General features: G+C 56.9%; 203 protein-coding genes, 1 tRNA gene and 4 pseudogenes (2 of these 208 only partly in view). 103 read left to right on the top strand and 105 right to left on the bottom strand.

Features of this window, described 5'->3' with window-relative positions; all coding sequences use genetic code 11:
* The 3 genes in view from ACODTO_RS01285 to ACODTO_RS01275 are tightly spaced (at most 55 nt apart) and all read left to right on the top strand, a layout consistent with a single transcriptional unit that may run on beyond the window.
* Nucleotides 1-684: the 3' portion of an amino acid deaminase/aldolase gene (locus tag ACODTO_RS01285; protein WP_258632610.1), read on the top strand. It extends 537 nt beyond the left edge of the window; 684 of the gene's 1,221 nt are visible here — the last part of the coding sequence; the start codon falls outside the window, past its left edge; the stop codon is at nucleotides 682-684.
* A 55-nt stretch (nucleotides 685-739) separates the two neighbouring features.
* A complete protein-coding gene (locus ACODTO_RS01280; RefSeq protein WP_258632609.1) occupies nucleotides 740-2,176 on the top strand; it encodes a coniferyl aldehyde dehydrogenase in 1,437 nt (478 codons plus the stop codon).
* A 21-nt stretch (nucleotides 2,177-2,197) separates the two neighbouring features.
* Nucleotides 2,198-3,211, top strand: coding sequence for an AraC family transcriptional regulator (locus ACODTO_RS01275; RefSeq protein WP_258632607.1), 1,014 nt, complete (start codon nucleotides 2,198-2,200; stop codon nucleotides 3,209-3,211).
* Nucleotides 3,212-3,218: 7 nt separating this feature from the next.
* Here ACODTO_RS01275 and ACODTO_RS01270 read toward each other — a convergent pair whose 3' ends face one another.
* Both ACODTO_RS01270 and ACODTO_RS01265 read right to left on the bottom strand, forming a co-directional pair.
* Nucleotides 3,219-4,754: an aldehyde dehydrogenase family protein gene (locus ACODTO_RS01270; protein ID WP_258632605.1), complete on the bottom strand. Its 1,536-nt coding sequence runs from the start codon at nucleotides 4,752-4,754 to the stop codon at nucleotides 3,219-3,221.
* 184 nt (nucleotides 4,755-4,938) lie between these two features.
* Nucleotides 4,939-5,913, bottom strand: a complete 975-nt coding sequence (locus ACODTO_RS01265; protein WP_258632603.1) for a helix-turn-helix domain-containing protein — start codon at nucleotides 5,911-5,913, stop codon at nucleotides 4,939-4,941.
* 243 nt (nucleotides 5,914-6,156) lie between these two features.
* Between ACODTO_RS01265 and ACODTO_RS01260 the strand changes: the two genes are divergently transcribed.
* The 4 genes from ACODTO_RS01260 (at nucleotide 6,157) to ACODTO_RS01245 (ending at nucleotide 10,113) form a co-directional block, all read left to right on the top strand.
* Nucleotides 6,157-6,690, top strand: coding sequence for a 2,4'-dihydroxyacetophenone dioxygenase family protein (locus ACODTO_RS01260; protein ID WP_078732548.1), 534 nt, complete (start codon nucleotides 6,157-6,159; stop codon nucleotides 6,688-6,690).
* A gap of 24 nt (nucleotides 6,691-6,714) precedes the next feature.
* A complete protein-coding gene (locus ACODTO_RS01255) occupies nucleotides 6,715-7,965 on the top strand; it encodes an MFS transporter (RefSeq protein WP_258632600.1) in 1,251 nt (416 codons plus the stop codon).
* A 93-nt stretch (nucleotides 7,966-8,058) separates the two neighbouring features.
* Nucleotides 8,059-9,327, top strand: a complete 1,269-nt coding sequence (locus tag ACODTO_RS01250) for a carbohydrate porin (protein WP_258632598.1) — start codon at nucleotides 8,059-8,061, stop codon at nucleotides 9,325-9,327.
* Between the two features lie 54 nt (nucleotides 9,328-9,381).
* A complete protein-coding gene (locus ACODTO_RS01245; protein ID WP_258632596.1) occupies nucleotides 9,382-10,113 on the top strand; it encodes an SDR family NAD(P)-dependent oxidoreductase in 732 nt (243 codons plus the stop codon).
* Between the two features lie 62 nt (nucleotides 10,114-10,175).
* Here the strand turns inward: ACODTO_RS01245 and ACODTO_RS01240 are convergent, their stop codons facing one another.
* Entirely contained in the window at nucleotides 10,176-11,021 is an 846-nt protein-coding gene (locus tag ACODTO_RS01240; RefSeq protein WP_258633572.1) for a fumarylacetoacetate hydrolase family protein, read from the bottom strand.
* 168 nt (nucleotides 11,022-11,189) lie between these two features.
* Here ACODTO_RS01240 and ACODTO_RS01235 point away from each other — a divergent pair, with 168 nt between their 5' ends.
* The 3 genes from ACODTO_RS01235 to ACODTO_RS01225 all read left to right on the top strand — a co-directional run bounded on the left by ACODTO_RS01235 (nucleotide 11,190) and on the right by ACODTO_RS01225 (nucleotide 13,390).
* Nucleotides 11,190-11,879, top strand: a complete 690-nt coding sequence (locus ACODTO_RS01235; RefSeq protein WP_258632594.1) for a GntR family transcriptional regulator — start codon at nucleotides 11,190-11,192, stop codon at nucleotides 11,877-11,879.
* A 132-nt stretch (nucleotides 11,880-12,011) separates the two neighbouring features.
* Complete coding sequence (locus tag ACODTO_RS01230; RefSeq protein WP_258632593.1) at nucleotides 12,012-12,560, top strand: YbhB/YbcL family Raf kinase inhibitor-like protein; 549 nt, start codon at nucleotides 12,012-12,014, stop codon at nucleotides 12,558-12,560.
* Complete coding sequence (locus tag ACODTO_RS01225; protein WP_258632591.1) at nucleotides 12,560-13,390, top strand: helix-turn-helix transcriptional regulator; 831 nt, start codon at nucleotides 12,560-12,562, stop codon at nucleotides 13,388-13,390. Before ACODTO_RS01230 ends, ACODTO_RS01225 begins: the two co-directional genes overlap by 1 nt.
* Nucleotides 13,391-13,468: 78 nt before the next feature.
* On the opposite strand, the gene ACODTO_RS01220 is transcribed toward ACODTO_RS01225, so the two are convergent.
* A complete protein-coding gene (locus tag ACODTO_RS01220; RefSeq protein ID WP_258632590.1) occupies nucleotides 13,469-14,176 on the bottom strand; it encodes a TetR/AcrR family transcriptional regulator in 708 nt (235 codons plus the stop codon).
* Here ACODTO_RS01220 and ACODTO_RS01215 point away from each other — a divergent pair.
* The 3 genes from ACODTO_RS01215 (at nucleotide 14,168) to ACODTO_RS01205 (ending at nucleotide 16,839) form a co-directional block, all read left to right on the top strand.
* Nucleotides 14,168-15,079 (top strand): alpha/beta hydrolase, encoded by a 912-nt coding sequence (locus tag ACODTO_RS01215; RefSeq protein WP_258632588.1) that lies wholly within the window; start codon nucleotides 14,168-14,170, stop codon nucleotides 15,077-15,079. The two genes, ACODTO_RS01220 and ACODTO_RS01215, sit on opposite strands and share 9 nt — an antisense overlap.
* Nucleotides 15,080-15,168: 89 nt before the next feature.
* Nucleotides 15,169-15,942 carry an SDR family oxidoreductase gene (locus tag ACODTO_RS01210; protein WP_258632586.1) on the top strand — a complete coding sequence of 258 codons (774 nt, stop codon included), beginning with the start codon at nucleotides 15,169-15,171 and terminating at the stop codon, nucleotides 15,940-15,942.
* 192 nt (nucleotides 15,943-16,134) lie between these two features.
* Nucleotides 16,135-16,839: an OmpW/AlkL family protein gene (locus ACODTO_RS01205; RefSeq protein ID WP_258632584.1), complete on the top strand. Its 705-nt coding sequence runs from the start codon at nucleotides 16,135-16,137 to the stop codon at nucleotides 16,837-16,839.
* 249 nt (nucleotides 16,840-17,088) lie between these two features.
* On the opposite strand, the pseudogene ACODTO_RS01200 reads toward ACODTO_RS01205, so the two are convergent.
* The 5 genes and pseudogenes from ACODTO_RS01200 to ACODTO_RS01180 form a co-directional block, all read right to left on the bottom strand.
* Nucleotides 17,089-18,718 (bottom strand): annotated as a pseudogene (locus ACODTO_RS01200) (ABC transporter substrate-binding protein).
* A 244-nt stretch (nucleotides 18,719-18,962) separates the two neighbouring features.
* Nucleotides 18,963-19,049, bottom strand: a pseudogene (locus ACODTO_RS01195) (haloacid dehalogenase type II); the annotation flags it as partial.
* 282 nt (nucleotides 19,050-19,331) lie between these two features.
* On the bottom strand, nucleotides 19,332-20,609 hold the full coding sequence (locus ACODTO_RS01190; RefSeq protein WP_258632582.1) for an NAD(P)/FAD-dependent oxidoreductase: 1,278 nt from the start codon (nucleotides 20,607-20,609) through the stop codon (nucleotides 19,332-19,334).
* Nucleotides 20,610-20,644: 35 nt separating this feature from the next.
* Entirely contained in the window at nucleotides 20,645-21,565 is a 921-nt protein-coding gene (locus ACODTO_RS01185; RefSeq protein ID WP_258632580.1) for a GNAT family N-acetyltransferase, read from the bottom strand.
* A 47-nt stretch (nucleotides 21,566-21,612) separates the two neighbouring features.
* Nucleotides 21,613-22,937, bottom strand: a pseudogene (locus ACODTO_RS01180) (NAD(P)/FAD-dependent oxidoreductase).
* A 108-nt stretch (nucleotides 22,938-23,045) separates the two neighbouring features.
* Between ACODTO_RS01180 and ACODTO_RS01175 the strand changes: the two are divergent.
* Nucleotides 23,046-23,957 carry a LysR family transcriptional regulator gene (locus ACODTO_RS01175; RefSeq protein ID WP_258632578.1) on the top strand — a complete coding sequence of 304 codons (912 nt, stop codon included), beginning with the start codon at nucleotides 23,046-23,048 and terminating at the stop codon, nucleotides 23,955-23,957.
* An 84-nt stretch (nucleotides 23,958-24,041) separates the two neighbouring features.
* Here the strand turns inward: ACODTO_RS01175 and ACODTO_RS01170 are convergent, their stop codons facing one another.
* The 25 genes from ACODTO_RS01170 to bcsE all read right to left on the bottom strand — a co-directional run bounded on the left by ACODTO_RS01170 (nucleotide 24,042) and on the right by bcsE (nucleotide 61,104).
* A complete protein-coding gene (locus tag ACODTO_RS01170) occupies nucleotides 24,042-25,676 on the bottom strand; it encodes a methyl-accepting chemotaxis protein (RefSeq protein WP_258632576.1) in 1,635 nt (544 codons plus the stop codon).
* A 390-nt stretch (nucleotides 25,677-26,066) separates the two neighbouring features.
* Nucleotides 26,067-27,344, bottom strand: coding sequence for a sensor domain-containing diguanylate cyclase (locus tag ACODTO_RS01165; protein WP_258632575.1), 1,278 nt, complete (start codon nucleotides 27,342-27,344; stop codon nucleotides 26,067-26,069).
* Nucleotides 27,345-27,348: 4 nt separating this feature from the next.
* Nucleotides 27,349-27,882 carry a YfiR family protein gene (locus ACODTO_RS01160; protein ID WP_258647805.1) on the bottom strand — a complete coding sequence of 178 codons (534 nt, stop codon included), beginning with the start codon at nucleotides 27,880-27,882 and terminating at the stop codon, nucleotides 27,349-27,351.
* Nucleotides 27,879-29,807, bottom strand: a complete 1,929-nt coding sequence (locus tag ACODTO_RS01155; protein WP_258632573.1) for a TonB-dependent receptor plug domain-containing protein — start codon at nucleotides 29,805-29,807, stop codon at nucleotides 27,879-27,881. Before ACODTO_RS01155 ends, ACODTO_RS01160 begins: the two co-directional genes overlap by 4 nt.
* A 288-nt stretch (nucleotides 29,808-30,095) precedes the next feature.
* A complete protein-coding gene (locus ACODTO_RS01150) occupies nucleotides 30,096-31,727 on the bottom strand; it encodes a methyl-accepting chemotaxis protein (RefSeq protein ID WP_258633569.1) in 1,632 nt (543 codons plus the stop codon).
* A 32-nt stretch (nucleotides 31,728-31,759) separates the two neighbouring features.
* A complete protein-coding gene (locus tag ACODTO_RS01145; RefSeq protein ID WP_258647806.1) occupies nucleotides 31,760-34,333 on the bottom strand; it encodes a sensor domain-containing protein in 2,574 nt (857 codons plus the stop codon).
* A 164-nt stretch (nucleotides 34,334-34,497) separates the two neighbouring features.
* Nucleotides 34,498-34,665, bottom strand: a complete 168-nt coding sequence (locus ACODTO_RS01140) for a hypothetical protein (RefSeq protein ID WP_258632569.1) — start codon at nucleotides 34,663-34,665, stop codon at nucleotides 34,498-34,500.
* Complete coding sequence (locus ACODTO_RS01135) at nucleotides 34,662-35,561, bottom strand: chemotaxis protein CheW (RefSeq protein WP_258632568.1); 900 nt, start codon at nucleotides 35,559-35,561, stop codon at nucleotides 34,662-34,664. The genes ACODTO_RS01140 and ACODTO_RS01135 overlap by 4 nt, the downstream gene beginning before the upstream one ends.
* A gap of 4 nt (nucleotides 35,562-35,565) precedes the next feature.
* Complete coding sequence (locus ACODTO_RS01130) at nucleotides 35,566-36,798, bottom strand: STAS domain-containing protein (protein WP_258632566.1); 1,233 nt, start codon at nucleotides 36,796-36,798, stop codon at nucleotides 35,566-35,568.
* A 624-nt stretch (nucleotides 36,799-37,422) separates the two neighbouring features.
* Complete coding sequence (locus tag ACODTO_RS01125) at nucleotides 37,423-38,052, bottom strand: response regulator transcription factor (protein ID WP_258632565.1); 630 nt, start codon at nucleotides 38,050-38,052, stop codon at nucleotides 37,423-37,425.
* Nucleotides 38,049-42,290 (bottom strand): PAS domain S-box protein, encoded by a 4,242-nt coding sequence (locus ACODTO_RS01120; protein WP_258632564.1) that lies wholly within the window; start codon nucleotides 42,288-42,290, stop codon nucleotides 38,049-38,051. Before ACODTO_RS01120 ends, ACODTO_RS01125 begins: the two co-directional genes overlap by 4 nt.
* Nucleotides 42,291-42,626: 336 nt before the next feature.
* Complete coding sequence (gene pqqA / locus ACODTO_RS01115; RefSeq protein ID WP_124086857.1) at nucleotides 42,627-42,698, bottom strand: pyrroloquinoline quinone precursor peptide PqqA; 72 nt, start codon at nucleotides 42,696-42,698, stop codon at nucleotides 42,627-42,629.
* Nucleotides 42,699-42,818: 120 nt separating this feature from the next.
* Nucleotides 42,819-43,709, bottom strand: a complete 891-nt coding sequence (locus ACODTO_RS01110) for a transporter (RefSeq protein ID WP_258632562.1) — start codon at nucleotides 43,707-43,709, stop codon at nucleotides 42,819-42,821.
* 89 nt (nucleotides 43,710-43,798) lie between these two features.
* Nucleotides 43,799-45,916: a PQQ-dependent dehydrogenase, methanol/ethanol family gene (locus tag ACODTO_RS01105; RefSeq protein ID WP_258632561.1), complete on the bottom strand. Its 2,118-nt coding sequence runs from the start codon at nucleotides 45,914-45,916 to the stop codon at nucleotides 43,799-43,801.
* Nucleotides 45,917-46,113: 197 nt separating this feature from the next.
* Entirely contained in the window at nucleotides 46,114-47,076 is a 963-nt protein-coding gene (gene feaR / locus ACODTO_RS01100) for a transcriptional regulator FeaR (RefSeq protein WP_258632560.1), read from the bottom strand.
* 42 nt (nucleotides 47,077-47,118) lie between these two features.
* Nucleotides 47,119-47,538, bottom strand: coding sequence for a hypothetical protein (locus ACODTO_RS01095; protein ID WP_258632558.1), 420 nt, complete (start codon nucleotides 47,536-47,538; stop codon nucleotides 47,119-47,121).
* 48 nt (nucleotides 47,539-47,586) lie between these two features.
* Nucleotides 47,587-50,814, bottom strand: a complete 3,228-nt coding sequence (locus ACODTO_RS01090; protein WP_489105836.1) for a cellulose synthase subunit BcsC-related outer membrane protein — start codon at nucleotides 50,812-50,814, stop codon at nucleotides 47,587-47,589.
* A complete protein-coding gene (gene bcsZ, locus ACODTO_RS01085) occupies nucleotides 50,802-51,917 on the bottom strand; it encodes a cellulose synthase complex periplasmic endoglucanase BcsZ (protein ID WP_258632556.1) in 1,116 nt (371 codons plus the stop codon). The genes ACODTO_RS01090 and bcsZ overlap by 13 nt, the downstream gene beginning before the upstream one ends.
* Nucleotides 51,917-54,187: a cellulose biosynthesis cyclic di-GMP-binding regulatory protein BcsB gene (bcsB, locus tag ACODTO_RS01080; protein WP_258632554.1), complete on the bottom strand. Its 2,271-nt coding sequence runs from the start codon at nucleotides 54,185-54,187 to the stop codon at nucleotides 51,917-51,919. Before bcsB ends, bcsZ begins: the two co-directional genes overlap by 1 nt.
* On the bottom strand, nucleotides 54,184-56,775 hold the full coding sequence (gene bcsA / locus ACODTO_RS01075; RefSeq protein WP_258632552.1) for a UDP-forming cellulose synthase catalytic subunit: 2,592 nt from the start codon (nucleotides 56,773-56,775) through the stop codon (nucleotides 54,184-54,186). Before bcsA ends, bcsB begins: the two co-directional genes overlap by 4 nt.
* The gene (gene bcsQ, locus ACODTO_RS01070) at nucleotides 56,772-57,494 is read right to left on the bottom strand and encodes a cellulose biosynthesis protein BcsQ (RefSeq protein ID WP_258632550.1); all 723 of its coding nucleotides are present in this window, start codon (nucleotides 57,492-57,494) and stop codon (nucleotides 56,772-56,774) included. Before bcsQ ends, bcsA begins: the two co-directional genes overlap by 4 nt.
* Nucleotides 57,491-57,703: a cellulose biosynthesis protein BcsR gene (bcsR, locus tag ACODTO_RS01065; RefSeq protein ID WP_258632548.1), complete on the bottom strand. Its 213-nt coding sequence runs from the start codon at nucleotides 57,701-57,703 to the stop codon at nucleotides 57,491-57,493. The genes bcsQ and bcsR overlap by 4 nt, the downstream gene beginning before the upstream one ends.
* A gap of 8 nt (nucleotides 57,704-57,711) precedes the next feature.
* Nucleotides 57,712-59,331, bottom strand: a complete 1,620-nt coding sequence (bcsG, locus tag ACODTO_RS01060) for a cellulose biosynthesis protein BcsG (RefSeq protein ID WP_258632547.1) — start codon at nucleotides 59,329-59,331, stop codon at nucleotides 57,712-57,714.
* Nucleotides 59,324-59,518 carry a cellulose biosynthesis protein BcsF gene (gene bcsF, locus ACODTO_RS01055; RefSeq protein WP_367575687.1) on the bottom strand — a complete coding sequence of 65 codons (195 nt, stop codon included), beginning with the start codon at nucleotides 59,516-59,518 and terminating at the stop codon, nucleotides 59,324-59,326. The genes bcsG and bcsF overlap by 8 nt, the downstream gene beginning before the upstream one ends.
* Entirely contained in the window at nucleotides 59,515-61,104 is a 1,590-nt protein-coding gene (gene bcsE / locus ACODTO_RS01050; protein ID WP_258632545.1) for a cellulose biosynthesis protein BcsE, read from the bottom strand. Before bcsE ends, bcsF begins: the two co-directional genes overlap by 4 nt.
* 442 nt (nucleotides 61,105-61,546) lie before the next feature.
* Here bcsE and ACODTO_RS01045 point away from each other — a divergent pair, with 442 nt between their 5' ends.
* From ACODTO_RS01045 to ACODTO_RS01020, 6 genes are all read left to right on the top strand, one after another.
* A complete protein-coding gene (locus tag ACODTO_RS01045; protein WP_258632544.1) occupies nucleotides 61,547-61,993 on the top strand; it encodes a RidA family protein in 447 nt (148 codons plus the stop codon).
* A gap of 22 nt (nucleotides 61,994-62,015) precedes the next feature.
* A complete protein-coding gene (gorA, locus tag ACODTO_RS01040; protein WP_489105835.1) occupies nucleotides 62,016-63,371 on the top strand; it encodes a glutathione-disulfide reductase in 1,356 nt (451 codons plus the stop codon).
* A gap of 482 nt (nucleotides 63,372-63,853) precedes the next feature.
* On the top strand, nucleotides 63,854-65,287 hold the full coding sequence (locus tag ACODTO_RS01035; RefSeq protein WP_258632541.1) for an NAD-dependent succinate-semialdehyde dehydrogenase: 1,434 nt from the start codon (nucleotides 63,854-63,856) through the stop codon (nucleotides 65,285-65,287).
* An 81-nt stretch (nucleotides 65,288-65,368) separates the two neighbouring features.
* Entirely contained in the window at nucleotides 65,369-65,866 is a 498-nt protein-coding gene (locus ACODTO_RS01030) for a CMD domain-containing protein (protein WP_258632540.1), read from the top strand.
* The gene (locus ACODTO_RS01025) at nucleotides 65,863-66,438 is read left to right on the top strand and encodes a peroxidase-related enzyme (protein ID WP_258632538.1); all 576 of its coding nucleotides are present in this window, start codon (nucleotides 65,863-65,865) and stop codon (nucleotides 66,436-66,438) included. The genes ACODTO_RS01030 and ACODTO_RS01025 overlap by 4 nt, the downstream gene beginning before the upstream one ends.
* 307 nt (nucleotides 66,439-66,745) lie before the next feature.
* Nucleotides 66,746-67,861 (top strand): AraC family transcriptional regulator, encoded by a 1,116-nt coding sequence (locus ACODTO_RS01020; protein WP_258632536.1) that lies wholly within the window; start codon nucleotides 66,746-66,748, stop codon nucleotides 67,859-67,861.
* Here the strand turns inward: ACODTO_RS01020 and ACODTO_RS01015 are convergent.
* Nucleotides 67,858-69,456 (bottom strand): phytoene desaturase family protein, encoded by a 1,599-nt coding sequence (locus tag ACODTO_RS01015; protein WP_258632534.1) that lies wholly within the window; start codon nucleotides 69,454-69,456, stop codon nucleotides 67,858-67,860. The genes ACODTO_RS01020 and ACODTO_RS01015 overlap by 4 nt on opposite strands.
* A gap of 291 nt (nucleotides 69,457-69,747) precedes the next feature.
* Between ACODTO_RS01015 and ACODTO_RS01010 the strand changes: the two genes are divergently transcribed.
* Nucleotides 69,748-70,623, top strand: coding sequence for a TauD/TfdA dioxygenase family protein (locus ACODTO_RS01010; RefSeq protein ID WP_258632532.1), 876 nt, complete (start codon nucleotides 69,748-69,750; stop codon nucleotides 70,621-70,623).
* Nucleotides 70,624-70,648: 25 nt separating this feature from the next.
* A complete protein-coding gene (locus tag ACODTO_RS01005; RefSeq protein ID WP_258632530.1) occupies nucleotides 70,649-70,963 on the top strand; it encodes an EthD family reductase in 315 nt (104 codons plus the stop codon).
* Between the two features lie 123 nt (nucleotides 70,964-71,086).
* On the opposite strand, the gene ACODTO_RS01000 is transcribed toward ACODTO_RS01005, so the two are convergent.
* From ACODTO_RS01000 to ACODTO_RS00965, 8 genes are all read right to left on the bottom strand, one after another.
* Nucleotides 71,087-72,208, bottom strand: coding sequence for a PLP-dependent cysteine synthase family protein (locus ACODTO_RS01000; protein WP_258632528.1), 1,122 nt, complete (start codon nucleotides 72,206-72,208; stop codon nucleotides 71,087-71,089).
* Nucleotides 72,209-72,240: 32 nt separating this feature from the next.
* Nucleotides 72,241-72,618: a Rid family detoxifying hydrolase gene (locus ACODTO_RS00995; RefSeq protein ID WP_258632526.1), complete on the bottom strand. Its 378-nt coding sequence runs from the start codon at nucleotides 72,616-72,618 to the stop codon at nucleotides 72,241-72,243.
* A gap of 105 nt (nucleotides 72,619-72,723) precedes the next feature.
* Complete coding sequence (locus ACODTO_RS00990) at nucleotides 72,724-74,226, bottom strand: FAD-dependent oxidoreductase (protein ID WP_258632524.1); 1,503 nt, start codon at nucleotides 74,224-74,226, stop codon at nucleotides 72,724-72,726.
* Nucleotides 74,227-74,503: 277 nt separating this feature from the next.
* Nucleotides 74,504-75,814, bottom strand: coding sequence for an NAD(P)/FAD-dependent oxidoreductase (locus ACODTO_RS00985; RefSeq protein WP_258632522.1), 1,311 nt, complete (start codon nucleotides 75,812-75,814; stop codon nucleotides 74,504-74,506).
* Nucleotides 75,815-75,885: 71 nt separating this feature from the next.
* Nucleotides 75,886-76,551 (bottom strand): amino acid ABC transporter permease, encoded by a 666-nt coding sequence (locus ACODTO_RS00980; RefSeq protein WP_258632520.1) that lies wholly within the window; start codon nucleotides 76,549-76,551, stop codon nucleotides 75,886-75,888.
* 10 nt (nucleotides 76,552-76,561) lie between these two features.
* A complete protein-coding gene (locus ACODTO_RS00975) occupies nucleotides 76,562-77,230 on the bottom strand; it encodes an amino acid ABC transporter permease (RefSeq protein WP_258632518.1) in 669 nt (222 codons plus the stop codon).
* On the bottom strand, nucleotides 77,214-78,017 hold the full coding sequence (locus tag ACODTO_RS00970) for an amino acid ABC transporter ATP-binding protein (protein ID WP_309475697.1): 804 nt from the start codon (nucleotides 78,015-78,017) through the stop codon (nucleotides 77,214-77,216). Before ACODTO_RS00970 ends, ACODTO_RS00975 begins: the two co-directional genes overlap by 17 nt.
* Nucleotides 78,018-78,065: 48 nt before the next feature.
* Nucleotides 78,066-78,887, bottom strand: coding sequence for a substrate-binding periplasmic protein (locus ACODTO_RS00965; RefSeq protein WP_258632516.1), 822 nt, complete (start codon nucleotides 78,885-78,887; stop codon nucleotides 78,066-78,068).
* Nucleotides 78,888-79,162: 275 nt separating this feature from the next.
* Here ACODTO_RS00965 and ACODTO_RS00960 point away from each other — a divergent pair, with 275 nt between their 5' ends.
* The gene (locus ACODTO_RS00960) at nucleotides 79,163-79,666 is read left to right on the top strand and encodes an Lrp/AsnC family transcriptional regulator (RefSeq protein WP_008015727.1); all 504 of its coding nucleotides are present in this window, start codon (nucleotides 79,163-79,165) and stop codon (nucleotides 79,664-79,666) included.
* A 45-nt stretch (nucleotides 79,667-79,711) separates the two neighbouring features.
* Here the strand turns inward: ACODTO_RS00960 and ACODTO_RS00955 are convergent, their stop codons facing one another.
* Nucleotides 79,712-80,323, bottom strand: coding sequence for an acyl carrier protein phosphodiesterase (locus ACODTO_RS00955; RefSeq protein ID WP_258632514.1), 612 nt, complete (start codon nucleotides 80,321-80,323; stop codon nucleotides 79,712-79,714).
* 310 nt (nucleotides 80,324-80,633) lie between these two features.
* On the opposite strand from ACODTO_RS00955, the gene ACODTO_RS00950 reads away from it, so the two are divergent.
* The 5 genes from ACODTO_RS00950 (at nucleotide 80,634) to kefC (ending at nucleotide 85,063) form a co-directional block, all read left to right on the top strand.
* Nucleotides 80,634-80,966 carry a carboxymuconolactone decarboxylase family protein gene (locus tag ACODTO_RS00950; protein WP_258632512.1) on the top strand — a complete coding sequence of 111 codons (333 nt, stop codon included), beginning with the start codon at nucleotides 80,634-80,636 and terminating at the stop codon, nucleotides 80,964-80,966.
* Between the two features lie 44 nt (nucleotides 80,967-81,010).
* Nucleotides 81,011-82,135 carry an alkene reductase gene (locus tag ACODTO_RS00945; RefSeq protein ID WP_258632510.1) on the top strand — a complete coding sequence of 375 codons (1,125 nt, stop codon included), beginning with the start codon at nucleotides 81,011-81,013 and terminating at the stop codon, nucleotides 82,133-82,135.
* A 170-nt stretch (nucleotides 82,136-82,305) separates the two neighbouring features.
* Nucleotides 82,306-82,524, top strand: a complete 219-nt coding sequence (locus ACODTO_RS00940) for a tautomerase family protein (RefSeq protein WP_258632508.1) — start codon at nucleotides 82,306-82,308, stop codon at nucleotides 82,522-82,524.
* Between the two features lie 189 nt (nucleotides 82,525-82,713).
* On the top strand, nucleotides 82,714-83,235 hold the full coding sequence (gene kefF / locus ACODTO_RS00935) for a glutathione-regulated potassium-efflux system oxidoreductase KefF (RefSeq protein WP_258632506.1): 522 nt from the start codon (nucleotides 82,714-82,716) through the stop codon (nucleotides 83,233-83,235).
* Between the two features lies 1 nt (nucleotide 83,236).
* Nucleotides 83,237-85,063 carry a glutathione-regulated potassium-efflux system protein KefC gene (gene kefC, locus ACODTO_RS00930; protein ID WP_258632505.1) on the top strand — a complete coding sequence of 609 codons (1,827 nt, stop codon included), beginning with the start codon at nucleotides 83,237-83,239 and terminating at the stop codon, nucleotides 85,061-85,063.
* 37 nt (nucleotides 85,064-85,100) lie between these two features.
* Here the strand turns inward: kefC and ACODTO_RS00925 are convergent, their stop codons facing one another.
* From ACODTO_RS00925 to ACODTO_RS00905, 5 genes are all read right to left on the bottom strand, one after another.
* Nucleotides 85,101-85,430, bottom strand: coding sequence for a thioredoxin family protein (locus ACODTO_RS00925; RefSeq protein ID WP_258632503.1), 330 nt, complete (start codon nucleotides 85,428-85,430; stop codon nucleotides 85,101-85,103).
* 71 nt (nucleotides 85,431-85,501) lie between these two features.
* Entirely contained in the window at nucleotides 85,502-86,197 is a 696-nt protein-coding gene (locus ACODTO_RS00920) for a DsbA family oxidoreductase (protein WP_258632501.1), read from the bottom strand.
* Between the two features lie 65 nt (nucleotides 86,198-86,262).
* A complete protein-coding gene (locus ACODTO_RS00915) occupies nucleotides 86,263-86,886 on the bottom strand; it encodes a TetR/AcrR family transcriptional regulator (RefSeq protein ID WP_258632499.1) in 624 nt (207 codons plus the stop codon).
* A gap of 180 nt (nucleotides 86,887-87,066) precedes the next feature.
* Complete coding sequence (locus tag ACODTO_RS00910) at nucleotides 87,067-87,840, bottom strand: SDR family NAD(P)-dependent oxidoreductase (RefSeq protein ID WP_258632497.1); 774 nt, start codon at nucleotides 87,838-87,840, stop codon at nucleotides 87,067-87,069.
* 97 nt (nucleotides 87,841-87,937) lie between these two features.
* Entirely contained in the window at nucleotides 87,938-88,492 is a 555-nt protein-coding gene (locus ACODTO_RS00905; RefSeq protein WP_258632495.1) for an OsmC family protein, read from the bottom strand.
* Between the two features lie 427 nt (nucleotides 88,493-88,919).
* On the opposite strand from ACODTO_RS00905, the pseudogene ACODTO_RS00900 reads away from it, so the two are divergent.
* A pseudogene (locus ACODTO_RS00900) lies at nucleotides 88,920-89,252 on the top strand (hypothetical protein); the annotation flags it as partial.
* A 577-nt stretch (nucleotides 89,253-89,829) separates the two neighbouring features.
* On the opposite strand, the gene ACODTO_RS00895 reads toward ACODTO_RS00900, so the two are convergent.
* A complete protein-coding gene (locus ACODTO_RS00895; RefSeq protein WP_258632491.1) occupies nucleotides 89,830-90,393 on the bottom strand; it encodes a TetR/AcrR family transcriptional regulator in 564 nt (187 codons plus the stop codon).
* Between the two features lie 106 nt (nucleotides 90,394-90,499).
* Nucleotides 90,500-91,984 carry an amino acid permease gene (locus ACODTO_RS00890; RefSeq protein ID WP_258632489.1) on the bottom strand — a complete coding sequence of 495 codons (1,485 nt, stop codon included), beginning with the start codon at nucleotides 91,982-91,984 and terminating at the stop codon, nucleotides 90,500-90,502.
* 391 nt (nucleotides 91,985-92,375) lie between these two features.
* On the opposite strand from ACODTO_RS00890, the gene metC reads away from it, so the two are divergent.
* Nucleotides 92,376-93,545 (top strand): cystathionine beta-lyase, encoded by a 1,170-nt coding sequence (gene metC, locus ACODTO_RS00885; protein WP_258632487.1) that lies wholly within the window; start codon nucleotides 92,376-92,378, stop codon nucleotides 93,543-93,545.
* A gap of 104 nt (nucleotides 93,546-93,649) precedes the next feature.
* Here the strand turns inward: metC and ACODTO_RS00880 are convergent, their stop codons facing one another.
* On the bottom strand, nucleotides 93,650-94,966 hold the full coding sequence (locus tag ACODTO_RS00880) for a sigma-54 interaction domain-containing protein (protein ID WP_258632485.1): 1,317 nt from the start codon (nucleotides 94,964-94,966) through the stop codon (nucleotides 93,650-93,652).
* Nucleotides 94,967-95,160: 194 nt separating this feature from the next.
* Between ACODTO_RS00880 and ACODTO_RS00875 the strand changes: the two genes are divergently transcribed.
* From ACODTO_RS00875 to ACODTO_RS00865, 3 genes are read left to right on the top strand one after another with little or no spacing between them, the layout of a single operon-like run.
* Nucleotides 95,161-96,045: an MBL fold metallo-hydrolase gene (locus ACODTO_RS00875; protein ID WP_258632483.1), complete on the top strand. Its 885-nt coding sequence runs from the start codon at nucleotides 95,161-95,163 to the stop codon at nucleotides 96,043-96,045.
* A gap of 44 nt (nucleotides 96,046-96,089) precedes the next feature.
* On the top strand, nucleotides 96,090-97,766 hold the full coding sequence (locus ACODTO_RS00870) for a bifunctional protein tyrosine phosphatase family protein/NAD(P)/FAD-dependent oxidoreductase (protein ID WP_258632481.1): 1,677 nt from the start codon (nucleotides 96,090-96,092) through the stop codon (nucleotides 97,764-97,766).
* 3 nt (nucleotides 97,767-97,769) lie between these two features.
* Nucleotides 97,770-98,600 carry a sulfite exporter TauE/SafE family protein gene (locus ACODTO_RS00865; protein WP_258632480.1) on the top strand — a complete coding sequence of 277 codons (831 nt, stop codon included), beginning with the start codon at nucleotides 97,770-97,772 and terminating at the stop codon, nucleotides 98,598-98,600.
* A gap of 39 nt (nucleotides 98,601-98,639) precedes the next feature.
* Here the strand turns inward: ACODTO_RS00865 and ACODTO_RS00860 are convergent, their stop codons facing one another.
* Nucleotides 98,640-98,861: a fumarylacetoacetate hydrolase family protein gene (locus tag ACODTO_RS00860; RefSeq protein WP_258633562.1), complete on the bottom strand. Its 222-nt coding sequence runs from the start codon at nucleotides 98,859-98,861 to the stop codon at nucleotides 98,640-98,642.
* A 341-nt stretch (nucleotides 98,862-99,202) separates the two neighbouring features.
* Between ACODTO_RS00860 and ACODTO_RS00855 the strand changes: the two genes are divergently transcribed.
* The 5 genes from ACODTO_RS00855 (at nucleotide 99,203) to ACODTO_RS00835 (ending at nucleotide 104,200) form a co-directional block, all read left to right on the top strand.
* The gene (locus ACODTO_RS00855; protein WP_258632478.1) at nucleotides 99,203-100,342 is read left to right on the top strand and encodes a M14 family metallopeptidase; all 1,140 of its coding nucleotides are present in this window, start codon (nucleotides 99,203-99,205) and stop codon (nucleotides 100,340-100,342) included.
* Nucleotides 100,343-100,459: 117 nt separating this feature from the next.
* Nucleotides 100,460-101,236, top strand: coding sequence for an ABC transporter substrate-binding protein (locus ACODTO_RS00850; protein ID WP_258632476.1), 777 nt, complete (start codon nucleotides 100,460-100,462; stop codon nucleotides 101,234-101,236).
* An 83-nt stretch (nucleotides 101,237-101,319) separates the two neighbouring features.
* A complete protein-coding gene (locus ACODTO_RS00845) occupies nucleotides 101,320-102,282 on the top strand; it encodes an ornithine cyclodeaminase family protein (RefSeq protein WP_258632474.1) in 963 nt (320 codons plus the stop codon).
* Between the two features lie 42 nt (nucleotides 102,283-102,324).
* Complete coding sequence (locus ACODTO_RS00840) at nucleotides 102,325-103,443, top strand: aminotransferase (protein ID WP_258632472.1); 1,119 nt, start codon at nucleotides 102,325-102,327, stop codon at nucleotides 103,441-103,443.
* Between the two features lie 142 nt (nucleotides 103,444-103,585).
* Nucleotides 103,586-104,200, top strand: coding sequence for a helix-turn-helix transcriptional regulator (locus ACODTO_RS00835; RefSeq protein ID WP_258632470.1), 615 nt, complete (start codon nucleotides 103,586-103,588; stop codon nucleotides 104,198-104,200).
* A 74-nt stretch (nucleotides 104,201-104,274) separates the two neighbouring features.
* Here ACODTO_RS00835 and ACODTO_RS00830 read toward each other — a convergent pair whose 3' ends face one another.
* Nucleotides 104,275-105,906: a GMC family oxidoreductase gene (locus ACODTO_RS00830; RefSeq protein WP_258632468.1), complete on the bottom strand. Its 1,632-nt coding sequence runs from the start codon at nucleotides 105,904-105,906 to the stop codon at nucleotides 104,275-104,277.
* Nucleotides 105,907-106,235: 329 nt separating this feature from the next.
* Between ACODTO_RS00830 and ACODTO_RS00825 the strand changes: the two genes are divergently transcribed.
* From ACODTO_RS00825 to ACODTO_RS00805, 5 genes are all read left to right on the top strand, one after another.
* Complete coding sequence (locus tag ACODTO_RS00825; protein WP_258632466.1) at nucleotides 106,236-106,751, top strand: VOC family protein; 516 nt, start codon at nucleotides 106,236-106,238, stop codon at nucleotides 106,749-106,751.
* Between the two features lie 73 nt (nucleotides 106,752-106,824).
* Nucleotides 106,825-107,604 carry a class II aldolase/adducin family protein gene (locus ACODTO_RS00820; protein WP_258632465.1) on the top strand — a complete coding sequence of 260 codons (780 nt, stop codon included), beginning with the start codon at nucleotides 106,825-106,827 and terminating at the stop codon, nucleotides 107,602-107,604.
* A 201-nt stretch (nucleotides 107,605-107,805) separates the two neighbouring features.
* Nucleotides 107,806-108,561, top strand: coding sequence for a class II aldolase/adducin family protein (locus ACODTO_RS00815; RefSeq protein WP_258632463.1), 756 nt, complete (start codon nucleotides 107,806-107,808; stop codon nucleotides 108,559-108,561).
* Nucleotides 108,562-108,650: 89 nt separating this feature from the next.
* Nucleotides 108,651-109,988 carry a D-serine ammonia-lyase gene (gene dsdA, locus ACODTO_RS00810; protein WP_258632461.1) on the top strand — a complete coding sequence of 446 codons (1,338 nt, stop codon included), beginning with the start codon at nucleotides 108,651-108,653 and terminating at the stop codon, nucleotides 109,986-109,988.
* 34 nt (nucleotides 109,989-110,022) lie between these two features.
* Entirely contained in the window at nucleotides 110,023-111,399 is a 1,377-nt protein-coding gene (locus tag ACODTO_RS00805) for an NAD(P)/FAD-dependent oxidoreductase (RefSeq protein ID WP_258632459.1), read from the top strand.
* 33 nt (nucleotides 111,400-111,432) lie between these two features.
* Here the strand turns inward: ACODTO_RS00805 and ACODTO_RS00800 are convergent, their stop codons facing one another.
* The 19 genes from ACODTO_RS00800 to hutU form a co-directional block, all read right to left on the bottom strand.
* Nucleotides 111,433-112,842, bottom strand: a complete 1,410-nt coding sequence (locus tag ACODTO_RS00800) for an MFS transporter (RefSeq protein WP_258632457.1) — start codon at nucleotides 112,840-112,842, stop codon at nucleotides 111,433-111,435.
* A 200-nt stretch (nucleotides 112,843-113,042) separates the two neighbouring features.
* Nucleotides 113,043-113,909 carry an alpha/beta fold hydrolase gene (locus ACODTO_RS00795; RefSeq protein WP_258632456.1) on the bottom strand — a complete coding sequence of 289 codons (867 nt, stop codon included), beginning with the start codon at nucleotides 113,907-113,909 and terminating at the stop codon, nucleotides 113,043-113,045.
* A gap of 99 nt (nucleotides 113,910-114,008) precedes the next feature.
* Nucleotides 114,009-114,989, bottom strand: a complete 981-nt coding sequence (locus tag ACODTO_RS00790) for a WD40/YVTN/BNR-like repeat-containing protein (RefSeq protein WP_258632454.1) — start codon at nucleotides 114,987-114,989, stop codon at nucleotides 114,009-114,011.
* Between the two features lie 16 nt (nucleotides 114,990-115,005).
* The gene (locus ACODTO_RS00785) at nucleotides 115,006-117,405 is read right to left on the bottom strand and encodes an efflux RND transporter permease subunit (RefSeq protein WP_489105834.1); all 2,400 of its coding nucleotides are present in this window, start codon (nucleotides 117,403-117,405) and stop codon (nucleotides 115,006-115,008) included.
* Nucleotides 117,406-117,413: 8 nt separating this feature from the next.
* Nucleotides 117,414-119,024 (bottom strand): DUF1302 domain-containing protein, encoded by a 1,611-nt coding sequence (locus tag ACODTO_RS00780; protein ID WP_258633560.1) that lies wholly within the window; start codon nucleotides 119,022-119,024, stop codon nucleotides 117,414-117,416.
* Between the two features lie 130 nt (nucleotides 119,025-119,154).
* Complete coding sequence (locus tag ACODTO_RS00775) at nucleotides 119,155-120,555, bottom strand: DUF1329 domain-containing protein (protein WP_258632450.1); 1,401 nt, start codon at nucleotides 120,553-120,555, stop codon at nucleotides 119,155-119,157.
* Between the two features lie 449 nt (nucleotides 120,556-121,004).
* A complete protein-coding gene (locus tag ACODTO_RS00770) occupies nucleotides 121,005-121,730 on the bottom strand; it encodes a hypothetical protein (protein WP_258632449.1) in 726 nt (241 codons plus the stop codon).
* A gap of 46 nt (nucleotides 121,731-121,776) precedes the next feature.
* Nucleotides 121,777-123,078, bottom strand: a complete 1,302-nt coding sequence (locus ACODTO_RS00765; RefSeq protein WP_258632448.1) for a flavin monoamine oxidase family protein — start codon at nucleotides 123,076-123,078, stop codon at nucleotides 121,777-121,779.
* A gap of 106 nt (nucleotides 123,079-123,184) precedes the next feature.
* Nucleotides 123,185-124,729 (bottom strand): acetolactate synthase large subunit, encoded by a 1,545-nt coding sequence (locus ACODTO_RS00760; protein WP_258632446.1) that lies wholly within the window; start codon nucleotides 124,727-124,729, stop codon nucleotides 123,185-123,187.
* Between the two features lie 574 nt (nucleotides 124,730-125,303).
* Nucleotides 125,304-126,134, bottom strand: coding sequence for an NAD(+) diphosphatase (gene nudC, locus ACODTO_RS00755; protein WP_258632444.1), 831 nt, complete (start codon nucleotides 126,132-126,134; stop codon nucleotides 125,304-125,306).
* Nucleotides 126,135-126,245: 111 nt separating this feature from the next.
* The gene (locus tag ACODTO_RS00750; RefSeq protein ID WP_258632443.1) at nucleotides 126,246-126,638 is read right to left on the bottom strand and encodes an ACT domain-containing protein; all 393 of its coding nucleotides are present in this window, start codon (nucleotides 126,636-126,638) and stop codon (nucleotides 126,246-126,248) included.
* Between the two features lie 58 nt (nucleotides 126,639-126,696).
* The gene (locus ACODTO_RS00745) at nucleotides 126,697-127,908 is read right to left on the bottom strand and encodes a M20 aminoacylase family protein (protein ID WP_258632441.1); all 1,212 of its coding nucleotides are present in this window, start codon (nucleotides 127,906-127,908) and stop codon (nucleotides 126,697-126,699) included.
* A gap of 29 nt (nucleotides 127,909-127,937) precedes the next feature.
* Complete coding sequence (locus ACODTO_RS00740) at nucleotides 127,938-128,696, bottom strand: ATP-binding cassette domain-containing protein (RefSeq protein WP_258632439.1); 759 nt, start codon at nucleotides 128,694-128,696, stop codon at nucleotides 127,938-127,940.
* A complete protein-coding gene (hisM, locus tag ACODTO_RS00735) occupies nucleotides 128,693-129,457 on the bottom strand; it encodes a histidine ABC transporter permease HisM (RefSeq protein WP_258632437.1) in 765 nt (254 codons plus the stop codon). Before hisM ends, ACODTO_RS00740 begins: the two co-directional genes overlap by 4 nt.
* Nucleotides 129,454-130,143: an ABC transporter permease gene (locus ACODTO_RS00730; protein WP_258632435.1), complete on the bottom strand. Its 690-nt coding sequence runs from the start codon at nucleotides 130,141-130,143 to the stop codon at nucleotides 129,454-129,456. Before ACODTO_RS00730 ends, hisM begins: the two co-directional genes overlap by 4 nt.
* Before the next feature lie 89 nt (nucleotides 130,144-130,232).
* Nucleotides 130,233-131,006, bottom strand: coding sequence for an ABC transporter substrate-binding protein (locus ACODTO_RS00725; protein WP_258632433.1), 774 nt, complete (start codon nucleotides 131,004-131,006; stop codon nucleotides 130,233-130,235).
* Between the two features lie 97 nt (nucleotides 131,007-131,103).
* Complete coding sequence (gene hutH, locus ACODTO_RS00720; RefSeq protein ID WP_258632431.1) at nucleotides 131,104-132,630, bottom strand: histidine ammonia-lyase; 1,527 nt, start codon at nucleotides 132,628-132,630, stop codon at nucleotides 131,104-131,106.
* A 37-nt stretch (nucleotides 132,631-132,667) separates the two neighbouring features.
* The gene (locus ACODTO_RS00715) at nucleotides 132,668-134,176 is read right to left on the bottom strand and encodes an amidohydrolase family protein (protein ID WP_258632428.1); all 1,509 of its coding nucleotides are present in this window, start codon (nucleotides 134,174-134,176) and stop codon (nucleotides 132,668-132,670) included.
* Nucleotides 134,177-134,203: 27 nt separating this feature from the next.
* Entirely contained in the window at nucleotides 134,204-135,895 is a 1,692-nt protein-coding gene (gene hutU / locus ACODTO_RS00710; RefSeq protein WP_258632426.1) for a urocanate hydratase, read from the bottom strand.
* A 196-nt stretch (nucleotides 135,896-136,091) separates the two neighbouring features.
* Between hutU and ertD the strand changes: the two genes are divergently transcribed.
* From ertD to ACODTO_RS00695, 3 genes are all read left to right on the top strand, one after another.
* Entirely contained in the window at nucleotides 136,092-137,462 is a 1,371-nt protein-coding gene (gene ertD / locus ACODTO_RS00705) for a hydantoin-5-propionate amidohydrolase (protein ID WP_258632425.1), read from the top strand.
* A 1-nt stretch (nucleotide 137,463) separates the two neighbouring features.
* A complete protein-coding gene (gene ertE / locus ACODTO_RS00700; RefSeq protein ID WP_258632423.1) occupies nucleotides 137,464-138,723 on the top strand; it encodes an N-carbamyl-l-glutamate amidohydrolase ErtE in 1,260 nt (419 codons plus the stop codon).
* A 91-nt stretch (nucleotides 138,724-138,814) separates the two neighbouring features.
* Complete coding sequence (locus tag ACODTO_RS00695) at nucleotides 138,815-139,747, top strand: LysR family transcriptional regulator (protein ID WP_258632422.1); 933 nt, start codon at nucleotides 138,815-138,817, stop codon at nucleotides 139,745-139,747.
* A gap of 1,107 nt (nucleotides 139,748-140,854) precedes the next feature.
* Here the strand turns inward: ACODTO_RS00695 and ACODTO_RS00690 are convergent.
* Nucleotides 140,855-141,478: an alpha/beta fold hydrolase gene (locus ACODTO_RS00690; protein ID WP_258633558.1), complete on the bottom strand. Its 624-nt coding sequence runs from the start codon at nucleotides 141,476-141,478 to the stop codon at nucleotides 140,855-140,857.
* Nucleotides 141,479-142,230: 752 nt separating this feature from the next.
* Here ACODTO_RS00690 and ACODTO_RS00685 point away from each other — a divergent pair.
* From ACODTO_RS00685 to ACODTO_RS00640, 10 genes are all read left to right on the top strand, one after another.
* Entirely contained in the window at nucleotides 142,231-142,983 is a 753-nt protein-coding gene (locus ACODTO_RS00685) for a hypothetical protein (protein ID WP_258632420.1), read from the top strand.
* 417 nt (nucleotides 142,984-143,400) lie between these two features.
* On the top strand, nucleotides 143,401-143,631 hold the full coding sequence (locus ACODTO_RS00680) for an AlpA family transcriptional regulator (RefSeq protein ID WP_258632419.1): 231 nt from the start codon (nucleotides 143,401-143,403) through the stop codon (nucleotides 143,629-143,631).
* Between the two features lie 4 nt (nucleotides 143,632-143,635).
* Complete coding sequence (locus ACODTO_RS00675) at nucleotides 143,636-144,478, top strand: ParA family protein (RefSeq protein WP_258632418.1); 843 nt, start codon at nucleotides 143,636-143,638, stop codon at nucleotides 144,476-144,478.
* Between the two features lie 306 nt (nucleotides 144,479-144,784).
* A complete protein-coding gene (locus tag ACODTO_RS00670) occupies nucleotides 144,785-146,368 on the top strand; it encodes a ParB family protein (RefSeq protein WP_489105833.1) in 1,584 nt (527 codons plus the stop codon).
* Nucleotides 146,365-146,913: a DUF2857 domain-containing protein gene (locus ACODTO_RS00665; protein ID WP_258632417.1), complete on the top strand. Its 549-nt coding sequence runs from the start codon at nucleotides 146,365-146,367 to the stop codon at nucleotides 146,911-146,913. The genes ACODTO_RS00670 and ACODTO_RS00665 overlap by 4 nt, the downstream gene beginning before the upstream one ends.
* Nucleotides 146,910-148,097: an STY4528 family pathogenicity island replication protein gene (locus tag ACODTO_RS00660; RefSeq protein ID WP_258632415.1), complete on the top strand. Its 1,188-nt coding sequence runs from the start codon at nucleotides 146,910-146,912 to the stop codon at nucleotides 148,095-148,097. Before ACODTO_RS00665 ends, ACODTO_RS00660 begins: the two co-directional genes overlap by 4 nt.
* A 142-nt stretch (nucleotides 148,098-148,239) precedes the next feature.
* Nucleotides 148,240-148,995 carry a PFL_4669 family integrating conjugative element protein gene (locus ACODTO_RS00655; protein WP_258633557.1) on the top strand — a complete coding sequence of 252 codons (756 nt, stop codon included), beginning with the start codon at nucleotides 148,240-148,242 and terminating at the stop codon, nucleotides 148,993-148,995.
* Complete coding sequence (locus tag ACODTO_RS00650) at nucleotides 148,992-149,507, top strand: DUF3158 family protein (RefSeq protein ID WP_258632413.1); 516 nt, start codon at nucleotides 148,992-148,994, stop codon at nucleotides 149,505-149,507. Before ACODTO_RS00655 ends, ACODTO_RS00650 begins: the two co-directional genes overlap by 4 nt.
* The gene (locus tag ACODTO_RS00645; RefSeq protein WP_258632412.1) at nucleotides 149,507-149,977 is read left to right on the top strand and encodes a single-stranded DNA-binding protein; all 471 of its coding nucleotides are present in this window, start codon (nucleotides 149,507-149,509) and stop codon (nucleotides 149,975-149,977) included. The genes ACODTO_RS00650 and ACODTO_RS00645 overlap by 1 nt, the downstream gene beginning before the upstream one ends.
* 219 nt (nucleotides 149,978-150,196) lie before the next feature.
* Nucleotides 150,197-152,164: a DNA topoisomerase III gene (locus ACODTO_RS00640; RefSeq protein ID WP_258632410.1), complete on the top strand. Its 1,968-nt coding sequence runs from the start codon at nucleotides 150,197-150,199 to the stop codon at nucleotides 152,162-152,164.
* A 44-nt stretch (nucleotides 152,165-152,208) separates the two neighbouring features.
* On the opposite strand, the gene ACODTO_RS00635 is transcribed toward ACODTO_RS00640, so the two are convergent.
* Nucleotides 152,209-152,466, bottom strand: a complete 258-nt coding sequence (locus ACODTO_RS00635; RefSeq protein WP_258632408.1) for a FecR/PupR family sigma factor regulator — start codon at nucleotides 152,464-152,466, stop codon at nucleotides 152,209-152,211.
* Between the two features lie 208 nt (nucleotides 152,467-152,674).
* On the opposite strand from ACODTO_RS00635, the gene ACODTO_RS00630 reads away from it, so the two are divergent.
* The 12 genes from ACODTO_RS00630 (at nucleotide 152,675) to ACODTO_RS00575 (ending at nucleotide 162,215) form a co-directional block, all read left to right on the top strand.
* Nucleotides 152,675-153,016, top strand: a complete 342-nt coding sequence (locus ACODTO_RS00630; RefSeq protein ID WP_027912505.1) for a helix-turn-helix domain-containing protein — start codon at nucleotides 152,675-152,677, stop codon at nucleotides 153,014-153,016.
* An 869-nt stretch (nucleotides 153,017-153,885) separates the two neighbouring features.
* Entirely contained in the window at nucleotides 153,886-154,467 is a 582-nt protein-coding gene (locus ACODTO_RS00625; RefSeq protein WP_258632407.1) for an STY4534 family ICE replication protein, read from the top strand.
* 72 nt (nucleotides 154,468-154,539) lie between these two features.
* On the top strand, nucleotides 154,540-154,797 hold the full coding sequence (locus ACODTO_RS00620; protein WP_258632406.1) for a hypothetical protein: 258 nt from the start codon (nucleotides 154,540-154,542) through the stop codon (nucleotides 154,795-154,797).
* A 99-nt stretch (nucleotides 154,798-154,896) separates the two neighbouring features.
* Nucleotides 154,897-155,391, top strand: a complete 495-nt coding sequence (gene radC / locus ACODTO_RS00615) for a RadC family protein (protein ID WP_161904295.1) — start codon at nucleotides 154,897-154,899, stop codon at nucleotides 155,389-155,391.
* Nucleotides 155,392-155,446: 55 nt separating this feature from the next.
* The gene (locus ACODTO_RS00610) at nucleotides 155,447-156,211 is read left to right on the top strand and encodes a DUF5983 family protein (protein ID WP_258632403.1); all 765 of its coding nucleotides are present in this window, start codon (nucleotides 155,447-155,449) and stop codon (nucleotides 156,209-156,211) included.
* Nucleotides 156,212-156,300: 89 nt separating this feature from the next.
* A complete protein-coding gene (gene pilL2 / locus ACODTO_RS00605; RefSeq protein ID WP_258632402.1) occupies nucleotides 156,301-156,843 on the top strand; it encodes a PFGI-1 class ICE element type IV pilus protein PilL2 in 543 nt (180 codons plus the stop codon).
* Nucleotides 156,840-157,511 carry a chemotaxis protein gene (locus ACODTO_RS00600; RefSeq protein WP_258632400.1) on the top strand — a complete coding sequence of 224 codons (672 nt, stop codon included), beginning with the start codon at nucleotides 156,840-156,842 and terminating at the stop codon, nucleotides 157,509-157,511. The genes pilL2 and ACODTO_RS00600 overlap by 4 nt, the downstream gene beginning before the upstream one ends.
* Nucleotides 157,512-157,520: 9 nt before the next feature.
* Entirely contained in the window at nucleotides 157,521-158,240 is a 720-nt protein-coding gene (locus ACODTO_RS00595) for a TIGR03759 family integrating conjugative element protein (protein ID WP_258632399.1), read from the top strand.
* Nucleotides 158,222-158,770 carry a lysozyme family protein gene (locus ACODTO_RS00590; protein WP_231808343.1) on the top strand — a complete coding sequence of 183 codons (549 nt, stop codon included), beginning with the start codon at nucleotides 158,222-158,224 and terminating at the stop codon, nucleotides 158,768-158,770. Before ACODTO_RS00595 ends, ACODTO_RS00590 begins: the two co-directional genes overlap by 19 nt.
* Entirely contained in the window at nucleotides 158,767-159,282 is a 516-nt protein-coding gene (locus ACODTO_RS00585) for an integrating conjugative element protein (RefSeq protein ID WP_258632397.1), read from the top strand. Before ACODTO_RS00590 ends, ACODTO_RS00585 begins: the two co-directional genes overlap by 4 nt.
* Nucleotides 159,283-159,291: 9 nt before the next feature.
* Entirely contained in the window at nucleotides 159,292-161,394 is a 2,103-nt protein-coding gene (traD, locus tag ACODTO_RS00580) for a type IV conjugative transfer system coupling protein TraD (protein WP_258632395.1), read from the top strand.
* A gap of 89 nt (nucleotides 161,395-161,483) precedes the next feature.
* Nucleotides 161,484-162,215 (top strand): TIGR03747 family integrating conjugative element membrane protein, encoded by a 732-nt coding sequence (locus tag ACODTO_RS00575; protein ID WP_258632394.1) that lies wholly within the window; start codon nucleotides 161,484-161,486, stop codon nucleotides 162,213-162,215.
* 94 nt (nucleotides 162,216-162,309) lie between these two features.
* On the opposite strand, the gene ACODTO_RS00570 is transcribed toward ACODTO_RS00575, so the two are convergent.
* Entirely contained in the window at nucleotides 162,310-162,681 is a 372-nt protein-coding gene (locus ACODTO_RS00570) for a histone-like nucleoid-structuring protein, MvaT/MvaU family (RefSeq protein ID WP_258632393.1), read from the bottom strand.
* 304 nt (nucleotides 162,682-162,985) lie between these two features.
* Here ACODTO_RS00570 and ACODTO_RS00565 point away from each other — a divergent pair, with 304 nt between their 5' ends.
* The 10 genes from ACODTO_RS00565 to ACODTO_RS00520 all read left to right on the top strand — a co-directional run bounded on the left by ACODTO_RS00565 (nucleotide 162,986) and on the right by ACODTO_RS00520 (nucleotide 170,845).
* Nucleotides 162,986-163,318 carry an integrative conjugative element protein, RAQPRD family gene (locus ACODTO_RS00565; RefSeq protein ID WP_258632392.1) on the top strand — a complete coding sequence of 111 codons (333 nt, stop codon included), beginning with the start codon at nucleotides 162,986-162,988 and terminating at the stop codon, nucleotides 163,316-163,318.
* Nucleotides 163,315-163,554, top strand: coding sequence for a TIGR03758 family integrating conjugative element protein (locus ACODTO_RS00560; RefSeq protein WP_258632391.1), 240 nt, complete (start codon nucleotides 163,315-163,317; stop codon nucleotides 163,552-163,554). The genes ACODTO_RS00565 and ACODTO_RS00560 overlap by 4 nt, the downstream gene beginning before the upstream one ends.
* Nucleotides 163,555-163,571: 17 nt before the next feature.
* Nucleotides 163,572-163,943, top strand: a complete 372-nt coding sequence (locus ACODTO_RS00555; RefSeq protein WP_060738069.1) for a TIGR03745 family integrating conjugative element membrane protein — start codon at nucleotides 163,572-163,574, stop codon at nucleotides 163,941-163,943.
* A gap of 7 nt (nucleotides 163,944-163,950) precedes the next feature.
* The gene (locus tag ACODTO_RS00550) at nucleotides 163,951-164,364 is read left to right on the top strand and encodes a TIGR03750 family conjugal transfer protein (RefSeq protein ID WP_258632390.1); all 414 of its coding nucleotides are present in this window, start codon (nucleotides 163,951-163,953) and stop codon (nucleotides 164,362-164,364) included.
* Nucleotides 164,361-165,002 (top strand): PFL_4703 family integrating conjugative element protein, encoded by a 642-nt coding sequence (locus tag ACODTO_RS00545; protein ID WP_258632388.1) that lies wholly within the window; start codon nucleotides 164,361-164,363, stop codon nucleotides 165,000-165,002. Before ACODTO_RS00550 ends, ACODTO_RS00545 begins: the two co-directional genes overlap by 4 nt.
* Complete coding sequence (locus ACODTO_RS00540; protein ID WP_258632386.1) at nucleotides 164,999-165,811, top strand: TIGR03749 family integrating conjugative element protein; 813 nt, start codon at nucleotides 164,999-165,001, stop codon at nucleotides 165,809-165,811. Before ACODTO_RS00545 ends, ACODTO_RS00540 begins: the two co-directional genes overlap by 4 nt.
* Nucleotides 165,801-167,318 (top strand): TIGR03752 family integrating conjugative element protein, encoded by a 1,518-nt coding sequence (locus ACODTO_RS00535; RefSeq protein ID WP_258632385.1) that lies wholly within the window; start codon nucleotides 165,801-165,803, stop codon nucleotides 167,316-167,318. Before ACODTO_RS00540 ends, ACODTO_RS00535 begins: the two co-directional genes overlap by 11 nt.
* Nucleotides 167,281-167,697: a TIGR03751 family conjugal transfer lipoprotein gene (locus ACODTO_RS00530; RefSeq protein WP_258632383.1), complete on the top strand. Its 417-nt coding sequence runs from the start codon at nucleotides 167,281-167,283 to the stop codon at nucleotides 167,695-167,697. The genes ACODTO_RS00535 and ACODTO_RS00530 overlap by 38 nt, the downstream gene beginning before the upstream one ends.
* On the top strand, nucleotides 167,697-170,453 hold the full coding sequence (locus tag ACODTO_RS00525) for a conjugative transfer ATPase (protein ID WP_258632381.1): 2,757 nt from the start codon (nucleotides 167,697-167,699) through the stop codon (nucleotides 170,451-170,453). Before ACODTO_RS00530 ends, ACODTO_RS00525 begins: the two co-directional genes overlap by 1 nt.
* 119 nt (nucleotides 170,454-170,572) lie before the next feature.
* Entirely contained in the window at nucleotides 170,573-170,845 is a 273-nt protein-coding gene (locus ACODTO_RS00520) for an HU family DNA-binding protein (RefSeq protein WP_258632379.1), read from the top strand.
* 131 nt (nucleotides 170,846-170,976) lie between these two features.
* Here ACODTO_RS00520 and ACODTO_RS00515 read toward each other — a convergent pair whose 3' ends face one another.
* Complete coding sequence (locus tag ACODTO_RS00515) at nucleotides 170,977-171,249, bottom strand: LasR-specific antiactivator QslA (RefSeq protein WP_258632377.1); 273 nt, start codon at nucleotides 171,247-171,249, stop codon at nucleotides 170,977-170,979.
* A 168-nt stretch (nucleotides 171,250-171,417) separates the two neighbouring features.
* Here ACODTO_RS00515 and ACODTO_RS00510 point away from each other — a divergent pair, with 168 nt between their 5' ends.
* From ACODTO_RS00510 to ACODTO_RS00490, 5 genes are all read left to right on the top strand, one after another.
* The gene (locus ACODTO_RS00510) at nucleotides 171,418-171,672 is read left to right on the top strand and encodes a helix-turn-helix domain-containing protein (RefSeq protein ID WP_258632375.1); all 255 of its coding nucleotides are present in this window, start codon (nucleotides 171,418-171,420) and stop codon (nucleotides 171,670-171,672) included.
* A gap of 105 nt (nucleotides 171,673-171,777) precedes the next feature.
* Nucleotides 171,778-172,734, top strand: a complete 957-nt coding sequence (locus ACODTO_RS00505; protein ID WP_258632374.1) for a TIGR03756 family integrating conjugative element protein — start codon at nucleotides 171,778-171,780, stop codon at nucleotides 172,732-172,734.
* Complete coding sequence (locus ACODTO_RS00500) at nucleotides 172,731-174,113, top strand: integrating conjugative element protein (RefSeq protein WP_258632373.1); 1,383 nt, start codon at nucleotides 172,731-172,733, stop codon at nucleotides 174,111-174,113. The genes ACODTO_RS00505 and ACODTO_RS00500 overlap by 4 nt, the downstream gene beginning before the upstream one ends.
* A gap of 3 nt (nucleotides 174,114-174,116) precedes the next feature.
* Nucleotides 174,117-174,425 carry a hypothetical protein gene (locus ACODTO_RS00495; RefSeq protein WP_258632371.1) on the top strand — a complete coding sequence of 103 codons (309 nt, stop codon included), beginning with the start codon at nucleotides 174,117-174,119 and terminating at the stop codon, nucleotides 174,423-174,425.
* A 10-nt stretch (nucleotides 174,426-174,435) separates the two neighbouring features.
* A complete protein-coding gene (locus ACODTO_RS00490; protein WP_258632369.1) occupies nucleotides 174,436-175,977 on the top strand; it encodes a conjugal transfer protein TraG N-terminal domain-containing protein in 1,542 nt (513 codons plus the stop codon).
* Here the strand turns inward: ACODTO_RS00490 and ACODTO_RS00485 are convergent.
* Nucleotides 175,966-176,364, bottom strand: coding sequence for a DUF3742 family protein (locus ACODTO_RS00485; RefSeq protein WP_258632367.1), 399 nt, complete (start codon nucleotides 176,362-176,364; stop codon nucleotides 175,966-175,968). The genes ACODTO_RS00490 and ACODTO_RS00485 overlap by 12 nt on opposite strands.
* Nucleotides 176,365-176,813: 449 nt before the next feature.
* On the opposite strand from ACODTO_RS00485, the gene ACODTO_RS00480 reads away from it, so the two are divergent.
* Nucleotides 176,814-177,143, top strand: coding sequence for a hypothetical protein (locus tag ACODTO_RS00480; RefSeq protein WP_258632365.1), 330 nt, complete (start codon nucleotides 176,814-176,816; stop codon nucleotides 177,141-177,143).
* 130 nt (nucleotides 177,144-177,273) lie between these two features.
* Nucleotides 177,274-178,236 (top strand): ArdC family protein, encoded by a 963-nt coding sequence (locus ACODTO_RS00475; protein ID WP_258632364.1) that lies wholly within the window; start codon nucleotides 177,274-177,276, stop codon nucleotides 178,234-178,236.
* A 134-nt stretch (nucleotides 178,237-178,370) separates the two neighbouring features.
* Here ACODTO_RS00475 and ACODTO_RS00470 read toward each other — a convergent pair whose 3' ends face one another.
* The gene (locus ACODTO_RS00470) at nucleotides 178,371-178,565 is read right to left on the bottom strand and encodes a DUF7740 domain-containing protein (protein ID WP_025214500.1); all 195 of its coding nucleotides are present in this window, start codon (nucleotides 178,563-178,565) and stop codon (nucleotides 178,371-178,373) included.
* A gap of 231 nt (nucleotides 178,566-178,796) precedes the next feature.
* Between ACODTO_RS00470 and mobH the strand changes: the two genes are divergently transcribed.
* Nucleotides 178,797-180,521, top strand: coding sequence for a MobH family relaxase (gene mobH / locus ACODTO_RS00465; RefSeq protein ID WP_258633556.1), 1,725 nt, complete (start codon nucleotides 178,797-178,799; stop codon nucleotides 180,519-180,521).
* A gap of 331 nt (nucleotides 180,522-180,852) precedes the next feature.
* Here the strand turns inward: mobH and ACODTO_RS00460 are convergent, their stop codons facing one another.
* On the bottom strand, nucleotides 180,853-182,163 hold the full coding sequence (locus ACODTO_RS00460; protein ID WP_258632362.1) for an FRG domain-containing protein: 1,311 nt from the start codon (nucleotides 182,161-182,163) through the stop codon (nucleotides 180,853-180,855).
* Between the two features lie 828 nt (nucleotides 182,164-182,991).
* Between ACODTO_RS00460 and ACODTO_RS00455 the strand changes: the two genes are divergently transcribed.
* The 4 genes from ACODTO_RS00455 to ACODTO_RS00440 all read left to right on the top strand — a co-directional run bounded on the left by ACODTO_RS00455 (nucleotide 182,992) and on the right by ACODTO_RS00440 (nucleotide 187,392).
* The gene (locus ACODTO_RS00455; RefSeq protein ID WP_214509120.1) at nucleotides 182,992-184,152 is read left to right on the top strand and encodes a dsDNA nuclease domain-containing protein; all 1,161 of its coding nucleotides are present in this window, start codon (nucleotides 182,992-182,994) and stop codon (nucleotides 184,150-184,152) included.
* Nucleotides 184,149-184,634 carry a hypothetical protein gene (locus tag ACODTO_RS00450; RefSeq protein WP_214509119.1) on the top strand — a complete coding sequence of 162 codons (486 nt, stop codon included), beginning with the start codon at nucleotides 184,149-184,151 and terminating at the stop codon, nucleotides 184,632-184,634. The genes ACODTO_RS00455 and ACODTO_RS00450 overlap by 4 nt, the downstream gene beginning before the upstream one ends.
* Nucleotides 184,624-186,414, top strand: coding sequence for a coiled-coil domain-containing protein (locus ACODTO_RS00445; RefSeq protein ID WP_214509118.1), 1,791 nt, complete (start codon nucleotides 184,624-184,626; stop codon nucleotides 186,412-186,414). Before ACODTO_RS00450 ends, ACODTO_RS00445 begins: the two co-directional genes overlap by 11 nt.
* A gap of 90 nt (nucleotides 186,415-186,504) precedes the next feature.
* The gene (locus tag ACODTO_RS00440; RefSeq protein ID WP_258632359.1) at nucleotides 186,505-187,392 is read left to right on the top strand and encodes an abortive infection family protein; all 888 of its coding nucleotides are present in this window, start codon (nucleotides 186,505-186,507) and stop codon (nucleotides 187,390-187,392) included.
* Between the two features lie 231 nt (nucleotides 187,393-187,623).
* Here ACODTO_RS00440 and ACODTO_RS00435 read toward each other — a convergent pair whose 3' ends face one another.
* The 6 genes from ACODTO_RS00435 to ACODTO_RS00410 form a co-directional block, all read right to left on the bottom strand.
* On the bottom strand, nucleotides 187,624-189,462 hold the full coding sequence (locus ACODTO_RS00435) for a tyrosine-type recombinase/integrase (RefSeq protein ID WP_258632357.1): 1,839 nt from the start codon (nucleotides 189,460-189,462) through the stop codon (nucleotides 187,624-187,626).
* A 222-nt stretch (nucleotides 189,463-189,684) separates the two neighbouring features.
* Nucleotides 189,685-189,760: transfer RNA gene (locus ACODTO_RS00430), tRNA-Gly, on the bottom strand.
* Between the two features lie 63 nt (nucleotides 189,761-189,823).
* The gene (gene pgsA, locus ACODTO_RS00425; RefSeq protein ID WP_041022591.1) at nucleotides 189,824-190,384 is read right to left on the bottom strand and encodes a CDP-diacylglycerol--glycerol-3-phosphate 3-phosphatidyltransferase; all 561 of its coding nucleotides are present in this window, start codon (nucleotides 190,382-190,384) and stop codon (nucleotides 189,824-189,826) included.
* A gap of 32 nt (nucleotides 190,385-190,416) precedes the next feature.
* Nucleotides 190,417-192,240, bottom strand: a complete 1,824-nt coding sequence (gene uvrC / locus ACODTO_RS00420) for an excinuclease ABC subunit UvrC (RefSeq protein WP_489105832.1) — start codon at nucleotides 192,238-192,240, stop codon at nucleotides 190,417-190,419.
* 2 nt (nucleotides 192,241-192,242) lie between these two features.
* Nucleotides 192,243-192,884, bottom strand: a complete 642-nt coding sequence (gene gacA, locus ACODTO_RS00415) for a response regulator transcription factor GacA (protein WP_024781217.1) — start codon at nucleotides 192,882-192,884, stop codon at nucleotides 192,243-192,245.
* A 126-nt stretch (nucleotides 192,885-193,010) separates the two neighbouring features.
* Nucleotides 193,011-193,445: a GNAT family N-acetyltransferase gene (locus ACODTO_RS00410; protein WP_489105831.1), complete on the bottom strand. Its 435-nt coding sequence runs from the start codon at nucleotides 193,443-193,445 to the stop codon at nucleotides 193,011-193,013.
* A 645-nt stretch (nucleotides 193,446-194,090) separates the two neighbouring features.
* Between ACODTO_RS00410 and ACODTO_RS00405 the strand changes: the two genes are divergently transcribed.
* Nucleotides 194,091-195,161, top strand: coding sequence for a 3-deoxy-7-phosphoheptulonate synthase (locus ACODTO_RS00405; RefSeq protein ID WP_489105830.1), 1,071 nt, complete (start codon nucleotides 194,091-194,093; stop codon nucleotides 195,159-195,161).
* On the opposite strand, the gene ACODTO_RS00400 is transcribed toward ACODTO_RS00405, so the two are convergent.
* Nucleotides 195,140-196,243 (bottom strand): hypothetical protein, encoded by a 1,104-nt coding sequence (locus tag ACODTO_RS00400; protein ID WP_489105829.1) that lies wholly within the window; start codon nucleotides 196,241-196,243, stop codon nucleotides 195,140-195,142. The two genes, ACODTO_RS00405 and ACODTO_RS00400, sit on opposite strands and share 22 nt — an antisense overlap.
* A gap of 327 nt (nucleotides 196,244-196,570) precedes the next feature.
* Between ACODTO_RS00400 and ACODTO_RS00395 the strand changes: the two genes are divergently transcribed.
* Complete coding sequence (locus tag ACODTO_RS00395; RefSeq protein ID WP_489105828.1) at nucleotides 196,571-197,449, top strand: esterase/lipase family protein; 879 nt, start codon at nucleotides 196,571-196,573, stop codon at nucleotides 197,447-197,449.
* 18 nt (nucleotides 197,450-197,467) lie between these two features.
* Here ACODTO_RS00395 and ACODTO_RS00390 read toward each other — a convergent pair whose 3' ends face one another.
* Both ACODTO_RS00390 and ACODTO_RS00385 read right to left on the bottom strand, forming a co-directional pair.
* Nucleotides 197,468-198,136: a GNAT family N-acetyltransferase gene (locus ACODTO_RS00390; RefSeq protein ID WP_489105827.1), complete on the bottom strand. Its 669-nt coding sequence runs from the start codon at nucleotides 198,134-198,136 to the stop codon at nucleotides 197,468-197,470.
* Complete coding sequence (locus ACODTO_RS00385) at nucleotides 198,133-200,691, bottom strand: pyridoxal-phosphate dependent enzyme (RefSeq protein WP_489105826.1); 2,559 nt, start codon at nucleotides 200,689-200,691, stop codon at nucleotides 198,133-198,135. The genes ACODTO_RS00390 and ACODTO_RS00385 overlap by 4 nt, the downstream gene beginning before the upstream one ends.
* A gap of 549 nt (nucleotides 200,692-201,240) precedes the next feature.
* On the opposite strand from ACODTO_RS00385, the gene ACODTO_RS00380 reads away from it, so the two are divergent.
* From ACODTO_RS00380 to ACODTO_RS00360, 5 genes are all read left to right on the top strand, one after another.
* Nucleotides 201,241-201,522, top strand: a complete 282-nt coding sequence (locus ACODTO_RS00380) for a peptidylprolyl isomerase (protein WP_016774509.1) — start codon at nucleotides 201,241-201,243, stop codon at nucleotides 201,520-201,522.
* A gap of 135 nt (nucleotides 201,523-201,657) precedes the next feature.
* On the top strand, nucleotides 201,658-203,526 hold the full coding sequence (locus ACODTO_RS00375) for an extracellular solute-binding protein (RefSeq protein ID WP_175361338.1): 1,869 nt from the start codon (nucleotides 201,658-201,660) through the stop codon (nucleotides 203,524-203,526).
* Nucleotides 203,526-204,584 (top strand): microcin C ABC transporter permease YejB, encoded by a 1,059-nt coding sequence (locus ACODTO_RS00370; RefSeq protein WP_489105825.1) that lies wholly within the window; start codon nucleotides 203,526-203,528, stop codon nucleotides 204,582-204,584. The genes ACODTO_RS00375 and ACODTO_RS00370 overlap by 1 nt, the downstream gene beginning before the upstream one ends.
* Complete coding sequence (locus ACODTO_RS00365) at nucleotides 204,584-205,606, top strand: ABC transporter permease (protein ID WP_464711189.1); 1,023 nt, start codon at nucleotides 204,584-204,586, stop codon at nucleotides 205,604-205,606. Before ACODTO_RS00370 ends, ACODTO_RS00365 begins: the two co-directional genes overlap by 1 nt.
* A 7-nt stretch (nucleotides 205,607-205,613) precedes the next feature.
* The gene (locus ACODTO_RS00360) at nucleotides 205,614-207,188 is read left to right on the top strand and encodes an ABC transporter ATP-binding protein (RefSeq protein ID WP_175361558.1); all 1,575 of its coding nucleotides are present in this window, start codon (nucleotides 205,614-205,616) and stop codon (nucleotides 207,186-207,188) included.
* A gap of 26 nt (nucleotides 207,189-207,214) precedes the next feature.
* Here ACODTO_RS00360 and ACODTO_RS00355 read toward each other — a convergent pair whose 3' ends face one another.
* Entirely contained in the window at nucleotides 207,215-208,549 is a 1,335-nt protein-coding gene (locus ACODTO_RS00355; protein WP_489105824.1) for a methyl-accepting chemotaxis protein, read from the bottom strand.
* 168 nt (nucleotides 208,550-208,717) lie between these two features.
* Nucleotides 208,718-208,933: a TIGR02450 family Trp-rich protein gene (locus ACODTO_RS00350; protein WP_139641990.1), complete on the bottom strand. Its 216-nt coding sequence runs from the start codon at nucleotides 208,931-208,933 to the stop codon at nucleotides 208,718-208,720.
* A gap of 191 nt (nucleotides 208,934-209,124) precedes the next feature.
* Here ACODTO_RS00350 and ACODTO_RS00345 point away from each other — a divergent pair, with 191 nt between their 5' ends.
* The 4 genes from ACODTO_RS00345 (at nucleotide 209,125) to ACODTO_RS00330 (ending at nucleotide 215,124) form a co-directional block, all read left to right on the top strand.
* Nucleotides 209,125-210,540, top strand: coding sequence for a sigma-54 interaction domain-containing protein (locus tag ACODTO_RS00345; protein ID WP_489105823.1), 1,416 nt, complete (start codon nucleotides 209,125-209,127; stop codon nucleotides 210,538-210,540).
* Between the two features lie 283 nt (nucleotides 210,541-210,823).
* A complete protein-coding gene (locus ACODTO_RS00340; RefSeq protein ID WP_139641985.1) occupies nucleotides 210,824-212,215 on the top strand; it encodes a GntP family permease in 1,392 nt (463 codons plus the stop codon).
* 7 nt (nucleotides 212,216-212,222) lie between these two features.
* The gene (locus ACODTO_RS00335; RefSeq protein WP_139641984.1) at nucleotides 212,223-212,999 is read left to right on the top strand and encodes a 3-hydroxybutyrate dehydrogenase; all 777 of its coding nucleotides are present in this window, start codon (nucleotides 212,223-212,225) and stop codon (nucleotides 212,997-212,999) included.
* 169 nt (nucleotides 213,000-213,168) lie between these two features.
* Entirely contained in the window at nucleotides 213,169-215,124 is a 1,956-nt protein-coding gene (locus tag ACODTO_RS00330; RefSeq protein ID WP_489105822.1) for an acetoacetate--CoA ligase, read from the top strand.
* Between the two features lie 71 nt (nucleotides 215,125-215,195).
* Here ACODTO_RS00330 and ACODTO_RS00325 read toward each other — a convergent pair whose 3' ends face one another.
* Nucleotides 215,196-216,311 carry a PilT/PilU family type 4a pilus ATPase gene (locus ACODTO_RS00325; protein ID WP_489105821.1) on the bottom strand — a complete coding sequence of 372 codons (1,116 nt, stop codon included), beginning with the start codon at nucleotides 216,309-216,311 and terminating at the stop codon, nucleotides 215,196-215,198.
* 123 nt (nucleotides 216,312-216,434) lie between these two features.
* On the opposite strand from ACODTO_RS00325, the gene ACODTO_RS00320 reads away from it, so the two are divergent.
* Together ACODTO_RS00320 and ACODTO_RS00315 are read left to right on the top strand one after the other, a co-directional pair.
* Nucleotides 216,435-218,972: a PAS domain-containing protein gene (locus tag ACODTO_RS00320; protein ID WP_489105820.1), complete on the top strand. Its 2,538-nt coding sequence runs from the start codon at nucleotides 216,435-216,437 to the stop codon at nucleotides 218,970-218,972.
* A gap of 42 nt (nucleotides 218,973-219,014) precedes the next feature.
* Complete coding sequence (locus ACODTO_RS00315; protein WP_003182808.1) at nucleotides 219,015-219,290, top strand: peptidylprolyl isomerase; 276 nt, start codon at nucleotides 219,015-219,017, stop codon at nucleotides 219,288-219,290.
* A gap of 130 nt (nucleotides 219,291-219,420) precedes the next feature.
* On the opposite strand, the gene ACODTO_RS00310 is transcribed toward ACODTO_RS00315, so the two are convergent.
* From ACODTO_RS00310 to cobN, 13 genes are all read right to left on the bottom strand, one after another.
* On the bottom strand, nucleotides 219,421-220,338 hold the full coding sequence (locus tag ACODTO_RS00310) for a sugar kinase (RefSeq protein ID WP_489105819.1): 918 nt from the start codon (nucleotides 220,336-220,338) through the stop codon (nucleotides 219,421-219,423).
* Nucleotides 220,339-220,464: 126 nt separating this feature from the next.
* Nucleotides 220,465-221,682: an amino acid deaminase gene (locus ACODTO_RS00305; RefSeq protein WP_489105818.1), complete on the bottom strand. Its 1,218-nt coding sequence runs from the start codon at nucleotides 221,680-221,682 to the stop codon at nucleotides 220,465-220,467.
* Between the two features lie 39 nt (nucleotides 221,683-221,721).
* A complete protein-coding gene (locus ACODTO_RS00300; protein ID WP_139641972.1) occupies nucleotides 221,722-222,486 on the bottom strand; it encodes an IclR family transcriptional regulator in 765 nt (254 codons plus the stop codon).
* Nucleotides 222,487-222,619: 133 nt separating this feature from the next.
* Nucleotides 222,620-223,006 carry a RidA family protein gene (locus ACODTO_RS00295; protein WP_024781238.1) on the bottom strand — a complete coding sequence of 129 codons (387 nt, stop codon included), beginning with the start codon at nucleotides 223,004-223,006 and terminating at the stop codon, nucleotides 222,620-222,622.
* Nucleotides 223,007-223,030: 24 nt separating this feature from the next.
* Nucleotides 223,031-223,822, bottom strand: coding sequence for an amino acid ABC transporter ATP-binding protein (locus ACODTO_RS00290; protein ID WP_489105817.1), 792 nt, complete (start codon nucleotides 223,820-223,822; stop codon nucleotides 223,031-223,033).
* The gene (locus ACODTO_RS00285; protein ID WP_144925750.1) at nucleotides 223,819-224,481 is read right to left on the bottom strand and encodes an amino acid ABC transporter permease; all 663 of its coding nucleotides are present in this window, start codon (nucleotides 224,479-224,481) and stop codon (nucleotides 223,819-223,821) included. The genes ACODTO_RS00290 and ACODTO_RS00285 overlap by 4 nt, the downstream gene beginning before the upstream one ends.
* A gap of 9 nt (nucleotides 224,482-224,490) precedes the next feature.
* Nucleotides 224,491-225,153: an amino acid ABC transporter permease gene (locus ACODTO_RS00280; RefSeq protein ID WP_053191591.1), complete on the bottom strand. Its 663-nt coding sequence runs from the start codon at nucleotides 225,151-225,153 to the stop codon at nucleotides 224,491-224,493.
* A gap of 54 nt (nucleotides 225,154-225,207) precedes the next feature.
* The gene (locus ACODTO_RS00275; RefSeq protein WP_024781241.1) at nucleotides 225,208-226,056 is read right to left on the bottom strand and encodes a transporter substrate-binding protein; all 849 of its coding nucleotides are present in this window, start codon (nucleotides 226,054-226,056) and stop codon (nucleotides 225,208-225,210) included.
* Between the two features lie 335 nt (nucleotides 226,057-226,391).
* Nucleotides 226,392-226,733, bottom strand: coding sequence for a YdcA family protein (locus ACODTO_RS00270; RefSeq protein ID WP_489105816.1), 342 nt, complete (start codon nucleotides 226,731-226,733; stop codon nucleotides 226,392-226,394).
* A gap of 54 nt (nucleotides 226,734-226,787) precedes the next feature.
* Nucleotides 226,788-228,434: a phospholipase D-like domain-containing protein gene (locus ACODTO_RS00265; protein WP_489105815.1), complete on the bottom strand. Its 1,647-nt coding sequence runs from the start codon at nucleotides 228,432-228,434 to the stop codon at nucleotides 226,788-226,790.
* Nucleotides 228,435-228,622: 188 nt separating this feature from the next.
* Nucleotides 228,623-229,234 carry a vWA domain-containing protein gene (locus tag ACODTO_RS00260; protein WP_489105814.1) on the bottom strand — a complete coding sequence of 204 codons (612 nt, stop codon included), beginning with the start codon at nucleotides 229,232-229,234 and terminating at the stop codon, nucleotides 228,623-228,625.
* 53 nt (nucleotides 229,235-229,287) lie between these two features.
* Nucleotides 229,288-230,292 carry a magnesium chelatase ATPase subunit I gene (locus ACODTO_RS00255; RefSeq protein ID WP_489105813.1) on the bottom strand — a complete coding sequence of 335 codons (1,005 nt, stop codon included), beginning with the start codon at nucleotides 230,290-230,292 and terminating at the stop codon, nucleotides 229,288-229,290.
* Nucleotides 230,293-230,496: 204 nt separating this feature from the next.
* Nucleotides 230,497-230,686, bottom strand: partial view of a cobaltochelatase subunit CobN gene (cobN, locus tag ACODTO_RS00250; RefSeq protein WP_489105812.1) — the 3' end only. The gene runs 3,572 nt beyond the window's last position; 190 of the gene's 3,762 nt are visible here — the last part of the coding sequence; its start codon lies beyond the right edge, outside the window; its stop codon occupies nucleotides 230,497-230,499.

The following is a 230,686-nucleotide window of genomic DNA, read 5'->3' as shown; positions in this document are numbered from 1 at the left end:
CTGGCTGCCGCTATCGCGGCTCAGCAGGGCGTCGTGTTACACGGCCTGATGGGTTATGAAGGGCAAATTGCCGGGTTGATGGATTCTGTTCCGGGCCAAGCCGTCAAGAATGGGATCATCCGTTTTCTCAAACGCCGCTCCATTGCCGAAGTCAATGCGCGCCGTGAGCAGGTCGTCCAGGCATTGCGCCAAGCCGGTCACACCCTGCGTTTCGTGAACGGCGGCGGTACGGGCAGTTTTGAAAGCACGCGCCTCGATCCTTCGGTCACCGAGCTGGCGGCTGGCTCCGGCCTGTATGCACCGACCTTGTTCGACCACTACCGGACCTTCGAGCTGGAGCCCGCCGCCGGATTTGCCTTGCCCGTGACGCGCACCCAGGCGCCGAGCGTGATGGTGTGTTCAGGCGGTGGCTACATCGCCTCCGGACCTGCTGGCAAGGATCGACTGCCCCGCCCCTGGCTGCCCGCCGGCTGCCGTTTGATCGACAACGAAGCCGCCGGCGAAGTACAGACTCCACTGCGACATACTCTGGACCGGGCGTTGAGCATCGGTGACCCGGTACTGTTTCGTCACGCCAAGGCCGGTGAATTGTGTGAGCGTTTCGATGAACTGTTGGTGATCAGCAATGGGCGCGTGGTGGACCGCGTGCCGACCTATCGCGGCGAGGGCAAAAACTTCTTTTGACGGCCCGCGCCTTCTCACAGCTCCTCTTCCGGCATCTTGCCCAAGGATTATCGTCATGAATCAGCCCATCAGCTCCGTGCCCTCTTCACTTGAGCCCGTGCCGTTACTCAATGAACTGTTCACCGCCCAAAAAGACGCCATGTATGCCCAGGGCGCCCCGACCTACGAACAGCGCATCGCTGCCCTGGACGCCGTGCTACGCCTGGTCAGAGATCACCATGACCAACTGCTGGATGCCGTATGTGCGGACTTCGGCAACCGCTCGTTTGCTGAAACCCAACTCAGCGAACTGATGCCCATCGTCAATGGCATCAAGCATATCCGCTCGCACCTCAAGGCCTGGATGCGCCCCAGCAAACGTAAAGTGGGCATTGCCTTCAAGCCCGCCTCTGCCAAGGTAATCTATCAACCGCTGGGCGTGGTGGGCATTCTGGCGCCCTGGAACTACCCGTTGACGCTGACCCTAGCACCGTTGGTGGAAGCGCTGGCGGCGGGCAATCGAGTGATGATCAAGCCGTCGGAGCTAACCCCGCGTACGGCGGCGCTGCTGCAACACTTACTGGCCCAGACCTTCCCCGCCGACCAGGTCACCGTGGTCATTGGCGACGCGCAATTGGCCAGTCGCTTCAGCGAACTGCCGTTTGATCACCTGCTATTTACCGGCTCTACTCAGGTCGGGCGTCTGGTGATGGCGGCCGCAGCGCGCAACCTGACGCCGGTCACCCTGGAATTGGGAGGCAAGTCGCCGGTCGTGCTGACTGCGGATTTTCCGCTGAAGAAAGCGGCGCGGATGATCGCCATCGGCAAGCTGTTCAACGCTGGCCAAACCTGTGTTGCTCCCGATTACGTATTGGTGCCGCGCCAACTGGTCGACAGTTTTGCCACCGAATGGCTGGCGGCGGCCAGGCAGCTGTACCCGACCATCGATGGCAACAAAGACTACACCTCGATTATTTCGCGACGTCATTATGAGCGCTTGTTGAACCTGGTGGATCAGGCGATCGTGGCCGGGGCCAAGGTCTGGCAGGACAAAAATTTCGACCAGACCAACGAACGCAAAGTCCCACCGACCCTGCTGACTAACGTGCCATTGAACACCGATATCATGCGCGAGGAAATTTTTGGCCCGCTGTTGCCGGTGGTCGCCTATGACACACTCAACGAGGCGCTCGCATTCATCAATGCTCGGCCTAAACCCTTGGCGCTGTATTGCTTCTCCAATGATCGAACCTGCATTGAACAAGTGGTGCAGCAAACCCGTTCTGGCGGTGTGACCATCAATGGCACCATGTTGCATGCCACTCAAGACGATTTGCCCTTCGGCGGGGTCGGTGAGAGCGGTACAGGGGCCTACCATGGATACGAAGGGTTTGTACGCCTGTCCCACGCCAGGGGCGTATTTAAATTGAGCCGTTTGAATATGTCGGACAAAGTCGCAGCGCCTTATGGACGGCTAACACGCCTGGTAACTCGCCTGATGCTGGGCAAATAACCGCTTCACAAGGAGCCCGCCATGCCCGCGGCCACACGGCACACCGCCGATTTACCGATCAACCTGCTGCGCAGTCTGGCGGACCTGATCGTGCAGTTGGGCATGGACCCGAGCAGGTTGTGTCTAGGGTTGGGCTTCAACCTGGCGGACCTGGCCAACCCGCAAAGCCGGGTATCGATTCGTCAGGCGTGCCTGATGATCAAGCGTGCCCTGGAAATGACCAAAGGCCGCGACAGAGGGCTTGGCCTGGACATGAGCGCGACGGAGTCGATTACCTCGATGGGCTTGGTAGGTTACGCCATGTTGACCAGCGCTACACTCGGCAGCGCCATTGCATTGGGCATCGACATGCAAAAGCAAACCGGCGCGCTGCTAAGCTTCGAGAACCTTGAATCGCCGAAGCACATCACACTTCAGGTCACCTGCCCGTTTCATGAGCCCGATCTCCTGGTCTTTTTAGTGGAGGAAGCCTTCGGCGTTTTTTTGAATGTCGCGCGTACCCTCGCAGGCCCGACGTTCAGCCCCTCATCGATCGAGCTGAGTTACCCTCGGCCCGCCTATGCCGACCACTATGAACACTTGTTCAGATGCCCGGTGCATTTTGGTCGCAAGGACAATCTGTTTGTCTGCGCCAACCATTGGGCCAACACCCCCATCGCCACCCACGACGCATTGAGTAATCGACAGGTCGTGGAGTTGCTGAAAATGAGCGCCAATCAGAGTGGCGAAATTGAGTTCGTCGAGTCCGTGGAGCGCATCCTGCGTCGCGATCTGCGCGTACCGCTCAGTTTGTCAGCGGTTGCGTCGCAGTTATGCATGAGCGAGCGGACTTTGCGCCGCCGCCTGGCGCAGAATCAGACGTCCTATCAAGTCATTCTGGATGACCTGCGCAAGCAGCGTGCCCTGTCGCTGCTGGGCAACGTAAGCCTGACGCTGGATGAGGTCGCTGGCGAGGTAGGCTTCAGCGACGCCCAGAATTTTCGTAAAGCGTTCAAGCGCTGGACGGGGCATGGGCCGCGACAAACACACGCTTGACCCACCGTCACTTACGCGGCTTTTGACTGAAGGCTTCAAGCCTGAGGCCATGCCAGGCGATCGCCAGCAGCCGAAAACGACGTGGCGCATAAAGCGCCTGGATGAAACGCTCGAACAGCTTGAATTTGCGCGGCGTGTAGGGATACCAATTGGCTTCGATCCTGCTCCCGGCCTTGTCGATCAGCACCGCTTTGCTGCGGGTAAAACCCAGCAAACCTTCCGGGCCTCGCAGCTTGCCGAAGCCGCTCTTCTTGGCACCGCCGAATGGCAAGCCGGGGTTGCCTTCGCTCATATTGACGTTGTTGATCGAAACGCCACCCACCTCAAGCGCCCCGGCAACCCTCAGCGCGCGTTCGGCGTCGGCTGTGAACACGCTGGCACACAACCCGTATTGGGTGTCGTTGGCCAACTCAATAGCGTGTGCTTCGGTGCTGAAGGCCATGACCGGCAACACCGGCCCAAAGGTTTCTTCGCTCCACACCCGCATATCCGGCGTGACCCGATCCAGAATGATCGGCTGCACGGTCAGGGCGTTTGCATCGGGCACGGTACCGAATCGCAGGCGTGCACCTCGCTCCAGGGCATCCTGCACATGCTCGATGACCTTGTCGCGTTGAAATCCGACGGTCATCCGCCCGACATCGGCATCGCCGCTATCGCCAGAACGCACAACCAACTTTTCCGCTCCTTTGACCAGAGCATCGACGAAACGCTCATAGCCGCTTTGCTCCACCAGCAACCGTTCCACACCGCTGCACGACTGGCCGGCGTTGGTAAAGCCACCCCACAACGCACCGGCCACAGAACGTGCCATGGGCGCATCGGTAAATACAATCATCGGGTCTTTGCCCCCCAGCTCCAGCTCAACGGGGATTAATGCCTGACTGGCCTGAGCCATGATCTTGCTGCCTGTGGGGCCGCTGCCGGTAAAGAAAATCTTGGCCGGCTGCTGCTCGATCAATGCCGAGCCCATGCTGCCGGTGCCATACACCACCTGTACCAGGGCCTGGAGTACAGGGGAACACGCCAGGACCTGTTCGACCATTCCCTTGCAAGCCGCGTGTTCGGAAGGCTTATAGACCACCGCATTCCCCGTCACGATCGCTGCCGCAATGCCGGTAATTGCGTTATGGAACGGGTAATTCCACGGGCAGATGATCAAGACCACGCCCAGGGGTTCATGCAGTATCAACGACTGCTTGCCCAGCAACGTAATCGGCGTTTTGACCTGTTCAGGCCTCAGCAGCCGCTCGGCATTTTTCTCCAGCCAGTTGAGCCAATCGAGAGTACCGAGGATCTCCGCAATCAATGCATCCGTTCGACATTTGCCAACCTCCTGCATGACGCGCGTGATGATCGTTGAGCGATTGGCCAGGATTGTTTGCTTGAGCTTGGACAGCTCGGCCAGGCGCGCTTGGGTCGACAGCTGTGAATGGACGCCAAATGCCAGGCGGGCTTTCGCGAATGCGATCCGGGAAACCTCAGCCTCAAACGGCGGCGCGTTATCGTGCGTGTGGGATTTGACCTCATTGGTGGTGTTCATTCAACGCTCCTCGGGGTCATCGGCCAGTCTCTAAAGTAACTGGTCGCGGGTCCCTGAGGCAGGGTCGAGACGGACGAAAACCAGTCAAAAACGGCTACCTGCCAGCCCCTGCCGCGTCTTTTAAAGACTGGGTAACGGGCTCGTTGCACGGAAAGGTGAATAAACAAAGGCTGTCCATCGAGGACTACGCACCACCTGCCGTTGCACGTACCTCGCTGGGAGTGCGCCCATAGTGCGCTTTGAAGGCTCTGGCGAAATGCGCCTGGCTGCTGAACCCTTGCTGGTAGGCAATTTCGGCAATATCCAAGCCTCTGCTCTCCTCCCTGCTCAGCACTTGGAACGCGCGCTGCAAACGCTTTTCCAGAATGAAACGATGGGGCTGGGTATCTTCCAGCGCAAAAAGTCTCGCCAGGTGTCGCGTAGAAATACCGGTTTGTGCCGCTACCCGCTCACAACTCAATGTAGGGTCGGCTAATTGCTCAAGGATGCACTGCTTGGCGGCCAATAAGTAAGAAGCATTGAGCGCATTGATACGACGATTGCCCACCTGGCCGGCAATGATGTTGCCCAGCAGCTCAAGAGCATCGTCTTGATAGCTGTCTGCCCCCTGGCTGAGTGGCTGCTCGAAAAAACTGCCGGTGCGCTCACTCAGTGTGCGCAAGAGTAAACGCTGAGTGCCGGTATGTGCGCTGATCTTCAATGCACCATCAAAGTGGCGCAAACAGTGGGACGCAAAAACGTCCTGGGGTATATCGAAGATGAATTTATGCATCGAGCTGGAGAAACCAAACAGGTAGGGCTTGTCGGTGCGGTACACCATCAGCTCACCAGGTTCCAGCAAATGACAGGTGCCGTTTTGAAAGAAAAACGATTCACTGCCTAAGACCAGTGACACGAATATCGACTCTTTTGGCACCGTGCGAATCATTGAGCCGTCCCGCTCAATGACATGCTGGTTGCCGACAATATGGGCGACTCGCAGTCGTTCCAGACTCAGATTGTCCTCCCGTGCATTGAAGCCGGTTTCGCTGAAGGAGGAGCACTTCAACCCCACCAGTGTCGACGCGTTGTATTGCTCCCAGAATGCCACGCGCTGATCGACGGGAAGATCGTCGGTACTGGCGCGCCGGGTGTCGAGCAATGAGGGGGATCGGGTCATTTTATTATTCTCGTTTTATTGACTGCGCAGCCGCCGGAGCAAGGCGAAAACATGGGGCGTGCAGAGCTTCATTAACAGCTACCCCAAGCGCGCTGTCAATCAATGGCTGGAGCAAAGGTACGGCGACCGTAAATGTAAAAGATATCTGTCCGATGCGGACAACAATGACGTCTGTTTCGATCAAACCGCCTCGCCTTTCCCGCCTTAGAGTGGCCTCCGTATTCCAACAATCAGAGGCCCAACATGCCCGAATTAGCCAGCAACGAATTTTGGAAAGACCTGCAGCCCATCGCGAACTGCTTCAAGCCCGACGCCAAGCCTGAGGTTTACCTGCCCAACGCCGCCAGTGATGATTTGCGGCTCTACGTTCCCTTCACCGAGACCGTTTCTTCACGCCCGTTGTGGATCTCTCCCAGCGAAAACCGTTGGTGCGACATTTTGATGTCCAGCCGTGCCGGCCTGGTCAACCGTCATTACCACCCGCACGAAGTGTTCGCTTATACGCTCTCGGGCAAGTGGGGATACCTGGAACACGAGTGGACCGCCACCGCTGGCGACTTCGTCTATGAGACGCCCGGTGAAGGCCACACCTTGGTGGCCTACGAACATGAAGAACCGATGCGCGTTTTCTTCATCGTCAAGGGGCCGCTGATCTGGCTCGACGATCAAGGCGAGTCCACCGGCTATTTCGACGTGCATTCCTACATTGCCCTGTGCCGTGAACATTACGAAAAGGTCGGTCTGGGCGCTGACGCTGTGGATCGCCTGTTCCGTTAAACCCCGCGCTACGGAGAAACCACCATGGCTCACAACAATAATAAAGCCAGTTATGAAAATACCCTGCTCTGCGTGTTGTTCCTGACGTTTGGTTTTGTGTTTTTCGACCGTCTGGCGCTGTCCTTCCTGTTTCCGTTCATGGCTGATGAGCTCCAACTGAGCAATAGCCATCTCGGCATGTTGTCTTCGGTGCTGGCATTGGCCTGGGCGATTTCCGGCACGCTGGTGGGTGCCTGGTCAGACCGTCGGGGCGTACGCAAGCCGCTCTTGATTGTGGCGGTCATCCTGTTTTCCCTGTGCTCAGCGCTCTCGGGGCTGGTTTCAGGTTTCCTCAGTCTGTTGCTGTTTCGCGGCATCATGGGGTTGGCCGAGGGGCCCATCCTGCCGTTGTCCCAATCGATGATGGTCGAAGCGTCATCGCCGCATCGGCGCGGCCTGAACATGGGCTTGCTGCAAGGATCGGCGGCAGGCCTGCTGGGTGCGGTGATTGGCCCTCCGGTCCTGATCGCTTTGGCCGAGGCCTATGGTTGGCGGCATGCCTTCATCGTGTCGCTGCTGCCTGGCCTGTTGATCGCCTGGCTCATCTGGCGTTACGTGCGCCAGGATGAGCCACGCCCAGCTCCAGTGAGTAACGCCCAACCCACCGGGCATCGTCTGGCGTTGCTTAAAAGCCGCAACATCGTGCTGTGCACGTTGATCAGTTGCGTGTTTTTAACCTGGTTCGTCATCCTGATCTCTTTCACTCCGACGTTCCTTGTCAGTGTCCGCGGCTACAGCGCGCCGAGCATGGGCACGATCATGAGCTGCCTGGGTGCCGCCTGGGTCATCTGGGGATTTGTTGTACCCAGCATTTCCGACCGAATCGGCCGACGCCCGACCCTGGTGCTGTTTTCGCTGATCGCCGCGTGTTGTCCGATAGCGCTCCTGTACGCCCCTTCCCCTATGGTGCTCGGCGTTCTGATGGTGCTCACCTTCACCGGGCTTGGCTGCTTCACACTCTTCATGTCGACCATTCCGGCCGAAACAGTCCCGCGTGAAGTGATGGCTACGGCACTGGGCATGATCATGGGCGTTGGAGAGCTGGTGGGAGGCTTCGTGGCGCCGACCGTCGCCGGATTCGCCGCAGATCAGTTCGGACTGTCGATTGTGATGTGGATTTCCTGCGGCGGCGCCTTGCTGGCGGGGGGACTGTCGCTGCTGCTCAAGGAAACGGCGCCCGCCGTACTCGAGCGCCGATCACGCGTGCGCTCAGTGGCCCAGGGACATTCGCTGTAAACACTCAATGACGGAAGTCGCGGTGATCCAAGCTCACTGACACCGCTCGCTCCGTCTGCTCATCACAACAACAATAAAAATGAGTTCCTGACCATGAACCCGATCATTCGTTTGTCCGCGTTTTTGCTCTTGGCGTTTGCGTATCCCCACGTTTGGGCACAGGACCGTGAAGGTCCGTTGGCTGATCTGGGCGAGCATTTGGCCGGCTACGGCATCCAGCCCCATGTGCAGTTCACCAGTCTGGCAATGAAAAACCTCGACACTGGACCTCGCCCCTACAGCTTTGGTAACAGCGGTGATCTTTACATCGGTGCGGACATCAATCTGGCCACACTCGGTGGTCTCGAGGGTGCAGCCGTGCACTTCGAACAAACCGTATTCATCCTCGACAAAGGCACTGGCGTACCTACGTCGGGTAACTGGCAAGGCGCCGCCGGCAGTTATTTTGCCGGCGCTCCCCTGCACAATGACATCGCCAGCAACCAGTTGAGTGTCTTGACGTTCGAGCAGAAAGCATTCGACGACCAACTCGATATGCACATCGGACGTACGAACGGCCGGCGGTACTTCTACGTCTATAACTGCGAAACGACCGTCACCTGTAACGATCCGATCCTGGACGCATCCAGCGGTATGTTGCCGCCGCCCTTCGGCGCGTGGGGCGGGTACCTGAAATATCAAGTGAACCCTCGCCTCTATGTGCATGCGGGTGCGTTCGAGTCCAACCCGGTGGATTACCTGAAAGAGCGCAAGGGCCTGGACTTCAGCACCGATGACGCGAGCGGCACAAGTTTCTTGCTGGGAATTGGCAGCAAACCCGGCGACGACACCACCCAATACGAACTCAATGCCTATTTCAACTCGTCCAAGCAGGTCGATCCGTTGACCGGCGCCAGCGACCACGGCACCGCCGGTGGCTTCTTCAAGTTTCGCCAGACGTTGTGGCGCGGTGGGCAACAAGGCTTGCAAGCCTTCGGTTCACTGTCAGCGGCTGCCGATGAAAAACAACCCTTCAGCCATTTCGCCGAAGCAGGCCTGACCTACCTGGCGCCTTTTGATCGAGCCCAGGACAAGCTCAACTTCAAAACCAGCTACCTGCAGGTCAATTCTCACCAGTTGCAGTTCCAACAACGCCTGCGCATTGCCGCCGGTGGCGATCCCGAACTGGGCGAGCGCAATGTCTATGCCCTGGAAGCCAACGGCCATTTTGCCTTGACCCGCCATTTGGCTATCGAACCCAGCATCCAGTACGTGATCAACCCGGACAACTACTACAACCCGGGCGCGACGCAATTGAGCAACAACGGTTTTGTGGTTGGCCTGCAAGTGATGCTGGATATCGGCTCGGTACTGGGCCTGTGAGCGCATCACATAACCGTACGGCGAAGCTGTGTTACTGACCTTAAGAGGCAAATGATGACTATGTTTACCAGCAATCTGTTTGAAGGCAAGGTCGCGCTCGTCAGCGGCGGGACCTCGGGGATCGGCCAGGCAACCGCCGAATATTTAGCGCGGCACGGCGCCAGAGTCATAGCGATTGGCCTGGGCGCCGACGCTACCGTCGTCGCCGATGGGGTTCAGCTTGATCTACGAGAAGTTAACGTCACCGACGACGAGGCGCTCAAAAGCGTAATCCAAAGCCTCGACCGCCTCGACATTCTGGTACCTGCCGCTGGCGGCACGCTAGGGGAAAAAGAGATGGAATGGGAGGCCTTCAACCAGGTGTTGTCGGTTCAACTCAACGCCGTCTACCGGCTCATCAACCTGGCGTATCCGCTACTGGCGAAGCAAGGCGGATCGATCATCAACATCGCGTCGATGTTCTCCTACTTCGGCGGCGGCAAACTCGTGGCCTATTCGGCGGCGAAGGGGGCAATCGTGCAGATTACCAAATCCCTCGCCGAGGCCTACGCCCCCGATAACATTCGTGTCAATGCCGTGGCGCCGGGATGGATCACCACCCCGCTGCTGGCGAAAATCGACGATCAACCGAGGATAGACCGCCTGCTGTCTCGCACGCCCATGAAACGTTTTGGCAGTGCTGAAGAAGTCGCCAAGGTGATAGCCTTCCTGGCTTCAGATGGTGCTTCATTCGTGAACGGCGTGGTGCTGCCGGTTGATGGTGGTTATCTCACCACTGCCATCTGAACCCAACCGGCAGCAATCTGTTAAAAGCGCTTCTTTCGAGGCGCCTCTATACCCGAGACAGATTAAAAAGCCGGAATGATTTTCTGCCGCTGCTCGCCCAAACCCTCAATCCACAAGTGGATCTCATCGCCAGGACGAAGCCATTGCGGTTGTGGTTTCATTCCCATTCCCACCCCCGGCGGCGTGCCGGTGCAAATCACATCACCGGGTTGCAATGTCATGTACCGGCTGCAATACGCGACGACTTGAGCGACAGAAAAAATCATCGTTCTCGAATGGCCGGTCTGACGTCGCTCGCCGTTGACATCAAGCCACATATTCAGGTTTTGCGGATCCGGGATCTCATCACGGGTCACCAGCCAAGGCCCGATCGGACCGAACGTGTCGCAGCCCTTGCCTTTATCCCATTGAGAACTTTGCATCTGGAAAGCCCGCTCGGATACATCGTTCACCACGCAGTAGCCGGCAACGTAGCTTAGGGCGTCGGCCTCGGACACGTATCTGGCTTCACTGCCTATCACCACGCCCAACTCAAGCTCCCAATCCAACCGAGTGGAGCCAAGAGGCTGGAGAATTTCGTCATCAGGTCCGTTCAGACAACTGATTGCTTTTTGAAAGATGATGGGTTCCACAGGAATCGCCATACCGGACTCTTCGGCGTGATCGCGATAATTGAGCCCGATGGCAATGAATTTACGCACATGGGCGACGGGAACACCATAGCGAACGCCCTCCTCGACCAGCGGCAACCGCGCGATATCCAGCGTCGATAATTGTGCAAGCACCGAAGGCGCCAGAACGTCAGCATCAATGTCGGTCACATGCCCGGAGAGATCGCGAATTCGCCCCTCAGCATCTATCACTCCTGGACGCTCGCTACCTCGCGGACCAAAACGGCACAGCTTCATATTTGCCTCCACTGTTTTTAGAATAAAGGTAAACCTGCGAAATCGCGGGCTATATTCTTGAGCCGTTGCAAGGCCGTTCGGCCAGACCCGCTTGAGTAAATTCATCTTATGACATAAAATATATTTTTTGCAACAAACAATATTTTACTTGGAAGCAGGCCCCACAACATGCTTGAACGTCCCGCTCAAAGCCTTACCCAGGCCACCTATGAGCGTCTGCGCAGAGATGTCTTATCCTGCGCTTTACGCCCTGGAAACAGAGTCAACGTCAAAGAGCTGGCCGAGCGCTATGAAGCAAGCGCCGGAGCGGTGAGAGAGGCGCTCTCTCGTCTGGTTGCCGAGGACCTGATCATTGCCGAACCTCAGAAAGGCTTTCGCATTTCTGCCGTCTCACTGGCAAATCTGAATGACCTCACACTGGCCCGAATGGAAATTGAAGCAAGTTGCCTTCGTCATTCTTTGGAAAACGGCAATCTTGCATGGGAGGCCAGATTGGTTTCGGCTCATCACTGTCTTTCTAGAACCTCGGGACCACAGGCCGATGATCTCTATAAAGCCGATGACTGGGCTGCCGCGCATACCACATTTCATGAGGCGCTGGTCAGCGCCTGCCCTAACACCTGGCTGTTGCGAATACGCTCGATGTTGTTCGAACAGACGGCCCGCTATCGCGCAATGTCAATCGTCTTGAGCGCCAGGGATAGGGATATCGACGCTGAACACCAGGCATTGTTCGATGCAGCCTTGGCCAGGGATGCGACTAAAGCGAGTGAGCTATTGAAAGATCATATCCAGACCACGTCCGCTATGCTGATCGAGGGACTTCAAGCCGCCCAGGAACTGACAGATCAAGCATGATGCGCACCGCCGCCATCCGACATCGTGCAATCCACTCATATTGATTGGATTGCAATGAAAGTCGATCGATAGCAAACGGTCTTATTGCCGGCGGCACTCCAGAATAGCTCCTCCAAACCAAGAGGAGTCGGTATGAAAAAATCATTGATGGCCACAGGCATGCTTGCGCTTTCGTTACTAGCCGCTGGCGCACAAGCCCAAGAGTTCAAGGTGCAGAGCAGTAGTGTCCTGGACGGGCATCTGCAACAGAACCAATTCGCCAATGTATTCGGTTGCAGCGGCAAGAATCTCTCTCCGCAAGTATCCTGGAGCGGTGCGCCGCAGGGGACCAAAAGTTTTGTGGTAACTATGTACGATCCCGATGCGCCTACGGGCTCTGGCTGGTGGCACTGGGTGCTGGCTAACGTGCCCGGAACGGTCAATGAACTGAAGGAAGGCGCTGACAGTGCAGGTGGTAAACTGCCCGCCGGTACGCTTCAAGTTCGGGGCGACACTGGTATGCCCGGCTATCTCGGTGCTTGCCCGCCTGAAGGGCAGACGCATAACTACGTGATCACCGTATACGCCATGAAAGCCGAGAAATTGGAGTTGCCGGCAACGGTCACACCGGCAATGCTTGGCTTCATGGTACCGAGTGGCTCGCTTGCCAAAGCCACGCTCATGGTGAAAGGCGGCCGCTGATGTCAGTAACGAACGCTTATGACGCTCTGCGCATTACCAATCGACCTGGGGTCGGTACGGCAGGCATCGTTCTTCAGCAAGGAAACCTGGAGTTCAAGCGTTTGTATATTGAAAACCCCGTCTTGATCTACGTTGAGCGGGGTTCGAAAACAGTACGGTGGCCGGGTGGCGAGTACTTGATTCGTCCAGGTGAAGCGGTAGCGGTAGCCGGGGGGCAATCCCTCGATATCACCAACCGGCTGGCGCCAGACGGAAGCTACCGAGCCCACTGGCTGGTTTGGGACGAAACGTTGATTGAGTCGACCGCCGAATCCAATGCGCATTTGGCGGTCATTCAATATGCTCACCCCATTACCCGGGACACGGCGAGTTTCGCGGCATCACTCCAGCGTGCTATCGAGGCTGTGGAAGACAATACTGTGCCAACCCTGATCGCTCGGCATCGCTTGCAAGAGCTGCTGGTGTGGATTGGCGTTAACGGCGGACGGCTTGAGCAATCGCGCACGCCGACAATGGCGGTTAAAGTCCGGCGGCTCATCGCAAGCGATCTGGCCAATGACTGGAGCGCCCACGCTGTCGCGTCCGCATTTGCAATCAGCGAGGCTACCCTACGCCGCAGGCTGGCAGAGGAAAGCACCACGTTTAGCGCACTATTGATCGATGCTCGTATGACATTAGCACTGCAACTGCTGCAATCGTCACCTCAGACGGTCATGCAAATAGCACTTTGCGTCGGCTATCAAACGCCCTCGCAGTTCGCGGTGCGCTTTCGTCACAGGTTTGGCTTCCCCCCCACTGCGGTCCGGGGCCACCGACGTGGCGCGCTTTGAGGATTCACAGGGACTTCTAACAAGTGACCACCGCAAATCCCCGCGCAGAAACACTCACTCGAGACATCGTCAGCGTCCTTAAGAAGTGAGGCCTTTCAACACGATCCTCATCCATTGCTCCAGTAAACGCTGCATCATTTCTGGGCCTGGCGGAGCTGAGTCCGCTCGCCAAATTAAGCTGAGGACGCCATTGGCTGCCGCCCACATCGAGGTAGTGGCGAGAGATGGGTCTATGCTCGGATCAATCGATCCGTCACAAATACCATCGGCAATGACGGCTTCCATTTTGCTGTTTTGGTGCCTTACCAACTCGCTTACACGCGCCAGCGCTTGCGGTTCATTGGGAGGATCGGCAAGTAGCCGGAACTCATTGGGGCGCTCAAAAGCGAATTGAAAGTAACCCTCAGCAGCCTTCTGAAGTCGCTCTAAAGGCGTCCCGGCAGCCGCATAAGCAGCATCCATGTAGACCTTGTTTTCCTCGAAGGCTCTTTCAGCCACCGCCATAAGCAATGCGGATCTTCCACCCACTCGGTTGTAGATGGTCTGCACGGCAACGTCTGCTCGTTCAGCAACGGCGTCAAGTGTCAAAGCTGCTCCTCCACCCTCCAGAATCAGGGCTTCGGCATGTTCGATAATGGCCAGCCGAGTGGCTTCGGCCTTTCGTTGGGTGCGTGTGGAAAAGCTGTTTTTTGTCATGGGGCGAGTATACATGAAGGAAATTATTGTAATACATTCCAATTTTGGAATAGCATCAAAAAAAATAAAAAGGTCTCCGCCATGATCCAACGCCTAGATGTCTCGTTTCCGTCCAGTGGCGCAAGCTGCGCCGCTTGGCTGTATTTGCCTGAAGAGCCCTCCCCGCATCCCGTGATCGTGATGGCTCACGGTCTTGGTGGCGTCCGGGAAATGCGTCTGGATGCGTTTGCCGAACGATTTTGCGAGGCCGGATATGCCTGCCTGATATTCGACTACCGATACTTCGGGGCGAGCGAAGGTGAGCCTCGACAGCTCCTGGACATAGCGAGCCAACAGCAGGACTGGCTGTCAGCCGTTTCTTATGCTCGGGCCCGGCACGAGCTGGATCCGGAAAAGGTAATATTGTGGGGATCCTCTTTCAGCGGAGGGCATGTGATTCATACCGCCGTCGCCGACGGAAAAATCGCGGCGGTCATTGCCCAATGTCCTTTCACTGACGGCCTGGCCTCTGTCTTCAAAGTCAATCCGCTGACCTTGCTTAAATTGACCCTGCTAGGCGTGGCGGACGTGGTCTGCTCAATGTTTGGTTCTGCGCCGATACAGGTCAAAATTGCCGGTTCAAAAGGCTCCGCAGCACTGATGACTTCCGCGGACGCCGAATCCGGGTACCTCGGCCTGGTGCCAGCCAATTTCCCTTTCAACAATCACGTCGCAGCTCGTTTTGCTTTGAATATCGCGTTTTATCGGCCGGGAAAGAAAACAACAAAGCTGTCATGTCCGATTTTATTCTGCATCTGCGAGGCAGATACCGTTGCCCCTGCTGGCCCGACATTGCACTACGCCAGACAAGCGACGGACGCGCAGATTCATATTTGCCAAGAAGGTCACTTCGATATTTATACCGGGGAAGCCTTTGAGCGAGTTATCGAGAAGGAGATTGCATTTCTTAGACGCAGGGTACCAGGCGACGCAATATGCTCTAACAGTGTATAGAGCCCCCTGCAAGAAACAAATACCTACTACTAGCCGCCAAAATCAATCTGATCACTGGCGTTTACGCAACGCCACCTGAAGGTATAGTCATGAACAACAAACCCACTGTCTTCATCACGGGCGCAGCCAACGGTATCGGCGCACAAACTGCATTGATGTTTTCCAAGCAGGGGTATCGCGTTGCCGCCACCGACGCAAACGAACAAGACCTGGAAAAATTAAAAAAAACGTTAGGCAGCGAGCATTTTTACCGTCAACTTGACGTTACCAGGCCGGATGACTTCGAGTTAATTCTGAAAGAGTTTGCCGCCGAAAACCGCGGCGTCATTGACATACTTATTAATAATGCAGGCATTGCTTTCATAGATAACTTTGAGAACATTTCACTTGATAAACATCTCACCTTAACCGACGTCAACGTCAAAGGGGTACTCATCGGCGCCTTCCATGCGCTTCAATATTTAGCGAAAAGCTCACAACCCACGATGATCAGCCTATGTTCTCTTAGTTCAGAATATGGAGTGCCCAGTGAGGTCTCGTATTCGGCCAGCAAGTTTTGGGTGAAGGGTTTTACTGAAGCGATGAACATCGAATGGGATCGCCACGGGATTTACGTGTGCGATGTAATGCCCAATTTTGTTGCAACACCCATGATGCGAGACTTAGACGGAAAAATTGTAAAGTCCATTGGGATCAGACTTAACGCAAATGATGTAAGCGCCACCATCTGGAAAGCCGTACAGAACCGCAAACGTATTCACTGGGAGGTCGATACTTGGCGCCCTCGGCTACTTCGCGCACTGAACAAACTGCTGCCCAAAACTCTTCGCAGATCTGCGATGAAGCACCTAAGCGGCTACTGACCACCCTCAGACACTTTCCGCCCAAATCATGATGACGCGGCGAACCGCTGCACCTTGAAACAACCGACGATATCGACTTGCAGATCGCGTTCGTCGAACCCTCGTTCCTGACCTCTGCTGTTAAATGCTTTTGACCATTCCAGAAATATAAACTCAATAAAAGGCTGACCTCGCTCAGCCTGGGAGATAACGATGACCGGTATAAATAAAAATAACATTACCGCGGCCTTGCTCTTTTTTGTGCTTTCCTGCTCGAAAGCCCATGCAGAAATCAACGAACCAATGAATACAGTAAAGCTAGGGATCGCTGACATCCACTTTCATACCCGCACAAGTGATTTAGAAGGACCACCCGGCACGACGCCACCAGGAATTACAGCGAGCATCAACAACACTCAAACCCTGGCATTAGTATACGAACGCCAACTATCCGGACCGTGGTCTATTGTCTTGCAAGGGGGCGTACCTCCAACCTTGAAAGTTGATGCGACTGGAACGGCAAAGGCACTGGGTAGAATTGCTACCGCTAAAGCTTGGTTTCCAGCTGTGATTTTGAAATACAGTTTTCAAGAGGTATATGGATTTCGTCCTTACCTAGGAGCCGGCGTAAACTATACCTTCTTTACCGATAAACACATGACCGATGCCTACACAAACGGCTTCGGCGGCACATCCAGCTCAGTCAAGCTCAGTAATAGCTGGGGTGGCGTGATGAAATTGGGCGCGGAGTATGCGCTCGATGACAACTGGGCAATTGATGTCGGCTATTCTCACTACTGGATAAAAACGAAAGCCACCATCGCTACTGAAACACCGGGCATTGGTCGAATTGAAAGAACTATTCAAGCCGAGAGTAATCCTGATGCATTTGGTTTGCTGATCGGATACAAGTTTTAGCCCTCCTAAAATCAGAAATATATTCCACAAAAGCGCTTCTCGCCCCTCCCTGTCCAGTACAGATCTATCGGTGTTTGCGCCGATTGATCTGTACTGGGTAAAGCCACCAGCGGTGCATCAACGACCGTATCGTCTCTGCACAGTCCGCGATGCAGCCTGTTGGAACAGGGACAAGATTCTGGCACGCAGCCAAGCCATCACCCGCTGCCAACCTTTCGCTTCATGCAACGCTCTCGGTGACGCCCTCAATCAGGCGTCCAGCCAGACTTGCTCGGCGAACATAAAGCCCATGAAACCGCCCAGCGGATTGCTGCCGTAGCCTTTGACGCGCTGATCGATGCCATCGATATTGCTGATGAACACCGGAATGCCAATTCCGCAGTGGCCATGCACCAGTGTCTGCATACATTTTGCCGCGTTTTGCGTCGTCGGTTTCACCGCGGGAAAGCAGCAGTAATTGGTCAAATTGCTCATTCTTCCAGGCGGATTCGTTCCAGGGCGCGCTCGACTGGAAGAACTGCGAAAACATTACGTCGGCACTCGGCCGTGGGTTGATGTTGCCGAAACTCAGCGGGTGTTTCATCCAATGATTGGACCAATAACCATCACTCGGTAGGCGATTGACGTCGAACTTGAGCCCGATCTGTTTCGCCGATTGCTGCAGGAGCACCGCCATGTCCACCGATCCGGTGGCGGCCGGTGATGCAATTAGCGGCATGGTGATGCTCTCCATGCCAGCTTTTTTTAACAAGAACTTGGCTTTGTCCGGATCGTAGGCTGTCTGTGGCAAGTCAACATTGTAGTAGCGCGCACCCGGAGAAATCGGGTGATCGTTACCGACCACGGCAAACCCTCGGAACACCGCGGACTTGATCTGCTCACGATCAAGCAGGTATTTCATTGCCAGGGTAAATTCCCCGCTTTTACCCGGCATTTGATCCTGGCGAATGATCAGGTCGGTGTAGTTGCCCGACGGCGCCGCGACCACCTGATGTTTACTGCTGGCCTTGATACGTACCGTTGAGCGCGGATTGACTTCGTTGGTGATCTGCACATCGCCCGACAGCAACGCGTTGATCCTAGAGGGTTCGTCGGCAATTCCGATGAATTCAATTTCATCCAGGTACGGCAAACCCGGCTTCCAGTAGTTAGTGTTGCGCACAGCAATGGAGCGCACACCTGGCTTGAACTCCCTGACCTTGAACGGCCCAGTACCGATTCCCTGGTTAAAGTCGGTAGTGCCTTCGGGAACGATCAGGAAGTGCGATACAGCAAGAATCGACGGCAACTCGGCATTGGGGCCGCTGAGGCGGATCTGTACTTCGGTGGGGCCCGTCGCCTTGACCTCGGTGAACTGCTCTGCCAGCGGCAGGACCTTGGAGCCGGTGACGGGGTCCTTGTGGCGCAATAGCGAAAACACCACGTCGGCGGCGGTAAGAGGCTTGCCGTTGTGAAACGTCACCTCTTTGCGCAAGGTGATCACCCAGAGCGTGGCATCGGTCGTATCGAAACGCTCGGCCAGCTCCAGTTGCGGCACCATATGGCTGTCAAAACGGGTCAGGCCGTTATAAAACATGAACTGCCGCGTATAGTCGGTAGACCCGGATCCCTTGGCAGGGTCCAGGGTATCGGCGGTGGAACTGTTCATGCCGGCGACGCGGATTCGCCCGCCCGGCTTGCCTTTTGCGGGGGCAGCACCTTCATCAGCGAGGAGCTTGCCGGCAGCGCCGAATAGACTGCCGGTCCCTGCGGCGGCGATACCGGCGACCCCCAGCATCTGCAAGGCGCTACGACGGGAAATACCACGATTGAGGCTTTCGAAGACGCGTAGGCTTTCTTGGCCGCTGATCAGTGAGGAGTCAACCTTGATGTCAGTCATGTCAGGTGTACCTGTCGAATGGAGAAGTATGAAGTGCTCCGGTTAACCGGAACGTCTTGCAAAACGCGAACGACGGTGAAGCCAACATCAAAGCAAACAGCGTAGCGCCGACAATGGGCGCCTATGGACCGCCCCGGTCTAACCTCTCACGACCGTCTACAATCAGAGGCCAACCAGCTCTGCCAACCCACCGATGTCACGGATCTTCCGGGAGTTGTAACAGGCATTGCCCGGCTGCTCGTGACAGCTCACGCGTCAGGGTGCCCATGTGGAAGTTGGTCAACGTGCAGTAGCAGTCGAACGTAATGTATTTGGGTCGAAGAAAGCTCATTGAGTGCCGTCCCGTATCACGGTTAAGGGCATGATGTATCGAACAGATACAGCTTTCCGAGCACGAGTGCACTGCTGTACCAAAAATTATTACAGCACCACTACACCATCCAAAGCTGGTTAAATTAGCGCCCCGCGCGGCACAATCTACCGTCGTCAAGTCCACTCTCAGCAGAGTTTGCGGAGCGCACCGCGCTCGGGTACGCCCTCTTTTCGATGCGCTTTTTCTGAGTGTTTTTATCGCAGCAACGGCGTTGCCTATTGCCCGTGTCGGCGCACCCGCTTAACGCACCAGGTCCTGGAATCGGTAATAAGCGCCCACCAACGGAAGAAACCACGGCGTTCCAAAATGCCCCGGGATGGCAGGCCAAGTGAAATCTCGCCAAGGGTTGAGGTCTGCACGACCATCGAGTACCTCGGCCATGATTGCGCCCATATAAGTCGCCATATGCGTTCCGTGGCCGCTGTAACCCATCGAGTAGAACAGCCCGTTGTGCTCACCGGCATGGGGCAGGCGATTACGGGTCATATCGACCATGCCACCCCAGCAATAATCGATGCGCGTACCGCTCAGTTGCGGGAAGACCTCGATCAGCGATTTCTGCAGGATGACGCCACTCTTCATGTCCGATGTGGGGTTGGAGGCCGCGAAGCGCGCACGCCCGCCGAACAGTAAACGGTTGTCCGGCGTGACTCGAAAGTAGTTGACGAAGTTTTTCGTATCGGTAGTCATGCGTCGACGCGGGACCAGGCGATCAAGCATCTCGACTGACAATGGCTCTGTGACGATGATAAAGGCGCCCACCGGCACGATGCGTCGGCGGAACCATGCCAACGGCCCCACTGCGGATGTGCCGGTGGCCAACAGCACCTGGCGGGCACGCACTTCGCCACGGGGTGTCTTGACCTGGTGCACCGTGCCTGTCTGGCGCGAGAGGCCTAGGACGGGGGCGTTTTCATAGATGCGTACGCCATGCCGGACCGCAGCCTCTGCCAAGCCTTGGCCATAACGGCCGACATGCATCCCGGCACTTTTGCTGAAGACCAGGCCGCCGAAATATCGGTCTGAACCGATCTCGCTGCTCAACTGCTCACGAGTCAGCATGTGGGTGTCAGGATCACATTCCTTCGCCATGAGTGCCTGTGATCGGGCCAGTTTGTCGTAGTGTTCAGGCTTGGCCGCGAGCTTGAGTTTGCCGACACGCTTGAAATCACACTCGATGCCCTCCTCCGCGATCAGCGACTCCACTTTGCTGACGCCTGCGTCGAACGCGTGATAAAGCATGTTGGCCCGTTCCCGACCGATAGCAGTCGACAAAGCATAATAGTCTTGGGCAAAACCGTTGTTGCACATCCCGCCGTTGCGACCGGAGGCTGCATTAGCGACAAGACCGGCCTCGAATACGGCAACGCTCGCGCCCTTTTTAGCCAAGGCTATTGCCGCAGACAAACCGGTAAAGCCGGCACCGACCACCGCCACATCAACCTCGCCACGCGGCGCTTCACGTTCGCCAGATGCAAACTTGGGGGCGGTATCAAGCCAATAAGGCTTCATCTTCATAAAGGATATCCATCATCTCAGGGTGAGTGGCTGCATCAACCGATCGACTGGTTTGAAAGGGCAAATAGACGCGCGTCAGTTCCAGCGCGCGGCTGAAGACCGCGAACCATGGGCCGTGCATGGCCAACGCAGGGCAAACCCAACTCGGTTAGCCATTGCGATAGGCCGCTTTCTTCGGTGACGTCTATGCGCACGAATCGACCTCGATGGTTGTCAGCGAGTGCGGCGATAAGGGACATGGCATCCGTCATAGCATGCGGGCCTTTGGCAATGACCGGGCCGATGACCACGCCATGCCCGAACTCCCGCACGCATGCGTAAGCCGACACACCTGCCCCGCAATCGACAACCATGACGTTTGCGCTCTCCAACAACGCATCCAGCAGCGCGGTCCGATCCCTTGCGGTGGCATCCAGATCCAACTGTCGCAGCGGCTTCTCGTCTGCGGCCTGTAATAGGCGAACGTCTTGGGAACGAGGCGAACGGTGCGGTTCAGGTTCCAGCAGCGCCTGATGTTGATTAATCTGGCTATGGGCAACGAATCCCAGCTGCGTATAGAGCGCAAGCCCCTCTTGGGTGGAATTGAGGAGCACCGTTCGCTCACCCGCCTGCTGCAACAACGCATCCATCAATGCTCGACCGATACCCCTACCCTGCATTTGCGGGTCGACGATAATCATGCCCACCGAAGCGTGGGTCACGCCCTGCGGCCACCACAATCCCGTGGCCACCAGACGACTTTCAGCTTCCACCGCGAATCCGGCCCCCAGGTCGAATGCGAAGCGCCAGTCTTCTTCCCGGTACGGCCAGCCCAATGCACGCGAAAGGCCTACGGCGAGCGGTAAGTGATCGGTACGTAGCCGCGTAAGGCGCAGCGCTCCGGTGGCTGCTTGCGCAGGCAAACCAAGCGGCGACTGGACCACTGGACTGGCGTTTTGATCGGAGAACTTCGACATAAGGACGATGCCTCTTGACTCAGATTAAGGGGGTAGAAACCAGACGATCAGAAATCCGCAACCTTGCCCCAGGCCGAAGCCTGGAAGCGGTCCGGATGATAGGGCCGAGGATCGACTATGGGGTCGGTCCCACTGACAATGTCGGCGATCAAATGACCCGCTCCCGGCGCAATGCCGAAGCCATGCCCACTGAACCCGGCGGCCAGTACCAGGCCAGGAAGGTTGGCCATTTCGCCAATACCCGGGACACCGTCCGGCGTACTGTCCACAAAACCGGCCCAGGCTGCGCTGGCCGATGACGTCTTGAGCATCGGGATCAGCTCCACCGCGCGTTTGTAAGTCAGCTCGACAGCCGAGGCGTCCACCTTCGGATCGAGAATTCGCATCCGCTCCATCGGCGTCGGTTGGTCCAGACGCCAGCGCTTCCAGCCTTCGTGACCTGAGCGAATACCCTCCAGGCCACCAGGTGCCAGGTTGCGCCATCTTCTTTGAAACATCGGCAGGAACTGCGGGGCGAAACCCAGTAGTTGTGGTGTGAGGTCAACACGGCCCCGGCCGCTGATAGCCAAGGTATAGCCACCATCGAAACGGCGGGTCATGGAGACATCCGACGTGTGAAGCGCACTCGGTAATTTCTGCCCCAGAGGTGAAATCGACATCACTGTCTGACGAATAGTGGCCTGGGGAAACCGAATGCCATACTGACGGCAAAACGAGGATGCCCAAGCGCCACCTGCGAGCACGGCGAGCCGGGTGCGGATGGTGCCATTCTCAGTGATGACCGAGGACAATCGGCCACCTTCAGCTTCGATGCCGCGCGCCGCGCAGCCCTGATGCACGGTGCCACCCAGGGCCATGATGGCGCGAGCGACCGCAGGGGCCGCACGAGGCGGGTCAGCAATACCATCAGTGGGTGCAAAACCCCACCCTTCCAATGTTTGCCGGTCACCTTGCCGCGCTCAGTGGCTTGCTGCGCGGTCAGCATGCAGGTCTTTACATCAACGGTGCGTGCAAATTCACCCCAGCGCGCCCAGCCGGCGAGCTCCTTCTCGTTGTTACTGAGATAGAGCAAGCCGCACCGCTTGAATCCCGTTTGCTCACCCGTTTGCGTGGCGAACTGCTGCCACAGCCCAAGGCTTTGTGTCGCCATTGGCAGCTCCCGGGCGTCTCGATTTTGCTGCCGGCACCAACCCCAGTTTCGACTCGATTGTTCGGCGCCGATGCGGCCCTTCTCTACCAAAACGACCTTCATGCCGCGCTTAGCCAGGTAATAGGCGGCAAAAGTGCCGATAATGCCACCGCCAATCACAACCACATCAGCTTCTGTGGGGAAATCTGGAGAAGTCTCTATCGGAAATAAAGGAGCAGGCATTTTCAGTTTATCCGTCAAATTCGATGTATTGGCGTACTTCAAATATTTACCGGCGTAACATAATTTAGCAATTTACGATTTATAAATTAATCATTAAGCTCTGCCTTAATGATTACTTCTGAAGATCTGGACTTTTTCAATGTGCTGGCGAGCTCGAGCTCCCTGGCCGAAGCCGCACGTAAACTGAATGTCACACCGCCCGCCATCACCCAACGCCTGCAAGCACTTGAGGCGCGTGCGGGGGTTCGGCTGCTCGACCGCACGGGCCGGCGCTCCAGCCTGACCGAAGCCGGTACCCTGGTCGCAGCTCATGGACGAACGGTGGCCGACACGCTCGAAGCATTGTCCGAAGCCCTGGCCGACAGGACCGGAAATGTCAGCGGTCACCTGCGGGTCGCGGCCCCACATGGGTTCGGTAGGCTCCACGTAGCGCCAGTGGTGCAGGACTTCATTCGCAGGCACGAGAACGTGACGGTCTCGCTGGAGTTATCCGACCATCCTGGCGCCCGGCAAATCGAAACCTGCGATGTGGTGATTCATATCGGCCCACCCGGGCCACCCGGCCAGGTCATGATCACGCTGGCGTCGAATCGGCGCATCCTTTGCGCGAGCCCTGAATACCTCGCACAGTCAGGCCCTATCGAAACGCCCGCGGATCTCGCCAGGCAGCGCTGCCTGGTGGTGCGTGAGAACGATGAAGATGTAACGCTCTGGCGGTTCCGCGCCCCGGGCCGCAGCCCCGCGACGGTGCGCATTCATCCGGTGATGTGGAGCAATGACGGTGCCGTTGTTCGAGACTGGGCATTGGCCGGCATGGGCATCGCCATTCGCTCGGAATGGAACGTTGCCAGCGACCTGCAGCAGGGCCGACTGTGTACCGTGCTACCAGAATGGCAAGCACCGGCAGCCGATGTGGTTGCAATGCTCGGGTCACGGCACGGTCGCAGCGCACGCACGACCGCGTTTCTGTCGTTGCTCCAGTTGTCGCTCAATCCAGTACCTTGGCGACAACATCGGTAGCCGATACAGGCTTCCATGGCGTTGGCCCCCTTTCGCCCCTTCCCTGCGCAGGCGACGTCGGTTTCAAGGGGTATGCTACCTCGCCTAGAGAACGAAACTTTTCATCGTTTCACGTAAGTCGTTGACTACTTGGTTGAGTTCGTTCGTGGTGGTGAATGCCTTAGCTGCGACCTCCCGGGAACCGACGGAAAAGTCTTTGATATTCAGTAGATTGTGGTCCACCTCGCGAGCCACCACCGCTTGCTGCTGCATCGCGCTGGCAATGGTGTGATTGCGTTCCAGTATCTGCTCTACGGCATGGGCAATTTCATCCAGGGCTCCGCCTGCTGAACGCGCGACATCGAGTGTACCGTCCGCTTTTTGCGTGCAACCCTTCATCAGTTGCACAGAGTCATCAATATCGCCACGGATACCCGTGACCATGTCTTCGATTTCCAAGGTCGATTGCTGGGTGCGATGAGCCAGGCCTCGCACCTCGTCGGCAACCACCGCAAATCCACGACCGGCATCACCCGCGCGAGCCGCTTCGATGGCGGCGTTCAAAGCCAGCAGATTGGTCTGCTCGGCAATTGAGCGGATGACTTCCAGCACCCTTCCGATATCCTGGCTTTTTCGGGCGAGTTCGCCGACCTGTGTCGAGGTCTTCTGAACTTCTTCGATCATTTGCTGAATCGCGCTGACGGTCGCTACCACCATTTCCCGGCCTTGTTTCGAAGAGCTGCTGGCGACGCCTGAAGCCTGCGAGGCCAGGAGTGCATTACGGGCCACTTCTTCCACGGCTGCGGTCATTTGCGTCACCGCGCTCGCAGCCTGCTCGATTTCCTGGTTCTGCCGGTTCAGGCCCACCGAGCTCTGCTCGGAAAGGGTTTTCATATCTTCGGAGGTATGTGACAGATGGTCGGCGGACACATAAATACTGTTGATCGTGTTACGCAGGCTCTGCTGCATACGTTCCAAGGCCTTGAGCAAACGCGCCGGCTCGTCCGTCCCGTCAACTTCCTGTGTCGAGGTCAGGTTACCCACCGCGACCGACTCAGCCATCGCCAGCGCACGGGTCAGCGGTTTCAAGAAGCTGCGAGCCAATACCCAAGCCACACCACTTCCCAAGATAATGAGCGCGATGGTTGCCCCCCACATGACAAGACTGAACTCACTGGCCACCGCGTAAGCTTGACTGGCAGCCTGTTTGCTCATGCCCTCTTCCAGATCGATCAGTTGGTTGATCAGGTACAACCATTCCACGAAAGCCGGACGAGCCTGGGTCAGCAACAGCTCCAGAGCCTGGGGCGCCTGATCATTCAGGCGCAGTTCTATCACGCGCCCGATCAGTGGCAGAGTTTTCGCCTCAATGGCCTTGATCTTGGCCAGTGCACCTCGCTCTTCAGAGGTGATGTCATCCCGGCTCGCAAACATTCGATCCAGCTTTTCCGCCGAGGCGGCATAATCTTCCGAGAGTTTTTTGATTTTCGCCAGCTCTGGCGGGATTTGCGTGTTGTCTGCGATCAGCAATGTATCGCGCAATACAATCGCCCGGTCATGCACGCTACCTCGGAAGTTAATCGCATAACGGGCTTTGACGTTATTAACGTCGTTGATGCCGGAAAGGGTATTTTTGATATAGGTCACTTGAGAGGTTGCCAGCCATGTTAGCGCGGTCGACAGCACTAAAATAAAGGCAAAACCAAAACCTAACCGGGTGCTGACATTCAAATTCATCATTACGATTCCTGGTGCGTGCTCGCGAATAGCTGAACGGGAAGAAACACTGGGGCGAACCGCCGAAAGTCCTGCCTATCCGTGAGAACCGCTTTCGTATGATCAAGAGAGGCCAAATGAGGACACGGTTGCTGCACGAACACCGGACCTGCGTGGACGTGGTCTCTCTTGAGGCCAGCTATCCTGGCTTTATGATTCGCCTGGCCCAATCGGCCCATTTCATTGAAGGGTGAGGGCTTGAGTCTCAAGTTGATGACGCCCGCGCAGGCGGGCCACAAACCGGGCTCAATCACGGTATCCAGTATGAGCGTAGCCCCTCGTGACAACTATGGGAAACGGCTGACTCTCAGGTAGGGCGTCCCCTATGTTGTGGGGGTGGGTAACCGCTGAATATCAGCGGCTGACCGAGCTGCTTTCCATTTCCGGCGCGTACAAATAAAAATTGTTCTTGCCGCAACCTTTGGCGTGATACATCGCCATGTCCGCATTGCGCAGGAGGTTGCTGGTGTCTGAGGCATGATCGGGGCACAGGCTGATGCCAAGGCTTGCGCCGATGTTTATCCGATGATCCTCAATGTCAAAAGGACTGGACAGCGCGCCGACGATGTTCGCCGCGACCTGGGTGGCCTGAGTAGCATTGACCCGACTTTCCAGGATCACCGCAAACTCATCACCGCCAATCCGGCACACCACATCGTTGCTGCGTAACGTATCGCGCAATCGTTCGGCGACGAGGGTCAATAATTTATCCCCAGCCTCGTGGCCGAGTGTGTCGTTAACAATTTTGAAATCGTCCAGGTCGATGAAAAGCACCGCGCAGGACGTGCCATAGCGCAACACCTCGGTCACCGCGGTTTCGAGCTTCTCCTTGAAGTAGTGCCGGTTATGCAGGCCGGTGACAGGATCGTAGTAGGCTAATTTGTTGAGTTGCTGCTCAGCCAACCGGCGCTGTTGCAGTTCGGCGCTGGTTCGCGCGTCGTGCCACTCAAGCTGCGCCATCAAGTCATTGAAGCTACGGGCGAGACGACCAGCCTCGTCGCTGCCGTACATGGTCGCGCGCAGGCTGAAATCCCGCTTGGCGGTTACCTGCTCGGTCAGTTGTACCAGGCTCAACAACGGTTTCACGATGCTGGAGGCCATTCGACGCGAGAGTACGAGGGACAAGCATAGTGTCAGGACGGCCGCGAGCCCTCCGAAGACAGACTGCAATGCGAGGCGACGGTACAGCGAGGCCAGGCTCGCCCGCACTGCGACACAGCCGATGTGCTGGCCGTGGAGCACAATCGGCTGGCGCACGAGTAATGAGGTCCAACCGATATGTTCGCTCGCCGCCTGATTCACACCTGCCTCCAAGGTCCCTCGCTGATAGGTGGCTAGCGCCTGTCCATCAGGCAATAGGAACGCAGCCCAGGTAATGTCCGGGATATGTTTAAGAGAATCGAGCGTTTCTTGCGCTTCCCGTGCGTTGCGAAACATGATCGCCGCGGAACCATTGCTGCCGATCACCATCGCATGGACTCTGACGCCTTCTGCCAATGCGTGGCGTTGCACGACCAGTTGGTAGGCCAGCAGGGTCAACAGCAGGAAAGCCATGGCCGTAGCAGTCAATAAAAATCCGGTGTGGGTGAGCTTGTCACGTAGAGGCCGATCCTTGAAGGGCAAAGTATGCATAAGCTCAGGACCTGTCAGCCACGAAACTGGCGAGTTTGAGGAAGCTGGAACTGAAGTCCAGGTTCACGCGTCGCGCTGCCGCCACGTTCACATCGAAAACGATACGCGAACCCTGCCTGCGCATTTCGATCATGATGCCCCGGTCGGAAAAACCGGTCGCGTCCGTGATAGTCAGGACCGGCGCGGTGGCAAGCTGCTGAAGCAAGGCGTCGAGAGTCCGGCGGTTGTGTTCATCGATATAGAGCACCTGACAGCCCGCGAACGAAGCGTTGGGCATAATCCACCGTATGGCGATCGGTAGACCATTTTGGGCAGGCTTGCCCTTGAGCCGAGAGAGTTCCTCATCCAGAGGTGTATTGCCGAGTATGCAGAGTTGGAAGTCAACATCAGACAACGAAGGCCAATGTGCGAAGAGCGTGAAGTTATAGATATAAGCAACCTTCATCGCGCGCTCATCCACCGCTGTGTCGGCCAATAACGGCTGGATAGGCACATACCAGGCGGCGAGGACCAGCAGGAGTAGACCGATAGCCCTCATTGGAACGCATACTCCAGACCCAACCACAGGGTGCGCTCGCCGCGCTCGACCTGTCCCTCGAAGAGCGACGCGTCCCGGTAGCGGCGGTCGAAGAGATTACGCACCGCGGCGGTGACAGTGATACCTGGCAGCACCGCCTCGCTCGTAAGGGTAAGGTCGGCGATCCCATAGCCAGACGCGCTCTCTTGCGGTGTTGTCAGTCGCTTGCCCACATAGCGGGCGGCGAGGCTCGCCCGCAGATGTTCTCCGGCCAGGGGAACCGATGCCTGCAGCTTGCTCAAGTGACGCGGCGAATTGACCAGAGGGCGGTCGAGATTGTCCTGAGTGCGCTGCAGGGTATGGCTTGCCCGTAGTTGAACACGCCGCCATTGCCATTGCGCTTCGAGCTCCGCTCCAAGGGTGTCGATCCATTCCAGTGTCGGGTCAGAAAAGCGTCGGATGGGGTCTGTAATGCGGTAGCGATAGAGGCTACCCAGCACACGGAAATCTCCGGGGCGATAATCGGCAACGAACTCGGTGGTGGTGACACGTTCCGACTCGACGGAGGGAACGTCCTGAGCGGTCACTTCGTTGCGACTTGCGAATCGGATCGCACTGCCATGGGAAAGAGACAGGGTGGTGTCTGCCAGACCGGTATAAATCAGGGCGATACGGGGGGCGCCATGCACCGCCGTGTCCTTGCTGCTACGCCGGTCGACACGCAGCCCCAGGTTCAAACTCAGATCATCCGCAAGCGCGACCTCATCTTGAGCAAAAAGGCTGAAGGTCTGCGCTGAACCCTGATCCAGGCTGTCTTCATATTCGTCGCTACTGGGAAAATACCGCCGAGTTTCTTGATCCTGCCGATAATCATTGCGGTATTCGCTACCCAGCACCAAACGATGGCCGGTGAAGGCTACGCTGCTGACGGTGCCCTCCAGATTCCACCATTGCCCGTCGACTCGGGTGTCCTCAGTGAAATCACGCTGGCCTTCGACGGCTTCACGAAAGGCGTTTCGGTACAGATAGCTACCATGGGAGAGACGGATGGAGGAGCGATAGCTACCGTGGTCGGTATCGTTGCCCAGCGTCCAGAAAGAGTTCCGATCGGAGAAGTCCGATCTGGAATCGAAGAGGCTCGTCAACTCTCGCTGATTGCGCTCTGCGAACGCACCTTCAAAGCTCCATACACCCTGCGATCCCTTGATGAACAGTCGTTGTCCATTCAATTCATCGCCCAGGACGTCATCGCCGTAATGGATATCAGGCAGATCTGCCTGGGACGCCGAAGCCGAGACCAGCCATTCGCCACCGTTGTCCAGACGCTCGCCCCAACTGGCGCGTACTTTACGATCCTGGTTGGAGCCGGTCGTCATGGCCAACTGGCCGCCGTTCAAATCGCGGCCTCGCTTGGTCACAACGTTGATCACGCCGAGAAATGCATTATTGCCGTACAGCGCGGCTCCGGGCCCAGGTGCGTACTCGACCCGCTCGATCATTTCAGTGTCGAGCACGCCATCCTCACCGAGATATATCTGGTTGAAGATATTGTCGGCGACCGGTAGGCCGTCGATACGGAGCATGACGCGTCCGGCGTATTCGCCAGGCATCCCGTAACCACGCCCACCCGGGAAGTAATAAATCCCGTCGAAGCTTATGTTCAAGCCCCGCATGTTGTTCAGGATTTCGGCGAGCGTCCGGTAACCAAAGCGACGTATATCCTCGGCCGTGACCACCGAAACGGCAGATGGCGCGTCGGTCAGTTGCTGAGAGAGTTGCGACGCCCCGACGACCTCGGTTTCCAGCAATTGTTCGAAAGGGAGATTGGTCAGATCCTCGGCGCAAACCACGCGTGACAGCAGCCAGAACCCGGAAACACAAACGCACAGACGGACGCTTCGCAAAGCGTATCGGGTTGATGGCAGGACAACGGACTGGGATGGCATGATCTGGGTATGACTCTCTCGGCCTTGGCACCGAAGTCGCTGCGTTCGGATCGCTCTCGCTTCAAAGGGGACGACGTTTGCAGTGCCAGGCTTTTTTATTCTGAGTGCTGGAAATCCGTTGCTGCCTGACCTGCCACGAAGAAGTGCTCAGTGGCGCAAGGAGCGATTTCAAAGTGCCACCCTTTCAAGGGCAACACTATCGATATCGCCTGATAATGCGGTAGGGGGACGCCTACACCTTTGGGGCAGGTTGCCGACGCCGACAACGATTGCAGCCCAACGCATCGCTCAAACCCGGAATTGTCCCAGTAACCGATTCAATTGGTCGGCCAACTGCCGCAGGTTCTGGCTGGCTGCGTTGGTTCGCTCACAGGCTTGGGTGTTGTCCTGCGCTAGACCGGCCGCCTGAGTGACGTTTTGGTTGATGTCTTCGACCGCGTGGGATTGCTGCAACGTAGCGCTGGCGATGGAGGCATTCAGGCTTGTCAGGTTGCGCAAGGATTGGCTGATCTGATCCAGGCTGATGCTCGCCAGGTTGGCTTGCTCAAGGGTCAGTTGTGAGCCTTGGCTGCTTTCATCGATCACAGCGACGGCGGCTTCCGAATTGCGCTGCAGGGTTTCGATCATGTCCTGGATTTCCGTGGTGGACTGTTGGGTACGCTGGGCTAACATCCGCACCTCATCCGCCACGACGGCAAAACCGCGTCCCTGATCCCCTGCCCGCGCCGCTTCGATGGCAGCATTGAGGGCAAGCAGGTTGGTCTGTTCTGCGATCGCGCGGATCACTTCAATGACACTGCCGATGCGCGTGCTTTCCTGCGCCAGCGTCCGAATGACCTCCACGGCTTGCTGGATGGTTCCAGACAGGTGTCCCACTTGCCGTGCGCAATTGCCAATGCTGTTTTGTCCCTGCCGGGCGCGCTCATCGGCGTCACGTACTTCGCTGGCAGCCTGTTCGGCATTCGTCGCGACCCCCTGAACGGCGTAGGTGACTTCATTGACGGCCGTCACCACCAAGTCCATTTGCTGTGTCTGCTGCTCGCTGTACCCCTGACCTTCGCTGGCGATACCATTAAGTGCGGCGGATGCCTCATCCAGCGCCTTGGCAGCTTGCAAGGATTGCCCCACCACATGGCGCAACTTCTCGGTGAAGGCGTTGAAGTGCCCCGCCAGTGCCGACAATTCATCATGGCCCCGGGCGTCCAGTTGGCGCGTCAGATCGCCCTCCCCGCTGGCTATATCAGCCATGGCCCGCACCGTTTCATTCAACGGCCCTGTAATGCTTCTACTGATCAGAATGAGCAGGATGCTGAGGATCAAGCTGATCGTCAGGAACACACCGGCCGCTTTCCAAAGCTGTACACGGAATGCAGCTTGCACGTCGTCAAAGTAGGTTCCTGAACCGAGTACCCAACCCCAAGGCTGGAACAGTTCGACGTAAGAGACTTTTTCAACTGGCTCACTGGAACCTGGTTTAAGCCACCGGTAACGCACCAGGCCACCGCCCTGGCTTTTTGCGATCGCCACCATGTCGATGAACGGAGTCCTGCCATCCGGGTCCTTGAAGTCAGAGAGGTCCTGGCCTTCGAGCTTGATGTCCGGATGCATGAGCATCTTCACTTCAAGATTGTTGACCCATAGGTAGTTATCCCCGTCGTACCGCATTGCGCGGACCACGGCGAGGGCTTGTTTCTGCGCATCTTCACGGCTCAGCATGCCGTTCTTTTCCAGGTCATGGAAATGCCTGAGAACGCTCATGGTGGCTTCAACCACCTGCCGGGTCTTCCCTGCCTTTGCGTCGTGCTGCTCTATGTAGATCTGCCGCAACAAGAACAAGCTGATTGCAAGGAGCATGGTCATGGCGAGCAGGAGGACTATCCACAGCCGACGCGTAACAGGCATATTGCGAAAAAATTTCATCTTGGGGAGAGACTCACATGGGTGAAGTAACTTCATGGGCGGTACGTGATGTCAGCCGCAGACACGGCCACGCCATGACTTACCCGCCAGTCACAGTTCGCTGGCCTTAATAACGACAGTTCTTCGAAATCCACCTGTGGCATGGCTTTTCCATACAGCCAACCCTGTGCACTTTGGCAACCATGACTCTGCAGGAATGCTTGCTGAGAGGTCTCTTCGACGCCTTCGGCTACCAGCGACAAGCGCAAATTGTTAGCCATGGAGATGATCGCCTTGACTAGCTCGGCGCTTTCGCGGTTGTGTTCGATGTCGCGAATAAAAGAGCGGTCTATCTTCAGGGTTTCGATGGGAAAGCGATTCAGGTAGCCGAGCGCCGAATAACCGGTACCGAAATCGTCGATGGCAATGGAGAAACCCATGGTGTTCAGTTCTTTAAGGGTTTCGCGCACGACGACGCTATCATCCAGCAGCAAGCCTTCAGTGATTTCCAGTTCCAACCAGGCTGGCTCGCAGCCGGTGTTCTGCGCGATGGCGCGGATTGAGCTAAGCAGGTCATTCATCTGGAACTGTCGCGGCGACAGATTGACGGCTATTTTCAGCGGTGGGCACCGCCCCTCACAATTCAAGGTGACGGCAAAACGACAGGCCGTTTCCAGAACCCATTCGCCAATACCAACAATCAGTCCGGTTTCCTCGGCAATCGGAATGAACTTGTCCGGAGGCACTTGCCCGTGTTGCGGATGGTTCCAGCGTAACAGGGCTTCAGCGCCGATCAGGCGGCCGCTGGCCAAATCTATCTGTGGCTGATAATGCAACGTCAGTTCACCGTTACGCTGCGCATGGCGCAAGCTCGCTGCCAGTGCCTGACGCTCCATGGTCTGTTGGGTCAGGCGCGGCGTATAGAGCTGCACATTGTTTCGCCCGCGGGCTTTGGCGTGATACATGGCCGAATCGGCGTACTGCAGGAGTTCGGCGATGCTGTCAGCGTCTACCGGACTGCGGGCGATACCGAGGCTACCGGATACGAAAACTTCCCGACCCTGGATCCGGTAAATACCCGTAATGGCCTGCAGGATTCGTTTGCCCTGGCTGTCCAAGTCGGCAGTGTCGGTGAGTTTGGTGAGAATCAGCGCGAACTCATCACCGCCCAGGCGTGCCACGGTATCGTTACCGCACACCAGACGCCGCAAGCGGCTGGCGGCTTCGCGCAACAATTCATCCCCAGCGCCGTGCCCCAAGGTATCGTTCACCACCTTGAAGTTATCGAGGTCGAGAACCGACACCACGACTTGGCCGCCACTGCGCTCGGCCTCGACCAACGCTTGTTGCAGGCGCTCTTTAAAAAGTTCGCGATTAGGCAGTTCGGTCAGGCCATCATAAAAGGCCAGCGCGTGCATCCGCTCCCGATAGGCTTTCAGTTCACTGATATCCTGGACCGTACCCAGCGCATGCAGCGGCTTACCGTCGGCGTCGTATTCGATACTCATATCGGAATGCAAATGCAATTGCCGCCCGTCCACCACGATGCAGTACTCCAACGTTAGAGAGGTGCTGCGCTCGAAGGAGGCTTGGCAGAGACGATCAAGGATGCGTCCGCGATCCTTGAGCAGGAGCATGGAGAGGAGTTCACTCTGGGTCGGACACCAATTGCGAGGTTTGCCGGCCATACGACAGAGTTCCGCCGATAGCCGCAAGGCGCCAAGGCGATAATCCAATTGCCAGTGGCCGAGGCGAGCCATGGCTTCGGCCTGCTCAAGACGCTGCTCGGTTGCCTTGAGCGCGGATATGTTGCGGGCGATGGTAAGCACGCTGGTGACCTGCCCGTGCTGGTCGAACTCAGGCACCATTTGGATATGCAAGGCAGTCTGTTCACCGTTGGCGTTGGTCCAGATGGCTTCCTCTGAGTCGGGCTGGCCACCCAGCAGGACATTCAAGATGCACCGGTGATAGCGACTCGTCACGTCGACAGGCAGAGGGGACTTGTAAGTAATGGGGGTGCCGATGACTTCGCTGCGCGCGAGCCCATACACCCGCTCGTAGGCGGGATTGATGTAGATGCGCCGGCCCTCACGGTCATAGCGGACAATGACATCCGGCGAATTCTCCACCAGGGTGCGAAACTCCTGCTCCCTGACCCGCAGTTCCTGCTCGGCGCGCCGTAGCTGGGTGATATCACGGCCCACGGCCAGTACGCTGACGACTTCACCGTCGGCCCCCAGCTCCGGAACGAGGCGTATCTGGCTGGTAATCGGGCCGTTTGCACCTGTCCAGGACAACTCATAGTCGGCGGGTTGGCCACTGTGTACCACCTCCAGCAGAGTCGCCTCATAGGCAAGCATTTCGGGAACGCTGGAAGCGTCGCTGGGTTTTTTGCCGAGCAGGGACACAGGGGAGACTCCGGCTATACGGGCAAAAGCCGGGTTGGCGTAAGTACGCAGAGCCTGGCGATCATAGCGGGCAATAGAATCCGGCGTATTCTCGGCCAGCGTGCGAAAGGCCTGACTGTCAGCGGTGCACTTCAAACACTCAGCGTAGAAGCGAGTCTGCGTTCGCTCGGTGCAAGGCGTCGGGGTGAGCAGGCTCGAAGGAGGTAGATTGTTATTCATACTCGCCACCTGGTTTTGTCGGTGAGAGAGTCGTTGCGGTTGGTCCTTTTGCGCATAGGGCCACCTGATCGGGGCGCCCAGACTCGTTGGTGCATATCGGATAGCACCCGGTTATTCATTGCATGGAAATCCTTGCAGGTATTTCATAGTGCGGCGTCTTTGCCTCAGACAATGAAGTGCTTGACGATGGCATTCAGCTCACCGGCCAGGTCCGCGAATTCGCGAGTGGATGCATGGGTCTGGTTCGCGCCGCCCGATGTTTGCGCAAAAGCCTGCGGTAACAGGATCGGCCGGCGGCTGTAACGGCAGAAGAACGTGCGGATGAAGCTCATGTCGGCGTCCTCTCCTCTGCCATGGGTTGGGTGAGCGAACGCGGCAGGACGAACCCATTCGCCGAGAGTCCTCGCTCGATACCCAACAACGTGAACATGTAATTGTCGACCAAGACCATGCCGAGGATGAAATCGTTGCGGATTTTGCTGTTTTGGATCGCTGTCTGTTCGATTTGCGCTGGGGAAACTCGCAATATGCCGCCGACCGCATCGACCACTACACCGATCATGTGCGTTCGATCAGCGAAGCCCACCTCAAGGACGACTACACAGGTGCTCCAGCTCATCCTTACCGGCCGACCCGCGAGGTGGATGCCAAGGTCGATCACCGGTACCAGCGTGTTGCCCACTCTGATTGCACTGCGCAGCTTCGACGGCATGGCCAGTTTAGTGAAGAGCTGACGCGCCTCGACGACGGTGTGGATGTTCAATGCGCTGATCGCGAACCGTTCGCCGCCGAGCATGAGCGACAGGTTAGGGCTGTCGGGTATCGGCTTGTCAGCAGCCAATTGAGGGTTAATGGCTGTACCTGCCAGTACCTGCTTTTTCTCATCCATCAGCGCGATCAATTCGGCCAACTGATACATCTTGTCGGCGAGCTCGATGAAGTTCTCATGATCGGTGACGCTACGTTTGAGCACCGGCAAACGACTCGAGGCAACAGACTCTTCACGGGATGGGCTATAAGCCGCGCATGCATCGGTGAGCAGCCCGATCGTATGAAGGGCGAACGGGTCCAGATTAACAGGGTAAACCTCAGCAGATGGATCGACAGGCTTGCCTGTCTTGACGTCGACACGCAACAGATGAACCACCAGCCAGACGAGCATGGCAGTGCCAGGCACCATCAGAAACAGCCAGAACCCTAACCCGTGGATATCGATCACTTGGTCCATGACCTCACTCCTGAAAACGCATGAAGTCCGTCGGCGCTCTGTCCAGATCGCCGGCGTATTCGTTTGCGTGATGGCAGGCGAGAGTGTTCTTGTCCGGTCCCCTGGCAACGGCGCGCACCACGCGCTGGAAGCGATTGCAGGTGGAACCTCTTTGCACCGTGCGCAGGGCCAACGTCGACTCGCGAACCTCTTCCACCAGGCGCGCGAGAACCGCCGTGGCCTCCACCACCTCACTGGCCCCAGTGTTTCGGGCGGCGAGATCGGCACCAGCACCCGCAATAAGGAGTTCGTCAATCAGGTTCATCAGTTGATCGAGCCGGGTGGTATCGACGCTAATCAGGTTGTTCTCTGCCTCGCAATCGTCTTCGACTGGCTGCGCTGCCAGCCCCTCTTCAATAGGCGACGGATCCATGATCGACCGGTCAATCACACTCAGGTCGATGGACGGCTGCTCAGTGATCGAATCGTCCAGCTCCGCGGGGGAAGGGATACCGCAGCGCATGAGCAGAATTTCACCCATGCGCAGACTCTCTTGCGGCAATGCCTGAATCATCTTGCGGTATTCATCGGTCTTGCTGTGCGGCGAGAGGATGTGCACCTGACTGTCTTCGCGAAGGGGTTCGAAGACCGCCTCGATAGCGGCCTGGTCGGCATCGCTGTGAAAGCCGATTTCGAAGCCCAGGTAGCAACTTTCGGGGTTCATCCCGGCCCTGGGTGGCAGGCTGTCGCTGAGGGTAACGATGCTGCAGGTATGCCCCAGGGTGGACAAGTAACAAATCAGCGCCAACGGGTCCATGCCGCTGCGCAGCAGGTCAAGGCCCGGACGCCAGGAAATGTGCCAGTGGTGAGTCTGCAATCTGTCAGCGCGGATCTCCCTGTCCAACTCGGCTTCGACGAGCAACGGGCCCCGCTGCGCCGGGGCATAGTCCGAGGCCGGCTCGACATGCAGCAGGATGGGGTCGCCGAAGAAGTCGGCGATATCGCACAACCCGAACACCTCCAGTACCGCATGACTGTGGTGGGTCAGGCGCAATAGCTGGCCGCGGGCAATCATTTCTTTTTTGGCCATCATCAGTAATTGCAGCCCGGCCGTATCCAGCGCCTGAACAGCCCCGAGGTCCAGTTCCAGATCGCCGCCCTGCCCTGACAAGTCATCCAGGCGCCGTTTCCAATCCGCCGCGGTATAGATGCTCAGCTCGCCCTTGATGGCGATGCGCTGATGCGCGTCAGTGTTCATCTGCCTCCAGCCGGTATAGGTGCATGCCAGGTGCTCGTGCCAGGCATCGGCATCGAGCGGTGCCCGAGCGCGGCCAAAAGCAGGAACGCTACGGGCAAGCCTGCTGATGATCGGCTTGGGTGGGCGATCGTTACGCTCAAAACGGGTTCTCCATCCGGCGACCGGAACTGCCTGGTAGATACGAAAAGGGGTAGCCCCTGCGTCAAAAAAAACAGAGGCGAAATGACATCAACCAATGATGCCGGTCATGCGCTACGGCAAACATCGGGTTTTACTGCTTTTTGGGTAGGCATTCAGGCGGGCTTGGTAGGGGCTTGCTTACCCGTGCGCCGAGACGTGCGTTCACGGGGAGTAATGGATGCGAGTCATTGCTTGTGGAAGACTATGCGCGGCACTCTTTCATGGTTCAGTCGTGTCGTGTCGCGCGGGGTTCGTTTGGAGGTCGCAGGCGCTGCCCGGACAGAGTGGGAATATATCGAGCGCCAGGGTTGTTTCAGCGCAACACCAAGAAGGCATTTGCCTGCCCGCCCCCCTCAAGGGCGTGCCACTGTCACGCTATAAGCTGCTCATGCTTTTTTGCCGATCGCGCCCTTCTGCTGCAATGCCAACAGGAACCCGACGGGATCAGATCAGTTGTTGCGTCATCGCATAGCGGACGATATCGGCCGTACTTATGAATCCCATTTTTTCCATCAAGCGCGCCTTATGGGTGCTGACAGTCTTGTGGCTGATGACCAATTCCGTCGCAATCCGCGAGACGCTCATGCCGCGGGCGAGCAGACGCATGACCTGCAGTTCGCGATCGGTGAGCGCATCGTGCTGGGCACATGGCCCCAGGCCCGTCGCCGCCAAGGCCATCTGTTCGGCCAGTGCGGCGTCGATGAAGCGCCCGCCGGCGGCGACTCTGCGAATGGCTGCCAACAACGTCTCGGGATCCCGGTCCTTGGTCAGGTAACCGGTAGCTCCCGCCTTGAGGGCACGCTGTGCAATCTGCACCTCATTGTGCATGCTCAACACCAAAATCGGTAGTTTCGGATAGTGGGCACGTATGCGCGCAACCAGATCGTCGCCACTGATTCCCGGCATGTTCATGTCCAGGAGCAATAGGTCGATGCCTCCGAGGCGTAGCCGCTCAATAAGCTGGACGCCGTTTTCCGCCTCAGCCACGACTTGCAGGTCCCTGGCTAGCACGAACAGTTGCTTCAGACCCTCGCGCATGATGGCGTGGTCGTCTGCGATCATCAATTGGATCATGAGGCCTCTGGGTCTATTTGAAAGGGGATGTTCACCTGCACACTCGTCCCCTGGCCGGGGGCGCTGTGCACGGTCACCGTTCCGCCGAGCATATGCCCGCGTTCGCGCATCCCAAGCATTCCAAGGGTGCGCTTGGAGAGTCGCTTCGGATCAAAGCCCCTGCCGTTGTCCCGCACTTCGATCAGCACGTGTTCGGAGCAACAGTTGAGGTGGATATCCACCCGACTCGCCTGGGCATGACGAGCGACATTGGTGAGGGATTCTTGAATGACCCGGAAAATCGCGGTGGCGCGCTCGTCGTCGAGCTCCAATCGAGCCGCTGGCGCCCTAAGATGACAGGGGACGCCGGTGTTGTGGGAAAATTCGGAAATCAACCACTCAAGCGCCGAAGTCAATCCCATATCGAGTGCCGAGGGACGCAGGCTGGTTGCCACGTTGCGAACCACCTGAATGGTTTCATCGATCCGCCCCATCAGTGCCTGCACACGCTCCACCAGCAACGGTTGGTCTGTGCCAAATTGCAGGCGCAAAAGCGAAATGCCCATGCGCAACGCAGTCAATTGCTGCCCAAGTTCGTCGTGAATCTCCCGGGCAATGCGCTTGCGCTCCTCTTCTCGCGCGGTTTCACGGTGGCTGGCCAGTTGGCGAAGTTGCGCGTGGGATTCCTTTAGTCGCTGCTGCGCTGCACGCATGGCGCTGACGTTACGCCCAACGGCAAGAATACTGACAAGTACCCCATGCTGGTCACGCTCTGGCACCAGGCGAATCTGGTAGTAGGCAATTTTTGCGCCCTGTTTGGACGGAACCTCCAGGGACAGTTCTTCTTCGGTCGCTTTGCGGGTACGAATGATGTGTTCGAGCCGGTGTTGAAAAAATCGCGCCACACTCAAATCATTTGTCACTTCGCAGATTTTTTTGCCCAACAAGAAGTCCAGCGTACAGCCGAGCATATTTTGCGCTGCCGGGTTGGCATACAAGAAGCGGCACTGCAGATCGTAACGGCCAATGATATCGGGGGTGTTTTCCACCAGAGCGCGGAATTCCTGCTCACGGGCATGCAGGACGCGCTCCGCGTGTTTGCGCTGTGTGATGTCCCGGGCGATACCGACGATTCTCTGCACACGCCCGTAAGTGTCACGCAGAGGAATCAGCGTGGTGTGACAGACCAAGTGCCCGCCAGGTAGATCGAACTCCTCTTCCTCATCGAGTGGAACACCGTTCTCCACACAGCGCCGATAGTTGGCGATGGCAGTCGCCGCAACAGAAAGCGGCAGCACCTGCTCGACGATCTCACCGATCAGTTCGGCACGCTCCCTGCCGACACAGTGCTCAAAGGCAGGGTTGACCTCAAGGTAGCGAAAGCGTCCATCCATCACCTCCAGTAGGAACAGGGGGTCCAGGGAATTGTCGAAAATGTCCCGGTAACGTTGTTCGCTTTCCAACAATAATGTCTCGGCGCGCCTGCGCTCGATAGCGATGGCTGCCAGGTGGCTGGCCTGATAAGCCAGCTTGAGGTTGTCCTGCGACGGCAGTCCCGGTTGGCGTAAAAAGATGCAGAAAGTGCCCAGAACTTTGCCAACGGAGTCCTTGATCGGCTCCGACCAGCAGGCTCGCACACCGATCTTGCTGGCCAGTTCGCGGAAATCACCGCAATAGGGATGCGTCGCCAGATCCTCGGCAATGACCCGGGCACCACGCCAGGCGGCAGTACCGCAAGTTCCGCTGCCTTCTGCAATTTCGACGCACGCCATCATCTGCGAATGCTCCGGTAACACCCGAGGCGCCGAGGCGAGACGCAGGTAGCGACCATCGTCATCCGCCAGCATGATGCAGGCCAACAAGTCCGGTTGGTCCAGCTCAACATAATGGCTCACCAACGCTAATATTTCCGGCAGCGGGGCACACCGTGCCAGCCGCTCGAAGATGCGCAGCCTGACTTCTTCCAGGCGTTTGTGACGTTTCAAAGCAGTGATGTTGTGTCCCTTGGCCAGAACGCTGACCACCGAGCCATCCAAGGCGCGCTCGGCGATTAACTGAACGGCGTGTGAAACAATCTTTCCGGTGTCCGGACAGGCCCATTCCAGGACGGTTTCCAACGGATTCCCCGTGGCCATCACCTGCCGCAACTTCTCCAGGTAGGAGCCAACCTGTGTGTCCGCATTCCAACTGTCTTCGAGCGACTGTTCCAGCGCCTGAGCGGCAGAGAGGCCGGTCTCGCGCTCGAACGCCGGGTTGACGTAGATTCGCCGACAATTCAGGTCGTAGCGGATAATCAGATTCAGCGAGTTTTCCGCCAACGCGCGAAATTGCTGCTCGCTAGTCAGCAGCCGGATTTCCATCCGTTTGCGCTCGCTGACATCGCGGCTGATTCCGACGATACGATAGATATGGCCCTGTTCATCACGAACGGGAATGAACGTTGAAAGCGTCGCGATGTTCCCCGCGGGCAACTCAAGTTCATCTTCACACTCGATAGTTTCCCCGCTCGCCAGGCAACGCTCGAGTGGTGCGAGTATTTTGCGCGCGGTTTGCGCCACGCTCGACTCACCGACGTATCCGCCAAGCAGCTGTTCACGATAGAACCCCGACGCACGTTCGAACGCATTGTTGATCTCGAGATACCGAAAGCGCCGATTGTCGGTCACCTCCAACAGATAGAGGCAATCCGATGAGTTATCGAAAATTTCCTGGTAGCGCCTTTCGGTGTCCCTCTGCGCCGCTTGCAGCCGCTTGCGCTCGGTAATGTCTCGGGCCAGCGCAAGGTTGTAGTGCTGGCCGTCGAGTTCAATAAAAGAAATGCTGATCTCGACTGGAAAGACGTCGCCGGCCTTGGTTCGGTTGCGACTCTCGATAAAGTAGGGGGGAGACTCTGAAGCCCCTGAAGTGCAAAAGTAACGATCCATTACCTGCTCGTTGCTCCAGGCAATGTCTATGTCGCCGACGCTCATGCCCAGCAGCTCTTCCCGGCTGTACCCCAGGCTTCGACAGGCTTCGTCGTTGACGTAGCGGAAGCGGGCCTGACAATCGACCAGAAACGCGGCTTCATGCACATGGCTGAGGGCAAAGTCCAGCAGCGAGACACGTCCCTCTGCTTCGAAAAGGCGGCTGAGGTCTTCGATCTGGAGGATGAAATACAAGGGGGTGCCGTCCTGGGCGCGTATCACGCTGGTCGTCAATCGCACTCGAAGATAATGGCCGCCTCGGTGCCGGTAGCGTTTCTCCAGACGCATATGGGGTATTTCCCCCATGAGCAGGCGCTGACAATAAACCTGTTCTGCGGACAGATCGTCCGGGTGAGTCAGGGACTGGCTGCTCGTTTGCAATAACTGGTCTTCAGTGCACCCGAGCATCTGGCAAAGAAACGGATTGACGCGTAGCCAGTGACCATCGAGGGCCAGCAGCGCCATGCCGATAGCTGCTGATTCAAAAGCCAGGCGCAACCGCTCTTCACTCTCTTGCAGTGCCTGTTCGACGCCTTTACGTTCGCTGATGTCATGCAGGAAACCGAACCAGATGATCGAACCGTCCGCTTCCAGCGTTGGCCTGGAACGGCCCTCGAGCCAGATCTCGCCCTTTTGTGGATGACGGACCCGATATTCGCATTGCCAGGGGCTTAGGGAACGTGCCGACTCGGCGATTGTTTCTTGAACCCGGGCAACATCGTCCGGGTGAATACGTTCGAACAGAATACTGACGTCGCGCTTGAGCTCCTGAACCGTCACACCGTAGTAATTTTCGTAGCCAGGCGAGATCCAAGGCATGGAGAGCGTGCCGTCGCGGCCCAGGCGAAAGGTGCCGATGATGCCCGGAGCGGTTTCGGTGATCCGGTGCAGCCAGTGGTCCTGCTCGAGAAATTCATCCAGGCTCTGAGGGGCTTCGATCGGGGTGATCTCGACCAGTAGAAATGCGCCCACGTCCGCCAGCTTGCTGCGGCCATGCAACAGACTGCCATTCTTGTGTCGATAGGACAGTTCAGTGGCGTGGCCAACGAGCCCCCATGGCAAGTCTTGCCCCTGCACGTCCTGCGAGACCAGGTGATCGGCCTGATGAAGCAGCTCGTCAAACGGTGCCCCTGACAGGTCCGCCAGAATGTAGCCAAACAGCTCGGAAAATGCGCCATTGACCTTCACTATCCGACCCTGATCGTCTAGTAAAACCAGGGCACAGGACACCAGATCAAAGGTTGCTGCGAACAGTTGGGATTGCGCCATCCGTGCGTTTAACGCGTCCGTTTCCATAGAGAGCATCATCTGTACTCACTAAACAGTCGCTTATGGGGAGGGGCTTGTCGGTGGCTCCTCGCAGGGTAAAGGTTATTCCTTGGGAGCTCTTGATACGCCATGGAAAACTGACTTCAAGAAAACCTGGGATAACCTTTCATAAATATCGGCGCGATACTCAATTTCTGAAAGGTTTTTCTGTGTTTTCGACGAAAACCACCCGCGCGTGCACAGGATCACGCCAACGCTGCAAGGGGGCCACCCTGTCTCGCTAATCACCGCACTCAGCCGGGTGCAAGTCGCGGTGATGCAGTTTCCGTCGAAGCCCGTGGGACGATCCACGCGTCCTGTGTGTCAGCGGTTGGCGAAGTACATGGTCACTTCGAAGCCGATGCGCAAATCGGTATAGGTCGGTTTAGTCCACATGATTCGTTCCTCTTGTGATTTTAGTGGGTGTCGCTCTTGAACAGTCTATGCCTCGCTACGCTGGCGGATGGTTCATGTCAATTGCTCAATCGTCACCCGGCCAGGGTCTGCGCTGACAACTCAGTAAAAGTAGGCCAGTCGAAACTGCAGCGAGTTATCGATTTTTACCCCTTCACGCACCGATACATCGCGCATCACCTGCCCCATCAGTTGCAACTGCTTGTTGACCATGGTCGCCACCGTGAAGCCCGCCGTGCCGTTGTCATGACTGGTGGCCAGAGTGACGCCGTCAAGGGTCTCTTTCGCGCCCCAGTTATGCCGATAGGTAATCGCGGCGTAAGTCTCGCTTGTGAAGTTGTATCGCAAATGGTTGTGCAACTGGAGCAACGGATCTTTTTTCGAATGGGTGGCGCGCTGATCGCTGTAGAACTCGCTTTCGGCAATCACATCCCAACTGATCTTGTCCGTCAGCCCCTTGATGTAGCCCACCTGGAAATCCACCGCCCAACGATTGTTGCTCAAGCCAAAGCCTTCGTTCTTGTCACTGCCGGTCGGCGCGGTGACGAACACTGACCAGCCCAAGTGTTCGTTGCGCTCAAGATCGCCGATGGTCCATAACGTACCGCCGAAGGTGATATCCCCCAGCCCGGAGGTTTTGCTGTCGCTGAGCCCTACTTCCTGATAGCCGAAAGGGATCACGACTTGCGGGTCCCAGGTGTAACCAGTACCGAAGAAGTCTGTGAAGTGGACCAGCCTCAACACCCCCACATTTAATTTCAAGTCGAGGTCATCGACCACTTTGTGACCGCCAGAATAGTACTCGTCGCCACGAGGATTCAGTTGGTATATCGCCAGCACATCGGTGCCCTTGGGCAAGGCGGTATAGTCGCCGGGATCTGGCTTTACTTCGGCCAGCGCCGCTGACGAAAGCGCTGCAAGAATGCATACGGAAACCACATTGCGTAAGCCTGATGCTGAAGCACCGGTGATTGGAGTCGAATGTTTGACCATGGCTCAGACCTCATTATTTTTATTGTCGGCAGCAGTTGTCCGGGGCGGCTCGCGTGCGAGCCTCCGATGGAACGTCGGGAAATGTTGATTCAGGGCTTGGCGGAGTCTTTAAGCTCGGCCTGCAAATCATGGGTGCGCTTGATCAGGTACTGACGGATCAGTTCCATATCATCGGCCTTGAGGATGTCGGCGAAACTCGGCATCCCACCGCTCATTCGAGCACCGCTGAGAAACGCCGGGAAAGCCGCATGCTTATCCATGGTCAAGTAGCGCAAGTCCGGCACCTCTCCGCCGCCGATTGCATTCAGTCCGTGACAGCCCGCACACAATCCGTTGAACATGGAACGTGCCTGGACCAGTTGTTCGGGGCTGGCCTTGAGCTCCAACTCGGTCTGCGGCAGCACAGGCGGGGTCCTGGCCTGTGGCAACTCACCCGTCGCCCCAAGTTTGAAAGCAATGACCCTTGACTCGGCGAGTACCTTGCCTTTGTTGGTCAAAGGGCCGGTCAATCGTGGAATGATGCCGCCCCAGCCTACCGAGAACGCCACGTATTGCTCGCCTTTGACGGTATAAGTAACCGGCCCGGCCATCACCCCGGAGTTGGCCCGATGCTCCCAAAGTTTCTCGCCTTTGTCGGCGCTGTAGGCCACCACCCGCCCATCAGCGGTACCCTGGAATACCAGATTTCCGGCCGTGCTCAGCGTGCCTCCATTCCCCGCGCTGATATACGCCTGTTTCCATACCGCTTTTTGCTTGACCGGATCCCAAGCGATCAACTCACCGGACCATGCATCGCGGATCGACTTGAGCTGCTTCGGATCTTCAGGCAGGTCGGGAACATCCAAGCCAAAATTGACCACCGACTTGTTTGGGAAGAACTGCGGTTTATCAGCGGCTTTGAGTTCAGCCAGGGTCAGTTGCGCCGGGATATAGACGTACCCGGTTTTCGGGTTGAACGACATCGGGTGCCAGTTATGTCCGCCCAAAAAACTCGGCTGCACGACCTTGGGTCCGCTCGAATAGTCGGCCTTGCCGGTGTAAATCGGCCGACCGGTCTGCAGATCGATGCCACTGGCCCAATTGACCGGAACGAAATTCTTGGCGGATAAAAGCTTGCCACTGGTGCGGTCCAGTACATAAAAGAAACCGTTCTTCGGCGCTTGCATCAGGACCTTGCGCAGCTTCCCGTCGATTTTCAGGTCGGCCAGAATCATATGCTGGGTGGCGGTGAAGTCCCATTGATCCTTGGGCGTGACCTGGTAATGCCAGACATACTCGCCGCTGTCTGGGCGTAGCGCGACGATGGAGGAGACAAAGAGATTGTCACCCTCACCCTCGGTGCGAAACTTGTAGTTCCAGGGTGAGCCGTTGCCGGTGCCGATGTACAGCAAGTCCAGCTCCGGGTCATAAGCCATGGAGTCCCAAACGGTACCGCCACCGCCCCACTTGACCCAGCCGTCGCCTTTCCAGCTCTTGAGCGCCAGCGCCATGGCAGGATTCTCGGGAGGCAGCTTCGGGTCGCCCGGCACCGTAAAGAAACGCCAGTCCTGCTTGCCGGTCTCGGCATCGTAGGCGGTCACATAGCCACGTACGCCAAACTCAGCGCCCCCGTTGCCTATAAGCACCTTGCCTTTGACAATGCGTGGCGCGCCAGTAATTGAATAACTCTTGCTGCGGTCGATGATGGTGTCGACACTCCAGACCGGCTGACCGGTTGCCGCATCCAATGCAATCAGGCGACCGTCAAAGCTGCCGACATAGACTTTTCCATTCCAGACAGCAACACCTCGGTTGACCGGCCCGCAACACCCCTGGCTGAGATTTTCAGGAGGAACTTTCGGGTCGTACTTCCACAAACGTTCGCCGGTTGCGGCGTCGATCGCATAGACAATGCTGAACGCCCCCGTGGTGTACATCACCCCATCAACGACGATGGGGGTGGCCTCGGTGCCCAGATCGATATCCAGCTTCTGCGTCCAGGCCATGCCCAATTGCTTCACGTTACCGTCATTGATTGTGTTCAGCGGGCTGAAGCGCTGCTCGTCATAGGTGCGTCCATGCGCCATCCAGTTGCCGGGCTCATTGTTTGCCTGAACGATACGCACACCATCGACACGCGCCGCCGAAGACTGTGTATCAGCAAATCCCGACAAACTGGACACCAGCAAGGGCAGCCCCAAGAGCAGTGGCAAGGGCAACGTTCTCATGATCAGGATGCTCCAATCTCATACTTATTGTTGTTCTAGTGCTTCACTACACGCGCTATCAAGCGCGCTCAGGAAACCGTTGCCAGCGCTCAGAACTCGAACTGACTGACGTTCATTAGAATTGAGATGAGCCAGGAACGCTTGACTGAGCGTGACAGGGCTGCTTTGCATTCCTTGCCAACCTGATCTGCTGGCGTCTATTGACGGAGCAATGAGACATTCATTCGATAATCTCGTGGGGATAGCTGAAAACGACGCTTGAAGGCGCGGCTGAAATGAGCAGCGTCGAAAAATCCCCACTTGAAAGCGATTTGCGTGATGGATTCCTGGGTGAGCTCATAGGCACAAAGATCGTGTGCAACCCGTTCCAACCGTCGACACTGAATGTAACGACTTATCGTCTCACCCTGTTCTTCGAACAGCCTGTACAGCTGTCTGACGGAGAGGCGTAGTTGACTCGCCAGGTTGGCAGGGGTGAGCGAGTTGTCCTGCAATTGCTCATCGATCAGTTTGATCGCCAGGCCATACAACTCACTCGGTTCAAGCTTTTCTTCCATGACCGGTAGTTGAGCCTGATCACTCAATGCGGGCCTCAGCAGCGCCAGCAACGCTGACTGTATGGCGTTTCCATCTTCCTGTGGATGTCTGACACCGTTGCAGAGTTGCGGATCACTGACGGAGTGAATCAAGGTGCGCATAAGCCGTGTGGAAACGCAATTGCGAGACAGCTTTCCAAACAGCGGCTGCCCCTTCAGCTGTTGTTCGACGATGTCGCGCAGCAAATGAGTCGACACATTTTCGATCAATCCACCCGGCTCGATTTCAAATGCACTGGCCGAATCAACCAGTGCCAGATCCCCCGTGGTCAACTCAATCGTTTGTCCCATCTGCTGGATGCGTTGCCGACCGCTTCGCTGAAAAATCAGAAAGCAATACTGATCGTCGCCGTGATCGGCGTTGGGGCACCGACGGGCAATGTACCCGGCGTTGGTCCTGACATGGGCGATGCCCAACCCGCCAAAGTCCCGCCGATGGATCTCCCCGATGAACAAACCATGACGCTGCGAGGGCGTCGTTGAGAGATTTCCACAGGCGGATTGAAGAGAAGCGCTCCAGTATTCGAACGTCGCTGAATTATCGCGGGAAAAGGAAGGAATCATGGTTGCACCTCAAGGAGGCCGGCATCTGCGTTGTTATTTTAGTTAACATATTATCCATTTATCCAAAGCGCAAGCCCGCGGGCGGATTGAAAGGGGCTTGCAGATCCTTTTCACAACAAATCCGAGTGCTCTCATTGAATATCCGCCAGCACCGCCTGATTGCGCCCTCGCTCCTTGCCCACACCGAGCAGCCGCGTCGCCTGGAGCAACCGAAACAGCGGCGCGGCTACCTGGTTTTCCGGGATGGTAGATCAGCGTGCCCTCCCCGTTCGGCGATGAACAGCGTGCTGTACGCGCCGTGCGCTTCATCAGTTCATCCAGCAGAACGTCGACACAGGCCAGGATGCGGTGCTTGCCGGAGGCAGCCACATCGGGCGTGGCGATGGTCGTCATCCAGGTATTGCTGGAGTAATCCCAATACATGCGGGTATGGGATACGACCCAGGGGGTTTCTCGCGCCATCTATCGATTTCCTCTGCCGCCATCTCCCGATGGCGGTGTTTGACCTGATCAGCGCATTTGCGCATAGGGCGAAAGTGGCTCGACCGGCAAAGGCAGGTTGCCTTGCCAAGGGTCAAAGGTGTATCGCAGGTACAGCAGGGCGCGACTCGGCGCATAGTCTTCGCTGTGTTGCCAGGCCAGTCCGCCGCCCAATACGAGGTGATCCGAAAGACGGCGCTCGACCAGGCCTTGCAGGCGCACGTTGGCACCGCTGGTGGAGCCTGCGGCCTTGACCTGGTTCACATTCTCGGCGGTAAAACCTGCTTGCTGCACGCTGCTCAGCCAGTTCGCTCCGGCCCCCTCCAGGGGATAGAGCTCACTGGCCTGGGTGGTCGCATAAGCCCAGCCAAGCGAACCTTCCAGCCGCACCGACCAGTCGGCGTTGCGCCAGGCATAATCGAGCGGAACACCCAGCGAGTAATATTGCTGGGGGCTGTAGTAGCCACCCTGCCCAAGGGTGAACTCGCTCAGGTCCTTGTCATAGCCCCAATACATCAGTGTCAGGCCGGTCTGCAGACGCTCGTCGGCCCGTTCAATCAGGTTGTAGTAGTAGCCGCCCATCGCCGAACGACGGCTGTTATTGGCGACGTTCTCGCCCCGCAACAAATGCGCGCCAAGACTGGCCCAGACACCGTCCACCGTGCTGGTCGCATGGCTCAGGTCAAGGCGCAGGCCATTGGCGGTGACGCCGCCCCAGCGAACGCCGCTGACGGGATCGACGGCTCCGGCGTGGGACAACAGCGAATCGCTCACCGGTCGGCGCGAGGCCGTGAGTTTCCAGTTCAGGCTGTTCCAGTCACTGGCAAAGCTGACCCCGCCCAACCAGTTCGCGACGGGGAAGCCTTCGGCGGAATGGCCGATATCCACGGCCCAACGCTCATCCCGCCAACCGATTGCCAGTGTGCTGCCACGCGCACGTTGCGTCTCGCCCGGGCAGCCGCCGGGAGACAGCACACCGGTTGCACGATTACGCAAGCGGATCGCGCAAGTACCAAATCTTTCGCGATGCAGGCCGTCGGCATCGGTGTCGAAGGCTCCAGCATCCAGATCGATGTTTTCGGCCTGGACAAAGCCTCGGCCTTGGGCCACCGGCGCGTCGATGCGCAGGATCGAGGTCTGGGCCAGCAAGTCGGAGACACCCGGCGTGGTGTTGTCGGAACGCCAGGCGATGTCATGGTAGAGATGGACCGTCGGATTCTGTTGCTGGTACACGCCCTCGACTTCCTGACGCAAACTGCGTGACAGCCAGTCGTCGCTGTCTTTCTCGCGGCTGGCCAGGGTCAGGGCGCGATCGTCCCGGGGGCTGGCCTGGGCTGGGCTCAGCAGGCCGGCAGCCGCCATGCCACGGGCGTATTGATCGAATGCCACTTGAGGTTGTTGCCTGGCCATCAGCCGGGCGCCGTCGCGGTAGATCAGCGGATCGCTTTGCGGGGTGTTCAGCAATTGCGCGAACAGGGCATCGGCCTTTTCCGGATGGCCAACGGCGGTCCAGGCATTGGCCTGGCGTCGCAGGTGGTCAGGGCTCGCGGCCGGAGCTGAAGCCATTTGCTCCAACCGCTGCTGCGCCGGTTGCATTTGACCGTCGGCGATCAGGGTTTCGATCAAGCCCAACTGCGCCTCGGCATTCTGTGCATCACGCAGCAACGCTTGGCGGTAATAGGTTTGAGCCTGGACCCGGTCACCGCGCTGCAATGCCCAACCGGCGACTGTCGCCAAGTCCTCGCTGTTGGGCTGCTGCAACAACAGGGTCACCGCCTGGACTTCATGACCGGCGTCGCGCAGGGCTTTGGCTCGCGCCAGCAGCAGGCGGCGCTGCAATTGACTGGCCAAATCCTGCATGGGCTGACTCCAGGTCGATCGTGAGATCTGCGTCAGTGCGTCCAGCGCCTCGCTGTCCCGGCCGGTGGCATTCAAATACAGCGCCTGGGCATAACGCGCCTCGGGATTGTGTGATTGACGCTGCATCAGTTGGCGGAAGGTGTCCTCGGCCGCGCCGGTCTGTCTCAGCGCCTGCTGGGCCTTGGCCAAATGAAAGGCCAACCAGGGGTCGTCCCCATCGAGCATTCGGGCCTTGAGCAGCAGACTGTTGACCTGCGCCCAATCGGACCGTCGCGTGGCAACATCGGCCTGGGCCTTCAAACGCGCGAGCGCGAGGCTCTGGCGCAACGCCTGGAATTCGCGCGACTGCGCAGGCGAGAGCCTATCGAGAAAGGTCTCAAGCTGCTGTGGTGAATGGGCCTGGTACAGACGGACCAGTGCCCATGACGCCCTGGCATCGCTCGGCCGCATTTTGCGGGCCTGCTGGTACGCCTTCTCGGCCTTGACCAGCTCTTTGCGCCGCAGGGCCTGATCACCCTGGCGCAACAGTATTGAATAATGATCGATGGCTTTCGGGCCTTGCTGCCGACGTTTGGCCGCGGCCTGCCAGGCTGGATCGGCCAAGCGTTGTTGTTGAAGCTGCACCTGCTCGAAGGCTTTTCCCTTGAGAGGCGAATCGGGATAGTGAGCGATAAAGTCCTGCCAGCCGCGCACGCTGTTCGGGCTGATGGGCAGACGGTTCAGGTAGTTGAGTTCCTGCTGGGCGGCATCCCTGCTCGCCAGTGGATCACTCGCCAACCGATGCAGAATCGCCAAGCCCTCGGCGTCTTTTTTCTGCGCGAACAACAGGTTCGCGAGCACCAATCGCAGGCCTGTATTGCCCGGATACTGACCATCCAGTGCCCGCAGTTGTTCGATGGCCGTTGTCCGCTGCCCGGGCATGCCGCTGCGTGCCTGCCAGTACTCCACGGCGCTGGCAAGATCCGGCGGGGCATCACCGAATAATTGTCGGTACACCCCGACCGCCTCCTGTGCTTTTCCCGTCGCCGCCAGTTCCCGCGCCTGATGCAAGTCCTTTTGCCCCTTCACGCTTTGCAGCGTGAACAGGCTACGGGCCTGGAGCAGCTCCTGGGAATCCGGCGCCTGGCGCTGCAAGGTCTCCAGCAAGCGCGCGGCCAGCGGCTGATCCTGTTGCAGCAGCGCCTGGCGGATCCCGGCGACCAGCACTCGTGGCTGGTCGGGGGCAATCAGGTTCAGGCGCGCCAACGCGTCACGGACCAGGTCTTCGCGATAAAGCGCTTCGCCGGTGCGCATCTGCTCCAGAAACCGTTGTTGCTGATCAATTGGCGTGGCGGCCTGGCTTAGCGCGGGCTCACACAGACATCCCAGCAGCAACGCCCATCCCACTATTTTTTGCATGCGCCCGCCCAATTCGGTAGCAGACGTCCGTTCTTGTCAAATCGATATCGCCGCTCATCCCAGCCTTGGCCGAATAACAGCAAGGAGCGGTTGTAATAAGCATCGGGGGCGGGTGGTTCCTGGCGCAGCCGTTCACGTTGGCCCTTCAATGCCTCAGCGCTGGCGGGCGCACTGGCCAACAGGGGTAGCAGAGCCGCGGAAAAGCCCACGGGGCCCTTGCCGGTGTCGGCACCGGTGCGGGTGTCGAGCATTTCCGGCACCGCCCCCTGACGCGTGACCTGCGCCAACATGGGTTGGAAATGCTCGAGCAACTCACGCCGTCCGGACGCATCCTCGGCCAGCATTCCGAGCCATAGATAGACTCTGATCGCGTCGTAGCTGCCCTTGGTGCCCGTCACGCTATCGGCCGCCCAGCCCTGCCCGGTTCGCCACAGTAACCAGTCGGGGGCCAGGCCCAAGGGCGAGCCCTCCATCAGCATGCGCTGCGAGTTGGCGGCGAGTTCGCCCCAGATCGGCGCCACCTGGGCAAACCGCGCCAGCAGTTGCGGGGGAAGATAGCTGGGATTCAGCCGCCAACTGTCGGCGCTGTCAAAACCCTGCCCTCCCGGGAGCAGCATCAGGCCCAGCCCTGGCACATTGCGCATGCTCTGCGCCGCACTCAGCCAGAGCATATTGAGCCCGAGCTTTTCATAGGCGGGTTGGCGCCAAAGTCGCCCCGCCTCCAACAGGCTGTAGGCGATCCACAAATCGGAGTCACTGGCATTGTTGGCGTCGAGGACCTTCCAATGGCCTTCCTGGTCGCGGCCCCATTGCCAGGCCGGCAACCGGCGAGACAGGTCGCCGCCGGCCAGATTGTCCTGGGTCCAGCTCAACAACCGGGCGAAGCTCGCCCGGTCATTGGCCAACAGCGCGAAGAACAGGCCATAGCTCTGCCCTTCCGACGTGGTGATCCGTTGTTCGGTGGAGAGGTCGACGACCCGGCCGTCAGGGCTCACCAACACCTGCTTGTAGGTTTCCCAGGCCGGCCAGCCGCACTGCGCCGCACTCGCCGGGCCAACGACACACAGGCTCAACAGCAGCACCAGAAAACCTCTCACGGGCATCACTCCTGACCCATCAGCCGCCGCCGGGAAACCCAGCCGAGCGAGCGCCACAATACGAATGCAATGAGCAGCACGATCAGTACCACCGTCAGCGCCAGCAACACCGGGTGCTCGGAGAGTTGGAACCAGAGCAGCAACCACCAGGGCAGATGTCCGACGAAGTACTGCTCGCCAACCTGGCTGCTCTCTACGCCGCTGCTACGCAGCAGCGCTACGGAACCCGCCACGACGTCCATCTTCCCGCCGTCAGCGAGCGTGTCGCGCAGCAGTTGGTAATCGGCGTCAGTGTTGGCCTGCAGCGCGACAATGCTGCGTTGCTCATGGAACGGAGACTTGAGCCCGACGAAGGCGGCAATCGGCGCCTGGGCCGAGACCTCGACCCGATGGGCCGGCTGGCGCCTGACGTCGTTGAGCTGACCGACACGCGCCGACGAACCGTTTAGCGACTGGCTGGACGGTTCCAGCAACCAATCATGGAGGTTATCCAGTACCAGATTCATATCCGGGTTGCTGCCGATATCAGCTCCCAGCCCTCCCAACACCAACAGGTCGGCATCCGTCCGGGCCGCCATGCCCCAGTCGGTGGACAGTTGCAGACCCAACGCCGGCGCACCCGAGCGTGCGCTGATCGCGGCCACGGTTTCCAGCAATGTGCTGATCTGCACCGCACTTCCTTGGGCCGGCACCATGACCAGCGTTTGCGACAGATCGGCCATGCGCGTGAATGGGAACCCGCTGCGGGCAAACGCCTTCAGATCCGGCATGGCGATGAAATGGTGATAGCCGGACAAATCGATCGTCGAGGCTTCGTCAATCACCGCCTGATTGCTTGCCGGCAAAATCGTCTGGCAATGATCACGTTGAGCGCTGCCAAGGGTGCTGGCAAAGTTGAAGTCGAAGCGCAGGGTGTTGCGTTCGCCGACTTTCAGCGCGGGCACCCACACCTTCTCGTCGGGATTGGCAGGGTCAGTGGACAGCACCGCCAGGCGCAGCCTTTGCAGCTTCGAGCTATCACTGCTCGGCAAGGGCAAGCTGCTGATGAACTGATCATTGAGATTGATGTTCAGCCGCGACTCATCGGTGACCACGCTGGGCGTATAGCGATAGTTGATCTGCAACGGGACCCCTTGGCTGCGCCAGACAAACAGATCCGGCGGCAGGTTGAGATCGACGCTGATCGGCGCCGGGCGCAAGCCGCTTGCCTGCAACTGCCCGGGGTAGCTGATCAACTCGGCGAATCGGACCGCACGATCAGTGCGAATCCAGTTAGGCGCGTCGTAGGGTTGCCGGGGCTTGAGTTGCTGCAGCTTGTCCACCGTCACCCGCGAACCGCGCAACAGATCCCCGCCCAGCGCCAGTGCGCGGGCAGCGACAAGCAGATCCTCGTCATCACGACCGAGCACCAGCAGCACCTTGCTGTGAGGCGCCTGCGGGTTGTCGATCATTTGCAGCACCGGTGCCGCGACCTTTGGAAACTGCTCCAGGTCGGCCAGGAACGGCGGGCGACGGTCATTGGTGGCGAATACAATCGCAGGCGTGGCGCCGGTCCCGGCCTCGGGCAGACGGTCGAATAACACCGGAAAACGCATGCCCCGCCAACCGGCCTTGCTGCCGAAATAAGACGCCAGGACGCCCGCCGCGCGTTGCTCGCCCAATGTGGGCGAGGCTGCGAAAACCATGTTCAGACTCGGCTTGTCCTGGCCCCGTGCATCGAAGAACGGCAAAGGGAAATAAGCCAGGTCGTTCTTCAGCGACAATGCCTGCTCGTGCAGTTCGATCTCGCTGCGACGGCCGATATTGACCCATAGCGCATTATTGGCCGGATCTTCACAAACGTCGGTGTAGTGGCCGACGAACTCCAGGCGTACCCGGTTGAAGTCTGTGATCAACAGCGGATCCAGCACCACGTCGCGGAATGTCTTGCGCCCCAGTTGTTCTTTCTCGATGGGTAGCACACTGACGAGCACATCATTGAGATACACCCGCAGATGTGACAACACCGGCAGCAACGCGGGCGACGGTGTGAACTCCAGCCGCAAGCGGGCATCGCTGGCGATGCGGTCGCGACGCAACGAAAATTCGATCTGCTCGCTGTCATGAATCCCCAGCAACAGGTTGTCGGCGGCGTGACCCAACTGACCGAAATTGTAGGTATTGCTCCAGCTCGGGACCGAATCGAGCGGCGGCGTTGCGAGGCCTTGGGCCTGTGCGCCGCCAAGGGTCAGGAGCGCCAGGCCGGCAACCAGGGATTTACTGAAATAGCGACTCATGTTGGGTTCACTGACCGAGAAGAAGATGAAAAAAACGAGGACGGCATCCGCGGCAGGTAACTCAACAACCAGCCCAGCAGGCGCAGTGGCGGTCCGGCCACGCGGCGGACCCACACAGGCAGGTATTGGTAGAGTTGGAAGTAGCCCTTGGCACCGAGTTTGAAAATATCGATCAGGCTGTGCAGGGGCCTGTCCGGGACATAGTTTTCACCCCAATTCAACCAGGCATCGGCACGGGCGAACGTGCACTGCACAAAGTCGATTTTTTGCCGGGTGGACAATTGGCCAAAATCGATGCCAACGAATTGCTCGTGGCTGCGGCTGACCAGACCGGGAAACAGGAACTCTCGCGAGTCACGCTGCATCAGCAACGAAATACGCCCGCCAACCGGCAGCGACAACGGCACATCGATCTGTACGCCGACACCGCCATCGGAATAATCAAGCAGCGTGCCCGGGTACGAATGGCCGCTGTCCAGGCGCACCGCCACCGGTAACCGGGTCTGCACCCGATGCGTCTGCCGTACCTGGCGAACTTCGGCCGCGACCGCGACCGCCGCACCGAGGATCAACAGGTTGTAGATCACCCACAGCGAGCTCACCAGCACCGTGCCGACCTCATTGTCCGGCCCCGTGACCAACCGCCAACAGGCGAAACCCAGCCCGGCGATGTTCAGGCCCGCCAGGACCAGATAAGGCCGGGCGATTTTCCAGTCGAACCGGTCGTACGCCATCAGGCCACCCTTGGAGGTGACGTTGAAGGTGCCTTTGTTCGGGCTGAACAGTGCCACCGTGGTGGGTCGGGCGATGTACCAGGCCAGGACGGTCTCATAGACCTCGCCCCAGAACGTCTGCCGATAGCGACCCTGCATGCGCGAGTTGGTCAGGCTGGCATGGATCATCGGCGGTAACACGTACAACAGGATCATCAACGCCGGGGCATAGATGATGTAGGCGTGCAGCAGCAGGAAAGCCAAGGGCGCGATCAAGAATATCAACCGCGGCAAACCAGCGAGGAAGTGCATCATCGCGTTGGCGTAGCAGATCCGTTGGAACACCGTCAGGCCCTTGCCCAGCAACGGGTTGTCGGTACGGAAAATCTGCGCCATGCCTCGGGCCCAACGGATGCGCTGGCCGATATGGGCGGACAGGCTTTCCGTGGCCAGGCCGGCCGCCTGGGGAATGCGTACATACGCCGAGTTCCACCCGGCGCGATGCAGGCGCAAGGCTGTATGGGCATCCTCGGTCACGGTCTGCACCGCAAATCCGCCGATCTCATCCAGCGCCGAACGCCGCAGCACCGCACAGGAGCCGCAGAAGAAAGCGGCATTCCACATATCGTTGCCATCCTGGATCAGGCCATAGAACAGTTCGCCCTCGTTTGGCCTGTTGCGGAACACCGAGAGGTTGCGTTCGAAAGGATCCGCGGAGAGGAAGTGATGGGGCGTCTGGACCAGCGCCAATTTCGGATCGCGCAGGAACCAGCCCACCGTCAACTGCAGGAACGAGCGAACCGGCATATGGTCGCAATCGAACAGGGCGACCAGTTCGCCGTCCAGGCGACCCAACGCGTGGTTGAGGTTGCCGGCCTTGGCATGGCGATTGTCCGGACGAATGATGTAGCCGACCCCGACTTCGGCGGCGAACTGGCGAAAGGCTTCGCGCTTGCCGTCGTCCAGGATATGGATCCGCAGTTTTTCTTCCGGCCAGTCAATGCCCAGGGCGGCGTAGACGGTGCCGCGCACCACCGAAAGGTCCTCGTTATAGGTCGGAATCAATAAATCGACGGTCGGCCAGTGCCGAGTATCGTCCGGCAACTGCGCCGGCTCACGGTTCAGTGGCCAGCAGGTCTGGATGTAACCAAAGATCAGCACGATCCAGGAGTAAGTCTCCGCCGCCAACAGCGCCAGGCCACAGGCCAGATCCAGGGGCTGATCCCAATTCAGTGTCGAGGTGTAGCGCCACCACAAGTAACGGCAGGAGACAATGGTGGACAACACCACCATCAACAAGGTCGCGAAACGCCCGGGCATGCCGCGCACCAGCATGGCCAGGCCCCAGAGCAAGAGTCCGAAGACCAGTTGCTCCACATAACCAAACGGTTCAGTGATGCACAACACCGTCAGCAGAACCAACTGGGCGACCAGGAAACCGCCAAGCAGCCATTGGCGGTGCCGCTCCAGGCCTTTCCACCAGTGGACGCCCTGGGTGACTCGCGAGTGGTCGCGGATACGTCGGGTCTGCTGTTGGAGCGCATTGCTCAGCTGCAGCCACACCGTCCGATTCAGGGCGACGACCCGCGTCCACCCGCTAAACGAGTTCGACCGCTGCTCTGGCGCGACCGGTCGTATCAACAGCAACCAGATGCTTTGCAGGACGTAACGCAAGGGATCGCCAAGACTCGGCGACTTGGCGGCCAACTGTGGATACCAGCGTTGCCGCTGGTCCAGCAACTGACGCCAGGCGGCCGACTCCAAGCGCAACACCAACCAGGCCAGGACGCTCGCCAACGCCAGCAGCAGCGCAACCAGCGGGCCGCATCCGTGCTTATTGCGCAAATACTGATAAGGGAAGCAGCGGGCGATCATGCACCCTCCCCTTGTCGGGTCTGGCACCATATCGCCAGGCTGAGCGCGTCCTGCGCCACCAGGCTGCCCGGCGCATAGCGGCCCACCGGCTGCTTGCAGGCCAATGCTTCGCGCATCGCTTCATCGCTGTGCACGGTCACCGGCAGCAGCCGCGCATCATAGTGTTGACGCCAGATCAGCATCAAGTCGCGTTGAATCTGACTGGCTGGATCGAACCGATTGAGCAACAGGTAGTCGGCCATCTCCTCCTGCTGTTGCAGCAAGACGTGACAGGCGGCATCGGCCTCGATCACCTGAATCTGCAATTGGCAGGACACGGCGCTGTCATGCCAGGGCGTGCGATGGGGAAAATCGAACAGTATCCAATCGAAGTGCTCGGCCAAGGCACTCATGCGCCTGTCCCAGAGTCCGGGCTGATGGCTCAACTCCTGCTCCAGATGCATCTGCTCGGCCCTGAAGAGTCGACCATAGGGCAGCAGACTGAAATTCGGCGCGAGGTTCCAGAACTGACCTTTCCAATCCTGGCCATCGAGCAGGGCTCGCGCCCAGCCGCTCGTCTGCGTGACGGCCAGGTTGAAGTGCAGGCGCAGCAGATTCTCCGGGCACATATCCACCAGCAGCACGCGCTGCTCCAGGGTGTGCAGGGCGTAACCGAGGGCTGCCAGCAACGAACTGCTGCCAGCGCCACCGCGCAAGCCGTGCAAAGCCAAAGACGTCACGTTGCCACCTCCGACTCGTTCTGGCGCGCCAGCGAAACCCGTGCCCCGGGCGCCCGTTGCACCTGCTCGAACTCGGCGAGCAGCGGCCAGCGCTGTAAGGCACGTCGCAACTCTTTCTGAAGCGAGACGTCGACATATTTCAAGGCGGGTAATTGCAACTCGGCCTTCAATCGAGCGATGTCATCGGCCCGCTCTGTGCGAGTCAGCAACCTGGCGCTCATTTGGACATCGCCCGGTAAGGCAGCCATGCGTCTTTCTCCCCGATCCGTACATAAGGCGTTGCGGCGTAATCCAGCACTACGCTGTTTTCGCTCTCCGACACCCACGAGGTTTGCGCTAACCCCTTCAGCAGAGGTTGCAAGTCCGGCTGTTGGTCCTCGACCCGAGAGGACGAGGCATACAGCCGGTCGATGATTTGCGCCAAGGCCAGGTAGCTGCTCGGCTCGCTGATGTGCAAAGGCGCGGAGCGAGGGTTACGCCCCATGCCGATCAACTTGATGCCGACAGGCACCTGGGTGATCGCCGGGCCGGGTATTTCACGCATGCCGGGGAACTGCATGCGGTCGCCGCGCAGGGCAGCGCCGTGATCCGGCACCATCACCACGACGACGGGGCGACCACTGAGCTCCAGTTGTTCGAGAAAACCGTTCAAGTCGTCCAGCAGCGTCTGGGCGCGTGCCCTGTAGTCAGCGCGGCGGCCAACACCATCGTCTGTCACGAGCCGGTTGTCCTCATGCAAGGTCAGGGTGTTGTAGAACAGCGCCACTCGCTGATCGGGTTGCGCTTGGCGGTGTTGCCACCAGAGGTCCAATACCTCGCCATCGCGCAACACCGGTGAACCGTCTGGTCCCATCAGCTCGGGCGACAAATGGCTGAGATCAATCTCCGGTCCCGGCAACGCGCCCAGGGTTTGCACGGCATTTAGAAAACCATCGAGCTGCCCCGTATGATTGAGCAGGGTTTCACCGACGAAACCCTGCCTGCCCAACTCATCGAACAGCAGACAAGGCTCCTCGGCTGGAACATACAGTTGGCTGCGCGGCGTCTGGCCGCACCCGGCACGTAACAGCCGAAGCGTGGCTGGTATGCGCTCGGAGGCGGCCGAGTTGAAGTGGTCGAACAGCACGTCCATTCGCCGCAGCAACGGGTGGTCGCGCAAACCGCTGAACTCCAGATCATCCCAGGCCATGGAATCAATGTTGATCAGCACCAGATCGAAGGGCTGCGCGGCAGAGGTCGAAGGCGTGAATCTGACTCGTCGCTCGGCCTCGGTGCGGTAGAACTGCTGCAGGTAGTTGTCGACCGCCGCGCTTGCCCCCATGACCGTATCGCCCGGCGCGCTGACTCGCGTAGCGTCCGGCTCGTGGCCCGGGTATAGCACCAGCAGGTTGACACAACCCAACCAGGCCAGACCGGCCAGGCTCAGCGTGGTCATGCGCAGCCAGGGCTGGACAAACAAATACGCCACCACCAACAGCAGCAGCCAACCAAAGAGGTTCCAATCGACCAGACGCTCGGCCAACGCCAAGAGATGGCCGGAGAAAAAATCCGCCACCGAAGGCCATGCCATCCAGTTGCTCAAAGGTGGCAGCCAGGTGTCTTGATAGAACAGCGCCACCGCCGTCGGCACGGCGATCAGCCGACGCCCAATGACGCTAAAACGGCTGTTCAAGGGCATCAGCAAAAAGGCCGCGAGCAACAGATTGGGTAATACCTGAACGTTCAGGTAGCCGCCCCACTGCAAGGCGAACTTGAGCATGAAGTACAGGTTCCAGTGACCCAGACCGGGCCCGCTCCGCACGGCGCCCGTAGGGATCGCTGACTCGAACTTACTCATGTGGCGCACTCGGGGGCAGGCGCGTCGAGGCGCGTCGGGGCATACGGTGAGGCTTCAAGTAGCGCGGCGGCAGAAAGCTCTGGAACCAGTCTCGTCCCTGACGCCAGAAACCGCGCAACAACAGGGCCAGCGCCAACGTCAAAAAGCTGCTCGTGGCAATGACCTGGAGTAACTCGTAATAACTCATTGGCAGTAGTCCGTGATCGCCAAACGGACTCGTTCTGGCATGTAGGCACCCATTTCGGCTCGTGCCCGCGTCGCTGTCTCCGCCCGGTCCGGGGCCAGGCGAAACGTGTCCGACAGACTCGCAGCGTTAAGGAACGCGGCACGCGGCAAATCATCCAACTCGGCAAGGGGTTGGCAATCGGTGAACAAGTTGCGCCACGGCAGGCGACAGATGTTGCCCAGTGCCGACGCCAGGCCATCACTGCGGCAAGCGAACAGAAACAGATATAGAACGCCATCCACCACGGTGGCGATATCGCCGAAACGGCGCAGGGTGATCTGGTGCAGGCATTGTTCGATTGCCAGTGCGCGTCGCGGCTGCAACCGCAGCAGTTGGTGCTCGACTTCGCCAGAAGCGCCGCTATAAATCCGATCCAGCACCGACAAGAACTCCTGAGGAGCCAATAGACCCCGTAGGGTCGGCGCCCGCAAACGTGCGAGCAACGACTCCAGATCGCTGCTCGCGCGCCTGCGGCGCCACACTTGACCCTGCACACTGTCGACCAGGCTGAAGAAGCGAGGCAACGCGTTGCCAAAAGGCACGATGATGTTCGCCCCACAGGACATCAACAGACGCTCGTCGCGATAGCGCAAGCAGGGCTCCATTTCTCGCACAATGATTTTCAGCGCCGTACCGCAATGCTTGCGTAGCTGGTACAGCTCGCGCGCCAATGCTTCCACCTGCTGATCACTTTCGACAGCCACCAGTACGCTCGCGGCGCGGGCTTGGGTCGCCTGTTGCAACAGGTCGATACGCCGCTCGAACACACGCCACTGCTCGGATGGCGCCGCAGCGCCCTCCAGCACCACGCGCTGAGCGACATAGATGCGCTGATCATCGGTGCGTGTGGGGGGTGGAGTGGCTTGCTCGGCCTGGACCAAGCCAAAGCCCGAGTCCAGAAGGTCCAGCTCGAATTCCCGGGCGCCGCAAACGCCCTGGTCGTTGTGCCAGAAGTGCGACTGATAGTGGATACCCCCATCACGCCGGTACAACTGTGCCAAGCCGGATAGGTGCTCATTGAGACGGGTCAGTTCGGCATGCAGTTGCGGAGCCTGTCCATAGCCCAGGACCAGGAGTGTGCAGCGCTGTTCACGCAGCCAGCATCTCAACTCGCTGCACCATCGCTGCAGTCGCACCGCGTCGAAGGCTTGCCAAGAGGAAGCCGGCAACATCAACAGCAGGAGACTGCCCGGCGGCGTTCGAGCGCGACTCAGTTCCGATGGTAGCGACTTGAGGGCCAAACGGATGACCGCTTCAGGCACTTCGAACAAACGCAACTCGCCAGCCCCGGATCGCTCGTTCAGCGCGCCAACCAAGTGCTCGGGATAATGGCCACACCAAACCAGGCTGGCCGGATGCTGTTGCGGCAATGCGATTAAGCCTTGCAGTGCCAGCGCTTCGACATCGCGAGTACGATCGACGGCCACCCAGTACAGTCCTCCTTGACGCATCAACAACTGCTCATCCGGAACCCCCCGGATAGCCAAGGAAATATGACTCAAGCGAACGCCCCTCCCCCCATTTAATGCATTTGCGATGCGGAACACGACACCCAGTCATCCGGACAAATCAGCGTATTAACAACACGATCACTGGTTTTGCACTGGGAAGTGCGCAATATCAAAACAGTGGCGCATAGTGCAGACGATAGAAAGTCTCGACTATCGGCCGATGCTGATTCTTAGCAGGGTAAATGATGACAAGCGTAGGGTTCGCCCTACCCTCGTTCGGCGAAGCCGCCGTCAACCAGCGCCCTTGCGTAGCGCGGGGTAATGGTGTGAGTGCCCGGCATCAATGGCGACACTTTCGAATGAGCCCTTGTTAAGCTACCAACCAATTGGTAGCCTTATTTTAGGTTGCTCGATTAGTTTTTTTTAAGACACTATCTGAGCGACGGAGCGGTCATGAGCCAACGCTTCTATCGAGACTAAAACCGACCGCGGTCAGTGCACACACTCCATTTTGCTTTCCTTCAAAAAGATCAATCCAATGAAAATTCCAGGCTTTATTGTCGCGGCGACCTTGTTATCCATGACGGCCGGTTGTTCGATGATGAAAGAGACGTCTGCAATCAGCACGACGAATGCACCGACTGCTATCGGTCCCTACTCCCAGGCGATCCGCGCTGGCGATATGTTGTTCCTGTCTGGCCAGATCCCGCTAGACCCGGCAACCGGACAAATCAGCGGATCGACGGTAGACGAACAAACGAAGCGCGTTCTGGACAATTTGTCGGCGGTTCTGGCAGCAAACGACATGACAATGGCCAATGTCGTCAGCACCACCGTCTACATGCGTGATTTGAACGATTTCACGGCCATGAACAAAGTCTATGGCACTTACTTCACCAGCAATCCACCGGCGCGCGCCACGATCCAAGTGGCACGCCTGCCAAGGGACGTCATGGTCGAAATTTCTGCCATCGCGAAAAAATAGCGCCAAGTGCCTGGAACTGAAAATGACCTACGACTTTGATCTTTATGTAATTGGCGCAGGTTCCGGCGGTGTCAGGGCTGCGCGATTTTCAGCCAATTTTGGCGCGAAAGTGGCTGTGGCCGAGAGCCGCTATTTGGGCGGGACGTGTGTGAACGTTGGCTGCGTGCCAAAAAAATTGCTGGTCTATGGCGCGCACTTCACTGAAGACTTCGAGCAGTCGAAAGGTTTTGGCTGGACGCCGGGCGAGGCGAAGTTCGACTGGGCGACGTTGATCGCCAATAAGGATCGCGAGATCAGCCGCCTGAACGATATCTATCGCCATCTGCTGCTCAACAGCGGCGTGACACTGCATGAAGGTCACGCGAAAATCGTCGATCCGCACACCGTCGAAATCAATGGCCAGCGCTACACAGCCAGGAACATCCTGATCACTACCGGTGGCTGGCCACTGATCCCTGAGATTCCGGGGCATGAGCACGCGATCAATTCCAACCAGGCGTTTTTCCTTAAAGAGTTGCCCAAGCGCGTTATGGTGGTGGGCGGTGGTTATATCGCTGTCGAGTTTGCCGGGATCTTCCACGGCTTAGGTGCCGAGACCACGCTGCTGTATCGGGGGGACCTGTTCCTGCGTGGCTTCGACGGTGCGGTGCGCAAACATTTGCAGGAAGAATTGACCCGGCGCGGCATGGACCTGCAATTCAATGCCGCCATCGAGCGCATCGACAAACAGGCCGATGGCAGCCTGAAAGCAACCCTCCAGGATGGCCGAGAACTGGAAACGGACTGCGTGTTCTATGCCACCGGTCGACGTCCGATGCTCGACAACCTGGGATTGGAAAACACTGGCGTCAAACTCGACAAGAAAGGTTTTGTCGAGGTCGATGAACTGTATCAAACCGCTGAACCGTCGATCCTGGCTCTGGGCGATGTGATTGGTCGGGTGCAGCTTACGCCGGTCGCGCTGGCAGAAGGCATGGCTGTGGCGCGGCGCTTGTTCAAGCCTGAGCAGTATCGCCCGGTGGATTACAAGATGATCCCGACGGCGGTGTTTAGCCAGCCGAACATCGGCACGGTGGGCCTGACCGAAGAAGAAGCACGAGCGGCGGGGCACGATGTGGTGATATTTGAAACCCGTTTCCGGCCAATGAAGTTGTCGCTGACCGAATGCCCGGAACGCACTTTGATGAAGCTGGTGGTGGAGGCAAAGACCGACAAGGTCTTGGGCTGCCACATGGTCGGCCCGGAGGCCGGAGAAATCGTGCAGGGATTGGCGATTGCGCTGAAGGCGGGCGCGACCAAGCGCGATTTCGACGAAACCATCGCCGTGCATCCGACGTCCGCCGAAGAGTTCGTCACCCTGCGCACGCCGGTAGCCTAGACGATTCCGCCAACGGTGACTCCGGCGCACACGGAGCCTCGGAGTCAGGCTAGTTTTTTGGTTTTCGGGTTGCTCTGAAATCAAAAGCTAGCCGCGACTGACGTCGCAAAAAACAATCTGCCCTGCGGGTAAAGCCCCTGATCAGAAAAAAGCGCTCTTTCGATAGGTGGCTTTATCCAGCCAAGTGGGATCGATATACCCATGGATAGCCTCGGAACGTCTACTGTCCAAAACTCCCCTGTAGTAGGCGTGCAATCGTACCGAAGGCATCGATTAAATAATTTTTTTACAGACAGCATGATTTTTGGAAGTAAATTCTAAATTCGAACCCATTCTTGAAAAATACGGAAAATTTTTCGGTGGGAGATACCCTATATTTTATTGAAGCCCATGTGTCGTAGATAGCTTGTAGCTAAGCACCACAATGAGTTTCTAGCCAAGCCATGGGACGTTGAAACCATTAGCAACTATAAGAGGTGATCATGGAACAAATACCATTGTTTATTGGCGGTGTATGGCGTAACACGCATCCTACTGAATCGATCCCCGTTATAAATCCGGCAACAGAAGAGCAGATCGGACTCATTGCGAAAGCTGGCTTGGCTGACATTGAAGATGCGGCGATCGCTGCGCAAAAAGGTTTTGCCACCTGGAAGCAGGTGTCCGCGCTTGATCGCGCAACGATTATGCACAAAGCGGCAAACCTCATTCGTGAGCGCGCAGAAAATATCGCGCTAACCCTTACCGCGGAACACGGAAAGCCCCTGGCCGAGGCGATGGGTGAAGTCGCAGCAACTGCCGACACCATCGATTGGCATGCAGAAGAAGGCAGACGCGCCTATGGACGTGTCATCCCTTCCCGCGCATCAGGCATTCATCAATTTGCCTTGATGGAGCCTATTGGGCCTGTAGTGGGATTCGCGCCCTGGAATTTTCCGCTCATTCAAGCGGTAAAAAAGGTCGCTGGTGCGCTGGCCGCCGGCTGCTCTATCATTTTGAAGGGCGCAACCGAGGCACCTTCGTGTGCTGTCGAGCTTGTCAAGGCATTCGCTGACGCTGGCGTTTCTCCAGGAGCCGTCAACCTGCTGTTTGGCGACTCAAGCCAGATTTCCGAGTATTTGATTGCTCATCCCTCCATCCGCAAAGTGACCTTCACCGGATCGACGCCAGTCGGCAAAAAGCTTGCGAGCCTCGCAGGGCTGCATATGAAGCGATCCACTATGGAACTGGGTGGTCATGCACCGGTGATCGTTATGGACGACGCGGACATCGCTACAGCAGTGAAGATTTCTGTCGCCGCCAAATATCGAAATGCGGGCCAGGTCTGCGTCTCCCCGACTCGCTTCATCGTTCACTCTAAAGTGTTCGATGAGTTTGTTTCCCGCTTCGTGGAAGGCGCACGAGCCATCAAGGTGGGCGATGGTCTTGATCCACTGGTAACGATGGGCCCGATGGCTCACCTTGGCCGGCTCAAGGCGACAGAGGAGCTCGTCGCGGATGCGGTATCGCACGGAGCGAAGCTGGAGACCGGCGGAAATCGCGTAGGCGACAAGGGTTATTTTTTCGAACCCACCGTTCTCACGAATGTACCGGTGAGCGCGCGCGCCATGGTTGAAGAACCATTTGGCCCCATTGCGTTGATCAATTCTTTTGACGACATCGATGAAGCGATCAGGGAAGCGAACAGGCTGCCATACGGTCTCTCTGCATATGCCTATACCCGATCACTGAGTTCGGCAAATAAGCTGTTCAACGGGATCGAGTCTGGTGCCATTTCGATCAACCATCACAGCGTTGCACTACCCGAGCATCCATTTGGCGGCGTTAAAGACTCAGGATACGGAACCGAAGGTGGGCCTGGCGCACTGGATGCTTTCATGACCACAAAGTTCGTTTCGCTTGCGAGCGTCCTTTAACGTTTGGCGAACCTGTTTTTCAGTTCGCTATAGAGCATTGCTGCATTCAGGAATAACGCGTCGCTAACTATTGGAACTCCTATGCTTACTCCGAATATTATCGAGCGTCTTGTCGGCGCAAACGAAAACTCTCCGCTCGCGATGGCCATTGCCGAGCGGGCAGAAATTATGGCGTTGAGTCAAGCGAGCCATGATGCCGTGATCATTCCGAAGCATCCCGGTGGTCTGTCACATGCAGAACGTGCAGCCCTTGCTGAACGAATCACTCGGTTGAGCAACTCTGAAGAACTGGCCGATCACTACCATGCGTGTCTTGTGGCAGCAGGCGGTGAAGAAGGCCTTTATGTTGCCGCCGATCCTCAGCAGGCCGCCTACGGGGATGAACGGTTCATGGCGATCATCCAATTCACGGACTTGGTCACTCAAAAGCCGCGAGAAGCTACAAAGCAAGATATCGATACGTTAAAGGCTGCTGGAATTTCAGAACCGGACATCGTAAGGCTCACTGAAGTGCTCGCTTTCGTTAACTACCAGCTCCGGGTCGTAGCAGGGTTCAAAATTGCAGGAGAAATGAAATGAGCCAGGTCGTGCATAATTTCACCGTATCGGTGCCTCACTGGTCGCCGTACATCAAGCCTGTCGAGTTAGAAAGTGCGAGCCAAGAGCAGCTTGATGCGATGAAAGTGACTCCATCGAGCAAAAAGATCTCGGAGTATGTGCTGACGCTTGCGCATGATCCTGAATCCCTCGCGGTACGATCTCCTCTGTTCAACGCCATCATGTACGGACGTGCTGGTTTACCCCCGGCTGAGCGTGAGTTGGGTGCGATTGGTTCTTCAATTGTTAATCGTTGCGTCTACTGCGCAGCGGTACACGGCGCCCGGTACAATCAGCTGACCAAAAGTACCGAGCTGGTCGCAAAAATTTTTGCAGATGAAACCGAAGCACAGTTGGATGAGCGCTCCCAGGCGTTGTTTGACTTTGCGGTTGAGTTGGCCAAGTCACCTCCCGCGTTGAATGCCCGGCATGCCTATGCCTTGAAAGAGCTCGGCTTTGACACGCTTGGAGTTGTCGACCTCGTGCTGGCCACGGCCATCTTCGGTTGGGCAAATCGCCTGATGCATGTTTTAGGTGAACCCGTAAAAATCTGATCAGACGCTCCATTGAAGTGATACCAAATAGCGGGCAGCCCCAAGCTGCCCGTTTATCAAAATGACCGATTTCGATAGCAGCATTTCCACATTCCCATCCTTCCGCGTCCTCAGACTTCCAACCCCCTACGCGTATCTCGACGCAAAATCGACGCTGCCGGCCAGGCCTTGGAATATCCCTATCAGACGTGCTACACAGTCTGTCGTAACACTTCGCCGACCTTGAGCCACCGATTTGCAATGCAGCGCCAGGTAAGGGTCTCACCTCTTTCCGAGCAAGCATTGTGTGGCAGCTAACGGACATAGAATGACCCGACCTCTCACCGTCAGTGCCACTTGGCTTGTAGGCGTCATCGAGGAACTGACTCGGCAAGGTATCGAGCCTTCCCGTTTGGGCGCGCCCTGGACTCAACACTGGGAAGAAGTGGCGCCTACGCGGCAGCTGCAACTCGTGCAAGTGAGGAGGCTCTGGCAACGCGCAATGCAACTCTCCCAGGATCCGCTGCTCGGCTTGAAGGTTGGTGTAGCATTGCCACTGCAATCGATGAACGTCGTAGCACTGGTGTTGATGCACAGTAGTTCATTACGCCAGGCGCTCGCCCATACGGTCAGGCTGCAGCAATTGGTTAGCAACTCTGGTCGTTTTTTAATTGAACCTGCGTCCAAAAATGGTGTTCATCTGGTTTACCACGTAACACCCAGCCCGGTTGCCATGCATCCGGCCCAGATAGATTCGCTGTTTGCCGCGTACATGCGCCTGCTCTATAACTGTATGCCGGCTGACCGTAGGCCAAACAGAATTGAGCTACCGGGTACTGACGCGTGTTTAGCCGACCGCTATCAAGTCTATTTTGATTCTCCGGTCATTCTCGGAGTCGAGCACGCTCGTGTCGTATTTGGCGCTGAACAGCTGGACTCACCCTGGCAGGCTGCCGATCCAACACTGCTTCGCATCCTACTCGGGCGCGCTGAGGCGATGATTAAAACCCAGGGTCGCTCGGACACGCTTCTGGATTACGTCAGTGCAGCCATCGCCGCGCAGGGATTTGCCCAGGCGAACTGCGACAGCGTAGCGCGCTCGCTGGATCTCAGCAGACGTACTCTTCAACGTCGATTGGCTGAGCGCGGTTCATCCTTCCGTCAATTACTGGAAGCGGTACGTATGAGCGAGGCACTGGAAGGCCTGGCTGATCCCGATCTACCTCTTGTGATGCTGGCAGAACGACTGGGCTATGCAGAGCCCAGCGCGTTTTCGCATGCTGTGCGAGGTCACTTCGGTAAGGCACCTAGCGCCCTGCGGCATGAGTTGGTAGGCAGTTTATTGGCTGAAGGAAAGGCTCTTGCAATCAACAGCACTGAGAGCGCCGATCATCAAAATACGACTTGTGAAGCGAATTTGACCCGGTGCGAACTTGAGGGCTAAAGCTCTCGAAAAAGGTCACGCTCAAGAACCGCACTCGCCGCGACCAGCCCACTGACCATCGCGCCACTGACTCCGGCAGCGGTCACATCCTGTCCGCCGAAGAACAAACCTTTAACAGGGCCGTGCGCGCGCATCCAGCGCTGTGCAAAACGCAGTGGCGTTTGCTCATACCCCATGAAATTGCCGCGACTACGATTTAGAAAGTGATTGAAGGTTAGAGGTGTAGCCAACTCGGCATGAGCAATGCGTCCGCAGATTTGAGGATAGTGTTTTAGGGCCACGGCCAAAAGGTCTTCGCTCAGTCTTGCCGTCATGTCCTCGTACTCTGCACCTCTGTGCTTCCACTTCGTGCCAGTGAACCGCTCGAACACAGACCAATCAGTTAAGCCGCAAATATCCATCGTGCTCTGCTCAGGGTGGCGCTCGGGCCAACTTGGATCCCGCAGTGATGGATGGGCAATGAAATGCAAGGGCATGGGCTGTCCCTCTGGATCAGCTTTGTACCGTGCAAGGTTCGCCGGCAGATCATTGCTTGGGTGCACCCACAGATTGGCTGGGTGAATGTTCAGATCAGCGTTTGCGATGTCGATGCCCAGGTTCAGCACAGCAAAACATTGAGTTGTACCAATGCTCTTAGTGACCTCGCCCAATGGTTGCGCCAATTCAGGATTTGCATGAGCCAGCAACGGTACGGTCTGAGAGATACCAATCGCGCTGACGACTCTGTCTGCGCGAATCTGGCTTCCGTCGGCGGTTTGCACACCTACTACGCAACCATCACTCAGCTCGATGCTCACAACCTCTGCCGCCACCAGGCAAGCGCCTCCTGCGGCACGTACAGTGTCGGCCATGGCTGTGGCGATGCGTTGCGAACCGCCAACGGGGTAACTGGCACCCTCGATGTAATGGCTGAAAACCATGGCATGGATCGCAAAAGAGGCCTCGGCAGGAGAATTGCAGTAGTCCCCGTAATTCCCGCACCAGACTGCCTTGAGGTCAGCGTTGTCAGTCAACTCGTCCAATACTTCCTGCACTGTGCGCTGTGCAAGTGGCATGAATGCTGTTTGAGCCTTGGTGAAAGCGGCTTCAGAAATTGAATGTGGCAACGCCCGCTCACCGAAGAAGAATTTCGCCGCCCGGCTTGCCTCCCCCACCAGCTCCACGTAACGATCGATCGCGCGCGCCTCCTTCGGAAAGTAGTCCTTGAGTCGATCCTTGTAGGCTTGTGCACCGGCCATATGATCGTAGCTATTGGCACCGACGATAATGCGATTGTAGTTTTCGGGCATGGGTGCCCATTCAAGCTGACCGCCTGAGACTTTGTCGAACAGGCGATAGAGTCCACTCGCCTTGCGGTGTACCTCACCCATATAGTGCAGGCCAACGTCCCACTCGAAGCCTTGGCGTTTGAAAGATTGCAAGCAACCGCCCAACACCGCGTGGCGTTCAAGCACCAAAACGCGCTGTCCGTCGAGCGCCAACAATGCGGCTGTGCTCAGGCCGCCTGCGCCAGAACCTATGACAATCGTATCGAACCTGCCGTCTAGCTCACCACGGGCCAACGCGCGCTTAAAACTCAGATCGTAATCGCTCATCGTTCTTCCCTTCCCTGCCCTTTCCGGGGGTTTTATGGTCATGGGTGCGCAGTCGCTACGCAGCCTGGCTGAGTGTGGCTACGTGGGGGAATCGGCGTGAATGGCACCACACGCCAAATATTTGTTCCGACACGACAATTTAATTAAAACGGGGAACAACCGCCCGAGGTACTGGCATCCCAAATCAATTCTCTGTCGCACTGTAGCAACGACAGCAAAGGACTGGCGTCGGAGAATCGCTCCACGGTCATCCTGTGATTTTTTATAAAAACGAGAGAAGGGGACTGCGATATGGAGAGCTACTTCAGGCATATACAGGTGGAACCCGAGGCTCACGGTTTTGGCGCCAGGGTTACCGGTATCTCTATAGATAAGCCACTCACGGCAGCGGTACTAGGAGAAGTGAAGGACGCGTGGGCCAGGCATTCGGTCATTTATTTCCCGGATCAGCCGCTCTCCCACGCACAACTGGAGGCGTTCACGCTTCAGTTTGGTGAGTTTGGAGTGGATCCATACATCGTCCCAATGGAGGCTCATCCGCACATTCTCGAACTCAGACGCGAGGCTGAAGAAAAGGCAGTCAACTTTGGTGCCCAGTGGCACTCAGACTGGAGCTTTCAGGAACAGCCGCCGGCGGGAACCATCCTGCATGCCAAGATCACTCCGCCCGTGGGTGGCGATACACTATTTGCCGACGGGTATCGTGCCTACGATGACCTTTCTGAGACGATGAAGGGACTCCTGAACCCTCTTGTCGCGATACATTCTGCGAGCATGCCTTATGGTAAAAACGGTCTGTTCGCAAAAGAGACAGAAGTACGCTCAATGAAGATCGTAGTCAGTGAAGACGCCGACAAGACCTGGCCGCACCCGCTGGTACGAGTACATCCGGTAACCGGTCGCAGGGCTCTGTATGTTAGCCCTGTCTACACGCAGAGTATCCAGGGTCTGAATCATGGAGAGTCAACGGCGTTGTTGAGTTTTTTGTATCACCACATGGTGCAGGACATCTATGTCTACCGTCACCGGTGGGCGCCGAACATGCTTACCCTGTGGGACAACCGCTGTACGCTGCACAATGCAGACGGCGGCTACGACGGTCACCTGCGCCTCATGCATCGAACAACCGTCTCAGGCGAACGCCCTGCTGGTGTTCCATCCGTTTAATCAATAAACCAGGGGAATAAATCCAATGATTGCCGTAAGCATTCTGTACCCGAATGAAGCTGGCGCAACCTTCGACTTCGATTACTATCGTGATCAGCATATGACGATGATTCAGCAGAAGATGGCCGGGGCCTGCAGTCACTTCACTATTGAAAAAGGCCTTCAAGGTCCAGTGCCTGGAAGCGCTCCGACCTACATTGCGATTGGTCATCTCTTCTTCGAATCACTCGATGCATTCGCCGCAGCATTCGGGCCGCATGCCAAGGCCATCGGGGCCGACATCGCCAATTACACCAATCTCAAGCCCATCATTCAGATCAGCGAAGTGCTCGTCGGCTGATCTCCAAGATACCGATTGGCGCAAACCGAAAGGCACCTGGTTTTTTATAATCAGGTGCCTGATTATTTAAAGCGTGCATAAGCGTCGTCAGCTTATTAATAAGCGATCATGAGTCAAAATCGACTACTGGCCTCGTACATTTTTACAGAGGTTGACCAGTGACACATCTGAAGTTTCTCCATCGAGAAATGAATTCAAATACTTCTCATAAGGCCTTATATCAATATTGGCCTCTTTAAGCCAGTCAGCATCGTAATACGTAGAGGCATAACGATCTCCCGAATCGCAAATTACCGATACTATCGATCCCGTCTGCTTCTGTGAGTGCATTTGCTCCGCGATACAACAAACACCAAAGAAATTCGTTCCCGTAGAACCACCAACTCGACGCGATAGCCGCTCTGAAAGAACGTGCATGGCAGCAAGTGAAGCGGCGTCTGGAATCTTTATCATGTGATCGATGACATCCGGGATGAACGAAGGCTCTACCCTCGGCCGACCGATACCTTCGATTCGAGAGGGAGTGGCACAAATGCTCGCCTTATCCCCAGTATCGTAGGATTCGTAGAAAGCGGAATGTTCAACGTCAACGACACAAAGTCGAGTATTCAGATGCTTATACTTTATATACCTTCCGATGGTGGCTGATGTTCCTCCCGTGCCGGCACTCATAACCACCCAAGCGGGCTCAGGATCTTGCTCCATTGCCATTTGCGAAAATATACTTTCAGCAATGTTATTATTGCCGCGCCAGTCCGTAGCGCGTTCTGCATTTGTAAACTGGTCTAAATAATGACCACCCGTTTCACAAGCAAGTTGCTCGGCAACCGTATAGATAGCCCCAGGATTGTCAACAAAGTGACATGTCCCCCCCAGACGATTGATAGCATCGATTTTCTGGCAACTGGTGGAACGCTGCATGACTGCAGTAAAGGGCAGATTTAGGAGCTTAGCGAAATACGCCTCACTGACCGCTGTTGAGCCAGAAGATGCCTCGACTAATAAAGTACCTTTTTTTATCCAGCCATTGCAGATGCCATACAGGAAAAGCGATCGTGCCAAGCGGTGCTTCAGACTGCCTGTAGGATGAGTAGACTCATCTTTCAGATAAATCGATATTCCAGGCAACCCATTAAAATCTAAAGGAATCAGATGTGTATCGGCAGAACGATTGGCATCCCCCTGCAACACGCCGATCGCCCAGCGTGTCCACTCTTTATCCTGATTTCCGAGATTAAGATTCATAAATATCCTGTAGTTGACCACTGATTCAACATTCAGTCCAATGCGACAATTGCGTCTACTGCGACAAGGGCACCTTTCGGTAGTGCGGAAACCTCGAACGTGGCGCGAGCGGGGAACGGTGAAGAAAAATAGGTCGCATACACTTCATTCAACCTGGCGAAATCACCTAAGTTCGTAACCATTATTGTTGTTTTGATCGTCTTCGAAATATCGGTACCCGCTGCTCCAGCAATCGCTGAAATATTACTGAGGCACTGTTTCATTTGAAGCAAGGCATCTTCCGCCACCAGTTCTCCCTTGGAAGGGTCAATGCCGAGCTGTCCCGAAACAAAAAGATATTCGCCATGACAGACTGCTTGCGAATAGGGGCCGACGGCAGCTGGTGCTAACAAAGTTGAAATATCTCGCATAAAATAATCCCTATCCACTATTAACGGATATTAAAAATTATAATTGTATTTTAGTAAAAGTATCGCTTAGTGATACCTATCACGGACTAACCAACGATGCTTGACTCAATCAGCGAAACTCTTGCTTGCTTGAGTTGAATTATTGAAGGGAACGACCCCTACCATCTCAAGCTCAGCGTAATCGGTGAACTTATTGTAAATCTCTTCAGCATCCTCAAGGTAGAGTGACTTGGTGATTCCACGTACTGCGCGAGGAACCGAATATCTAAAGCCGCTGATAGCCGAGCCGGAAAGCCCCATACTGACGAGCGCGCTGTAGGTAAAATTGAAAATTTTCGAAATGTAGGGCGCTTCCCCGGGCCGTTTCTCGACAAATTCAAAATTCTCGCCCAGGTAGGGATGACTGGAAATTTGAGCATCTTCCTCCCCATGAGCCGGGCTATATTTGTCTTGCCAGAGTGCTATGTCATTGGCAATGCTTGAAAGCTCCGGGCGTAGAGAAAAATCATTCACAAAACCAACGGCGACTATCAAGTAGTCCACGTTGAGTTTGTCTCCAGACGCCAGGGTGACCTCAACGTGTTCTTTTCCGTCATCCATTACGAGTTTCACCCCTTCCCAGGCCGCATGGGTACGAACGCTCGCACCTGCTAAGCCTGACAAGCGATTGTAGGCGTCCTGCGGAGCTGGAATGTTGTACCTGAACATATGCCGCATGTATTTCCACTTCAGGGAATTATCCATATCAGCGTAATGATTAAGAAATCCTGCTTTTGCCATCCAGATCTGAGGGTTAATGCGCTGGATATCTTTGCGACGAATACAAACAGTCGCTTCTAACGCTCCCGCCTCAAGCGCGGTCGAAGCGTTGTCGAATGCTGATGCGCCTGCACCGAGAACCGCTATCTTTTTCCCTACAAGCTTGGAAAAATCAATATGCTCTCCTGAAGATGCATACCGATCTTTAGGCAATGCCGATGAGATGAACTTGGGTACGTGCCAGGCCCCGCCGCCATCAACGCCCGTCGCAACAACCACTCTGCGAGTATAAACAACGTCGCGAGCCGATATTTCCCCTCGACCGTCGAATCTGTTCAGCTCTAATCGAAATAGTTTGTCTTCTGGAATGACCTTGGAGACGCCAGTAAGATTCTCGACTGGGATCTTCAGCGTATCGCGACACCATGTTAGATACTCTTGCCAGTCCCCCTTCGGAATTTTGATCAGCTCTTCCCAAGCCTCTTCGCCGTATTTGGCTGTGTACCATGCTTGAGGTGCAAGACTGCTTAATGTCGCATCAATACCCGGCAAATGCTTAACGGTACGCAAAGTGCGCATCCGCGCCGTATTGTTCCAGGGGCCTTCCAGACCTTTGGGCTGCTGATCAAAAACAACGATGTTATCAACCCGTTCGCGTAAGAGACCTGCAGCGATTGCCAACCCGCCTTGGCCTCCCCCGATGATAGCAACGTCATAGACATGCTTGCCGCTAGGGTGCGTCTGAGGCAGTACCCAAGGGTCATGAGGAAAACGTAGAACGTGGAGATCGGTCTGCACCCTGGACGCCAGTTCATCTAGAGCACTATATTCTGTTGATTTCACACTCATTTTTCTTCACCTATCTACATAGAACCGAAATATAGGTCATCTCGTCGCAAACAGCCTAGGGGCCGCTCATTTCGCTATTTCGCTAATCGGGCTCGATAAAGTCAGTGTATTCTTCCTTCACCAAAAGCAGTTTCCAATCTTCACCACTAAAGTTAGGAAAAACTGAATAACTTTCTAAAAAACAACGAACTCTTGGAATTATTTTTCCAGGATTCGCTAACACGTGAACAAAGACCTCCAACAGCACTGCAAAGCCCACGATTTTTTTTCGTTTTGGTTACGTAAAAAGTAACGTATTACGATAGAAACGAATTCCAGCGTCATAGGCTTCTAATGCAATCTCACGCATTGGATATTTCGTAGACTTTCTTAGTGGCAACGGAGTGATTACATCATCGCCGAGTGCGATTTTAGCCAGCATTTTTCCGAAATAAGCATTTGGCGCAATGCCTCGTCCGTTACATCCGATGGTTGCAAAGATGCCCGGGCGCGGTTCAACGAGATGCGGCAATCTGTCGACCGTTTGGCCAAGCGTGCCCGACCACCGATAACCCCATTTAAATGTGGGCGCGAATGGGTAGACAAACTTCATGGCGCGATTTACCCAATTATCCCCTTCCGAATGAATGGGAAGGAATCCAATAGACCCAACATGAAGACGCCCTACCGGGTCATATCTGAACCACAGCGGTATCTTATGGGTGTCCCACATGGCTATGTAGTGAGGCAAAATTCGCTCTCTCCACTCAGGAGGTAACGGATCTGCAGTGGCGATACCAAAAGCACCAAGAGGCATTATTTCCTCTTTGAAACCTGGTACCAGATCATTGCTGTATGCGTTGGTTGAGAGAATGACCTTATCGGCTTTTATTGTCGTATTGCCGGTGGTAGCAACCCATCCGGTGCCTGAAGGTTCCAGGGATGTCACTTTAGACCCAGTAGAAATTCTAAGACCTCTGGCGACTGCGGCTCGCGCTAACCCGCGCACGTAGGCAAGCGGTTGAAGCGTAAATCCGCGGTGATCGATCAGTGCAGCTTTATATCGGCTCGATCCGTTCATCTCTTCGAGTTCAGAGCCATAGACCATCTGAACATTCGCGCCCAAGGCTTGCCAATCCGAGGCCTGGGTCTCGAGTTCTCGTGTTTTCTGAGCAGACGTTGAACAGCGGATGATAGGCCTTTCGTCAGCGGCACAGTCAATACCGTAATCGCGTATCAGTTGACGGACGACGTCAGGCGCGCTGCCCAACTCCTTCAAAAAAAGCTGACCGTAATCCGGGCCGAGCGCACGAAGAATTTGTTCCGGCGAGAGAAACTGACCAGGATTTACCTGCCCTGCGTTCCGTCCGCTAGCACCAGAACCAATTTCTTGGGCTTCAACCAATATTGTCCTAGCGCCGCGTTCTGCACAGTGGAGCCCAGCAGTCACGCCATTGAATCCGCCGCCAATGATCAAGACATCGCAAGACTCTTGCCGCGCCAGAATCACGCTTTCTGGCTTTTCCCCACCGGTCGCAGACCACATTGAATGGTTGATTTCAGATTCTTGTCCGCTAATGAAAGGTCTATCGCCATTAAACATAGTCATCCTACTTCGCTACGAGCGCGTAATTTATTAACTGTTTTCAATCGCTACAAAGGGTTGGTTTTTTTGCTTAACTAAATAGCCATGGTGTGCAAAATTTTCCGCTCCAGGGCCGTGACAGCGCGAGTAATAGGAAACGCAATTACAAAATAAATGACTGCAGCAGCGGTCAACAACTCCACTGGATGCCCTGTTCGGTTAGATATGTTTTGACTAACGAACATCAAGTCAGCCATACCCACGGCGGAGACGAGTGCACTCTCCTTAAACAAGCTAGTGCAATTCGATAACAGTGTGGGAGCCGCTCTGAGGAGCGCCTGCGGTAGAAGAACGTACACCGTATGGACACGGTAAGTCAGTCCGAGAGCAACCCCCGCATCATGTTGCTCTTTGCTAACGAAGCTGAACGATGCACGAAACGTCTCACTGGTGATCGCCGCCATATACAACGTCAGCGCGATGATTCCGCAAGTCAGGTTCGAGAGTTCAACGCCTAAGACCAGAGGCAAGCAGAAAAACATCCAAAACAACTGAATCAACACGGGGGTACCGCGAAACAGTGCCACGTAGACAGTGCTGACGCCGTAGAGAATTTTACTTTTGGAGCTTCTTGCAATCGCAACCAAGAAACCTAAAGCACACCCCAACACAACGCATATCGCTGTGAGTTTTAGAGTTAATAAGAGTCCAAAAAATAACGCGGCCTTGTAATCAAAAACTACTGAGAAATCTAGTTCCATGGTCGCGTCCTCATGAATTTTCCGCTTTACGGCGTCGCTCTATATATTCTACGAGCTGAGATACAGGGAACGATATAGCGAAATATATAAGAGCAATGACGGTAAACACTTCGATAGGTCGATAAGTGTCGGTGGCCAAAATTTTTCCCATATACATTAGATCTTGCAAGGCGACGATCGCGACCAGCGCAGTTTGCTGGAATGCACCGATGCCGTTTGCAACCAATACAGGTAGCGCCGAACGGAATGCTTGTGGGAGCACCACATACACAGTTCGTTGAAACGGAGAAAGTCCCAGCGCAACAGTTGCGTCATACTGATTGCTTTGAACGCCCTGGATGGCCGCCCTGTACGCCTCCGCGTTGAACGCTGCCAAGTTGAGCCCAATCGCCAAAATCCCCATAGTCAGTGCGTCTATGTAAACATCGAATATGATGGGTATGCAGTAGAAAAACCATACGATCTGAACAAGCGCAGGGGTACAGCGAAAAAACTCGATAAACAAAGTAAAAGGCCAACGGAGAATTGGATTAGGGCTCATCACCAATAGCGCGATGATGAAACCCAGGGTCAATCCGATGATATTCGCTGCTATCGTGAGCTCCAGGGTTACGACCAATCCCTTGAGCAGCGGCCATAGCCCATTCGCGATAAAGAACAAATCAAATTGATAGTTCACGTCCCACTCCTGCAGTCTCGCCAATATGAAAGACTCGCTGTATGAACTCTCTCGTTCGAGCTTCCTTCGGTCTACCGAGAACCTGCTCAGGTGGCCCATCTTCGACTACCACGCCCCCAGCGCAAAAGATCACGCGTGAGGCGATGTTTTTGGCAAAGTGCATGTCGTGAGTCACTATCACCATTGGCATAGATTGTTCAGCCAAATGCATAATGACTTGCTCGACCTCAGCTACCAGCTCGGGATCGAGAGCAGAAGTCACCTCATCAAACAACATCAGCTTTGGATCGAGCATCAAAGCTCTGGCGATGGCGACTCGTTGCTTCTGCCCGCCAGACAGGTGAGCTGGATAGGCTTTTTCCTTTGCCTCCAACCCAAATCTCGTCAACAAACCACGTGCTCGGAGTTCTGCCGACTGCTTTGATTCACCTCTCACCTTGATGGGTGCAAGTGTCAGGTTTTGAAGAATATTGAGATGCGGGAACAATGTGTAATGCTGGAACACCATTCCAATATTACGACGGATTTCCTTATCAATCACTGTCCTGCCAAACTTGTCAGTCGTAATATAGTTTTTTCCTTGAAAAAGCAATTGGCCTTTATCAATATCTTCTAGCCCCATTAACACTCGCAGCAATGTACTCTTTCCGCCACCACTCGGCCCGATCACGACGACACGGTCACCTGGGCACATGCTAATGTCCAAACCTTGTAGTACAGGTTTTACGCCACCTGCATAGCTTTTATGCAGACCTTTCATTTCCACGAGATAGTTTGCAGTTGCCATTAGCTTCTACTCCAAGTTCAGACAGCCTCTAACACTCACTAATACAAATTACTTAGTCTCGTGTGCGATAGCTTTTTTGATTAGCTCATCCATATGACCGGTCGTGACAGCGTCATTGATATAGAGGTCTAACACTTGAAGATCAGCGTATGAGGTATCACGTCGTAAACCGAACGAAACGCCTTTCTTGTCGATTGCCGGCGCCGGCTTAAGAACGACAGCCCAGTCGGTGTGCGAAGCAGCGAATAAGTCGTTAGCTGCTGACGTATCAAAAATCACATCAGCGCGTTTAGACATTACAGCCAAACGGATCTCGTCCGGGCCAGGCAAACGCATAATTGATGCGTTTTTGATGATGGCCGTTAGTGACTTATCTTGAGCAGTGCCAGACGATACAGCGATGGTCACGCCAGGCTGGTCGATATCTGCAACGCTTTTCGGCTGATTCGTCTTTGGATTTTTGTGGTTGTAGATAAAGGTCGATTCGGTAGCTGATAGGTTTTTTGAAAAGACGATAGAAAGCGCACGTTGTGGGGTAGCCGTGAGTGCCGGTGCTAAATCCCATTTCCTGGATTGCAAGCCGGCAATCATGTTGTCCCAACTGGTGTCTACAAATACCGCCTTGACCTTCAGGATCTCAGCAAATTCTCTGCACGCATCGACGAAGAAACCAGAATACTCACCAGTAGCCGGGTCTTTCATGATGTAGGGCGGAGCCTCGGCCGTGCCACATCGAATAGATCCAGATTTCTGAGCAGTAGCCCACACGCCATCCCCCTCACCCTCGGCGTAAACGCCTGATGATCCGCAAACCACTCCTACTAGAACCAATGCCGGTAACAGACGCATGCCCATACGTTTGAAAATCATATCGGTATCTCCCAGTGATGCGCCGGCCAAGCGCAGATTCGAGGGGATGGCCCTCTGAGCCTCTTGTTATTTTCAGCGCGCCCGCTTTGGGGCTGGAACGCACCTCTTTTTTTCTCCCTGATGAAGCACTCCGCTCGATCCGTCTCGCTGTTGAAAAAAGACTACCATTTGACAATAGGTAAACTATTGCAAAATTTCCACACCTGAACCTCTTGACTTGGAAGCCATTTCCAATGTTTTCTCTATATGTGCAATATTTTTTCGAGGCTGTGTAAATGACCAGTTCTTCAAAGCTGCCGGATCGTTCCTCCCGTCTAGACCGTATCGATCGTCGAATACTGGCGGGGCTACAGCGCGACGCTACTCAGCCCGTAACCGAGCTCGCAGAGCAGGTCGGTCTCTCCATGACACCCTGCTGGCGCAGGATTCAACGCCTGGAGCAGCAAGGGTTCATCAAAAAACGTGTAGCCATCCTCGACAGAACGACACTCAATGCAAAAGTGACAGTGTTCATCATGATCAAAACAAGGGAGCACTCCATTGAATGGATAGATCGTTTCTATCAAGCGACTCGCGACATGACAGAAATTGTTGATATCTATCGGATGAGTGGTGAGGTTGATTACCTGATCCGCGCTTTCTTGCCGGATATCCAAGCCTATGACGTGCTTTATAAAAAAATCATCGGTCAGTTGCCTGTAGCGAACATCACGTCGATGTTTGCAATGGAAGAGATAAAATCAACAAGCGAGGTACCGCTTGATTTTATTCCTGATTAAATCAGCTTCAGAGGCAGCTCTTTGTATCCAAACGAGCTGCCTGGTCTAAACGTTAACTATCGGAATTGGCGATGTTTTTCCTAATTCCGAACCCGGTTGGGCGTACTGCCACAGCAGTGGATAGAATTCTAGGAAATCCGCACTCAGCGGCTCATACAGCCCTGTCAGCTCTTCGTATGCACCCAGCAAACCTTCTGGCTGTGATAGGCGCAGGGCGATGACTTCCAGCCCATGGCCGATCATCGAAAAGTCCCTATACGCGCCAAGCCAATCTTCCGAAATAATCAACGGCGCGACTTGAGCCAAGCGCTCCGGCAACGCGGGCTCGTCCTTCAAAAGTCGGTAGACTTTTTGAGAGAAAACGTCCAAGGGCAGATCGGCGTATAGCTCCCAATCCCGCGCTAAGCAATGGTCGAAGAACATGTCGAGCGCGATTCCCGCATAGCGACGTCTTGCTACAGGGAATCGCCCAAGCGCCCGCCTAACCAATGGATGGGAATCCGTAAACACATCAATTCGGCGATGCAGCCTGATTGCCTCTGCGGTCCGTGCAGAGAAATTTCCTAAAAACGTCCCTTTTACAAAATCCCCATAAAGACTCCCCAGCAGTTGCTGCGGCTCCTGACCGCCTAAGTGGAGATGTGCAAGGTAGTTCATCAGCGACTCCTACTAACTATAGGGCTTTCTGAATGGTCACCCGGAGGATTGATAGAGCTGGGCTCCGCTGTCCGGGATCGGCCCTCGACAGGAGAGCTACCATTCACTAGGTAGTCAATCAATACCCGATTCAAAGCCGCCCAGCAACCCTAGATTTCCAGCTACGTGTCGCCCGCGACCACCTTAAGAATGACAGAATTACGCCGGTTGTCGCTTTTCTCATTGCAAGCCTACCAACTGGATGGTAGCGTATGCGCAGATTCAAAATTAACCCGAACCTACAGGGCGTTAACGCCCACGTGAGAATCCTATGCAAGATTGGAAGCAAACCCGTCAAGACATCAATGCCCGTCTGGTACAGCTGAATAGCATGTCCCCTGAAACCCTGAAGGGCATGGCATCGCTAGGCAATGCTGGTGCGAAAACAAATCACCTTGACGCCAAAACTCGCGAACTGATTTCTCTGGCCGTCGCTGTCACAACCCGCTGTGATGGCTGCATCGCTTTCCACGCTGCGGAAGCCAAAAAGCTCGGCGTAACAACTGAAGAGGTTGCGGAAGCTTTGGGCGTAGCAATCAACATGAACGCAGGGGCTGCGCTGGTCTACAGCACTCATGTGCTGGACGCCTTTGACAAGTCCTGAATCAGACCACGACATTCAACTCTTTAACGACGTCGAGATTAATCATGAATAAGCTGTTCACTCCTTACGATTTGTCAGGCATTGCGCTAAAAAACCGTGTTGTCATGGCGCCGATGACCCGCACCCGTACCCTGAACAACATTCCAAATGAATCCAACGCGCTGTATTACGCGCAACGTGCATCTGCCGGTTTGTTGATCACCGAAGGCCTGCCGATTTCCGACGAGGCTCGCGGCTATCTGTACACCCCTGGCATTTACGAAGATGAGCACTTGCCAGGCTGGCGCAAAGTCACTGAAGCCGTGCATGCCAAGGGCGGTAAGATTTTTGCGCAACTCTGGCACGTTGGCCGCATGTCCCACCTCTCGGTGCATGGCATGGTGCCCGTATCTTCGGGTACGCAGCCGGCAGTTGATACCACTGTGTATGCCTGGATCGAGCCTGGTAAATCCGGCCCGGTACAACCCAGCGCACCACGTGCATTGGAAACTGAGGAAGTGAAACGCGTCATCGCGGACTTCGTGAAATCTGCGCGCATGGCGATGGACGCCGGTTTTGACGGTATCGAAATCATGGCCGCCAACGGGTTCCTGTTCGATCAGTTCCTCAGCAGCGCCCTGAACACTCGTACCGACCAGTACGGTGGCTCCATCGCCAATCGTCAGCGTTTCTTGCTGGAAACCATTGACGCAATTGCTGCCGAAATTGGTGGTTCGAAGATTGGTGTACGGTTCTCGCCGTTTGGCCGTCTCTATGACTTTGGCGTGTATGAAGGCGAGGAAGAAACCTGGATGAGCATGGCGGCTGCGCTTAATGACCGCGAGCTGGCGTTCGTTCACCTTAACTACCAACCGACCATCCTCGCCGCGCAAACACCTCCGGGTTTCGGCGCCGCATTCCGCGAAGTCTACAAAGGCACCTTGATGGCTGCCGGCGGCTTCACCAAAGAGATCGCAGAGGCTGAACTCGCCAAAGGTGAACTCGACCTGATCGCTTTCGGCACCGCCTACATTGCCAACCCTGATCTGGTAGAGCGCATGCAGAACGGCTGGCCATTGGCGGAAGGCGATCGTGCAACCTACTACGGCGTCAGCGATTCGATTGACAAGGGCTACACTGACTATCCGAATTACGTTAACGCAGCTAAACCTGTTCCGGCTAAAGCGTAATTGCTTTAAGGGCACAGCCTATGTGGAGTTTTGCGTGGGCTGGCCTGTCGTAATGCGGAGCCCACCTGTCATGTCCGCTGTAAAAACCGGAAGAACCCGCGTCCCCAAGGTCACGAAGAGATGGGCGTCTTCGACACTGACCCTCAGCCCTTGCATAAATGGAGCACACTATGCCGTTAGTCATTATTAAAGGTATCGAAGGCGTTTTCACGGAAGAACAAAAAGCCGAGGTGATTCATAAAGTTACCGAGGCTATGGTCTCAGTGGAGGGTGAAAACATGCGCGCTCTCACTTGGGTTCTTTTCGAGGAGGTCAAAAGCGGCAGCTGGGGTATTGCCGGAGAGCCCATCACCGCAGAAAAGGTGCTAAAACTACAAGCTGGCGAATAAAACGCTGCCCTGATAATCAAGCCTTTTCTGGATTGGTGCATCTCGTCCCTTGGGACTTGGCATCTTCTCCAGGAAGGGCTTTTTTCATTCAAAATGATTAATTTGCCTCAAAGTGCTTGAATGAGAACCGTCCTTTACGTGGGGTGGGTTCTATTACTCATCGACCTAACGGACCTCCTGGAGGTCATCTTGATTCTTATCATTTACGCTCATCCCTACCCCGAAAAATCACTTGTCAATCAAGCTATGCTCGAACACGTAGCCAGTAATCCGGACGTAGTCGTCCGCTCCCTGTACGACCTTTATCCGGACTTCAATATCGACGTCGAGGCTGAACAGAGAGCGGTCGATCAAGCACAGCTGCTGGTATTGCAACATCCGATGTATTGGTACAGCTCCCCGCCCCTTTTGAAATTATGGATCGATAAAGTACTCACTCACGGCTGGGCATACGGCAAAGGCTCTGTTGCCCTCAAAGATAAGAGTCTGCTGTGGGCCGTCACGACGGGTGGCGAGCACGATCATTTCCAAATAGGCGGCCACCCAAGTTTCTCGGTGTTGGCTCAACCCCTCCACGCAACGGCAATCTATTGCAACATGCGCTGGCTGAACCCGGTCGTGGTGCACGGCGCGTATGCCGCTGTACCCGACGCCCTACACTCACAAATTGAGCACTATTACGCGCGCCTGGCCTCCTGGAAGGAAGATTGATATGGAGACTCACAGTCTGATTGAAATGCTCATTTACTTGGGCTCAGCTGCCTTGATAGTCCCAATCGCCGTTCGGTTAGGACTTGGCCCGGTTCTCGGCTATCTGTTGGCCGGCTGCCTGATCGGCCCGTGGGGCCTGAAGCTGGTAACGGATGTGGAATCCATCCTGCACTTTGCTGAAATCGGCGTAGTTTTGATGTTGTTTATCATTGGGCTCGAACTTGATCCCAAACGCCTTTGGGCCATGCGCCGAATGGTCTTCGGTGGCGGCGCATTGCAGATGCTGGCCTGCGGTGTTGCAATTGCCGTGTTTTGCGCCGCGCTTGGCTTGAACTGGACAGCAGCACTGTTGGTGGGGTTGACGCTGAGTCTATCGTCGACCGCCATCGCCATGCAGGCCATGAACGAGCGAAACATGATCCCGACCGCCGTGGGTCGCAGCAGCTTTGCCGTGCTGTTGTTCCAGGACATCGCGGCGATTCCGCTAGTCGCGATGATTCCATTATTAGCAGCAAATGGTGGTACGCCCTCCGGCGCTGAACTCGCGCTGTCCATCGCAAAAATCGTCGGTGCGATCGTCGCGGTGGTGCTCTTGGGTCAGTACGTTTCCCGGCCCGTTCTGCGCTTTGTCGCGCGCTCGGGCTTGCGCGAAATCTTCAGTGCCGTTGCGTTGTTTCTGGTGTTTGGATTCGGGTTGTTGCTGGAAGAGGCAGGATTGTCGATGGCGATGGGAGCATTTCTCGCCGGAGTCCTGTTAGCCAGCTCAGAATACCGGCACGCGCTGGAAAGTGACATTGAGCCATTCAAGGGGCTGCTACTCGGTTTGTTCTTTATCGGCGTCGGCATGTCGATCGACTTCGGCACGCTGATCAATGCGCCGCTGAAAGTCTTAACGCTAACCTTGGGTTTTATCCTGATCAAGCTGCTGATGATCAAACTCCTGGGTCGCTTCTTGAGTGTCCCTACTGAACAGCGCTCTTGGCAAGCGGTGTTTCTCGGTCAAGGCAGTGAGTTCGCCTTCGTCGTGTTTGGCGCAGCAACGGTTGCCGGCATCCTGGTCGACCCTTGGGGTAAAAGCCTGACCTTGGCAGTAGCACTGTCCATGTGCGTCACACCTCTGCTGATCCTAGTGCTCAATCGCCTGGAGTCCGCAAGTAAACAGGACAATCAGGAAGCGGACACCATCGACCAACGCAATCCTCGGGTAATCATCGCCGGCTTTGGTCGATTCGGCCAAATCTCGGGCCGTCTATTAATGTCCTGTGGCTTTGAAGTAGTGGTGCTGGATCACGATCCCGATCATATCGAGACGTTGCGCAAGTTCGGGGTCAAGGTGTTCTACGGCGACGCGACCCGCCTTGATTTGCTGCATGCCGCCGGAGCGGCTCAAGCAGTTGTGCTGATCAACGCCATCGACAATCAGGACGATAATCTGGCACTGACCCGGCTGGCCCAAGAGCATTTTCCCTCCCTAAAGCTGGTGGTGCGCGCTCGCGATATGGGGCACATCATTACCCTACGGCAGATGGGCGTAGAGGCGGTCGAGCGGGAAACTTTTGAGAGCGCTTTGTCCCTTGGGCGCAAAGCGCTGGAACAACTGGGCGTCGGGCGCTACGAGGCCCGTGAACGCGCAGATCGATTCCGTCGCCTGAATCTGGAAATGCTTGAGGAAATGACCGCGCAGCCCGAGGATGATACCGAGCTCAAGTACGACGCCTACAAACGGGCCAACGCCCTGCTGACGGAAATTTTCAACGAAGATCGAGCTCATCCGATCAATAACTGGCCAGATCAAGGGCGAGCCAAAGCGGAAGAGAAAGATGGCTAAATGAAGGTCGAAAATCTAAAGCCATTCTGAGGTCGGTCTACAGGACGTCCTTTAAGTCAGCCAAGATTGCTTTCTTCAACGCGGCAACCGAACGAGAGCCGGCCAAGACTAAGCGCAACCGCCCCTCGTGAAAAATCGCCAAGGATGGCACTGACCGGATACCGTACATCTGGGAAATCGTCGGCGAAACAGCCACATCAATCCTTCCGAAGGCTGCGCGAGAATGCAGCTTGTCTGCCAGGTCGTGAAAGACCGGTTTGATTTCCTGGCATGGTTTGCACCAAGACGCCGAAAACAGCACGACGCTGCTACCTTTTGCAACGAATCTGGCGAACTGTTCGGCCTTCAAGTCTACGATACGGTTCATTTACACCTCACTCACACGCCACTCCAAATCCAGAGATTGCAGCACCAACAGGTGCCGCAAAGTCTGTAGCATCAATTACATCCATCAAGACCGCAGACTTGACCACTGAACGACTCATCCTCATCCTTTGATTCCAAATACATTTGATTCAGTGCCTGGAGAAAAGCCTCCTGAGGCTGAGCACCCGAAACAGAAAACGAATTATTGAACACAAAAAATGGAACGCCTGAGCCAAACTGGGCCGCCGCGCGCTCGTCTTTCTGCATCTGAAGGCGCAGATCCGGGGATGACCACGCGAGTCGAATCGACTCGTCAGATACCCCTACAGACTTCGCTATCGTCTCTAAACTATTTCTTTCAAAAAGCGACTTACCCTGGGTGGTACTTTGCTCATACAGCGCTTCCACCAGGTTTTTCTTCACCGCTTCATCTTCAACTGCTTTGACCAATACGTGCGCATCTGCAGTATCGCCAAATAGCATGGTTTCAAAACGGTAATCAAGCCCCGAAGACTGGCCATACTGCTTCACCGTAGTCATCATGGTTACAGCAGCGCCAGGGCTACCCAATTTACGTTTGAGGGCGTCTACCATAGGCTCAGCAACGTGGTTCGGGGCAAGACGGTAAGCTCTAACGTTGACTTGAACGCTGTCCTTGTGAGGGAAGCTTTCAAGCGCTTTATCAAAACGACGCTTAGCGACCCAGCACCAAGGACAGACGTAATCAGACCAAATATCTACTACGAATTTCTTCGAAACACTGCTCATAAATCACTCTGTTTGAAAGGAAATAAAAGAAGTCGTCGCTATTGAGGGAAGGCTAAAAGCGACTGTTAACAACTCTGTTGATGCCCACTGGTATGTTTGATCTCACGAGCGGCCATTACGGCTGATCGCTCCACCGATTCGAGCAAGCAGTCGAACCCAGCTAAGGGATCTGCCGATCTGCCCAATGTCCAATCAATGAGACTCGCGCCCTCTAATGCGCTCAACAGCATGAATGCATAGGATTGAGCGGGCCTGGCCAGTAACCAGCCTTTCTGAACAGCCGCCTCACTGATGGTTCTCTGGAGCCAGTCAAGTTGCGTCTCGAAAAATACTCGAGTAAGCACTTGAAGCGATAAAGGCAGTGCTGCCATTTCCGCCGCCAGTGCGCCACACAACGGTAGAAGCCCTTCATTCGCACTGATGACGAAAAGACGGGAAAACGCTCGAAGCCGCATCAAAGGATCCTCATCAGCGTCTTCAATTGACCTAATGGTCGTTTCGAAGCGATTGATAGAGTCCTTTATCAACTCTTGACCGAGACACTCTTTGGTAGGAAAGTGGTGATGAATGCTGGCTTTTCTAATACCAATCGTCGCGGCTAGATCAGCATAACTAAATGCCGAGTAGCCTTTAGACCTCATTTGGTTTTCCGCGACTTTTAACAGCGCTGCTCTTGTCGAAACTGACATTGAAAACTCCTGCGGCTAGTCTTCAGCCGCCCTACACCAAAAGCTGGCAAGCTGCTGCCAGCTGGGCCAGTTCGAATGGCCTTGGATAAACGTTTGAGCCATTACATACACCTCCCAGCACTCTTGGTGATGGAATGGAAGTCGACTCAGGCGACTTCCATCAGACAGCGTTAGCTGAACTCAGGCACGAACGGCCATAATTCCCGCATCCACGTCCCAGATCGCTCCGGTCACCCAGGATGTCTTGTCCGACAGCAGGAACACGATGGTGTTGGCCACATCCTCCGGAACACCAACTCGGCCCAGTGGATGGAAATCGTTCAGCGACTTCATCGCTTCCGGGATCGCCTCTTTGTCCATGAACCCTTCATAGATCGAGGTGTGAACGATCCCTGGCGAGACGGCGTTGACGCGGATACCCGAGTGAGCCAATTCAATTGCCAGGTTGCGTGTCAGCGCGTGCAGACCTGCCTTCGCCATGGAGTAGGCAGAGGCCGGCGAACCAGCCAATGCGGCCTGTGCACCGATGGAGCCGACGTTGACAATTGACCCTTCGCGCTTGGCGGCGAGCATGTTCTTGACTACGGCCTGAGTGATGAAGAACGTCGCACGGTTGAGAGACAGGTACATGTCGTACTCAGCCTCGTCGTGCTCGGTGAAGGCTTTGGGAATGAATATGCCAGCGGAGTTCACCATCAGGCTGATATCGCTATGGTTGGCATTGATTTCGTTGCGAACGAAATTCATGCCCTCTTCAGTCATGAGGTTAGCGACTATCACGGAAACCGGGCCCAGCACGCTCAACTCGCCACGGATGGCGTCTGCCTTGTCTTGCTTGCTGCCTGTCAACACCACGCTGCCACCCGCTTTCAGCACCATGCGGGCCGTTTCCAGACCCATACCACTGGTGCCACCTACAACAAGCAGTTTCTTACCTTTGAAAAAATCGTTCATTTCATACTCCAGTTAACTTAATTTCCAAAAATTGCAGCGCCAGAGATCATTCGTCTGCTGGCGCTCTTAGGGTTCAGAGAGTCAAACCCGATGAAAATCAGTCCTCACGAACCTCGAGGGTCGGCACCATACGAATGGCTTTCGAGAAGTTGGCGTAGTTGACCGACGTCTTGAGTACATTCTTGTGCAGCTCTTCCACACGTTCACGGGGCGCATCGGTGTGCAGGCGAACGACGAAGCTCACTTCGTCGTAGCCTGGGTTCACGCTCTCGTCGAGACCCAAGAAACCACGCAGGTCGAGGGTACCGTCCGTCTCAATTTCCAGACTGTGGATCTTGATACCCATCATGGCGGCGTTGGCCGCATAGCCGACCGACATGCAAGCGTTGAGAGCGGCCATCAGCAGTTCTTGAGGGTTAGGCGCACTGTTCTGGCCCAGCAACTCATTTGGCTCATCGGCGGCGATTTCGAAATCACGGGAATAGGTCTCACCGGCGAGGCTGTAGCGACTGACTTTGGCCACAGAGCGCGTCTGGCCTTTCCACTGAGTCTTGACGTTAAAGCTGGCGTGGCGCTTGCCCGCATCCTCGGCAACACCTTGGGCAAACTGCTGCAGGGCGGCTACGTCAATACCGTTCAGGTTATTTGTCATTTGGTAAGTCCTCTGTGCAACGCATTTTTGCGCGTGGATTGATGTTCGACGAAACAACTCTACCAACTGGTAGGTATGGATGCAATAAAATTTTTAGATTTTGCCTGACGCACCAGAGCCGGCAAGGAGTAACCTACTCACAAGCCTGGTAAACATAGCGCACAGCTAGGCACTGTCTATCCGAATGGACGGACGGCAAAACGCCTATGAGTAGGATGGCTTAAACCAAAGAAAGGCTATTACGCTCTAAACCTTTACTAGGTTTAAAAATTTTTTCGAAAAGGTATCAGGGAGAGCAGTCATGAACCGTAAAATTGCTTCAGGTCTTTTTTTATCAGCAATTGGAATATACATCGCAGGGCCTCAAGCGTCGTTACGTACAGAGGCGCAAGAACTGCCCACCGCAAGCTCTGTATCGATTGTCGATATCCAAGCCAAACCTACCGCCATCGCATCTGATGGTGCTGATCCTGTCGGCACCGACGCATTAGCACGAAGTGGTGCTGAGCATGGCACGGGCCAGGTGGCCGCTGACGGTGCCGATCACGTCGGGGCAAAAGGTGTCGCCGCTGACGGTGCCGATCATGTCGGGGCAAAAGACCTGGCTGCAGACGGTGCCGATCATGTCGGGGCAAAAGGTGTCGCCGCTGACGGTGCCGATCATGTCGGGGCAAAAGGTCTTGCCGCTGACGGTGCCGATCATGTGGGAGCAAAAGGTCTAGCCGCTGACGGTGCCGATCATGTGGGAGCAAAAGGTCTAGCCGCTGATGGCTCGGATCGCGTGGGTAAAAATCAAGTGGCTTCCAAAGAAACAAAGATTCGGATCGGTGGTATTGGCTCCGATGCAGTGGCTTCACTTAGGTAGCTGGTCAATCTAAGGGAGTAGGCAGTGAATCCTATGGATATGTATCTCTAAAGGTCGCAGTGGGAATGGCGGTTAGCTGCCATCTCCCCGCTGATCCGCGCGGAACTACCGCATACGGCTCCTCGCCTCAGTGACGCGAAGTGTTCCTCTGAGTAAGGATGTGTACTTCTAGTTTTGGGGGCTTTCCTGCCTTCATAGACGACATGCCGGAGACCGAAACCGCCAAGACGTATGAGGTTTCCTGTTGCCGCGTGATAATGGGAATATTCCCCTCCAACCTGGTACAACCCAACGGAAAACTCGGTCAGCTGTGCCGTCGAAGCGTTAACGGGATAATCAGTCTTGGCTAGGTGTGGTACTCATTGCGCCAGGAAATGTAGCGTCTGCCATTGCGTTCACTCACTACACTGCCGCCCGCGTAAAGTGCGCCCCACGGAGGAGCGGCACTATAGAATAGAATCCTGAGCGCGAGTTACGAAACGATAATAGTTTGCAAAATCAAATTAAACCCAGACTGATCAACCACCTTGTCGCCAAGGGCCCAGGAAACAAAACTGCTGCCTTCAAGCAAGCTCAAGATCGCTCTTGAAACCTCTTTCGGATTGAGATCTGCCTTAATGACTTTTTGGGATTGACCTATGACTAGATTACTTTCTAACCAAGAAATATGAATCTCAAAAAACTTCTTGGTCAACTCTTTAAGGCTTTCTGGCAGCGCAGATAGCTCAGCTGCAAGTGCACCGCAAAGTGGCAGCATGCCATTATCCGAGCTATCGACAAAAAGCTCGGCAAATGCTTTTAACCGAGCGACTACATCATGACTCTCTTCGTTTATTGATTCTAGATTCTTGGAAAATCTGAATAGATAACTCTCAATAACAGCGATTCCGAGCCCTTCCTTTGTAGGGAAGTGATGATGAATGCTCGCCTTTTTTATGCCAATTTCGTCAGCCAGATCGGCATAGCTAAATGCAGCGTAGCCTTTGGTGCGCAGCAATAACTCGGCGGTGGTTAAAAGGTCGGAACGCGTACTCATAAAGCTTACCTAGAGTTTTTAATGAATGCATATTAACTGCCTTAAGGCAACAGTTCAACTCTAGAGATGAGAGGACGCTGTAAAACGACCTCTCATCTCTATTAAGCTAGGCCCCTACGTGGCTAGGATCGCTTTCAATTGCTTCCGAACCTTTAGCTTTGGAACGGACGGCCTTCGACCAACCCAGCATCAGTGCTCCAGCGACTAACGGTATAGAAAGAACGGTGTAAGTTCCGTTGGGATAATCGAACGCCAAGAGAACCAATACCACAAGCAAGAAAGCAAGAGTTAGCCAAGAGGTGAACGGCGCTCCAGGCATTCTAAATGAGACCATTTCGACCTCACCTCTTTTTACAGCACGACGGTAATTTATTTGCGATAGAACAATGAATGCCCAAGTCGAAAGAATTCCCAGCGATACTAAGTTCAGCAAGAGCTCAAATAATTGCGATGGAATCAAGAAGTTTAGTACAACACCAAATACGTTAATCCCCATGGTGACCAAGATTCCCATATAGGGTACCCCTTGGCTGCTCATTCGTTTAAACATTTTTGGCGCTGACCCGCCCATGGCAAGCGATCTCAATACACGCCCAGTGGCGTATAAACCTGAATTGAGACTTGAGAGCGCCGCTGTCATCACAACGATATTCATAACGGAGCCAATACCAGGTACACCAAGTGCTTCAAAAAAAGTTACAAAAGGACTGATGTTAGCGCTATAGGCAGTCCAGGGGAGTACGGTAACAAGCAAAAATACCGAACCCACGTAGAACAAACCTATTCTCCAGATCACACCATTAATGGCTTTTGGGATAACACTTCTAGCATCCGTCGTCTCGCCAGCGGCAGTCCCCACCAACTCTATACTCGCATAAGCAAAGATGACGCCTTGCACGATGATGATTGCTGGCAAAAGCCCATGTGGAAATATCCCCCCGTTATCCGTGATCAAATGCAAGCCCGGAATATGTCCTGCCACCTCATGGCCAGTAGCAAAAAAGAACGACCCGATCACCAAAAAAATACTGATAGCGGCGACCTTTATCACGGCGAACCAGAACTCCATTTCACCAAACCATTTGACACCGACCATGTTCATCAATGTCACTACACCCAAAGCACTTAGCGCGAATACCCACTGAGGAACATCCGAAAACACACTCCAATACTTCATATAAATAGCAATGGCGGTTATATCAACAACGCCTGTTAACGCCCAAACTACAAAATACATCCATCCTGCAACGAAAGAGGCACGCTCACCCATAAACTCCCTGGTGTAAGATACAAAACTTCCACTGCTTGGACGGTGCATCACTAGCTCACCCAGCGCCCTCAAAATGAAAAAGGCAAATATCCCACAAACCAAATAAATCACCGCAAGTGCAGGCCCCGCAATTTGCAGTCTGGCCCCTGCCCCCAGGAACAGACCTGTACCGATGGCTCCACCTAGCGCCATCATTTGTACATGACGTTTCTTTAAATGCTTTGAATATCCGCTTTCATGGGAATCAAGCCAGTTCGATTTATCTTTTAGTTCGTTGCCGCACTGAACTGCTGAGAGAGTTTGTATTTTTTGTTTTTTCATGTTCCACCCAAGCGATTAATTTGCAGTTTTTGTTCTTACCCCTTGCAAACTTAACTTTCTTCTTCCCATTCCAAGCGGGAAGTGCGAGAGAAGCCTTGAGCTCCCATGTCGTCAAAGACACTAAACCTCTCCTGCTCAACGCCACAGCACGCTCAGATCATCGCTTCTCGATCGACCAGGTAGCGAAACCCCAAGACACAAAAAACCTACCATTCACATGGTAGCCATGCAAACTCTATTTTTTAATTATTTACAATATGTTGTTTTTGAAAGGATTTTTGTTACACGCCAACCTTGTAGTAGACATTTAACAAAAATGGCACTTTAATCTGGAATCTGCGGTAGCTAGTGCGTAGCCAAATCTCACCAAACGCAAGGATTGGAAGCCGGTATGAAAAAATATAAAAACGTACAAACCCTACTCGCCCACGCTTCTATCGAGCCTGATCAGCATCATGGCTTCGTGAATACACCGGTTTACCGGGGTTCCACTGTGGCGTTCCCTACGTGTGAGTCGATGCGCGAGGGACGCCAAAAATATACGTATGGCCGTTGGAACAACCCTTCGACGGAAGCATTGACTCAGGCCCTCCAGCAGCTGGAGGGAGCGGAAGGCACGGTTCTTTGCCCCTCAGGGCTCTCCGCATGTACGACTGCCATACTGTCGGTGGTGGGAGCTGGGGATCACCTACTTATTGCCGACAACGTGTATTCGCCGATAAGGGCTTTTTGTGAGCAGGTGGGTCAACGCCTTGGAATCGAGGTCTCGTTTTACGACCCGACAATTGGTGCCGGTATCGTAGATTTCCTCAAACCAAACACTAAAGCCATCTATACCGAATCTCCTGGCTCCTTGACTCTGGAAATACAAGACATCCCTGCGATAGCCAAGGTTGCCCATGAGCATGACATCCTGGTTATTGCAGACAACACTTGGGGTACCCCGCTTTACTTTCCATCACTGGAACTCGGTGTCGATCTATCCATCATGGCCGCAACGAAATATATCGTCGGTCACTCGGATGCCGTTCTTGGCACCGTATCAGCCTCCAAGCGAGCGTGGGATAGCCTCAAGCAATTCCATTTCAACATGGGCCTGTTTGCTAGTCCAGATGACGTGACGCTGGCGCTTCGAGGGATGAGGACGCTAGATGTGCGACTGGAACGTCATTACAAAAACGCTACGATTGTCGCCAAGTGGCTGGAGACACGCGAGGAAGTGGAAGCAGTTTATTATCCTGCATTAGAGTCTCACCCTCAGCACCAGTTATGGAAAAGGGATTTTAAAGGAGCATCAGGTTTACTGTCCTTCGTGACCAAACCTTCCACACAAGCAGCGGCAGATGCACTCTTGGATAGCCTATCGTTGTTTTCAATTGGCTACTCTTGGGGCGGTTTTGAAAGCTTGGCGATGATCGCAGATCCCAAACCCGTCAGAACTGCGACGTCTTGGGAAATTGATGGGCACCTTGTGCGGCTGCATATTGGTCTTGAAGACCCATCTGATCTGATCGAAGACCTCGAACAGGGCTTTGCGAAATCCAATAGGTTACGCGGCTAATCTTCAAGCTAATTATGCACAGTCCTTAATTGGGCTGTGCTTGCTTGTCCGCCCGAAGGTATTATCTCAAGATAAACATCTTCGACACTGCTCGTCGATAAGACTCATCTATTTCCTTCTAACACTTGAATTCGACGATAAAGCGTTCGTTCACTAATCCCCAATTCTTTGGCTAAATCTGCTCGTGACCCCTCGAACCCATTAAGCACCTGGGCAAGGTTTTTTAGGAACTTGCTATTTTTATTAGTTTTTTTGTACTGGGAGACGTGACCAGTCACATTCGTAGGCAAATCTCTTTCCCGTATAATCCCGTCCTCACTGAACAGACGCGCCCGTTCAAGAATATTTTTTAGCTCCCTGATATTCCCCCGAAATGAATACAGCGAGAGGCGCTTCAATGCTTCCTCGTCAATCTCAGCCCGACTGCTAGGTGCAATTCGTTTTAGATGACTTTCTATCAGCAGCGGCAAATCGTCTATACGCTCTCTCAACGGCGGAAGCGTTATAGGGAAAGCACTGATTCTGTAGTAGAGGTCTTCGCGAAAAGTGCCAAGTTCAACCATATCCTTCAAAGGCTTATGAGTTGCAACAACGAGACGGAAATCGGAATGGATCGTCCGTAAACTACCCACAGGTCTAAAACTGCCCGATTCAATTAGACGCAACAATTTGACTTGCATGGAGAGAGGCACATCGCCTATTTCGTCCAGAAAAAGCGTACCGCCATGCGCAGCCTCTGCAAGCCCAATTTTCTTACTGAGCGCGCCTGTGAATGCTCCTTTTTCATGGCCAAATAATTCACTCTCGAACAGCGACTCTGAAAGGCCAGTGCAGTCGACTACAACCAGAGGTGCCTTTGAGCGCGGACTACCCATATGGAGTGCCCTAGCGAACAGCTCTTTACCGGTTCCCGACTCCCCCTGCAAAAGAACGGGGATCGGGGAAGGCGCCGCTCGCTGCAGCGCGCTCAACGCCTGTTTAAAAGACGGCGACACGCCCACTAGCCCCTGCTTTTGCGGCTGCGCAGACGCTATGTCTACGGTGATCAATCTTTCAACGTAAGCAACCACCTGGCCCTGGCGATCCAAAATGGGACGGAGCTCAACATCAACGTGTTCTGGCCCCCGGGGAGTGTGGTGAATATGCAGTACCCTTTCCGCAGCATGGCTATCAAAGGCCTTTCGCATTGGACAAAGCTCACCCGCCTGATCGCAGGGAACGGCATAGCCATGCGAAACCTTGAAGCATTTGGAGCCAACGTGTGGTTTTCCCTCAACACCAAAATGTCTTTGATAGGCCTTGTTGGAGGCAATGACGTTGTACTCGACATCCAGGACGATGGTGGGTCGATCGTCATGCTCAAGGTAAGAAATCAACGCTTGAACATCTACATTGCTCGAAGCGATTAGCCCACTACTCATAATCTTCTCCCGAACAGTATTCCTGCTGCCAGATACTGCCACAGACTGCCATATGACTGCCAAAATAAATGGCAGATATGAATCTCTGGATATCGGACACCCCGCAATCACACGGCTTAGAGCGGCTACCGAAAGCGCCTGTTTTGGCATAGATCTTGAGACTGCTGACATAGCAGCTATTCAGGAGCTATCTAATGTATTTCGGCGAAAAAATATTGGTCGAAGAATTCTTTGACGAAGCGACATCGACGTTCAGCTATCTGTTGCTTGACCGCTCAACCATGCAGTGTGCGCTCATCGATAGCGTGCTTGACTACGATCCGAAATCGGGCCGCACAAAAACTGAATCCGCCGACAGAATCGTTGCGCGCGTGACGGAGCTGGGCGCGTCCGTTGAATGGATCCTCGAGACTCATCTACATGCCGACCACCTCACTGCCGCACAATATTTGAAACAACGGCTAGGCGGCAAGATAGGCATTGGAATCAGAATAAAAGACGTTCAAAAAGTCTTTAGCCACTTGTTCCATACGGAAGAAGAACTCAGAAGCGGTTCCGACCAGTTTGATATTTTGTTTGATGACAACGATACATTTCATATCGGTAGTTTAACCGCCAAAGCGTTACATACACCTGGGCACACACCTGCCTGTATGACCTATCTTATCCAGGATGAACAAGCAGGTCTCGCGTTCGTGGGTGATACATTGTTCATGCCCGATTACGGCACAGCAAGGTGCGACTTCCCAGGAGGGGACGCCAGAACACTCTTTCGGTCAATACATAAAATTTTGGTGCTTCCTGAATCAACCAACATTTTCATGTGCCACGATTACCGTCCCAATGGTCGACCTCTTGCGTTTATTACCAGTGTGAAAGCACAAAAGCAGGAGAACATTCATGTTCGCGAAGGTACAAGCGAAGACACATTCGTGAGCATGCGAGAAAAACGAGATGCAACACTGGATATGCCAGTTCTTATATTGCCATCCGTCCAAATTAATATGCGAGGCGGAAACATGCCAGAACCAGAGACGAATGGCATCCGCTATCTGAAAATACCACTCAACACGCTTTAACGCTTTAACGCTTTAACCTTGCGTAGTTATCAACGGAAAATAATATGAATACTTATAACTTAAGTTCGGATTTTTCTATTGCGCCGCAACTCACCGTGGTCGATGTGAAGCAACTGGCTGAGCTCGGAGTTCGTACTCTCATCTGCAACAGGCCGGATGGCGAGACACCCGATCAGCCAACACATGTAACGATCCGCCAAGCAGCCGAAGCAGAAGGCATGACGTTTCACTACCTGCCCACCCAAGCATCGGCCATCGCTGATGAAACGGTAGATTCCTTCGTCGAAATTTTAAAGGAAGCGCCAAGACCTGTGGTTGCCTACTGTAGAACTGGCACCCGGGCGGCGATGCTGTGGGCGCTCTCTGAAGCAGGCAAGCAGAGTCTGTCCGTCATACTCGCAAGAACCAAAAGCGCACAGGTGGATGTTTCTTCAATTATGCGCAGAATCAGCAATGGTGGACGCACCATCAATGCAATGGCTACAACTCACCACCAAATCGTCATTGTTGGTGCCGGTTCTGCAGGCGTTGCCACCGCAGCCAGCCTGAAGTCACGAGAACCGAATCTGGATATCGCACTAATCGACCCTGCTGACGCGCACTACTATCAACCTGGGTGGACTATGGTCGGCGGAGGCATCTTCGAGGCTGAATCTACTGTAAGGACGATGGCTTCTGTCATGCCTCGAGGTGTGACGTGGATCAAAGCAGCGGTAACTGCGTTCGACCCACAGGCCAATGCAGTCGTCCTCGATGGAGGGAGAGTTATTCAGTACGACCAGCTTGTCGTCTGCCCTGGCTTGAAGCTCGATTGGTCAGCTATCAAAGGACTGACTGAGACATTAGGCTCCAATGGCGTAACCTCTAATTATCGCTACGATCTTGCGCCTTATACCTGGAAACTTGTCCAGGAACTCAAATCAGGCAAGGCCCTCTTTACGCAGCCGCCAATGCCAATCAAGTGTGCGGGTGCGCCTCAGAAAGCGCTCTATCTCTCATGCGATCACTGGTTGAAAAACGATCGCCAAGCGCAGATAAAGACGCAGTTTTTCAATGCCGGCGGCGTGCTATTCGGCGTGGCCGACTACGTCCCTGCCCTCATGTCGTACATGGAAAAATATTCCGTCGCCTTGAAATTCAGCCACAAGCTGGTCGCCGTGGATGGCCCCAACAAACGGGCAACTTTCGAATGCACCGATAAAGATGGCAACACCCAGACCGTGATTGAGTCGTTTGACATGCTCCACGTCGTGCCCCCGCAGGTTGCTCCTGACTTTATTCGCTCAAGCCCGCTAGTGGATGAAGCGGGATGGGTCGACGTTGATCCAACGACCTTGGCTCACCGCAAATTTTCCAATGTTTGGGCATTGGGAGATGTGGTGAATACCACAAACGCGAAAACCATGGCGGCTGCACGTAAACAAGCGCCGGTCGTAGCGAACAATGTCCTGGTTAGCCTGGGGATGAAGCAGGCTCAAGCTACGTATAACGGCTATGGCTCCTGCCCTCTGACGGTTGAGCGTGGAAAAGTTGTCCTGGCCGAGTTTCTCTATGGCGGAAAGCTGGCGCCGACGTTTGCTACCTGGTTTGTGGATGGGCGCAAACCCTCTCGTTTGAGTTGGTTTCTTAAAGAGAGAATTCTCCCGCCGTTCTACTGGCACTGCATGCTGAAAGGACGTGAATGGTTCGCTGACTCGCAAGTAAGTCAGACGGAGCGTTAAAAGATGGATGAGCACAGCATGCTGGCCGTCGTTCTTGGCGCGGTCATTGGAGGTGTTCTGGCCATGACCGGCGCAGGCGGAGGAATCCTCGCCATTCCGGTATTAGTTTTCGGACTCGGTTTATCCATGACTCAGGCGGCCCCGGTCGGGTTGTTAGCTGTAGCGTTGGCGGCGAGCGTGGGTGCCGTGCTGGGATTGAAGCAGGGAGTGGTTCGCTATAAGGCAGCCGCTTTCATCTCGTCGATTGGTATCGTCGCTGCACCCATAGGTTTACACCTTGCGCAGCGCGTTCCCAATAAGCCACTCGCGTTGGTATTTTCGATAGTGTTGGTATACGCAAGCGTGCGCATGCTACGCAATGCAACCCGGGAAATCCGTAATGGCGGCGCAGCTCCGCGAGGCGAGGTATTGCCCTGCGTGCTGAATCCGGCAAAGGGACGGTTACGCTGGACTTTACCCTGCGCTCGGGTATTGGCGTTAACCGGGTTTGTGTCAGGTTTATTGTCAGGCTTATTAGGCGTCGGAGGGGGATTCGTTATTATTCCCGCCTTGATGCGATACACCAATCTCGAAATGAAAAGTGTTGTCGCAACGTCTCTTGCGGTCATTGCCTTGGTTTCAATCGGTGGAGTAACTGCGGCGGCGATTAGCGGCGTCATGTATTGGCAGGCAGCGGTACCGTTTGCCGTCGGTGCGGTTTTAGGGCTGGTCGCCGGAAGGCAGATAGCTCATAAGTTAGCCGTTCCTCGTTTACAACAAGCGTTCTCGATCGTCGGAATTGTTGCTGCCATCATGCTGGGAGCCAGTGTCTTCGGTTTAGGTTTGCGATCATGACAATCCAAAGTAACTCTAATCTCAGCAAGGCGGATTTCGTCACCAAGACATGGCGGCTGCGGCTGCGGCTTCATTCCCACACGGCGGCGCACCTATGCAAATCACATCACCGAGCTGCGATGTCATGTAACAGCTCCAACATATGACGATTTGAGCGACCGAGAAAATCATGGTTCGCGAGTTGCCGATCTGGCGCCGCAAGCAATTGAGCTCCAGCCACACGTTCAAATTTTTCGGATCAAGGACCTCACCCCGGGTCACCAGCCAAGGGCCGGTCGGGTCGAAAAATGTCACAGCCCTTGCCTTTATCCCGCCCCAATCCAGCACGGGTCAGCCAGACCCTTGGTGTGAGTGCAGAACCGGCGGCACGCTCATTGGGAAGTCGACAGCTGGCGTCCTTGCCTGCTGCGCTCACCCGACAAGCTTCTGCCTGTCAGTCTACGCAGGGCAGCGATGAAGCGCCTAAGTGGCTATTGATTTCGACCAATTGTCGTACATACGCCGATCCTTGGCTGATATGCGACGGCACACCACAAGCCGCTTGCGACTAATAGACAATAAGTCCATTGTAGACTTAAATAATATGATCAGGCAGCACAGTCATGGCCGATACCGCAGCAATTACCCTGCCCTCCCAAACTCCCGGCGTGGTGCACACGCTCTACAAGCACACGTTCAGCGGCGGCCAGGGTCAGCGCAGTGCCTATATCCAGGCCGGACTGCACGCCGACGAACACCCTGGGCTGTTGGTGATCCAGCATCTTCTGGTACAGCTCCATCAACTGGAGCTGGAAGGTCGGTTGAACGGCCGTATCGTCATCCGCCCCTTCGCCAATCCCGTAGGTCTGGGCCAACAGGTATTCGGCCAATTGCCAGGGCGTTTCAATCTGGCCAATGGCGAAAACTTCAACCGCAACTTTCCCAACATCAGCACCAGGCTTGAAAGTGTGCTGGCCACAGCACGTCCTGCACACAACGACACCGAAGCGATGAAGTCCTTGCTGCTCAGTGCACTGGGCAATGCAGTGCCTGCCGAAACAGTAGCCGCCAACAAGCATCTGCTGTTGCACGAAGCGCTGCACCACGATCTGTTCATCGACCTACATTGCGACACATCCAGCATTCTGCATATTTACGCCAATCTCATTCAGCGTGAACGCGCCATACGTCTCGCTACCAGCATGGGTGTCGAAGCCGTGTTCCTTGAGGAGGATGCCGGCGGCTTTCCCCTGGATGAAGCCTACTCCAAAGCCTGGAAAGCCTTGTATGGCAAAGCGCTGGTAGACGCCGAGCACCTGGGATTCTCCGCCACCGTCGAGCTACGCGGCCAAAGCGATGTAGAAGACGAAATCGCCTGGCAGGACGCTCAGGGTCTACTCCTCTTCCTGCGTTCGGAAGGCTTGATTCTGGCCGGTAACGAGGCGCAGCCGCCTATCAACGCCGACACGGTCACTGTTTATCCGCTGGAAGGTGTTGCTCATCTAGAAGCAAGCGCCACCGGCGTTATCGCCTGGAAAACGACCCTTGGTTCAAGCGTGACGCGCGGTGAAGTCATCGCCGAAATACTGCCGCTGGACCAGCAGTTGGGTACACCGCGCGTACCAGTGTTGAGCCCTGTGCAGGGAATTCTGGTGGCTAGGCACCACATCAGGCTGGTGCGCGCAGGACAGCGTATCGGTATGGCCGCCGGCACTGCCCCTCTCCCCGGTCGCATTACTGGGCAGTTGATGAAGGATTTCTAAAAAACAGGCGCGCACACCTGTCGACAAAACCACCACCATTCACTTCGAAACTGCCTTGGCAAGCAGCGCTGTGTCGCTTACCCAATAACACCAACAATCAATCAGAGGCACGAAAAAATGAGCATGCATTTCCTGTACGGCGCCCTGGCATTGGCCCTGGGCCTGTCCACCGCCCAGGCTGCTGACCAGCCGTTGAAAATCGGCATCGAAGCGGCCTACCCGCCCTTTGCATCCAAATCTCCCACTGGCGAAATTACCGGCTTTGACTACGACATTGGCAACGCGCTATGTGTCGAAATGCAGATCAAATGCGTATGGGTCGAACAGGAGTACGACGGGCTGATTCCTGCTCTCAAAGTAAAAAAAGTAGACGCAATCCTCTCTTCAATGTCGATCACGCAAGAGCGCAAGAAATCGGTCGATTTCACCGATAAGTATTACCAGAGCCCCGCGCGGCTGGCGATGAAAAAAGGTGTAGCGATAGACGACGATCTCTCCGGCTTGCAGGGCAAGCGCATCGGCGTGCAACGTTCGAGTATCCATGATCGCTTCGCCACCGACGTGCTGGCGCCAAAAGGTGTCGAGATCGTGCGCTACACCTCGCAAAACGAGATCTATCTGGACATGAACGCCGGCCGTCTGGATGGCACCGTGGCTGATCAGATCATCCTTAGCGAATCGTTCCTCAAACTCCCTACAGGCCAAGCATTTGCCTTCGCCGGGCCGCAATTGACCGACCCTAATTATTTCGGAGACGGCATCGGCATCGCGTTGCGCAAAGGCGATGCGTTACGGGTCGAGCGTTTCAATGAGGCGATCAAGTCGATCCGAGCCAAAGGTATCTATCAAGCTATCAATGCCAAGTATTTCGACTTCGACGTGTATGGGAAATAGCTGACTTCCCATCAATCACCCTTTTTCAACGCCCATCCTGACATCGCGTTCACTTGCTGTGAACGCCTTGGAGAGCAGCACTTATGTCGCGAATTCCTGATACGCCTTTCATTCTTCAAGCACCTGACGTGAAGGGAATGCTGACCCAGTTGGACATTACGGCTGCGATGCGCAGCCTGTTTGAATCACTGGCGGCAGGCACCGCCGTACAGCCCCCGCAACAACAAGTGGATTTTCCCAATGGCCAAGGTGATTTCATCAATTACCTAGGTGTCATGAGTGATCAAAAGGTTTACGGCATCAAAACATCGCCCTACATCAAAACCGAGGGCAAACCGCTCGTCACGGCCTGGTCGATACTGATGTCCATGGAGACCGGTGCGCCGTTGCTGATTGCCGACGCGGGCCTGCTCACCACCTTGCGCACCGCAGCCACCACCGCACTGGCCATTGACTACCTCGCCCCCAAAGGCTGCAAGCGACTGGCGGTGATCGGTAGCGGCCCGATCGCACTTGCGCACATTGAAGCAGTGAAACACTTGAGGCCATGGGAGAAAATTTCCATCTATTCCCTAGGCATAGCTTCCCTAGAGGATAAGCAACGCGAGGCGATCCTGGCACTCGACCCGCGCATCAGCGTGTGCGAACTGCAATCGCAGGCCCTGTCCAACGCGGACGTAGTGATGCTCTGCACATCCTCGCCCAAGCCCGTATTGAACATCGATACGCTTGGCCAGCCGACCCTGATCACCTCAATTAGCACCAACGCCTTGCGCGCCCATGAAATTGATCCCGGTGCACTGGCCAAAATGGATGTGTACTGCGACTACCGACAGACAACACCCCAGGCCGCCGGTGAGATGGTGATCGCCGCGGAGCGCAAACTATGGTCGGCACTAGATCTGGCCGGTGACTTGGCTGAGTTGTCAAACTCGACAGCTCCCTTGCCTGCCTATGCACGTCATGTCTTCTTTCGCTCCATCGGACTGGGCCTGGAAGACGTTGCCGTTGCACTGCAACTGTACAAAACGCTGACGCAACGTTAAGCGCCATTCAAAACCAACCCTCCTCAAACCGCAGGCTCCGATATGAAAATCAAAGAATTTGGCGTTGAAATATGGATGAACGCCTACGAAACAAAATGCGCCTACAACCTGGCGGAAACCTGCGTCGAGTCATTGACCCTCGAGCAACTGCTGGAGATGGCAGGGAAGAAAGACAGCATTCTCGCCGAACTGCTACCGATGAAAATGACGTACGGAGCCATCGAAGGCTCCGATCGCCTGCGCGATAACGTGGCGGCGCTGTATACGCGCCAAAGCAAGGACAACGTCATTATTACCCACGGTGCCATCGGGGCAAATGCGTTGGTGTACGAAACCCTCGTTGAACCGGGTGATCACGTGATTTCCGTCGCTCCGACCTACCAGCAGCATTATTCGATTCCCGAAAGCTACGGCGCCGACGTCTCGATTCTTAATCTGCGCGAAGAAAACGCGTTTCTGCCCGACCTGGAGGAATTTCGCGCACTGGTGCGGCCAAACACCAAAGTGATCGCCATCAACAACCCCAACAACCCCACCGGGGCACTGATGGACCGAGCCATGCTCGAACGGATCGTGACGATTGCCCGATCGGTCGGTGCCTATCTCCTCAGCGACGAGGTGTATCGCGGTATTGATCAGCACGGCGACGGTGTCACGGTCTCCGTAGCCGACCTGTACGAAAAAGGCATCAGCACGGCGAGCATGTCAAAAGCCTTCTCCCTGGCAGGGTTGCGGCTGGGCTGGATCGTCGGTCCCGTCGAGCTGATTCACCGTGTTTCCATCCATCGCGACTACAACACCATCAGCGTAGGGATGCTCAATGATTACTTCGCCTGCATCGCACTGGAAAACAAAGACAAGATTCTGACACGCAATCAGGCAATCACCCGCACTAATCTGGCGTACCTGGATCAATGGGTGGCGAAAGAGCCCAAGGTTTCCTATATCAAGCCAAACTCGGGCACCACGGCCTTACTCAAGATTGACGTCGACTTGTCCTCTCGCGACTTGTGCGTCCAATTGCTGGAAAGCAAAGGAGTGATGTTCACGCCGGGCAGCGCGTTGGATATCGAGGGGTATGTGCGCATTGGTTACGCCAATAACCTCAGCGTATTGAAGGAAGGCCTGGACAAGGTCTCGGAGTTCCTCGCCAGGATGTGACTGCGTATACACTCTGCCTGCGCATCCGGCGCAGGCAGGGCTCGCTGCGAAAGCTCCCCCAGGCTTTACGCGTCACGGCTCGTAGTCACTGCGGGCAACTGCTACATTCCCCCTTTAAACGGATATCTTGCGATCGCCCAGCATGAAAAAACTCGCCAATTACAAAGCCATTGCCGACGGCATCGCGATGCTCTACTTCCCTCATGCGGAAGTGATCATCCATGACATAAAAACGCAGACCATCGTCCACATCGCCAACAACATTTCCAAACGACAGCTTGGAGACGATTCCGCACTGCACGAACTACCGGGCGATTTCGAGGCGCTTGATAACCTCGGCCCTTACGAAAAGCTCAATTGGAATGGACAGCGTATCCGCTCCATCACGAGCGTCCTGAGAGATGACGCTGGTGAGCCGGAAGCGCTTTTATGCATCAACATGAACTTCAGCGTGCTCGAAATGGCCCGCGACGCCTTGAATAATTTCTTCGAGCCTGGCCGGCTGATACCGCAACCCGAGGCCTTGTTTCGTGACGATTGGCAGGAGCGGATCAATACCTTCCTCCACACCTGGCTTAAAGACCGTAACCTGTCCCTGCAAGGACTGACGCGCAACGATAAGCGCCTACTGGTCGAAGCCTTGTTCGCTGAAGGCGCTTTCGAAGGCCGCAGCGCCAGCGACTACATCGCCAATGTCCTGTCGATGGGTAGGGCCACTGTTTATAAGTATTTGAAGCGCTTGCGTGATGGACCATGATGGACGCATAAATGAAGTAGCCTTAAGCAGACGCAATTCAGCCGGATGGATTGCCTGAGAAAAGCTACGGACGCCTAAAGAGAGAACTCTTTCTTTACGCTCATCCACATCGCTGCCACCTTGGCCGCAATCATCATGATCGGTACGCTGGGATTGCCTGAGATCAGTGTTGGCATGACCGACCCGTCCACTACGCTGAGCCCTTCCAGCCCTCGCACGCTCAGATCCGAATTGACCACCGCTCGTTCATCATTGCCCATCCGGCAGGTACCGGCGGGATGGTATTGCTGAAACGCCTGATCCCGAATGAACGCATCAATCTCAGCATCATCATTGAGCGCACGATCCGGTAAAAGACGCTGGCTGCGATACATTTTCAACTCGTCCGTACTCAACAGCGCACAGGCCCGCTTGAAGCCTTCACGCATCACTTCGATATCCGCCGGCGCGGACAATGAATTATATGAAATGCGCGGGCGATCATTCGGGTCCAGCGACCTGAGAGTGACTTCGCCCCGACTCTGAGGACTCATCAATTGGACCTTGACCAGCAGGCAGTCCTGATAAGGCTTCTTCCATCCTGGAAACCAGGCATCCGCTTCCGGCGGCGGGAGCTGGATATAAAGTTGCAAATCAGGCTGCTTCAGCGATGCACGGGACTTGATGAACCCAATGATCACACCAGGCAACGAGGACGACGGGCCGCTTCGAAACGCAATCGCGCGGATCATATTGATCAGTGCTCGATCAAGCCTCAACGAACGATGGAGCGCACCAGGTTTTTTTCGCGCCCACATGACCGAGAATGCCAGGTGATCCTGCAGGTTTTTCCCGACGGGGAGATCGACGACAACTGGAATGCCCATCGAGCGTAAGTGCTCTGCCGGCCCCACTCCCGAAAGCATCAGTAACTGAGGGGTATTGATTGCGCCGAGGCATAACACTGTCTGGGCGGCAAGCACGACACAACACCGACCTTGTGAAAGATACTCCACGCCGATGACGCGCTTACCGTCGAACAGCAATCGGCTCGCCATCGCGCCGGTTCGCACGGTCAAATTGGGGCGTGCGAGTACCGGGTGTAAAAAAGCTTTGGCCGCCGAGGACCGCTGGCCATTCTTGATGCTGTACTGCAGCACGCCCATGCCTTCAGGCTTCTCACCATTGTAGTCGCTGGTTATCGGGTAACCGAGCGCTCGACAGGAGGCAAACCAGGCGTCATACACAGGGTCATCAAGCTTGCCGGCGATCACGCCCAACTCGCCCGCGTCACCCCGCCAAGCATCTCCACCGCCCACCCAGGCTTCACATTCCTTGAAAAAGGGCAACACCTCGCTGTAGCTCCACCCTGTTGCCCCGTTCGCAGCCCAACTATCGTAGTCGGAGGGATGGCAGCGTGTGTGAGCCATATAGTTGATCGATGATCCGCCCCCGATCACCTTGCCATGGGGAACGTAATTCCTGCGGCCATTGAGGCCGGCATCCGGCTCCGACATGTCGTTCCAACGATGCAACTGCTTGGCGGTCATAGGCTGTATGCCCACGGGCACACCGATCATGGGGTCTTTATCCCAACCACCGGCCTCCAGAAGGAGGACCCGATTGGCGGGATCGCGGCTGAGCCGATTGGCCAAAACGCAGCCCGCCGATCCCGCGCCGACAATGACATAGTCAAACTTCTCCAGCCCCTGCTGATCTTGGCTCACTTGGCACGCTCCCGGCTCATAGTGTTTGTGATTGTTCTTATGAGTGATGAAAACTTTGGTGGGCTGAAAACGTCAGCACCAGGCAGCCACCCGTCGTCAACAGACTGCCGCAATAATTAGACATTAGTCAACTATAAGGCATTAAAACAACCCTTATGCTAACCGAGCCATACCGCTTTCCCAAGCATAAAACCCAAACAAGCACCAATTTAAGCACCATAACCCTCTCGAACGGCGTGTTATCTGCACGCTTGCCCAGGCAATCACATTCTGGTAAAACCTGACTAACAACCGTTTTCACACACAACGAAGACATGGGAGTTAACAAGGTGAACAGAATCGGTCCAGTGATGCAGATCGCATACGTGGTAGAGGACATCGACAGCGCCGTGGCGCATTGGAACAAGCTGGGCGTAGGCCCTTTTTTTATCACGCGTCACCCGAAGTACGCGCAGCAGACGTACCGAGGCACCCCTACCGATTGCGATATCAGCGCGGCCTTTGCGTTCACGGGTGAGTTGCAAATTGAACTGGTGCAGCAACACAACGACGCCCCCTCGCCGTTCAAGGAGTACGTGGACGCGCAGGGTTTCGGCATGCAACACATGGGTGTGCTGACTGAGGATCTCGAGGCGGATACCGCCACGCTGACAAGCCAGGGTTTTTCCCCATTTCACCGGATGATTTCGGCAATAGGCGTTGAAACCGTGTTTTTCAATAGCGATCAGGCCGGCGGTACTGTTCTGGAACTGATCAAACAAACCCCCGAGGTACAGGCCGGTTTTTCATACATGAAATCCCAAGCACACGCCTGGAACGGCGAGCCCGCCTCAATTGAGTTTTGACCCCTCCAACCCTCACACCTGGCGAGCGCCGGACCGGAACTCGTCGAATCATAAATCTTCGGAGAATAAGAAAATGATGCTGACAATCGGTGATACCTCCTACCCCTCCCTAAAAGGGAAGGTGTCTGACGAGGAATGGGACATCCGTGTGCAAACGGCTGCGCTTTATCGACTTATCCCATTGATGGGATGGGATGACTTGTCGATGCAACTGGTCTCGTCAAGAGTTGGCGAGCACTTTCTGTTTAGCCCGGCCGGCCCTCTCTACGAAGAAATAACCGCTTCGAGTCTGGTCAAAATCAACCTTCAGGGCGAGATCGTTTCCGACACACCCTTCCAGATCGTTCCCACTACGTGGTACCCAATGCGGGGCATTCACGAAGTACGCCCGGACGCCAATTTCATCATACATACCCATGACGATTTGATCGCCGCCGTGGCCTGCAATGCCGAAGGCCTACTGCCGATCTCTCAATCGGCAGCTTTCGCAATGGCCGATGGTCTCGGCTATCACTCGTACGAAGGGGTGGAAACCTACGAGGACAAAATCCCGTCGCTGCAGCGTGCGCTGGGCGAAACCAATAACGCGTTGATTTTGCGAAATCATGGTCTGGTCACCCTGGGTCCCCTAGCGAAAATGGCATTTTTGCGCCATTACAACGTACGCAAGGCTTGCCGCGTTCAATTACTGGCGAGCAGCGCGAATAACGGCGAGTTGATCAAGTTCTCTGAACCCATGCTGGAAAGTTTCCGGTACGAGCTTTTCCGTATCAGCCAGGGGGAAGGAACAACCGATCCATGGGACGGCTTGCTTCGTAAACTGGTCAAACTTGACCCGAGTTTCATGGACTGACGGCGTCTCCTTCAGAGCAAATCCTGGCTTCACGGCGGGTGGCCATAACACTGCCCGCTTTGAAACACCCCGCCATCGACTTGCTTCTAATTCACTATAAAAGCGCTCAGTGATGTCAAAGCGGACACCGTCCCAGCTACCTGTCGGGTACACGGTGTTTGACCGAAAGCGTTCAGGGCCGACCGTTGCAGGAATACCCAGATGCAAATTCAATCACTCAAAGACCGCGTAAGTCCTGAAGAGTGGGCGCTGCGCTGCGATCTCGCGGCCTGCTACCGGCTCGTGGCGCTCTATGGCTGGACAGACCTGGTCTTCACCCATATCAGCGCCCGCCTCCCCGGGACCGCGCACGAGTTTCTGATAAATCCCTATGGGCTGATGTTTGAGGAAATCACCGCGTCCTCGTTGATCCGTATAGATCAAGACGGCAACAAGATTGGTCAATCGCCATTTGAAGTGAATCGAGCAGGTTTTGTAATCCATAGTGCTGTTCACGCCGCGCGCGACGACGCTCAGTGCGTCTTGCATACCCATACCCGTGCAGGGATTGCCGTCAGTGCCCAGCAATGCGGCCTACTCCCTATTTCACAACAGTCAACGTTCGTCCTCGGCTCGCTGGGTTATCACGCCTATGAAGGGGTAGCGCTACATGATGAAGAGAAACCACGACTGCAAACCGACTTGGGAAACAATCAATTCCTGATCCTTCGCAATCACGGTTTGCTCACGGTGGGCGCCAGCATCGCCGATGCATTCATGCACATGTATGTAATGGAAACCGCTTGCCAGATTCAACTGTCGGCGCAGGCCGGCGGTGCATTGATCATGATCCCGCAATCCATTGAAAACACCGCGATGGCAGCCGCCAAAACCCAAACCTCGGGCTTGGGCGGAAAATTCGTGTGGCCCGCCCTTCTGCGAAAAATAAACGCGGCGAACCCTGGTTACGATGCCTGAAGCGAAGCCGCAACTATGTTGGGGTAATTGACCAGCCACGCCTGATGGGTACAAGCCAATCAGGCACCGGGCGTTTTTTGGATAACGGTATGAACGACTTCTCAGCAGACGATGCAACTGCACTTGATGCCATACGCGATAAGCAACCACAGCTGTGGACTAACGGAAATAGAGGCGCGCTCGGCTTACCAGGCGATACCTGGGGCGGGCGCGCCATCGGCATGGACGATATCCAGCAGGCAGTGGATCGTTTCACACGTTTTCGCCCGGTCCTGCTGTCACTGTTCCCCGAGCTTGTAGTGTCTGGCGGGGTTATCGAATCACCTCTGCTGCTGACACCCGGGTTGCAGGCGGCTCTCAAGTCCCCACGTTCAGGGCAACTGTATGTGAAGGCTGACCACGGCCTTCCCGTGGCGGGCTCCATCAAGGCCCGTGGCGGTATTCATGAAGTGATTGAATACGCCGAACGGTTGGCCCTTGAGCATGGATTTATCACACCCGACGATGCCACAGGCATCACCACGGCGGCCGCACGAAAACTGTTCAGTGAACACCAGATTGCGGTCGGTTCTACCGGCAATCTGGGCTTAAGCATCGGCGTCATTGCTTCCGCACTGGGGTTTAGGGCGACGGTGCATATGTCCGCCGACGCCAAGGAATGGAAAAAACAGCGTCTGCGAACACGCAACGTCACGGTTGTAGAACATGAAGGCGATTACGCAATGGCGGTAGCGGCAGGACGCCGCGAAGCGCTCAACGATGAAAAATGCCATTTTGTGGATGACGAGTCCTCCCTTTCGTTATTTATCGGTTACAGCGCCGCAGCCCTGGCGCTGAAAGCACAGCTGGATGCGCACGGGGTGGTGGTGGATGAACAACACCCACTTTTCGTTTATCTGCCCTGTGGTGTAGGCGGAGCGCCTGCTGGTATCGCCTTCGGCTTGGCCCATGTGTTTGGCCCGAACGCGCACTGCTTTTTCGCCGAACCCATCGCCTCATCCTGTTTTCTGGTATCGATGCTGGATAAAAACGGCCAGTACCCAAGTGTTTATTCGTTTGGATTGGACAACCGCACGGAAGCTGACGGGCTGGCGGTGCCTCGCGCGTCCGAGCACGCGGTAGACATCATGCGCCCCGTTGTTTCAGGGATATTCACGGTAAAGGACGACGATTTATTCAAGCATTTGTATACCGTCGCGCAGGTTTCACTGCGCATTGAACCTTCCGCCGCTGCAGGATTTGACGGGCCGAACTGGCTTGAGTCATCACGACAAGGGCAAGCTTACTGCGCACGTCATCATCTCTCTGATTATCTGGAACACGCCTGTCATATCGTGTGGACAACCGGAGGGCTTTATGTACCGGAAGAGGAATATCAGGCCTTTGTCGAGCGCGGCGCCAGGTTGACGATGAAAGTGTCAGCTTAACAATTATTAAAGAGTGACTCAGGACGCCAAGATCATGCATGGCAATCTATCTTATTGGTTTAATTCAGCTGAACCCTATGTACCCAACGAAGCGCTGAGCACATGTATAACGGCCGATGTTTGCATAATCGGTGGTGGCGTGACCGGACTCTCCAGCGCTTATCACCTGCGTAAAAAAGATCCGCACGTCTCGGTCGCGCTATTGGAAGGGCACGTCATCGGCTACGGAGCCAGCGGCCGCAACGCAGGCCAAATGATTGTGGCCGTCGGGGATAACAATTTCAGGGCACAGCTTAAACGCTATGGTGCGGATAAACTTCGCGAGCTCCATACCTATACACATGAGGGCATCGACGTCATCGAAACCATGACGCGCGAGCACAACATAGCCTGTGATTTCAGCGCCAGCGGCTATCTGTTGATGGGGCTTGAATCTGAGGGCGATGAAAACCTGAATAGCTATATGAAGTTCAGTCAGAGCATCGGTCAAGACCGGTTTCTTGAGTCAATTTCAGCACGTGATATCGCCGCTGAATTTAACAGCGCGCATTTTGGCTCAGCGATATTTGATCGGCGTGGCGGGCAATTTAACCCGCTAAAATTCATTCGCGGTTTAAAACAGGCCGCTATGACGCTGGGCGCCAATATTTATGAGCACAGCCCGGTCGCGAGTATTGAGCGCAACGTCTCGCATATCACCGTGCGTACGGGGCGCGGCGTTGTCCGTTGCAGTAAGTTGGTGATTGCGACCAATGCCTACTCACATCTTTTGGATGGGCTGAAGGACTTTGCATTTGAACGCAATCAAACGCCAATCATGGTCTACGCGAACGTGACGGCACCGTTATCGCCAAGTCAATGGCAGCAATTGGGTTGGGCAAGACGCTGCGGCGTTAATGTGTTGTCGGACTTGTTTTTTTCGTTTGCCCCCACCGCGGACGGCCGCCTTTTGTACGTGGGCGGTTACTACACCCATGCGCCATCCGGCAATGAAATGTCGCCGGAAATCAGCACTGGCTTTATGAACAACGGCCCGAAACAGCTGGCGGCGTTCTTTCCGAACCTGGCCGGCGTGCCCACCACGCAAAGTTGGGGCGGGCCTATCTCGGTTACCCGGGATTATATTCCGCACATAGGCGTGCTTTCTGACCCGAGGATATCGTATGCCAATGGCTGCTGGGGGCACGGGATGCCATTGGGCGCACGTAATGGACAGACACTGGCAGACCTGGCATTAGATCGGCAAAGCGCGGACACACAGGCTTGGCTCATCCGTCGCGACAAGTCCAATTGGCCGCCACGCGCGATGACTCCCTTCATCGTCCAAAGCGTCTCATCCGTACTGCGTTACGGCGTCCGAAGAAAAGCCGCAAAATTAGGTATGGGGTTCGATCCCGAAGAATCTGTATAACTTTTCAATCGAGGGGACGCCCCCTCGATATCGTCATGCCGATGGCCGTGTCGCGGAACAGCCCGCGACATCCCCCCCAAACTCTTCTATTCGTAGGTCGCTTTCTGCGGCGCTCGCTGCGACACGCCGGTCAAATCCCCGGTAGAACCACAGCATGACCAGTGACAGCGCGTTCAAACCCGCCGGTATCAGCGAAGCGGCCAAAGTAATTGCCAGCACTGCCGAGTCTGGCTGCCTGGTAACGCCTTCCTGCGTCTCGATCAAGCCGGTGAACGCCAATAGCCCACCGGTGACCAAGGCCCCGAGCGTTAAGCCAAGACGCTCCATCGCGATGAAGATGCCGCTCAGCAGCGCCTCGGGGGCCTGCTTGTCAGCTCGGCTATCGCCCTGCCTGATGCAGTCGGTCAACATTGAATAGGAAAAGACCTGGTTGCCCCCTTCACTCATCCCCGCAAGTATCACCACGCTTAATACGATAGCCACCGGCGTTGAAGCATCAAGCAGAATATAACCGCACCCGGCAATGGTCGACACGAAGAGTGCGGTCGAGAACGCACCATACTTGCTCACCCGTTTTCCCAAGTAGAGAAACAGGGGTATGGCCAGCACCGAGGAGCCAAATGAGAGAAGGAACACCAATGAAAGAAACTCCACGCCCTGGTTCAACACATACGTCACGTAGTAAGCCAGAGCGGCCGTGACCACACCGGCCCCCAACATGTGCAACAGCCAAACCGAGCACAAGATCAGGAATGGGGGGTTATGGGTAAGCGCGAACCACAACTGCGACGTGTCTAATTTCTCCGTCACAGATTTGCGAACGGGCTCTTTCGACGAAAAAAAGGTAACCAGAATACACAGAGACATAATGGCGCCCATGATAGCGCCCATCGCAAGATAACCGGCTTTCCCACCGTTGAATAATTCAACAATCAACGGGGCTCCCGCACCAGCCAACAGGCACCCCAACATTGAATACACGCCTCGATAAGAGGTGAGCGCAGTACCCTCCTGATAGGTCGCAGCAATTTCGGTATTGAGGGCGCAATAGGGAACGAGAAAGGTCGCGAAGCAAAATGAGCATAGGCTGAACATCAAAGCCACAAAGATGGCCGACACCAACGGCGAGCTTGTGGGAGCCGCCCAGATCAGAAAGAACGTCGGCAGCAAGGTCAGGCCGGCGAATAAAATGAAGGGACGGCGACGCCCCAGGCGCGTGCAGGTGCGATCTGACATGCCGCCGACCAGCGGGCTCGCGAGCAAGTCGACCAGTTTTGGCAGAACCGTAGCGGCGGTAGCGATGCCAACGGAAATGCCCAGGATATTGGTCATGTAAAACATCAGAAGAATGCCCGGCGCGACGGCATAAATGCCGCTGGATAAATCACCGAGGGTATAAAAAAGATAATTGACGGGACGCGACAGCTTGGTTCTTTTATTCATCTTATTAACGCTCCGCAGAAGTAACCACTGAACGACGCAGCTCGACTGATGCGCATCGCCCAGGCACAAATTCGGACGACACCCCCATCGAATCCATCGATTACGTGCTCCGTAACCGATGAAACACCGCCGTGTCGTCCTGACGAATGTAGTGCCCCTGGCAGGCCGCGGCCGGTTGCCCGGTCAGCGCCGGCACCGGGTTAACGCGATGAAGCGCGTTCCAACAAGGCTTTAATCGCCGCCAGGGCTTCAGGTTCATCCATGAGAGGCGGATGACCACGCCCTTTGACCGTGGTCAGCGTGGCGTTGGGGTGTGAATCCAGCATCCGTTCTGCACAATCAGCGGCAAAATACTCGGACAGTTCCCCTCTCAGTATGGCCGTCGGTACGTCGCGCGTAGCCCGAAACTGTGGCCAGTTGTCTGGACGCTCGGCCTTGAGACGCGGGACATCGGCCAGGGAAAGCGGGTCCACGTCGCGAGCGAATTTACCGGGTTCGATCTCCCGGTAGGCGCGCAGGGTCAAGTCCTGCCAACGCTCGTGCGTGAGGCCCGGATAGGTGTCGCCGAAGTGCAGCTGCATGCGGCTGACAGCTTCCTCGAATGAATAGGCATGAGTGTCGAAGTTACCGGACATTTTGTTGCTGGCGCTTTGGTTGATTTCCGTGCCCTGGTCGTTCAATACCACGCCCTTGATCCGTGCCGGGTTTTCAACGGCCATGTCCATTGCCAGCAGCGCGCCCAGTGCAATGCCGAGCACCGCGACTTTGTCGATGCTCAGGTGGTCGAGCAGATCCCATACATCTTGTTTGATGAGATCGTAGTGGTAGTCGGCCGCCGAAGCGAATGTCGCCGACAGGCCACGACCGCGCAAGTCAGGCACGATCACCCGAATGCCCTGGGCCGAAAGGACGCGGCCGAGCTCAGAGAAGTCCCTGGAGGACCGCAGGAAACCGTGCAGGCACAAAAGCGGCACCGTGGTTGCGCCCTCAATAGGTCCAAAATCCCGATAGAACAAATCCGCCCCTTTCGACGATATGAAACGACCCTCTTGATAGCGCTCAGACATCACTTAACTCCGGTGGTGTTATTAGTTTTAACGGATGATTGACTGCAAGACCGCCGTGTCGCTCAGCTTCATGTTCCACGACACGTTTCAAGCCATAAACTATTCAGCCCCGGATATAAGCCCGTGGCGTGAAAACAGTGCCCACTTTCCCGTGGGCGTCGCTAGCGCGGCGGTCAGTGATTCGTGAGCATCCTCAGTGACCGCGACGAACGTTCGACCACCGTCGCTGCTGCGTCTTTGCAGGCCGTCCAACCCCACTACCAGTACGTCAACGCCATCGCTGACTATGGAGGTTATTGAGCTGGTGGTATCAAGATTCAAACGTTTCCACGTCAGTCCAGCATCTTCACTGCGCAGCAGTGTTCCACGCTGTCCGCCCGCAAGCAGCGTCTGGTTGTCCAGAGAAAGCCCGCACCACAGCGACCCTGCGTATCCGGTATCCAAGTAACGCCACGAGCTTCCCTGGTCGGTGGAATACAACAGGCGCCCCTGTTCGGCAGTGGCATAAACGCCGCCGCTTTTATCCGCAAACAAACTGGTCAGATTAAGGTCCGCAAGGCCTTTTACGTCAGGATTTGTTGCCTGCTCGACCCACGTCATTCCAGCGTCCTGAGTCACCAGTACGAGCGACCACAAACCCACCGCAACGCCGTGCCGCGCATCGAAGAAATGTACCGCGAACAGCGGTCGATCCTCTTCCGTGACCAATCGTTGGACCTGCCAACGCCGCCCTCCATCGACGGTTGCCAGAATGGCGCCCCAGTGCCCGACGGCCCAACCATGGTTGGCGTCGACAAAGCTCACGTCGGTCAAAGTAGAGCTAACCGGCACGTCATCCGCCTGGTGAAAAGAGCGAGTCTGATCATCCGAAAGCAATACAACCCCATCCGAGCCCACGGCCACCGCTCGCGCACCTGCCCATGTCGCCGCCAGAATGGGCGAGCGCAGTGCCTGGAGCGAATGCGCGGCGGGCGATGGTTGAAGCGGCCCCACCGCCTCAGCTGCAACGACACATGCAACCTGCAGCCCGATAGCAGCCGTGACGAACGCGCAGAATGAATACCTTGATAGTGCTTTCATGAATGCTGCTCCGTGTTCAATGCGAGAGAAGCCCAAGGGCACGGACGGGACGCTTGCGTGGGAACCACCGCTCAAGCCATACCGCAAACGCGGGAAGCACAGTCATGGCCATAATCATGTTCACCAGGAACATGAACGCGAGCAATTTCCCCATATCGGCTTGAAACTTGAGCTCTGAAAATGACCATGTCGCTACGCCTACCGCCAGGGTTATCGCGGTAAATATCGTGGCGGTCCCCACTTCCAGAATCGAGTATTCCAAGGCACTGACGATAGGAATGCCGTTAGCCATATGAAGCTGCAGGCGATTGTAGATGTAGAAGGCGTAATCCACGCCGATGCCTACGGCAAGTACCATGACCGGTAACGTCGCCACCGTAAGCCCGATTTGCAGCTCCTTCATGAACCAATAACCAATGAAGGTACCAATGGTTAAAGGCAAGCAACACGCCAGCACCGCGCGCAGGTCTCGATAGGTCAAAAACACCAGAAAAATTATCGTGGTGTACACATAGAGCATCATCGGAAATTCGCTGTGCTCGATCTCCTCGTTCACCGCAGCCAGCACACCGGCATTTCCTGATGCCAAGCGGATGGTCACGCCCGGCAACGTGTCATTGGCACGAAATGTCTTCACTGCGTCAATCACGCGGTTAATCGTGGTTGCCTTATGATCCGCCAGATAGATGTGCACGGCCGTCATGCTGCAATCCTTGCGCATGATGCCGGGCAGCCGGCCTATCTCAACACCCAGGGCGGCATAGTTGGCCGAGTCGATCGGGACCACCGACATCTTCGGATTGCCCTCGTTATAGCCTTCGTTGTACTGACGAATCAGCGACGCAAACGAGAGAATCGACATGACGCCTTCGACCGGTTGGATAGCGAAATCGAAGCGGTCCTGATAAACCCCAATCTGAACCTTGTCACAAGACCCAGGCGGCGCTTCGAATACAACTGTCAACCAGTCGAGCCCCAGGTCGTAACTGGAGGCAATCGACACCGCGTCTTTATTGAACCTGGCGTCCGGGCGCAGTTCGGGAGCCCCCGCCTGCAGCGTTCCTACCACGCGATCCTTGCTCTGCCAGATCGCGGCGACCGAAATGACCATTGCCACGCAAAGCACCAGGGCTGCGTTGCGCGGCTCGGCGACCCGCGCCAGTGTCCTTAACCAGCGTGCTCGTTGTGCGGCTTTCAGCTCGACACCTTTTGCGTAACCCTGCCCCATCCGTAGCAGGGACGCCGCCAGCGGGAGCATGATCAAGTTGGTGACTATTTTAAACGCAACCCCCAGCGCCGCCGTGATAGCAAGCTCCCTTACCATGGGAATAGGCATCAGAATAAGCGTCACAAACGAAACAAACGCGGTGACCAAGGCCAGTGATCCCGGTATGAATAAACCGCTGAAACTGGATCGCGCGGCGGCTTCCATAGTCTTGCCGTGCGCCAGTTCACGTACGATAAAATTCAGTTGCTGCACGCCGTGTGAAACACCAATAGCGAACACCAGAAAAGGCACAAGCACGCCCAACGGATCCAGCCCGAAACCCAGCAAGTGCAACGCGCCGAATTGCCAGACCAGGGATACCAGCGAGCAGGCCAGGGGCAAAAGCGTGAGCTTGATTGACCGGCAATACCAATACACAGCCAAGGCGGTCAGGATCAGCGCGATCACACAGAAATGCAGAACGGAGGCAGCGCCCTCGGAAATATCTCCAATCTGTTTGGCGAACCCGATTATCTGTATTTCGTAGTCATCGTCCTCGAACTTGGAGCGGATGTCCGCCTCAATTCCACGGTCGAACGCCGCATAATCAATGTGCTGGCCCTGGGCATTGATTTCGTCCAGATCGGCAGTGATCATCGCACTGGATTGATCCCGCGCGACCAGATTGCCGATAAAACCACCCTGCATGACCGACTGAGAGATCGCTCCGATACTGTCGGCGTTCAGGTTCTCCGGCGTGATGGTGCCCGGGATGATCGGCTCCGCCCTGAAGCCCTCCTCGGTAATTTCCGTGACAAAGGTATTGGGCGTCCACAGTGACTGAACTGAACCACTTGCGACATTAGGCAGGAACGTGAGGGCTTGGGTTACGTCGTACAGTTTTCTCAAACCCTGCGGCGTCCAAATCGTCCCGTGCCTGGCCTTGACGACTACCGTCAGCCGATTAGCTCCCAACAGATCAGCGCGGTATTGCTTAAACGTCGCGACATACTCATGACCTATCGGAAGTTGCTTTTCAAAACCTGCGTCCATCCGGAGCTGGGCGGCAAACCAAGCCATCACCAGCGTAAACAGAACCAGCCCTCCAAGCACCGCGCACCGATGACCGAATAACCCATTTTCGAGCAACTTCAATACCCGAACCAACACGCCCGCGCGTGCCGGTTCGATTTTAGACGGGACGTTCATGGGCGACCTCAGAAGTTACGAGACACGTTCAGGCCAATAAAGTCACGATCACGTAACGGGTTCGTCAAAGCATCGGAAGGTCCGAAGAACGACGTGTAATTGAGCCCAACTTGCCAATCCGCCGGGTTTTGTATGAAGTTCACATACAGGTTTACCGATGTCACACCTTCCATGAACTGTTCATTGATATTAGGTGTGTAACCAAACATGCCACGGCGCACGTACATGCCGGGAATCACCTGCCATCCGCTGATCAGCGAGCCGTCATAAACCCAGTTGAAATCGACGTCGATCCCTCCTGAATACTTCGTGCCCTTGGCATCGCCAGGGCTGTTGAACGCGCCCGTCTGCAGCAGATCGTTTTTCTGGTTGCCCCACAGCCATCCTCCCGCCGCGATGGGAGAGCCGTCATAACTGTCATGCAGGCCCGGGTACGCGATGACGACGGTTTCGGTGGTTAATGTGGCAGAGTCCGCGCCGAGGAAATTCAGTACGCTGGCGGCGTTGGACGGTTGCAGAGCAAAGAGCGACGTGAGGTGCCATTGAAATTTCTTCTCATCGACCCAGCACTGTCCGCCCTGGGCCACGCAGCCACTTGAGGCATTCAACGGAACGGCATCCCTGGGGCGGTAAGAAAGTTCTGTACCGATGGCCCAATCCCCCACGGGGAAATTGGCGCTGACGCCGTACATATGCCGATCTTCGGGGAATCGATAGACCGTTGCACCATTTGCATCGAGCGTGGTCTGTGGAAGCTTGTCATGGTAAGTAATTGCATATAAACCCAGATTCAGATCGGTACCTTCGGGTTTATAGCGCAACGCGATCCCGTACTGACCGCCGTCTCGCGCATCCTTGGTTTCCGCCCCATAGGCGCGACTCCCCTTGCCTACAATGGACGTTGACCAGTAACTGCCGGTGGGTGGCAGATAACTCTCATTCCATTTGGTTTGTATATAAGCCTCGACATTGAAACCGCCGCCGATCCCCGTGGCAAAACTCACGATAGGCGCCGGCAGCACGAATTCCTTGACCTGGGCACCGGGCTGCGACGCGCGGTTGACGTCGATGGCGTTGGTGGCGTTTATGCCGCCCACCTCATAGATGTTCTCTCCCCAACTGACTACCTGGTTGCCCACCCTGAGTCGGCCCTGCTGGTCGCCGATGTCAAATGTCTTGCTCACCCACAAATCAAGCAATTGGGTTCTGAAACGCAGGTCATCGCGGGCGCTTGAAGCCAGGCCGTCATTGATGGCCGGCGCAGTGGAATTGAACGCATCCTGGCCGCTGAGGTTACCCGTGGTTTCAGTGGCAGAAAAATCGCGCAGCCATGTAGCACGCGCCATAAACGCCATGTCATATGCTGGCATTTTCAAAAGCAACTCATGACTGCCTTTGAGGTACGTGGTAAATGGATCACCTTTATCGTAATTGATATCACCTTGATCACTCACGCCACTGATTTGACCCAGCTTCCCGCCGCCCGATTGCGCGCCCGTTGAGGCATTGTAAGTCGGGGACACCAGCGCGCTGCTGGGCGACTGAGTGCGGATACCCGTTCCCGCCGAGATCGTCGAATCGAAGCTTCCCCTGATCGTGTCGCTGTCGTTGGAGAACATAAAAGCGCTCGCACTGTTGCCGGTGACGGTGAATACCGCCGCCAATGCGACACCCAGCGGCTTGCCGAAATCATTATCGCGGCGTATCGAAAAACATTTCATGTCTGAATCCCTCACCGTCTTATTGTTATTAACGTTCGCTCATTGCGCGAAGATTTTCGGGATTGTAAAAGTTCGCTTTCATATGTGGATTGCCGGCGCCGTCGACGATCCACTTGATGTCTTTACCGCTAGCAAGCGGCGAGCCATCCATGACGTAGCGACCACTGGACAAGTTATATTGAATAAATGCATAGGAATCGCATGAGCCAGTCTCAAACACCGGAATTACTTCGCCTTCGCGAACTTTCGAGATATTACCTTGCGCATCATAGTCAACTGCACCGAGCAACGACCAACTGTCTTCATCTATATAAAAGAGGCGCTTAGGCGCGGAGTGGCGCATGCCTGCCTTGATAGTCGCCTCGACCACCCAGACACGATGCAGCTCATAACGACGCTGTGTCGCTGCGACAAAATCTGGCTGCATGACATCTTCATATTTAGCCTTGAAGTCATACATACCCAATGCATTGTAAGGCACAATTAACTCTTGCTTCCCTACCAACTTCCAGTCGAACCGGTCCATCAGCCCTGCAAAGACGTAAGACTCATCAATATTGTATTGATTTTCGTAACCAAGTTGCGGCGCATCGTAGGAATAGGAAGGCATACGACGCGTACGCCGTTGTCCCGGAAAGTAGTAGTAGGCTTCTGCAGGTTTGTCGGCTGCGCCCGTAAAAGTTGCCGCCTGCCCCGCCATAGCAGCGGGTTGCAGAAAGCTGAAGTACAGCATGGCCTCCACGCGACTCACATCGGCAAACGTCGTACCGCCCTTAACACCCCACGGATAATAAGTATATTGATCAGCCGTTATCTTGATCCAATCCGAGCTGCCCTTGCGCGGCGATGCAGAGACGATCAGGCTATATTGCTCAAGGCCAACACCGCGATATCGCAATTTGGCGTTCCACATGGCTTCTGCGCCGGTTTTAGGCGCTGGAAAAGGAAAACCAGGCACATGGGCATCAATCAATGAATTATCTTTATCATTGATTTGTGAGAAGCCGATATTCTTTTGAGTGTTTTGCGCCACGAAATCCGGTACGCCGCATGTACGACGCGACGGATAGACTGGCATGCTGTAACCCTTGATGCTCTTTACCAGTGCCACCTGCCCCGGGTTCAATTGCGCTGCATATTTTTCGACATTGCTCGCATCAATGGAAAATAGTGGCATGTCGTTTTTGTATTGGAAGAAGTCTTTTCGGGGTTGTCCGTAAGTCCACCCCGGCAACGCCGGTTGAGGTGCCTGCCATTCCGGAATACCGCTCGCGGTGCCGGCTTGCTCCGCCCCTGAGGGAGTCAGCCCGGCGGCCTGCAGTGACGCACAGAAACCTGCCAACAATAGAGTAAAGGAGGCCAAGGTAACGGTAGTGGCTTGTTTAACGTGTGCGCTTTTAGAAGCAGGCTTATAAGCTATTGTTATCACGGTAAAATCCTCTGAGCGGACTGGCTTGCGACCTCCAACACCGGCATGACCGGCGGAAAAGGTCAGTAGGAAAGCATTACGACCCTAACAAATTAGACATAAGTCAACTTTATCAGTCGCCGCAGCTCCCATCAAGCAGCTTTCGTGCCCGAATTCATCGAATATATAGGGTGATATTTGTAAAAGCGCGTCACACCCAAGATAATTTGCTGACTAATATCAGTTTTTATCAAAAAATACAGCCTTACCGCCAAGGTGGAGGCAAAAAGGCACGGCTTTGCTTACCGGATTGGTGCGCAAACAATTTTTTTGCCCTATGGAACAGCAAAAACGCTGATGAGGATTGCCTGAAGTAATAGCTCGCGGAAGGCCACTCGCGACAGCAGTCATCAGCGGGCTAATAAAGGCGCGCTGTCCTGCTGCCCGGGGTATGGAGATGGGAACTACGGTTACACGTTACGCGTTTGCATGTTTTCCGGGAAGTAACAACGCAAATAGGCGATGCAGGCCCTGACCGACTCTTCAAACGTCTCGTCATCAATTTTACCGAAACGAGAATAGGCACCCGCCCATAGTCCGTCTGCAATTTCGGCCGCATACATCAGGTAGGTGGCCAGTTTCGGAGCATCCGGGACAACGAAAAATTGATCAAATAACGCCAGTGACGCAGAGCCATGATAGCGATTCGTTTCCAGGTTTGTAAGCCGCATGGAACGATGCATCACCGGACCAAGCATAATTTCCGACATTGCCCTATTACTGTTCAGCTGCTCTTTGGCAATGGTCATCGCGGACCGCGTCAATTCCTGCCAACTGTTGACATGGGCAAAGCCCTGATTTCGACTATGCTCGAGAATAAGCTCGGTCAAGTAGCTATTAAAATTCTTGTTCAATACAATGAAAATAGACGTCACCGTATTAAACAGATAATGCACAGAGGGTGGAGGAAGCTCTGCGACCTTACCGATATCGTGCAGACTGATATTTTCGATATCAGTACTCTGAAGTATATGCAGGGTCGCATCCAATATAGACTGATAGCGCTTTTTACTTCGCTCCTGCGTAGGAATACGTGCTGAGCGCACGACTTGCGACGTGCGCCCCTTTCGTTGCGAGGACTTTTCTCTTACCAGGGCTACATCCGCTTTAGCTGGCTCGTTATCAATCGGCTTCACTTAAGGTCTACACTTCATAAGGAAAATAGCGAGTTCAGCCAGGGGGCTAACGACCTCGAATCACCCGTTCAGCCGCCCTGACACCACTTTGCACAGCAGACTCCATGTGCACACCGTCATAATCATTGCTGGCAAATGACACCCCGCGCAACTGCTCGGCCTGCTGCTTGAACCCCAGGATCTTAGCATGCGTACCGGGCGAAAGTCGTGCGAACCCCCAAGGGTGCCGCTGAATCTTGACCTCATCAACCATACCGGCAATGCCCGGAAAAAAGAGCTGCATATCTTCCAGCGCTTTAGCCGTTACAGCCTCGTTGCTCTGTTGCGCAAGCCCCAATGAATCGGGATAGCAAGGCCAGGCGGAAACAATGCCTTTGCCGCTGGGAACAAGATGCGGGGTCTTGACGGTATGGTTCAACGCCATATTGAACGTGGTCGTCCGATGGCCATGCCCCATATAGACATACGCTTTGGTGTTAAGCGGCTGGTTCAAAAAAAAGTACACCAGTGTCAAGGGGACATTGGGAAAGTCAGTTAGAAATGCCCGCTGGACGCCGAGCGCTTCAGGCATGAGTTTGGCCGCAGCGTCGATCGGGCACGCAACGATGACATGCGCCGCTTTGAGAACCTCTCCGCTGGTCAGCAATACGCCAGTTACTCGCCCTTTCTCGTACAGTAATTTCTCGACCGGGCACTCGTAACGGACCTCAAGAGACGCTGCGATTTTTTCCGCCAGTGAGGCATTCCCACCGCGTAGCGTCATCACCTTGGTCGTGAATATCAACTTGATCAAGTTCAGAAAGTGATAAAGATTGGTGTGTTCTATATTAGTGCCCACCATGGCGTGGGCGGCGGGGTGCAGGAAATAGTCCTTGAAGGCGTCGCCCGCCCACTGAAAAGCTTCGGCGATGGAAATATTGTCGTACTCAGGAATGTCACGGTGCGTTTCATACAGCGAAAACCGCTTCATCATCGACACATAGCGCGCTAGGAACCAGGACAGCTCGGCGGTGCCACGCAAACCCAACAGCTTGCTCATGCCCAGTATTCCAGCTGGATACACCTGGCGGCCCGATCTGTCCAGGTAACACGCTTGTTGATTGGCTTGCGGTACCAGGTCAGCGGTCAACCCGTGGCGTTCGACCAACTCCAGCAATCGCGTATAACCGGTATGGATACCTTGGGCGCCGGCTTCCGCCGCGTCGCCGTGGTGTGTCATGAGCACGACGCGCCCCCCAGGGCGCGCCGTGGCTTCCAACACAGTCACCGAACGCCCTGCTGCCCGCAAATCGCTTGCAGCGGAAAGGCCTGCGAGACCGGCCCCAATGACGATGGTGTGGTCATTCATTAAGCTTCCCCTGAGCTGAACTCAATAAAAAAACTTCGATAGCGCTCGACAATATCTGACTTATATCGATTTATTTAGCTATCTAGTCCCGTTCGCAACGTCGATTTCAAATCATCGCTTCGATGAGTCGGGGTCCCCGACTGCGCATGGCTGAACGGTATTGGTCATTGAACGCTTCGGCGGTGGTAGCGCGACTTGCTTCGACACCCAGGCCCTGCGCAATCTGTACCCAATTCATCTCAGGGTTATGCAGGTCCAGCATCGACAGAGCTTTACTGCCTGAGGCTACTGCACCGACCCGCTGCAACTCGATGTTGAGAATCCCATAAGAGCGATTGGCATAGATCACTACTGTGATATCCAGATTTTCCCGCGCCATCGTCCAGAGCGCCTGCATCGAGAATGCGGCGCCGCCATCCCCATGGGGGCAGATGACTTTACGGTCGGGTGCCGCCACGGCAGCGCCGACCGCTAGCGTCAGGCCGGAACCGATCGAGCCCCCGGTGAGGGGAATATGGGTATGAGGGCGCGCTGTCGCCATCGTGCTGAGGAGGGCAAAACCGGCGGTAGTAGACTCGTCGGCGAAAATAGCGTTTTCAGGCGTATATTCGGCCATAGCTTGGGCGACCGACTGAGCCGTCAACTGTCCAGACCCGAGCCCTGCGAGTACCAGCGGAACCCGTCGCTCGGCTTGCGCTGGAGCCTTTAACGCATCTGCTACCGCTTGCAGCGCTTCGACGGCATCCTCGTGGGGATGCGCCAGATAACTGATCGAGCACTCTGCCGGCGTGCACCAGCTGGACTTACCGGGGTAGGCAAAAAACGACACCGGCGGCCGCGTACCTACCAAAATCAATTGCTCGACGCCCGCGAAGGTGCTGACGATCTGCTCGGCGAAGTAAGGCACGCGCTCTACAGGAACCCGCCCGGCGCCCAGCTCGATATGGGGCGCAAAGGTGTCGCACATTAACCGGGCGCCGCAGGCAGCCTGTACCCGCCCCGCCGCTTCCAGCCCTTCGCCATACAGCGCTGCACCACGAAGCAAAAGCACCGTCTTCTTGCCGTTGCCCAATAAGGAGGCTATGTGTTCGACCACACGACTCGAGATGCTTGCAGGGTTAGCGTTCGGCAGAGGATCAGCCGCATGATCGGCTTCGTTCCATGCATTATCGGCCGGCAGAATCAGCGTAGCGATCGCACCCGGTACGGAGCGCGCCGCCTGAACGGCTCGAGCGGCATCGCCTGCGACGGTCTTGGCAGACTTGGACTCGTGAATCCAGGAGGACACGGGCCGAGCGAAGCCTGCGATATCGGAGGTTAAGAGCGAGTCATATTGCAGGTGGTAGGTCGCGTGGTCGCCCACCACATTAACGATGGGAGTGTTGGCACGACGGGCATTGTGGAGATTGGCCAGACCGTTCGCGAGGCCCGGGCCAAGGTGCAGCAACGTGGCTGCGGGCTTTCCTGCAATACGCCCGTATCCGTCAGCGGCACCTGTGGCCACGCCCTCGAAAAGGCAAAGAATACTGCGCATCTTCGGAACGGAATCGAGCGCAGCCACGAAGTGCATTTCCGAGGTGCCCGGATTCCCAAAACACACCTCGACATCACAGTTGACGAGTGTTTGTAAAAGGGACTGAGCGCCGTTCATTTTTATTGTCATTGCTGCACCTATTCACACTGTAGAGGAGCAGAAGCGTCCAGCCCCGTGCCCGTTTTCGCGGAAAAAAACCGCGATTGCGCCTTCGATAGCTAGCACCTTCCATCGGAGATGCCTAGCACAAAGCTGACGTTAGTCAGATTAACCGCTGTTGAGTGCTTAACGCAATAGCTCCGCCCGGACAAATAAAACCCTTCGATAACCACGGGATTGAATCCCTCTTCAAGGGGGGACGACTGCGCACACCACCAAGAAAAGCTAAGCAGCGGTCGCCGCAAAGACTAAATCTCGCTGGTTCTACATGAACGGTTAATCAAACGGGTAGAGGAGGAGTAGCAACACCGCAGATGGATGACTGTGATACTCAGGGCTCAGGAGCCGAGCAGTGTGATGGGCAGCACTAACGAACCATCTTAGGTATTCGTAGGGGCTGGTTGGTTGCTGGCCCAACCGGTGAGAGCAGCGATGACATTCCGATTTTTGCTGCTGAAAAACCTGGAAAAGGGTCTTGGTGACTCACCGGGGCCGACCACGCCAGTAAACATGGTTATATTTCTTCCCCTGGTCACCTTGGCAACGCAGGATCTGCCATGGAGTTCCTTCGAGCCAGGTAGAGCTCGATCAGGTATCGCGAAATAGAGCGTTGCGACGAAAGCTGCGGCAAGGCACCAATATTGAACCAGCGCGCGTCCTCGATCTCCTCTGGCAGCGGAACAATTTCACCCGTCGAATATTCGGCATGGAAACCAAACATCATCGAATGGGGATAGGGCCAGGACTGGCTTGCTATATACCTGATGTTGCTGACTTCAATCCCCACTTCCTCTCGAATCTCACGGATAACGCACTCCTCCATCGACTCTCCGGGCTCGACGAAACCTGCCAGTGTGCTGTAGAGCCCAGGGGGAAAGCCTGGCGAACGAGCGAGCAAGACCTCATCGCCACGGGTTACCAACACGATCATGCAGGGTGAAATTCTCGGGTAATAATACAGTTCGCACGTAGCACAATAACTGGCCCTTTCATTTGCCAACACTTGAGTCGGTGAACCGCAAGCGCCACAGAAACGATGATGCCGTGCCCATGTACCGATTTGAGCCGCAAACCCAAGCATTCTGAATGTCTCAAGATCGCTCTCCAACATCAACGGACGCAGTGCTTGCCATGAGCAACCCGATACAGCATCACAGTGGCTGACTTCCAGCAGATGCACCGGCTGGCCATCGTAAAAGCCTATGCCGTGTTCCGCGAAAACCTTCAGGCCTTGCGTGCAGGCCCACTCGTAACTAAACAACAATCCCTTCGACCCCACCAAAAAACCTTCGGGGCCATGCACGAGCACCTGGCGTAGCGCCATTTGAGGATCAAGTAAAGCCGGTGTCCAAAGACGCGACATGGATAGTTCTCTGTTGGTCCGTTGTAGCTAACGAAGCTCAACTCATGTCAGTTGAACACTTATGTGAGAGTGTTCGGCTGACATGAATGGCCCGGAATATGCGAGAGGGGATCAGTCCAGAATCTGATGTCCGGCGTCACGTAGCACTGCCAGACCCTCGGCGAACCGGTCTGCTTTGAGCAACAAGAAATCGCCATCGAAGGTGGACACCACGAACACGCCAAAACCTGCCTCGGTCAAAGGGCGAACAACAGATAGGACAATCCCGGTCTCATCAAATGCAAAGGGGCCAACGAACTGCATGCAACTCCAGTCGCGATCGATTTTTACGCCCTCAGGCACGCGACTTTGATGGCAAACGATGGACAGCTCATCGGCAGAGCGCGCGATGTTGACGAAACCCTCACCATCCGCCCAGGCAGGGATAGGGGCTTTGCTGTCCAGTCGAGAAATCGAGTAAATCTCGGGCATTACTTTCAGGCGGATACTTTTTACCAGTTTCATGGGTTCTCCAAATGGATTGGGTTTACAGACGTGCCGCGGTTGATCAACACAGTGGCCTCTACGGTATTTTCTGGGTGCCGTCCGTGAGCCAGGCTTCAGCCAAGCGAACCCAGTAAGTTGCTCCGATTGGCAAGATATCGTCGTTGAAATCAAAACTCGCATTGTGCAGGACACAGGGTCCAGCACCATGGCCGACGCCCCGATGAGCCCCCTCGCCGTTGCCGATGAACACATAACATCCCGGTTTATGTTCGAGCATGTGGGCAAAATCTTCGGCGGCCATGGTGGGCTTGCCATCGGTGATGACTTGATCTTCACCGACCAGTTTGCGCAGAAGCTCAATGCAGATGTCTGTCTCGCGTGGGTGATTGATCAGGGGTGGGTAGTCAGATTTAAACGAGGTTTCCACGCGGCAACCGAAAGCGACGGCGACGCTGTTGGCGATCTCGCTCATGCGCGTTTCAATCAAGCTCATGGCATCACGGGAAAACGCCCTGAACGCCCCTCCCAACCAGGCGTCATCCGGAATGACTGTCAGACTGGCATCACTGCCTGCATGAATGTTCGTGACGGAAATGACTGCTGGATCCTGGGTGTCCAAATTGCGCGTGATGATGCTTTGGAAAGCTTGGGCAATGTGCATCAAGGGCTGCAAAGGATCAATGCATTGCTGCGGCAACGCGGCGTGTCCACCCTTGCCCAACAGTCGGATACGAAACTCCGTATCGGATGCCATCATCGCCCCTGGACGAACAGCAAACTGCCCCGCCGCCAGGCCGGGCCAGTTGTGCATGCCAAACACCGCATCCATGGGAAACAGCTCAAAAAGCCCCTCTTCGATCATCCGCCGGGCCCCGGCGTCACTTTCTTCAGCAGGCTGAAAAATGAAATACGCAGTGCCGTCTATCCGTCGGGTACGCGCGAGTTCAAACGCCGCAGCCAATAACATTGCACAGTGTCCATCGTGGCCACAGGCATGCATTTTCCCCTCATGAACGGAGGCATGATCGAACTGATTGAGCTCCTGGATCGGCAATGCATCCATGTCCGCCCGTAAGCCGATGGATTTGTTGCTGGTACTACATCGCAAAATACCCACCACCCCAGTATCCGCAAGCCCCCGATGGACCTTCAAACCCCACGACTCGAGCATGCAAGCGATCAGGTCTGAGGTTCGTTGCTCCTTGAAGGCCAACTCCGGATGGCGATGGATATCTCGCCTCAGGGCATAGATCGCCTCAGGCACTTTGATCCAGTCTCTGTTCTTCATGCCCGCTCTCCGGCCGATTGAATCATCGATCACTTGAGGTCTAACGCAAGAAACTGGCGCAGACGTGCACTTTGCGGGTTATCGAAGAGTTGCTCAGGTTTGCCCTGTTCTTCGATCTTGCCGCCATGCAGAAACACCACTTGAGTTGATGCATGCCGGGCGAAACTCATTTCATGCGTCACAACAATCATGGTTCGGCCCTCTTGTGCGAGCTCCTGCATGATTTTGAGCACTTCACCGACCAGTTCCGGATCCAGGGCAGAGGTCGGCTCATCGAACAGCATGACCTCAGGCTCGACCGCCAAAGCACGAGCTATCGCTACACGCTGTTGTTGACCGCCGGAAAGGTGTGCCGGGTAGCTGTCATGGAAACGGGCATCCAGTCCCACCTTCTCAAGATAGGTAATGGCTCGGGCACAGGCCTCTTCCTTACTGACATTGAGCGCATACACCGGCGCCATACTGACGTTCTCCAACACCGTCATGTGTGCCCAGAGATTGAAGTGCTGAAACACCATCGCCAGCCGAGTGCGTAGCCCCTGCAAGGCACGGCGATCCGGGCGGATCGGTTTGCCCACGCCAATATCAATGGACAAATTGTCCAGGCTGACCCGGCCGCTATCAGGCTGTTCGAGAAAATTGATGCAACGCAGAAAGGTACTTTTACCGGAACCGCTCGAGCCAATAATGCTGATGACTTCGCCGCGCTTGGCACTCAATGAAACCCCATGCAGCACTTTATGGTTACCGTAGGATTTGTGGATGTTTTCAACGGTCAGGGCATTCATACCAGGCTGCCTTCTTTCATCAGTGGGACGGAGTGTTCAACGGCTGTTTTGGTCTTGCGTGGCTTGAGATGCCGGAGCCAGCGTTTCTCGGCGCGGTTGAAACAGGCGATGATGCAGAACGAGATCATCAGATACAGCAGGGACGCGAGACCGTAGGTGGTGAACGTCGCATAGGTTTCAGCGTTAACGTCACGGGCGACTTTGAGGATGTCCGGCACCGTGGCGGTGAACGCCAGCGTGGTGCCGTGAAGCATAAAGATGACTTCGTTGCTGTAAGCCGGCAGCGCCCGTCGCAATGCGCTGGGCAGAATGACCTTGAAGTTAAGTACCGTTGCACTCAAACCAAAAGCCCTGCCTGCTTCAACTTCGCCCCGACTGCTGGCACGAATCGAGCCGACCAGTATCTCCGTCATGTAGGCGCATTCATTGAGCACGAACGCGAACAACGTGCAGCAGTAGGCATCGCGAAAAAAGTCGTTGAGGACGGCGGTGTTCTGGATGAACGACAGACTGTACAAGCCGCTGTAGATAATCAGCAACTGCACGTATAGCGGTGTGGTCCGGAACGTGTAGGTGTACAACCAGATAACCGCACTTAAGGTACGCGAGGACGACACCCGGCCCAGCGCCAAAGGAATCGACAAGGCAAAGCCGCCGAGGGTTGAAACGATCAACAGCATCAAGGTGACAGCCACCCCGCTCCACTGCTGGCCATCAGTCCAGAGAAAACTCTGCCAATAGGCCTGAAAGAGATCGATCATAGCTCCGCCTCCCGTACCCAACCGGCAGAACGGTTCTTGATCCAGTACAAGAGCAAGCTGGAAAAGCCCGACAGGCAAAAATAAACGCCACCGGCCAGCACCATGAACATCAGCGTGTTGTGGGTGCTGCGACCCGCCTCCTGAGCTGCCATCACCAGATCGCTGAGCCCGATGATCGAGACCAGCGCAGTCGCCTTGACCAAGACCTGCCAATTGTTACTGATACCGGGTAACGCGAAGCGAATCAGCTGTGGCAGCAGTACTTTCTGGAAGGTTTGCCGAGACGAGAGTCCGTAGGCACTCGCGGCCTCGGCCTGGCCACGATCGATGGCCAGAAACGCGCCACGAAAGGTTTCCGAAAAATACGCGCCGTAGATAAAACCCAGGGTCATGACGCCGGCAACAAAGGGGTCAATGTCGAAACGACCCAACGCAAGTTTGTCGGTAACCTGATTGATCCCGATCTGGATGGTGTAGAAGATCAGCAACATCAACGCCAGATCCGGAACACCCCGGATCAGGGTGGTGTAGCACTGGGCCGGAAAGATCAGCCAGGGTTTGCCTGACAGCTTTGCCAACGCGCTAATCAACCCAAGAGACAGAGCCAGGACCAGCGCTACCAACGCCAGTTCGACGGTGCTCAAGGCGCCTTTCGCAATCAAGGGTAGATACTCAAGCCATTGCATGGCGCATCACTCGTAAGAGATGTACAGAACAGGTCGACGCAGGGCCGGCCATGACTTGAGGAGCCGTCATGACCGCAGAGCGCATGCCGTCAACCGCCGTAGATATCGAAGTCGAAGTATTTGCTGGCGATCTTCTGATAGGTGCCATCCGCCAGCATTCCAGCAATGGCTTTGTTGATGTTGCGCTTGAGGTCTTGGTCTTCCTTGCGAATACCTATTGCCGTACCACTTCCCAAAACCTTGGCATCAACAATGATTGGGCCGGCAAAGTCATATCCTTTGCCCTGGTCGGTTTTCAAGAAGGCATAGCTCGCCTGCACCTCATCCTGCAACGAGGCGTCGATACGGCCATTCAACAGGTCGGCATAAACCTGGTCTTGACTGGCATAAGCCTGAAGCTTGATACCTGAGACTTTCCAATAGGTGCGCGCATAGGACTCTTGAATGGTGCCTTGCTGATAGCCCACTGTTTTGCCCTTGAGCCCAGCGGGTGTCGGCAGGATCCCGGCACCGGTACGAGCAACGAGGCGTGTGGAGGGGTTGGAGAGTTTGTCGCTGAAGTCGATCTGCTTCAGGCGCTGCTCAGTGATGGACAAACTCGACAATACGCCGTCGAATTTGCGCGCCAGCAGACCCGGAATCAAACCGTCAAAGCTGCTTTGAACGTACTCGCACTTGACGGCCATTCGTTTACAGATTTCGTCACCCAATTCGATATCGAAACCGATCATATTGCCTTGCGGATCACGGTACTCCAGCGGTGGATAGGTCGGGTCCACGCCCAGGCGTAACACGTCTTCGGCCTTTGCCCCCGTGGCGCAAAGGAGCAACACCACACACGCTACAACGAGATTCTTATTCATGATTATTTCTCTATGAGGTAGTTGGCAGACTTCAAGAAGTTTCGGTTTTTGTTGTTATCCATCGCCGGCCGGTTCTAGCTGGCGATGGGTGATGCACTCAGAACAGTGTTTTCAGATCCGGGCAACCCTCGACCAGCTCGCTGCTACGAATCAACTCGGCAACGCTGGCCATGTCCGGCGCGATTGGCCGGTCCACATTCATTGCCGGTACTTTGCTGCGGATGCTGGCAATCACCGGTGCCAGGCGCGCGCTGTACAACTCGCCACCGCGCAGATCCAAACCTTGGGCCGCACACAGCGCCTCGATAGAAAGAATTCCGCGCAGGGTACGAGTCATTTCCAACAGACGGCGAGCGCCGTGAGTGGCCATCGACACGTGGTCTTCCTGGTTGCCCGCTGTAGGGATGGTGTCGATGGATGCTGGGGTCGCGCGCTGTTTGTTTTCGGAGGCCATGGCGGCAGCCGAAATATGTGCCGTCATGTAGCCAGAGTGGAGTCCGGCATCCACGGTCAACATCGGTGGAAGACCTGAAAACGCTGGATCAAGAAGCAAGTTGCAGCGACGCTCGGACAGGTTGCCGATTTCGGTAATGGCGATAGCCAACATGTCCGCGGCGAATGCCACCGGCTCGGCGTGGAAGTTACCACCGGAAATCACCTCACCTGTTTCAACGAAAATCAGCGGGTTATCGGAAGCCGCGTTGCTCTCGATTTCCAAGGTGACACTGGCGTTGCGAATCAGGTCCAGGCACGCGCCCAACACTTGCGGTTGGCAGCGAATACTGTAGGGATCCTGCACCTTGCCGGAAGCTTGTGAGATGGCCCGCATCGGGCTGTCGTCGAGCAAACGCTTAAATGCAGCGCCCACGGTGATCTGCCCCGGATGACCGCGCAGTGCCTGGATACGTGGGTCGAATGGACTGGCGATCCCCGCCAGGGCCTCGGTGGTCAGGCAGCCGATCGCGATGGCGGCCATGAAAGCGTTTTCCAAAGCAAACAAACCGGTCAGCGCGAGTGCCGTGGATACCTGAGTACCATTCATCAATGCCAAGCCTTCCTTGGGCGCCAGCACGATCGGGGTCAGACCTGCACGAGCGAGGGCTTCGCCGCCGTCGAGCAGCTCACCTTCAAACCAGGCTTGCCCCATGCCGATCATCACTGCGGTCATGTGCGCCAAAGGCGCCAAGTCACCGCTGGCCCCCACCGAACCCTGAGCAGGAATGAACGGGATGACGCCGCGCTCGCGCATGTCTTCGAGCAGCTCCACAGTGCGATACTGCGCGCCCGAAGCGCCGCGTCCCAAACTGGCGACTTTCAATGCCATGACCAGACGGACAACATCGGCATCCAGCGCAGGGCCGTAACCCGTCATATGCGACATCACCAGGTTCTTCTGCAATTGGCACAGGTCCGCGTCACTGATCCTGACGTTGGCCAACTTGCCGAATCCAGTGTTCAAGCCATAGACCGCGCGGCCGCTGTCGACCAGCGTATCGACCATCTTCGCGGCCGCCTCAATGCCGGCCCGAGCGCTTTCGCAGAGTCGAGACGGAGCCCCGTTGTAAATGGCACGCCAGGTAGAAATACGCGTTTCGCCTGGGACAATTTTTTGTAGTGTGTTCATGTTTTCTCTCGCTGTTCCGTAAATGAGTTAAAGCGAACTAAACCGGTTTGGTGCCCAGCCTGAATCGATCAAACTGGTTGATTGAATGGCGCATGCCCTCCATTTGCGGGTCGTCCAGGCAATCTCGATAAGCTCCCTCGAGATAGGGCCGCAGGATTTCACTGGCGCTCTGTCCACCACGAACTCGTCCTTGCAGGGTCGGCATGCGCTCTATCAGTTCAAGCATCAACGCCTCTTCATCGATGCGGGTGATTCGCCCTTGATCCGCCAGCTTGCGCCCCCCCACGTACACGTCACGCACGGAGCCTCCCTGTTCGCAAAAGACCAATTGCGTCAAGGCATCGTTGAGCGGAGTGAACGCGCTGGTTTTAAGATCAATCAGACAGAAATCGGCTTGCTTGCCGACTTCGATCGAACCCGTCTGAGCACCTCGCCCGATGGCTTTGGCGCCACCGAGCGTGGCCATGTTGAATGCTTGCATCGCATCCACCGGGCAGGCATCGCTTTGATCAAGCAGTGCGTTGGAGAGCGCTGCCAGGCGCATCGCATCAAACATCGAATTCAGGTCATTGCCATTGTTGTTGTCCGTTCCCAGGCCGACGTTCACTTGGCGTCGTAGCATCTCGGCGATGGGCGCGACCCCACTTCCCAACTTCATGTTGCAGGCTGGGTTGTGCACGACGCTGGAGCCTCTTTTGGCAATAAGATCGAGTTCGTCAGGTGAGAGCCAAACGCCGTGAGCCAACACGCTACGAGGTGTCAGCAGACCCAAATCGTCCATGTACGCGGCCATCGGCTTACCATAGAACTTCGCTGCGGTGAGCGCCTGGATTCGGGTTTCCAGCAGATGTATCAGTACGGGGCGGTCGTATTGCTCGGCCAGGGCCCAGGTCTGTTGCAGAAAGTCGGCACTGCAGCGCTGTGGACCGGAAGGTGAGAATACGAAGCGCACTCGGCCATTCCAACTGCGTGCCAGCTCTTGCCAGTACTCAAGCATTCGATCTGCGGCCTGAGCCGGCACACTGCCCTTGAGCTCACAGGGCAATCGCTCCGCCAGGTAGGGGATACCCTCCTGGAACGGCCGATCACACCAAGCAACACTCACATCGGCACGAATACCAAGATCCGAATAAGCCTGAAACGCCGAATGCACCACCTCTGGTTCCAGGTGCCCGCCGAAGTGGATGTCATCGACCACCGTGGTGATGCCACTTCGCAGCATCTCGATACCGTTAAGCAATGTGCGCAGGTACACCTCACGGGCTGTCCATCCGCGCCGATAGGAGGGCGGGTTGTACAAGCCCATCCATATTTCCAGCGGAATCCCGGAAAAACGGCCCTTGTCAAAACGATCATGAGAATGATGGTGAGCGTTGATCAGACCGGGAATGAGTAACTTGCCCCGACCGTCCGTCCGCTCGTCGAGATTGACCGTCGACAGATCGATTCGCGGTGCCAGGCCCACAAAGCGATCGCCATCGATCAACACATCCACGACCTGGGCTGCCGCACCACCCATGCCGACCACGCTGACCTGTTCGATCAAATGAAGAAGGGCCATGACGATTTCCTCTTACCCGCGATATTGGGTAGCTTTTGGGGACCACCAGAGAGGAATTTGAATGGCGTTGTCGGTCAATGGCCCCTCTCCTTTGGAAACAGTTTTGGCCATCGGGTAACCGGCCTGAGCGTGGCGCACTACGCCAATACCTGAGTCCGTAGTCAGGCACGCATCCAATCGCAGATCCGCTTCCTCTGAACCATCGGCAATCATCGTCACGCCAGTATGCGCGGAGATACCCATGGTGCCGTTGGACTGAATCGCCACCAGATCGGCCATCGCCGAAACGTTGAGCAGCGCATTCAGGTACGGCCAGTCGGAGATCGCGTCGGAACCGTCCAGCATGTTTTCGGTTTCAAACGCCGGGTTGGCAATCGAACCGGTATCCAGGTTGTCTCGGGAGAAAGCCACCGGACCTGCCAGCTCACCAGAACGCACCAATGCATTGACGGCAAGACCGAAGGCACGGCGCTGGCCAAAACCGAGGAAGCAAATACGTGCCGGCAAGCCTTCTACGGGCAGGCGGTGACGGGATGTGGTGATCCAGCGAGTGACGAGGCTGTCATCCTTGAACATCTCCAGCGCCAAATCATCCAGACGCGTCTGGTCAGAGACTTCACCCGAAACACAGGTCCAGCGGAACGGACCTCGACCGAGAAAAAATAACGGTCGTACGTACTCCGCGATACAACCTGGATAGGCAAAGGCTTCCTCCTTGGACATCCCCGCATCCACCGCTTCCTTGCGTACGAAGGTGCCGTATTCGAATACGATCGAACCGGCCGTCTGAAAGCGCGTCATCGCACGAACGATACGAATCATCGATTCGCGCGAAGCGGCCATGTAGGCATCGCGGTCGGTCTCCAGCAACGCCGCGGCCTGCTCCAGCGTCAGCCCGGAAGGAATCAGCGCGAAGGGGTCATGGCACGGGCACATCTCGGTGACCACATCAGGGCGCCAACCGCAGTCGAGCGCCTGTTCCAGAGCATCGACCATATTCCCCAGCACCACGATCGACAGCGCTCGTCCTTCACGTTTTGCGCTCTCGGCCATGTCAATGGCGTCCTGCAGGGAGGCCGCCTGAACATCGGCATACCCGGCCGCCAGCCGATCCACGATGCTCTGCTGGCGGATTTCCACGGTCACACTGACCCCGCCGTGCATGGTCATCGCCAATGGTTGCGAGCGGCCCATGCCGCCGAGACCCGCGGTGAAGAAAATGCGGCCCTTCAGTTCACCGTTGAAATGACGATCGGCGACCAAGGCAAGGGTTTCGAAGGTACCTTCGATCACTCCCTGGCTGCCGATGTACTGCCATGGCCCTGCGGTGTAGGACGCAAACGCCGTCAGGTTCTGTGCGCTCAGGTCATAGAATTTAGGCCAATCGGCCTTGATGACGTTGCTGTTGGCCATGACCACCCGTGGCGCGAGCCGGTGGGTCTTGAAAATGGCAACTGGCATGCCCGATTGAATCGCCAGCGTCTCATCATTTTCTAGGTTCTTGAGTGACTCTACGATCGCGTCATAACTTTCCCAGTTGCGCGCCGCCTTGCCGATGCCGCCGTAGACGGTCAGGCGCGAAGCGTCCTCAGCGTTCTCCAGATTGTTTTCCAGCATGCGCAGAATGGTTTCCTGCTTCCACCCCCGACACCGCAAGGTACTGCCACGCGCAGCCGTGATTTGTTTGGCTTTTTGCTGAGTCATGTAAGGCCACTCTCGCTGAGGTTAATGCGAAAGCCTGTCGAAAGGCTTCCCCTGGTATGGCTCGAATTATTCGGGCCTGCCCCGAGGGGAACCATGCAAGAAATGGCAAGTGAGGTTGTCATTCACTGCATGGATGACGCCATACCCGCCGTCGATACTCGCTCCATGCTTATTCACCCGATGACGAGGCTGATAGATGAGTGATTTCGATCTGGTGGTGCGGGGACGCATCGTCGACAGCGAGAAGACCACCGAAAACGGTTGGCTTGCCATACGTGATGGACGCATCGCCGCGCGCGGCACCGGCGAGCCACCTGCGGCCAAAAACACGCGTGACGAGCGCGGGCAGTGGATTTTACCGGGGGTGATCGACGGTCAAGTGCATTCGGGAAGCCAGGCCAACCAGGAAGGTCTGGGTTGGGCCAGCCGTGCCGCCGCCGCGGGAGGGGTCACCGTGATGGTGGACATGCCCTACGACGATCCGGAACCCGTGGCCTGCGCTGAACAGCTGCTGCGCAAGGCTCAGGAGGTCGAGGACAACTGCCACGTCGATGTCGGCCTGTTTGCGACGGTCAATGAAACCCACGGCCTGGCAGCCATCCCTGGATTGATCCAGGCCGGCGCGTGTGCCTTCAAGTTCTCGACCTTTGAAGCCGCACCGGGTCGCTTCCCACGCATAGAAGAGGACGTGCTGGCCGAGCTGTTCAGCTTGATCAAACCGTCGGGCCTGGTGTGTGGCGTGCACAATCAAATGCAGGAATTGACACGCAAAAACATCACCCGCCTGATCGAGGCCAATGACACCGGGTGGGATGCGTTCCTACGCGCCCATCCGCCGCTGGTCGAGGACTTGGCGACTGCATTGATTTATGAAATCGGCGCACAGACCGGTGCGCGGGCACACCCGGTTCACGTGTCGACGAGCCGTGGTTTCCAGTTGTGCGAAATGTATCGACAAGCCGGACACCCGGCGAGCATCGAGACGTGCATTCAGTACCTGATGCTCAACCATGAAGAGCACACCCGACGATTCGGCGCCAAAACCAAGCACTACCCGCCGATCAGGCCCAAGGCCGAGACCGAAAAACTTTGGGAGCACATCGCCAGGGACCAGTGCACCTTTGTGTCCTCCGACCACGTCAGTTGGGGGCTGGAGCGCAAAGGACATTCCAATGTGTTTCGCAATTCATCGGGAGGGCCGGGGTTGGAGACGCTGCTGCCAGCATTCTGGACCGGCTCTATGGCCAGGAGCCTGGCACCGTCGCTGGTGGTTCGGCAACTCAGCCGCAACCCGGCAAGGCACTTTTTACTCGACGACCGTAAAGGCGACTTTGCAGTCGGTCTGGACGCCGATTTTGTAGTACTGGCTGACGAGCGCTATTGCTACGACCCTTCCACCAGCCTGAGCGCCGTGAAGTGGAGTTCATTTGAAGGCATGGCCTTCACTGGAAGGGTCAAGGCAACCTACTGCCGAGGCCAGTGTGTCCTCGATCAGGGCCAAATTCTCAACGAGCCGGGCTACGGCCACTTCCTGCGCCCTCGCGCACCGACAACAGGTACGAATTGAAATGAGCGCCCCCCTGCTGCAATTGAACATTGAACGACTGTGGAATCGGGTCAGTACGCTGTCGAGCTTTACGCTGCCAGACGTGCCATGGACCCGACGGGCCTTCTCACCCGAGTTTGAGCAGGCAAGGCTGTGGTTAAGGTCTGAATTCGAGTCGGCAGGGCTAAGCGTCACGCTGGACGCCGGTGGCAATCTGATTGGTCAGCTCAATGGCAGCGAACCTGGTCTGAAACCGCTGATCAGTGGCTCACACTGCGATACGGTGGTCGGTGGCGGCCGGTTCGACGGCATCATAGGGGTGCTGGCAGCGCTGGAAGTCGCCCATGCCTTGAAAGACGCCGGCCAACGCTTGCGCCATCCGCTCCAGGTGATCGACTTTCTCTCGGAAGAACCGAGTGACTATGGCATTTCCTGTGTCGGCAGCCGGGCATTTCCAGGGCTCCTGACTGCGCAGATGCTCGCATCACAAAACAGAGCAGGTGAAAGCCTGGCACAGGCGATGACCCGTATCGGGGGCGACCCGACGGCCCTCGGCCAGGCTCTGCGAGAACCCGGCAGCACCGCAGCGTTCGTTGAGCTGCACATTGAGCAGGGGCCGGTTCTGGAAAGTCGTGGCCTGCCTATTGGATCAGTCACCAACATCGTAGGTATTCGCCGAGTCGGAATCACCGTGCATGGCTTGCCGGATCATGCGGGCACTACGCCCATGGACCTGCGGCGAGATGCCCTGGTCGGTGCGGCGGAGCTTATTCGCGAAGCACGCAGCTTAGCGGCCGACATGAGCGGTAACCCGCACTATGTCGTAGCGACGGTTGGCCGTCTGGATGTGTGCCCTAATGTGCCCAACGCCGTGCCCGGCAAGGTTGAAATGGTGCTCGAAGTGCGCAGCGATTCAAAACAGGTACTGCTCGATTTCCCGGAAAACTTGCTGGAGCGCTGCGCGCCTGTGCTGACGGAGCTAAGACTGACTACTTGCTCAGTACCCTTGACGTACGCCGATCCTACGGACTGCTCGAAAACAGTCATTGAGGCCATCAGTGCAGTGGCTGAAAGTTTAGGCTTACCGCACATGACCATGCCCAGCGGCGCCGGGCACGACGCCGTCTATGTCGGTGCCACCGGCCCCATGGGCATGGTGTTCATCCCCTGCCTTAACGGCCGCAGCCACTGCCCCGAAGAATGGCTGGAACCGCAACAGTTGCTTGACGGCACTCGTGTGCTGGCACAAACCTTGATCTATTTGGACGATCAGCTCGGCTGAACCAACGACTTGGTGTAAAACACTGCTAGAACTGAGCGCGCACCGCCAAACCGAGTCACGCGCGCTACTCCCCGCACCTGGAGTACATGCATTGAACACAGCATCGGTTCCACCCTTGCACGATATAGATTTGAAACACTGGCGACTGTTCAAGGCCGTTGTCGAGTGCGGGGGGCTGTCAGCCGCCGAAGAGGCCACGGGGATGGGTATTTCGGCCATCAGCCGGCAATTGTCCGACTTGGAGAGTCGTTTCGGCAGCCAACTCTGCCATCGTGGGCGCAGTGGTTTCCAATTGACCGAGGAAGGACAGGTCGCCTACACGGCGGTGCTGCGTCTGCTCGATTCGATCGATGAGTTTCGCGACACTCTGGCTAGCTCGAAAGCAGAGATCAAAGGTGATCTGAGCCTGTGGCTTATCGATCACAGCGCCTTCACGCCCAGCAACCCGATCGCCAACGCGCTGCAAAATTTTCGTCACAACTATCCGTTGGTCAACCTTAGTATCGGGGTTGCGCCACCGGATGCGGTGGAACGTGCTGTTGCCGAAAAAAAAGCTGGCGTGGGCGTGACTATTTGCAAGTCCGACCTGCCTTCTCTGAGCTATCAGGTGATCGGCTCCGAAGCCTCGGCCCTATACTGCGGCCGGGATCATGAAGCGTTCGGCAAAAGCGAAGCACAAGCCCGCCGGATTGTTGAGCAGACAGCGCATTATGTGCGTCGTGGCTACCTAGTACAGGACACTGCGCCGGCCAACTTCCTGCAAAACGCCAGTGCCCTCGCCCATCATGTCGAAGGCACGGTACAGCTGTTGCTCAGCGGCGGCTTTGTCGGCATCGTGCCTGACCATATTGCCCAACCCTGGGTGGAGCGCGGCGCCTTGTTTCGCCTGCCGTTGCCGGAGTTCATCGTGGAACGGCCGGTGTTTGTCGTTGCGCGGGAAACGCAAGGATCGAGTCGAACAGCCAGTCTGATGCTTGAAGCCATCATTCATTCTTTTCAGGAAGCTGCAGCCGGATCTGCTTGAAGGTGCTGGTGCATGACGGCGTCGGTATTTGGCTGGCGGGCGCAAGCGGTTGTGCAACTCTTATGGCCTCAACCACCGAGGCTCAAGATCCCGCCGGCAAATTTTCCTGGGGCCTCTTGGGGCAGGTTATGGCCAACGCTTTCCAAGATCTCTCGGCGATACGGCCCGGTAAAATGACGTGCGAACGGGTCGTCCTTGGAAGGTGGATCGACTGCATCCGCCCGACCCTCCAGAACCAATGAAGGCATAGCGATCCTCGGTTGTGCGGCAAGCCGAGATTTTATGCTTCGATAGGCTGGATCTCCTTCAACAATCCGAAACGATGACGGTACGAGTGTGTTGCCACCTCAACAAAGTCGTCGTTTTCAAACGCTGCGGCGGGGCCTGCAGCCACTTCACGGCCGCAAAGACACCATTGGCGAGGAAGCCAGCGAGCAGCTTGAAACCGTGCTGGGCCGGCACGGCATCGATATCCCTCGTCAGACCTTGGCACGTATCGCCCTACGCCTGGCTTCCGCGAAGCGATCCTATGCCGACCAACACACACTATCCAAGCCTATCAAGCTGCCCTACCACCTCGATGTACTATAGCTGCCGGTTGGCATGCTAGCCGGCTGCTCACTGGCCCCGTCGTACTAAACGCTGCGGCATCGGTGCCGGGAGACCGGCGAGGCGCACCTGTAACCGGCGCACCGTCCTCCATAACCGACACCGTGAAGACGCTTTCCGAAAAGGAGAAACAATTGCTGACCGATCTGGATTCATCAATGCAGTCTCTACACCTGGTCAATCAAGCGCTGAAGTACTACCCCCACATTACAAGGAAATAAATGCACCCAACCAAAAACAATCAAAAATCTACCCACCAAATACCCAATAACCAAACAATCGCCCATCCGCCAACCCCAGTTAGTACAACCAATATGCAACATATCCAGTCCCCTACTTGATTCGCTCCGCCGGCTATTTTCTTCGAAAATAAATTACTGCAAAATATAGGTCTATTTTTTTGGCGCTTTATACTTGGACGCACTGACCAACCCTCCAACCAATCACTTATAATAATTGTTATTATTTTATAACCACCAATCCGAGAGACTAAAAAGATCAGTTACTTTTAAAGTCACCAGCGGACAATTCCCGGGCGTATCGACCAGGCCTAATTTTCCGATAAGCACGAAGCATCAGACAAATCCAATCATCTTTACCAAATCCCGGATAGATCGTTTCGTTGTGCTCCTTAACCCGTGCGACAGCCTCCTCAAATGAGTAATCCGCGTTCCCTGCATGACCGGCCGTCCGCTTAAGCGCCGGCAATGGAATTCCTGCCCCAATGTCATTTACAACAATTCCAGCGACTCGTTCGGGTTCCTTGCCTGCCATTTCAATAGCCATCAAGCCACCTAAAGTTGTCCCGATGACCACCACGCGTTCGATATGCAGATGATCAAGAAGCGCCCACATATCGCTGATCAATAAGTCAAAGTGGTAATCAGTCGCCTTCGTCATTCGAGCGGAGTGACCATGCCCATGGAGGTCGGAAGCAATGACACGTCGACCCACAGCCAGCCGAGGAGCGAGCTCTTCAAAATCCCGAGAGTTACGCATAAATCCATGTAAACAGAGGACTGCCGATCCTACTCCCTGGGATACGTAATCTCTATAGAACAGCTCTAGGCCGGACCGATCAGCGAATATCGCCTCAGGAGATTCCACCTCGGTTTTAGTCATCACACCTGTCTCCTTTCTTGAGATCTAGCCAAAACGCCTATAGATACGGCCTCGAAACTGTCGGTGAATACAAGAACCAGACTCACCCAAAATCTGACGTAAGTCAATTTTAGAGGAGGGTTATCACATCACGCACCGCCATTTGGCGGTTGAGGGATCCGATGTGAGCAAACACGTTCATGCTGATGGAAACTGGATCAGTAAGCTGAAGGCGGCGCCCATCTGGAGCTTAAGCGCTCATGAGCAATGGCTTTCTGAGCATCGCTTTGGAGGCAAAGTCGACACTACTCTTCCACTGTGTCCTAAGGGTCTTCTCGCAAGCCCATCCCAGAAGAGCTGGTTTGTTACGTGTCGAGCGTCTAAAGCACCGATAGAAAGGTCTTCAAGCCCATCATCCATCGACCTGTTTCATAGGAAGACTTGCGAATCCGATTTGAAAGCTATAAATTGACTTAAAGCGGGTTTTATTTCATCACTCAAACCAACGCTTTACGGGCATTTGAACCATTCGAATTTGACAGTTGCGGCTACAGGATCATCTAGGATTTACTGCGATGGCGACGAACTCTCAGCGAAGGTCAAGGTACCTTAACCTGGAAAAACAAGATGAAGCGATAGGAGATTAATGATGCAAATCTGTTCAGATCCGGTTCACCCAATCGTTGAACGTTGAATAACAATACGGAAGCTATGTGATTGATCGACAGTAATTAATCACCTAGCGGGCATGTCTCTAACAAAGGCTACCCCACATGGATGCTAATAATGATTTTAGTTCAGTAGCAAAACTATTCTACAGGCCAATTGAAGCAGCAATCCGCTGGTGCAATTTAATTGCTTTCGAAGCCCAAATACTTGAATCGATATGGGACCACGTAGACCTGCTTCCCACTATGTTCCCTCAATGGCCTTGTCTATATACCAGTACTGAAAAAATACTAGACGCTATCCGCAATAACGAACTGCGATATGGCGTCTTCGGCAAGTCGGTTGCTCCAGGCACACCCATTGATATCAATATACTTACGGTTAGACATTCAGATTTGAAACAATGGATGGCTCAGTACTGGCCGGACCAGCGACCTGCGTTTCTTTTTGGCACCTCTTCCGACGTGGGAAGTATCTGCTACGAAACCTACCTGGCATTGCAAGCAGACAGGGATGCATTGCAAATACAGCTGAAAGCGTCCGAGGCAGCGCTCCGAACTCTTACAAACGAACTCACCGCAGCAGGTTTGGATCGCGAAAATTTACGCAGCCTAGTCGAAGGCCAAAAACAACTCACTGATCAAAGCAAAGCCAGCTTTCTGAACGTGATAGGCGCTCTAGTTAATACTTTACTAGGTTCGTCCGAATCCGGACGAAAGCATTCGATATTTGATAGCCAAGCGTCCATCGTCAACTCTATTACCGCGCACTACAGCGGCGTCGCCGGTCTAAGCAAACGCTCATTGGACGAAAAATTCGCGGCCGGTAGACGCAGTCTTTCCCAAGCGAAGCAATAAACTCTGCATTCCGCTCATCTGGGTGATTTCCCCTAGCCTGTTAGTGGGTGTAAGCCATTGGCTTCATGCCCATTAAATTTCAAGACATGGTGCGTAGCCAACCACAGAAATTATCAAAAATGCCACATCCAATCGCGATCAGCAGAACGAAAATTAGCTTCTGCTCGACAATATATGAAGGAGTGCCTCGTTGGGTAAGCTCATCGAGTCGCAATGCATCAGCTCCTTTCTTACCTGACTGGCATTCCATAGCATCTATTGGACATCCCATTCGCCGCTGGAAAACGTGCGTTGCCAATCACCGAATATTGTTGCACTGCAATACGAGCGATTGCATTGCAATGACTAATCTAAATTTCTGTTTTTCAATGCACCTCACTTCCCACCACGTGCCAATTAGCGCTAGGAGTGACCAACATGCCCAATCAATCCTTTCCCATCGTTGAAGTTTCTCAACCATATACCGAACGCCACGTCATGCGGCGCGATGAGGTAGAGCGAAAAACCGGCTTTAAACGTGCGCACATTTACAACCTGATGAAGCAAGGGAAATTTCCGCAAGCCAAGCGCATTGGATTGCGTGCTGTAGGTTGGGACTCGCTGGAAATCGAGCAGTGGGTCGTTGAGCGCTTGGGCCAACAGGCCTGATGCCATGCATGTGTTATCGGTGGTTTCCACGAAAGGTGGCGTAGGCAAAACCACAGTAGCCGCCAATCTCGGCGGTCTGCTGGCGGACGCTGGTCTACGCGTCCTACTGCTCGATCTGGATAGCCAACCCACCCTCTCCAGCTATTACGACTTGAGCCAGAAAGCTGTTGCTGGGGCGTACGAGCTCATTGCACTCAACTTAACAACGCCTACACAGATAGTATCCAGGACCGTGATCGCTGGGCTCGACCTGATCATCTCCAACGACGCTCAAGGCCAGTTGAATACGTTGCTGCTGCATGCCCCTGACGGACGATTACGGCTGCGCAGTCTACTCGACGATTTCCGCCCCCGTTATGACCTGCTTTTGATCGACACCCAAGGCGCACGCAGCGTGCTGCTGGAGATGGCCATCCTCGCTTGCGATACTGCCCTCTCCCCCATCACACCGGAAATGCTCGCCGCCCGCGAACTGCGCCGCGGCACTTTGAGGCTGTTCAGTGAACTCGAACCATTTCGTCACCTGGGTATTGCACCGCCACCGTTGAGACTGCTGCTGAACCAGGTAAATAGCATCCGAGTAGACACGCGAATGATTATCCGTGGCCTGCACGAGGCCTTCGCTGGGGCTCCCAACATCTCAGTTCTAGAAACCGTAGTTCCAGACCGAGTGGCTTATCCCAATGCCGCCTCCCTTGGTCTACCAGCCCACCGAATCGAGACTCGCCAGTCACGTGAACGACGCTCGCACTCAGCAATGGAAACCATGCAAGCGCTGGCCATCGAGTTGTTTCCGGAATGGCGCGAAGCGATTTCTAGGGCGAGCAGATACGCAGAGGTCCGATGAGGCGAATTCCGTAGACGGTATTTCGCGCCAAGTCATTTTGTTGTTCAACCTTGAGGCCAACAGCGTTTGGCGAGGAGTCTTTGATGTTGGATCGGTTTCCCATCGTCGTTCAGCCATCCATTCGACAAGATCATCCAACTAGCGAGGAATACTGCACCGTGGTCTTTCGCCTGCAGCGTGGACGCTCGGCCATGGGTTGGTTTCTCGCGGAACTGTGTCGGTATTTCGAATGTTCGGGAACTGCCGAGATCGTAAAATTCGAGGTTGGTGACCATTTGCGTAACCGGCGTTGCTGAGGTTGTTCCAATGAAGAAGCTCAGCCAGCAGGAGATTACCGACAAGCTGCACCAGGACCACTTTCCTCAAGGTCCAGGGCTAGAGAGCCTGTCAGATCCACTCATCGACACACCCATGTTGGTCACTCTGGAGCAGCTGCGACCCTACGAACACAACCCACGCTTCATTCGCAATCCGCTTTATGACGACATAAAGGCCTCCATCCGTGAACGCGGGCTGGACCAACCTCCACCGATTACCCGCCGCCCGGGTGAAACCCACTTCATCATCCGCAACGGCGGCAATACGCGCTTGGCAATTCTCGGCGAGCTGTGGCAGGAAACCCGCGACGAGCGATTCTTCCGCATCCATTGCCTGTTCCGACCCTGGACCGATGAAATCAGCGCCCTACTCGGCCATCTGGCTGAAAGCGATCTGCACGGCCAACTCACCTTCATCGAGCGTGCTCTGGCAGTGACCAAACTCAAGGCCATGCTCGAATCAGATGGAGCACCACTCTCGCAACGTGAGCTGGCACGACGTCTTGCCGCTGGAGGCTATCCGATTTCGCAGTCGCACATCAGCCGGATGCTGGACACCCTTGAACATTTACTGCCCGCCATTCCACAAACCCTATACGCCGGGTTGGGCAAACCCAAAATAGAACGCCTGATCGGTCTGCGTAGCCAGGCTGAACGAACCTGGAATCGTTATCCAACCGACGCCATCGCTTTTCCCGAGTTTTGGCTCGACACCTTAGGGCAATTTGATGCCGCCCCAGAGTCCTTCGACCTTGAGCAAGTCCAGGATGAACTGCTCGAACGCATGAGTCGCTTACTCGGACAGACCTACCGCATGTTGGCCCTGGAGTTGGGCGATACCCAACGGGTTATCCAGACGCCCGGCGCGGTCGTCACGCCGCCGCAGAACAACCTTCTGCCGAGCGTCGATGAGCCCACGGACGAGCCTCCCCCTTCCGAGCCGCATTCCAAATCAGCTGAAACTAGGACGCAGACCGGAACAGAGCGAGAGGAGCAGCTCACGCTGCCCGAAACGACCCTGGTATCTGCAGCCAGCCCTCCGTCACGTGTCCAGCAGATCCGCGAACAGATTGATCGCGCCACTGCATCCGAACCAGGACAGACCGTCGCAACCTGCCCGATCGACGACATCTGGATCATCGCACCGACACTGGATACCCCCGAACAACTGCGTTTAGCCATTGCCGGCTTGGCTCGGGAAATGGCGGCCTATGCCGGACATCCCGAGAGCATCATCGACCAAAAGCACGGCCTGGGTTTCGCCCTCAGCATCGAGCAACTTGATCTTGCAGCCCCTCGGGCGGCCGGCGTTCACCTGTTGCTCTTGGCCCTGCTGCGTGCCCAAGACGAAGTGAACTGGGAGGATCGCAAGCAATTGCCCTCAGCTCTGTTCGGGCAGCTGTTGTTGGGGGTCTATCAACTCCCGCTGACAGATCGTCCCGCCGTGGACGTAGGGCTGGAGCGACTGCCTGATTATCTGTTGATCAAACTGTATCGCCTCATTCGCTTAGCCCGGCGTCTGATTGACCTAACGCTTACTCATGAAGACGATTCAATGAAGGAGTTGCCATGAACCTGTCCTTCAATGTGCTCAACCAGGCCATGCTGACTCAAGTCCTTCACGAGTTGCGTCTGGGTAATCTGCAACGCTGCAAAGCACTCGGACTGGGTGAAGACGACATCTACCTGTTGCAATCCTTACCACCCACCACACTGTCACGTCTGGCCCATGCCACCGTCCCCTGGGTTGAAGTCAAGATTGATTCGCCGGTGCTGCATCGGTTGATCGACCAGGCCGAACGCGACGAACAGAACGAGCGCCTGATCAACCGAGCGCTCAAGCTCGGTGCCAGCAGTACCATCATGTATCAGTGCTTCGGCTTGGCGCATTCGGAAACCGCCCTGCGCCGACGGTTGCTCAAGATAGAAACCCGTAAGGGCCGCCCTCAGAACTTGAGCGAAGCGCAGGAACATGCGCTCTGGCAGCGTTGGTGCCAATTACGCGATCAGGAAGGTGCTGAGGATCAGCTTGACGCCATGATGATGCTGGCCGAGGAGCAACAGATCAGCTTGACCATCGTTTGGCAGCAGATCGACCATTACAGCAACGGAACATGAACACTGCCCCTTCCAGTCGCTGGCAGCGTGTTCTGCAGCAATGCACCCAACAACTAAGTGAACGTTGGCCCGCACGCCCCACCATTGAACCTCCTTCCAACCAGGCCCTGCAGGCGGGCTTTTTGTTCAGTGGCCAATCTCACGAAGTCGTGCCGCGTCGGCTGCTGCTGGATAGTCGGCTGACGCCATTGGAACGGAATGCCTGGCAAGTATTTCGACTCATGCTGCAAGGTCAGGGCGTGGTCACGCCGCGCTATGAAGATCTGCAGCCTTACTTGTCGAGCGTGCCCTACGGTGCGTCAGCCTCCCGTGAAACCATCGCTCGCGTCTTGACGATGCTCAGGTTGACGCGCTGGCTCAGTTTGGTGAGTCGTGGCCGCGATCATCTCAGCGGGCGCTTACAAGGTTCTCTGTACGTCCTGCACGATGAACCGTTAACGCCCGCCGAAGCCATGGAGCTGGATCAGGATTATCTGGAGCTGGTCGGACATGCCCTCTCTCACGCGACCAAGGCGGTGCGAATTGTCGCTCGGCATGTTTTGGAAGAAATTCGTCAGGACACCGATATCGATTTGGATCGACTCCCCACCCGGCTCGACAGTTGGGGCGACCATTGGACGCAGCAAGGATTGGATCTCGCAACCGATGAAGCGTTACACGATTCCGAACTGGGTGGCGCCCACCGCGTTCGGAATCGTGCGGGGCCTAGTTCGGAATCCGAACCGGGTCTGAACGCCCATGTTTCCGGCAGCGTTCGGAATCCGAATGCCGCCTGTACTGTATTAAAAGAAAGTATATGTACTGTACCGCGCGCGACCCCGGCGGTGGATAACCTGCACTGGCCTGATCCGCTGCACCTGAGTCCGAGCGAGCGGCAAGCCGTCACCGTAGCGCTGAACAAGCTTAAACCAGCAGATCGGCAGGCGGTGCTCAACGAAGCGGGCGCACGCTGTGCGGCAGGACGCGTCCGCAAACCCGCGGCGTATCTGATGGGCCTGATCCAGCGGGCGCTGAAAGGCGATTTCCACCCTTGGGCAGGTCAGGCTGAATCGTTACCCATTGCAGAACCGCCACCCGCTCCCCCGCGCCGGCTTAGGAAAAAGGGCGAACCCGCCTCTGCCCTCGCCCAAGCGTGCCTGGATGAACTGCGCCAGCTGCGTAGCAAACGCCCTGGACGTCAGTAGATTTGATGCCACTGGCATCATTGTCAAGCGTATCGAAATTCAACCATCAAACCAAACCGAACAGACCGCATTCAGCTTTTCGGCTGTCCTTGACCATCATCTGTCGCAACGTTTCCGTCCAAGCCTATGCGAGGACAACACCGTGGCCGATCACTATCAGCTCAACCTGGGTTCATTGCGCAGCAGCATCACGCTGACCCTGCACACCCACCACGCCGCCCGGATCTGGCAAGGCCGGACCGCACGCGAAGGCGTCCATTCGATTATGGGTATGGCCGGTTACATCAGCGTCACTAACCTGATCAAACAAGCCGCAGCGCAGGACGATCCCTATGCCGACTGGGCGATCGTGCAGCTTGAAGAAAAATTGATGCAGGCCAAGGCTGGGATGCTGGAACTGACCCAGCAGTTGGACCGGATCAGACAAGAGCTGCCGACGCAGATCGACATGGGCGACAACCTCAACATCCATCCCGTCACCTTACCGTTGTACATCGGCAGCCAGCTGGGCTTCCTGGCCGTCTACCTGCTGACTGACTACGACACGCTGGTGCGGCATACCCTGTTGGCCCATCACACCGCCTTGATCGGTCGCCGAGACATGGAAGCCTGGATCGACGACGGAGCCCATCTGCTGCGCAGCCTGTTCGGCCAGGCCCAGCGTTATCGGCATGCTGGCGTCACCCGTGATGACATGGCGGCGAACAACGCTCGTGCTCTGGCGGCCATGGAGAAGTTTGGTCTCCCTCCTATGGACATCCTTGAGGGGCATCGCCGCTCCCAGTTCGCACCACCCATCGTTCGTCGTGGTGCTGTGGCAGTGGATGGCGCTGGCGCGTTGGCAGAGGAAGCGGTCGAGCCATCTGCAACAGTCGATGAACCGGAGGACGAAGTATGAGGCCCCTAATCCCGACTCAACCAATGCCCCTCGAAACACTCACACCGGATGCCTATCGACAGCTCGAACACGCTGCCTCCCTAAAAGGCCTTTTAAAACCTTTTAAGGGTAAGGGGGAGCTGGAATACCTGGCGCAGGTGGCGAGGGAAATCGAGGCGCAGTTATGTCAGCTGATGGAGGCTGCGGCGCAGCAGGCCGGACAGCCCCCTTACTCACTGCTGGATATTCGACTGGTGCTGCAGAACACCAGTGCGGGTAGCACCTTTTTGCGATGGCGCACCCGAGACTTCGCCCGTATGGGCGTTGCGGTCTGGGAACGCCAGGTCTCCAACAAGGCCTTGCCCCAAGCCGTACGCGAGGAATTGCACCGTTTCGAATGCGAGCGTATCGCACTGAACTTGCAGATGAGCGTGGTGCATTCGCTCTACCGTCAGGCTTCAACCTGCGCGATCAAAATGGCCAGCGCCGAACGGCTGCTGCGTCCGTTCACACCAGCAGTGGAGATATCGTGATGAGTACCTTTTTCGTCGGCGAAGGCAACATCGGCAGTGCGCCAGAGTTCCAGGAGTTCCCATCAGGTAATGACGAGCCACGGCGTTTGCTGCGCCTGAATGTGTACTTCGACAACCCCGTGCCACGCGATGGCAGCTATGAGGATCGAGGCGGCTATTGGGCGCCGGTCGAACTCTGGCACCGCGAGGCTGAGCACTGGAGCACGCTGTATCAGAAAGGCATGCGCGTGTTGGTCGAAGGCCGCACCGTGCGCGATGAGTGGGAGGACAGTGAAGACAATGCGCGGGTGACCTTCAAGATCGAGGCGCGTCGTGTCGGCATCCTGCCTCATCGCGTGCAGAACGTGGTCATGCGGGAGCGCTCCAGTGAATCAGCCTCGTCTGCGGCTCCCGTCGGGCAGGTTACAGACCAGGCCAGCTCGCCTGCGTCGAAGTCCAAAAAGCGCAGAGGGCAGCCACCATCGGCATGACTAACTTGAGGCATAAATATTGCGCCTTTGCGCGAAGTGCCTGGCCTGTCATTACTCGCTGCTCGTGAAGCACCGTCGTCCACGCGACGACAGGGTGGCCTCGCCCCCATTCAAGACCGCGCTCACCGACTAATATGAGGAACCTGTCATTCAGGTTTCTCATATCTCGCCACTGCTGTTTCCAACAACGCTGCTCCGAACTCAATACGGAGCAGTTCTATGCGTCTCTTTCTCTGCGAGAAACCCTCCCAAGGTCGTGACATCGCCAAGGTTCTCGGAGCCAGCCGACGTGGCGATGGTTGCTTGATCGGACGCGAGACAACCGTCACCTGGTGTATCGGTCACCTACTGGAAACGGCCCCACCTGAAGCCTATGGGGATCAGTACAAAACCTGGTCGTTGGATCATCTACCGATCATTCCCGCGCAGTGGAGGGTTGAGGTCAAACCCAAGACTGTCGTGCAGTTCAAAATCATCAAACAGCTGCTCAACGAAGCCACCACCGTCGTCATCGCCACCGACGCCGATCGAGAAGGTGAAATGATTGCCCGCGAGTTGTTAGAGCTCTGCAACTATCGTGGTTCTGTTGAGCGCCTTTGGTTATCCGCACTCAACGAGGCGTCGATTCGCAAAGCACTGTCCTCGCTGAAGTCTGGTCAGGAGACCTTCCCGCTCTATCACTCAGCCCTCGCCCGCAGCCGCGCCGATTGGCTGATTGGTATGAATCTCAGTCGTTTGTTTACCCTCCTAGGACGGCGGGCGGGCTATGACGGCGTGCTGTCGGTTGGACGCGTCCAAACGCCTACTTTGCGTTTGGTGGTTGAACGAGACCGCGCGATTGCCAGCTTCGTCTCTGTGCCGTACTGGGTGGTGGAGGTGCACCTGTCTTCAATGGGGCAATCCTTCATCGCGTCGTGGATACCGCCAAGCTCAGGACGTGACGAAGCCGGTCGCTGCCTGCAGCAGGCGCTTGCCAGCCAGACCGTCCAAGCGATTTCTAGCAGCAAGACCGCCACCGTAGCCTCGCTGCAGACTGAGCATTTGCGCGAAGCGCCACCCCTGCCCTTCGACCTGAGCACACTGCAACAAGTCTGTTCACGCAAGTTGGGACTCGGCGCTCAGGAAACGCTGAACATCGCTCAAGCATTGTATGAAACCCACAAAGCCACCAGCTATCCGCGCAGCGATTGCCGCTATTTGCCAGAGAGCATGTTTAACGAGGTAGCCGCGGTATTCGATGCCCTGCTCAGAATGGATCCCGCGTTACGCCCAGCGCTCGGAAGCATCGATCGATCATTGCGCTCACGAGCATGGAACGATGCCAAGATCACCGCGCACCACGCCATCATCCCCACCACCGAGCCGGCGAACCTTGGGCGGATGTCAGAACAAGAGCGCCAAGTCTACGAACTGATTCGTAGCCACTACCTCGTACAATTCCTGCCGCATCACGGGTTTGATCGAACCGAGGTCGAACTGGAGTGCGGCGAAGAACGGTTAACCGCTGTTGGCAAACAGATCCTGGCTCAAGGCTGGAAAGGCTTACTCTCCGACAACGCCGAAGACGATGAACCCAGTCAAAAGTCCCAGGTATTGCCCGTCCTACAACAGGGTACACAGTGCGCAGTGGACGACGTCGAACTCAAGTCCATGCGCACCACTGCTCCCAAACCGCTCACCGAGGGCGATCTGATCAAGGCGATGAAAAATGTGGCCAAGCTGGTCAACGACCCGCGCCTGAAACAGAAACTTCGGGACACCACCGGTATCGGCACCGAAGCCACGCGAGCCGGCATCATCAAGGGATTGATTGATCGCGGTTATTTGTTGAAGAAAAAGCGTGCCTTAACGGCCTCCGCAGCGGCCCATACCCTGATCGAAGCCGTACCCGCTGCAGTCGCCGATCCGGGTATGACAGCAATCTGGGAGCAAGCTCTGGATGAAATCGAAGCAGGACGTCTGACTTTGGATGCATTTGTTGCCAAGCAGGCGCATTGGATTACGCAGTTGATCGCAAACTGCGGAGCGCTCAGCTTGTCGGTACCGGTCGAAGCCGGGCCTGTCTGCCCCATTTGCAACGCCTCAATGCTTAGGCGGAAGGGAAAATCAGGACCGTTCTGGTCATGTTCCCACTACCCGGACTGCAAAGGCACTGTGCCGATCAGCAAAGGTACGCGACACCCATGACGCGTCATGGGTGATCATCAAAATCTTGGAGTTGATGTACAGGGTCAGTGCGTCATCAACGGCGCCTGATCCTTATCCAAGTTGTCTAGCGGCTGTCCGATTTCACGGGCCAAGGCGATACCTGTCGCGATCCATATCTGCCCCAGTTCATTGAACGCTTTCAGGTGAGCAGGATCTTCGTTGAGCCAATGAACAAGGTCGTCGCGGTGTTCGGGGTTATCAGGGCAGTCATGGATCTTGATGAACAGCTCCAGTGTTCGATCCCAGATCAGGTCCATGACGTTCTCGCGCGGCTCATCCATGGTCAACCTTAACTCCCTCTGGCCCTATCAGGCCGCTCAGTCTCGCTGCTCACTCGGCCTCTGATTCCTGGAGGAATAGATATCACGTCGCGACAAACAGCTATTTCAGTCAATATAACAACCCCATAAGTCGATACTCAACCGTTAAGGATGTTCATGTCAATGGGTCTTTGCTCAACCATTCGGGTTGAATTGGAGAACTCATCACTTGGCACATAAACATCCAACCCAAGCCCAAATTGGGCGCATGATCGCGAAGCACCGCACTCAGCGTAATCTGACCCAGGAAGAGGTGGCTGAACGCCTGGGGATCGGCAGCGAAGCCATTTCCCGCCTTGAGCGGGGTGTGGTGGAGCTTTCCGTGGTCAAGCTGATGCAACTGGCGGACATCTTCGACTGCCGGATGGATGAACTGCTGACGGAGTCGAGCAGTCGCCCCAACGACCAGGGCCAGATGATCGCGGGCCTGCTGAGCGGCCTTCAAGAAAGCGACCGTGCCTTTATCCTGACGACCGTCGAACAGCTGGCCGCTCATCTCAGTAGCAAATAACCTCTTAGCACACTGGCTTGACGTCCTCCCCCCCCTCTGCTGTAGTGCCTCAGGATCATCGCTTACGGCGACCCAAGACCGATTCGCTCCGGGCAGCTCGGTCGGACTCCTAGAGTTCGGGACCTTCTCTTCTGCGGAATTTCATTCCCGCTTTGTGCTCGACCGGATCAATGTGGCGGATGACCACTGTTGCCTCTGCCAGGTAGCAGCGGTCATCCGCTACGGCGATCGCATTCAGTCCCGGAGCCCGCCGGGGAAACACTGGGCACCCTTTGTGCGCGGATGCGTGCCAGCATGTTCCGATCCAGGCCACGACAAGGGTCGGTTGGCGAATCATGGCGCAGTCAAACCAAGTTTTGCGAGGAGCTTGTCGACTGCGTCAGACCGCCTAAGGTGGCTTTTCTATTCCTCGCCTGGCACCCCGCCAGGCCCACTCTTCACTTTCTTCCGTCCAGTGACTGCCACTGAATTCCGGCCATAAAAAATCGGGTTGCGGCGCCTTGACGCTCCCCTGTGACAGGCTTATATAAAGGGCGTGGTTCGCTGTCGTTGACAGCCCAGCCCAGGTAGCTTGAACCTTCAAGGCTACGCCACGCTTCGTGGTGGTTTACCCAAGTGCGATCAGCATTCGGAGGCTCGCACGATTACCGCTTCAGCGGTGATGAATGCCCACTACCCCAAGTCCGCAAATCACTGCTGCAGATTCTCTTCTGCTGCATCGCTATTCCCCAGGCGCATCGATCTGATGGTCATCGGCTTGCCGGTGGCGTGTCTTTCATCGCTCGCCTTCATCTTACCCACCCTGACGGGGCTCACTTCCCCGTCAGGGGCTGTGCGTCGCCGTTTTCCCGTGAAATAGGAGAACCACCATGGCCCACGCCAACCAATCCCAAGAAGCGACCACTTACTTCAATCTGCACACTGCCGGTATCGGCTACCTCAACCGTGTTCGTGAAGTACAAGTCCGCCGCGGTCAGCCGTTCATGGCCTGCGATATCGCGGCTCTGCACGGTGCCACTGATGCGGTCGAGTACACCCGCTTCGACTGCAAAGTCGCTGGAGGCGAAGCTGAACGCTTGATTCGTCTCTATATGGACGCCGTCAGAGCCGAGAAAAAGGTCTTGCTGTCGTTCCGTATCGGCGATCTGTGGATTGACCCATTTCTCTATGAGAAAGGCGATAAACAAGGCCAGCCGGGTGCCAGCCTGAAAGGTCGTCTGCTGTACATCGACTGGATCAAGGTCAACGGCACGTTCGAATACAAAGCGCCTGCCAGGCAGGAGGCAACAGCACCTGCTGAGCAAACGCCAAACAGTGAGCCATCCCCAACGTCGGCTGATGCCGAAGCTGAGGATACCGACAACCCAACAGAGACCAGGAACAAACCTGAATCTGCACCCACTCCCCGCACAGCCCGCCGTGTTACCACACGTACTGTTCAGTCCGCCTGAACACAATCCCCGATGTTTTACATCAAGGCGCTCAATCGAGCGCCTTTCTTCAATCCGAACAGGAGAACCCACATGGAATCCTTCTGGCTTTGCGACGATTGCCTGTTCGCTGCGGCTTACGAGGACTACAGCACGTTATCGCTCTTCTACACGACGGATGACATCGAGAAACGCATCGCCGGTCTCCATCGCGGGCTGGTTCGGCTAATGCCCATCAGTGCCGACTTCGACCCCGAAACTGGCCGTGGAATACGAACCTGCTCCCCATTGACCTGCGACGGTTGTGATTCACACCTGCACGGACAACGACACCGATTCACTCGGCTGTAAACAGCGCGTCATCGGGCAATGTCCCTGACTCTATATCCACCTCGGGGACACCACTCCCCTCGGGTGTGTACCCCCGGATTGTTCCCTTCGGAGGTACCCATGAGCACCCAACTCACCCTGATTGAAACCTCGGATGTCGAGGCCGGTCGTATCGCCCAGGAAAACCAGGTGATCGACGAAGCGCTGCACATTCTGGATCGTCGGCTGTTCACCCGCGGACCCAACCTGACGTCACCTGACGTCGTGGCCTCATACCTAAAACTGCATATTGCACCTCAAGAGCATGAGGTTTTCGGTGTAATTTTTCTCGATGCTCGCCATCGCGTTCTGGCATTCGAGATCCTTTTTCACGGAAGCATCGATGGCGCCAGTGTTTACCCTCGCCAAGTCGTCAAGCGCTCCCTCGCACATAACGCAGCTGCTGTGATTGTCGTTCACAACCACCCCTCCGGTTGCACGGACCCCAGCCTGACGGATCGCGCCTTGACCGCACGGTTGAAAGAGGCGTTGGACTTGATCGAAGTGCGCGTACTGGATCACTTCATCGTCGGCGAAGGTCGTCCTCTCTCCCTTGCTGAGCATGGCTGGCTTTAATCCCCTCAATAGGCACCTTCGGGCGCCTTGTTCATTTTCATCCTGGAGAATACTCATGAATTCCACTACCCAAACCCCAGCGATGCTGGGGGCCTCAAACCCATTCGTTCGCGGCTATGACAATCTATCTATCGAACGGCTGCTGCTGATCACCTACGCGAACGACTGCCCTCCCTGTTTTCGCTCCGTACACGACTCACAAACTCATCTGCCCGACGATGCGTTAGAACTGTACCCGTGCCTGTTCAATGACGATTTCGCTCTGATTAGCGAGGGTCAGTCCATCCCGGATGAATTGGATGAACGCTTCCAATCCACCGGACTGGTGCGGCAAGTGACCTATGCCGTGACTGGCGAAATGCTCAACGAGCGACATCACGTCGGTGACCTGTACTCCCTGGAAGAAGCCCAAGTCATGATCCATCGCTTGAACTTCGACACAGGACACTACAGTCGAGCCTGGGAGATCAGTACCGCACACCTCACTGAAGAGGCGTTGCGCTACTTGGAACGCCGGGCTAGCGATTTCAACTCCGGACCAACCGGTCTGCTGTTTGAACCCTTCGCCCTGACAGACGGCAATGGCCTCGGATGTAAGCTGATCGGCACGCCCTGGACCGACGAAAATCTGATGAAGATTGAGGGCGGTCTTTACACATCGCTGAGGCAGGAGCAGCTCGACGCTGGCACACCGGAAGCCCTGGTCAACGTACTGTATCTGGCGGCATTGGCGGATGTGAGGTTGTTGATTTTCGACCCCGACGCTGCCGTCTTGGATGGGCTCGCCATTTATGACGAAATAGCAACGCGTTCAACTTAAACACGACCCGTCTTGAATCAACTTACTCACTGAATCGCTCCTTCACCTCATGTCAGGTTCTGCACTGAATCTGACATGAGGTTTTTTCCATGGAGCGTTTTTTCACGCCTGTCTGTCTGCTGGGCTTGTTGAGTGCCTGCACCGCGCACATCCCAACCCCATTGCCGACTAGTCCAGAGAATGCCGGTGGTTCCAATCGGGCCCAGCTTTCGAGGAGTACAGCCGAAGAGAGTCATCCGTCAGAGCTCCGCTATGACCGCTATACGCTGGTCAGCACCGAGCCCACCCCGGATCAACGTGATCTTCTCGCTCAAATCATTGACGTGAACATTCCGTCCAACCTGAATCCTTCGGTACAGGAGGCGATGCACTACGTGCTGCAGCGCTCAGGTTATTCGCTCTGCCCCGCCACCGAACCAGTAAAGGTATTGTTTACCCGGCCTCTGCCCGCCGCCCATTACCGGCTCGGCCCGATCTCACTACGCAACGCGCTACAAGTACTGGCTGGCCCCGCCTGGCAACTCACGATCGATGAGGTCAGCCGTTCGGTCTGCTTCGAACGGCTAAAAAAAGATGCTGTCGTCGTGCGGCTCGCACCCAGCGCGGCCCATCAGCCGGAGGCACGCCCATGAAAGCCACGACGTTTCAAACCCTCATTGTCGGCTCACTTTGCCTGGCGGTCTCCGGGCTGAGTGGTGGTTTGTATAACCAGTATCAACGCGTGACCGAGCTGGAAAATGCGAACGCCCAACGCCTACAAACCCTGGATACCCTGCAACGTGATTCAAGCACCCTCTTGGATGCACAGGAGAAGCTGCAGTACGCACTGAAAGACCTGAAGCAGATGGTCGATTCCGGTGAGCAACAGGCCAATACCCTCGATCCGATGTTGGATCAATGGGCGCAGGAGATACAGGAACTGCGCGATGGTCTGGCAGCCCGTGCTACCGAAGCCGACATGATCGCGCTACGCGCACGACTCGAGCACGTCGAGCAGCAACTTCTGGAACTCAAGAGCCAGCCACCACTCCCACCACCGACGCCTTCCTCGGCCAAGCCGAAAAAAACCGCTCAGCCCAAGCCTGCCCCGCTCCTGCCGCCATTTTCAGTGTTGAGCGTCGAGTACCGCGGTGGCGAGCGCTTTCTGGCGGTCGCACCTCCTGACAGTCGCTCGCTCAATGATATCCAGTTGCTGCACAACGGCGAGCAGTTCGGCACATGGCAACTGAAGGTGCTGGAGCCGAACGCGGCTATCTTCGCGGTGACCGCTCACCCAGACCAGACCGTGCACCTCCCTTGAGAAGCGATCATGAACAGAGCTCCGCTGAACCCCATCGTCTGTTTCATTTCATTGCTGAGCACGGGCGCTGCGCTGGGCAACCCCGTCACGACACCGTCACGGACCCAGGACACGCAGTCTGCTCCGCTGGAGCGTTCGCACTCTGAACAGGCGGCAAGCTGGGGTCTGACGGAGCAGGAGTGGACACGCTTCGAACAGATCCAAGCCGGCCCACGTGGTTTCTGGAGCCCGAATCTCGATCCATTGACCGCACTCGGAGTCGAAGCCGAGAACGACCAAGAGCGCCAGCGCTATGCCGAATTACAAGTAGCGCTGGAAGCCAAACGCGCCGAGCGCGAGTTGGCTTACCAAAACGCCTACACCGCAGCTTGGGCCAAGCTGTTTCCTGGGCTGTTGCCGATTCAGGGTATGGCATCCCCGCCCACTGCTAGCTCACCGGTAGAGCCGCGCCGCGCTCTGTTTGTCGAAGACCATTGCCCTGCGTGCACCGCTGAAGCGCAGCGTCTGCAAAGCAGTGATACAGCGTTCGATATCTACCTGGTGGGTAGCCAAGGTGAGGATGAACATGTCCGTGGCTGGGCGCGGCAAGCAGGCATTGATGCGAGCAAGGTCCAACACCGGCAAATCACCCTGAACCATGATCGCGGGCGCTGGTTCAGCCTGGGAGCCCCGAGACCGTTACCCGTCACATTTCAGCAGGTGAACGGACAATGGCAACGTCTCGATTGATTGCTATTGCGCTCCTGCTGACGGTGCACGCCGTCCGGGCAGACGAACTTCCGCCTCCGGCTTATCAACTGGCAGCGCATGACGCCAACGTACCTTCCACGGTGTTGTTCGCGATTGCCCTGCAGGAGAGTGGCGCCCGCCTCCGTGGTCGACTGCTGCCCTGGCCCTGGACGCTGAATATTGCCGGTAGCCCTTACCGTTTCGCCAATCATCAGACCGCCTGTCACGCCTTGCTTCAGGCGCTTGCTCGGTATGACGCCAAGCGCGTCGATGCCGGGCTTGGGCAAATCAACCTGGGTTATCACGGACAGCATTTTTCCAGTCCCTGCGAAGCCCTCGAACCCTACCGCAATCTGGCCGTAACTGCCGCGCTGCTGCAAGAGCATCACGCCGTCACCGGTGATTGGGTGTCAGCTGCTGGCCGATATCACCGCCCGGCAGGAGGAACGCCGGCCGCGCGTTACCGCGCCGGCTTTTCTCAACAACTCGAACGACTGCAGGTTTCCTTTAAACAGGGCACACCACCATGAAGCGAATTCCCAGTGCGTATTACTTCGCCGTGCTCTTGGCTGCGCTCGCCGAGCCGGGACTGTCGTTTGCAGAAGTTCAGCCTGGCGGTGTCACCCGCCCCCAGTTTGAAGCTTCCAGGCCGCCAATAAACAACAAGACCCAGCCTACTCGGGCCATACATGCAGACCTATCTGCATTTGCCGATGAAACCTGGATACTGCCCGTGCGCAGCTCTCACTTGAGCCCAGGCCAAATCACAACTCGTACCCTGGACATGCCGGGCTTGCAGCCATTTTTCCTTGTCGGGGAGGATCCCCAATCGTTGGCTTGGCTGCATCAGCGCGCGACTGAACTGCAAGAAATGGGGGCGGCCGGCCTCGCCGTCGAAGTGACCGATACTGAAGCCCTGGCCCGAATTCGAGCAGCCGCGCCGGGCATTACCATCCTACCGGTCAACGGCAACGACATCGCCGCTCGCCTGAAAATTGAGCACTACCCTGTCTTAATCACAGCCACCTCACTGGAACAGTGAGTCTGGGTCATGGCCGAGCATGCGATGGAGTCCAAACTCCGGCCAGCAGTTGAACTGTATACCGTGGCGATCTGCGTCGCCGCGGCGGTGTTATGCGTGTATTCGCCCTGGGCCGTGGCCCTATCACCCGAGATCGGACTGATTGCGGCGCTGGCCTATGCCCTGTTCGGTTTGATCCGCCTGCGACAAGCCTGGGAGGTGTTGCGCTATCGGCGCAATATCCGCCGGCTGCCTCGCTACGAGCTGACCAGCCGGCAGATTCCGGTGAGCCGCAAACGTCTGTTCATGGGCCGCGGCTTTCGCTGGACCCGCCTGCACACCCAGCGCTTGGTCGAGGCCCAGGATCCGACCGTCGCCCACTATGTCGACCAATCGACCAGCTATCGTCTGGCCCGTGAACTCGAACGACGCCTGGAACATGCACCGTTTCCGCTCTCGACACTGGCCCGTATCACGGCCTGGAACAGCGCCTTTAATCCGTTGCGCCCTTTACCTCCAGTCGGTGGCTCACCGCTGTTGCATGGGGTTGAGCCCGACGAAACGGAAGTCAGTCTGCCGTTGGGTGAACGAGTCGGACATACCCTCGTGCTGGGCACGACCCGTGTTGGCAAGACGCGGCTCGCCGAGGTGTACATCACCCAGGACATTCACCGCGTCGAACATGAAGTGGTCATCGTCTTCGATCCGAAGGGCGATGCCGATTTGCTCAAACGCATGTACGTAGAAGCCAAACGCGCTGGTCGGCAAAAGGAGTTCTATGTTTTCCATCTAGGCTGGCCGGAGATCTCCGCCCGCTACAACGCCGTGGGACGTTTCGGGCGCATCTCGGAAGTGGCGTCGCGCATCGCTGGGCAGCTCAGTGGTGAAGGTAACTCGGCGGCGTTTCGCGAGTTCGCCTGGCGTTTCGTCAACATCATCGCCCGCGCCCTAATCGAGTTGGGCCGACGTCCGGACTACCTGCAAATTCAGCGACATGTGGTCAACATCGACGCGCTGTTTATAGAATACGCCCAGCAGTTTTTCGCCAAGATCGACCCAAAAGCGTGGGAAGTGATTGTCCAGCTTGAAAGCAAGCTCACCGAGAAGAACATCCCCCGGCATATGGTGGGACGAGAAAAGCGCGTGGTCGCCATCGAACAATACCTGGCGGCGAAACGAGTATTTGACCCGGTGCTGGACGGATTGCGCTCAGCGGTGCGCTACGACCGTACTTACTTCGACAAAATCGTTGCCTCGCTACTGCCGCTGCTGGAGAAACTCACCACCGGCAAGACCGCCCAATTACTGGCGCCCAACTACACCGATTTAGATGATCCGCGGCCGATCTTCGACTGGATGCAAATCATCCGAAAACGCGGCATCGTTTACGTCGGCCTGGATGCGCTGACCGATGCAGAGGTGGCCGCCGCCGTGGGCAATTCCATGTTCGCCGACTTGGTCTCGGTTGCGGGCCACATCTACAAACATGGCATTGACCACGGCCTGCCCGCAGGCAGCAGCAGTGAGAAGCTACCGATCAACCTGCACGCCGATGAGTTCAACGAGTTGATGGGCGACGAGTTCATCCCGCTTATAAACAAGGGAGGTGGCGCCGGCATTCAGGTGACGGCCTACACCCAGACCCTCAGCGACATCGAAGCGCGAATCGGTAACCGGGCCAAGGCCGGCCAGGTGATCGGCAATTTCAACACCCTGCAGATGCTACGCGTGCGTGAAACCGCTACCGCGGAGTTACTCACCCAGCAGTTACCCAAGGTCAACGTTCTGACCAAGACTCTGGTCTCAGGCGCTACAGACACCTCCGATCCTGAGGCCAATACAGACTTCACTTCGTCTTCGCAGGATCGCGTCAGCAGCACCAGTGTGCCACTGATCGAACCAGCGAGTATCGTCAGTTTGCCAAAGGGGCAGATGTTCTCCTTCCAGGCCGGCGGCCAGCTCTGGAAAGTCCGCATGCCATTGCCAAAACCCTCCAACAACGATGCCATGCCCAAGGACCTGCAGGAGCTCACTCAGCGGATGCGAGCCACTTATAACGAACAAGCAGGGCAATGGTGGAGCGCGAGCGGAAGCGGCCCAACAACCAACTTCGATCTGGATCAGGTGGGGTAGCCCGCCCCGTTACAGGTTTTGATTCAGCAAACAGGTATTCGGCAGGCGCCGTGGCAGCATCAACTTAACGGTGCGCAATGGAGTAAAGGATGGCGACTTCCGTACAGAACACGCCGCCACAACCGATCCAGCGCCCGGGATTGATCGTCTCGGTTATTGGCTTGGTCTTACGCATTATCGGTTTGCTGATCGCCTCGTTGCTGTTCTCGATACTCATTGAGTACGCCGGTTTGCTGCTGTTCTGGGGCGATCAGGGTTGTCGGCACAGCCAAGCCATGTTGGCGAACGAACTGGGCTGGCTGAGTGAGCACTTCAAATCTTCTCTAATCCTCCAACAACCTGGACAGACGATTGTCCAGTGGCTGGATTTTCTCAATCAATGGTTATTGGTCAAGACTGGCTTCGCGGACTTCGCACGGCAGGCGCGGGTGTCGAGCCAGGGCAACGGCTTCTGGAGCTGGATCAACCAGCTCTACGTAAGCATCGAGGACTTCGTAATGGCCGCTGTGTATGTGGCCTTTACCTTCGTGGTGCGCCTGACCATTCTGGCTCTGGCCACACCCTTGTTTCTGCTGGCCTCTCTCACCGGTTTTATCGATGGTCTGATGCGTCGCGACCTGCGCAAATTTGGTGCTGGACGAGAGAGTAGCTTCGTCTATCACCGCGCTAAACGAGGAGTGATACCGCTATTGCTTGCGCCCTGGATTATTTACCTATCCCTGCCCTTTTCACTCAATCCTATGGTCGTATTTTTGCCTTGTGCCGTAATGCTTGGTATTACAGTAGCAATCACGGCAACTACATTTAAGAAGTATCTTTGAGGATTGGTGAAGAAGTGGGATCAAGATTCGCACTGAGAATTCAGCATCCTCAGTAGCAAAAAAGGGCCCTTGCAAAGCCCTCGTCAAGCCGATCTTACTGAGTACGCCACGACTCTACAACGTCCGCGCCAAACTCGACTTTCCATTCTTTCAACTGCCGATGGTTACCTCCCTTGGTTTCGATCAGCTCACCAGAGTCCGGTTTTTTGTAAATTTTTACATCGCGAGCTTTACGGGCTGCTTTTACAGGGGCTGCTATCGGTGCCGAGGAACGACGGCCAGCCTCTAGGTCCAGGATGCTGATAATGTTCTTCAAGCTGAAGCCGTACTCGCCAAGCAACGCCCGCAATTTGCTCTCAAATTCCATTTCTTTTTTCAAGCCGGAATCACTTTTCATCGACTCAAGCTCTGCGAGCTGTTCGGCGAGTTGTTGCTCAAGCTTACGAAATTCAGCCAAACGAGACATATGAAAACTTCCTTCAGGAGAGATTATTGAGAAACGAACATTCCAATGCTAAGCGATGATTCGCTCTTCGTCACCCATACTGCCTCATGCATGAGCCGACCCACTCATTGCCTCATGAAAAACACATCTTTTTTGGACTGAGAGCTGTCTGAGCCTTCTTTTGCACCGAATCGATTGCCTATGTATATGCGTGTAAACCTATTCGGTTCTCCTCCAAAAAAGCGATACGTCCCACCTCGCGTTTAATGCTGAATAATTCGCCCGCTGACTTGATTCTGTTCCCAGCTCCATACGGGACAACATCATGCCGACTACCGTCTTTCGCTGCTTACTACTCTCGCTAGCTATCGTTCACGGCAGCAGCGATGCCGCCTCGGCTCATGAGCAGGATCATTTCAGCCTTATCCAGCGGCAACTCGACACTATCGAACGTCTTGCGACGCGAGCTGAGGTAGCCCGCACGGCTGAACCCGACGATCGCTATCGCTTCGACTATCCCCGCCTAACTCAAGACATCCAGCGCATCCGCCAAGGTGTGCGAAGTTACCTATCCCCGTCCCGTGCCCAGCCCCGCGATCCCCATGAAATGGTCGGCGATTACCGCCTTGATACCCCGCAAGCGGAGGCTTCGCCATGAGCATGACTGACGCTCAAACGGCTGCCTTCCATAACGCCTCCGGCTTTTCGGCACAGAGCAGCTCGACGCTGTGGATCTCCATGGTTCTGGTCCTGGCTTTGCTGTGGTGTGCCTGGGTGATGTGGACGGCTTACCGGGGTTGGGCCGCGGGCAGTGTGCGCTTCGGTGCCTTCGGTGGCAGCACTGCACGCGTGTTGCTCGCGTTGTTGGTTCTGATGTTCTTCACCCTTTCCTAAACCAGGAGATCGCCGCCATGCTCAAGTGCCTTGCCCCCCTGAAAAACAACCTGCGTGATCGTGCGAGTCAGCGCTTGATCGGTCTGCTGTTGGTACTAGGTCCAAGCCTGGCTTTTGCCGAGCTTCCCACCATGGAAGCTCCTTCACGTGGCGAAGGTTCCGGATTGATCGAGACGATCAAAAACTACGCTTACGACGGCGGCATCTTGCTCGGTCTGCTGATCGCCCTGCTCGCTTTTCTTGGTGTGGCTTGGCATTCGTTGACCGTATACGCCGACGTGCAAAACCAGCGCAAGACTTGGAAAGACCTCGGCGCCGTAGTCGGCATCGGAGCCCTGCTGGTGGTGATCATCATCTGGTTCCTGACGAAGGCTGCCGCAATTCTGTGAGGTCGACATGAACGACACTATCGAACGCCTTGTCGATGGCACCTTGGTTTTTCTGCCCGAGCGACTCAATCGTGATCCCGCCGTGTTGCGCGGTTTGACCAATGATGAGATGTGGGTAGCGCTCGGTGTCGGCGCATTCATCGGCTTGGTGCTGGGTGTCCCTTTGGCGATTGCCACCTCCTCCATTGCTGTGGCGCCGACCAGCATGATCGCAGGCATGGCGGTGGTGTTATTTGCCGGTGGCGCGCTACTGCGTCGGGCCAAACGCGCCCGCCCCGAGACCTGGTTGTACCGCAAGCTGGAGTGGATACTCGCCAGCCGCTGGCACCTGGGTCGCGGAAGTTTAATTCTCCATTCCGGCGCTTGGACGGTTCGCCGTTCGCATCGGCCGCGCCCTGCCCTGTCCCGGTGGCAACAATGAGTCGCTTTCGAAACAAGGTGGACGCCCAACAGGCCCACATTTTCAGCCTACGTCTAGCGGTAATGATCCTTGCCTTGCTCTGTGCCGGACTCTGGTATGGCTGGCGCTCGGCACCGACCGATCTGACTGTGCATGTCCCGCCGGATCTGCGCTCGGGCAGCACGCGCAAGTGGTGGGATATCCCCTCAGAGAATGTCTATGCCTTCGCCCTATACATCTTCGGTCAACTTAACCGCTGGCCTTCGGATGGCGAACAGGATTACCGCCGCGCTATCTACAGCTTGCAGTCCTACCTGACACCCGCCTGCAAAGCCTTCCTCGACGGCGACTACGAGTACCGCAAGGCCGCTGGCGAACTGCGCCAGCGGGTACGTGGTGTCTACGAAATTCTGGGCCGAGGCTACAGCGAAGATCCGGAGCTCAGGGTCAAGCAACTCGATCGCGATAGCTGGCTGGTCACCCTCGACCTCAACGCCGACGAGTACTACGCGGCCGAACCGGTGAAACGGGTGGTGGTGCGTTATCCACTGCGCGTGGTGCGTTTTGATCTGGATCCCGAGCGCAATAAGTGGGGGCTGGCACTGGACTGTTATCAGGGCACGCCGCAAAAAATTGCTCTGCCTGGAGGTGAGCCATGACGCGGGTTTCTACCCTGGGGCTCACCATCGCACTGATGCTATGGGGAGTTTCAGCGCAGGCCGTCGAGCTGATGCACTGGGAGCGCCTTCCCCTTGCGGTCCCGCTGGTTATCAATCAGGAGCGAGTGGTCTTTGTCGATGAGGCTGTTCGAGTCGGTGTGCCCTCAACCCTGACGGGCAAGCTGCGCGTGCAATCAACCGGCGGCACGCTGTACCTGCGAGCGTCGGAAGCCATTGCTCCGACCCGCCTGCAACTGCAATCGGTCTCGACGGGAGAGATTATCCTCCTGGATATCGCGGCCACGCCCGGCGATCAGCCTCTGGAGCCCGTGCGTATTCTCAAGAATGCTCAGGTGCAAGCTACCGAGGCTGAATCTAGCACCGCCCCTGTTCCAGAACGTACGCCGATCCCGGTCGCTTTGACGCGCTACGCCGCACAAAGCCTGTACGCACCTCTACGTACCGTTGAGCCTCTGCCCGGCATACGTCGCGTCCCGCTCAAGCTGCGCACCGCACTGTCGACCCTGCTTCCGACTGAAAACGTGTCCAGCACGCCCATCGCCGCATGGCGACTCGGTGATTACTGGGTAACGGCGGTGAAGTTACGCAACCGTGGTGTAGCGATGGTGCAACTCGACCCGCGTCAGCTTCAGGCCAAGTTGTTCGCCGCGTCCTTCCAGCATGCTTTCCTCGGGCCTGTCGGCAGCCCTGAAGACACCACGGTTGCCTACCTCGTCACCCACGGTGCCGGCCTCGAACACGCCGTGCCGCTCCCGCCCGTTGCACGAGGTGCTGACGATGAAAGCTAACGCCTTGCTCAAATGGCTGGTACCGGCTGTGCTGCTAGGCGTGGTGTTCATCATCCTGAAAACTTGGGTTGCGGGTGGTACCTCGCCTTCGTCAGACAGTCTGCCTGCTCAGGACAACCTCCAGTTATCCGCCGAGCAGGCCAAGTCGCTCGGCATTGCGGGTGATACCCCACGTGACACGGTTGCCACCTTGGTCGGCCAGGTGAAGGCCATGCGCACCGACATGCTCGGTCTGAAAAAACATAACGACTCGCTGCAGACGGAGAACAACCGCCTTCGCGAGCGGGAAAACAGTGTCGATTCGCGCATCCAGACCGCGCTTGGCAGCGTAACCCAGCAGGTCGATGAAGGCCGGCGCCAAGCCAACGAAGCGCGACTCAAAGCGGAACAGGACAGTCGCCAGGCCCGTGGTCTGCTGACACAATTGCAGGAACAGCTCTCGGGGCTGACCGGCAAAGACAAGGACATGCCGATCGGATTGGGGCTTGAGCCAAGCGACGGTGCTCAGTTCGAAGGGCAGCATTCTGCCGATGATGCGCTGCAGTGGATTGAGCCCTCGGATACTCCGTCCACCGACGGCCGAGGCAAAACCAAGACCTCCTCCGCACTGAGTCTGCCTACCGCCTTCGACTCATTGGAAGGTTTGAAAGATAACGTTATTGATCGCAGCCAGAAGCCGCTAGGTGCGGTCACCAACAATAAGCACGACCTGGCGCGATCCGTCGATCGTGCCGAAGGCGCGAAGCCGATCTACACCATTCCCGAAAACGCGACATTGATGGGTTCGGTCGCCATGACTGCGTTGATCGGCCGAGTCCCAGTGGACGGCACCGTGAATGATCCCTACCCCTTCAAGGTACTGGTTGGTCCGGAGAACCTGACGGCTAACGGCATCGACCTGCCAGACGTCGCGGGCGCCGTGATGAGTGGCACAGCGTCCGGTGACTGGACGCTATCCTGCGTTCGCGGGCAAGTCGAGTCGATCACTTTCGTGTTCACAAACGGCACCATTCGCACAGTGCCTCAGCCGAAGGCGGTAGCCAGCCGCAATGCCTCCACCACCCAAAGCTCGAACACCGACAAGATCCGCGGTGGACTCGGTTACCTGTCCGATCCGTATGGCATTCCTTGCATTGCCGGTGAGCGCCGCTCAAACGCTCAGCAGTACCTCGGCAGCCAAAGTCTGATCACGGCAGCTGGCGCCGGTGTCGCCTCCTTGCTCGGGGATGGACAGAACAACAGCAGCGTGATCAGTTCGGGCGGCAGTACGCTCGGAATCACCAGCAGCAGTGGTAATAGCGCGCTGAATTCAATTCTCAGTGGCGGGGTCAGCGACATCCGTGAGTGGATCAACAAACTCTACGGCGAAGCCTTTGCTGCCGTATACGTGCCGCCGGCCGCCCAAGTCGCGCTGCACCTCGACCATGAGATCACCATCGACTACGAGCCCAAGGGCCGGAGCGTTCGCCATGAAAAAGACCATGCCTCTTTGCCTGACCTGGATTAGCCTGTTCTGCTGGGGCCTGGCGGGGTGTTCCACCGACAAGGAGACGCTTCTGCCCCATGGCGAGCAAACCATGCTGGACATCTGGAACGGTGCCGGTTCGCAAGGAACCCAGCAGCAACTGCTGAATGCTCGGCAGCAGCTACGCCGTCCGCTGGCTCAGGCAGACTTCTCCGCTTCTCTCCAGGAACCGTATACGCGCACCGCAGCGAACGAGATCCACAGCCTGTTCCCTCGCCTGCCCAATCCCGATCTGGTACTGTACGTATACCCACATTTGAGCGGTACCGAGCAGGCACCGGTGCCGGGTTACTCAACTGTCTTTCCGTTCTACCAACGGGTGCAATACGCACTGCCTGGTGAACGACAGGAAGACCTGTAGTGCGTACCCACAATTCGGGCAACTGCACTGCCGCGTGGAAGGCCTGGCGCCACTCAGCGCGCCCTCGCGCCACCTTGGCCGATGAAGCTGCACTCTATACGCACAATCCCAGCTTCACTGATCACCTGCCTTGGGTCGAATACCTCGATACCGAGCAGTGTTTTCTGCTTGATGACAATCGCTCAGTGGGCGCGGTGTTTGAACTACTGCCCATCGGCACCGAAGGGCGCGAACCCGATTGGTTGATGGCCGCCCGCGATGCCCTTGAGGACGCCCTGCAGGATAGCTTTGACGAGCTCGATCAAGCGCCTTGGGTGGCGCAGTTTTTCTGCCAGGACGACAACGACTTCATCCCCTACCTGACCCAGCTCACCAATCATATTCAGGACAGCGCGCGAGGCACGGTCTTCACCGAAGCTTACCTGGAACTCAGCCGCCGCCATATGCAGGCCATCGCCAAACCCGGTGGCCTGTTCGAAGATAAGGTGGTCACGCGCCTACCCTGGCGTGGCAATAACCGCCGGGTGCGCCTGGTGGTCTATCGCTGGCTTGAGTCTGGCGCCGACGAGACGGGACTCCCCCCTGTTCAATCCCTGCAGCAGGCTTGCGAACGTATTGCGGCTTCGTTGCAGGCGTGCGGCGTGCAATCGGCACGCGTTGATGGCCGCAGTTTGTATGCCTGGTTATTGCCCTGGTTCAATCCGGCACCCAGGCTCACGAATGAAACGCCCGAGGGCTTTTACCAACGTGTTGCCTATCCAGAGCCTGCTGATGGCGGGTCGCTGGAATTGCCCTTCGATCACGACTTCGCCGAACGGTTGTTCTTCAACGAACCGTGTTCGGATGTGCAACGAGGACTCTGGTACTTCGATGGGCAACCCCATCGGGTCATGGTGGTGGACAAACTGCGACGGGCACCGTCGATTGGTCAACTCACCGGAGAAACCCGTAAGGGTGATGCAGTCAATGCCCTGTTCGACCAGTTACCCGAAGGCACGGTGATGAGTCTGACCTTGGTGGTCAACCCGCAGGATGTGCTCGAAGATCAGTTAAACCGATTGGCGCGCAAAGCCATCGGTGAAAACCTAGCCTCGACCCAGACCCGTCAGGATGTCGAAGAGGCTCGCGCGATCATCGGTCGCCAGCACAAGCTGTACCGCGGCACCCTGGCGTTCTACGTGCGCGGCCACGATGAACAGCAACTGCACCAGCGCTCGGTCAGCCTGGCCAACGCGCTGTTGGGCGCGGGGCTACAACCGGTACGCGAAGGCGATGAAGTCGCCGCCTGCAACAGCTACCTGCGTTGGTTGCCGATGGCCTATAACCCGGCCCGCGACACGCGCAACTGGTACACCCGCCTGATGTTCGCCCAGCACCTGGCGAACCTGGTTCCGGTGTGGGGCCGCAGCACCGGCACCGGTCACCCGGGTATCACCCTGTTCAATCGTGGTGGCTCGCCGTTGAGCTTTGATCCGCTGTCACGCCTGGACCGGGCCATGAACGGTCATCTGCTCTTGTTCGGTCCGACCGGTGCCGGCAAGTCGGCCACCCTGGTCACCCTGCTGATGCAGGTCATGGCGGTGTACCGCCCTCGCCTGTTTATCGTCGAGGCCGGCAATTCGTTTGGTTTGCAGGGCGACTACTTCGCAACACAGGATCTGTCGGTCAACAAGGTCCAACTGAAACCTGGCACCTCGATCAGCCTCGCCCCGTTCGCCGATGCCCGGCGCCTTGTCGAGCAGCCGGATCAAGTGGCGAACCTGTCGATTGATGAGTGGGACGATGAGGCGGTAGCCAGTCGCGAAGACCAACGCGATGTGCTTGGCGAATTGGAAATCACCGCTCGCCTGATGATCACCGGCGGCGAGGCCAAGGAAGAAGCTCGTCTGAGCCGGGCTGATCGCAGCCTGATCCGCGAGTGCATTTTCGATGCGGCACAGGCATGTGTCGCGGCGGGTCGCCAGGTACTGACCCGCGATGTGCGTGACGCCTTGCTGCGCACCGCCGTCGACTTGCACTTACCGGAGAAGCGTCGTGAACGTGCCCAGGAAATGGGCGAGTCCATCGACCTGTTTTGCCAGGGATTCGAGGGCGAACTGTTCGATCGCGAGGGTACGCCTTGGCCCGAAAGCGATGTGACCGTTGTCGATCTGGCCACGTACGCTCGCGAAGGCTATGAAGCCCAGATGTCCATCAGCTACATCAGCCTGATGAACACCGTGAACAACCTTGCCGAGCGCGACCAGTACTTGGGTCGACCAATCATCATGGTCACCGACGAAGGCCATATCATCACCAAGAACCCGCTACTGGCGCCATTTGTAGTCAAGGGGACGAAGATGTGGCGCAAGCTCGGGGCCTGGTTCTGGCTGGCGACGCAAAACCTTGCCGACTTCCCCACTGCCGCGCAGACCATGCTCAACATGATCGAATGGTGGATTTGTTTGAACATGCCACCTGCGGAAATAGAGGAAATCGCCCGCTTCAAGAAGCTCACGCCGGCACAGATAGCTTTGTTGCTCTCCGCCAGTAAGGAGCCCGGGAAATACACTGAGGGGGTCGTGCTGTCGAAAAAACTCGAAACGCTGTTTCGAGCCGTACCACCCAGCCTCTATCTCGCCTTGGCCATGACGGAGCCGGAGGAAAAAGCCGAGCGCTGGAGGTTGATGCAGGAGAACGGTTGCTCGGAGTTGGAAGCGGCTTTCCAGGTAGCTGAGCGTATTGACCAGGCCCGAGGAATCGGGACGTTAGGATAGACTTGAAGACCAAATAGCGTTACGTCTGCGCAGGGCTGGAGTGCGGTTTTGTGGTAGATATCCAAGGACTATCTGAGTAGATTACTCGTCGACACTCAGCCAAGCGGAAGGAGTCACACATGAACAAAAACGATCTAATCGAGGCCATAGCGAGCTCCGCCGACCTGCCGAAGTCCACCGCCGGACGCGCACTGGATGCCCTCACAACCATCATATCCACTGCGTTGAAAGGCGGTGAAAACGTCACTTTGGTTGGATTTGGTACCTTTGCGGTCAAGGCGCGCGCAGCGCGCGACGGACGTAACCCTCAAACGGGCGCCACCCTCAAGATCGCGGCCTCGAAGACGCCTAGTTTCAAAGCCGGTAAATCGCTGAAAGACGCGGTTAACTAGACGCTGGTGGCGATTACCCAATACCAACTCTGCAAGAGCGCTGGTATTGGGGTTTCAGCAGCCGAAACGCTGGCTGAACTCTGGGAGCGGTTCGAGCTTTGTGTTTGAACGCGTCTTTAGGGAAGTTCTTTTCAGCCTTGATTTGGGCTGGGTGGCACACTGCTTAGCCGCTGCTGAATCCTCAACAAAAAACCTGCTTCAAAAGCATCCTGGCAGTCACCGACAGGAAAGGTTTTGCGCGTTTGCGCCAATTCCCACCACAGTGGAATCTCGCCGGACGTATCAAGCCAAGCCTGGGCGCATTGCACGCCACGTTCGATCATTGGGGCAAATTCGTTGCCCCAAGGTGTCAGAAGACTCGAGCAACCATCCGCCGCAGGAATTGAAACGTAGTTTTCGTCCATACACACCCTAGATTTCTGATTTATTGTTAGACGCGCAGTCCAGCCTCGAAATCTTAACGACACCAAATGAGCGCTCGATAACAGGCAAGGGCATCAAATAGCCTAGATCAATGCCAATGTAGACTATATCCCGTGGATTGAGAGTCCCTCAAGGCGCAATTTGCGCGCATGACTCAAGACTTCGAACAGCTCCGTCTGCAGTTGGCGGAAAACATCCGCTTGATGCGACGCGTGAAAAACCTGACCCAAGAGCAATTGGCGCTCATGGCCGAGCTGGATCGTACCTACGTCAGTCAAATCGAACGATGCACGGGCAATCCGTCATTGCTGGTCCTATGCAAACTCGCCAATATTTTCGAAGTTACCGCAGATCAGCTACTTGTAGAACCCGATATCCTGCGCAGCACCCTTCACGTCAAATAATAGTCTCACGTCTCACAAATCCGGCAGATCCGCCTTCATAATACCCGCTGACATTCTTCAGTCCCTAACCGAACCTGCCCAGGCCATACACCGAGAGCCTGGATCATGCCCGTTGCCTGCTCGTCCATCCCGCCCACAAAGCTACGGCCATTGGCGCTGAGCGTGCTGCTAGCGTGCGGCCCAAGCATGGCGCTGGACACCGGTAGCATTACGTCCTCTGCACTTTCGCCAAGCTGTCTCGAATACAGGGTCGTCGCTATTTGTTTCTGGCTCCTGTGCACACCCCTCGGCTGCACAGTCAAAACCTCGACCAAGGTGCGTCATTTCATTCCTGAGCTGGTGGTTTCGAGCTACGCCACTACCGGCAATAATCCATGGACCGAGATGGCCACCCTCTCCGTTCCCATCAATGGTGCGGAAGGTGGCGGTAACCTGATCACGCCGAACACCCAGCGCGACAACCTACCCCGCTTCAAGAACATCGATGGCATCGGTCACCCTGGTGGCTGGGTCGCCACACAACTGGCTTCGCAATCCGGCTACGCCTGCGCCAGCGGCGCTACTGCGTTCATGCCCTACTACCTGAGCACTCTGGACTCGCTGGCCTGGCGCCTGGGCATACCGGAAAGCCTTTACCCCGAGTCGCTGATACCGGGGGTCCGTGAGATCGGTCATCAGATCGCGGGAAACATGTGGGGCAACGTCTATCCCCGGCAAGGATTTCTGGTACAACCCGACGACTTCAAAGCCGCTGCGGTGATGGCGCAACGGGCGGGTGATTTCATTACTCGCAACTGGCAGCCACATGCGTACTTACCGCTCACACCTGTTCCACGCGACGGATACTGGCCGCCCGGTCCGATCATGGAAAATGACGCTTCGACCCACAAATGGCAATTGCTCTCCCCCCGGGTTCAACCCACATGTGCCATCTTCCCCAGTGAACCGGTGCAGAGCGTGGATGGCGGCTACTCCTGGTCGCTGTGGCGTCCCTATAGTTGCTGCAAGCGTGAGGGACAGACCCTCCTGTTCAGCATCGACTTCGAAGGTGGTACGTCATGAGTCGACTTCTCGCAGGATCATGGTTGGGCCCGATGAGCTTGTTGCTCTGCGGGCTGCTCGCCGTGGCCACGCATGCCCATGCCGCCGAGGACGATTACCGTCTAGGCACTCAAGGCGAAGTGCTCGACGACCGGGTGATGTACACCATCGGTGGCGGCGCGGCAGCGGGCTCGCCGAGCTCGCTCTATCGCCCCAACGGACTCGGTGTCGGCGGGTCCTGGCAGGCGAACATGATGTGCGGAAACATGAGCCTCACCAACACCTTGCAAAACCAGTTGAACGGCGTCACCGAAGGGTTCCAGCAGATCATGGGCAGCATTGTGCAGAACGCGACCCAAGCGGTGATGTCGCTGCCTGCGTTGATCATCCAGCGCGCCAACCCCGGGCTTTATGAGCTGTTGAGTAACGGGGTGATGCAAGGGCGCATCGACTTCGACCGTTCCAAACTGACCTGCCAGGCCATGGCCGAGAAGATGGCTGACAAGGTCGGTCAAGCCGGCTGGGGCGCGCTGGCCAAGAACCAGGAGATGCAGGGCAACCTGGAGCAGACCGGCGGTGATGCGGTGGCCGCGGTGAAAAACACCGAGGCCCATAACGGCAACAATGGGGTGTCCTGGGTTGGTGGCTCAAAGGCCGGAGGTAACGGGCAGACGCCCATTAGGGTGACTTCCGACGTGGTGCGCGCCGGCTATAACCTGCTGCATAACCGTACGGTGGATGACAACTCCTCGATTAGTAGCAGCGACTGCTTAGGCGGGGCTATTTGCCAGACCTGGGCTTCGCCCCAGGAGGAGTCCGAATGGGCCGTTCGGGTATTGGGCGAAAGCGAAGTCGCGACCTGCGACACCTGCGAAACCCTGCGTGCGACCGCAGGCAGCGGGTTGACGCCGTTGATCCAGGAGGCCTACAGCGAACGCCTCCAGGCCCTGCAAGGGCTGCTGTCGGGTTCACTACCGCCTACCCCAGACAACCTGGCGAAAGCCTCCAGCCCGATGCTGCCGGTCACCCGCGGTGTGATCGAAGCCCTGCGCGACGATCCTGATCAGGAACTCCTGGCGCGGCGCCTGGCCAGTGAGACGGCCCTGTCCAGCGTGCTCGACAAAGCGCTCCTGCTATTGCGCACGCTGCTGGCAGGCAGCCACGAACCGAACATCGCTTCCGCTGAGCCGGCTCAGACCGCCTTGACGAAAAACATCGACGTTCTGGAGCGCGAAATACGCCTGCTGCAGACCGAGTTGCAGGTCCGGCAGATACTGGCCACCAATACTGCCAGCCTGGTGCTTGATCGGCATGCCGGTGGTGCCGATGCTTCGCGCACCGTCGAGCAAGGCGACCCCGAGCCCGGCCGACTCAACGACGCTGACGCCCGGCGCAAGTGAGCCATGAAGCGCTCACCGCTATTCACGTTGCTTTCCAGTCTGGGGATTGCCGTGCTGATGATCCTGACCGCCGCACTGGTGGCCTGGATCGGCCGTACTGCGCTGGGTAGTTTCGAGGCATGGCAGCAGGCAATCGAATCCGTACGATCTTATCTGCGGTGGTGGCGCGCCCTGCTCTACGGCGCCCTCTTTGCGCTCTGGTGGGATCTGCTTCGGGGCTACCGACATCGACCCCAGGATCGACTGCGCGTGAAACGCATCGGGACATTAGGGCTCTTGCTCTTTACCTGCGTCGAGCTCACTCGATTGTGAGGTCACCACCATGCTCATGAGCACCAACAGCTACTTGGAGTTTTACCTCTCCCTGCTGGCATGGATCATCAACAACGGTATCTGGAACGTCATGTCCGATACTGGACTATTCGCTGCGCCCTTCGGCGCGATCATCTTGCAAGAGTGGTTGTCGGCCCGTCAGCAAGGCGCTGATGAAGGCAACAAAGGATTGCTCTCGGTACCTCGAATCGAGAACCGGCTTTGGCTGGCCTACATTGTCGTATTGTTCGGCTGCGCGCCGGTCTTTCCGCTAAACCTCGCTTCAATGGCGTTCGACGATGCAGCGAGCCAACGCTGCGGTGTCAGCGTGGCCAAGCCAGCGGAAACCGCCTGGGGTACCACTTTCAACACCATCGGAGAGCGCTCTGCCAACGTGCCAATCTGGTGGTTTCTGGTGCACGCCTTGAGTAAAGGAGTGACTGCAGCGGCCACCGCCTCCATTCCCTGCGCACCGGACATCCGACAGATGCGCATGGAGATCGACAGTTCTCGCATTGATAACCAAGTGTTGCTACAGGAAGTCGCCGATTTTACTCGCGACTGCTACGGCTATTCCCGCTCTCGGCTGTTCACCAATCGTCCGCAGCTGGACAAGGCACAAAGTCATGATGCGTCCTGGATCGGCTCAAGCTATTTTCTAGACACTCCGGGCTACTACGACACTGATCGCTCACGGACACCGCGAGTCAGTTGGCCCTATGAGGAAACCCGAGATACTTCCTTGCCACGGTTGGAGAATGGCGCGGGCTACCCCACTTGCAGACAGTGGTGGAGTGACAACGGTGTCGGGTTGCGCGAGCGCTTGATCGAGCAAGTCGATCCTTCGCTGCTGACTCAGCTAAAAGGTTGGTTGACTGGCCGTTCGAGTAACGAGATTGAGGATGCCACCCTGCGCGAACTGGTCAGCCCGCGCCAACAATCGATGTCCATGTCGCCCGGACAGGTGTATCAGGACTACGGCTCCAGTGCTCGCGGTGGGTCGATCAATCAGGGGCTCAATAATCTGGCGACCAACACTGGGCTGGCCCTCGGCTCCTTCAGCAACTTCCCGGCGATGAACGCGCTACGCGCCGCTCTGCCGATGGTGCAGGCTTTCCTGATCATGGGTGTCATCATCAGCTTGCCGCTAATCCTACTCGTGAGTACCTATCAGCTAAAGACCGTCATGACGGTGACGTTCGCGCTGTTCACGCTGCATATGCTGACGTTCTGGTGGGAGTTGGCCCGTTGGGTTGACTCCAGCATGCTCGACACTTTGTACAACCAAGTGTCGATTTCCAATCAGGTGCTATTGTCGCTGCCGACATCCGGATTTATGGATGGAACGGTCACGGCGCAGGTGATTGAGTATGTGATGGGGGCAATGTTCATCGTACTGCCTATGCTGTTCCTTGGAGCTATGAGCTGGACAGGATATGCAATAGGAAACGGGATTCAAGGCATGTTGGCGAACGGCAGCAAAGCAGCAAGTGATTCAGCAAGCAAAGGTACGGATCAAATAGTGGGGGCGGCTAGCCGCTCAATTAGATGATTTGCTGTCGCCGATGTAATGCCCGTTGTCGTCGAAGTCACCGATGTAGAGGTCGGCACCAAGGTAGTCTGGCCCGGGTGCCGCCTCTTTAATATCCGCATCAATGGTAGTCTTGGACACCAGAAGTCCAATCACAGCGATCATCGTCACCACAGAAGCGACCAACCAGAAACCGATAAAGAGCAACCCAAGGAGCAATGCCAGCTTCGTAACCAGAAAGCCCCCACGAACCAATAGCCCACCTGCAGGTATGCCTGTCGCCACCGCACGTTTAACTACGCGGGACTCAAACCCTTTTAACTTGCGATAACCACGTTTTGCGCACATACCGCATGCATATGCCCAGCGGTGTGTGCGGGAGATTTGAAGTGGCTGCTGAGCCGGCATGATTGCGCCCTCCTCTGAGCGTGTTTCTGTGGTAATCGAGACTACAGACTACTACTGAAAACCGCCCTTGCTTAACCGTTTATCAGCTTGCTCGGTCGAAAAACTCTTCACTGGAAGACAGAAGACGCAGCTTGTGCATCCGCGCCTGTATGGCCGTTGACCCATCCACATCATCCAGCTACATAGAGGGTACGGATCGCTGTTATCAACAGCACCTTCCCAGGTAGCCAGAGCCTTCAAAGCTACGTCACTCCGGTGATGGTTCGCCCCAAGTGCGATTAGCGTTCGGTGGCTCGCACGGTCACGCTTCACGGTGATGAACGCCTACTGCTCCCCAAGCGTCTTTCGAGCTCGGCTCGTCCTAACCCATCTTGTTTTTCTTCAACCACCGCGGGGAAATTCTTTCCCCTATGGGGCAGGTTTCTTCGCGCTATAAACGGAGGCACACCATGTCCGACTCACTCACAAGCGAAGCACTGAACACTCTGCGCTTGCCCGTTGTGTTCACTCCAGACGCGTGGCAACACGCAGTATTGCTCGATGGTTCAAGTCATCCTGAAAAGCTGCAGCTCGATAGGCTGAGCAACATCGTACGCGCAGCCTTCAAAGCTCACCTGGCCGATCCAACCGCACCCTACGTGGCGTTTGAGGTCGTCAAGTTCGTCTCAGCGAGCAATGCAGAACATGAACCATTGCTGCGACTGAGCCTCAGCCTGCTTCAGGCATCAGACCAGCCTAACGCCTTACTGATAGCGCTTGCGGAAGAGCCGCAACGCTAAACGCAAACGGCCATACCCGGCCACTGATCCAACTCAGGCTATACGCAGTCCTGCACCAATCCAATCAATACCCACCGGGGAACCCTCCCCGACGGGCAAGGCGTTCCTCCGGTTTTTCGAGGGAAATGCCATGCGCAATATCTACCAAGACGTGACAGACAAGATCGTTACCGCGTTAGACCAAGGCGTAGCGCCCTGGATCAAACCCTGGTCCTCAAATGGCTCAACTGCCGTCGCTCATCATCAGCCCTATCCCATCAACGCCATCACGCAGCGTCCCTATTCGGGCATCAATTTACCGTTGCTCTGGGCCGAGGCCCGATTGCAGGGGTTCACTCAAGATCGTTGGCTAACCTTCAACCAAGCCAAAAAAGCCGGCGGGCACATCCGGAAGGGTGAGCACAGCACCCTGGCAGTGCTCTACAAACCGATGGAACGCGAGGAACAGACCGAATCAGGCCAACCCGTACTCGATGAAAACGGTCAACCCAAGGTTGCTCATTTCGGGATTCTCAGGACGCATTTTCTGTTCAACATCGAGCAAACGGAGGGGCTCGAAACGCTCAACGAAACGGTGCTCGATACGGAATCGAGCGATCCCTTCTTCCCCAACAGTACTGCCGAAAGCCTGTTGCTAAGTTCGGGCGCGAATATCATTCATCGATTTGCCGACGAAGCCTTTTACCACCCGATCAGGGATCTCATCCAACTGCCGACAAAATCGCAATTCAACGATCAAGGTGGATACTACGCCACTGCACTTCACGAGCTGACGCACTGGACCGGACACCGCTCTCGATTGCAGCGCGAAGGCGTGACCTCTCCGTGTCCATTTGGCTCGCCAGGCTATGCATTTGAAGAATTGATCGCCGAAATGGGCGCCGCTTTTTTATGTGCCTACGCCGGTATACGGGGAGAGCTTCGGCACGAGGGCTATATCGACTCCTGGCTCGGCCTGCTCAAGTCTGACAACCGCGCGATTTTCCGCGCCAGTGGCCAGGCCCGATGCGCCTCGGAGTATGTGCTCGACCTGGAGCAGCAACAGAAGCAGACGGTAATGGATAATTCGCGATGCATGAACGATGGAGCTTGATCGTTACCTCACTGCTGCAATCGCTTCACAGGGTCCAACACGAGTTGGACCCTTTTTCTGTGCCCAGAAAAATCCCCACACTGCGGAGCTCTGACGCAAAGAACATGAGGTAATCCCGTAACCGCAGTACACCGTTACGTATCCAGATTCTCAGCCAGGTAATCCACCAGCTCGAGTGGACTTCGGCTGTCGATCACCTTGTAGATCAGATCACGCTTGCTGCGCGGAAGCTTCTTGACCACGCTTTTCGCCGAGGCCCTGACGGCTTCGTCTGTTCCATGGATACGTGCCGCGAGCAGCAGCACGAGCGTGGCGTCAGTGAGGTTCATGGCAAGACCCAATAAAATTCGCACCGCAGTGTACCGACACTTTCCTTTTTCGTACCAGCATGCGCATCCAACAAAACGGCACCAGGACAAATCGATATTCCAATTGCCGCACAAAGGGAACCGCGTCAAAAGGACCGGTAAGGGTTGGAAGGGAATGGGGAGTCAAGGGTAAGAGCCCTATCCGAAAAGGCTAAAAGGCAACTGACTTTGCCAGTTCCCGGGAGGACCATGATGCTCAGTCTGTTTCGGCAAAAAAGGCAAAAGCCTCCTCCGCCACCAACCGTAAACGTCGCCGATGGGTACCTGCCCATCGAATCGTCCCAGAGCTTGTTAGCAGCCGAGCATCGCCGCCAGTTGCTCGATCGCATCTGGCAGTACACCGCCCTCTCCCATCAGCAGTTCAGGCAGCTCTATTTAAATCCGATCCATCGCTACGCCGAGCTGGTCCAGCAGCTTCCAGCCAGCGAGACGCACCACCATGCTTATCTTGGCGGCATGCTCGACCATGGGTTGGAGCTGGTCGCTTGTAGTTTGAAGTTGCGTCAGTCGTATCTGCTTCCCACCGGCGCCGCACCCGAAGATCAAGCCGCCCAGACCGATGCCTGGTCCGCAGGCATCGCCTATGGTGCACTGCTGCATGACATCGGCAAGATCGCAGTGGACCTGCTGGTCGAACGCCAAGACGGCCATCTTTGGCATCCTTGGCAGGGAGCCCTGGATCAGCCCTACCGTTTTCGTTACATCAAGGGCCGTGACTACCACCTGCACGGTGCCGCCGCAGGCTTGCTCTACACCCAAATTCTCGACCGTCCAATCCTCGATTGGCTCAGTGGATTTCCGTCACTGTGGGCCAATCTGCTTTATGTCCTGGCGGGCCAGTACGAACGTGCCGGCGTGCTCGGTGAGTTGGTGATGCAGGCCGACCGCGTTTCCACCACACAGAACATCGGTGGTAACCCGAGCAAGGTGCTGCAAGCACCGATTCATTCGCTGCAACATCACTTGATCAGCGGACTGCGTCATCTGGTTCAGCACGAACTGAAACTCAACCAGCCAGGTGCCGCGGGATGGCTGACCCAGGACGCGCTCTGGCTCGTCAGCAAGACGGTCACGGACAAGCTGCGAGCCTATCTGCTGTCGCAATCGATTGAAGGCATTCCCTCGTCCAATCTCGCGGTGTTTGACGAGCTGCAGTCACATGGATTGGTTGAGTCCACGCCGGAAGGTAAAGCCATCTGGACCGCGCTTGTGACACAGGGAACCTGGCAGCAGAGTTTCACTTTTCTGCGCCTTCAACCGGCGTTGATTTGGGGGAACAAAGACCGGCCCGAGGCTTTCAGCGGAACAGTGAGCATTGCAGCCCATGACCACTCAACTGACACCCAGATACCAACACCTGCGCCCGAGACAGTCAGTGCAGGATCAGCTCAAAGCCAACCGCAGCCGGATCTCATGGCGCTCGAGGAGGCCGATTACCTCGGCACGCTGCTGGACATGTTCGAGTTGGAAGAGCCTGAGGCCGGTGACGCACCGTCAGAAAATGCTGGCGAGACTTCAACGCTTCAATTGGATAACCCAGGCCAGGAATTCCTGAAGTGGGTCAAGGAAGGCATCCTGAGTCACAAGCTGATCATCAATGACAGCAAGGCCAAAATCCATACGGTGAGCGGTACTGTATTTCTGGTCACGCCCGGCCTTTTTCAGCGCTACGTTCAGGAGTTTCCGGGCATCTCACTAGGGGCCGATTCCGCAGGTGAGGAATGGCGATGGGTGCAGAAGCAGTTCGAGAAGCTGAAGATTCACCGGAAGCGAGACAACGGTCTGAATATCTGGACATGCCAAGTGCAAGGCCCTAGGAAGAAAACAACCTTGAAGGGCTACTTGATTGAGGATCCGAAGCTATTTTTTGAATTGACGCCACTTGATAATCCTTTTCTTAGAATCGAAAAAAATTAAATTTCAACGGCCCCCTTGGTGGGAATCGAAATGCAGAGATGACTCTGAAGTTTACATTCGCTGCTTTACCGCTTCATTATCCATCCTGAGGCGCTGTCCTTCTGTTCGTCAACGGCACCCCTGGGTCGAAAAAATTCCTTCGCGACAGGCACCAATCAGTCAGAAATAGACGATCAGATCTCAAAGGCTGACAACGTCCCATGAGCTCCACCGCAATTGGATTAGCAGGGCTAGACCTCCCCCAAATCACTAGTTTGCGATGGTATCGTGCAAGTAACGGATCGAGGCAGATCCAGCATTCAATATTTAGCATGGATTGACAGAAGATATACTACGGCAACAGATCAGCTTCCCGAAACGCAAATTTTTGTGCGATGTACTTAGCTGAGTTTTCAATATAGGGGAACACAGTACTCTCGTTGATGTTCAGTTGATCTAGCTCCTGAAGCACCTTCTGTTTGTTCGTCACGGCGATGCGATTGACCGTAATGTCAGGTGTCCCGCCCTCGTCCAGAATAGCCTCATCTCCGAAAAGCAAGAATGCACCGGACTGAAACGCGATGCGGCTATTGGTGTGCTTACCTTTAACGCATATAACGGATCGCAGATGACGGGGTTCCAGCCGTCCTTCAAAGAAAGGCTTCTCTTCTTTAATAAAATGCAACAATTGTTTGATTGGTTTCTGCTTGTTAAACTTACGGATATCATTAGTGCTAAAATCTATGGTGTCCTTCGAGCCCTTCGAAACTCGAGTTAGGTTCGCAATACAGCTGGCAGTATCTGAATCAAAATACTTGATCTGATCTCGATCCATGGAGAACACGATGACTTCCCCATCTTGGTCAAGGTGGCTCTTACAGGCAAAATATAAACCGATCAACGGGTTGGACGTGATGTCGAGCAGTCTGGACGGCAGAGAGTAATGCTGCATCCGGACGAGACGATCAAGAGTGTAGATATCACCACCGAAGTCCACAGAGTTGGAAACTAGTAGCTCCCTATACATCCGGTCTTCCGCATCTCGGTAAATAAAATTTCCACGCTCGTCTTTTCGAAAAATCGAAGGCTCAAGCCGATATTTCTTACTATTAGAATGACCTCGATAGAACACCTCTCTTCCGCCATGGTTAAGACGGAAAACGTGTTCAATAAATGCACCAACGCTGTTTGCCTGGACTTCGGGGGACGACGCAGGCGGGAGGTCAGCTTTGACGACCTTTGAGCTTTCTGCATGGGCTGGAGCGAGGTTTGCCCGCCTTAAGACCTCAAAGAGATCCTCGTCCTTGATAGCCCAGTGGGTACGATTGATCTCCCAGTCGCGAATATCCAGAGCAGGTTGCAGGGGTTTAATCAGCTCGAAATCTATGGGGGCTATGCTCTCATCGAACACCGGCTCGACATAAAGCGATCGCCCACCGTTGCGCAATTTTACCTTCAGTCGGCCAACACGCATGGCCTCTTGGGTACCTTCATAGGCGAACAGGCATGGTAATTCCATCAGGGCCTTTAACTGCGGTTCCTTTAGCTCCTGAAAGCTCGCAGCAATGTCATCGCTTGTGTACTCGAGGAAGCGGCTTCTATCGTATTCGTAGCCGGGGTAATCCCAGGCGCCGTCTAAAGAAGTAACAAGGAAATTGAACATACGGCTGGAAATCCTGAAGGGATCAGCGACGCATTCTATCAGATCTGAATCGCCTCTGATTTTCCACGTACGGTCCGCTATGGTCGGAGCAGCAGATGAACAATCGTTTTTTCGCGGATGTCTTTGATCAATAGGGTAGCGATCTGCAGTTTTGACACTGCGTGTTGGTTTTCGCTGACCGGCATTCTGCTTTGACGGTATCTGTTAAAGCATATTTCTGGGTCGTCGAGGTAGGTCAATGAACTCCGTAAGACGGGGTCAAAATCGCACAGCGCCAACAGAACAAGATCAGGTGCAGCAGAGATTTCCATCGCAACACCCTGCAATCGCTGTATCGCAAGGCTCAAGAGCAAGGAAACTCCACGCATAACTGAGCATTTGAGAATGCCTCGGCAAGCCGAGAGCTATCTGTTTGCGCCTGAGCTTCGCCCAGACAACGAGGAAAATCCTTCAAATCTGACTTGCATTATAAGTGGCCTCCCGCCACCATCAGGGAATCCAAAAAGGAATCCTCTCACGGGCGAGAGACGGCAATGGAAGGTGGCATGGACAGCATCACCCAAAATGATAAAGCATCGTGCCCGCCACCCGCGCGCAACCAATTCAAACGCTCTGCGACATGTTGCGTAGCACGTGAGCATGCGTCCCAAAGAGAAGCTGGCAACGGGCATAAATTCCATCTACCACCAAATAGATGTATCCACGTTATCGCCAACGTATCGCTCAACGGCTCGACAGTACCCGACGCAAAGATTTTTTCTGCATTACATCTAGAAGCTCAGCGTGCTCTAGGGCGCTCATATTTCAGCATATGCAAAGATAATCCAAATGAAACTTCATGAAGTCAGCCCTAGGGAACAAAGCGGACGAGATACGATCGACCGCTTCCGAGCACAGTTCAAAGCCGCCAGCTTAGAAAGCTTGGCTCTATTAGAAAATGGGGAAATAGATAGAGTGTACTGCGACGTACACGAAGACTATGTCGTCAAGCACATAGTCAACTCAAAATCCAAGTATCGGTTTGTTCAAGTAAAAACTAAAAGCAAGCTCAATCATCAATACACCATAATGGAAATTTTCGGCCTGAAGAAAAAGCCGAAAAATAGCCCGGTTCATGACTTGGCAGGCAGCTTCGCAGGAAAACTGCTACTTCACGTTGAAGAATTTGGCGAAGCTTGCAGCTCAATTGAAATCTGTACAAACGTAAACTTCGACGATGAGGTCGAGCAGATTTGCCAAGAAGTTAAAGGCAATGTAAGCCCAACCAAAAATACCGCAAGCCTGATCGACGAGACTAAGAAACTGATACCTTCTCTCGCCACCAAAAGTGACGGCGATGTGATGGCTTTCCTGTCACACTTAGCATTGGCACCTCGAAAGCAAATCCTCAATGAAGAAGAGGATGTTTTCGTTTCCCAGGCATCGAACCAGATATTCAAGTACAGCGAGATCAATCTTAACCCACTTGAGGTTAAGAAAATAATTATCCAGCTACTGTCTTTGATTGAGGACAGATCTGCCGTCCCGCTTTCCAGCGGTATCACCGAAAAAGAACTGGATGCAAAAGCGAGTGTAAATCTAAATGACATCCTAGACATTCTCTGCATCTCCAGATCCGCCTATCATGTTCTCAAGACAGGAGGTGATGATAAAGCCATAAAATCGGTTTCTATCCTACAGCGAATGCTCAAACGCTCAGGCTTCTCAGACGGCACAGTGGACACATTTGCGGGTTTCAAATGTAACTGGGAAGCTTGGTACCGGACCAATAGGCATGCGCTGTTGGAGTTTCGCTTGGCCGTAGCAAAGAACAAAATTATACAAGTGGCGAGAAAGATTGCCATCGGTCAGATCGACATGAACTTGATCACCGAAGAAATTTCAAACTTGGCATTCCAAATCAGCAAAGACCTTGAGCGATCAGACATCACCGAAGAGCTGGCTTTCGGCGCAGTGCTATCCGAATTGGTGAAAGGAGAGGCCCAATGAATTTCCGCGAGGCCGTCTCGACCGCCAGGGCTGAATCGATAGCGTTGTTGACCGAAAGCACCCCCCGGGGACGTCAGGATGTACTGGGGAATGAGAGTCTATTCCATACCCCGCTGATTGCGCTTACCATCATTCTACTCGCGCGTTCCAGAGCCAAGCCCAAGCAAGACGAGATCGGAATGTTAGTAGGCGCTTGCTTTGAAAAAAGCCTTGCAGGTTTCAAGGGATCGAGCCAAGAACTGGGCTGGTCTGCAAACCTGAGAATCCGCACCGTGAAGGCTTTTACATTTTTGGAAAATACGGGTTTTATCATCATCGACAAGAGCACTTCCCGGATTGAAGCAACGGATTCCGGGAAAAAACTTATCGATAATATCCTAAAAGATGAAAGCAGGCTCTGTATTGCATTACTGATGATAAAGCGCGCCTACCGCAACATCTGTAAAGAACGAGCAGTTGAGGTTAAGTTAAATGAAATTTGAATCGCTTGAAATCATTCAGAACAACCCAGATGGTTGGCGCTCAGGCGAGCTAGAGTTCGGCAATGTAATTACTCAATTATACGCAAAAAATGGTAGTGGCAAGACCCCTTTGATCCAAGCGATGATGTTCTGCCTTGGACTGCATGTTCAATTCAGAGACGATATCGTCCGAAACTGCAAAATGGCGCGATTGAAACTGTTCATCAACGGAAAACGATTCACCCTAGATCGAATGATGGGAGATTCTTTCGATTTAACGGTGAGAGTTGACGATAAGACCGAGGATCGTTTTTACAATGAAGATGTTTTTTCAAAATTCATGCTGAAATCACTCAATCTCCGAAGTGACAGGCTTGTAACAAACGGCAACACCCCAACCGCCCCCTATTTTTCCGCGCTGCTGCCTCTCTTTTATCTGGATCAGGATCAAGGCTATTCCGAATATTATGCCCCTCCTCGCCCAGGCTTCATAAAAAATCAATTTTCGGAGATGGTCAGGCTAGCGGCTAATTTTCCTCCGCAGAACTCTTACGATAAAAAGAAAAAAGCGATTGAGGTAAAAAAAGACCTAGCCTATTTGGATACCACTATCGTTGATAGCCGAAAACTGATGGAGCGCATTGCTCAGGAGCTTCCAGCACCGGTTCGAAAGATCGAAGATATTGATAGACTCATTGCTGAATTAAAATCACGCCTCGAAGACCTTAAAAAATCCAAAGACATAAAAAGCGATTCACTTTCTAGCCTAGATCATGTTATTGGCAACCTAAGAAGAAGGCATCGCGAACTGCAATCGGAAGAGGCTGCACTCGACTCAAAAATTTCCAGTGCAACACAAATACGTGAAGAGATACAGAGCGAGATTGAGACACTCAATCTGAATGAAGAAGCCAAGCGAGCCTTTATTTCGTTCTCTGACATATGCACCTCGCCATCGTGTGGAATATTCATGGTGAGCGCAGACTCGTACGGAAAAAGCTTGCTTTACCTAAAAGACCAGATTAAGGATCTCGAAATATCCACTGCCTCGAATATACAGAAGTCAGAAGCGATATCCACCGAGAAAAAATTTATTGAGTCGCAAATCGCTCAACTAGCGCAGCAAAGAGGTTTGGCAGAAAGGGAAGCTGGCATTGAAGTTTTCATTGAAGCTATCAGCAGAATTGCGTCAGACATTTTTGAACTCGGCTTAGAAAAAAACAAGCTAGAAAAATCCGAACAGCAGAAAAACATTCACCTTGATTTATTAAGAAGAAGAGATATCGCTCTTACGCTTGAGGATTCGCTACAGACGTCACGTGAGCAATCCCCAGACATTCTTCAGTTCAGGATCGAGCTGGGACAAAAAATGGCAGAGTGGCTCGACGTCCTCAACTCCAAGAACATTTCGAGGGACATCCGAATCGATTCGGACCTCAAACCCATATTGGGCACTGAAAAGCTTGGAATCATCAAAGGCAGCTCAAAAGCTCGAACAGTGCTGGCGTTCCACGCTGCGCTATTTGAACTGTGCACTAACGACCCACTCTCTCCCTTCAGAGTGCTGGTGTTCGACACACCTCGCCAGCAGGAAATTCACTGGGAGGATTTAGATGCCTACATTAGGGCACTAAAAGCTGTTGCCCTACGTAACAATGCCCAGGTCATTTTCTCAACCACCAGCTATCAGTATGAGATCGATACCAAAACAGACAAGGAATGGTTGCCAACATTTGCTGGCGCCGAGCAGCCCATGTATCTCGGCAAGGTTGGTCAGCCTCCCATCAATGGAGCACCTTAACGTAAGCGTGATGCCGCTGAATGAAGGCTTACAGAATTGGAATGGTGATCTACATTCTAGAAAATCTGAAAGAACGGATGAGTTCAGAAAATGAGTGAAGATGGATTTGCAGAGCTGGCCGCTCGATCAGCAAGGGTAAAAAATGAGAACCTACAGTTACTGCATGGGTTAAGAGCTTTCGAGCAAAAGCTTTTAGATTTAGTCGAAGGTCTTGGCTGTGGTGGCAATAGTGAAACTATCGCTTTTGATGAGATTCTTGACCAAGAAGCTGTGCCAATTGGGCACACAGCTTGCTATCTCGCATTTACCGGTCGGGAGCTAAAGATTGGGTGGAAAGAGGTGCCTCGTCCCAGCGAATACGACTACTGGACTCTATGTTCGTTGGAGGAAGCTGGCACTGATATGCAGAGACGCGTCAGTGATCCAAAAGTATTGAATTCGCTGGTAGCTGATTTGCTCCAGAGCCTCGACAGGGATTTTTTGAAAACTGCTTCTGTGGTTCAGTCCCTTGCTCAATTCGTGACTGTGGAGAAAGCTGAGATTGATGCAGAGCTCGACAATCTGTTCAGTAATAATTCTACGTTGCTGAATTCGTGGTTGAAAGCACGGAGACTGGTGCTACCAGATCCTGACCAATCGATTTCTCTCAGCTGCACGCATATCGAAACCGTGCTCAAAGGTTGCCTAAAAATACTTGGGGAGGAAGGTTACGATAGCTATCCAGTTGAGAAATTGATGAAGCGATTGCTAGGTGTTCTTCGTGACTCCTCCACCATTGGCCCAGCCGCTTCGGAAATGCTTCAAGGTGTAGGCACGATGTTTCACGGAATCGGTACCCTACGCAATGAAACTTCACACGGAAAGGATGAGGGCTATGTAGCACATCCTCCTGAACTGGCGCAGACGGTGAACCACCTTGCCGGTGTCGCCTCGGTCTTTGTGATGAAGCAGACCGACCTTATTCGGAAGGCCAAATGACTTGGCTGTCGTCTGTTTGGTCGAATATCAATTGCCCTAAATTTTCTAGAATCCGTCAAAGATATTCCGATTTTTGCCAACAACGGAGAGGCAGAAATCAGCAAAAGCTGCCCCCCTCCCCCCCCCCGCAAAGCTATCCAACATAATCGCCGGCGAATTTTCACTAATAAACTCAGATTCAAGACCACACCCTAACGGCAGTGGGTTCGTAACGCGCAAGCTGCGCTGGTATTAGCTCGAACCCAGCGCACTGCAAACGATTCGTGCAGTCACGTCGAAATTCTCCGGTGTGAGCACATCGATTGGCGAACGATCCTTCAGTCGTTCATGAGGCTCACAGACAGCCCGATAAAGCCTCCACGCATCGACATCTGGAAATTGCGCTAACGCCGCTAGCACCAACTTGTGCCGCAGTGGATCAAGCTGCCAATCGGGAATGCGCTGACCGCGATTCCCCAGACTCAGGGACAGCAGGCGCCGAGCCTTGATATCGCGATTGATCTGATCTCGGGATTTGCCTGCCAGTTTGGCGAAGATAAGCAGTGGCAAATTACTCGCAGCTTCATAGATGGCTAGCATCTCGGCGCGCTGGCGTTGTATGTCGGATACTCGGGGTTCGCGCAGCTGTTCAGTCTGCATTGGAACAGGTAGGACAGGTGAATACTGAGCCGCGTTGACCGGTTCGTTGCTGACGGACGTTTTGGAGGCTGGGACCGTCGTCTCTGGGAAGCCACTGCTGTACAGAACGGCGTTTGCATTCGCGCTTTCCAACGAAGGTAACGAAGCTGCGCCCTCTAAACGAATGGTCAGCGGAGAACTTGCCGCTTTCAGTTGGCCCTGCCCCCAAAGGTCCAGACGATTCGCCCAGTCCTGCATCATGGTCCGGCGCTGTTCAACGTACTCCGCGTGGTTGTAAGCCGCACTCACCTTATCTGGATCAGCATGAGAAAGCTGAGCATCCACCCACACCTTCGGGTATCCGATCTCGTTCAGCGCCGTCGAAATCGTCGCCCTCATGCCATGACCGGTGAGTTGATCGGCATACCCCATCCGACGTAACGCGCCATTCAGCGTGTTCTCGCTGATGCGCTTGCTCAGGTCGCTTCGATGCGCAAACAAGTAGCGTTGCGCAGGGACCACCTGGTCCAGCAAGTGACGCACGATCTCCAGCGCCTGGACCGATAGCGGGACAATGTACGGCGGTACATTTTGGGTCTGCTTACCTGGCTTCCGCATCGCTAACTGGAGCTGCTTCACCACCTCCGCCGGTATGACCCACAAACGCTTCGCCAGATCGAACTGGTCGGGCGTCGCCAGCCGCAGCTCGCCCGTGCGGACACCGGTCAGCAGCAACAACCGAAGGCCAAGCCGAGTTTGGTTGGCGCCACCGTATTTTCGAAGAGCAGCCATCAATGCCGGCAGCTCGTCCATGCGGAGAAACGGATTGTGCGTAACCGGAGGTTTGGGTAGTGCAACTACATCAAGGTCTGAAGCTGGGTTGTGTTCCAGCCCCTCGATCTTCACCAGCGCATAGCGGAACAATTGGTTGAACCAGGTCCGGCATTTTTCGGCAGTCGTTAAGGCCTTGCGCTGTTCGATCCTGCTCAGCAAATCCAATAGATCGTGACGATTGATATCGTAGATGGAGCATCCGCCCAGCGTGGGCAGGACGTCCTTATTGAAGATTCTCAAGATCTGCGAGAGCGTGCTCTGGCGCCCTTCCTTCAGGCTTAGCCTGCGGAACTCTACCCACTGATTGAACACGGCCTCGAAGGTGTGCTCCTTCGCAGCATGAACAGCAAGTCGCTGTTGTTTACGATGCTCATAGGGATTGATGCCCTGGGCAACCAAGGCGCGCGCCTCGTCACGTCGAGTACGTGCATCTTTGAGGGAGATTTGCGGGTAACAACCCAAGGACATGCGCTTCTGCTTGCCCGCCCAGTAGTAGCGGAAGAGCCAGACTTTTCCACCTCTGGCCGTCACGTTGAGCGTGAGACCATCACTGTCACCGAGGGTGTAGTCGTTACCAGTGATTCGGGCATGCCGAACTGTCATTTCTGAGAGTGCCATCGCGAGCTCCTGAACAGAGTCAGGGCCAGATGCTCGTCTCGCTACACAATCTGTTCCAGCATAAAACCGATTCAGTACTCGTCAGAATCCTGGACTCAATTCTGGACTTAAACGCACCGGATAGTGCTGGATTTCAGTGGTTCCCGCTGGAACGAAAAAAGGGCCTAAAGGCCCTGATTTCAATCACTTACAGAATTCAGTGGAACTCTGTAGCGCAATATTTGGAGCGGGAAACGAGACTCGAACTCGCGACCCCGACCTTGGCAAGGTCGTGCTCTACCAACTGAGCTATTCCCGCGTCTTGGTGTGGCGCATTCTATAGATTCAGATTACGTCGTCAACCCTTTGATTCAAAAAAGTTTTATTTCTTCTCTACATCCGTCCGCAGATGCGGCCAGGCGGCGCGCAGGTACTGGACCATCGACCACAGCGTCAGGCCGGCGGAAATCAGCAACAGTGCGTAGCCCAACAGCACCCAGAAGCTGAAGTCCGAGGGGTTGGCCAGCAGGATGACCAGGGCGAGCATCTGCGCGGCGGTTTTCCATTTGCCGAGGTTCGACACGGCGACCTGGGCGCGAGCGCCCAGCTCGGCCATCCACTCACGGAGTGCCGAGACGACGATCTCACGACCGATGATCACTGCCGCCGGCAAGGTCAGCCAGAGGTTGCCATGTTCCTGCACCAGCAGCACCAGGGCCACGGCGACCATCAGCTTGTCGGCCACCGGATCGAGGAACGCGCCAAAGGGTGTGCTCTGCTCCAGACGGCGGGCCAGGTAACCGTCCAGCCAGTCCGTCGCGGCGGCGATGGCAAAGACCGAAGCCGAGGCCACGTAGCTCCAGTGGTACGGCAAATAGAACAGCAGTATGAAGATCGGAATGAGCAGGACGCGTAGAACGGTAAGCAGATTTGGGATATTCATCGGCACAACTGGCTGCGAGGTTGACGGGCATTCTACTCGCTATGCAGGTTTGCATAAATCGACTCTGCGAGCTTTTTACTGATACCAGGGGCTTTGGCGATCTCTTCGATGCTGGCACGAGACAGCTCCTGCAATCCACCGAAATGTTTCAACAGGTCCCGTCGCCGTGTCGGGCCTACCCCTGCCACACCTTCCAGGGTAGAGGTGCGGCGAGTCTTGCCACGGCGGGCACGGTGGCCAGTGATGGCGAAGCGGTGGGCTTCGTCACGGATCTGCTGGATCAGGTGCAACGCCGGGGAATCCCCTTTCAGGGTGAATTCATGGGCCGCATCGTTCAGGTACAGGGTCTCGAAACCGGCCTTGCGCGTGGCGCCCTTGGCCACGCCCAGCAGGATCAGGTCGGGAACCATCAGCTCATTGAGCACGTCGCGCGCCATGGACAGTTGGCCTTTACCGCCGTCCACCAGCAGGATGTCCGGGAGCTTGCCCTCCCCGTCCTTCAACTTGCCGAAGCGTCGCATCAGTGCCTGGTGCATCGCCGCATAGTCATCGCCGGCGGTCACGCCTTCGATGTTATAGCGGCGGTAATCGGACTTGATCGGGCCTTCCGGGCCGAACACCACGCAGGACGCCACAGTGGCTTCGCCGCTGGAATGGCTGATGTCGTAGCACTCCAGCCGCTGCGGTGGCTCGTCCAGATTGAGGACATCGGCCAAGGCATCGAATCGCGCCGCGACGTGCTGGCGGTTAGCCAAACGCGCACCTAGGGCCTGCTCGGCGTTGGTGACCGCCAGTTGTTGCCAGCGCGCGCGGGTGCCACGCACGCGGTGGCTGATGGTCAGCTCGCGACCGCGAAGCGTATGGATGGCTTCAATCAGGGTCGGGAAATCCTCATGAACCACGTTGACGATCAATTCGCTCGGCAGGTCGCGCTCCGGACTGCTGACGTAGTACTGGCCGAGAAACGCCGTCATGACCTCGGCCACGTCTTCCTCGATACCCACCTGGGGGAAGAAGTTCTTGCTGCCGAGCACGCGGCCGCCCCGCACGCTGATCAGATGCACGCAGGCGCCGCCCGGGTTGATGAAGGCGGCGATCACGTCGACGTCGCCGCTGCCGCCTTCCATGCTCTGCTGGTCCTGCACACGGCGCAGCAGACCGATCTGATCCCGCAACTCGGCGGCCTTTTCAAATTCGAGGTTGATCGCCGCCTCTTCCATCGCGCTCGACAACTCATCGGTCAGCGCATTGCTGCGACCTTCCAGGAACATCACCGAGTGGCGTACGTCCTCGGCATAGACTTCGGGCTCGACGAACCCCACGCAAGGCGCCTTGCAGCGTTTGATCTGGTATTGCAGGCAGGGTCGGGTGCGGTTCTTGTAATAGCTGTCTTCGCACTGGCGCACGAAGAAGGTCTTCTGCAGCAGGCTCAGGCTTTCACGGATCGCACCGGCGCTGGGGTAAGGACCGAAATAGCGGCCCTTGGCCTTTTTCGCGCCACGGTGGATGCTCAGGCGCGGGAACGCCCCGTCGGACAGGAACACGTAGGGGTAGGATTTGTCGTCGCGCAGCAGGATGTTGTACGGCGGCCGCCATTCCTTGATCAGCGTCTGTTCAAGCAGCAGCGCTTCGGTTTCGTTGGCGGTGATGGTGGTTTCGATCTGCGCGATGCGCCCCACCAGCGCGGCGGTCTTGGGGGCCAGGCCGGTCTTGCGAAAGTAGCTGGCTAGACGCTTCTTGAGATTCTTGGCCTTGCCTACGTACAGCAGGCGCGCATCCCCGTCGAACATGCGGTACACGCCGGGGCGGCCACTGCATGTGGACAGGAAAGCACTGGGATCAAACAGTTCGGTCATTATCAGGCGCTGGCATCGACCATGCCGTGACGCACTGCCAGCAGCGTCAACTCGACATCACTGCTGATCGAAAGCTTCTCGAAGATACGGTAACGGTAGGTGTTGACGGTTTTCGGCGACAAACACAGTTTATCGGAGATGATCTGGACTTTCTGGCAACCGACAATCATCAGGGCAATCTGGATTTCCCGCTCCGATAACGCATCGAAAGGCGATTCATTGGTCGGCTGGAAGGATTTGATCGCCAACTGCTGGGCAATCTGCGGACTGATGTAGCGCTGCCCGGCGAACACCAGGCGGATGGCCTGGACCATCTCGTTCAAGCCGGCGCCCTTGGTGAGGTAACCCGCCGCTCCCGCCTGCAGCAACCGCGTCGGGAACGGGTCTTCCTCACAGACGGTGACCGCGACAACCTTGATGTCCGGGTGACTGCGCAGCAGTTTGCGCGTGGCCTCAAGACCGCCGATGCCAGGCATCTTCACGTCCATGAGTACCACGTCGGGTTTCAATTCACGTGCCTTGATCAGGGATTCTTCCCCGGATTCGGCCTGACCAACCACCTGCAGACCGTCGATGTCAGCCAGCATTCGTGTAATGCCCGTACGAACGAGATCATGGTCATCGACCACTAACACCCTAATCAAGCAGACACCTCACCATTTGGTCTTATATGGACTGCCTCACACCTTAGCAAAAAGCTTCCGACAGACCTAGCGCCAAGAGGCATTAAAAAGTTACAGCGAATCTTCCCGGATGCGCTATCCAAGGCCTCAGGCATCGGCGTCTCGCTGCATCCTCAGGAAACATTCATCCTCGCCCGCGGCGTATAACCCCATGCGCTCGTAGAGCTTCCTGGCCGGGTTGTCCTTGAACACCGTCAGACGCAACGCCGGCCGCCGCTCCGACGCGACCATGCCCCATGCCTGTCCGATCGCCCAGGTACCGGCGCCCTGCCCGCGGAACGCCTGATCGATCTGTAACTCCCGGATGTACAACGCCCGGGCATCCCGACTGAGGCTGACAAAACCCAGTACCTGCTCCCCGCCACAGATGACCCAGTTCTGACGAATGATCCACGCCAGGTCGAACGCCTCGTCCTGCCAGAGCAAATCATGGCGCAAGTAATACGGCAGCATATTGGTGCAGGTCAGCTGCCGGGCGAAATCGATATCTGCGGTCGTGGCCGCACGCCACTGGAAAACCATGGGCACCTCATCAAAGCAACGCTATCGATACAACTGCACGTGAAATGAGCAGCTCCAAGCGTAAAACCGGAGTTTGTCATAATGCCGGGCAGATTCAACGCCGCGAACAATTGCATCCGGGTGATAGAAACTTCTTATTGAACCGGTGCCCCAGCGTCGAGTAAGCTCAGGACCATTCATCGGAGACAGACCATGTTCAACGCCCTCTCACCGCTTCAACCCGTCAGCGCCCCGCGCTCGGTTGCGGCTGTCCGGGCGAATGTCGTTGCTGCTCTGACCAACTTTTATTTTGGGTATTGGTTTAGCCACTGGCGCGCCTGATACCCAACCGGCGCCCACTTTAAACGGGTCGCCTTCCAGAGTTCATAAACCCCCGGTCGGCCTCCCGACCGGGGGTTTTGTTTTTTCAGCCCTGCACGTTTGCAACACCAACAACTTTGAGGATCGAGCCATGAACTACGCCACTTATTACCGTTACGACTTTTACGCCTGGCGATTTACCAGCCTCCGCTCGGGACAGCCTGCCGCCTCCGATCGGTCACCTATCGGTGGCATGCAAACACTTGAGGCCAGTACGGCCAACTGTCGAACACCCCACTAGGGCCGGCGCGGGAAGAACCCGCTGCCCGCCCAGGAAGCCAGATCATGAATTCATCCGTCTCCGCTTTGCCGCTGTCCACGCTCACCCCTGCCAATGAAGCCCTGACCCTGCGTCTGCCCAGCTCGTTGCAGCTCAAGCACCAATTGCCGCTCAGCCACGCGATGAGCCAACAAGTCGACGCCCATCGCCAGGCCATCCGCGCAATCCTCGACGGTGAGGACGCTCGCCTGCTGGTCATCGTGGGTCCCTGCTCCCTCCACGATCCGAAATCCGCCCTCGAATATGCCGCCAACCTGGCTCGCCTGGCCCACGAAGTGAGTGACAGCATGCTGCTGGTGATGCGCGCCTATGTGGAAAAACCCCGCACGACCGTGGGTTGGAAAGGCCTGGCCTACGATCCCGACCTGGATGGCAGCGATGACATGGCCGCCGGCCTGGCCCTGTCCCGGGAACTGATGCGTGAAATGCTGCAGCTGGGCCTGCCCGTCGCCACCGAATTGTTGCAACCCATGGCCGCCAACTACTTCGACGACCTGCTCAGCTGGGTCGCCATCGGCGCGCGCACTACCGAATCGCAGATCCACCGGGAAATGGCCAGCGGCCTGGGCATGCCGGTCGGCTTCAAGAACGGCACCGACGGCGGCGTTGGGATCGCCTGCGACGCCATGCGCTCCGCCGCCCATCCCCACCGGCATTTCGGCGTCGACAGCCAAGGACACCCTGCAATCATCCAGACCCAAGGCAACCCCGACACTCACCTGGTGCTGCGGGGTGGACACCGCGGCCCGAACTACGACCGCCAGAGCGTCGCGCAGATACACAGCGACCTGAGCCGTCTGAAAATACCGGCCCGGATCATGGTGGATTGCAGTCACGCCAACAGCGGCAAGGATCCCTCGCGCCAGCCAGAGGTATTCAATGACGTGCTGGCGCAGCGGCTGCAAGGGAACCGCTCGTTGATCGGCATGATGATCGAGAGCCACCTGTTCGAAGGCTGCCAGCCCATCAGCCCGTCAATGCGCTACGGCGTATCGGTGACCGACGGGTGTCTGGGCTGGGCATCCACCGAGCAACTGCTGCGCCAGGCCCATCGTCAGTTGCTATCGGCCAACTGAGCTTCGTGCGCGCCCTCCTTCGGGAGGGCGCTCCTGGAGCGCACATGCACCTCGACCCCGGCGAAAGGCTGACTCACATCATCCAGGCGCTCGACCTGATAGCGAACGCGCACCGATCTGCCCCGCTGGCTCTGCCAGTAGTCTGCCGGGACTACGAAGATCATCGGCTGACCGACGTTGGCCGGGACGATTTCGCGCTCGCCGACATAGGCATAGCTGCCATCGCATTGCAGCCAGACCAACTCGCCAATCTCGAAGCCGGCGGTCTCGATGATCACGCTCACCCCTTTCTCCTGTTCGTCGACATCCAGCCCTCCTTCCTTCAGGCCCAGGATCCGGGGCGCCTTCAGCGGCGGGCGGACCAGGGGGCCGATATGCAGCGACAAGGACTCGGCACGGCGCACGGAATGCCCGCGCCTGACGACGTAGGAAAGGTCTAGGTGATGCCCCAGATGCGGGGCGATCAGCGCATGATCTATCCAGAACGAGACCTCGCGGCCAACGGCATGGGCTTCGATGTCCAGCACGTCACGCCAGAGTGCCTTGGAGTCCCTGCTGCCGATCAGGATCAGCCGGTCCCCGACAGCCATTCTTGAATAGGGCCGAATGGTCACGCAGGTGCCCTCGGGGACACGCTTCGGATCGAGACTGCCGCCCACCGCATCGGTGGCAATAGCCGGCAACAGTTGCGGCGCTACGTCACCGATCACCAGTTGCAGGGCCTCCGAATGCATGGGTGCCGGAAGTCGTTTACCGGTGACTTGATAAAAGATCTCCAGCGAGCCGCCGTCCAGCTCGGCAATGTGGGGTTCGCGCACGACGAACGTGACGTCCCGGTCGACTTGTCGCTCCGTGATCGACCTGCGTATTTCATGCCGGTACGGCTCGCCGTCCGAATTGAGCCCGTGCCAGAACAGCAGGACTTCATCGCCGCACGTCATCAACGGATAGGGTTTGAGGGTGATAGCGACCTTGCTCCAGGCCGGGTTGATCACCCCGCCTTTTGCCGCCGCCAGGATGGGGGCCCGGAATTTCGTCCGAGCGCTAAGCCGGGCTCGCCGGCCAAATGGGTCAGTGGTCATGTATGGATTCCAGTCCTTGGATGAGGACGCCATCTCCCTTTAACGGCGCCCGATAGAGCCATTAGAACCTGCTCCTCGCAAACCCGCAGTCAGACAAGGCGACAGCGCGGGTGGTCCCTTGCACTTGAGACTGTAGCTGCATGCAACAGGGTCTATCAGACGCATCCCGAAACCAAACACATCATTCGGCCACTTTTCTGATTCTTCCTGCCTTCTCTAGTCCGTTTTCGGTCGGCCATAGCGGTTTCTTCCTACACCTCGGCGCAGAAGCCTGCATTACAGTGGTGTCGCAAATTCAACATGAACCTCTTCGAAAAAGGTACGAACATGCAACGGAATGCAACCACTCAATTTCCTATCCTGTTGGTACATGGTTTGTTCGGGTTTGACAGGGTCGCTGGCTCCGAACTGTTCCAAGGCATCAAGCAGGCACTGCGCACCGCCGGCGCCCGGGTATTCATTCCCTACCTGTCGGCCACCTACACCAACGAGGCTCGCGGTGAAGAGTTACTGGCCCAGATTGATCGGGTCCTGAGCGGCACCGGGGCCACCCGGGTGAACCTGATCGGGCATGGCCAAGGTGCATTGGCGTCCCGTTACGCCGCTGCACTGGCACCCGGGAAGGTCGCCTCGGTGACATCGGTCAGCGGCCCCAACCACGGCTCGGAACTGGCCGACTTCCTGCGCAAGGCCCTCACGCCCGGGCGCCTGCCGGAGCATGTCGCCGGTAGAGTCGCCACGTTGTTCGTCGATTTCATTTCATTGCTGAGCGGCCAGGCACAGCTCCCCCACAACGCCATCGCCGCACTGGCGGCCCTGACCACCGAAGGCGTAGGCGCATTCAACGACAAATACCCGCAAGGCTTGCCCAGGAGCTGGGGAAGCAAGGGGCCGGAGCTGGTCAACGGCGTGCGCTACTACTCCTGGAGCGGCACGTTGCAGGACGCACCCGACAAAGCTCTCCGGGCGTCGGACCCCTTCCAGGTGTTCTGCCGGACCTTTTCCGAGTACTTCATCACCGAAGCCGGGCAGAACGACGGCCTGGTGGGCCGCTTCAGCTCGCACCTGGGCAAGGTCATCCGCTCCGACTATCCGATGGACCATATGGAAGCCATCGACCAGACGGCCGGGCGGATGCATAAGGGTACAGACCCGGTAGCGCTGTACGTACGACATGCAGAACGCTTGCGCAAGGCGGGCCTTTGAGCGGTCATGCGGGAAGGACTATGTCTCGCTGTTAAACGCTGCTAACTCCCGTGCCCGTTCTCGAAAATAGTGACGTTGTTCGTGATGGGCATATCGGACATGAAACTCTCCGGGTGCCGAGAGTCCATCAGGCTTCTCGAAATGACAGGTTTTGAACACGGGAAGATAGAGGTCGAGTGCGCGGTTGATCGAACGGTTACGGGTACGCGTCTGGATCACTTGACGAGACATGCCAAATGTCTCGAAGTGATGCGCGATGATCAAACCGATCAGGCAGGCGGCGATACCACCGCCTGCGTTTTTCGCCGCCGGCCGTCCATTGAGTGCAAGACGCAGTGCTTTGCGATAGGTGTGCAAGTGCCCGTAGTTTTCCAAATCGTCGTAGCGATTGATGTTGGTGTAACCGATCAAGACGTCATCCAGATAGAGTGAGTAGATGACGCTGGTCTGCTCGAGTAGAGTGGATGACGGCATGTTGCGAAGGAAGCGTTCACGGATCTGCCCCGCGTCGCCCAGGCGCGACGTATCCACACCCAAGGTCGACAAGTAGGAGGGCGGGCTCTCGGTCCAGTACTCGACAAAGGCATCCGCATCTTCCGGGCAGGCGGAACGAAGGCTTACCAAGCCCGCGCGCATCGGCAGGCTGGCATGGATCAGCGGGGAATCATCCCGAGGATTGACATTCATTCAAAAGTCTCCAGAAAGATATCTACCGACTGGACAATGCAGCTGACCAGTTCTTTCAGTTGATGGTCGGTTTCTTCGCCCATCGAGAAACGTAGAAATGGATCAGTCGACTCGGCTATCGCCGCAGCTGCAGAAACGCGTGTGACGCCGAAGCCGAAGCTCACCCCCTTGGTGATGGCCACGTCTGCCGCACGACAGCGAGTGATGATGATTTCGATCAGGCTTTCCAGGCAGTGGCGGTTGTTAAGACCAGGGGCACTGAAGGTGATAGCAACGACGCCGCCGCCATGGACCCATCGGCTATCCCGCCAATGGTCGGGGTAAGACACGCACAATCGGCTGCGCGGATGCTCGATTGCACGCAGGGCCGCAGTCAGGTACTCGGCATTGCGCGTGAGGCGTTGCATGCGCTGCAGTAATTGTTGGCGGTCGAACAGTGGAACACGTGCCACCTGACTCTGATAAAGCCCACTCCCCAGATTTCGTCGGTGACGGGCAAGCGCGGGCGCGTGCTGTTCGCTGCAGACAATAACGCCGAGCATTTGCAGGTCCAGGCCCAGTTGCAGATATTTACTGCCGCTTTCGTAGTAGAGCACCTGGGGATGGTTGGGATCGTCGAACAAGATGAACGGGTTGAAGCCGCCGGAGACCATCGTGCCGTCGATCACCAGCCACCTGTCCTGCCATTGGCGCGTTCGCAAAGCGCTGGCAAGGCCCTGGAAGTCGAAGCAAGGCAAATCACCGATATTGGCCATCGGGTCGACAAACACTACCTGGCTATCCGTGCGCTCCACGCAGTCGATCAACGCGTCGACACCCCAGTCCTGTGCCGTTGCGACGCAAACCTGAGGCAATGCCTCCAACTGCTCCAACGCCTCGAAGTAGAGGTACGGCACCCTGGCGACACGGGCGTTTGCGGGGTGTTTCGGGAACACCTCGCGCAACAGAAAACTTTCCAGTGTCGAGTAGGCGGCCTGTCCGCTTGACGTCAACAGGGCTGCCTGGGCCCCTCCATCAAATCCAATCGCGCGTACCAGATTCAGCTCCAGCTCGCGCAAGGCGATCGAGCCGTAGCGGTCATAGTTCACAGAGCTCGTTTGCAAGTCCGCAGGATCGAAAAACATGATCTCGGCACTCTGGTCGGTACTTGCACTGCACCAGCTCAGGGCCGAGCGGGCGAATCCGAACTGCTGGATCAACAATCGATAACGCTGCGCAACCTGTCGTCCATCCAGGCCCTGCTGACGACAACTATCGATCATTCGACGCGCGCTGTTCAACGCCTCGTCCATAAAACGTTCAATCGTGGCGTCCACTGACAACCGTTCCTGCCGGGCGAAGGACAAGTGTTGCGCCAGGGTCGCGTCCAGGCGATCCAATTCTCCCTCGATACGATCCACCAGTTGCAACCACATCACCCGCAACGTGGCTTCCCCTGCCATGGGCACTACGCTGGCCGAAGGCTTGTCGCTGGCCTGAGTCGCCGGATGCGGCGCGGCGTCCCGCAGTTCGATGCCAAGCGTAGTCGCTCTCAAACCGTTGATCTTACGCAGCCGAGGGTCCTCGATGACCGTGCTCATGGCCTTGCTCAACAGGGGAACGGAAATGTTGCCACCGCTGACCACGACCAGGATGTTCCCTTCCAGCGCAGCACCTTCTTCGAACAGCAAGGGCACCAGGCCAATTGCACCCGCCCCCTCAGCCAGAATGCTTTCCTGATGCAAGAGGGTCATCATGCCTGTCTTGATCTGCTCTTCCGACACGGTATGAAACCTGGGCTTGAGTTCCCGTATCAGTGGCCATAGCCAATTGTCTTGATCGTGCTCGATGGCAAGCCCATCAGCGAGCGTGGGCATGACACTCTTGAGCATCTGCCGCTCATCGAACCCTTGGTCCAATTGACGCCCGAACGCCGCCGGCAGCACACCATGCAGGCGAGCGTCGGGCCAGAGCCGGGCGGCCGCGCAGCCAAACCCGGTGAGCAACCCTCCTCCACCAAACGGCAGAACGATGTGATCAAAATGCTGGTCGTGTTGTTCGGCAATTTCCAGGGCCAGGGATCCCTGCCCAGCGACCACGGCCGGATGGTCGAACGGAGAGATGTAATGACCGCTGTTTTGCTCCGCTTCATGACGGGCTGCGATATACGCTTGCGCAACGTCACGACCCACCTGGACGATTCGAGCCCCCGCGGCACGCAGTCTGCGAATCTTTATTTCCGAAGCCGTCAGTGGCACGAAAATATTGGCTTTCAAGTCTAGCTCACGGGCCAGCGTCGCTATCGCCAAGCCATGATTACCCGCCGACGCCGTGTAGACAGCGGCGCCTGACGGCAGCCTGTGAAGCGCGTTGTAAGCACCGCGTAGTTTGAATGAGCCGGTACGCTGTGAACACTCCAGCTTCGCCCACACTGTTCGCGTATCCGAACTGAGCCAGGACAGTTCCACCAAAGGCGTTTTAACCAAGTTGCGAGTGAGCGCCGGATAATCTGACCGAATAGTCCGAAATAATGTATTAAGCGAGGCATGACCTGAACTTTTAAAGTCCGAAAACATGATAGGAAGTCTTCCTGAAATTCAAACAATGATGACAATCCGCCACACAATGCTTTTCTAATGGCAATTGGCTTAGTGTCGGATTTATCCCCGAACAATGATGCTTTCCTTAAGCCGTCCACCCAGCCGGGCGGGCGCTAATGGGGTGCGACCTTCAAGTTGTCCATTTAAGGCGGGGCATAGTTACCACACCCCTATTTGACTGTCCGTGAACTTTTATTGGATGTGTCCCCCTAAAACAGGGCATTACCCACCATTAACCGGACCTATTCAAACAGCTTGCCCCCTTTAAACAACGACCCCTCAACCGTCAATACCAGGAATCATCTTGCACTAGGTTGTTGTCATTTATTCAGTGGATAAGTAGCGAGAAAGATAGATACCCAACGAATCGCCAAAGCGACGTCTTCATCGGCACTTTTGCACCGGGCCGGTTTCAAGGACGGTGACAAGGTCGGATTCAGTGCCTTAACGAACGTTGCCAGGCAATGCATCCCTGTTTCCGGTAGGCTCTGCACTTTGAAATCATTACCTGCAAGGAGTTACCCCATGGCCAAAGCCACTGCCCGCCACATCCTGGTTTCCAGCGAAGACAAGTGCAACGAACTCAAGGCCCAGATCGAAGCCGGTGCCGATTTCGCCGAAGTCGCGAAGGCCAACTCGTCATGCCCGTCCAGCCGTCAGGGCGGCGACCTGGGTTCGTTCGGCCCAGGCCAGATGGTCAAGGAGTTCGACACCGTCGTGTTCAGCGCGCCGATCAACGTGGTGCAGGGTCCGGTCAAGACCCAGTTCGGTTATCACCTGCTGGAAGTGACCAGCCGCCAGGACTGAGGGTGACGGTGGCGAGGGGGCTTGCTCCCCCGCCACCTTAGCTCCTCGCCACCACTCCTTGACCACCGGGCTGGCGATCAACGCGCCGCTCGCGTACAAATCGTGGTCATCGATCACCCGGCTTTAAGGCTGACAATGCGACTGGCGTTTTCCTCACTGTTCTTGACTGCCGCACTCCTGCTGACAGGCGCCGCCGGCGTGTCTGCCGCACCGCAACATGCCCTGACCGTCTATGGCGAACCGGCCAAATACCCCGAAGGCTTCAGCCATTTCGCCTATGCCAATCCCCAGGCCCCCAAAGGTGGCACCCTGCGCCGTTCGGCCATCGAGATCGGCCAGTTCGACCACGTGCTGCCCTACATCGACAAAGGCATCGGGGTCAGCCAGATCGACGGCATGCTGTATTCACCCCTGGCCCAACGCTCCCTGGATGAGCCCTACACAGTCTACGGCCTGGTTGCCCAAAGCATGGAACGCGCGGACGACGGCCTGTCCCTGCGCTTTTACCTGAACCCCAAGGCCCGCTTCGCCGACGGCAAGCCCATCACCGCCGAAGACGTGCGCTACAGCTTCGAGCTGCTGATGACCCAGGGCAGCCTGCGCTATCGCACCCAGTTCGCGGCCGTCAAAGGCGTCGAAGTCGAAGGCGAGCGCACCGTTCGCTTCGATTTCAAGAACAACGAAAACCGCACCTTGCCCCTGGACATCGCCACCCTGCCGGTGTTTCCCGAGCATTGGTGGAAAACCCGCGACTTTGCCAGCGGAGGTGGCTATGAAGCGCCGCTGGGCAGCGGGCCGTACCGGGTCGGCAAGGTTGACTCCGGGCGCAGCATCACCTTCGAACGCAATGCCGACTGGTGGGGCAAGGACCTGCCGGTCAGCCGCGGGCTCTACAACTTCGATCATTTCAGCATCGAGTATTTCGGCGACACCGACGTGGCGCGCCAGGTGCTGCGCGGTGGCGCCTACGACTACAACCGCGAATTCTCCGCCACGGGCTTTTCCATTGGCTACGACAGCCCGGCACTGCGCGACGGGCGCCTGCAGAAAGCCCATCTGGCCACCGAAGCCCCGCAAACGGCCCAGGGCTTCGTGTTCAACCTGCAAAAGCCGCAGTTCCAGGATCGTCGCGTACGCCAGGCCCTGGCGATGCTCTGGGATTTCGAATGGAGCAACCGGCAGATGATGCGCAACCTCTACGTGCGCCAGCAGAGCTTCTTCTCCAACACCGACCTGGCCGCCCGACAATTGCCCGATGCGAGCGAGCTGGCGATCCTTGAACCGTTGCGCGGAAAAGTCCCCGACGAGGTCTTCACCCAGGTATTCCAGGCTCCGAAGACCGACGGCAGCGGCGTGATTCGCGACAAGCAATTGCAAGCCCTGGCGCTGCTGGAACAGGCCGGCTGGAAACCCGACGGCGATCGCCTGGTCAATGCCGAAGGCGAACCGCTGAGCTTCACCTTCCTCAACAGCCAGAACGGCATGGACCGCCTGCTGCTGCCCTATAAACGCACCCTGGCGCAGATCGGCATCGACATGAGCATCCGTCGCATCGACCCGTCCCAGTACATCAATCGCCTGATGAGCCGTGACTACGACATGATCGTCACCGGCTACCCGGTCAGCGTCTCGCCTGGCACCGAGCTCTACAACTACTTCGGCTCGGCGGCGGCCAACGACCCGGGTGCCAACAACTACATGGCCCTGCAGAACCCCGCTGTCGACACCCTGATCGACGGGCTGGTCAAGGCCACCACCCAGGATGACATGCTTCGTCACGCCCACGCCCTGGACCGGGTGTTGCAATGGAACTACTACTGGATTCCCAACTACTACCCACCAGGCAGTTCGACCGTGTGGTGGAACCGCTTCGGCATGCCGAAGGTGCAGGCCGCCAATGACGAAGCCATCGAGAGCTGGTGGGAAGTCAGCACCACCCCCTTGACCAATGAGCAGATGACCGCCGAACGAATCAGGCGTGGCACCTCCGGAGGGCGTCACTGATGTGGGCCTATATCGCGCGTCGCCTGCTGCTGATCATCCCGACCCTGGTGATCATCCTGCTGGTGAATTTCGTCATCGTCCAGGCGGCACCGGGTGGCCCGGTGGAACAGGCCATCGCCCATCTGCAAGGCATCGGCGGCGCCAGCGTCGGCAGCTCGGGCAATGCCATGACCGGCAGCTCCCGGGCCAGTCGCGGCCTGGACCCGCAACTGATCAAGGACATCGAGAAACAATACGGCTTCGACAAGCCGGCCCATGAACGCCTATGGCTGATGCTCAGCAGCTATGCCCGCCTGGACTTCGGCAAGAGTTTCTTCCGGGGTGCCACGGTCACCGACCTGATCCTGGAAAAGATGCCGGTGACCATTTCCCTGGGGCTGTGGGCCACGCTGATCACCTACCTGGTGTCGATCCCGCTGGGCATCCGCAAGGCGGTGCATCATGGCTCGGCCTTCGATGTCTGGAGCAGCACGGCGATCATCATCGGCTACGCCATGCCGGCCTTCCTCTTCGCGATGTTCCTGATCGTGGTGTTCGCGGGCGGGACGTCGCTGAACTGGTTTCCGGTGCGCGGGCTGGTGTCGGACAACTTCGAATCGCTGTCGACCCTGGGCAAGATCACCGACTACTTCTGGCACCTGGTGCTGCCGGTCACGTCGCTGGTGATCGGCGGCTTCGCCACCCTGACCATCCTGACCAAGAACTCGTTCCTCAATGAAATTACCCGCCAATATGTGGTCACGGCGCGGGCCAAGGGCATGAGCGAACGGCGGGTGCTATACGGGCACGTGTTCCGCAACGCCATGCTGTTGGTGGTCTCGGGGATTCCCCAGGCGTTCATCAGCGTGTTCTTCGCCGGGTCGTTGCTGATCGAGGTGATCTTCTCCCTCGATGGCCTGGGCCGCATGAGCTACGAGGCGGCCGTGTCTCGGGACTATCCGGTGGTGTTCGGCTCACTGTTCATCTTCACGCTGTTCGGCCTGCTGATCAAACTCATCGGCGACCTCTGCTACACCTTGGTGGACCCGCGCATCGACTTCGCCGCGAGGAACGCCTGATGTTCAGATTCTCGCCTCTGGGCCGACGGCGTTTCGAGCGCTTCAAGAAAAACCGCCGCGGCTGGTGGTCGCTGTGGTTGTTCATCGGCCTGTTCATCCTGACCCTGGGCGGCGAGCTGATCGCCAATGACAAGCCGCTGGTGGTGAGCTATCAGGACTCGCTGTATTTCCCGGTGTTCAAGCGCTACACCGAACAGGAATTTGGCGGCCAGCTACCATTCCAGGCCGACTACCGCAGCAGCTACGTGCAGAACCTGATCCACAAGGACGGCGGCTGGCTGCTGTTCCCGCCGATCCCGTTCAGCGACGACACACCCAACTACGACCTCAATCAACCGGCCCCGAGCCCGCCCACCTCGGTGAACTGGCTGGGCACCGACGACCAGTCTCGGGACGTGCTGGCCCGGGTGATCTTCGGTGCCCGGGTGTCGATCCTGTTCGCCCTGGCGCTGACGACCATCAGCGCGCTGATCGGCATCGCCGCCGGCGCGTTGCAGGGTTATTACGGCGGCTGGGTGGACCTGTTGGGGCAACGCCTGCTGGAAGTCTGGTCGGGGCTGCCGGTGCTCTACCTGCTGATCATCCTCTCCGGTTTCGTCGAGCCGAATTTCTGGTGGCTGCTGGGGATCATGGCGTTGTTCTCCTGGCTGGCCCTGGTGGACGTGGTCCGCGCCGAGTTCCTGCGCGGGCGCAACCTCGAATACGTCAAGGCCGCCAGGGCCCTGGGCCTGACCGACCGCAAGGTGATCGTGCGGCACATCCTGCCCAACGCGATGAACGCGACCCTGAGTTATCTGCCGTTCATCCTCACCGGGGCGATCTCCACCCTCACCGCCCTGGACTTCCTCGGCTTCGGCATGCCGGCCGGCAGCGCGTCCCTGGGCGAGCTGATTGCCCAGGGCAAACAGAACCTGCAAGCACCCTGGCTGGGGCTGACGGCATTCTTCACCCTGGCCCTGATTCTTTCCCTGTTGGTGTTCATTGGCGAGGCATTGCGTGATGCATTCGATCCCAGGTCCTGATCCGGACGTGCGTGACAACCTGATCGAAATCCGCGACTTGAGCGTGGCCTTCAACGACCACGCCGTCGTGCGCAACCTGTGCCTGGACATCCGTCCCGGCGAGTGCCTGGCCCTGGTGGGCGAATCGGGCTCCGGCAAATCGGTGACGGCCCATTCGATCCTGCAACTGCTGCCACCAACCGAGAGCCGTACCACCGGCAGCATTCGCTATCGCGGCCAGGAACTGGTCGGCGCCCAGGCCAAGACCCTGCGAGAGCTGCGCGGCAATCGCATCGCGATGATCTTCCAGGAACCGATGACCTCCCTGAACCCGCTGCACAGCGTCGAAAAGCAGATCGGTGAAACCCTGATGCTGCACAAGGGCCTGGGCGGCAAAGCGGCACGTCAGCGCATCCTGGAGCTGCTGGCCCTGGTCGGCATCCAGAAGCCCGTCGAACGGCTCAAGGCCTACCCGCATCAGCTCTCCGGCGGCCAGCGTCAACGGGTGATGATTGCCATGGCCCTGGCCTGCGAACCAGAGCTGTTGATCGCCGACGAACCGACCACCGCGCTGGACGTCACCGTACAACGCAAGATCCTGTTGTTGCTCAAGTCCCTCCAGCAACGGCTGGGCATGTCCCTGTTGCTGATCAGCCACGACCTGAACCTGGTGCGCAGCATCGCCCAGCGGGTGTGCGTGATGAAGGCCGGGGAAATCGTCGAGCAGGCGCCCTGCGAAACCCTGTTCAGCGCGCCGAAGCACCCCTACAGCTGTGAACTGCTGCACGCCGAACCGGAGGGTGAAGCCCTGCCCCGGGACGAGCGCGAAGACGTGCTGCAGGTCCAGGACCTACGGGTCAGTTTCGCCCTGGGCGGTGGGTTGTTCCGGCGCAAGGAATACCTGCGCGCCGTCGACGGCATCAGCCTGAACATCCAGCGCGGCAAGACCCTGGGCATCGTCGGCGAATCCGGCTCCGGCAAGTCCACACTCGGCCAGGCGATCCTGCGGCTGATCGAATCCGAAGGCAGCATTCGCTTCCAGGGTGAAGCCCTCGACGCGCTGTCACAGAAAGCATTGCGGCCGTGGCGCAAGCAGATGCAGGTGGTGTTCCAGGACCCGTTCGGCAGCCTCAGCCCACGGATGTCGGTGCAGCAGATCATCAGTGAAGGCCTTGAGGTCCACAGTCCGTCCAGCGCCCAGGAGTGTGAAGCCCGGGTGATCCAGGCCCTCAAGGAAGTCGGTCTCGACCCGCAGAGTCGCCATCGCTACCCCCACGAATTTTCCGGCGGCCAACGCCAGCGCATCGCCATTGCCCGGGCCCTGGTGCTCAAGCCGGCCCTGATCCTGCTGGACGAGCCCACGTCGGCGCTGGATCGCACCGTGCAGAAACAAGTTGTCGCCCTGCTCCGCCAGCTCCAGGAAAAGCACGGCCTGACCTACCTGTTCATCAGCCATGACCTGGCGGTGGTGCGCGCCCTGGCCCACGACATGATCGTGATCAAGGACGGTAAAGTGGTCGAGCAAGGGGCGAGCCATGAGCTGTTCGAGTCGCCACGCCACCCCTATACCCGAGAGCTGCTGGCGGCGGCACATCCCGCATAACTCGCGGGCCAGTCTTCTCCAGCGAATCAGGCGCCCCGTCGCTGGTCCAGGGTGTTGGCGAAATTGCCCATTACCGTCACAACCTGTTGCGCGCCCCGGTGGATATCCTGGATCACCGCGCCTGCTTCATTCACCAGTGTGACCCCCTGTTCAGCCTTGAGGGTGCTCGACTGCATGCTGGTGACCGCTTGCCTGGCGAGTTCGCGGTTCTTGCCGACCACCTCGGTGATGGCGACGGTGGCCTGGCTCGTACGTCGGGCCAAGTTGCGCACCTCATCGGCCACGACCGCGAAGCCGCGCCCCTGCTCTCCAGCGCGAGCAGCTTCGATGGCAGCATTAAGGGCCAGCAGGTTGGTCTGTTCAGCGATGCCCCGGATGGCATCGACGATACTGCCGATTTCCTCGGACTGTGCGCTCAGGGCCTCTATGCCCGTCGCCACAGCCTGGAGTTCATCAGCGATGCTTTGCACGACGGTCACGGTCTTTTGCACGACGGCGGTGCCAAGCCGGGTATGCTCATCGGTCTGCTGGGACGTCTCGAAGGCTAACTGCGCCGCCTTCGATTCGCTCTGGCGTTGTTCGATCTCAGCGGTGCAATCGGTGGCGAACTTGACCACCCCATACACATGGCCCTGGGCATCATAGAGCGGGTTGTAGGTGGCCTGCAGCCAGACGGTCGCGCCGCGCTTGTCGACCCGCTGGAACAATCCTGCCTTGTACTCGCCCCGGTTCAGTCCGGCCCAGAAGCCGCGATAGGCTTCGCTCTGCGCTTCGCCGGGCGTGCAGAAGATACGGTGATGCTGGCCGCGCACTTCTTCCAGGCCATAGCCCATCACCCTCAGGAAGTTCGCGTTGGCATTTACCACGTGCCCTTTCAGGTCAAATTCGATGACCGCCATCGAACGGTCAATCGCCTGCGTGAAGCTGGACTCGGCCTGGGAACGAAGCACCTGATCGGTCACATCGCGAACAACGCAAAGGATGCGCTGTACGCCCGCGCCCGCCTGGCGCACCGGAACATGGTCCGCTTCCACCCAGACCCCTTGTCCGTCGCGGGCCAGCAGCAAAAACCGGTCGCTGGCACTTTCACCCTGCAGCAAGCGCCGCCACAACGTCGCGTACTGTGGACTGTGGGCGTACGCCGGGGCGCAAAATGTCTGGTGATGCTTGCCCAGAATCTCGTCGAGCGAGTATCCAACCATTCGTAGGAACAGGGGACTGGCGCTCAGCACTTCACCTGTCGCCGCGAGCTCAAGCACGGCCATGGAGGCATGCAAGGCATCGCGCTGCGCCTCAAGATAAGCCTCCCTGGCCTGGACTTCATGCAAGGCCTGCTGATGCTTGCGTGTACGAATGAACATGGGCCCCACTCCGGAACGTTGGATGCGTGGATCGAGCCGCCTGAAGACTCAGGGGGCCTTTCGCTGGAGAGATGCCATTAAGCCATGATCTCAAAAATAATTGTACAGATTTTTATTTATGTACAAGTTTTATATGACCAGCGGCGTACCACCGGCCGCCCGTTTTTTTCATTTCCAGCCAATGCGCCACCGCTTGTCATCTCGCAACTCGCGCCAGTCCAGCAGTTCCGTGCGCCCGCTGAGCACCGCTTGCAACTCGACTTGCAGAGGTACGCCGACCTCGTCGCAGAGCAGCTTGATGACCAGGAAATGCTTCTCTCGATTGACCGGTGCACAGGCAGTCCATTTCGAAAGCGTGAGTTTGCGAGGATTGAATGGGTTCATGGGGGGCATCCAAAAATGTACAAAACAAAAGCAACTGTATAATTTTCGCCTCATTGAAACCACGACTTCAGGACGCTCGACCGAGGCGCAACACGTCAGCCGCGTCTTGATCAGTGGATCTACGGCATAATGCCGCTGGCAACAGACTCATCAGAGGCCGCCACACCCTCACCTCTTTCTGGGAATGCCCGATGCGCCCCACCGAAAACCTCAAGGACTACCAGCGCGTACGCACCCTGGCGATTCGCTCCTTGTTCGAGATCATCGAACAGTCCAGCGAAGGCACGGTGATTGTCGACCGTGACGCCAACATCGTCTGGATGAACGAGCGCTACGCCCGGCGCTTCGGTCTGAACTCGGCGCAGGAGGCCATCGGTCGGGCCTGCGAGAGCGTGATCCCCGGCAGCTTGCTCCGGGAAGTGGTGCGGACCGGGCGGCCAATCCTGCTGGACATGCAGGAGATGCCCAAGGAGCCGCTGGTGGTCATGCGCCTGCCGATCCATGACAGCGCCGGCGCGGTTATCGGCGCCATCGGTTTTGCCTTGTTCGGTGAACTGCATAGCCTGTCGCCGATGCTCAAGCGCTACCAGAGCATGCAGGAAGAACTGGCCTCGACCCGTTCGCTGCTGCGGGCGCGGCAAACCAAGTACAACTTCGCCCATTTCATCGGCACCAGCAGCGCCGGCCTGGAGGTCAAGCGCCGCGCCCGGCGTAGCGCCAGCACCGATTCCCCGGTGTTGCTGCTCGGCGAAACCGGCACCGGCAAGGAGCTGCTGGCCCAAGCGATCCACAGCGCCTCGCCACGGGCGCACAAGGCATTCGTCAGCATCAACAGCGCGGCGATTCCGGAATCGCTGCTGGAAGCCGAGTTCTTCGGCACGGCCCCCGGAGCGTTCACCGGGGCTGACCGCAAGGGCCGCGCCGGCAAGCTGCAGATCGCCCAGGGCGGCACGTTGTTCCTCGATGAGATCGGCGACATGCCCTTGCCACTGCAAAGCAAACTGCTGCGCGTGCTGCAGGAAAAGGAATATGAACCGGTGGGCTCCAACGAGGTGCTGCAAAGCGATGTCCGCGTGATCGCTGCCACGTCAACGGACCTGGAAGCGGCGATCAAGCGCGGCGAGTTCCGCGCCGACCTGTATTACCGCCTCAATGTGCTGCCGATCCAGGTTCCACCCCTGCGCGAGCGCCTGGATGACCTGCCGGCCCTGAGCGAAGCAATCCTCGAAGACCTGCGCAGCCAGCACGAACTGAACCCCGACGCCCTCGACCTGCTGGGGCAACACGCCTGGCCGGGCAACATCCGCGAATTGCGCAACGTGCTGGAGCGGGCCGCGTTGCTCAGCGATGACCTGCAACTCACCGCCGTCGACATCCGCGCGGCCATCGGCACGTTCACGCCAGTGACCCGCCCGGCCAGCCCAAGCCTGGAACTGCTGCCCCAGGAAACCTTCAGCCAGGCCCGGGCGCGATTCGACCGGCAATTGATCGAAACCACCCTCGCGCAATGCGGCGGCAAGGTGATCGAGGCGGCTGAGCGGCTGGGGCTGGGGCGCTCGACGTTGTACAAGAAGATGGTGGCGTTGGGAATTGCCGAGTCTCAATAGAGAGAAATATATTCTCTTTTTGTAGACATACATCTTGGAGCGCTTTGCGCTCATCGCGAGCAGGCTCGCTCCCACAGGATGATTGCATTCCCCTGTGGGAGCGAGCCTGCTCGCGATAAGGCCATTCGAATCAAAAAATCTCAAAAAAGAGACAGCACTCTCCGTATCTGCTCAAGCCAAACAAGAAACATCATACATTTCAACAAGTTACCAACCTGGCACAAAACTCGCTAAAGCTCCTCCCACCGCTTCACCACAAAAATAACAATCCAGGAGACACACCATGAGTGTGATCATTGCCTTGGCAGCCCTCGCGCTGCTGATGGTTGCCGCCTACCGTGGCTACAGCGTCATCCTCTTTGCCCCCATCGCCGCCCTCGGCGCCGTCCTGCTCACCGACCCCTCCGCCGTCGCCCCTGCCTTCACCGGGGTGTTCATGGAGAAAATGGTCGGGTTCATCAAACTGTATTTCCCGGTGTTCCTGCTCGGCGCGGTGTTCGGCAAGCTGATCGAGTTGTCGGGCTTCTCCCGCTCCATCGTGGCCGCGGCGATTCGCCTGTTGGGCACGCGCCAGGCGATGCTGGTGATCGTGCTGGTCTGCGCCCTGCTGACCTATGGCGGCGTGTCGCTGTTCGTCGTGGTGTTCGCGGTGTACCCGTTCGCCGCCGAGATGTTCCGCCAGAGCAATATTCCCAAGCGCCTGATCCCGGCCACCATCGCTCTCGGCGCGTTCTCTTTTACCATGGACGCCCTGCCCGGCACGCCGCAGATCCAGAACATCATCCCCAGCACCTTCTTCAACACCACCGCTTGGGCCGCGCCGTGGCTGGGTGTGATCGGCACGCTGTTCGTGTTCAGCATCGGCATGCTGTTCCTGCAACGCCAGCGCAACAAGGCCCAGCGCGTGGGCGAAGGCTACGGCACCGAACTGCGCAACGAGCCGGAAACGGCCGAAGACATCAAGCTGCCCAACCCGTGGATCGCCGTTTCGCCACTGCTGGCGGTCGGCATCATGAACCTGCTGTTCACCCAGTGGATCCCCCAGTGGTACGGCAAGACCCACAGCCTGGCGCTGCCGGGCATGGCGGCACCGGTGACGAGCGACGTCGCCAAGCTCACCGCGATCTGGGCGGTGCAGGCCGCGCTGCTGGTGGGCATCATCATGGTCCTGCTGTTCGGCTTCCGGGCCATTCGCAGCAAGCTGGCCGAAGGCAGTAAAAGTGCGGTGGGCGGTGCGCTGCTCGCGGCGATGAATACCGCCTCGGAATACGGCTTCGGCGCGGTCATCGCCTCGCTGCCGGGCTTCCTGGTGTTGGCCGACTGGCTCAAGAGCATCCCCAATCCACTGGTCAACGAAGCCGTGACCGTGACGCTGCTGGCGGGCATCACCGGTTCCGCGTCGGGCGGCATGAGCATCGCCCTGGCGGCGATGTCCGAAACCTTCATCAACGCCGCCCACGCCGCCAATATCCCCCTGGAAGTGCTGCACCGGGTAGCGGCCATGGCCAGCGGCGGCATGGACACCCTGCCTCACAACGGCGCGGTGATCACCCTGCTGGCGGTCACCGGGCTCACCCACCGTGAAGCCTACAAAGACATTTTCTGCATTACGCTGATCAAGACCCTCGCGGTTTTCGTGGTGATCGGTGTGTTTTACGCCACTGGCATTGTATGAGGTTCTTATGACGACAACTCTTTCCGGCAAAACCGCCCTGGTCACCGGTTCTACCAGCGGCATCGGCCTGGGCATTGCCCTGAGCCTGGCCAAGGCCGGCGCCGACTTGATCCTCAACGGCTTTGGCGATGCATCGGCGGTGATCGCCGAAGTGCAGCAGTTCGGTGGCAAGGTGGGCCATCACCCGGCCGATGTCAGTGATCCGGCCCAGATCGCCGATATGCTCGCTTACGCCGAGCGCGAGTTCGGCGGCGTCGACATTCTGGTGAACAACGCCGGCATCCAGCATGTGGCCGCTGTCGAGGATTTCCCGGTGGAGCGCTGGGACTCGATCATCGCCATCAACCTGTCCTCGGTGTTCCATGCCACCCGCCTGAGCCTGCCAGGCATGCGCAGCAAGGGCTGGGGGCGGATCGTCAATATCGCCTCGGTACACGGCCAGGTCGGCTCGGTGGGCAAGGCCGCCTATGTCGCGGCCAAGCACGGGGTGATCGGCCTGACCAAAGTGGTCGGCCTGGAAACCGCCACCAGCAACGTCACCTGCAACGCCATCTGCCCCGGCTGGGTGCTGACCCCGCTGGTGCAGAAGCAGATCGACGACCGCATCGCCAGCGGCGTCGACCCGCAACAGGCCCAGCATGACCTGCTGGCCGAGAAACAGCCGTCCCTGGATTTCGTCACCCCGCCGCAACTGGGAGAACTGGTGCTGTTCCTCTGCAGCGAAGCCGGTAGCCAGGTGCGTGGCGCGGCATGGAATATCGATGGTGGGTGGTTGGCCCAGTAACCTGTGTGAACCCTGTGGGAGCAAGGCTTGCCCGCGATGAAGGTATCTCGATTCCAAGGTGAACCGTATCGACCTCATCGCGGGCAAGCCTTGCTCCCACAGGAAGTTGATCCCGGAAGCTCCGGCTCGCTCTATAGTTTGCGTGTACATAAAGAATAAGAGATACGCCATGTCCGACACCCTCTGGCAACCCAGCCCCGAACGCATCGCGCGGTCGCGCATGAGCGCCTTTCGCCGGTTCGTCAACGAACGGCATCACCTGCAACTCAGTGGCTATCCCGCCCTTCACGCCTGGAGCATCGACCAGCGCGAAGCCTTCTGGCAGGCCATCGTCGATTTCTTCGAGATTCGCTTTCACCAGGCGCCCAGCGAGGTACTGGTGGAAGGTGCGCAAATGCCCAGCGCCCGCTGGTTCCCCGGGGCGACGCTGAACTTTGCCGAGCATTTGCTGCGCCGTCGCGATACAGCAACGGCAGTGGTGGCCATCGACGAAAATGGCGGCCAGGAACACCTGACCTGGGCCGAACTCGCCGCCCACGTCACCGGCCTGCAGAAAAGCCTGCAAGCGGCCGGTGTGACCCAAGGCGACCGCGTCGCCGCGTGCATGCCCAACACCTGGCAAACCCTGGTGGGCATGCTCGCCACCACCAGCCTGGGGGCGATCTGGTCCTGTTCGTCGCCGGATTTCGGCACCCAGGGAGTGATCGACCGCTTCGGCCAGATCGAACCCAAGGTGCTGATCACCTGCGCCGGTTACCGCTACGCCGGCAAGGTCATCGACCAACGGCCCAAGGTCAACGAGATCCTCGAACGGCTGCCGTCGCTGCAGCAACTCATCGTGCTGCCCTATGCCCAGCCGGATGCCAGCGCCGAAGACTTCACGACCCCGGCCAGCGTCGCACTGTGGGACGGGTTCTACCAAGCCGGTGGCGAGCCGCAATTCGTCGCCGTGCCGTTCGATCATCCGCTGTACATCCTGTACTCCAGCGGCACCACCGGCGTACCGAAGTGCATCGTCCATGGCACCGGCGGCGTACTGCTGCAACACGTCAAGGAACATGGCCTGCACGTCGACCTCGGCCCCGAGGATCGGCTGTTCTACTACACCACTTGCGGCTGGATGATGTGGAACTGGCTGGTGTCCGCCCTCGCCGTCGGCAGCGCGGTGGTGCTCTACGACGGTTCACCGTTCCACCCCGGCCCCGAGCGCTTGCTGGACCTGATCGACCAACAGCGCATCAGCGTGTTCGGCACCAGCCCCAAGTTCCTGGCCGCCCTGGAGAGCCAGGGTTTGAAGCCTTGGCAGACCCACGACCTGGGCAGCCTCAGGACCTTGCTGTCCACCGGCTCGGCGCTGGCGCCCCACAGCTACGACTACGTCTACCGCGACTTCAAGCCCGACGTCTGCCTCGCCTCGATGTCCGGTGGCACCGACATCGTGTCCTGCTTCGTCAACGGCAACCCGCTGTCGGCAGTGCGGCGCGGCGAAATGCAGGGCAAGAGCCTGGGCATGGCGGTAGAGGTCTGGAACGAGGCCGGGCAGGCCGTCATCGGCGAGAAAGGTGAACTGGTGTGCACTCGGCATTTCCCGGCGATGCCCATTGGCCTGTGGAACGACCCCCAGCAGGAAAAACTGCGCGCCTCCTACTTCAGCCAGTTTCCCGGCGTGTGGGCCCAAGGCGATTACGCCGAGGAGCTGCCCCATGGCGGTTTCCTGATCCATGGCCGCTCCGACGCGGTGCTCAACCCCGGTGGCGTGCGCATCGGGACGGCGGAAATTTATCGACAGGTGGAAAAGGTCGAACAGGTGCTGGACAGCGTCGCCATCGGCCAGCAATGGCAGGGTGATGTGCGGGTGGTGCTGTTCGTGCGCCTGCAAGAGGGCGTAGTCCTCGATGACACCCTGGAGCAGCGGATCCGCCAGGTCATCCGGGCCAATACCACGCCACGCCATGTACCGGCGAAGATCCTGGCGGTCAGCGACATTCCGCGGACCATCAGTGGCAAGGTGGTGGAGCTGGCGGTACGCAATGTGGTGCACGGCGAAGCGGTGAAAAATACCGACGCCCTGGCCAACCCGGAGGCGCTGGAGCAGTTTCGGGATCGGCCGGAGCTGGCCACCTAGGCACCACACAAAACCGCTTTCTGTGGCGAGGGGATTTATCCCCTCGCCACAGGGCCGAGCGCCCGACTGGATCAATCCATCAACCCCCACTCCCCCGCCGCCGGATCGGCCGCAGGCGCGGCGCCCGATTCGGCATGCAGTTTCAACCGCAAGCGCAGGTTGTTCGCCGAATCGGCGTTCTTCAGCGCTTCTTCCTCATCGAGCACCCCTTCGACCACGAGGCTGAACAGGGCCTGGTCAAAGGTCTGCATGCCCAGTTCTTCCGACTTTTCCATGATGCCCTTGAGTTCGCCCAGCTCGTTGCGCCGGATCAGGTCGGCCACCGTGGGCGAGCCGAGCATGACCTCCACCGCGGCCCGGCGCTGGCCGGTACGGGTGCGCACCAGGCGCTGGGAAACGAATGCCAGGAGGTTGTTGCTCAGGTCGCTCAACAATTGCGGCCTACGTTCTTCCGGGAAGAAGTTGATCACCCGGTCCAAGGCCTGATTGGCGTTGTGGGCATGCAAGGTGGAAATCACCAGATGGCCGGTGTCGGCAAAGGCCAGGGCGTGTTCCATGGTTTCACGGTCGCGAATCTCGCCGATCAGCACCACATCCGGTGCCTGGCGCAAGGTGTTCTTGAGGGCGGCATGGAAACTGCGGGTGTCGACACCGACCTCGCGCTGGTTGATGATCGACTTCTTGTGCCGGTGGATATACTCCACCGGGTCCTCGATGGTGATGATGTGGCCGCTGCTGTTGCGATTGCGATAATCGATCAACGCCGCCAGGGAGGTGGACTTGCCTGACCCCGTCGCGCCGACGAACAGCATCAATCCCTGCTTATGCATGATGGTGTCCAGCAGCACCTTGGGCAGCTTCAGGTCCTCGAAGCGCGGAATGTCCAGCTTGACGTTACGGATCACCATGGACACGTCGTTGCGCTGCTTGAAGATATTGACCCGGAATCGCCCGACACCGGACAGGGAAATGGCCAGGTTCATTTCCAATTCCCGATCGAACTCAAGGCGCTGTTCGGCGTCCATCAGAGACTCGGCGAGCCCGGCGATATCACCGACCTTGAACGCCTGGTTGCCCAGGGGCTTGAGCACACCCTCGAATTTTGCACAGGGCGGTGCCCCGGTGGACAGGTAAAGATCGGAGCCTTCCTGGCTGGCCAGGATGCGTAACAAGGGATCGATTTCCATGGACTGAAACTTCCGCGAGACTTCAATGAAACAAGCTGACCCGAACACGTACCTCTGCAGACCAACCCGCGCTTACCTCCTTCAGAGGATAGTCGACGTGACACGACACCCAGGGATTCCGTGATGAACGCAACACCCGCCAGCAGCGGCACACAGCGCCTGATCGAGCGACTGGACTGGAGCTCCAGCCAGCTGGGCCCTGCCGAAACCTGGCCCCAGAGCCTGCGCACCGCCGTGGACATCGTGCTGCACTCGCCGATGCCGATGGCCTTGCTGTGGGGGCCGCAACTGATCCATTTCTACAACGATGCCTTCTCCCGACTGGCCGGCGACAAGCATCCCCAGGCGTTCGGCCAGCCGACCCATCTGGCGTGGCCTGAACTCAAAAGCACGAATGCAGCGATTTATCACAACGTGTTTCAAGGCCGCACCCACACCAGCCGCGACCAGCAGTGGCGCCTGCCTTTCGCCGGCCGCCTCTGCGATCTCTGGCTGGATTTGACCTACAGCCCCGTGCGTGACGAAAGTGGCGCCGTGGCCGGCATCCTGGTCACGGCCATCGAGACCAGCGAGCGGCGGCGCCTGGCCCTGGAGTTCGAACGTCGTTCCGAGGCCAGCCTCAAGGCCCAGCAGGAAAGCGAGGAGCGCCTGCAACTGGCCCTGGCCGCCGCCGATACGCTGGGCACCTGGGACTGGGACATCAGCGAAGACCGCTTCATCGCCGATGCGCATTTCGCCCTGTTGCACGGTGTCGATCCGACGCTGTCCCGGCAGTTGCCCATCAGCGCCTACCTTGAAGGAGTGCACCCCGAGGATCGGGCGATGGTCGCCCGCAGCATCAAGCATTGCATCACCCACGGCACCGAATATGCCGAGGAGTACCGCCTGTTGCAGGCCGACGGCGAACTGCGCTGGGTGTTCGTGCGCGGTCGCTGTTACAAGGATCGCCATGGTCGCCCCAAGCGTTTTCTCGGCGCGGCCCTGGACCTGACCGAGCGCAAGCGCACCGAACAAGCCTTGCGCCAGAGCCAGACCGAGCTGCAACTGATCATCAACGCCATGCCGATCCTCATCAGCTACGTGGACCACGAAGAACGCTTCCGCCTGAACAACAGCGCCTACCTGGACTGGTATGGCCTGACTCCGCAGGAACTCTACGGCAAGACCATTCGCGAAGTGATCGGCAAGGAAGGCTATGCAGCTCGCGCCGAACAGATTGCCGCGGCCCTGGCTGGCAAACCGTGCAGCTTCGCCGTCCAGTCGGACCACCGCGATGGCCGGCCGCGGCATGCGCTGACCAACTACCTGCCCCGCCATGGCGCGGACGGCGCCGTGAACGGTTTTTATATCTTTGTGATCGACGAAACCGAGCGCAAGAAAACCGAGGAAGCCCTGCGCAACCTCAACGAAACCCTGGAAGAACGGGTGATCGCCCGAACCCAGCAACTGGCCGAAGCCAACCACCGCTTGCAAAACGAGATGTTCGAACGCGAGCGCGCCGAGGAAGCGCTGCGCCATGCCCAGAAGATGGAAGCCGTGGGCCAGCTCACCGGAGGCATCGCCCATGACTTCAACAACATGCTCACCGGCATTCTCGGCAGCCTGGACCTGATGCAGCGCTACATCGCCAACGGCCGCGTCGACGAGATCGGACGCTTTACCGAAGCGGCGGTGTCATCGGCCAATCGCGCCGCTGCCCTGACTCATCGACTGTTGGCCTTTTCCCGGCGCCAGTCCCTGGACCGCAAACCGTTGGACGCCAACAGCCTGGTCCTGTCCCTGGAAGACCTGCTGAGTCGCACCACCGGTGATCACATCGCGCTGCGGCTGCAACTGGCCGACGAGCTGTGGCCCGTCAGCACCGATGCCAGCCAGCTGGAAAACGCCCTGCTCAACCTGGTGATCAACGCGCGGGACGCCATGCCCGACGGCGGCGAACTGACCGTCGAGACCGCCAATATCTACCTCGACGGCAGCGATATCAGCACCCTGGAACCGGTCAAGGCCGGGGATTACGTGATGATTGCCGTCAGCGACAATGGCAGCGGCATGACCCCGTCCGTGCTGGCAAAGGCCTTCGACCCGTTCTTCACCACCAAGCCCATCGGCCAGGGCACCGGCCTGGGTTTGTCGATGATCTACGGATTTGCCCAACAGTCGGGTGGACTGCTGCACCTGGACAGCGTACCGGGCCAGGGCACACGGGTGCAGTTGTACCTGCCGCGGCTCCGGGTGGCCCCCGTCGAACAACCGACACAGGCCGCGACCGTAGAGGCTCCGGCCGCGATCGAAGGAGAAACCGTCTTGCTGGTGGAAGACGAGCCGGCGGTGCGGATGCTGGTGCTCGATCTGTTGCAGACGCTGGGGTACACCGCCCTTGAAGCCGAAGACGCCAAGACCGCCCTCCCGCTGCTGGAGTCAGACCAGCGCATCGACCTGCTGGTCACCGACGTCGGCCTGCCCGGCATGAATGGCCGGCAACTGGCGGAAATCGCCCGCCAGCACCGGCCCGATCTGAAGGTGCTGTTCATGACCGGTTATGCGCAGAAAGCCGCCGAACGCCAGGGCTTCCTGGAACAGGGCATGGACATGGTCGCCAAGCCTTTCACCCTCGACCTGCTGGCGAGCAAGATTCGGACGATGATCAACCATGTGTCCTGAGTTGAGGCATAATCGCCCCCTTTTGTTCAGGTCACCGCTGCGATGAAAGCCCAAGCCCGCCATATCCTGGTGAAAACCGCCGAAGAAGCCGAACAGCTCAAGCAACGCATTGCCAAGGGCGAAGCGTTCGATGTGCTGGCAAAGAAATACTCCACCTGCCCCTCCGGCAAACGCGGCGGCGACCTGGGTGAAGTGCGGCCGGGGCAGATGGTCGGCGTGATCGATGCGGTGATCTTCAAGAAGCCCCTGCGGGTGGTGCATGGGCCGATCAAGAGCAAGTTCGGGTATCACCTGGTGCAGGTGTTTTATCGGGATTGATGTCGAGCCCAACGCAGATCACATGTGGGAGCGAGCCTGCTCGCGAAGCGGTGGATCAGTTGATATTGATGGCGACTGACACACTGCCATCGCGAGCAGGCTCGCTCCCACATAAGAGCTTGTTTCGGGTTCATGACCGGGGAATCAACGCCCCCGGCACCTGAATCACCCGGCTCGCCAACAGATGCCCGGCCTCGGCCGCCTCCACCGGATTCCCGCCCATCAAACGGCGCGCCAGGTACGCGGCGCTGAACGAATCCCCCGCCGCCGTGGTGTCCACCACCCGTTCGACCCGCTGGCCCTGCACTTCATACGACTGGCCATCGCACCGGATCAGACAAGCCTCGGCACCGCGCTTGAGCACCACTTCCGGGGTGCCAAGCTGTTCGTAGGCGGCGAACACCGCGTCGCTGTCGGCATGACCAAACAACGCCTGCTCATCGTCCACGGTCAGCAGGGCCAGTTCCACATAAGGCAATACACTGCGATAGGCCGCGCGGGCGGCATCGACCGAGGCCCAGAGCCTTGGTCGATAGTTATTGTCGAACACCACCTGGGCGCCTCGCCGACGCGCCTCGACCAGGGTTTCGACAAGCTTGCCGCGCCCCTGCTCGCCCAGCACCGCCAGGGTGATGCCGCTGAAATACAGCACATCGTAATCCGGCAACGCCGCCAGGATCGGCGCGGCGGCCGGCGTGGTGAAGCAATCGCGCACCGCCGCTTCGTTACGCCAGTACAAGAACCGTCGCTCACCGGCCGCATCGGTCTGGATGCAATACAGCCCGGGCAGGCGGCCGGGCAAGCGCTGGACCCGTTCCAGGCCGATGTTCTCCTCGGCCCAACTCTGGCACATGGCATCACTGAAATTGTCATCGCCCAGGGCCGTGACGTAATCCACCGACGCCCTGTCGCCCAAGGCGCGGGACAGGTAGACCGCCGTGTTCAGGGTGTCGCCGCCGAAGCTCTGCTGCAGGCTACCGTCGGCGCGTTGTTGCAGTTCGATCATGCACTCGCCGATCAGGGCGATGCGGGGTTTCGGGTTGCTCATGGATAATCCTGATGATTCGGTGGTGTCTGGCAGGCCGTCATCGCGAGCAGGCTCGCTCCCACATTTGAAACGCATTCCCCCTGTGAGAGCGAGCCTGCTCGCGATGGCAACGACTCGGTCCCAAGGCTAGAAACAGGTCTCCATGCTTTCGACCACCCGCAACTGCTCATCCACCAGGCATCCCACCCGCCACTTGTCGAAGGTCAGGCATGGATGGGAAGTACCGAACGCAATGATGTCGCCGATCCGCAACTCAACTCCCGGCGCCACCGTCATGAACGCATGCTGGTCCATCACCGCCGTCACCTTGCAGCCACTCACATCGTCGCCGGCTATCACGTCAGATCCGGGCTTGTAGCGCTTGAGCGGCACCGGCAGCCCTGCGTCGTAGGCCACGTCGCGCTTGCCCAGGGCAATGACCGCGAAGCCCGGCTCCGGCAGTGATTGCACATGAGCCCAGACCTCCAGTGCCGGCTGCAGACCTTCGTGCAGGTCGCCGCGCCGTTCCAGTACGCAGCACTGGGCCTCCTTGTAGATGCCATGGTCGTGGGCCACGTAACTGCCGGGACGCAGTACGCTGAGGAAACGCCCGTGGGCGTTGCGGGCCTCGAAGGATTCGGCGATCAAGTCATACCAGGCCGACCCCGAGGCCGTGATGATCGGTTTATCGAGGGCAAACGCGCCGCTGTCCTGCAACTGCACCGCCAACCCCACCAGGGACGCCGCGAATGCACGGATACTGCTGACGGCGTGGTCGCCGTGGATTACCCCTTCGTAGCCTTCGATACCGGTCAGGGCCAGCGCCGGTTGCGCCCGGATCGCCTCGGCCAGGGCCAATACTTCGGCCTCGCTCCGGCAACCGCAGCGACCACCGACTACGCCGTACTCGATCATCACATTCAGCCGCGCACCGCGGGATGCGAAGTACTCGCCCAGGTCGGCAACGTTGTCCGGATGATCGACCATGCAGTGGAAGTCGAACGTCGGGTCGGCCAGCAGATCGGCGATCAGAGCCATGTTCGGCGTGCCCACCAACTGGTTGGCCATCAGCACCCGCCGCACACCGTGGGCGTATGCGGCACGGGTTTGCACGGCAGTGGCCAGAGTCAGGCCCCAGGCGCCCGCCTCGAGCTGCCGGCGGAACAGCGCCGGGGTCATGCTGGTCTTGCCATGGGGCGCCAGCTCGGCACCGCTGTTGCTGACGAACTGTTGCATCCAGCGAATGTTGTGTTCCAACGCGTCGCGATGCAGCACCAGCGCCGGCAGGCTGACGTCGCGCAACAGGTAGGCACCGACGGTGGCGGCGCCCTTCTCTACGGCTGCGTCCTGAATGGCAGAAGACATGGTCGAACTCCTCTCGCGGTCGTGGGTGACCGCTATTGTCTATTCATTGATGCGCCGGGCCAGGTTGTTGGCGCTGTCGATCAGCACCCGGCGGTAGTCGGCGTAATTGTTCTTGGCGTCGGCCCGGGGGGCGACGATGCACAGGGTCGCAATGGCCACGCCATCGGGGTCTTTGACCGGTGCGGCGAAGCAGTGAGTGAAGGTGTCGGCGACGCTGTCGAAGGAGAAGAATCCGTCGAGGCCGGCCTGGCGGATCTCCTTGAGAAACTGCTCCACCGGCAGACGCTCGCCGTCCGGCAGGATGAAGTCGTCGGGGTCGATCAGGTCGACGATCTGCTGGTCGCTCAGATGCGCCAGCAGCAGGCGGCCGGAGGCGGTCCAGGGGATGGGCGCGTTTTCACCGATGTCCGATGAAATGCGGAAATGCCGCTCGCCCTCCTTCATCAGCGCCACCGTGTACTTGCGTCCGTTGAGCAGGCACATCTGCGCGGTTTCCCGGGTCTGGCTGACGATCTCCTGCAAGGCATGATCGGCCTCGCGGCTCAAATCGAAATGCCGCAAGTGCGCCTGCCCGAGAAAGTACAACTGGCGGCCCAGGTAGACGTGGCCGTCCTTGCCCACCGGCTCGAGGATGCGCCGTTCCAGCAGCGATGCCACCAGCTCGTAGACCGTGGACTTGGGGCTGCCGATGCCGCTGGCTATGTCGTTCGGGCGTAGCGGCTGGCCGATCTCCTTGAGGAAATCGAGGATATCGAACGCCCGATCCAATCCCCGGGCCCGGCGTTTGATGGTGTCTTCGGTCATGTTTGGGTTCCCATTCAGTTGGCCGCGAGTGTAACCAGACAGCGGTGGCGTCTGGTAGATCGCTATCGCGGGCAAGCCTTGCTCCCACAGGCACAGTTTGATCTTGTGGGAGCAAGGCTTGCCCGCGATGGCCTCACTTTTTCTTGTAGGCCACGCAATCGATCTCGACCTTGCAATCCACCATCATGCTCGCCTGCACACAGGCCCGAGCCGGCGCGTGTTCGGGGCTGAAGTATTCGCCGAACACCTTGTTGAAACTCCAGAAGTCGCGCGGGTCGTCCAGCCACACACCGCAGCGCACCACATCCTTGAGTTCGTAACCGGCCTCTTCGAGAATGGCGATCACGTTCTTCATGGTCTGATGAGTCTGCTCGACAATCCCGCCGGCGATGATCTCGCCGTTTACCGCAGGCACCTGTCCGGACACGTGCAGCCAGCCATCGGCCTCGACGGCGCGGGCAAAGGGTCGTGGCTGACCGCCACCCGCGGTGCTGCCGGTACCGTAGCGCTTGATGCTCATGGGTGGATCTCCTTGTTCAATGGATTAAAAACGAGTGTTCTTGAGAAATTCCGCCAGACGCGGTGACTGCGGCCGCTCGAACAGTTCCTTCGGCGGGCCCTGCTCTTCGATTCGGCCCTGGTTCATGAAGACGATCTTGTCGGAGACCTCGAAGGCAAAACGCATTTCGTGGGTCACCAGCAGCATGGTCATGCCGTCCTCTGCCAGGCCCTTGATCACGTTCAGTACTTCGCCCACCAGCTCCGGGTCGAGGGCCGAGGTGACTTCGTCGAACAGCATCAGACTGGGGTTCATGGCAATCGCCCGGGCAATCGCCACCCGCTGCTGCTGGCCACCGGACAACTGACCGGGAAAGTGGTTGCGGCGTTCCAGCAGGCCGACCCGCTCCAGCCACTTCTCGGCCAGGGCCACCGCTTCGTCCTTGGGCAGTTTTTTCACCTTGAGCAGACCCAGGGTGACGTTCTGCAACGCGCTCAGATGGGGAAACAGGTTGAATTGCTGAAACGCCATGCCGGTCATCGCGCGGTGCCGGGCGATGACTTTTTCGGGATGGCGCACACGCTTGCCGTCGACTTCGTCATAGCCGATGGACTCACCGTCGAGCATGATCCGCCCGCCCTGGAATTCTTCCAGCATGTTCACGCAGCGCAGCAGTGTGGTCTTGCCCGAACCGCTGGAGCCGATCAGCGTGACGACGTTGCCGCGCTGCATGCTCAGGTCGACGCCCTTGAGCACTTCCAGTGGGCCGTATTGTTTGCGCAGGCCGCGAATGTCGAGCAGCGGCTGGGCGTTGGAGAGGGTCGAAACGTCAGTCATGGCAAGGCCACCCGCTTTTCAATGTGCCGCCCGAGTAATTCGATGGCGTAATTGATGATGAAAAAGAGAAACCCGGCGAACAGGTAGAACTCCAGGGTCATGAAGGTCCGGGCGATGATCTGCTGGGTGCTGAGCAGCAGTTCGGCGACGCCAATCACCGACAGCAGGGTCGAGGCCTTGACGATCTCGGTGGAGGAATTGACCCAGGTCGGCAGGATCTGTCGCAATGCCTGGGGCAGCAGCACATAACCCAGGGCCTGGAAGAACGTCAGGCCGATGGCCTGGCTGGCTTCCATCTGCCCACGGGGCAACGCTTGCAAGGCACCGCGCACGATCTCGGCCACGTGGGAACCACAGAACAGCGTCAGGCCCAGGACACCGGCCTGGAACGCGCCGATCTGCCAGCCCAGCGCCGGGGCCATGTAGAAGCAGGCCAGCACCAGCACGAACACCGGCGTGCCGCGAATCAGGTCGACATAGAAGCGAAACGGCGCGCGCATCCAGGTACGGCCGTAGGTCAGCACCAGTCCGGCAACCAGGCCAATCAAGGTGCCTAGCAAAATCGCCAGCACCGAACATTGCACGCTGGTCAGGAACCCGGCCCACAGCGTATCCCGGGCAACCCATAGCTCATGCAACCAACTGGGGGATTCGTACATGGGACGCTCCTAACGGCGGATCGCCAGGCGCTGCTCGAAATACCGCAGCAGCATGGCAATGAGATAACAGGCCGCGACATACAGGGCCGTGGTCACCAGCCAGGTTTCGATCACCCGGTAGCTCTCCACGTTGATCTTGCGGGCGTAATAGGTCAGCTCCGGCACGGCAATCGCCGCCGCCAGGGAGGTGTCCTTGAACAGCGAAATGAAGTTGTTCGACAAGGCCGGCAACACGTTACGCAGCATCACCGGCACGGTGACATAGGCTTTCACCTGCCACTCGCCCAGGCCAATCGCCAGGCCCGCTTCTCGCTGGCCCTTGTGGATGCTCATCAACCCACCGCGGAACACTTCGGTCAGGTAAGCCCCGGCGTACAACGACAGGGTAATGACGAACGACGGCAGCTTGTCCAGGCGAATGCCAAGGCTCGGCAAGGCGAAGTAGATCAACAGGATCAGCACCAGGATCGGCGTATTGCGGATCACCGTGACATACACCGACGCCAGCACGCGCAAGACACGGTGCTTGCTGAGCAGCGCGAATGCCATGGCCAGGCCGATCACGCAACCGATGGCGATCGACACCAGCGCCAGGGCAAGCCCCAGGCCAAGCCCCGCCAGCAAGGTGTCGAAATCGCGCCAGACGGCGGCAAAGTTCAACTGATAGTTCATGGTCGGCAGTACCTTCGACGGGGCGCCCGCATGGGGTGCCCCGGGCTCACGGGGTCATTTGAACTCAACGGGGAAACCGATGGCCGGCGACGGCAGGTCGACGCCAAACCATTGCTTGAACGACGCGGCGTAGGTGGGGAATTCGACGCCGGTCATGGCTTCATGCAAGGTGGTGTTGACGAAGTTCAGCCAATCCTGGTCGCCGCGCTTGACCGCACAGGCATAGGTTTGCGGACTCCAGGCATACGCCGGGCTGCGATAGCGGCCAGGGTTCTGCACCATCAGGTACTTGACCGAGGACTGATCGGTGGCTGCCGCGTCGGCACGACCGGAGTTCACCGCCTGGTACATCAGGTCGACGCTGTCGTACTGGTCGACCTTGGCCTTGGGCAGCGCCTGGTGCACCAACTCTTCGGCGTAGACGTTCTGCAACACCGCGACGGTGACGCCGTCGCCAGCGGCCTTGAGGTCGTCGATTTCCTTGTACTTGCTGTTGGCCGGCAACAACAGGCCCACGCCTTCGCGGTAGTACGGCAAGGTAAAGGCCACTTGCTGGGCACGGCTGGCGGTCACGGTGATGAACTGGCAGCTCATGTCCACCTTGTCGGTCAGCAGGTTGGGAATCCGCGCATCGGAAGACTGCACCACGAACTCGACTTTCGTCGGATCGTTGAACAGCCCCTTGGCGACCATCCGTGCGATGTCGATATCAAACCCTTGCAACTTGCCATCCGCTCCCTGGAAGTGCCACGGCGCGTTGGTGCTGCCCGTGCCCACGATCAATTTCCCCCGTTGCAGCACGCTGTCCAGCTTGCTGTCGGCCGCCTGAGCGACACCCATGGCAGCCGTCGTGGCCGCGAAGAGAAAAACACACGCTTTAAACAAGGAAGGTCGGCGATGCATGGCAAGCACTCCAGGATGGGTTTATTCCGCTATACCGGAACATAGTATGTAACAACGGAATAGACAGCAGAAAGTGTGCCACAGGCTTGAGACCCATGGGCGAGGAAAACGGAAAGTGAATGGAATCAGGGAGATGGAGAAATCGGCCGCGCGTGGACGACTTGGGACGTGATCCCGAGACTGCTACCGTTGGCTACGACGCGCGGGTAGCAAGGCCCCAAACCGGTGCCGCATGCCCTCTGTGGGTGCGAGCCTGCTCGCGATAGCGGTGGTTCAGCTTGAGTTGATGGTGGATGTCATGCCGCCTTCGCGAGCAGGCTCGCTCCCACAGGGGGTTATTTGCGCTTGTAGCTTTTGCTGCCCCCAGGCGTGAGGCAATACACCCCACCTCGGGGGCCAACGCAGTAATTTCCGCTACCGCATTGGCAGCCATCGGCCTGTTTGAGCAACGATTGCGGCCGGGCCTCGTTGCGAAGTCCCAGCACAGCGGAGCAGGATTTTTTCGACGCGCTGATGGAGCCGTCGTTGCACAGAAACGTATCACCGTCACATCCAGCGATCCCGCCCTTGCGTCCGGAACACGGCGTATTGGCAGCAACAGTGGACGAACAGAAAATCAACAACAGAGCGGCGACACTGGCGCGAAGCAGACCGGGCATTCCGTAGCAAGGGTTCATGGCAGCTTCCAGGCTGATAGATGGCCCTATGCTAGCACTTCATACTTCCTGCACCTAGCGCCCGCAAAACCTCACCCTCGACAACATCCGCAGATCCCCGTCGCGGTAATAGTCATCGCTCCAGCTGTCATCCACCGCCAGCGGCTTGACCTGTTTGAGCGCGAGCTTCCTGGCGAAATAACGAAAGCGGTAATGCTCGTAGAAACGCAGCAGCTCCAACCCGTAGCGGTCGGCCAGGTCGGTGTCACCCTGGATGATCAGGTAGTTCTCATCGTTATCGCCGCTGGCGGCGTCACTGAGGTTATGGCTGCCACTGATGATGGTCGGCGTATCGCTGGTGAAGTCGGTAACGATGGCTTTGGTGTGCACCAGCAGGTTGCCTTTCTGGCCTTTCATGTTTTCCCTGAGCCAGCCTTCCAGCCCGGTGTTGAGCAGCGCGGTGGCGGCGAATTCGGCGGTGCGGTCGGCATGGAACCCGGTGATGCGGCTGGTGGTGTTTTGCAGGCCGTAGCGCAGGACGTCGTCGTTGGGCTGGCCGAGCAAGGCGTCGAGGATCCGGTCGGGCAGGACGAAGGCGGTGACGAACAGCAGGTCCTTGCGAGCGGCCTTGATGATGTCGACGAAACGGTCCAGGTCGCCCTCTCCGGTCCGTGGCGAGAAGCCGACGAACAGCGGTTCGTCCGGGTTCATGGGGTTGTTGCGGTTCAGCCACTGACGCGTGGCATCGACGTCCTGTGGCGCGGCCCAAATCTGCTCGAACACCTGGCGATAGCTGTCACTTACCCGAGGGTCATCCAGCACGTGAACGACGTTGGCCTGGCGGTAGACGCCGTTGGCGGTGAAGTTGGTGCTGCCACATAGCACAGCCTCGGGATGCAATGAACCGTCGCCATCAACCTTGCTCAGTACGATGAACTTGTCGTGGAAAATATTCTTGGTCACCCGCCCACGCTTGTTGGCCACCGGCAGTTTTTCCAGGCTGGCCTCGTTGCGCAGCGTGGTGTCGTCGCCCGGCTCGGCGTGGTACAGCACCCGTACCTGCGCGCCACGGGCGAATGCGGCATTCACCGCCTCGACGATCACCGGCAGCTCGTACTCGTAGATGGCGACATCCAGGGCCCAAGTGGCGTCCAACGCCCGGTCGATGAAACCGGTCAGGCGCCCCAGCAGGCCGTTCTCCAGCCAGCGACGCGGCGCATCGGGCCAATCGTCGATGGACAGGTTCCGGTTGGCACTGATCAACGCATCCAGCTCGGGAAACTTGCGCTGGAACGCCTGGCTGGCGGCCACGGCACGATTGAAGATCACTCGCTGGTTGGCCGGCTGTCCGTTATCGCTGGTGACCGTGACCTCCAGGGACTCTCCCAATTGCGGCGCATCGGGACTGCCATAGGCCAGATGCACACGGTAATGGATGGTCACACCGGGATTGACGGCGTAATCGGCCCAGCGAAATTTCTGCAAAGGCGCCTTGTCGCTGGGGGTGGCGTGGAACTGGGGGAAGGTGTGAGCCTTGTCGGGGAACGTCAGGCTGTTGAACAGGAACAGCCAGGGTTTGTCGCCCTGCTGCTTCTCGATAGCAAACCCCAGCAGGCCCTTGCGCCGCGGTTCGGCCAGGTCCATGGCGAGCAGCACGCCATTGGTGCCGGCATAGGCCTTGACCCGGAAGTCGTCCTGGGGGTTGGTGACGAGTATGCGCATGGTTCACTCCTGTGAAGTTGCCTCAGCATAGATCAGGGATTCGACTGGGGTAGATCGGGGACCGAGGTGATGCTATCGCGAGCAGGCTCGCTCCCACAGGGAGTTGTGGCGTAGATCAATCATGTATTCACAGCACATCCATGTGGGAGCGAGCCTGCTCGCGATGGGGCCCATCCAACCAACGGATATCAGTCAGGTACCCCATCATCAATATGCCGATACTCCGCCCCCAACTGCCCCGCCAACTGCCGGGCCCGACCCAGGCGGATCGGGCCTCGCTCGATGTCGACCAACAGGCAGGGGCAGTCGAGCGGCGGCAGCGGCAAGCCCTCCTTTACTCGCCCATCCGTCATCAGCAACACCCTCTGCTGCTCCGCCGGGTAGCGCTTGCGCCGGGCGACCAGCCAATGACCGGCCTCCTGCAGCGCCGCCAGCAACGGCGTACCGCCACCGGCGCCCAGCCCGTCGAGCCAGTCGCGCAACCCGGCCGAGGCCTTGAGTCCCTGCACTTGCCAGTTCGGGACACTGCCGCTGGCCGTCAGCAGCGCCAACCGGGCACGTTGCCGGTAGGCGTCGTCGAACAGCTGCGCCAGCAGGCCCTTGCCATCGCTCAAGGCCCGATGACGACGGGTCGAAGCCGACGCATCGACGATCACCAGCCAGAGTTCATGGGGCGAGCGATGACGTGCCTGCCAACGCAGGTCTTCACGCAGGCGCGGACGACCGTTCAACAAGGTGCCCGGCCAGTTCACCACGCCGCTGGCGGCGGCTTTGCTACGCCCATGGCGCCCCTGCTGCAACGGCCCCGTACGGGGTCTGGCATTCGCCCCCGCAGCCGAGCGGGGGCGAATGCCTAGGGCTTTTTTGGCCAGCTCGGCACGTCACGCCGGGCACCGGTCGGTAGCGCCTGGGCCGGCAGATCGCCCCACTGGCCCTGGCTTTCGCTTGGCTCGGCGACCCGGTCGCCAGCCGAGGGTGCCTGGGACGGCGAAGGTGCCGGGGCTGAGTGCCCACGCCGACGGTGGCGCAAGGCAAACTCGGCGACCGCATCGATGTCTTCGGCGGCGATAACCGGCGCCCCGCGCCAGGCCGCATGGGCCCGTGCGGCCCGCAACCAGACCAGGTCCGCGCGCAAGCCATCGACGCCGGCGGCAAAGCAGCGCTCGGTGATCTGCGCCAAGGCCTGATCGTCCAGGGGAATCTGTGACAAGCGCTCGCGAGCGTTCTGGCAGCGCTCGCGCAGTTGGCCCTGGGCCGATGCCCATTGCGCGCAAAACGCCACGGGATCGCTGTCGTAATCCAGCCGTCGCCGAATGATCTGTCCACGCTCGGCCGGTACGGTGTGACCGTCGAGGGCCACGTTCAGGCCAAACCGGTCGAGCAGTTGCGGGCGCAACTCGCCTTCTTCCGGGTTCATGGTGCCGATCAGCACGAACCGCGCCGGATGCCGATGGGAGATGCCGTCGCGCTCGATCAGGTTGGTACCGCTGGCAGCGACATCCAGCAGCAGGTCCACCAGGTGATCCGGCAGCAGGTTCACTTCATCGACGTACAACACGCCACCGTCGGCCTTGGCCAGCACACCGGGAGAGAACTGCGCGCGCCCTTCTCCCAGGGCAGCGTCCAGATCGAGGGTGCCCACCAGGCGCTCCTCGGTGGTGCCCAGGGGCAAGGTGACGAACTGCCCGCTGGCCAGCAGGTCCGCGAGGCCCCTGGCCAGGGTCGACTTGGCCATGCCCCGGGGGCCTTCGATCAACACGCCGCCGATTTTCGGATCGATGGCGGCCAGGCACAGCGCCAGTTTCAGGTCATCGGCGCCGACCACGGCGGAGAGCGGGAAATGGGGGGTGTCGGTCATCGTCAGTTCTCGGGAGTGGTCGGTAAGTTCAGTGTGAACACAGCTCTGTGCCAAGGGGATTTATCCCCGCACTGTGGGAGCAAAGCTTGCTCGCGACAAGACGCCTCGATTTCTGAAGGAGCGCACCGTCTGTATCGCGGGCAAGCCTTGCTCCCACAGACGACCTCGCCACAGGTTCTGCACATGGCCGGCTGATGGTACACATCAACCATCTTCTTCAATATCGAGCAACAGATTCTCCAGCGCCTCGCGATACGCCCCCGGCGCCTGCCACATTCCCCGCTGCTGCGCCTCAAGCATGCGCTCGGTCATGTCCCGCAAGGCATCGGGGTTGTGTTGGCGGACGAAGTCCCGGGTGTCCGGGTCGAGCAGGTAGGCATCGGCCAGCAAGGCG

The sequence above is a fragment of the Pseudomonas sp. FG13 genome (assembly GCF_057809755.1).
Note: the sequence above shows the minus strand (reverse complement) of the source record. Positions and strands in the feature narration are given on the sequence as shown.

Coding starts and splice junctions, on each gene's coding strand:
- ACODTO_RS00320 (WP_489105820.1), top strand. CDS start 216,435: ATGAACGCAACACCCGCCAGCAGCGGCACACAGCGCCTGATCGAGCGA.
- ACODTO_RS00295 (WP_024781238.1), bottom strand. CDS start 223,006: ATGAGCATCAAGCGCTACGGTACCGGCAGCACCGCGGGTGGCGGTCAG.
- ACODTO_RS00550 (WP_258632390.1), top strand. CDS start 163,951: ATGAACGACACTATCGAACGCCTTGTCGATGGCACCTTGGTTTTTCTG.
- nudC (WP_258632444.1), bottom strand. CDS start 126,134: ATGTCGCGTCTTTGGACACCGGCTTTACTTGATCCTCAAATGGCGCTA.
- ACODTO_RS01010 (WP_258632532.1), top strand. CDS start 69,748: ATGGAGAGCTACTTCAGGCATATACAGGTGGAACCCGAGGCTCACGGT.
- ACODTO_RS01020 (WP_258632536.1), top strand. CDS start 66,746: ATGACCCGACCTCTCACCGTCAGTGCCACTTGGCTTGTAGGCGTCATC.
- ACODTO_RS00805 (WP_258632459.1), top strand. CDS start 110,023: ATGCATGGCAATCTATCTTATTGGTTTAATTCAGCTGAACCCTATGTA.
- ACODTO_RS00895 (WP_258632491.1), bottom strand. CDS start 90,393: ATGAGTACGCGTTCCGACCTTTTAACCACCGCCGAGTTATTGCTGCGC.
- ACODTO_RS00940 (WP_258632508.1), top strand. CDS start 82,306: ATGCCGTTAGTCATTATTAAAGGTATCGAAGGCGTTTTCACGGAAGAA.
- ACODTO_RS00820 (WP_258632465.1), top strand. CDS start 106,825: ATGATGCTGACAATCGGTGATACCTCCTACCCCTCCCTAAAAGGGAAG.
- ACODTO_RS00565 (WP_258632392.1), top strand. CDS start 162,986: ATGCCGACTACCGTCTTTCGCTGCTTACTACTCTCGCTAGCTATCGTT.
- ACODTO_RS00300 (WP_139641972.1), bottom strand. CDS start 222,486: ATGACCGAAGACACCATCAAACGCCGGGCCCGGGGATTGGATCGGGCG.
- ACODTO_RS01255 (WP_258632600.1), top strand. CDS start 6,715: ATGGCTCACAACAATAATAAAGCCAGTTATGAAAATACCCTGCTCTGC.
- ACODTO_RS01045 (WP_258632544.1), top strand. CDS start 61,547: ATGAAAATTCCAGGCTTTATTGTCGCGGCGACCTTGTTATCCATGACG.
- ACODTO_RS01280 (WP_258632609.1), top strand. CDS start 740: ATGAATCAGCCCATCAGCTCCGTGCCCTCTTCACTTGAGCCCGTGCCG.
- ACODTO_RS00950 (WP_258632512.1), top strand. CDS start 80,634: ATGCAAGATTGGAAGCAAACCCGTCAAGACATCAATGCCCGTCTGGTA.
- ACODTO_RS00390 (WP_489105827.1), bottom strand. CDS start 198,136: ATGAATGTCAATCCTCGGGATGATTCCCCGCTGATCCATGCCAGCCTG.
- ACODTO_RS00865 (WP_258632480.1), top strand. CDS start 97,770: ATGGATGAGCACAGCATGCTGGCCGTCGTTCTTGGCGCGGTCATTGGA.
- bcsF (WP_367575687.1), bottom strand. CDS start 59,518: ATGAGTTATTACGAGTTACTCCAGGTCATTGCCACGAGCAGCTTTTTG.
- ACODTO_RS00350 (WP_139641990.1), bottom strand. CDS start 208,933: ATGAACCCATTCAATCCTCGCAAACTCACGCTTTCGAAATGGACTGCC.
- ACODTO_RS01265 (WP_258632603.1), bottom strand. CDS start 5,913: ATGACCCGATCCCCCTCATTGCTCGACACCCGGCGCGCCAGTACCGAC.
- ACODTO_RS00670 (WP_489105833.1), top strand. CDS start 144,785: ATGAAGAAGCTCAGCCAGCAGGAGATTACCGACAAGCTGCACCAGGAC.
- ACODTO_RS00530 (WP_258632383.1), top strand. CDS start 167,281: ATGAAAAAGACCATGCCTCTTTGCCTGACCTGGATTAGCCTGTTCTGC.
- ACODTO_RS00490 (WP_258632369.1), top strand. CDS start 174,436: ATGCTCATGAGCACCAACAGCTACTTGGAGTTTTACCTCTCCCTGCTG.
- ACODTO_RS00675 (WP_258632418.1), top strand. CDS start 143,636: ATGCATGTGTTATCGGTGGTTTCCACGAAAGGTGGCGTAGGCAAAACC.
- ACODTO_RS00905 (WP_258632495.1), bottom strand. CDS start 88,492: ATGACAAATAACCTGAACGGTATTGACGTAGCCGCCCTGCAGCAGTTT.
- ACODTO_RS00685 (WP_258632420.1), top strand. CDS start 142,231: ATGGATGCTAATAATGATTTTAGTTCAGTAGCAAAACTATTCTACAGG.
- ACODTO_RS00395 (WP_489105828.1), top strand. CDS start 196,571: ATGCAACGGAATGCAACCACTCAATTTCCTATCCTGTTGGTACATGGT.
- ACODTO_RS00475 (WP_258632364.1), top strand. CDS start 177,274: ATGCGCAATATCTACCAAGACGTGACAGACAAGATCGTTACCGCGTTA.
- bcsB (WP_258632554.1), bottom strand. CDS start 54,187: ATGAGTCGCTATTTCAGTAAATCCCTGGTTGCCGGCCTGGCGCTCCTG.
- ACODTO_RS00570 (WP_258632393.1), bottom strand. CDS start 162,681: ATGTCTCGTTTGGCTGAATTTCGTAAGCTTGAGCAACAACTCGCCGAA.
- ACODTO_RS00495 (WP_258632371.1), top strand. CDS start 174,117: ATGAAGCGCTCACCGCTATTCACGTTGCTTTCCAGTCTGGGGATTGCC.
- ACODTO_RS01000 (WP_258632528.1), bottom strand. CDS start 72,208: ATGAATCTTAATCTCGGAAATCAGGATAAAGAGTGGACACGCTGGGCG.
- ACODTO_RS00340 (WP_139641985.1), top strand. CDS start 210,824: ATGAGTGTGATCATTGCCTTGGCAGCCCTCGCGCTGCTGATGGTTGCC.
- ACODTO_RS00730 (WP_258632435.1), bottom strand. CDS start 130,143: ATGCAATGGCTTGAGTATCTACCCTTGATTGCGAAAGGCGCCTTGAGC.
- ACODTO_RS00990 (WP_258632524.1), bottom strand. CDS start 74,226: ATGAGTGTGAAATCAACAGAATATAGTGCTCTAGATGAACTGGCGTCC.
- ACODTO_RS00255 (WP_489105813.1), bottom strand. CDS start 230,292: ATGACCGACACCCCCCATTTCCCGCTCTCCGCCGTGGTCGGCGCCGAT.
- ACODTO_RS01145 (WP_258647806.1), bottom strand. CDS start 34,333: ATGAATAACAATCTACCTCCTTCGAGCCTGCTCACCCCGACGCCTTGC.
- ACODTO_RS00985 (WP_258632522.1), bottom strand. CDS start 75,814: ATGACTATGTTTAATGGCGATAGACCTTTCATTAGCGGACAAGAATCT.
- ACODTO_RS00650 (WP_258632413.1), top strand. CDS start 148,992: ATGAGGCCCCTAATCCCGACTCAACCAATGCCCCTCGAAACACTCACA.
- ACODTO_RS00480 (WP_258632365.1), top strand. CDS start 176,814: ATGTCCGACTCACTCACAAGCGAAGCACTGAACACTCTGCGCTTGCCC.
- ACODTO_RS00435 (WP_258632357.1), bottom strand. CDS start 189,462: ATGGCACTCTCAGAAATGACAGTTCGGCATGCCCGAATCACTGGTAAC.
- bcsA (WP_258632552.1), bottom strand. CDS start 56,775: ATGATCGCCCGCTGCTTCCCTTATCAGTATTTGCGCAATAAGCACGGA.
- ACODTO_RS00345 (WP_489105823.1), top strand. CDS start 209,125: ATGCGCCCCACCGAAAACCTCAAGGACTACCAGCGCGTACGCACCCTG.
- ACODTO_RS00305 (WP_489105818.1), bottom strand. CDS start 221,682: ATGTCTTCTGCCATTCAGGACGCAGCCGTAGAGAAGGGCGCCGCCACC.
- ACODTO_RS01235 (WP_258632594.1), top strand. CDS start 11,190: ATGCTTGAACGTCCCGCTCAAAGCCTTACCCAGGCCACCTATGAGCGT.
- ACODTO_RS00625 (WP_258632407.1), top strand. CDS start 153,886: ATGGCCCACGCCAACCAATCCCAAGAAGCGACCACTTACTTCAATCTG.
- ACODTO_RS00540 (WP_258632386.1), top strand. CDS start 164,999: ATGACGCGGGTTTCTACCCTGGGGCTCACCATCGCACTGATGCTATGG.
- radC (WP_161904295.1), top strand. CDS start 154,897: ATGAGCACCCAACTCACCCTGATTGAAACCTCGGATGTCGAGGCCGGT.
- feaR (WP_258632560.1), bottom strand. CDS start 47,076: ATGATTCCTTCCTTTTCCCGCGATAATTCAGCGACGTTCGAATACTGG.
- ACODTO_RS00925 (WP_258632503.1), bottom strand. CDS start 85,430: ATGAACCGTATCGTAGACTTGAAGGCCGAACAGTTCGCCAGATTCGTT.
- ACODTO_RS00870 (WP_258632481.1), top strand. CDS start 96,090: ATGAATACTTATAACTTAAGTTCGGATTTTTCTATTGCGCCGCAACTC.
- ACODTO_RS01225 (WP_258632591.1), top strand. CDS start 12,560: ATGTCAGTAACGAACGCTTATGACGCTCTGCGCATTACCAATCGACCT.
- ACODTO_RS00485 (WP_258632367.1), bottom strand. CDS start 176,364: ATGCCGGCTCAGCAGCCACTTCAAATCTCCCGCACACACCGCTGGGCA.
- ACODTO_RS01170 (WP_258632576.1), bottom strand. CDS start 25,676: ATGATGAATTTGAATGTCAGCACCCGGTTAGGTTTTGGTTTTGCCTTT.
- ACODTO_RS00850 (WP_258632476.1), top strand. CDS start 100,460: ATGAGCATGCATTTCCTGTACGGCGCCCTGGCATTGGCCCTGGGCCTG.
- ACODTO_RS00960 (WP_008015727.1), top strand. CDS start 79,163: ATGACCAGTTCTTCAAAGCTGCCGGATCGTTCCTCCCGTCTAGACCGT.
- ACODTO_RS00875 (WP_258632483.1), top strand. CDS start 95,161: ATGTATTTCGGCGAAAAAATATTGGTCGAAGAATTCTTTGACGAAGCG.
- pgsA (WP_041022591.1), bottom strand. CDS start 190,384: ATGAATATCCCAAATCTGCTTACCGTTCTACGCGTCCTGCTCATTCCG.
- ACODTO_RS00980 (WP_258632520.1), bottom strand. CDS start 76,551: ATGGAACTAGATTTCTCAGTAGTTTTTGATTACAAGGCCGCGTTATTT.
- ACODTO_RS00790 (WP_258632454.1), bottom strand. CDS start 114,989: ATGAAAGCACTATCAAGGTATTCATTCTGCGCGTTCGTCACGGCTGCT.
- ACODTO_RS01150 (WP_258633569.1), bottom strand. CDS start 31,727: ATGAAATTTTTTCGCAATATGCCTGTTACGCGTCGGCTGTGGATAGTC.
- ACODTO_RS01005 (WP_258632530.1), top strand. CDS start 70,649: ATGATTGCCGTAAGCATTCTGTACCCGAATGAAGCTGGCGCAACCTTC.
- ACODTO_RS01210 (WP_258632586.1), top strand. CDS start 15,169: ATGAACAACAAACCCACTGTCTTCATCACGGGCGCAGCCAACGGTATC.
- ACODTO_RS00365 (WP_464711189.1), top strand. CDS start 204,584: ATGTTCAGATTCTCGCCTCTGGGCCGACGGCGTTTCGAGCGCTTCAAG.
- ACODTO_RS00380 (WP_016774509.1), top strand. CDS start 201,241: ATGGCCAAAGCCACTGCCCGCCACATCCTGGTTTCCAGCGAAGACAAG.
- ACODTO_RS00620 (WP_258632406.1), top strand. CDS start 154,540: ATGGAATCCTTCTGGCTTTGCGACGATTGCCTGTTCGCTGCGGCTTAC.
- ACODTO_RS01130 (WP_258632566.1), bottom strand. CDS start 36,798: ATGAACACTGACGCGCATCAGCGCATCGCCATCAAGGGCGAGCTGAGC.
- ACODTO_RS00325 (WP_489105821.1), bottom strand. CDS start 216,311: ATGGAAATCGATCCCTTGTTACGCATCCTGGCCAGCCAGGAAGGCTCC.
- ACODTO_RS00330 (WP_489105822.1), top strand. CDS start 213,169: ATGTCCGACACCCTCTGGCAACCCAGCCCCGAACGCATCGCGCGGTCG.
- metC (WP_258632487.1), top strand. CDS start 92,376: ATGAAAAAATATAAAAACGTACAAACCCTACTCGCCCACGCTTCTATC.
- ACODTO_RS00890 (WP_258632489.1), bottom strand. CDS start 91,984: ATGAAAAAACAAAAAATACAAACTCTCTCAGCAGTTCAGTGCGGCAAC.
- bcsZ (WP_258632556.1), bottom strand. CDS start 51,917: ATGCCCGTGAGAGGTTTTCTGGTGCTGCTGTTGAGCCTGTGTGTCGTT.
- ACODTO_RS00610 (WP_258632403.1), top strand. CDS start 155,447: ATGAATTCCACTACCCAAACCCCAGCGATGCTGGGGGCCTCAAACCCA.
- ACODTO_RS00795 (WP_258632456.1), bottom strand. CDS start 113,909: ATGTCTGAGCGCTATCAAGAGGGTCGTTTCATATCGTCGAAAGGGGCG.
- traD (WP_258632395.1), top strand. CDS start 159,292: ATGGCCGAGCATGCGATGGAGTCCAAACTCCGGCCAGCAGTTGAACTG.
- ertE (WP_258632423.1), top strand. CDS start 137,464: ATGAGCGCCCCCCTGCTGCAATTGAACATTGAACGACTGTGGAATCGG.
- ACODTO_RS00280 (WP_053191591.1), bottom strand. CDS start 225,153: ATGAACTATCAGTTGAACTTTGCCGCCGTCTGGCGCGATTTCGACACC.
- ACODTO_RS00740 (WP_258632439.1), bottom strand. CDS start 128,696: ATGAATGCCCTGACCGTTGAAAACATCCACAAATCCTACGGTAACCAT.
- ACODTO_RS01035 (WP_258632541.1), top strand. CDS start 63,854: ATGGAACAAATACCATTGTTTATTGGCGGTGTATGGCGTAACACGCAT.
- hisM (WP_258632437.1), bottom strand. CDS start 129,457: ATGATCGATCTCTTTCAGGCCTATTGGCAGAGTTTTCTCTGGACTGAT.
- ACODTO_RS00445 (WP_214509118.1), top strand. CDS start 184,624: ATGAAATTTGAATCGCTTGAAATCATTCAGAACAACCCAGATGGTTGG.
- ACODTO_RS00690 (WP_258633558.1), bottom strand. CDS start 141,478: ATGACTAAAACCGAGGTGGAATCTCCTGAGGCGATATTCGCTGATCGG.
- ACODTO_RS00815 (WP_258632463.1), top strand. CDS start 107,806: ATGCAAATTCAATCACTCAAAGACCGCGTAAGTCCTGAAGAGTGGGCG.
- ACODTO_RS00600 (WP_258632400.1), top strand. CDS start 156,840: ATGAAAGCCACGACGTTTCAAACCCTCATTGTCGGCTCACTTTGCCTG.
- ACODTO_RS00290 (WP_489105817.1), bottom strand. CDS start 223,822: ATGACTGACGTTTCGACCCTCTCCAACGCCCAGCCGCTGCTCGACATT.
- ACODTO_RS00455 (WP_214509120.1), top strand. CDS start 182,992: ATGAAACTTCATGAAGTCAGCCCTAGGGAACAAAGCGGACGAGATACG.
- pilL2 (WP_258632402.1), top strand. CDS start 156,301: ATGGAGCGTTTTTTCACGCCTGTCTGTCTGCTGGGCTTGTTGAGTGCC.
- ACODTO_RS00640 (WP_258632410.1), top strand. CDS start 150,197: ATGCGTCTCTTTCTCTGCGAGAAACCCTCCCAAGGTCGTGACATCGCC.
- gorA (WP_489105835.1), top strand. CDS start 62,016: ATGACCTACGACTTTGATCTTTATGTAATTGGCGCAGGTTCCGGCGGT.
- ACODTO_RS01275 (WP_258632607.1), top strand. CDS start 2,198: ATGCCCGCGGCCACACGGCACACCGCCGATTTACCGATCAACCTGCTG.
- ACODTO_RS01155 (WP_258632573.1), bottom strand. CDS start 29,807: ATGCCATCCCAGTCCGTTGTCCTGCCATCAACCCGATACGCTTTGCGA.
- ACODTO_RS01215 (WP_258632588.1), top strand. CDS start 14,168: ATGATCCAACGCCTAGATGTCTCGTTTCCGTCCAGTGGCGCAAGCTGC.
- ACODTO_RS00450 (WP_214509119.1), top strand. CDS start 184,149: ATGAATTTCCGCGAGGCCGTCTCGACCGCCAGGGCTGAATCGATAGCG.
- ACODTO_RS00275 (WP_024781241.1), bottom strand. CDS start 226,056: ATGCATCGCCGACCTTCCTTGTTTAAAGCGTGTGTTTTTCTCTTCGCG.
- ACODTO_RS01095 (WP_258632558.1), bottom strand. CDS start 47,538: ATGGCGCGAGAAACCCCCTGGGTCGTATCCCATACCCGCATGTATTGG.
- ACODTO_RS01205 (WP_258632584.1), top strand. CDS start 16,135: ATGACCGGTATAAATAAAAATAACATTACCGCGGCCTTGCTCTTTTTT.
- ACODTO_RS01240 (WP_258633572.1), bottom strand. CDS start 11,021: ATGAAGCTGTGCCGTTTTGGTCCGCGAGGTAGCGAGCGTCCAGGAGTG.
- ACODTO_RS00835 (WP_258632470.1), top strand. CDS start 103,586: ATGAAAAAACTCGCCAATTACAAAGCCATTGCCGACGGCATCGCGATG.
- ACODTO_RS00385 (WP_489105826.1), bottom strand. CDS start 200,691: ATGTTTTCGGACTTTAAAAGTTCAGGTCATGCCTCGCTTAATACATTA.
- ACODTO_RS01030 (WP_258632540.1), top strand. CDS start 65,369: ATGCTTACTCCGAATATTATCGAGCGTCTTGTCGGCGCAAACGAAAAC.
- ACODTO_RS01140 (WP_258632569.1), bottom strand. CDS start 34,665: ATGAGCTTCATCCGCACGTTCTTCTGCCGTTACAGCCGCCGGCCGATC.
- ACODTO_RS01190 (WP_258632582.1), bottom strand. CDS start 20,609: ATGAAGATGAAGCCTTATTGGCTTGATACCGCCCCCAAGTTTGCATCT.
- ACODTO_RS00355 (WP_489105824.1), bottom strand. CDS start 208,549: ATGTTCATTCGTACACGCAAGCATCAGCAGGCCTTGCATGAAGTCCAG.
- ACODTO_RS00510 (WP_258632375.1), top strand. CDS start 171,418: ATGACTCAAGACTTCGAACAGCTCCGTCTGCAGTTGGCGGAAAACATC.
- ACODTO_RS00535 (WP_258632385.1), top strand. CDS start 165,801: ATGAAAGCTAACGCCTTGCTCAAATGGCTGGTACCGGCTGTGCTGCTA.
- ACODTO_RS00375 (WP_175361338.1), top strand. CDS start 201,658: ATGCGACTGGCGTTTTCCTCACTGTTCTTGACTGCCGCACTCCTGCTG.
- ACODTO_RS01245 (WP_258632596.1), top strand. CDS start 9,382: ATGACTATGTTTACCAGCAATCTGTTTGAAGGCAAGGTCGCGCTCGTC.
- ACODTO_RS00995 (WP_258632526.1), bottom strand. CDS start 72,618: ATGCGAGATATTTCAACTTTGTTAGCACCAGCTGCCGTCGGCCCCTAT.
- ACODTO_RS00315 (WP_003182808.1), top strand. CDS start 219,015: ATGAAAGCCCAAGCCCGCCATATCCTGGTGAAAACCGCCGAAGAAGCC.
- ACODTO_RS00400 (WP_489105829.1), bottom strand. CDS start 196,243: ATGACCACTGACCCATTTGGCCGGCGAGCCCGGCTTAGCGCTCGGACG.
- ACODTO_RS00725 (WP_258632433.1), bottom strand. CDS start 131,006: ATGAATAAGAATCTCGTTGTAGCGTGTGTGGTGTTGCTCCTTTGCGCC.
- ACODTO_RS00595 (WP_258632399.1), top strand. CDS start 157,521: ATGAACAGAGCTCCGCTGAACCCCATCGTCTGTTTCATTTCATTGCTG.
- ACODTO_RS00370 (WP_489105825.1), top strand. CDS start 203,526: ATGTGGGCCTATATCGCGCGTCGCCTGCTGCTGATCATCCCGACCCTG.
- ACODTO_RS00575 (WP_258632394.1), top strand. CDS start 161,484: ATGGCGACTTCCGTACAGAACACGCCGCCACAACCGATCCAGCGCCCG.
- ertD (WP_258632425.1), top strand. CDS start 136,092: ATGAGTGATTTCGATCTGGTGGTGCGGGGACGCATCGTCGACAGCGAG.
- ACODTO_RS01025 (WP_258632538.1), top strand. CDS start 65,863: ATGAGCCAGGTCGTGCATAATTTCACCGTATCGGTGCCTCACTGGTCG.
- ACODTO_RS00645 (WP_258632412.1), top strand. CDS start 149,507: ATGAGTACCTTTTTCGTCGGCGAAGGCAACATCGGCAGTGCGCCAGAG.
- bcsG (WP_258632547.1), bottom strand. CDS start 59,331: ATGAGTAAGTTCGAGTCAGCGATCCCTACGGGCGCCGTGCGGAGCGGG.
- ACODTO_RS00545 (WP_258632388.1), top strand. CDS start 164,361: ATGAGTCGCTTTCGAAACAAGGTGGACGCCCAACAGGCCCACATTTTC.
- ACODTO_RS00855 (WP_258632478.1), top strand. CDS start 99,203: ATGGCCGATACCGCAGCAATTACCCTGCCCTCCCAAACTCCCGGCGTG.
- ACODTO_RS00680 (WP_258632419.1), top strand. CDS start 143,401: ATGCCCAATCAATCCTTTCCCATCGTTGAAGTTTCTCAACCATATACC.
- ACODTO_RS00785 (WP_489105834.1), bottom strand. CDS start 117,405: ATGAACGTCCCGTCTAAAATCGAACCGGCACGCGCGGGCGTGTTGGTT.
- ACODTO_RS00335 (WP_139641984.1), top strand. CDS start 212,223: ATGACGACAACTCTTTCCGGCAAAACCGCCCTGGTCACCGGTTCTACC.
- ACODTO_RS00945 (WP_258632510.1), top strand. CDS start 81,011: ATGAATAAGCTGTTCACTCCTTACGATTTGTCAGGCATTGCGCTAAAA.
- ACODTO_RS00780 (WP_258633560.1), bottom strand. CDS start 119,024: ATGTTCTCCAACGACAGCGACACGATCAGGGGAAGCTTCGATTCGACG.
- ACODTO_RS00555 (WP_060738069.1), top strand. CDS start 163,572: ATGCTCAAGTGCCTTGCCCCCCTGAAAAACAACCTGCGTGATCGTGCG.
- ACODTO_RS00515 (WP_258632377.1), bottom strand. CDS start 171,249: ATGGACGAAAACTACGTTTCAATTCCTGCGGCGGATGGTTGCTCGAGT.
- ACODTO_RS01165 (WP_258632575.1), bottom strand. CDS start 27,344: ATGCATACTTTGCCCTTCAAGGATCGGCCTCTACGTGACAAGCTCACC.
- ACODTO_RS00970 (WP_309475697.1), bottom strand. CDS start 78,017: ATGGCAACTGCAAACTATCTCGTGGAAATGAAAGGTCTGCATAAAAGC.
- dsdA (WP_258632461.1), top strand. CDS start 108,651: ATGAACGACTTCTCAGCAGACGATGCAACTGCACTTGATGCCATACGC.
- ACODTO_RS00880 (WP_258632485.1), bottom strand. CDS start 94,966: ATGAGTAGTGGGCTAATCGCTTCGAGCAATGTAGATGTTCAAGCGTTG.
- ACODTO_RS01185 (WP_258632580.1), bottom strand. CDS start 21,565: ATGTCGAAGTTCTCCGATCAAAACGCCAGTCCAGTGGTCCAGTCGCCG.
- ACODTO_RS00460 (WP_258632362.1), bottom strand. CDS start 182,163: ATGTTCAATTTCCTTGTTACTTCTTTAGACGGCGCCTGGGATTACCCC.
- uvrC (WP_489105832.1), bottom strand. CDS start 192,240: ATGACCGAACTGTTTGATCCCAGTGCTTTCCTGTCCACATGCAGTGGC.
- mobH (WP_258633556.1), top strand. CDS start 178,797: ATGCTCAGTCTGTTTCGGCAAAAAAGGCAAAAGCCTCCTCCGCCACCA.
- ACODTO_RS00955 (WP_258632514.1), bottom strand. CDS start 80,323: ATGAACTACCTTGCACATCTCCACTTAGGCGGTCAGGAGCCGCAGCAA.
- ACODTO_RS00920 (WP_258632501.1), bottom strand. CDS start 86,197: ATGAGCAGTGTTTCGAAGAAATTCGTAGTAGATATTTGGTCTGATTAC.
- ACODTO_RS00800 (WP_258632457.1), bottom strand. CDS start 112,842: ATGAATAAAAGAACCAAGCTGTCGCGTCCCGTCAATTATCTTTTTTAT.
- ACODTO_RS00500 (WP_258632373.1), top strand. CDS start 172,731: ATGAGTCGACTTCTCGCAGGATCATGGTTGGGCCCGATGAGCTTGTTG.
- ACODTO_RS00760 (WP_258632446.1), bottom strand. CDS start 124,729: ATGAACGGCGCTCAGTCCCTTTTACAAACACTCGTCAACTGTGATGTC.
- ACODTO_RS01250 (WP_258632598.1), top strand. CDS start 8,059: ATGAACCCGATCATTCGTTTGTCCGCGTTTTTGCTCTTGGCGTTTGCG.
- ACODTO_RS00285 (WP_144925750.1), bottom strand. CDS start 224,481: ATGTACGAATCCCCCAGTTGGTTGCATGAGCTATGGGTTGCCCGGGAT.
- ACODTO_RS01175 (WP_258632578.1), top strand. CDS start 23,046: ATGATTACTTCTGAAGATCTGGACTTTTTCAATGTGCTGGCGAGCTCG.
- ACODTO_RS00915 (WP_258632499.1), bottom strand. CDS start 86,886: ATGTCAGTTTCGACAAGAGCAGCGCTGTTAAAAGTCGCGGAAAACCAA.
- ACODTO_RS01105 (WP_258632561.1), bottom strand. CDS start 45,916: ATGAGAACGTTGCCCTTGCCACTGCTCTTGGGGCTGCCCTTGCTGGTG.
- hutU (WP_258632426.1), bottom strand. CDS start 135,895: ATGACTCAGCAAAAAGCCAAACAAATCACGGCTGCGCGTGGCAGTACC.
- ACODTO_RS00965 (WP_258632516.1), bottom strand. CDS start 78,887: ATGATTTTCAAACGTATGGGCATGCGTCTGTTACCGGCATTGGTTCTA.
- ACODTO_RS00660 (WP_258632415.1), top strand. CDS start 146,910: ATGAACACTGCCCCTTCCAGTCGCTGGCAGCGTGTTCTGCAGCAATGC.
- ACODTO_RS00750 (WP_258632443.1), bottom strand. CDS start 126,638: ATGAAACTGGTAAAAAGTATCCGCCTGAAAGTAATGCCCGAGATTTAC.
- ACODTO_RS01015 (WP_258632534.1), bottom strand. CDS start 69,456: ATGAGCGATTACGATCTGAGTTTTAAGCGCGCGTTGGCCCGTGGTGAG.
- ACODTO_RS01110 (WP_258632562.1), bottom strand. CDS start 43,709: ATGGTCAAACATTCGACTCCAATCACCGGTGCTTCAGCATCAGGCTTA.
- ACODTO_RS00765 (WP_258632448.1), bottom strand. CDS start 123,078: ATGAATGACCACACCATCGTCATTGGGGCCGGTCTCGCAGGCCTTTCC.
- ACODTO_RS00520 (WP_258632379.1), top strand. CDS start 170,573: ATGAACAAAAACGATCTAATCGAGGCCATAGCGAGCTCCGCCGACCTG.
- ACODTO_RS00665 (WP_258632417.1), top strand. CDS start 146,365: ATGAACCTGTCCTTCAATGTGCTCAACCAGGCCATGCTGACTCAAGTC.
- ACODTO_RS00310 (WP_489105819.1), bottom strand. CDS start 220,338: ATGAGCAACCCGAAACCCCGCATCGCCCTGATCGGCGAGTGCATGATC.
- ACODTO_RS01135 (WP_258632568.1), bottom strand. CDS start 35,561: ATGGACCAAGTGATCGATATCCACGGGTTAGGGTTCTGGCTGTTTCTG.
- ACODTO_RS00405 (WP_489105830.1), top strand. CDS start 194,091: ATGAATTCATCCGTCTCCGCTTTGCCGCTGTCCACGCTCACCCCTGCC.
- ACODTO_RS00845 (WP_258632474.1), top strand. CDS start 101,320: ATGTCGCGAATTCCTGATACGCCTTTCATTCTTCAAGCACCTGACGTG.
- ACODTO_RS00910 (WP_258632497.1), bottom strand. CDS start 87,840: ATGAACGATTTTTTCAAAGGTAAGAAACTGCTTGTTGTAGGTGGCACC.
- ACODTO_RS00840 (WP_258632472.1), top strand. CDS start 102,325: ATGAAAATCAAAGAATTTGGCGTTGAAATATGGATGAACGCCTACGAA.
- ACODTO_RS00410 (WP_489105831.1), bottom strand. CDS start 193,445: ATGGTTTTCCAGTGGCGTGCGGCCACGACCGCAGATATCGATTTCGCC.
- ACODTO_RS00270 (WP_489105816.1), bottom strand. CDS start 226,733: ATGAACCCTTGCTACGGAATGCCCGGTCTGCTTCGCGCCAGTGTCGCC.
- ACODTO_RS00745 (WP_258632441.1), bottom strand. CDS start 127,908: ATGAAGAACAGAGACTGGATCAAAGTGCCTGAGGCGATCTATGCCCTG.
- ACODTO_RS01090 (WP_489105836.1), bottom strand. CDS start 50,814: ATGCAAAAAATAGTGGGATGGGCGTTGCTGCTGGGATGTCTGTGTGAG.
- ACODTO_RS00560 (WP_258632391.1), top strand. CDS start 163,315: ATGAGCATGACTGACGCTCAAACGGCTGCCTTCCATAACGCCTCCGGC.
- ACODTO_RS01120 (WP_258632564.1), bottom strand. CDS start 42,290: ATGGAAACGGACGCGTTAAACGCACGGATGGCGCAATCCCAACTGTTC.
- ACODTO_RS01260 (WP_078732548.1), top strand. CDS start 6,157: ATGCCCGAATTAGCCAGCAACGAATTTTGGAAAGACCTGCAGCCCATC.
- ACODTO_RS00470 (WP_025214500.1), bottom strand. CDS start 178,565: ATGAACCTCACTGACGCCACGCTCGTGCTGCTGCTCGCGGCACGTATC.
- ACODTO_RS00635 (WP_258632408.1), bottom strand. CDS start 152,466: ATGGATGAGCCGCGCGAGAACGTCATGGACCTGATCTGGGATCGAACA.
- ACODTO_RS00440 (WP_258632359.1), top strand. CDS start 186,505: ATGAGTGAAGATGGATTTGCAGAGCTGGCCGCTCGATCAGCAAGGGTA.
- ACODTO_RS00585 (WP_258632397.1), top strand. CDS start 158,767: ATGAAGCGAATTCCCAGTGCGTATTACTTCGCCGTGCTCTTGGCTGCG.
- ACODTO_RS01160 (WP_258647805.1), bottom strand. CDS start 27,882: ATGAGGGCTATCGGTCTACTCCTGCTGGTCCTCGCCGCCTGGTATGTG.
- ACODTO_RS01270 (WP_258632605.1), bottom strand. CDS start 4,754: ATGAACACCACCAATGAGGTCAAATCCCACACGCACGATAACGCGCCG.
- ACODTO_RS01125 (WP_258632565.1), bottom strand. CDS start 38,052: ATGATCCAATTGATGATCGCAGACGACCACGCCATCATGCGCGAGGGT.
- ACODTO_RS00505 (WP_258632374.1), top strand. CDS start 171,778: ATGCCCGTTGCCTGCTCGTCCATCCCGCCCACAAAGCTACGGCCATTG.
- hutH (WP_258632431.1), bottom strand. CDS start 132,630: ATGAACACACTACAAAAAATTGTCCCAGGCGAAACGCGTATTTCTACC.
- ACODTO_RS01230 (WP_258632593.1), top strand. CDS start 12,012: ATGAAAAAATCATTGATGGCCACAGGCATGCTTGCGCTTTCGTTACTA.
- ACODTO_RS00265 (WP_489105815.1), bottom strand. CDS start 228,434: ATGCGCATACTCGTCACCAACCCCCAGGACGACTTCCGGGTCAAGGCC.
- ACODTO_RS00590 (WP_231808343.1), top strand. CDS start 158,222: ATGGCAACGTCTCGATTGATTGCTATTGCGCTCCTGCTGACGGTGCAC.
- kefC (WP_258632505.1), top strand. CDS start 83,237: ATGGAGACTCACAGTCTGATTGAAATGCTCATTTACTTGGGCTCAGCT.